Here is a 181,388-nt window from a genome sequence, read left to right as displayed (position 1 = left end):
CAGGTCATGCCGGTTGATTGAGCGCCGCAGCGCTGTGACCAGAGATGGCCGTTTCGCGTGCAGGCAGAACCGCATCATGGCGGGATCTGTTTCCGGCAACGATGGAAAGAAGAAAGCCCGAAAAGAACAGCTGCACGCCGATAATGATCATCGTGAAGGCCGCGATCAGTGGCCGCATTTCGTTCAAGGACCCGAAGTTCGACGCAATCCAGCCGGTGGTGATTGTCGCAACCCAAAACGCACCAATAAGTGCCAGAGATGCGCCACCGAGAATCCAATATTGCAGGCGGGAAAAGCCCAGCCAGTACCGCGCCCTTTCTGTTGGAACGCGTAATCCGTCACGATAGCTGCCCATCAGCGCGGCCAGCCACAGCACAATGGTCTGGGATGCCAGAACCATCGATGCACTGGCAACAACAGCCCAGTGGTCGCCGAACTTGAACCCGCCAATCAATACCATTTCCTGGTCTCCGCCCAACTGCAGCAATACAGTGATCGCAAAGCCGATGGCAAAAAGGAAAAGGGCGGGCACCAAAAACAGCCATGTAGGGCTGAGCATCAGCATGTAGATCAGGTGTCTTAGTCCGTCACGCCACGGATTCAGGTGCGGCGCGCGTCCGCGCCCGTCCGGTGACAACGTAATCGGAACCTCGGCGATGGTGAATTTCCGTAACACAGATTTCAGCAACATCTCCGACGCGAACTCCATGCCCGTCGAAGACAGGTTAAGTCGGTTCAACGCTTCTTTTTTGATCGCACGCAGACCACAATGCGCGTCGCCGATCTCGGTACGGAACAGGAACCGAAGGATACCCGATAGGGCAGGATTGCCGATATAGCGGTTTTTCCAGGGCATCGCGCCCGGTTTGATCTCACCGCTGAACCGGTTACCCATGCACAGATCGGCACCATCCATCAGGCGCCGGATCATCGGAACGGATTCGACAAAATCGTAAGAGCAATCACTGTCACCCATGACCAGATAGGCCGCGTTGGTTGCAGCAAATCCACCGATCAACGCAGCGCCGTATCCGCGCTGCGGGACATTGACTACGCGCGCACCGGCTTCTTCCGCCAGTTTCTGACTTCCATCCGTGCTGCCGTTATCAGCAACGATTACTTCCCCGGTCAGCTGGTACTCGTCTTTTAGCAGCACCAACGCCTCGCGCGCGCGACTGACGCAGGCCGAGATAGTCTCGGCCTCATTCAGGCACGGCATGACGATGGCGACGGAGTTTTCGTGCGGTACCATTGCTCTGAAGGCTCCCGATGCCCGTATGATTCATTCAACAAAAGCTAAAAAACAGGGTAATTGCGTCCAAATCGTGACCGCAACCTGACGAATTCGAGCTTGGCGGGGACTTCAGCAAGCACATCCAGCGGCACACGACGAACGATTGTCACCGCAACAGCTTTGCAGATCATTTGACGCGCGCATCCGAAACATGGTCCTAGTGGACGTAATACACATTAATCACAATGCCTTACGCAGGCATCGGACGGCCCGTATCTACTACCACGCCTGCCACCCTCGGCAGATGACAAGCCACGGAGATTCAGATAAGCTGTGAAGCGTCCGAGGCATCGATTTCACACCCTAAAAAGATCCAGACCCTATGACGTCGTTGCATCAGCCTTTTCATTGATCGATGCGAGTATCCTGTTTCGCTGAATCTTCCCGGATGGCCCCTTTGGCAAATCGGCCAATATGTAAATCTCATCAGGCGATTTGAACTTACCCAACCTGCTTTCACATATGCCCAATAAATCCAACGGCGTCAGGTCTGAACCGTCCCGAATCTTGACTGCTGCAGAAACTGTTTCGCCATAGCTTTTGCAGGGCCGGGCAAAGGCCGCAGCCTCAATGACATCAGGGTGAGAATACAGCGCCTCGTCAATCTCACGCGGGGCAATATTCTCGCCACCCTTGATGATCAGCTCTTTCAATCGCCCCGTCACATAGACGTAGCTGTCTTCATCCATGCGCGCCAAATCACCCGTTCGCAACCAACCATCCGGAGTGAAAGTACTCGCCGTCGCATCAGCATTCCTGAGATATTCCAACATTACGTTTGGCCCGCGAATGACCAACTCGCCCTCGGTACCGGCTGGCACCTGTTTGAGGTTTGCGTCAACTATCGCCGCTTCGTTCCCATAGGCTATACCGGGTGAGCCGATCTTGCGAACACCGGGCGGGAGCGGATTTGACAGAATTTGCGCTGCCGTCTCGGTCAGGCCCATGGTTTCAACGATCGGTATCCCAAAGCGATGTTCAAATGCCTGTTGGACATCGGGTGCCAATGCGGACGAAGCCGAACGGCCAAAGCGAACGCGCTGGCGGGTTTCGTCATCGGGGTCGATATCGGAATGCAACAGGTGCGATATGATTGTGGGCACAACCGAGAACCATGTTGCCTGCGACCGCCCCAGATTCCTCCAGAAACGGCTCGCTGAAAATTTTTCACACATGGCCAGCGAGCCTCCAGACACGAGCGTACCCATGACGGTCACGCAAAGCCCGTTGATGTGATAGATCGGAAGAACGCAGAACCCGCGGTCGGCTGCACTCAACTCGTGGGCGCTGGCCGTCGTCCAGCCACCGGCCAGCAAGCTTGCCTGGCTGTGCACGACACCCTTCGGGCGCCCTGTGGTGCCCGATGTATACATCAACAGCGCATGATCGTCCGCTGATACATCATGTAGGGAAGTTGCCGCTGGCTCGGTGTTTGAGATCTGCAATGCAGTGATTGTCGATAAATCTGCGGTCCGTTCGAACAGATCAGCCTGTCCCGGATGTACAAATCCATATCGCGCGCCGCTATGTTCCAGCGCATAAGAAACCGCGCTGTCGCCGGCGACCAGATTGATCATGGTCGCTCTGAATCCGCCGTAGAGAATACCAAAAAGAACCTCCAATGCCTCTCGGCTGTTTGGATACAGGATGGCGATGCTTTCCCCTTTTGCCACTCCCATTTCGGTCAGCATAGTCGCTATACGACGAGCGGTGTCACGCAGCTCTGACCAACTCAGGTCTGGCGCCCCGTCAGGAAACACAAAGCCTATTCCGCCCTGCCCGGCCCGCAGGTCCAGCCAGTCACGGACGGTTCCTTTTGGTGGCTCGTTCATCGACCGGCCTCCGCCCAGTACTGGCCGAATATCTCATCCAGCTCCGGTTCACGTGGCGCAATCTCGCGGACGATTTTGGTGGTTTGTACGAAATGCCTCCAATGAAGATTGGTATCGATGGAGTTTCCGCCCCAGCTGCCGCATCCCATGGATAGGGAGAACGGCATCCCATTGGTGAAACTGCCACCTGTCGCAAAGGTGTGAGCTTGATTCACAATCACCCGGCAGGTGGGAAGATCGCACCCCAATTGCACGGCGCGGTTGTCATCGGATGTGTGAATTCCAACCGAATGACCCGCCCCCTGATGCTCCAATATGTGCGTGGCCAGTGCCTTGGCTGTTTCGAAATCCGGTGCCCTGTACAGTGCCAGCACCCGACTCAGCTTCTCTCCGGACAGGGGGTGATCCGGTCCGATCCCATCGGTCTCGACCGCCAGAAATCTGGTGTCACCGGGAACTTTGTCTGCCATCCCCAGAGCTTCAAGCATCTTGTCTGCGTCCTGCGCGATGGCTGAACGGTTGAGATGTCCGTCCGGCCACAGCCGTGCCACGATACCCCCAGCGTCCGACGCCGGAACTAACGCTCCCCCCTCGTCGGCCATCGCGGCAACAAAGTCGTCATAGACTGCATCTACCACGACAACCGCATTCTCGGACGAACACGAGGTTGCGTTGTCAAAACACTTGGATGCCTTGATTTTGGCCGCCGCGCCCACAAGATCGGCGGTTTCATCCACAATCACGGTCACATTGCCCGCGCCAACAGCGACGGCAGGTGTGCCGCAAGATTGCGCGCGGTGGACGTTGTTCTGGCTTCCGGTGCAGATCACCCGGTCGCATGCTTCCATCAGTCGTTGGGTTTTTGCCTTTGAACCCGGCGCGGGGATCATCTGGACCAAATTCCGATCCAAACCCAACTTGTCGAATTCGGTATGGATGTAGCTCAGCAGCAGTTCACATGAGGCGACCCCCTTAGGTGACGGGGCAACGATGATTGCGTTGCCGCCCTTTAGCGCGTTGATGATGTTATTCGCCGGCGTCGCGGCAGGGTTGGTTGAGGGTACTACCGCTCCGATGACCCCGATGGGCCGGGCAATCTCGGTAATTCCCGTTTCAGGATCGTCACTGATGACGCCGTATGTCTTTGCCTCAGCAATGTCGCGCAGCAGGCCCAGCGTCTTGCGGTGGTTCTTGGTGATCTTGTCTGGCACGTTGCCCAGTCCGGTCGTCTCCACCGCCAGTTCAGCTAGCATCTGGTTTCGAGCGGGCTCCATGATCGCCCAGCCTGCTGCAAGTGCCGCCTTGTCATAGAGAGCCTGACTGCCCGATGCCTCAAAAGCGATCTGGGCTTGGCGGGCCTCCGCCACGATCCGGTCAATTTCCGCAATCTCAGGGGCTATGTCGTTCGGAGCGTTCATCTTGATCCTCGATTGGTTGTCCGGGGCGGATTGATCCCGCCCCGATTTCGGTCTTTCAGAGACCGGCCAGCAATTCATTCAGGGTTTGCTGGCGCTGCGACCACATCTCGATCACTTCGTCACGTGTCATGATGTGCATGGGTGAACCGCCCGCCTCCATCTTCTTGGCGACGCGGGAATTGGCAAACATCTCGGGCACGGTCACTGAGAGTTTCTCGATCACCTCGGGAGGTGTTCCTTTGGGCACCATCACACCCCGGAAGTTGACCGACGAGTTGTCCACGTCCAAACCCTGTTCCATCATGGTCGGCACATCCGGCAGGAATGCGTTCCGCTCCAGATCAGCAACCCCAAGGATTTTGACATTGCCCGCTTCTTGTGCGCGGAAGGCGTCAGACAAGTTGTTGATCCCGCCCATAACTTCACCAGCGATCACGGCTTTCATGGCCGCTGCACCGCCACCCTTGGTTGGGATGTAAGCCATCTTGGTTCCGGCGGCCTTGTCGATCTGCAACGCAGCGATGTGGTGGCCCACGAAAAGACCTGCACCAGATACGGTTAGCTTGCCGGGATTTTCTTTGGCATAGGCAACAACATCTTCCATCGAATTAAACGGGCTGTCCGCGCCCACGACAAACACGGCCGGGTCTGCGCCCCAATTGGCAATGGGTTCAAAGCTGTCAGTCGAGTATTCGACACCGCCTTTGATCGACTGCGCGATGAAATGCGGTACATTATAAGCGGCCAGAGTGTACCCGTCCGGGTCAGCCTGCGTGGCGAACCAGTTCCATCCCACACGCCCACCTGCTCCGGGCTTGTTGATGATGGCGATGGGCATTCCCAAAGCATCCTCGTTTCCGGCGGTCATGGTGACGATCCTTGCCTGAAAGTCTGTCGCCCCACCGGCACCATAGCTGACCATCATCATCAGTGGTCGTTCAGGATATTCCTCGGCCAAAGCGAAACCTGTCAGGCTCATAAGGGCTATTGCTGCCCCTGCAATCAGTCGTTTCATTTTACGTTTCCTCCCTGATTTGGTTCACCCGCGCAGGCGCGGTCAGAACAGAATTTCCCTTGGTGTGTAGACGTTCAGAAGCATGGCAAAGAGCCCGTACATCACCGCCACGAAGACCGCCGTGATGATCCCGCGTTTGATCCAGCTTTTGACCTCGGAATGCGGTGCGGGGTCGTAGATCGACAGCAGGATGAAGAAGGCGATGGTTGTTGCGGTGTAGAAACCCAGCGTCTTTGCGGCCCAAAACACGTAGATCAGGGTGATGACCAGCCCTGGGAGCATGTTGATGAACATTGTGCGTGTCACACCGCTACCGACTTTGGACAAACCCATGATCGCCTTGCCAAATGTCCACCCGGCCAGAACCACAAAGACAGTTGCGATCAGACGGGGGAACAGGAATGCTTCAGCTGGTTGTTGCGTATAGCTGACCCATGTGACCCATAGCCCGACGGCAAAGACCAGGCCCGAACCAAAGATATGTTGTGTTCGGTTCATGCCTGCGCCTCCTCTTTGGTGGTGTAACGTCGGCTGCGCAGTTCCATCCAAACCGAGTACATAATCGAGGCCAGAACCACCGCGATCAGGAACAGGTTCAAGCCCCCTGTCAGGAAGTATGAGGCCTTGCCGACAGTCGCGTCAGCTATCATCCCGCCCTGAATGAAGTTGGCTTCAGCAATCGGCCCAAGGATCAAACCCAGCACCAGCGGTGCAGCAGAAAATCCGAACCGCTCCAAAAAGAACATTCCGATGCCGAGGCAGGCCATGACATAGACGTCCCCCATCGAGCCCTGAACCGAGTAGGCTCCGAAAACTGACAGAGCCAGAACGATGGCTGCCATCACTGATTGCGGGACCTGCGCAACCCGCGCAGCCAGCCCGGCAACATAAAGGCCGAAGATACACATCAGCACCTGCCCGATCAGCATCGAGTTGATGAAGGTCCAAGCCACATCCGGGTGATTGTCGAACAGGTCTGAACCCGGGAAGATCCCGTGGATCAGCAACCCGCCAAGCAAAACGGCGGCGGTCGGGCTGCCAGGAATCGACAGCGTCAGCAGCGGGACCAGCGACGGGCCGACCATGGCGTTATTGGCGGATTCCGCAGCAATCACGCCCTCGGAATGGCCGGTGCCGAACTTGTCCTTCTCGGATGAAAACTTCTTGGTCTGGTCATAGGCAACAAGGCCCGCAATCTGCCCGCCAACGCCCGGAATAAGGCCAATGATAGATCCGGTCAGCGTACCGATGCTCAGCGCGCGGGTGCGGCTGAATAATTCTCTGAACGCAGCCGTTATCGAGTGGCGCTGTACCTCGATGACCTCGGCCCCGGTGTTGTGGCGGCCCTTTGCGAACATGGTCAGAACCTGAGGGATCGCAAACAGACCGATCAGCGCAGCGATGATGTTAATACCGCCACCCAAAGCTGGGTGAAAAATGAACCGCTGCGCCCCCATGATGTCGTCGAAACCGATGGTGGCCAGCCACAACCCGATACAGCCCGACAGCAAGCCCTTGACCACTGACGCAGAATCCAGCGTGCCGATCACCGTGACTCCGAGTATGGCCAGCCAGAAAAGATGCGACGGACCAAAGGCCAGCGCCCATTGGGCCAGAACCGGTGTGAGGAAGATCAGCAACAGCACACCAAAGATGCCACCGACCGCCGAGGCCAGAAACGAAAGTTGCAGTGCCCGGGCACCCTGACCTTGTTTGGCCATAGTGTGGCCGTCCAGAGTGGTGGCGATATTGGCCGGGGCGCCGGGGATCTTCAGCAGAATGGCGCTAACGGCCCCACCGGCAACGGTTGAAGTATAGGCAGCACCCAACAAGATCAGACCCTGAGCGGCCTCGAGCTGAAAGGTGAACGGGATCAGCAAGGCGACGGCCATTGTCGGTGACAGGCCTGGGGTCGCACCAAGGATCAGCCCTCCGATCGTGCCGCCCAGAAGCAGCAGGAACGACAGCGGCGTGAACACATCTCCGAAGTAGTAAATGAATTCCATCCAGGGCCTCCCAACCCGTCAGATCGTGCACTTTTCTGTTTGTTGACAAATCAGGTTAGGGAATGAAAATAGTATTGCAAATGTTTTCATAAATTCGACCGTGAAGGAGGGATTTATGCCTGATTATCAAAAAGGTAAGGTGGATATTGTTGCTGTAGCAAAGGCCGCAAAGGTATCCCCGTCTACAGTATCCCGCACCTTCAATCACCCTGATCTGGTGAGTCCGGCGACTCGGAAAAAGATCAACAGGGCAGTGCAAAGACTGGGCTATATCCGCAACCGCGCGGCCCAAACGATGCATGGCAAACGGTCCGGCACGATTGGCCTTGTCGTGCCTACTATCAATCATGCCATTTTCGCCGAAGTCATTCAGGCGTTCTCGGATTCAATCGACCGGGCCGGATTCAGCCTGTTGCTGGCATCACATGGCTATGACCTCGATCGGGAATACGCGATGGTCCGCAAGTTTCTGGAACATCGCGTGGATGGCGTGGCGCTGGTTGGGCTGGAGCATTCCGAAGCAACACGACGCCTGATCGATCAGCAGAAAATCCCTGCGCTGGCGATCTGGAATTATGCTGAAGATTCAGAACTACCTTGCGTTGGGGCTGACAATCATCTTGCGGGGCGTCAGGCAGCAGAGCACCTGATTTCCCTTGGTCATCGGGATGTTGGTTTGATTTTCCCAGACACGCAGGGAAATGACCGCGCGCGTCATCGTCTCACTGCAGTTGTTGACTATCTCGGCAGTCACGGGATCACGATCCCGGACAACCGTAAATCCGAAGCGCCTTACAGCGTGTCGCAGGCAAAGCAGGCAGCACTGGAGTTGCTGGCTGACACTCCGCTCCCAACGGCCTTGCTCTGTGGCAATGACGTCATCGCTCAGGGCGCGCTTTATGCTGCGCAGAAGCTTGGCCTAAACATCCCTCAGGACATTTCGATCATCGGTATCGGGGATTTCAAAGGGTCGGCGGATATTGAACCCGGTCTGACGACAATCCGCATACCTGCGGAGACGATTGGGACGTTGGCAGGTGAAAAATTCACCAGCTACATCACATCAGATACACCGGAGCCGTTCAGAATTTGTTGCGATCTGGAATGCATCGTCAGAGACACAACCAGTTCGGTTTCACTGGAACGCTTCGAGAGTTGATGATGCCCTTGGTCTAATTCTAGAGAGTTGCCAGATTGAGTTTGGGTCAAGATAAGCGCCGCTGCCTTTCATATTGTTCTTTGTCATCATGTTAATCCCCAGTGGGCTCCCATGATAACCTTGAACTAGTGCTGCCTGCCGTGTGTCTGGTGATCTTCAGCGAAACCAAAATTCACGTCAGTCTATTGGGCGTCGGCAAAGTTGGCAGGACAGTTGCGACCAGACCGCTAAACGATATGCATTGCAACGCAGACACTGAAACAGCAGGATTATCAGCGCGGTCTTTGCAACCGATTGCAAGTTTCTTGCAATAGTGCATAGTGGAGCCGCTATGAATATCCCGGTGAATACCCCAGAAATCCGTGGCCGGAACCGCCAGCGATGAGTGTAACCCTGAAAGAGGTCGCAGCGCTTGCAGGCGTGTCCCGATCAGCCGTCTCACGCACCTTTACCGAAGGCGCATCAGTTTCTGCAAAAACCCGCAGCAAGGTTGAAAAAGCAGCGCAGGCACTGGGCTACAGTCCGAATGCGCTGGCTTCGTCACTGACAACCGGTCGAACCAAGTTGATTGGGCTGATTTCGAATAACTTTCACAACCCGATTTTCCTTGAGGTCTTTGATCAATTCACTCGTGCACTGCAGGAACGCGGCCTGCGCCCATTGATCGTGAACCTGACTGATGAGACTGAGCCGGCAAATTCGGTCCGAATGCTGAGGCAGTATTCGGTTGATGCAGCGATTGTCGCGTCCTCAACCCTGCCCCCCAGCTTTGCCAAAGCCTTTCATGATGCAGGCGTGCCCGTGGTTCATACTTTCGGCCGTTCCGCCACCTCGCCTGAGGTCCATGTCGTCGGGATCGATAACGTCGAATGCGGTCGCATGGCCGCACGAGAGCTTTTGGCAAGGGGATACCAGCGCGTTGGATATTTAGGTGGTCCCAAAGATGCGACCTCGGCGCTGGACCGGCATCGTGGGTTCATGGAAGAACTCAGCAACCACCCGGATATTGACGTAACGTATTGTTTTGCAGGGGCGTATTCGTTTGAAGCGGGACGAGCCGAAATGCTGCGATTGCTGGAGGGCTCACCTGCCGAGGCGTATTTCTGCGGAGATGACATCCTGTCGATCGGAGCGCTGTCGGCATTGTCAGATCACGGGTTGAATCCCGGCAAGGACATCGGGATCATCGGCCTGAATGACATGGAAATGTCGCGCTGGGAAAGCGTCGATCTGACCACAATCCACCAACCGATCAAACAGATCATCACGTCGTCTGTGGATCTGGTTGAGGAAATGCTAAAAGAGCCCCAGCGCTATCCAGAGGCCCGAATTTTCCCGTGCCGGGTGATTGAGCGGGGCACACTACGGCCCCGCCCCTGATCATCGAAACATCGGTGGGCGCGCGTCTTTCCACGCGCCGTCCTCCCGGCCAGAGGCCACCGCTGCGTGGACCGCTGCAATAGACCGAACGCCGTCTGATGCATTTGGCAAGCCGTCGCGGTGCTCACCCTGAATCGCATCGGCCAGATCGCAATAGATGTTCGCAACGGCCAGCGGAAACCCTTCGGGATGCGCGATCGCTACGCGTGAGAGTCGCTGAACCTCGTCATGCAATCCGCCTTCGCCCTTTTCAATGATCTGAGTCCGGCCTCCAACAGGTGTGTAAATCAGCTGGTTGGGTTGTTCCGATGCCCAACGCAACCCACCTGTTTCGCCAAACACCTGAATGTCGAACCCATGCTGTCGCCCGATGGCAACGGATGAGGTCCAAAGGCGTCCGACAGTTCCGCCCTCCATCCGGAAATTGATCATCGCATCATCTTCAAGCTCGCGACTCGAGATGGTGGAGGCCAGATCGGCAGACAGGTTTTTCACCTCGTCATCGCAAATGAAACTGGCCATGTGCAGTGCATGAATACCGCAATCGGCGAACTGACCCGATACGCCCGCCATCGCAGGATCATAGCGCCAGCGAACACGCGGGTTATCCGCGTCAGTAGCATCCCCGTGATGGCCATGGCTGAAGTTGGTCACGACCAGACGCACCTTACCGATGTCGCCCGCCCGGACCATTGCACGGGCCTGCCGCACCATGGGATAGGCGGAATAGCAATAGTTCACCGCGCAGATCTTGCCGGACGCTTCGGCCACGCGGACGATCTCTTCCCCCTCTTCCACTGTCATGGTCATCGGCTTTTCGCACAACACATTGAACCCGGCTTCGAGGAAGGCTTTCGCGATCTCAAAGTGGGTCGAGTTCGGTGTCGCGATAGTCACCAGATCAATCCGGTCTGCGCGATCCTTTTCCCCTGCCAACATCTCGCGCCAGTCACTATAGGCGCGATCGGCGGCGACACCCAATCGTTGGGCATATTCGCGACCAACGTCAGGGCGGTGATCCAATGCGCCAGCGGTAAATTCGAACATCCCGTCAGCCAATGCGCCCAGACGGTGTGCGGGCCCGATCTGGCTGCCTTCGCCACCACCGATCATGCCCCATTTCAGCTTTGCCATGGTTCGTGTCTCTCTTCAGAAGTCTCGTTGTGTTTCAGCGTCTAAAAATCGCCAATTTCCTGCCATTGGCGCTGCTCGGACGAGGCCAGAGCTGCCGCCAGAACCCGATTGACTTCGTGCCCATCCCGGAATGTTGGCCAGATTGCCTTTCCGGTGTGAATGGCCTCAAGGAAGTCCTTCGCCTCAATGATGATCTGGTCCTGGTATCCCGTTCCGTGCCCGGGCCCCTGACAGAAGGGTTCGTAATCCGGGTGTGCCGGTCCGGTCAGGATCTTGGTGAAACCTCGCGTCGCCTCTGGCCCGTCGTGGCGATAGTACCAGAGGGCATTCTGGTCTTCCTGATCAAACCGAATGGCGCCTTTTGTGCCCGAAATCTCATAGGCATAACCCATCTTTCGGCCAGTCGAGATACGACTTACATAGATGTTGCCCATCGCGCCGTTTTCGAAGCGGCACATGATCTGAGCGTGGTCGTCATTGGTCACATCCCCGCCGGGGCGCGTATGATGAACGGTTTCAACTTCGGCCATGACCGCAGCAATGGGCCCGATCAGTGCCAGCGCACCATTGACCATATGTGGGGCAAGGTCGCCCATCGTTCCGTTCGCCATTCCTGTGGTTCGCCACGTGGCCGGGGCCTGCGGATCAGCATAGAAATCTTCGGTGTGCTCGCCTCGAAACCAGGTGATGTCCCCCAGTTCACCATCCGTAATGAGCTGACGTGCATATTGGGTCGCGGGCGTCCGAACGTAGTTGAAACCAACCATATTGGTCACGCCAGCCGCTTCGGCGGCCAAAACCATGGCCCGGCCATCATCAAGGGACGCGCCCAGGGGTTTTTCGCACAAAACCGGCTTACCAAGCGCAACGGCGGCTTCGGCAATTTGACGGTGGGTCGATTGAGGTGAGGCAATTACAATGGCCTCAACCGCGGGATCGTTGACCAGCACCCGCCAATCCTCGGTCGCGCGATGAAATCCGTAAGCCTGACGGTATCGTTCCGCGCTTTCCGCGCTTGAGGCACATATCATCTCAAGCCGCGGTCGCAGCACAGTGTTGAACACGGCCCCTACAGCCGACATGGCAACCGAATGGGCCTTGCCCATATAGCCGCCACCTACGATTCCAATTCCGATTTCAGGCATCTATCACGGCTCCGAACATATTATTTGCAACCGGTTGCAAAATCAGTATCGTGTGAATCGATTCAACGCAAGGTCCAAACTTTGCTGACCCCTTTTTGCCGGAGGACATGACTTGAGCGCTTTGATAGATGGTATCAAAGGAAACCGGTTCGCTGTTTTGGGACGCGCAGGCATGGACCTGTTTGCTGACCCCATTGGCGTCAAAAGCGAAGACGCTGATACATTTCGGGCCGATCTCGGGGGTTCGTCCGCGAATATCTGTGCAGGGCTGGTCAAGCTTGGCAGTCAGTCATCGCTGATCACGTCGATTGCAGATGACGCCATCGGTCGGTTCTGCATGAATCGCCTGAATCACTACGGTGTGGATACGTCATATATTCGCGTCGTTGGCGGCGAATACCGTATGTCGCTTGCGGTCTATGAAAGCACGCTGGAGGACTTTCAGAATGTCATCTACCGCAATGGCGCGGTTGATTTTCAGGTCACCGAAGAAGACATGGACCAGGTCGACTACGGCAAGTTTACCGCGCTGATCTCGGCCGGAACGGTCTTTGCGGCCGAACCTTCGCGCAGCGCTACGTTTCGGGCGATCGACAATGCACGCAACGCAGGACTGCCAGTTATCTTTGACATCGATTACCGACCCTACAGTTGGCCCTCGCCCGAGGTTGCCGCAGACGTCCTGTCGCGCGCTGGTGAAGCAAGCGATCTGATCGTCGGAAATGATGAAGAGTTTGGGTTTATGGCCGGCGGCATTGAAAGAGGATTTGAAAAAGCCAGGGAACTGGCCCGGAAACCCGGGCGGATCGTCATCTACAAGATGGGTGAAAAAGGTGCCATCACACTGGTCGATGGTGAGGAAATCCACACTGGGATCTACCCCGTCACCGCCGTGAAACCCAACGGGGCAGGCGACAGTTTCATGGCAGGCCTGCTGGCTTCAATCGCCGCTGGTCATTCATTGCGGGACGCGGTCATGCGGGGATCTGCCTGTGCCTCGATCGTTGTGTCACAACCCGGCTGCGCCCCGGCCATGCCGACAACCCCAGAGCTGAACAAATTTCTTGCGTCCCACCCGGGCCCCACAGCGGCCCCATAGGAGACAACCATGCATATCGCGCCATATGACAATCAGAACAAACCAATCGTCGATGCGGATGACCCAACGGTTCCGCTGAACTACTTCAACATCGTCAAACTTAAAAAAGGCGAAGCTTTCGAATATCAGGTTCCGGGCTATGAGACCTGCATCGTCCCTGCCACTGGCAGTGTCGATGTTGACGTCGAAGGTGTTCAGTTTGCCAAGCTGGGCAAGCGGGGCGAAGATGTCTGGGACGGCGACCCGGAAGGTGTTTACGTGCCCGTCGGCGCCAAGGCGCAGCTGGTCTGCGTGTTCGATGAAACCGAGGTTTTCATCGCGGGTGCTAAGTACGACAAGGTGCTTGAACCCTTCGATGTCCGTGAACATGATCTTGTTCAATACGGCAGCGACGACACCAAGACCCATCGCAAGATCAAGCACATCCTCGGTCAGAAACAGCACGACAAGGTCGGTCGGCTGCTGGTCAGTGAGTTGTTCACAGTTGGTCAGGGCGGCTGGTCCGGTTTTCCAAGTCATAAGCACGACACCAACCGCCTGCCGGATGAAACCCGTCATGATGAGACGTACAACTTCCGCTTCAAACCCAACTGGGGCTCGGGCCTGCAGATGTTGCAGCGTGAAGACAATGATCCGGGGGATGCATATCATATCGTCGACGGCTCAACGATCTGCATCGACAAAGGCTATCACCCCTGCTGCGTTCTGCCGGGGTACGAGATGTACTATTTCACCATTCTCGGCGGCCTGAGCCAGCGTTCACTGGTCCAGTATTTCCAGCCCACCCATGCCTATCAGATCGAAACGATCCCCGGCATCAAAGACATGATTGCAAAGTTCAAATGACCCTTGTCACACTCTCAGACGTTCTGAAACCGGCTTATGAACAGGGCTACGCCATTGGCGGTCTTGTGACTTTGGGTTGGGAAGACATGCGCGCCTATGTGGCCGCTGCTGAAGCCGAAAACGCACCCGTGATCCTGCAAGCGGGACCCAGCTGCCGCGAGCATACTCCGTTGCCGATTTTAGGCAAAATGTTCCGGCATCTGGCCGAAAACGCATCCGTCCCGATCGTAGCGCATCTGGATCATGGCTACACGTTCGAAGACTGCAAAATCGCGCTCGACAGCGGGTTCACGTCGCTGATGTTCGACGGCTCCAGAAAACCGCTGCAACAGAACATCGATGAAACCGCAGCCATCGCGGAAATGGCACATGCAGCAGGTATTTCCTGTGAGGGCGAGATTGGCTTTGTCGGCTATTCCGGCGGAGAAGGGTCCAACGGTACCGATCCTGACGAGGCGGCTAAGTTCGCGCGCGAAAGCGGTGTGGATGCGATGGCCATCTCGGTCGGCAATGTTCATCTGCAGGAAAACAAGGAAGGCGGGCTGGACGAGGCACGCATCACACAGATCGATGCTGTGACCGACGTACCTCTGGTCATTCATGGCGGATCTGGCGTGCCGGTGGAACAACGCAGCCGATTGGCCCGCGAGACCTCGATCTGTAAGTTCAATATCGGGACTGAGTTGCGCATGGCATTCGGTGCAGCATTGCGCGAAGCGGTGAATCGCGATCCCGATCGCTTTGATCGAGTGACGATCCTGAAAGAGACTATTGATCCGGTCGAGGCCGCCGCCCGCACTGTGATCCGTGCCTTCGGAGCGCCACCCCAAAGGTAGGCGCCCCTTCAGGTCAGACAGTGAATGCGGTCCGGAATGCCTCTAGGGCCGCTTCCGGATCGCCCGAAGCAAAGGCCTCCATACCCACCGGACCGCGATATTCGAGCTCATAGAGTGCCTTTGCGATCATCTTGTAATTGATCTCGCCCGATCCGGGTTCACAGCGGCCCGGATTATCCGCCACCTGTATTTCACCGATCCATGGCAGGCACTTATCGCACCACCGGATCAGATCCCCCTCGCCGATCTGCGTGTGATAGAGGTCGAGATTGATGCGTAGTTGTGGACGGTCGACCGAAGACACCAATGCAAGCACATCAGCCGTGGACCCAAACGGGCAACCGGGATGGTCCAGCAGATTGAGGTTTTCCAGCGTGAATACCACGCCTTCCTCCTCGGCCAGATCGCAGATGCGGTTCAGAGTATCACGCGCCTTGAGCCACATGTCTCCGCTCACGACATCATGCTGACAGATCGGAATGCCACCATCGCCAAGCCCGGTGCCATGCAGGTTCAATCTATCTACATTCAGCCGCTTGCCGATCTGCGCTGTTTCCCGTGCTGAACGAAGCAGCATCTCTGCACCCTCATCATCCGCCAGACGCCCCTCGAGATAGCCGTTCATGATGGTGAAGTTAGCGCCGACAGCTTCGATTTTTGCAAGATCCAGATCAGGCCAGTTCCAGAGTCCGACACCAAACCCCATCTCGGTCAGGCGGGCGACACGCCAATCCATGGGTTTGTCCAGCCAAAGCATTTCGGCGCAGGCCGCCAGTTGGAAAGGTTGGGACATTCCCACTCTCCTATTTCGGTTGTTATGCGATTTCAGATGGAACCGGCTTCGACCATGAAGTTGCCGGCGCTGCACATCGCTGCATCATCCGAAGACAAAAACAGCACCATGCGGGCGACATAAATCGGGTCAATCGGATCCGGCAAGCATTGGCGATCAATCTGCTTGGCCAAGGCTTCAGGTGTGATCCACAATTCCTTCTGGCGCTCGGTCATGATCCAGCCGGGCACGACTGTATTCACGCGAATACGGTGATCCCCCAACTCGCGTGCCATGGTTCGGGTCAGCCCGTGAACTGCCGACTTCGCGGTCGCATAAGCCGGAAACCCTGCCCCCGCCTCCCACCAGGAGTTCGAGCCTATATTGACGATCGATCCACCACCCTTTTCCATCATGCCCGGAGCGACGGACTGAATGGCAAAGAACATGTGGCGGATGTTGGTTGCCATACGCTCGTCCCAGTATTCGGGGCTGACCTCACGCCAGTCATGGCGGTCATCATGGGCGGCGTTGTTAACCAGCACATCGGCATTGCCCAGTTCCTCAATCAACTGGGTAAAGGCATCCCGCAGGGCTTCGATATCGCGCAGGTCGCATTGGGCAAAGACATGCTCAGCCTTCAGATCAGCCAGCAACGCATGGCCGGCATCCGCGTTGATATCCAAAAAGCCGACCTTTGCGCCTTGCGCGGTAAAGCTGCGAACAATGTCTGCTCCGATCCCCGCCGCACCTCCGGTTACAAAAACGGTCTTGCCGTTCAGACTTGGGTAGTTCGCAAAGGCTTGGGTCAACTGTCACGCTCCATGATCCATTCCACCTCGGGGGCTGCAACGAAGCGCCATTTCCGAAGTGGTCCGGCCATGACGTTCAGGTAATACATCTCAAAACCGTAAGGTGCACCGCAAGGGTGATGGCCACGCGGGACGGTCACAACATCGCCATCAGACACCGCCATGGTTTCGTCCAGTTGGCCGTCATCCGTATAAACCCGCTGTATGCCGAACCCATTGGCGGGATTCAGGCGATGATAATACGTCTCCTCAAGATAGGTGATGCGCGGATAGTCGTCTTCGTCATGACGGTGGCTGGGGTATGACGACCAGTGCCCGTTTGGCGTGAACACTTCGGTCACAAGCAGGCTGTCGGCGTAGTCCTCAGCCTCCATCGCGATGTTATTGATATAGCGTGTGTTCACACCCTTGCCGCGTTCAGTCAGCGTGATCCCGTCCGGGCCGATCCGCCGGGCCTCGTGACCACCTTTGCCTGGGGCCGAACACACAGCGATCACGCAATCGGTTTCGGCCACGGCCTCCCATTCGGTTCCGTTTGGCAAATAGAGGCAATGAGGTGGGGTCTTTTCAAAGACGTTCATCCGGTCGCCCAACACGCCCCAATCCTGATCCGCTCCGGTAATGCGCGCCTTGCCTTCAACCATTACAAGGATGACTTCGCGGTCTCCGGTTACCTCGGCTGCCCGGTCCCCCGCCTTCAAATGGTAGAGCCCGAAACCCACATATCGCCACCCGGCGCTGGCCGGGGTGATGTCGTGCACCTTGCCACGGGTGCCAAAAGGTTTCTTGAGCAGGTCTGCCATATTTGTATCTCCTTAAAAGGCGGGCATTGGTTGCCCGCCAATAATGCTTCATGCAGCCTGCCGGGATTGCAGTGCAGCAAAAACCTCGGACAGTTGCGCCTCAGTCCAGCCTTCGGAAACCGCGCGTCGCAGGATATCCGCCTGACTTTCCGGTGCGTTACCTCCCACAGGTGGGTCCGTATCGAGATTGGTCGGAAAGGGGTATCCCTCTGCCGTGGCCGCTATGGCCGCGTCCAGTTCCGCTGCCGTCAGATCGCCTCGTTGTTTCAGAGCAATCAAAGACGGGAACACCGCCTCGGACATGGATCGTCTGTCGATGGCCTCCATCGCGCGGCCAAAAGCCGAGGAGATCTGCAACAAGTTAGCCATTCGGTGAATATCTGCGCTGCTGTTTTCCCCTGCCGCATGGAACAGTGCCGGGTTGAAGAACACCGCATCGCCCTTCTCCAACGGCAACTGGATGTAGCTTTCCTCGAAATAGGCTCGATGGGCCTCATCATGGAAGGCAACGTAGCCCGGTGCGTAAAGCTGTGAAAACGGCAACAGCTTGGTGGGGCCACTTTCAACCGGCATATCGCAATGAGCCACGGCCCCCTGCAATGTCAGCGTTGCTGTCACCAGATGGGCGTGAACCGGATAGCGCGCCGCGCTATCGGCGCTTTGGAATCCCAAATGGTAGTCACGATGCGCCTGCTGGGCCTTGCCTCCGGGGCGCACCTGATTGATTTGCGCCGTGACCTGATAGTTTGGTCCCAACCACGCTTCACACGCCGCCGCTAACGCCGTGTTCCCGAAATAGAGCGCAAAGCCTTCGGGGTCGCGCAGGCACTGTTTTTGCAGCGCATTCCAAATCCGGTCATTGGCCCCGGACGCGGCAAAGTGGTCGCCCTCACCGCCACTGCCTTGACGCTCTTCCTCTATGATCTGCCGAAAGACAGCCGTGGCCCGGTCGATCACCGAGGTATCGGCAAACGCCCCTTTCAGCACAATCACCCCGGCCGATTTATCCAGAACATGCCCCCACTCGGCCAACAGAGCCTTGCGCTTGATGGAATCATCAAGCGAGGGTCGCAGCGTATGCATGTCATAGATTGGAACGTTTTTTTCGATCGAGGCGGCATGCGGCACCGCCTCGGCCAACAGGTTCTGCGAGGTCAACACCTTGAATTCATCCAGATCACAGGATTCCCGGTCGAAATAGCCGACGAAACCGAGTTCTTGATGCACCATGATTATTCTCCTCTTTCATGGCTTCGGTGTTGCCCCGAAGGGCGGGTTGTTACGCTTTGATCTCCAATCCCGCCTGACGGCAGACCTCGACAATGTGGTCGTAACCTTTCTTGGAGTACTCATAGGGCGGCGCCTTGGCGGGGTCCTGTTCAGCCTCGACCACGATCCAGCCCTCGTATTCCATGGCTTTGAGCGCATCCGCGACCGCCTGGAAATCGATGCAGCCATCGCTTGGGACCGTGAAGGCACCGGCAATCACAGCATCTAGGAAGCTTCGATTATTCTCTCGTGTCTCCTGCACCACTGCCGGGCGGATATCCTTGAAATGCACGTGATGCACACGATCGCCCCAGCGGTTCAGCGTGGCCATCACATCGCCGCCGCCAAACAACAGGTGGCCGGTGTCAAAGCACAGCTTCACTTCGAGCCCTGATCCTTCCATCAGCCAGTTCACGTCATCTTCGCTTTCGATGATCGTGCCCATGTGATGGTGATAGGCCATGGTCATGCCCTGATCCGCCATCCATTTGGCCAGCTCAGTGATCTTTGCACCGTAGGCCATCACCTCGTCTTTGGTCAGCTTTGGCCGGTCATTGACCGGCGTCCCGATCTGCCCCTGCACTGTGTTCGAGCATTCGGCGTAGACGATACACGGGCTGTTCAGCGCCACGAACTGCTCGACCTGTTCCCGCACCGCCTCGCGTTCGGTTGCAAAGTCGTTGACCAGAGACGCGCCCGAACACCAGCCGCCACAGAGCGCGATGCCGTTCCCGTCGAGATAAGCACGCAGACCTTCGGTATCGCCAGGCATCCGCTGCCCGCGTTCGACGCCGATATATCCGATCTCGCGCGCCTCTCTCAGCGCCTGCTCCATGGTAAAGGCTGCCGTCAGGTCCGGCAGATCGTCATTTTGCCATGCGATCGGAGAAATCCCGATTTTCACGCTCATTTCGTGTTTCTTTCCTTGATGGCGGCTTCATAGGCCACGCGTTTTTCATTCACTTCGGGACGAATGCTGACTTCGGGCACTGCCACTTCCCACCACGTTCCGCCATATTCGGTGGATGGATAGGGATCTGTATCGATGACAACCACATAAGGTCCCTTGATTTCGGCCCGTTTTGCCAGTGCCTCTTCGAGTTCGGCGATTGAGCTGACCTTGACCGATGTCGCACCCATCGAGGCCGCGTGGGCCGCAAAATCAATCGATGAAGGCGACTCATGCACCGCGTGATCCAGCAGGTTGTTAAACTCGGCTCCGCCAGTGCCCATCTGCAAGCGGTTGATGCAGCCAAAGCCACGGTTGTCAGTGATGACTACGGTAAAGGGCACGCCCATCATGGCGGCCGTCGCCATTTCCGAGTTAGCCATCATGTAGGTGCCATCACCCGTAAAACAGATCACATCGCGATCCGGCTGGGCCATCTTGATGCCCATGGCGCCTGCAATCTCATAACCCATGCAGCTAAAGCCGTATTCCATGTGATAGGCACCGGGGCGCGGTGCCTTCCAAAGCTTATGCAGTTCTCCGGGCATCGTGCCGGCTGCGCACATCACAACTGTGTCGTCGTTCGAGGCTCGTTGAACCGCGCCCACAACCTGCATATCTGTCGGCAACGCATTGCTGTCGGCGGGCGCATCAGTAAGCGCATCCACCTTTTCGAACCAATCGGATTTCAGCGTATTTGACACCGACGGAGCCTGATAATCGCCCAAACCAGTTCCCAATTCGCTCAAGCCAACACGCGCGTCCGATTGCAGCGGCATGGCACCATGCTTTTCGGCATCATACGCAGCGGTGTTCAGACAGACCATTTTGCGTTCAGGGTTTGAGAACAGACCCCAGGACCCTGTGGTGAAATCCTGAAGTCGCGTGCCTACGCCCAACACCAGATCGGCCTCGGCACACACGGCATTCGCAGGCTCTCCGCCAGTTACGCCAACAGGGCCAAGATTTAGGGGATGATCCCACGCAAGCGATGACTTGCCGGCCTGCGTTTCTGCGACAGGCACATTGTGGGTTTCGGCAAAGCTTTGCAATGCGGCAGTGGCATCCGAATAGTGCACCCCGCCTCCAGCTACGATTACCGGTCGTTTGGCAGCCTTAATCGCTTCGACGGCACGCGCAAGTTCACCCTCGTCCGGACGAATACGGCGCTGGTGCCACACGCGGGGCTCAAAGAAGCTTTCGGGATAGTCATATGCCTCGGCCTGCACATCCTGACAGAAGGCCAGCGTCACGGGCCCGCAATCGGCAGGGTCGGTCATAGTGCGAAATGCGCGCGGCAATGCTGTCAACAGATGTTCGGGGCGGCTTATCCGGTCGAAGTACCGGCTGACCGGACGGAAGCAGTCATTTGCACTGACAGTTCCATCGCCGAAATCTTCGACCTGTTGCAGCACTGGGTCCGGACCGCGCGTTGCGAACACATCACCCGGCAGCAACAGAACCGGCAGGCGGTTAACATGCGCCAGCGCTGCTGCAGTAACCATGTTGGTCGCGCCAGGCCCGATTGAAGATGTCACGGCCATTGCGCGGCTGCGACCCATCTGCTTGGCATAGGCAATAGCCGAATGCGCCATGGTCTGCTCATTATGCCCCCGATAGGTAGGCAAACTGTCTTTCACGGCGTGCAGCGCTTCACCCAGACCGGCCACGTTACCGTGCCCAAAGATGGCCCAGACGCCTGCGATGAACGGCTCTCCGGCCTCGTTCATCTGCGCCCCCAAATAACGCACCAGAGCCTGCGCCGCGGTCAGTCGGACTGTCTTGCTCATCACGATCCCTTTCAACACGAAGCCGCCATCGGCCTTCCGTTGGTTGTCACATTTGCGAAAGTGTCAGGCTTTTTTGCCGAGCCTGCAATCAGTGTGGCGTCCGGTGCCACCTTCCCTTTCGGATGCCCCTATTGGGACACCCGGAAAATCCTAAGTTAAACCGTGCCGCCCAGCGAACCTTCAAGCTCGGCCATTTCCTGACCACCCGCCATCAGGTCCTGCAGCTCTTCGGGCGTGATCTCACCGCGTCGGGCCGTACCAAGCGTTTTTCCCCGGTTAAGCACGGTAAAGCGGTCACCCACAGCCAGCGCATGGCGTACGTTGTGGCTGATGAACACCACACCCACGCCCTGACTGCGCACGCGATCAATGGTTGCCAGTACGTTCGATGTCTGACGCACGCCAAGAGCCGAGGTCGGTTCGTCGAGAATCAGAATCTTGGCACCGAAATATACCGCCCGTGCGATCGCAACGGTTTGGCGCTCGCCGCCTGACAGCGTTCCGACAGCCTGATCGGGGCCGCGCAGGTTGATGCCCATCTTGCGCATCTCTTCCATGCAGACATCGTTTGCCTGTTCGACATCAAACCTTTTTAGCAAACCCCGGCCCTTGGTCGGTTCGCGCCCCATGAAGAAGTTGCGCGTAACGCTCATCAGCGGGATCATCGCCAGATCCTGAAACACGGTCGCAATGCCTGCTTCCATGGCGTCTCTTGGCGTGTCGAAGTGCAAAGGTTTGCCTTCGAACAAGATCTCGCCTTTGGTGGGTTTATGAACCCCGGACATGGTCTTGATGAAGGTGGATTTGCCCGCACCGTTGTCGCCCAGCAGACAGTGACACTCGCCCGGCTTCACATCAAAACTGACACCAGCCAGTGCAATGATGTTGCCAAAGTGCTTTTCGATGTCTTTCATCTCGACGATCGGAGCGGCGTCGGTGGCGGAGTCCCCGTGATGGAATTTGGTATCCTCGGTCATATCAGCGCTCTCCCGTTACGCGTTTACGGATCGCGTTGTTGAACAGAACGGCAATCAGCAGCATCGCGCCCAGGAAAACCTGGAACCAGTCCTGATCGAAATCAGTATAGGTCAGGCCGATGACAACCATGCCAAAGATGATTGAGCCGAAGAATGCACCGATGGCTGAGCCATAGCCGCCGGTCAGCAGACACCCTCCGATAACAGCGGCGATGATCGCTTCGAATTCTTTCTGGAAGCCACGGCGGGCATCGGTCGATCCGGCATCCATCACTGTGATGATGGCAACCAAAGCGGCACAGCAGGCGGTCAGCATGAACAGCGAGATTTTGACGCGGTTCACCGGGACGCCCGAGTTTGATGCGGCAGTCTTGTCACCGCCCGAGGCGAAAATCCAGTTCCCTGCAGGGGTACGCAGCAACACATATGTTGCCGCCAGCGCCAGCACGACAAACCACAGAATTTCCACCGGGATACCCGGCACTTTGGGTGCGCCGCTTTTGAATGTATCGATCATTCCGTTTGCGGCGAGCCATGCGAACAGGCTGCCAAATGCTTCTCCTGAGAACATCGGCGACAGCCAATCGTTTTCGACCGCGTCACGGACGCCACGCAACTGTGTCGACCCGCCGGTAGCTGCCTTCAGACCCACCAGCGACAGACCGCGCAAGATGAACAGGAAAGCCAGCGTGACGATAAAGGATGGCAAGCCCGAGCGGATCACGATCGTGCCGTTGATCGCGCCGACGAAAGCCGCAAAAACAAATGTCATGGGGATCGCGACGATCAGTGGCAATTGCCATGTCACCACGCAGACGCCGAAGAACAGGCCAGAGAACGCCACCATCGAACCGATGGACAGGTCGAACTCACCCCCGATCATCAGCAGCGCCGCGCCGATTGCCAGAATGCCCAGCTGCGCCGCAGGCGTCATGAAATTCATGATCCCGGCAAGGGTAAACATCGAGTCATCCGCCGTAAGGGCGAAGAAGATGACGACCAGAACCACCCCGGCCATGGCGCCAAGCTCGGGCCGTTTCATGAGCTTGGTCAGGAAAGGCTCTTTCTTGACCCTTTCATCCCCTGCGAGTTGAGCTGAATCACTCATCGTTTCCTCCCATTCGGTGGGAACGGCGCTGGTGCGCCGCCCCGTTTGTTCAGGTGTTGGTGTTGATCAACGGATGCCCTGCGAGGACAGCTCGATCACCTGAGCTGCTTTGTCCTGCGTGATCAGGTTCGGACCCGAAGGTACATTGCCGCCCGGCATCAGGCCGTATTTGGCGTGCAGACCCATGAAGTTCACCGACAGGTAACCCTGCAGATACTGCTGCTGGTCGATTGCAAAGGCTGCGTCGCCATCCGCGATCGACTGCAGGAAGTTGGCCGACAGGTCGAAGGAGGCAACATTCACGTCGCGGCCCGAACCTTTGACAGCTGCTACAGCAGGCTCACCGGCCGAGCTGGCGCCCAGTGCCATAACTGTGTCGATGGCTTCGTTCGCAGCCAGAGCAGCAGCAACCTTGGATTCAATTTCCGATGGATCGTTGGAGGTTGGCAGTACCTCGACGTTACCACCGAAACCTTCGGCAAAGCCCGCGCAACGCAGGTCAAGGGCTACGTTGCCAACTTCGTGGTTCACACAGATCGCGGTGCTGCCGCCCATCGAGGCAAGCTCTGCACCGGCTGCCTTGCCCGCGTCGAACTCATCCTGACCCACGTGTAGCAAAGCACCCAGATCTTTCGACACATCCGAGCCCGAGTTGATCGAGATTACCGGAATACCCGCTGCCACGGCGCGTTCGATTGACGGGCCAAGCGCATCCGCATCCGGGATCGAAACGATCAGGCCATCGGGCTCCTGGTTTACGGCAGCGTCGATCAGCTGCGACATGGCAACCATGTCGAAAGTTTCGGGCGCGCGGTATTCGACGTTTACACCGACGTCCTTACCGGCCTGCTCGACACCGTTCTTTACCACGTTCCAGAATGCATCATTGGCCTGGCCGTGCGAAACGACAACAATTTCCTGCGCGAAGGCCGGCGTTGCGAGCGCCAGTGCGCCTGCGGCCAATGCACCTTTAACGAACTTGTTCATTTGGTTTCCTCCCATTGGAACAAATTTTTCTTCGTGTCGGGGTCTCAACCCCAAGCATTCGGCCAAGCCGAATCTCTGCGGCCCCGCACCAAAACGGGGTCTAATTCAGTTTCCGGATATCCAATCATTTTGCAACCGGTTTCAAAATTTCGGACATCGCGACCGGTTGACCGGTCTGTGCGGAACGCGTCGCGGCCTCGGCCATGGCCAATGCGGCAACACCGTCTTCCAGTGTCACGGGCAGTGACGATCCAGACAGGGTGGCCTGAACAAACGCATCCCATTCCGCCTGATATGCGGGCATATAGCGCTCGAGGAAAAAGTAGGTCGGTTTCGCGCCGACAACCCCGTCCGCTGTCGATTTGACCACGGTGTTTTCCAGCATGTTCTGCGCCTGTAGCAGGCCCTCGGATCCCAGCATCTCAACACGCTGATCATAACCATAGACCGCACGCCGAGAGTTCTTGATGACCGCGATCCGCCCATCTTCGTAAGTCATTGTAACAACAGCTGTATCAACGTCTCCGGCGGCCCCTATTTCAGGATCGACGATAGATGTTCCCACCGCTGAAATGACCTTGGGCAACTGCCCCATCAGATAGTTGGCCATATCAAAGTCGTGGATCATCATGTCCCGGAACAACCCACCGGAAACCTTGATATAGCTGACCGGCGGAGGCGCCGGATCAAAGGACGTGATCGACAGCATTTCAGGTGTCCCGATCTCGCCGGCATCTGCTGCGGCTTTGAGCGCCGAAAAGTTCGGGTCGAACCGCCGGTTAAAGCCAATCATCACAGGCTGACCGTTGGCGGCTGCGGATTTCTGGCAGGCGATAGCACGGCCAAGGTCCAGATCGACTGGTTTTTCACACAAAACCGCTTTGCCAGCCTGAGTCGCCGCCTCGATCAAATCGGAATGGGTGTCTGTTGGTGTGGCAATCAGAACGGCATCAATCGAAGGGTCCGCGATGATTTCTTCGGAAGGCCGCGCCTCAGCTCCGCTTTCCGCAGCCAAACCCTGAGCCGCATCCTCAATGGCATCCGATACAGCGCACAGCTGGCTTTGGGGATGTGCAGTGATGGCCTTTGCATGAACACGACCAATGCGCCCAGCCCCAAGCAATCCGATCCTCAGCATGCAGTTCTCCCGAATCCTTAATTTTCGGGTGCCAGAATGATTCTCTTTGCAACCGGTTGCAAGATGTTTTTTGCATACATCTCAGACAGCACCGAATTAGGCCTGATCGTCGGGTCTATGCCTCCGGTCCGAACGGATCAGACCCCAGTGCAAACAACGAAAAAGGGCAGCCGATGCGGCTGCCCCAGAACTGAATTCTCCGACCTCTTACAGTTTGATGCGGAACGCAGCGAACCCATCGGCACCTTCGCCTGCATCCTCCAGTGACACGCCCTCGACATCACTCAGATAATCACGGGCCTTGGGCCCGGTTTCAAACAACACACTGGTGTTGTTGAGAGGGGCGAAAGACCAGTTTGCATCCGCTTTTGGATCGATGGTTCCCTGTTCAAGGATGTAACGCACGATAACGTCGCGATTGGTGTCCGGCGCCTCGAAGATAACCGTGTCACCCATCGCACCGGGGAAAGATCCCCCACCCGACGCGCGATAATTGTTGGTCGCTACGATGAACTCCATATCGTCTGTCACAGGCGCGCCATTGAATTCGAGGTTCACAATCCGCGCCGCATCGGGGTTGAGCTCTTCCCCCTTCGGGCCAAAGCGCGATGGCTGGGACAGATCGATCTGATAGGTCACGCCATCCATGACGTCGAAATTGTACGACGGGAAAGACGGGTTCAGCAGAATTGCGTCTTCGGATCCAACCTCGATCTGGTTGAACATTCCTGCGGACCGCTCGAGCCAGCCGCGGACCTGAGCCCCGTTGACGCGCACGGCCCGCACCGTGTTCGGATACAGATAAAGGTCCGCCACGTTCTTGATCGCGACATCTCCCACTGGCACATCCGTGTAGTATTCGGGGCCGCCGCGGCCACCGGCCTTGAACGGAGCCGCTGCAGACAGGATCGGCAGACCCTCATGCTCGGTGCCTTTCAGCATCTGTTCGACATACCATTTCTGCGCGATCGAGACGATCTGTACCGAAGGATCATCTGCAACCAGCGCGAAATAGCTGTGTAGCGGCGCCGAGGTTTTACCAACCGCGCGGCGAACATAGGCAAGGGTCTCGTCATGGTCGGTGGCAACTGAGTCCAGCACCTTTTGGTCATCCCCCACCAGCGCGGTGATCGAGCGATCTTCGTTGCGTTTCGAAATGGGGCGTGCCTCGGATGTTGTGGTCACCACCCGCCAAGCATCTCCATCACGTTCGAGCAACAGATCCAGCACGCCAAGATGCGACCCCCAGAAGCCCCCCATGACAGCGGGCTTGCCCATCAACGTACCCTTTTCGACATCCACTCCGGGACGGTCGGCAAAGGTGGGCGATGGGAACACAAGATGGTTGTGACCAGTAACCAGGGCATCGATACCTTCAACCCCCGCCAAGGGTACTGAGGCATTTTCCATCCCTTCCGAATGGTCCGCCTCGCCAATGCCCGAGTGGGACAAGGCGATGATCAGATCGCAGCCCTGTTCCTTCATTTCAGGAACATAGGCCTGCGCAGACTCAACGATATCACGAGCCTGGACATTGCCTTCAAGATGCTTGCGATCCCAGTTCATGATCTGGGGTGGGGTAAAGCCGATGACGCCGATCTTGATGGGATGCGTGCTGCCGTCGCCCAACTCGATTTCGCGGTCAAGGATTGCGTATGGGGCAACCAGCGTTTTGTCGTCACGCGCAGTCGCGCCTTTTTCCGTGACAATATTCGCCAGAACAACCGGGAATTCGGCCCCGGCAAGCGACTTTTCGAGAAAGCTCAGACCGTAGTTGAATTCATGGTTGCCCAATGTGGCTGCATCATAGCCGATGGTGTTGAACGCGGTGATGATCGGATGCGCGTCCCCGTCTTTCATCCCGCGCTCGTAGGCGATGTAATCCCCCATCGGGTTGCCTTGCAGAAAATCACCATTATCGACCAGCAGCGAATTGGTGGCCTCGGCCCGTATCTGGTTGATGATTGAGGCAGTCCGCGACAAGCCAACCGTATCTCGCGGCTTGTCGGCATAATAGTCATATGGGAACACGTGCACGTGGATATCCGTGGTCTCCATGATCCGAAGATGCGCCTGATTGCCAGCCGCAGAAGCCGAGAATGGATGAAGCGTGGCCAATGCCACCCCGGCGGTTGTCGTTGCAAGAAACTGTCGGCGCGAGATTGAGAAATTACCGGAAACAGACATCTTCAAACCTTTCTGAAATTGAGTTTGACGTGTGTTTAGAGTGCCTTTGACAACAAAAGCATGACACGGGCGGCAATACTGGCCCTTGTCACATGTTCAACATGTCTGAGTCGTAGTCTGCGCTGATATCCCGGAGTTAGTAAAGCAAGTCCTGAGCTAACGCGATTGTCAGGCTCCTCAATCTGGTGCCGCGCCGAAACGTAACGGAACAGTGGCAAAAGCTGACATGCACCGACACAGTTCGACCGGATTGGGTCGGCGATAAGGGCCTGAACAATTGGTTGGGAGTATTCGTGTTGCGCAAAGCACTTAAAATCATCGTTGGAACCGTGGCTTTGCTTGCAGTCGCTGCAACGGGGTACTTACTGATCGCACCGCCGGATTTGCTAAAGGTTGGCACGAATTACTCAGCCAAAATAGTTTGTTCCAATGTCTTCATTGCAGGCCGTGATCCTGACGAAGTGCTGGAGATCGACGTGCAGGCCCCGGGGCATCCACTCCTCAAACAGATATCGATTGAGGTGGACCGAGATGCACAAACGGTAAAGGCTTGGATGTTCGGCTTTTTCGCACCGGCCACATCGCAATATCGCGACGGTCTTGGATGTACAAATGTTCACGAGGCCGCGCTAAGCGACAGAACGCTCGCAGCGCCCGCGCCTTTGCCAGCCGGTCCATGGCCGCAGGGCGATGATGTGAGTCTGTCTCAAAATCCTGAAATCCTGAACATAATGTCTGACAACGAACTGTTGGGCGAAGGCTATCGCGCGGTTGTTGTTGTTCGAAACGGACGGATCGTGGCCGAGGCTTACGCAGACGGGTTTGATGAAAACACACCGCTGCTGGGCTGGTCGATGACCAAAACGGTGACAGCCGGACTGATCGGAACGCTGATCAAGTCGGGCCGCATGTCGCTGGATGACACGCTCATAGATAGCTACCCGGATTGGTCGCAGGACAACCGCAAGGACATCACAGTCAGGGACATGCTCGCAATGTCGAGCGGGTTGCAGTGGAACGAAGAATATGGCGACGTATCAGACGTTACCAGAATGCTGTACCTCAACGATGACATGGTGGGATTTGCCTCGGGCCGAGACGCAGGGGCCGAAATCGGCACCGAATTCAACTACTCGTCCGGCACATCCACAATGCTGTCACGGGTCTGGCAAGACAAGCTGGACAAAGACAGCCTCAGCTATCCGCGTGATGCATTGTTCAAGCCGTTGGGTATGACTTCAGTTGTGTTTGAAACCGACACCGATGATACCTTTGTCGGGTCTAGTTACATGTACGCAACCGCGCGTGACTGGGCCCGTTTCGGTCAACTATTGCTGCAGAACGGGGAATGGGAAGATCAACAGCTTCTGCCTGAAGGATACACGGACTGGATGTTCGAACCGGTCGAAGTCTCAGACAATCTGTATGGCAAAGGCCATCTCTGGCTGGAAGCACCGGGCGGATACCCCCCTTTCGAAGATTCAGTCTGGCTTCAGGGGCATGACGGGCAGTTCATCGGCGTATTCCCATCGCATGACATGGTAGTTGTACGGCTTGGTCTGACGCCCTCTCGGCTCGAGTACTCTTCTCTTCCGCTAGCCAAAGAACTGATCGCCGCTTTCGGCGAGTGATGCCACCGCGATCAGCAACCAAGTTCGGCTTGCAGATCGCGGGCATCGTTACCGTCCTGATCTGCAACACCACTGTCGATCAGGCGACCGGTCTGACCGCATCGGATGACGCTGTCGTTCTGATCAATCATCTCGGGCCGTTCGGTGTAAGCGACCAGCCCGCTACCCAGCACCGTATAAAGACCATCGGGTTGCGGGGCTGAGTAGTATCCCTGTACCTGGATGATGCCGACAGTTTCATCGAACAGGCCGGTCTCAAGCCGCGTCGCCTCGATACCGGATGGTCCGGGTTCGCCATAGACACGGACCAGATCACCCGATTGCAGATGCTGCGGACTGATCCCGCTGATCAGGCTGCTGCCAATCACCAATGCGCCGTTCTGGTCTGAAGACAGATATGTCCCACTGATGCGCGCCTGATACTCAGTGCCGGTGAGGCGTTCGATCCGCGACGCACGAACCGCCTTTTCCTGCCACAGACCACTGACCGCAACCCAATCCCCCACCAACAAATCCGGAAGCGTCTCACCGACAGTGACCCTGGTACCCAGAACGGCCAACTCACCGTCACCAAAATCTGTAACCTGACCCACCAGTGGAAAAACCTGGCGGATATGGCGGGCGTGCCAACCATCATCGACTCGCTCAGCGACAATCGCAACTGTGTGACCGGGTTCCAGATCACCAGCGCTCATAGGCTCGACAGACCCACTTATCGGCATCATGTCATCGACTTGTATGTGCAGACCGTTCACATGAATGCTGCCCAGATGGGTGATCGTCCCAACAATACCGGTACCGATAATTCCGCCTTCTCGCTCTTCCTCACTGCGGCCCTGCGCCGGAGCATAAACCCAGAGCGCGATCAGGAATGCGGCCAATATGCGGGGAAACAATACCATGGCTACTCCCCGTCTTCCTGCGTCCCATCCGGAGAGGGCAGGATATATGCGCCCAGTGCGAACCGGCCCGTATGGCCACCCTCGTGATCGTAGTCCTGCAGCTTGCGAGCCAGCGCATTAATGTCCTGCAACAAGGTCTGCGCCCGTTCATCGGATATCCGCCTCAGCTCTTCGATCGACTCAGCCGACAGGTGTGAGTATCGGACGGCCCGATCGAAATTCCGCGCCGCGCCTGGTTCAGCCAGCAGGTTCTGAGTTGCCGCCATCATGTGCACAGACAGGGTTGCCTGATAGGCCGCCACCTGCTCTGCACCGCCACCCGAAGGCAGAAACGCATGGGTCAGAAGACGTAATCCCCCTGCCCCGTTCTGTTCGACGATATTCTGGTCTAGCAGCGTTTTCAGGACAGTTCCCGGCGCCATGTCGATCCGGGCAAGACGGACCAGATCGTCAAATCCCGGCCCATCCTCACCCCCCTTGCGTGTGAGTTCACGAGGATCACCGGATTCATCCTGAAATTCAGGAGATGTGGCCCAATGGCTGATTACCAAAGCCGCCGCGCTGCAGCTGCGTCTTTCCGGTGTATCCTCATCCAGATTGCGCAGCCGCTTTACATCTTTCCGGTGAAGACCCGTCAAAAGGCTGGCACGACTGTCGCTGAGCGTTGCGTCGGAGCTCTGTTCCGCTGCGGTCAGCAACGCTTTTTTCAGTGCTTCGGTGGCCGATCCTACCGTGACGCCATGCGCGACCATCGCTTGCGCCAGTGGCTCAAGCAGTGCGGCCAGCGCGGATTCAAGAGGTGGCTTGGAGTTCGTCGGCATCACGTCACTCGTTACAGGTTGGTCTCTGATAACATTTCTCAGTTGTTAACCAATTCAACGGTTTCGTGACCATAATGTGATTGATTGTGACAATAAATGGGAATTTTTCCCATTATCACTAAGGCGTGACCCTCTCAGAAAAGGAAAACGCCATGCAGAACTTTGCTGTCAATCCTCTGAAAGACTACCATCCCCTGACACTCCCCAAACCCGGCAATGACTGTCTTGCTGATCTCAACTCTGCAGATCGGGCCAAATTCCGGGCCTTTGGATGGGGTCCAACACTGGCACCGCGCCACGCAACAATTGCCGACGCGCTGCGCCATCAACTTCATCATAATTCCGATGCCATAGCCGTCGAATGCAGCAAGCATGCGCTCAGCTATGTGGCGCTGGATGAGGCGTCAAACCGACTGGCCAACGTGCTGCGGGCCCATGGTGTGAAACGCGGCGATGCCGTTTGTCTGTTCCTGCACCGCTCGATCGAGATGGTGGTCGGCATTGTCGCGGTGATGAAGCTGGGGGCTGCCTATGTTCCGCAACATGTGGGTGTTGCACCCACCGAAACCCTACGCCATGTGGCAGAAGTTACCGGTGCGAAGGTTCTGCTCAGCCTGAGTTCTCTGGCCGATCAGGTGCCCGTTGCGGTCAATCAAACTCTGATCACCATCGATACGATCATGTTCGATCCAATGCTGGATGCTCCCGCCCCGGATTCCGCTGGTCACCGCGCCTGCGCGGGCGATCTTGCGATGATCCTATTCACCTCCGGAACGACGGGTGTACCGAATGGCGTACAGGTCACTCATGCAAATCTGGCCAATATCCTGCTGACATCACCGGGTGATCTGGGAATGCGGCCGGGGCTGCGGGTTGGTCAGATCCTGTCCATTGCCTTCGACATGGCCGCGTGGGAGACACTGGGCGCCCTGTCCAATGGGGCAACATTGGTCATTCGCGGTAAATCCATCCAGGTTACGGCAGAACAGGTCGATGTGCTGATTGCCACTCCTTCGATCCTGAACGCGCTGGATCACAGCCGGTGCCAGCAAATAAAAGTCGCCGCCGTCGCCGGAGAGCCCTGCCCGCGCCCGCTGGCAGATGCCTGGTCGTCGTTTTGCACCTTTTACAACTCGTGCGGCCCGACCGAAACCACGATCATAAACACGGCTGAGCCACATCATCCTGACAAACCCATCCTATCGATCGGCCGCCCAACGCCGAACAATACGGTCTATGTTCTGGATGAAAATCTGCGCCCCCTGCCCATCGGGCAGAAGGGAGAGATGTGGGCTGGCGGTGATTGCGTGACAGCAGGTTATCTGGCCAACCCCAAACTGACCTCAGAACGCTATCGCCCTGATCCGTTCCGGCCCGGTCATATGATGTTCCGTACCCGTGATCTGGGTCGATGGACCCCGGATGGAGAGCTTGAGCATTTCGGGCGTGTCGATGATCTGGTCAAAATCCGCGGTTTCCGGGTTGAACTGGACAGCGTCACAAATGCGCTTGAGGCATCACCCTGCTGTCAGCAGGCGGTGACCCTGCAATATGACAGCCGAAACCTTGTCAGCTTCATTTCCCCCGGTACGGCCTGCCCCAAACGGGCGACGCAATCGGTAGCAGATCGCCTGCCCTATTACTGCAGCCCAACCATGGTGATGCCCTTGGACGCCCTGCCCCGAACCCCGCGCGGCAAGCTGGATAAGAGACTGTTGCTGAGACTTGCGCAGGACCACATCGCCAAGACCGGGACGGAGCTGAACTGATGACAACCGAAGCTACAAATCTGGAATCCCGTGCGCTGAACTGGCGGCGAGTCACCCGGCACCCGGCATTAATGGAATACCGCCGACTGGCACTGCTGGTCGCGCTGGTGAATTTGGGTGTGTTCGCGATGGGGCTGCGTGAAGGTCGCTGGTTATCCGGGAATGAGTACGCGCTGTCCCTTATCGCGGACATGGCGTTGATCAACCTGAGCATCGGGATCCTGATCCGACAGCAAAGGGTGGTCAACGCTCTGTTCTGGCTGGCCACACGAGTCCCGACATCGTGGCCGCTCTGGATTCGCTGGGGCGTCGGAAAGGTGTTTCACTTTGGCGGATTACATTCGGGCTGCACCGTTGCGGGCACGATCTGGTTTGGTTTTCTGCTGTTTGGTATGGTGTCCAACCGTGTGGTCGGCGCATCCATCCCCTCAGATCTGACCCTTGGGCTAAGTGCAACAATGGTTGTGCTGATGACAATCATGGTCATCTCAGCGCTGGGGCCAATTCGCGCCCGTTTTCACAACGCGTTCGAAAAAATCCATCGCTTCGCCGGCTGGACTGTTCTGGCGTTGTTCTGGGCGCAAACGATCTCGATCACACACGATATGGGCGGTGAACTATTGCAAAGCCCGGCGTTCTGGATGCTATGCCTGATCACATTGTCGATCCTGTCCCCCTGGCTGACCCTGAAGCGCGTAAGTGTTGAGATCGAGAAGCCCTCGAACCACGCTGTAATCGTTCGGTTCAATTACGGAGATACACCGTTCCCCGGCAGCTCCAATGCGATCAGCCACACGCCGTTTGGCGAGTACCATTCCTTCGCCAATATCCCTGCCCCGGACGAATCCGGCTATCGACTGGCGATCAGCCGGGCCGGAGACTGGACAGGCAGGTTCATTGACACTCCACCAGACAAGGTCTGGGTCAAGGGGATCACCACCTCTGGTGTTGCCCGGATCGAGATTCTGTTCAAAAAAGTGGTCTATGTCGGCACCGGGTCGGGCATCGGACCGATCCTGCCACATCTATTGGCGGGTGACGTGCCCAACCGCCTGATCTGGTCAACACGAAGCCCGCGCAAAACCTATGGCGATGCTCTGGTCGACGAGATCGAAGCGAACACCGAAGGGCCTCTGATCTGGGACACCGATGCGCAGGGCAAGCCAAACCTTTCGGCATTGGCATTGCAGGCTGTACGCGACAGCGGGGCCGAGGCGGTCATTGTGATCTCGAACCAGAAACTGACGCGAAAAGTCGTACACGACATGGAAAGCCTGGGCATCCCGGCCTACGGCGCAATCTGGGATAGCTGACTATGTTTGAGACAATCGAAACATCCACACAGGGGCGGGTCGCAACGATCCGTTTCAATCGGCCGGACCAACTCAACGCCCTGAACACACAAGTGATGAAAGAGGTGCTCGCTGCTGCATCCGGTTTTGAGGCTAACCCGGATATCGGTTGCCTGATCCTGACCGGCAATGGCCGCGCCTTTGCGGCTGGCGCAGACATCGGTGAACTGGCAGTTCAAACCTATGCCACGATGCAGTCCAGCGATTTCTTCGCAGGTTGGGACCGTTTTGCGGCGCTTCGTATTCCCAAGATTGCAGCCGTCAATGGCTATGCCCTGGGCGGCGGATGCGAGGTTGCGCTTATGTGCGATCTGGTCTTCGCCTCGGAGACCGCAAAATTCGGGCAGCCTGAAATCAAGATCGGTTGCATTCCGGGTATCGGTGGCACACAGCGCCTAACCCGCTTGATCGGGCGCGTTCGCGCGATGGATATGATCCTGACCGGGCGCATGATCGATGCGCACGAAGCCCTGCAGATAGGTCTGGTCAGCCGGTTGGTACCTTCTGACAACCTCGCAGATATTGCAATGGAAACAGCACAGATGATCGCGGGATATGCCCCCGACATCACCCAGATGGCACGTTCATGCGTGAATATGGCCGAGCAGAGCACGCTGGACACCGGAATACGGCACGAACGCCAAACCTATCACGCGCTCTATGGTCTGCCTGCTCAAAAGGAAGGCATGGCAGCATTTCTGGAGAAACGATCACCGAAGTTTCATCCTGACTGAGCCAAGTCATCACGTTCATTCCCGGTTTTGAGATGAGATAGACTTGGTTCAGTTGCGGTCTCTTGCGAACGATGGCCTGTTTAGTCGAATGCAGATGATCCGAAAAGGATCAGCTCGGCGACGGAGACGGGCCATTCAATCAGCATGCTCAGTTAACCAACTAAGCAGTGCAAGTTTTGAGCCGCGCTCATTCTTCCAAAAATTCGCGACTGAGACTCAGTAATGCGCAGATAGCGGGCTTGTAGCTTTTTTTGCTGGGCTACCGAATGGCGCGCACCTCCAAGCGACCAGGGTGTTGCAGGCAGTAAGATGAGATTTTTTTGTTGCCGAAACCGGTTTCGGAGAGCCAAATAATGGAATGATAACGAATCCCAGTCTATCGAAGCGCCAATCTTCGCTCCGTCGCGACCCCTCATCCGGAAGGGTGAAGCTGGACGAATTGGCTCATCACCTCGGACTTTCAAAGAGCACCGTGTCGCGCGCTTTGAACGGGTATTCCGACATCTCAGAGTCCACCAGAAAACGGGTCGAAACTACTGCAAGGAAGATGGGCTATCGCCCGCTCAGCCACGCGCAGGCGATCCGCACAGGGAAAGTGCGTGCAATTGCGATGGTCATTAACAGCGGGGAACCGGACCGGCATAATCCGTTTCTGCAGGACTTTCTGGCGGGCGCTTGCGAAGGTGCCAGCGCATTCGATTGGACGATGACTATCTCAACAGCCAAGTCCGAAGAGGATATGCTCAACGTTCTGGGGCGCCTTGTGGAAGAGCGCAAAGCGGATGGGTTTATTCTGCCCAGGACGGAAGTCGACGACCCTCGTATCAAGTATCTAAGTGCGTTGAATGTTCCATTTATACTCTACGGTCGAACAGGATACGGGCAGGCGGACACATACAGCGATACATCTTGGTTTGATATCTCGGGTGAGACGGCAATCCGTAGCGCGGTCAGCCGTTTGAGCGGCTTTGGCCATCGTCGCATCGGCTTTGTCGGCAGCGATCCGAAATTCAACTACAGCCACCTTCGACGCGATGGCTATCTTGAAGGTCTGAGGGCCTCTGGCTTACCTATCGATCCTGAACTGATCCGCGAGGGCGCGCGCACCCGTGATGAAGGGGCAGTCCAAGCGCGAGCTTTGCTGGAGTTGGAGAATCCACCAACCGGGATCGTCTTTGCGACTGATCTGGCCGCATTGGGGTCATATACTGTTTGCGCCAAGTTTGGTCTGCAAATCGGTCAGGATGTCTCGATCCTTGGGTATGACGGCATACCCGAAAGCCAATACGTCAGCCCGGGCCTTACGACATTCAGCGTCGACTCACAGCGGGCTGGCGAACGCCTTGCTGAAATGCTCATACGGCAAACCCGTGGAGAAGCACCGGAAAGCCTGCGTGAGTTGGGCGAAGCCGTTCTTTTGGAACGGGAATCCGATGGACCACCGCGCCTGACACCTGAAGAGCTGGCGCAAAAAATTACACAATTCAGAAATGGAAATCGGGGAGGAGACCGATCATGAAACTTACACCAAAGGCATCTCGACTGATGCTTGGCACATCGCTGGCGCTGGCCCTGGCAGCCGTGTCAGCACAAGCAGATACAATTCGTTTCTGGACAACTGAGGAGCAACCAGAACGGCTGGCCAAACAACAGGAAATGGCGGACCAGTTCAAAGCGGAAACCGGCACCACCGTTGAGGTGATCCCGGTCACCGAGACCGATCTGGGCACGCGAGCGACCGCAGCCTTCGCTGCAGGCGACCTGCCAGATGTGGTCTATCATCCATTGCAATACGCCCTGCCTTGGGCCGAAGCAGGTATCCTTGACACCGAAGCTGCGACAGAAGTGATCGAAGAGCTGGGTGCCGACACTTTCGCCCCCGGTGCGTTGGGTATGGCGGCCTTTAATGGCGAAACAGCCTCAGTGCCTGTCGATGGTTGGACACAGATGGTTGTCTACCGCAAAGACCTATTTGACGAAGCCGGGCTGGATGCGCCCAACTCGTTTGACAGCGTCTTGGCCGCTCTGGAGAAACTGCACAACCCGCCTGAAATGTATGGCTTCGTTGCGGCGACCAAAGTAGATGAGAACTTCATGAGCCAAGTGCTGGAACATGTGTTCCTCGCCAATGGCGTCTCGCCGGTTGGCGCTGATGGTTTCAAGCCACTGGATGAGGCCAAGACAACCGAGGTTCTCGATTTCTACAAAGCAATCTCGAAAGCGTCACCTCCGGGTGAGCTGTACTGGAAGCAATCGCGAGAGCTTTATTTCGACGGCAAGGCAGCGATGATCATCTGGTCGCCCTTCATTCTTGATGAACTGGCCGGCTTGCGGGACAGTGCGCCGCCGACAATCAACGACGATCCGACCTCAAGCGAACTGGCAAGCAAGACCGGCATCGTGACCAACTTCTCTGGCCCGTCCAATCCAGATGGCGCAGCGTGGGGTGATGTGAGGTACTTTGGCATTACCAACGATGCTGACACGGACGCGGCGATGGAATTCGTGAAGTTCGCGATGGATGACGGATACACCCAAACGCTGGCAATTGCGCCTGAGGGCAAGTTCCCTGTTCGTCGCGGCAACGCCGACAATCCGACTGCCTTTTCCGAAGCATGGGCCGAGCTGCCTGTAGGCGTTGACCGTAAGGCCCCCCTGGGTGAGCTTTATGACCAAGCGATGATCGACGAGATCGTTGGCGGTCTGGACGTTGCGCAGCGCTGGGGTGTGGCTGAAGGTCAATTGGCGCTGGCGTCGAAGATGATCAACTCTCAGGCCATCAACCGCGTGGTCCGGCAGTATATCGATGATGAGATTGACGCGGCTGCCGCAGTTGCAGCCATGAACGAAGAGCTGGCCAAAGTTCAGTAATCAACCAGCACCTGCAGCGGCGTTCGCGCCGCTGCTCGCAACCCTTCGAGGTATCCCATGTCTTCGGCCACCCCACCGACCGGAACCGGGGCTCTTGCCAAACGCGAGGCGCGTCTGGCCTGGGCGCTGCTGGCTCCGACCGTGATCAGCGTGTCGCTTGTGGTGATCCTGCCCTTGCTGGCGATCATCTGGATCAGCTTCAAGCCGTTTACCCTGTCCGACCTGCGCCCGCCTGCTCCGGTTATCCGTGAAAGCCTACGCGGCTCTGGTGACGATCTGCGGATCGAATACCGTCTAAGGAACTCCAGCCAGGAAATCGCCATCGAAGGCGTGACCCTGACCGATGTGCTGCCCGATGGTGTTGCCGTGGGCGAAGTCACAGCGCCCTGTGTTCTGGACGGGAAGGATTTGTTCTGCGATTTTGGAACCTTGGACGGCGGCCAGCGTGAGCGTATCCGCATCCCGGTCACGGTCGACGGCGATCCCGACGCATTCGAAGAAATCGTCGAGGACTCCGAACCGCGCCTCACCGGCAGTGGTCCGAACGTTTTGACCAACCTTGAATTCAGCCTCGAGAACTTTGCACGTGTCTTTGATGGGTCGGAGTTCTGGGGCGTACTCTGGGTCACGCTATTCTATACGGTCTTCGGGACGATTGGCGCTTTGGTCATGGGATTATTCGCCGCCTTGTTGCTCAACAAGAGCTTTAGGGGACAAGGCTTCATCCGCGGCCTTTACCTGTTCCCCTATGTCGCCCCCGTCATCGCCGTCGCTTTCACCTGGGTCACGCTTTTCGATCCCTTCTCGGGATCGGCCAACGCTTTGCTGGTGCAGATGGGGCTGAGTAGCGAGCCGATTAATTTCTTCGGTGAGCGCCCGCTGGCGCTGATCATGGTCACAGTGTTCGAGATCTGGCGCTACTTCCCGCTGTCCTTCCTGTTCATTCTGGCCCGGATGCAGTCCATCGACTCCAGCATGTACGAGGCCGCCGATATGGACGGGGCCTCTCCGTTCCAGAAGTTCTGGCTGCTGAGCATCCCGCAACTGCTGGGCATCCTGTCGGTCTTGTTCCTGCTGCGCTTCATTTGGACGTTCAACAAGTTCGACGACATTTTTCTGCTGACCGGCGGCAATGCAGGCACCCGCACGCTGACCGTCAACGTCTATGAACAGGCCTTTGCGATCTCGAACATCGGTGCCGGTGCGGCGGTGGCCGTCGTGATCCTGTTGTGCCTGATCGCCTTCAGCTTTGTCTTCTTTCGCTTCATCAGCCGTGAGGAGGGTCTGTGATGCGCAAAGGGTATCTTACAGCTCCGGTTTTGGGCGCGCTGTGGCTAGTAGTGGTCGCCACCACCGTTGCCATCACCATGTCGTTTTCAACCGGGGCCGCTTTTCGCCCGCAAGTTCTGCTCTGCCTGATTTGGGGCGCGATTGCCGGGTTGGTCTATGTCCGTTTTCCCGCGCAGCGTGCTCCGACCCGCCTCGGCATATCGGCGTTGTTGGGCCTGTCCGGGTTGACCGGATTTGGCCCGGTTCTGATCGGCTCAGACACATCATTGCAAGCGGTTGTGGTCACGGTTATCGCCATGGCCGTCGTCATGCACCTTTCCTTGGCGGCGATCCTGAAGGAAACACCATTCGGAGCGCTTACGCGCCATGAATACGAAGAGGCAGTGATCCGTTTCTGCACTGGGTTTGGCTATATCTTCTTCACGGCAATCGTCGTGATCCCGTTCTACGTGATGGTCATGACCAGCCTGAAATCTCAACAGGCATTGTTGCAGAACCCGTTGGACTTTTCGGTCGACCTGTCTCAGGGCACCGACCTGTTCCGCAGCTACACCGAACTGTTCCGAGACTTCAATTTCGGGACCTACCTATGGACCTCGCTTTATGTCTCGGTCCTGACCGTATTCATCACGCTACTGTTTAGCGTACCAGGCGCTTACGCGGTGGCGCGGTTCCGGTTTCAGGGTCAAAAGGCGTTCTCGCGTTCGATCTTGTTGATCTACATGGTGCCGATGATCGTTCTGGCGCTGCCGATCTATATCGCCTTCTCACTGACCGGCTTGCGCAACTCGATCCTCGGCATCGTCATGATCTACCCGGTCACCACGATCCCGGTCGCGCTCTACATGCTGCAAGGCTACTTCCGGGGTCTGCCGACCGAAGTGGAAGAGGCCGGGCTGATGGACGGTCTGTCGCGTCTGGCGGTGATCTGGAAAATCACCCTGCCCCTCAGCCTGCCCGCGCTGGCATCGGTCTCACTTTATGTCTTCATGATCGCCTGGAATGAATTCCTGCTGGCTTTCATGCTGCTGGACGATCCGTCGAAATTCACTCTGACCCGAGGGGTCACGATGCTGAACTCCTCAGAAATTCCCCGTCAGCACCTGATGGCCGGTGCGGTGATCGCCACCGTTCCAATCATGGCGCTGTTCCTGGGGCTTGAACGTTTCATGACCAAGGGCCTCACAGCGGGGTCTGTCAAAGGATGACACAGATGAACCAACATACGAACCCCGACCGCGAAGCGCGCAATATCCTGATTGCCAACGATCGCGGAGGCTACACCATCCCGACCGAGGGACTGTATCCCTACCAGTGGAACTGGGACAGCGCGATTGCCGCGCTTGGCTTTGCCCAGTTCGACCTCGACCGCGCCTGGACTGAGATCGAGACGCTGTTCACCGGGCAATGGGCAGACGGCATGGTTCCGCATATCCTTTTCCACCAGCAGGATGAAGGGTATTTTCCCGGTCCCGATGTTTGGGGATGCAATGGCCCGATCCCGTCTTCGGGCATCATCCAACCCCCAATTGCCGCGACCATGGTACGCAAAATCTGGGAACAGGATACCGCGTTTGGGGATGCTCGCATGAAGGAGCTGTTCCCTAAAATGTTGGCGTGGCATCGTTGGATCATTAAATGGCGCCTTGATGAATTCGGTGCCGTGTGCACGACTCATCCGTGGGAGGCAGGTCGCGACAACGCCCCTGATTGGGACAACTCGATGGCACGCATGGATGCATCGGATGTTGGGGAATACCAGCGCCGCGACACCAGCCATGTAAACAGCGACGACCGGCCTACAAAGTTCGACTACGACCGATACATCAAGCTGGTTCAGATCGGCAGAGATGCGGGATGGGACCAGCAAGCCCTGTTGTCGCTCAACCCATTCCGCGTCGCCGATCCCACTATGACGTTCACCACTCTGCGCGCTGCGCGGGACCTGCTGGTAATCAGCGAAAAGCTTGGGCTGAAGGCCGAGGGTCTGAGTGAGGATATTGAAAAGCTGGAATCCGGCGCGCGTTCGCTTTGGAACGATGACCTAGGGAGTTTCGACTCGCGTGACGCGCATACCGGGGAGATGGCCGACAGTATTTCCAACGCGTCATATTTGTGTTGGTACGCTGGCATGGAGTCTGATCGGATGCTTAAGGGATTGAAATCAGTTCTGGAAACTGTGCCTTACCCCGTTCCAAGCTATGATCCGGATATGCCGAAATTCGACGCACGTCGGTACTGGCGAGGTCCGACCTGGGCTTTCATGAACATGATGATCGGGTTTGGTCTGGCGGATATGGGGCATGCACAGCAGGCAGAACAGCTGCGCCAGAAAACTGCCGAACTGATATCGGGCTATGGGTTCGCAGAATACTTCGACCCCAAAACCGGCAGCCCTGCAGGTGGCCAGGCATTTACTTGGACAGCCGCTGTCTGGCTTCACTGGGCAGGGAGGGCCTGATGGGTAGCATCGAACTAAAATCAGTCGAAAAATGGTTCGGCTCTGCGCAAGTCATCAAGGGCGTAGACCTCAAGATTGATGAAGGTGAATTTATTGTCTTCGTCGGCCCGTCCGGCTGTGGGAAATCTACCCTGCTGCGCATGATTGGTGGCCTCGAGGACATCTCGCGCGGGTCTCTGTTGATCAATGACAGCGACGTTACAGATCATCCGCCTTCAAAACGCGGGCTGACGATGGTGTTCCAATCCTATGCGCTGTACCCGCACCTGACGGTTGCTGAGAACATGGGGTTCTCGCTGAAAGTTGCGGGTGTTCCCAAGGTCGAGATAGCCGAACAGGTCAACCGGGCCGCCGAGGTTCTCAAACTGGGACCATTCCTTGAGCGCAGGCCAAAGGACCTGTCTGGCGGTCAGCGGCAGCGGGTGGCAATCGGAAGATCCATCGTACGCGATCCGACGGCGTTCCTGTTCGATGAGCCGCTTTCAAACCTAGATGCAGCGCTTCGGGTTGAGATGCGGTATGAGATCGCCAAACTTCACCAAAGCCTCAAGCGTACGATGATCTACGTGACGCACGATCAGGTAGAAGCCATGACACTCGCCGACCGGATTGTGGTGCTGGAATACGGGAAGATCGCACAGGTCGGTACGCCACGAGAGCTTTACGAGCGCCCTGCCAATCTGTTCGTGGCCCAATTCATCGGAAGCCCAAAGATGAATATCCTGCCCTGCACGACTGAAGGCGGCACTTACAAGCTTGAGCACGGTCGCAGTGGTGAGTTCGGTCTATCCGGAAACGCAACCAAACTCGGCGTGCGGCCTGAGCATATCGAGGTTGTTGCAGCTGGTGATGGTCAAAGCGATGGTATCATTGAGGTAATCGAATATTTGGGCGCTGATACTTTCCTAATCGTTGATTGTGGCGGCGAAGAAAAAGTTACTGTCCGCCTGAATGGAGATACGGATCTTGTGCCCGGGGCTAAGATTGGACTGCATTTCCCGCCTGAAAAACTGCACTACTTTGATGAAAACGGGCAGGCTTTGGGGGCGAGTTAATACCGTTGCCAATCCATCTTGAGAGATCATGTCGAAAAAGATGCTCTGGCTCCTCTTCTTGAGGAACTCAGAGCATTCCTCGGATTTGATCATGAACATCAAATATAGGATTCGCACTACGAAGCAGGCGTGCATATCTTTCCCGTTCCGACCGATGTAGGCACTACTGAATGGCCGGTATGGCGAAACGCAGCATTTGCACCGCTCAATATCCGCTCAGGGTTCAAAGGGTCTGTTCAGGCTCGCCCCAGAGAGCGGCGGCAGGATCTCATTTTGACAAACGTCGCACGGTCAAGACACGTCCGCTTTTCGGTTCATATTTCATTTAGTTCGGCAAAGATCGAATGGGCAATGCCTTAGTGTCTGTGTACTGCGAATTCAGGTAGAGGCCGCAATTCGGCAGAGCCTCATTGAGAAGACCGATACCTTTCTAAACATTCGTGTGATGGTACATCTTTGTCTTTGACCAATCCCCGGCGGTCAGCGCTTCGATCGGAGTCCAGATCGAAAACCCATCTTGGTGTTCACTCTCGGTGCCGAGATAATAATCAGCTTTGATATCCAGCACGCATTGGACACTGCGAAAGTCTAGGATCGAAGTCGTTTTTGGAAGTTTCTGGCCAAAAAGCCTATGTCCGCGCCAGGCGCTAATGTGCTTGCTCACAAAGTCGTGGAAACACTCAGGCAGGTCAGACAGCTTTTCCTCAAGTGTCACATCTCTTTCCAGAAGCAAGCTATGAAGTATATTTGATTGATGATCGCAGTTGAGCGAAGCGATACCGTATTTGGCATTCGCAGGCAGATTTGCCACAAGGTCCATCCGTGCAGACATCAGGCGTTGTAAGGCTTCCTGATCTACGGCGTCGCTTGGATCGTGGTTTTCCGCAAGCTTTCGAAACGCCGCAATCTCTTTGTGAAGGGGCGGCAACAGGTTCGAGACCTGCCGGTAGAATCTTGTTCTCTCAAGTATCTCTGGGTTGCCGCGCGCGCCGGGCCATTCACTTCGTTTCATTCGACGCAGGTCGCTCAGATGCCTGTTTCGGTCACCCCGATGGCTCCGGATTGAATAGGATGCAGCGTCCAGCTCTGCCAAAGCGAGGCCCCAGTTCGTGATCCATTCGTGAGGTTCCTCTTCACCCAATATTCCGGGCGGAGTCGCTTCGGCGCTGTCTAGATAAGGAATCAGCTCAAAATGCCACTTTGGAAACACAGCCTTTCTTCGATAATGGAAAGTGGCCTCCAGATCATCTGGCTCTGACCGTTCCCGCAACTGACTATGCTCTGGAAAGATCGTGATCAAATGGCCCAGATCGCCTCGGAAATTGGCAAAAACCACCATCGTGCCGGCCTCGGGAAGCCCGGGTATTCTTTGCGTAGTCTCCGGTTCCGGGGGGATTTCGCCAAGATCTATCTGGGCTACAAAATTCATCGCCTGACCCGCTGTGTTCCTCGGCCATTCAAAATCAGCGGGAAGTGCGGGCCGTCCTCCGAACCAAGAGTTCGGCGGAGGCGTATCTGCATAGGGCGACACCAACCGAATGGCCCAACCCGGTATTTCAGCTGGTCTCGTCGCATGACCTTCCAGCTCTTCCATGACTGCTCCGATTTCCTGGGAATCGACACCAGAAAGCATCTCATCAACAGTCATTTCAATTCGCGGTTTTTCAGGCTCATCAGGGCGTTTCGATGAGGAGCTGCCCAGATCCCAGGGCTCTTTAGCCATCAGCGCAACGAAAGTTGCGAAAATGCCGCCCAGCAACAGCAGAAAATGGGTCATGCTCAGCGGCGTCTTTGCTACCTGGAGCATCCAGAAAAGAGTACCAAAGCAGTAGATTATTGCGCAAATAGCGGCGATCTTTATCAGGGGTCTCAATACAAATCCTAATTCTTTGTTTTCAATAAAGATTAATGCACAAACGCAGAAGCGCAACACCCTTAAGGCACCGAGTAGCCTTAGCTTTTGAGGTCATCAGCTGAGTGCTGCCGTTCATGAGATTCGGTGCTGCAAACGCGACTGGCCCAAAGATGACATTCTTTGGCCCGCCAAAGTCGATTCTAAGCGAACCTTCCTCCCCGGCAGTTTTCAGTTTGAAGAGCCAAAGTTGCTTAACTCTGCTCGCTTCCCGTTTCATCTATCCCAACTGCATGAGGTTTGGCCTTCACCCCTTGCAACATCTTTAGCACTTCGGCTTTCCAACCTGCTTTGATCTTCAAAGCCAATTGAGACGGTGGACGGTGATCGGGCTCGAGAAGCGCGTATTCGTATCTTAGTGGTTTCTCAAAGGGTAAAAACGCGACCTTTCCGTTTGACAGATTTAGTTCTTGTTCAGTCGCTACGGTCAGCGGGTCCACGATCGAGTAACACTGACCAGAACTCACGAATGGTATCAATGGCAGAAAGTACTGGCAGGTCACCGTTGGATTATAGTCGGCGGAGACATCCTCAAACTCTTGTCTAATTTTGCGCTGGAATGGATGCGTGGCATGCAACCCTCCCATGGGAGCCCCATCGAGGTCGGAAATGCTTATGATCTTGCGGGAAGCAAGCGGGCTATCACTGTCAACGGCACAAAAACAGTCTGCCCGGATCAGTTCGGTAGAATACTGGGGCTCTTTCCCGGCTGAATGCTCGAAATCCGCAAAACCAAAATCAATGTTCTGGGTCCCCGCAAGCTCCATAATCTGAGGCGAACTGCGCGTGGACAATGTGATACGTATCTCGGGGTTCTCACCAACCGACTGGCTAATAAAACGCGGGAACAAGAAGGCGGACGGACCAGGCATTGTAGCGATATTGAGGCTGCCGGAATGCCCCTTGATCAATCCTTCCATTGTGCTGGAAATTGCCGAAAGGCGGTCCAGAATACCTGTGGTTTCAGCTAAAAGGTAATGCGCCTCAGGTACGGGCACTAATCGTCGTCCCTTGCGCTCGAACAGGGTCAGTCCCAGTGCCTTTTCAAGGTTCTTCAATGCAAGGCTGATCGCGGGCTGAGTGCGGTTCAGTTTCTTGGCGGTTTGCGAGATGGAGCCGGTTTCCATCACCTCGCGAAATACGGTGAGCTGTGTCAGGTTCATACTCAATACATAAGCGAAACCTTAGTTTTGTGAAATATAACAAATTTGTATTTATGATAATTCTCACTAGGCTTTCAGGATCGAAGTTCGGATCAACCGAATCCAACGAACCAACGACGGAGACTACAATGAAATTTGTGAAGTGTTTGACAGGCCTTGCATTGGCTGGCGCCTTAGCCGCACCCGCGCTGGCGCAGGACCCGACGTTTTTCCGCATCGGCACCGGTGGAGCCGGCGGAACCTATTTCCCCATTGGCGGCACCATCGCAAACGGTATCTCCGCCCCTCCGGGGTCGCGTCCGTGCGAAGAGGGCGGACAGTGCGGTGTTCCGGGTCTGATCGCGATTGCGCAATCCACCACCGCGTCTGTCTTTAACAATGCCGCCGTTCAAAACGGCGAGTTGGAGGCCGGTCTGGCCGCCGCCGACGTCACGCGCTCGATGTATCTGGGTGAAGGCAAGTTTGAGGGCAAACCTCACCCCAACCTGCGCATCGTGGCGAACCTGTTCCCCGAAGACCTGCATCTGGTGCTGCCAGCCGGAGCGACGATCAACGATCTGAGCGATCTGGAAGGCAAGCGTGTTGGTATCGCGCAGGCTGGTTCCGGCACACAGGTTGCCGTGCTGCAGATGCTGGACGCCTGGGGCGTCAACCGTGACAACATGGACGAAGCTGAACTGAACAACAGCCAGAGCGCCGAGCGACTGGCCGACGGTCAGCTGGACGCCTATTTCTATGCTGCGGGCTGGCCGGTTGCCGCGATGGTGCAGCTGTCCTCGACCAAGGGCATGAACCTGCATTCCTTCTCGGACGAAGATCTGGCGAAGATCAATGAGATCATCCCGGCCTATATCCCCTCGGCCATTCCGGGCGGTGTCTATGAAGGGATAGACGCCGAGACCAAAACCCCCGCGGTCAGCGCGATGCTGGTTGTATCCTCAGATTTGTCTGACGAACTGGTCTATGAGCTGACCAAAGCCCTGTGGAACGACAACACCCGCAAGCTGCTGGATAACGGCCATGCTAAGGGCAAGCAGATCACTGCTGAGACAGCGCTGGACGGTGTCGAAGCGCTGGGTGTTCCGCTGCATCCGGGCGCTGAGAAGTTCTATAAAGAAGCCGGACTTCTTCAGTAATTCAGCCTTACACAGCTTAAACGTCCGGTGTCCCTTTTGGGGCACCGGGTACTCTAAATACGCGTAATCAGGGGGGCCATCATGTCCGAGACACAGAAACTTGATGACCACGAGCTGACAGCCGAGGAACTGGCTGCGATCGAAGAACAATTCGACGAAGGTGCCGCCGTCCGGCAGGTTACACCGACGACCGGCAAGGTTCTGCGTGTCGTTGCCTTAATTTTTGCATTCTATGAATTCTTCACGGCCGGGTTCGGCCTGCCGGCCGATCACTGGCACATGGGCATCTACCTGGCCCTTTTGTTCATTCTGGTCTACGCGACAATCCCGATTATCGGCGCCAAAAGCCTCTATGCGCTCAAGGTCAGCCGGTTCCGCATCGGCAACATCCCTCTTTACGATCTGGTCTTCATGGCGCTGGGGATCGTAGCTGCCCTGTATGTGGGCGTCGCCTGGCGCGGCATTCCATTTCTGGGGATCGAGGAACAGACGTTCCGTATGGGTAACCCCAACACTTATGACGTGGTTTTGGGCGTGATCATCATCCTTCTGGTGCTGGACATCGCGCGCCGTACTTTGGGTTGGGTGCTGCCGCTGATCATCTGTGTCTTCATCTCATATGCCCTGCTGGGGCCGTATTTCCCCGGATTGCTGCAGCATCCCGGCGTGAATTTCAAAACCTTCGTGTCGTCAATGTATTTCCCGCAGGAAGGTATCTACGGCGTCACCCTTTGGGTTGTTTCCACCATCGTATTCCACTTCGTGTTGTTCGGCGTGATCGCGCAGCGCACGGGGTTGGGACAGCTTTTCATCGATAACGCAACGATTTTGGCGGGCCGTTATACCGGCGGTCCGGCAAAAGTGTCGGTGGTATCCTCGGCCTTTTTCGGCACGATCTCGGGCTCTTCGGTGGCCAACACCGTCTCAACCGGCGCGCTGACAATTCCCAACATGAAGCGCCTTGGATACCCCGGCCATTTTGCGGGCGGGGTCGAGGCCGCGTCTTCGGCCGGTGGGCAAATCACTCCGCCGATCATGGGGGCCGCCGCCTTCATCATGGCTGAGTTCCTCGAGGTCCCGTACACCACCATCGTGATTGCGGCGATCTTCCCCGCGCTTCTGCATTATGTCGGCGTCTTTGCCGTGGTCCACCTGATGGCGCGCAAGCTGAACCTGCAGGGTCTGGCGAAAGAGCAGTTGCCGCAGCTCAAAGCCGTCTGGGCCGAAGGCTGGGCCAATATCGTACCCCTGATTGGCCTGCTGGTCGTGCTGTTCACCGGCTACACGCCATTTATGTCGGCCTTCTGCGGCATATCACTTGCCGTGATCGCAGGCATGTCACGCCTGAAACAACCTCCGACATTGATCTATGCGGCAGCGTTCCTAGCCTTTGTCCTATGGAAGTTTTCAGATGGCGGGTTTGACCTGACCATGACGACGATCTTGTGCGCTCTGTCCCTGATCGCGACGCTTAACCCACAAAAACGGATCGAAGTTCCCGAAATGCTGCAGGCGGTCGAATTGGGCGTGAAGTACTCGCTGGCCGTGGGTGCTGCGGCTGCTGCGGTAGGTATCGTGGTGGGTGTGATCAACACGACCGGTATCGGGTTCCGCATCGGGTTCATGGTGACGCAGGGTGCGGGCAATCTGGCTTCGGATCTCTACAACATGATCTCATTCGGCAGCTTCCAGCTATTTGCTATGGAAGACCTGCAGTTGTTCATCTCGCTGGTCTTCATTGCTGTTGTCTGCATCCTGATGGGCGCGGGCATCCCGACAACTGCGCTGTATATCATGCTGGTATCCGTTGCGCAGCCCGCACTTGCACAGCTTGGTGTCCCGCCCATCGCAAGCCACCTGTTCGTGCTGTATTACGGCGTGGTGTCCGAGATCACCCCACCTGTCTGTACCTCGGCCTATGCGGCCGCAGCGATTGCCAACTCGAACCCGTTCCGAACCGGGTTATCGGCCTTCACCCTTGGACTGGGCAAAGTCATCGCCCCGATGGCCTTTGTCTATGCGCCGGTCTTGCTGTTCGTGTCCTCAACCGGGTTCAATCTGTGGGAGTTCACCTATACCGCAACAAGCTGTATCGCCGGTGTTATCGCCCTGTCGGCCGCCGTCGTGGGCTATTGGCTGAAACCGATGAATATTGCAGGTCGGGTTCTGATGGCTATCGCGGGGATCATCTTCGTTGCGCCAAGTCTTACAGCAGACCTGATCGCTTTGGCCGTGGCCTCTCCTGTCATTGTAACCCAATTGATCGCGCGCAGCCGCAGTCAATCTCCGGCCTGATGCGATGACGGAACAAGTGACCATCATCGGCGCTGGGATCGTCGGAATTTGCTGTGCCCTGTCACTGCAGGAACGCAGCATCCCGGTTCGGCTGATCGACCGAGGTGAACCCGGGCAGGAAACTTCGTTCGGGAATGCTGGTGTGGTATCGCCGTGGTCGATCATTCCCCAGGCAGTTCCAGGCATTTGGAAAAAACTTCCTCAAATGCTGCTGGATCCGAAAAGCGCGCTATCTGTCCGGACGTCATTCTGGCCCAAGATGATCCCATGGGGGATGCGCTTTCTTGGCAAGTCCGACGAGGGGTCTGTGCGCGAAGTCTCGGATGCGATGGAGATTTTATGCCGTCCGTCCATCGATCTATATCGTCGGCATCTGCAAGGTACTGGGCATGAAGACCTGATCGCCGACAGCTACTATATCCACGCGTTCCGTAACCCGGAAGAGGCTGACCTGGATGGGCTTGGTTATCTAATCCGCCGAGAAAAGGGAGGTGAGTTGGAGCGTGTCGACGGCACTGAGTTAAGGCACCTGGAGCCCGCTCTGTCTGAAGAATTCAAAGCCGCAATTGTGATCAAAGGACAGGCGCGCGCGACTTCGCCGGGTCGTTTGGGTGCGGTTCTGGCCGAAAAAGCGCGTGCGCAAGGGGCCGAATTCGTGCGATCCGAAGTCACCAAGCTGACACGCAACGAAGAAGGCAATTGGCAGATCGCCACGTTGCAAAACACATTGCACGCGCGCCAGGTTGTTCTGGCGGCCGGCGTTTGGTCTGCTGACCTTCTGAGACCTCTCGGTTTATCTGTGCCGCTCGTTGCCGAGCGGGGCTACCATGTTGAATTCCCAAGTCCTTCAGCTGTGCTGAACAATTCGATCATGGATGTGGATGCAAAGGTCGTAGCGAGCTCAATGCAAGGCGGTCTCCGGGTCGCTGGCACGGCCGAATTTGGCAGTGTCGATGCCCCGGCCGATCCGCGCAAAGAAAAGATACTGATCGATCAGGCCAAGTCTTTGGTGCCGGATCTCAATACCGAAGAAGCACAGTTCTGGATGGGACGGCGCCCTTCTTTTCCCGATAGCCTGCCCGCAATAGGACCGCTCGATGGCAAAGACGGGCTCTACGCTGCGTTCGGGCATTCTCATTACGGCCTGATGATGGCGCCAAAGACCGGAGAGCTTGTGGCGGATCTCATGTCCGATCGCAGCCCAAATATCAATCTGGACCCATTCTTGCTGGCCCGTTTCTAAATCTTCAATTCGAAAGGATCTTTGCATCATGCCAATCTACGAAGGCGGCCAGAATATCTGCGGGGCTTCGATCGGGGTTTTGTGCCTTGAGAGCTATTTCCCGAAACCGCCCGGGCATATCAAGAATCCGTCCAGTCTGCCATTTCCGGTGCTCTATGAAATGATCGACGGCATTACGGTCCCGACACTGCTCAACAACCCGACGCCTGAGTTGCTCGCCCCCTTTATTGAGGGCGCAAGACGGCTTGAAGCTGAGGGCGTTCGGGCCATCACTGGAAGCTGCGGTTTTCTGGCCTTGTTTCAAAAGGAACTGGCCGCAGCGGTTTCCATTCCCGTCTTCGCGTCCAGTCTGATCCAGGTGCCACTGGCCTTTCACATGACCGGAGCGAATGCCCCGGTAGGCGTGCTAACCGCAGATGCATCAGCACTGACACCTAGGCATTTCGAAGGTGTCGGGGCTGCTGGTATTCCTGTCGCGGTGCAAGGGTTGGAGGATACCAGCGAATTCGCTGAGGTTATCCTGAGGAACACGCGGACCCGCATGGACACTGATCTGATCGAGGCCGAAGTTCTAGAGGCCGCGCGGCGACTGAAACACCAAACACCTGAAATACGGTCTCTGGTGCTGGAGTGTACTGATTTGCCGCCATATGCCGCGCGCCTTCAGGAAGAGCTTCAGCTTCCAGTCTTCGATTTGACGACGCTGGCGCAGATGGCACATACCGTTGCGACGCGCCAAGCCTATACCGGCATCATGCCTTGGGCGTAACGAGACATCAGAATCGCGCGGGACGTGGGGGGGTTAGTGTCCGTTGACTTTGCCATCCTGATGGCTGCCATCGGACTTGGCGCAATGCTGCAAGTCGGCGTTGGAATCGGGTTTAGCATCATTGCGGGGCCGCCGATGATGATCCTGCTTGGGACTTCGACAGCAGTTCCCGTATTGCTACTGTTGAACACGCTTGTTTCAGCAGTAGCAACGGACAGGCACGTGCTCAGGTCCGACAGACAGACAATTCGCACGGCAATTTTAGGATGCCTCGCCGGAGTCATTGCTGGGCTCGCAATCTACCCCTTGTTGAGTGAGGCGTTTGTCCTGGCATTGACGGCCAGCCTGTTGCTGATCGGGCTTATTACGACCTTGCTGCCCTTGCGGCGTTCAATTGGAACAGCGGGATTTTCAACCGTCTCTGGATTGTCTGGGCTGGCAACCGTTTGGGCGGCGACGCCCGGTCCCCTGATGGTTTTCGGATTGATTGCGAAAGGCCGCTCAGCCAAAGAGGTTGCAAAGCTGGTGCAACCCATTGCGCTTGTGGCGTACGGCATCGCGTTCCTGTTGCATAGCCTGTCTCAGGCACAGGCGTTCACTATTGGACCACAACTATGGGTCTTCGTCGCACTCACACTGATTGGTAGCCTTCTCGGTCGCGTCATAGGCCCTTATTTGGCACAATCGCTAGTCACTGCAGCTATCCGCGTGGTTTCTTTGATAGCCTGCGGTGTTCTCTTTCATCGCGCATTTACGATCGCGTAAAATCGAAGGGAAGACGATGACACAAAGAAATAACTTGGACAGATTTCCGCGAGCCCAGCTCATGTCTGGTGCAACACCTTTGGAACGGTTGGACAGATTGTCTTTGGAATTGGGGATAGACCTTTGGCTTAAACGCGATGATCTGACCGGTCTGGGGTTCGGTGGAAACAAAACGCGGCAGCTCGAGTTCTATTTTGGGGACGCCCTTCAGCAAGGTGCCGATACCATTTTGATTACCGGTGCAGTTCAGTCCAACTTCGTTCGGTCCGCGGCAGCCGCTGCCGCCAAATTAGGAATGCAGTCCGTACTGCAGCTGGAAGAGCGTGTGCCGGATATGGGCGAGGAATATTACAGTTCCGGGAATGTTTTGTTGGCTCAGATTCTAGGCGCTGAACATATGAGCTATCCTGAGGGTGAGGACGAAACAGGCGCGGATGCTGCGTTGCACGCGCGCGCCGACGAACTGAAAGCTCAGGGGCGCAAACCATATGTCATACACTTGGGATTGAACCATCCACCCTTAGGTGCCCTGGGCTATGTCGTTGCCGGACAGGAATTATCCCAGCAGATGCAGGATATTGATGCCGTCGTCGTCCCGTCTGGTAGCGGAGCCACACATGGAGGCTTGTTGACAGGGATAGCCTTAGAAGAAAACGATGCCTCCGTTTTTGGGGTCTGCGTGCGCCGGGATCGCGAAAAACAACAGGCCCGAATGAATACCGTTCTGCAGAAACTGGCGGATTTGCTGGATATCAACGCAGCACCCCTGCAGGACCGGATAAACGTTCTGGATGAGGCGCTGCCCCCGGGGTATGGCAAACTAAGTGGAATGACCCACGCGGCTCTAAAAAAGATGGCGCGCACAGAAGGAATATTCCTCGACCCAGTCTATTCCGCAAAAACCTTTGCGGGGTTGTTGCATCTGGTGACCGTAGGTGAAATCCAACCCGGGCAGAAAGTCGTCATGTTACACACTGGCGGGTTGCCTGCGCTCTTTGGGTACCAAAACGAGCTGACAAACGACCAACCATAAAACCAGCCAACACTGTCCCGAAATCCCTGCAAGACGCAATAAATCTTATCTGCCAATCGCCATTTGGCATCACACAATATCACTCAAGCTTCCCAAAACTGGAAGGGTACAAAACATGACTATAACTCGGATCGAAACCGGCCAGCGCATGAGTCGGATCGTCAAACACAACGGCGTAGCTTATCTTTGCGGCCAGACCTCGGACGCAGCTACAGTATCCGAGCAAACGCGCGATATCCTGGCCAAGGTTGAAGACCTGCTGATCAAAGCCGGCAGTGACAAGACCCGTATTCTTAAATGTGAAATCTGGCTGGCCGACATGGCTGATTTTGCCGAGATGAATGCTGTTTGGGATGCTTGGGTGCCCGAAGGCCATGCTCCAGCCCGGGCATGCGGAGAGTCGAAGCTTGCTCGTAGCGTATTGAAGGTAGAAATGATTGTCACGGCGGCCTATGACTAAACCTCTATCAGGCAGAGCCAGTAAGATTGGTGAAGGGCTTTATGAGGTATGGCAGGCATAAGCCCTCGGGTTTGCTCCGTTCGTAGCAGAGTTTCATTGCCTGCCGACTAAATGCGGCCCCAACAGCGCTCAAGCCGAGTGAGAGGCTCTCTTCAGGGGTATACTGAGCTTAGCACTGTGTCCTCATGCAGTTCAGCCTTTAGTGGCTGTTTTCGTTCATGAACGTATGGTGTTGAATGCTTGCTCTGAAGGTCATGTATGGATGTTGGCATTGATGCAGCGAAGGCCTGCTCTCACCGCCCATTGCGCACTTAGGGGGCAGTTCTGTCGCTGACACGAGGCAATTATGTACAAAGTACGCTGGTGCCGTTTCTCAGCCCCCTACCCTTCCCGGTCCAGTTTTAGCCAATAGCGTGTATACCGGAGTTCACCCGTTCGGATCAGAGCACCCTTCTCTACCAGATCCTGCAGATCGCGCGTCGCGGTAGCGCGCGACGTTCCGGTGATCGATAAATAGTTCTCAGCGCTCAGCCCCCCATTGAACCCGTCCGGCCCAGCTTTGAACAAACGGGCTATTACCTTGTTTTGACGGGCGTTGAACTGATTGCGATACCGGTCATAAAAATGCGTCTTGGAGATAAAGAAACCAACCCGGTCGAGAGTCACTTGCTGTGCTTTCAGGACGGTTTCGGCAAACCAGATGAGCCATGATGTGACGTCCAGCGTCTTTTGATGGTGTTCGAGTTGGTCGTAGTAAGCCTTCCGCTCTCGCTCTATCGTGAAAGCCAGCGCGATCAGGCTTGGCTGACCAATATTCTGTGCCAGAGACTTTTCAGCCAACGCCCTGCCCAACCGGCCATTGCCGTCTTCAAAAGGGTGGATGCTCTCAAAATATAGATGGCTCAACCCCGCCCGGATCAGTGCACGCAGTGGTTTGGGACCATCTGGTGCAGTGCGGTTGAACCAGTCTACGAACTGATCCATCTCAGCTGGAATACGATGTGAAGGTGGTGCTTCGAAATGCACCGTTGGGCGGTCTAATCGGCCTGATACGATTTGCATCGCATCCTCGTGGCTCCGGTAGGCTCCAATCGTCTCCAAGTGCTTGTCATACGAAAGCAACATGTCATGCCACCGAAACAGGGTGCTGTGTGACAGTGGTTCCGAATAGTTGGAGTAAACATCCACCATCATCTCAGAAACCCCTTGCTCACGAGGTTTGGATGGATAGCTGTCAGGGGTCAGTCCAAGATGCCGACGCAAGGATGACTGCACGCTAAGCCGATCCAGCATCTCACCTTCGATCGCGCTGGTTTTCATCGCTTCTTCGCTCAGAAGGTCGATACGCAATTGATCTCGATCCGACGCGTTCACATGATGTACCGCGCCTATAACTTCTCCTGACGACAACAGAAACTGTTGTTCGTAAGGTTCAAGCCTTGTGGCATCGTAACAAAATGTCGGCCAGTTTGGGTTCTGCCAGTTCCACATCGTGAGGTATAATAATCCAAGCTATACCTCACTATTTATGTAATTATGATCCATAGAGGTCAATCCTATAGCTCATCTTCCCCAATACTGTTCGATCCAACCGTCCGCTAGAATGGGCAATATGCGAACGCACTGCTCCTCTATGTTGAATAGAATCTGATGAGCATTGGAAGTCCGAGACAGCATTGCCTTTAGAGATGCTCTCTCTTTTCGAACCTGGCCAGAAGAGAAAGCTAATAAGCCCTAGGAGATCAAGTTTTCTCCGCAGGTTGAAAGGTCTAGCGCAGTACATCGACCCTATCGAAAGAGTGGTGACTGCATCACTGTTAACTTTCTGTAAGTCGGGATCCCTGGTCTATAATGCGCATTATTCGGTCACTTTGCGGATCACATGGAAAGTACGTTTAAGGTACCCATTTCCGGGACGACCTGCAGCTGATCATTTGAAGGACCGACCGCAGGCCATTATTGGGTTTCGCAACGAAACTAGTTCAGCTTTCGGGCGATTTCGTTCAGCAGCTTTTCGGCTTCTTCGACGGAAATCGACCGCCCACGAATTCGAATGCGCAACTCATCTGCAGTCACTTCGGCGCGCATGTCACCTCCGCCCGACAATGCCTGTGAGGGAATGCGCTGGACTTGTTGTGGACGGCCGCCCTTGGCTTTGTCCTTGGACACCTCAGGAGCCTCCTTCAACGCCGCCTCCAACAGCATCCACTCGGACTTCGGGTCTGCAACCGTCACACCGGCCAAGGCCTCACGCAGTTTGCTTTGGGCACCATCGCGCAGAGCCGCGGCCAGTTTCAGACCGGCTTTCTCGGTCAATGAAATCGGATGCTGCAACAAATCCCCAAGCGCCTCATGTACCACTGCGAAACTGCGAACTTTGGATCGCTTTGCTTTTGAGGCCGCTGCAAAGAGAACATCAACAGCGGCCTCGGTTGTTGGGAAGACCCCCTGCCCTGCTGCCAGAACGGCGATGCGTCCCCGCTCATACGGGCTGAGGTTTGCACGCAGTTCGTTCTCTTCAACCATTGAGACATATGCGCCCTGCCCTGTCCCAGCTTCGCGAACAAAGGCTGGGATCTCAGCAAAGCGCGGATCAGTTTCAGCGAGACGTCGAAACGCATCAAGGCGCCGGAACCCCGAAATCAGACCATAGCCATCGTCCACTTTCGTGACTTCGATTGGCGTACGTAACCCATGAACGCGTAGCGACTCCAGCAGCTCGGCCATCGCCTCTTCGTCTTCAACCATCCGGTCACGGCGAATAAAGTCGGCGTCGATTTGCTCCAACGGCAGCATTTCGGCAACCAGACCGGCGTCCTGCGCATCGCGCCAGCGCGCGGCATCACCTTGATCCTGCGCCAATGCGACCCGGTCTGTCACAGCGGCCATACCATTCAGAGATGCGGCTTCACCGGCCACCTTGGCAATCGGGGGTGTTGTCGACTTGGTTTCAAACGGGCTGATCGAGGGTTTCGTCGCGAAACCTGCCTCCATCTGTTCCAGTTCAGTAGTATCCGGGGCGATCAGTCTTCTGCGTTTAGCCATCTGCCTCTCCTCCCATCTGTGCATCGCGCCACCAACAACCGATCAGAACCTCTTTAAATTCCGCATAGGTCCGATCAAAGGTTTCTCGCCCGCGCACATAGGTGTCGCGGTTGAAATCGCGATAGTCTGCTTCGTAGATGCCATTCACCTGCTCGCCAGCCTGCCCGACCAATGCCGTATAATCCTGACGATAGGCATTCATGAAATCTCCGAAATACGCCTGGATTACGTTGGCCATGTCCGTCTGCTGGCTTGCATCGAACCGCGTGATTATCGCACGCACTACATCCCACTCGAACTTTAGTTCCGGTAAACCAGCCGCGCGTTGCGCTGCATTCTCTCCATCTTCGATGCTGGCGAAGGTGGTATAGAGCATGTCGAAGAACCGCCCCGTCGAGTCGAACTCAAGAAACGATGCCCCAAGCGGCACCAACAAAATGTCCGCTGCTGCCAAAGCATTGATCGTTAGGTAACCAAGAGCAGGAGGCGTATCGAGGAAAACGATGTCGTAATCGTTCAGCACACCTTCATCCTGCAGGAAATTCGTCAAGCCATCCCACAGCGGCCAGCTACGCAATCCCATGCGCCAGACCGGGATCTGAAATTCAGCCCAGTAAAGGTTCAGCTGAGCGCCAATCAGATCAATATTAGGCCAGTGGGTTTTCTGGATGACGTCGCCGGGAAGGGTAGTCAGTGCCTCCTGCAATGTCTCATCCAACGGAATCTCGGGCTGACCAGCGGCGGTCCGAACGCGGTTTTCCTCTTGCACAGCACGTGCATAATCTTTGGCGATCAGAGGGAAGACCGTCTGCCATTCATCTGCGACCCGTCCCCCAAGGATAGATGTCATAGAACCCTGGCTGTCGAGATCGATCACCAGAACCTTGTAGCCATCCAGCGCAGCGGACATAGCCAGATGTGCAGCCGTTGAGGTTTTGCCTACGCCGCCCTTGAAATTGGCGACAGCTACAACCTTGGCTGGCAAACCTTCAGGCCGATAAGGAAGATACTCTTTGGTGCTGACACCTTCAGCTGCAAAGTGGCGCCTGAGTGTCAGGACCTCTTCCAGCGTAAACCATTTGGAACCCGCTTCCCCTTCGCCTTGTGGCAGATCGGGATTGGCTTTTAGTACGCGGCGCAGATGTGCTGGCGCGACGGGGATAAGATACTTGGTGATTTCCCAGATCGAGAAACGGCGAAGGCGCTTTTCTCCGTCAGGGGCATAGCCGCGCCGGGCGAGATCTTCGCGCCCTTTGGCGCAGAAAGCCGCGGCTTTAGCGAATCGAGAAGTCCCGATAGGATCGGGTAACTTCGTCGCTGAAATCTCGGGATCGAGATTCAAATAGGGCGGCAGGGGAGGTTGGGTGCTTTTGTTCACTGTCGATGCCTCAGATAATGTTCGCCTTACCGGCGTATATCGGGCAATGTAGCGAACATTTCGTTTCGAAGCTATCCTAGAATGTAGAGTTTTCCACAGAAGAAGCGCCCTTAGCTAGGTTTCGCCACGAAACCATTCAAATAGATAAGAACACAAGCGAACAAATCGTTTATTATCTTTAGATAGTTTAGAATATTTAGCATGCTATTAGTTAACTAAAACAATTAGTTACACCAAATACGGTGCCAAGATACGGTCTTAAGGGTACCTGAATACAGGATCAATGGTACCCGGATACAGGTGCTAGAGCGCCAGAATCCAGTAGCAAGGGTGCCGATTCGCAGGACATTGGAAATATTACCGTTTCAGGGTCTATTGTTGCGGTATCTGATCCGTTAATCGAACCTGATTTGCGTGCTCGGACTCTTATTCAGGTCCCAGCCTGGGGATAACTCTGCCTCACTGACTCTTAGGTACCTGTTTGCGGGATTTGCTTCATCCTGTATTTGGGCACCCAAACAAGATTGATCCATGGGTACCTTTTGTGCCACAAATACCAAAACGAGCAGTCAGGCAGAATCATGCCAGATACACAATTGGACATGGACCACCTTTCCGGCGCATTGCGACGGGAAACGGTGAAGAAGAACGTTGCCGCGATTCACATCAGCGGCAAGCTTTCGTTGTTGCAGCGAAAGCTATCGAATGTGTTGCTACTCAATGCCTATGATGCGCTGACCTCTGCGACTACGCATACGATCGATGCCCGTACTCTGGCAATGATGGTAGGCTACAACTCGAATGATTTCGATACACTCCGTGCGAGCTTGCGAGCCCTGGCAGAAACCGTGGCCGAATGGGATATGCTCGACGAACAGGGCAGACAGGAATGGGGGGTGTCTTCGCTCCTTAGCTTTGCCAAGCTTAAGAATGGCGTGTGTGAATATGCGTATTCTCCGGCCTTGGCGCAAAAGCTGTATGACCCAAAGATCTACGCGCTCATCAATGTGCACATTCAGCGTAACTTCAGCTCCGGGCACGGGCTGGCCCTTTATGAAAACTGCTACCGGTTTGTCCGCACAGGCTCGACCGGATGGTGGGCGCTTGATGTGTTCCGCAAGTTGATGGGGGTGGATGGCAGTGACTACTACTCCAGCTTCAAACACCTCAATGCCAAGATCATCAAGACGGCAGTAGCCGAGGTGAACAAAAGTTCGGACATTCTGATCGAGCCTGAGTTCCGCAAGAAGGGCCGCAGTGTCACGGACATTCGTTTTAGGATCAAAGGCAATCCGCAAAAAGCGATGTTCGAGATTGATGACAGCGATGGCGTACGCACTCTGGATGTCTACAAGACGCTGCGCAAACAGGGTGTCTCGGATCGTCTGGCACGTCAATGGATCGCTGAGCATGGGGAAGACTATGTACAGCAAAAGCTAGACTATGTGACGGGGCAGGGGGATGTGAAATCGACGGTCGGGTATCTGTCGGCTGCTTTGCGTGACGACTATCAGGCGCCCGGGAAAGAAACACCACCAGAACCCAGCGCCGAAGCAATTGCTGCCGCGCGCCAGCGCGCTGAAGAAAAGGCGAAAGAAGATCAGGCCTTCGATGCGCGGGCGGCTGAAAGATCAGAACGGGCGCGTAAACTTTCGATCGTCGAGGAACTGGTTTCGCGGCGAAACCCCACGCAAAGGGACGCCGACAAGCGGCTGTTCATGGCGGGACTAAGTGATGAGCTGGATCGTGAACATTTTCGGGCGCATGGTTGGCGGTCCGGTTTGAACGCATCGGCGATATTTGATTTTTGGGAAGAACTGGAACCGGACGCATTCCAGTAAAAGAAACCCTCTGGCACAGGATCGGCAGAGGGTTTCTTAGTCAGTAGTCTTTATTGCTTTTTGAATGCATCGCGCAGCGCGTCACCAAGTGCACTGTGCTGCGCATTAAGGCCAGATTTTGCGCGTTGTGATGATCGTGGTTTTGAGTGACCATGTTGCTTCTTAGGACCGCGAGAGGCCTGATCCTCGCGGGCAGATGCACCACCGTCCTTGCGCATGGTTAGTCCAATGCGTTTGCGAGGCACGTCCACTTCGACAACGCGGACTTTGACAACCTGCCCGGTTTTGACCACCTCATGCGGATCTTTGACGAACCGGTCCGCCAATTGGCTGACGTGAACCAGACCGTCCTGATGAACGCCAATATCCACAAAGGCACCAAAGGCGGCGACATTTGTAACTGTCCCTTCCAGCACCATTCCGGGTTTTAGATCCGTGATCTCTTCGACGCCGTCCGTGAAAGAGGCGGTCACAAAGCTGGGGCGAGGGTCACGACCTGGTTTCTCGAGCTCGGCAAAGATGTCCCGCACGGTTGGCAGCCCGAATGTGTCATTTACGAATTGCTCGGCGCGCAGCCCTTTCAATGCACCGTCGTTCCCCATGATCTGGCGGATATCGCGTCCACAGGCAGCGACAACTCGTCGTGCAACGTCATAGGCCTCAGGGTGAACCGAAGAGGCGTCCAGCGGTTCGGCCCCGTCGCGAATGCGTAGGAAGCCCGCACATTGTTCAAAGGCGCGTGGTCCAAGTCGGGCCACATTCAGCAAATCCTTGCGTGAACCGAATGCGCCATTCAGATCGCGATGCGTGACAATTGCTTCGGCAAGACCCGGGCCAAGACCCGAGACATGAGAGAGCAGGGGGGCTGAAGCCGTGTTCAGATCGACGCCAACTGCGTTCACCACATCTTCGATCACTGACTCGAGCGATTGCGACAGACGATGTTGGTCCACATCGTGCTGGTATTGACCGACGCCGATCGACTTGGGCTCGATCTTCACCAGTTCTGCCAGAGGATCCTGCAGGCGCCGGGCGATGGACACAGCACCACGCAGGGACACGTCCAGATCCGGGAATTCACGCGCCGCCAGTTCTGAGGCTGAGTAGACCGAGGCACCCGCCTCGGACACGACAACCTTGGTTGGCGCTTTCACCGTTTTAGGTAACAGGCTGAGGGTGTCTGCCACCAGCCGCTCCGTCTCGCGGCTGGCAGTACCATTGCCGATGGCAATCAGCTCGATCTTATGAGCGCTGATCAGGTTCAGAATAGCAGCCTGCGCCCCGCGCAGATCGTTCTTGGGCTGAAATGGATACAATGTATCCGTCGCGACCACTTTGCCGGTTGCATCGACCACTGCCGCTTTCACTCCGGTCCGAATACCGGGGTCCAGACCCAACGTGGCGCGTGCCCCGGCGGGGGCGGCGAAAAGTAAGTCTTTGAGATTGCGAGAGAAAATCTGAATTGCCTCATCTTGCGCGCGCGAGCGCAGATCAGCCATCAGCTCGACCATCATCGACAGCGACAGTTTCACCCGCCAGGTCCAGCCTGCCACTTTGCGCAACCATAGATCGCCCGGCTGATCGCTGCGCGTCTGCAGATGAGAGGCAACAATGGCTTCAGCTCTTGCCCCGCCTGCCTCGGGTTCCGGCGCGATATCCAGTGTCACGATCCCTTCTTTGGACGCGCGCAACATTGCCAGTGCGCGGTGAGAGGGAACCTTTGCCCATAGCTCGGAGTGTTCAAAATAGTCGCTGAATTTGGCGCCTTCTTTGTCTTTGCCCTCGATCAGCTTCGATGTTAGCAGGGCTTCGCTTTGCATGAAGTTCCGCAACTCGCCCAGCAAAGTCGCGTTTTCTGTCAGACGCTCGGTGATGATATCCCGGGCACCGTTCAGAGCGTCCCTTGTGGTTGGCACCGCTTCGGTCACGTAGGCTTCGGCCATCGTTTCGGGGTTTGCCGACCGGTCATTCAGGATTGCATCTACCAGCGGCTCCAACCCGTTTTCGCGCGCGATCATGGCCTTGGTGCGGCGTTTGGGTTTGTAGGGCAGATAGATGTCTTCCAACTGCGCTTTGGTATCAGCCTGCGCAATGGATTTGACCAGATCATCGGTTAGCTTTCCCTGATCCTTGATCGAGTTCAGGATCGTTTCACGCCGGGCCTCAAGCTCTCGCAGATAGGTCAGGCGATCAGCCAGCGTTCGTAGCTGGCTGTCATCCAGCCCGCCCGTTACCTCTTTACGGTAACGTGCGACAAAAGGCACGGTCGCCCCTTCATCCAGAAGCCTGACTGCGGCACCCACCTGCTCGGGTCGCGCGTTGATTTCCGTGGCGATAGTGCGGGCGATACGATCCAAAGGGGCCTCCTGAAATTCGGTTGGGAGAACTTCTTAGCCAGCAGGGCAGGGGAGGGAAAGAGCATCTGCCCGGCCCAAGAGAAAATTCGCCTTCTGCACAAATTCTGCACGACCGATACGCGGTGATCTGCACCTGTTCGGGCCAGACATGGTCGCACAAAAAAGGAGCAGATCATGGGACAGTATGTTGTACGGGGCGTTCCGGCCTCGGTGTTGCAAGACAGCTGGTGGCTGGACGAACCGGAAAATTCCCCGGACCGGTCTGATGGGACCACAAGTCCGAACAAGAAACTGGCCGGCGGTGCGCTCGCACTGTTGGTTGCATTGGCAGATGTGTTGTTTCTGGACTATGCGCCGGGGATTTCGCTGGCAGTGTTCGCGCTGGTTGTTGCGGGTTTAGTTTGGGTATTGCTGGGTCGGCGATCAGGTCTTTTTGGTCCGGCATTGCTTCTGATCCTCAGCGTTTTGCCTGTTGTGGAATATGTGCAGGCCTTGTCCATCGCTTTTCTGATTGGCGGATCGACAGTGGCGCTGTGCTGGGCTGTTTTGGGCAGCAGGCATGATCTGGGCGCTGCCGTCCGCCGGTTTCTGGGTCTGTGGCCTATTCTGGCTATCTGGCAATTGATCGGCGCGCTTCGCAATGGTCAGGCATTGCCTGACAAAGACAGAATTGGTCTGCAGTTTCTGCGGGCCTGGGCCTTTCCGATTGGGGGCGCTCTGGTTCTGGCGAGCCTGATGGTGTCGGCGAATCCCGTTCTGTCCGAATGGGTGGATGGTCTTTGGAGTTTTGATATCCGGTTTGAGCGGGTGCTGTTATGGATTGGCGCAGCGATAATGATCTGGCCTGTCCTGGCGGTTGCGTCCCAGCCGGGAATACTGTCACCGAAGTCCGGACCTGCCAAACAGCGAAAGTTGCCAGCGATTGGACTGAACGCGCAGTCCGTGGCGAATGCGTTGATCCTGTTCAACCTTATGTTGGCGGTTCAGACCGTAATGGACGCCTTTTTCCTGTGGGGTAATGTCGAATTGCCCGACGGTATGAGCCATGCGGAATATGCCCATCGTGGGGCATACCCCCTGTTGGTAACTGCTTTGCTTGCTGGCGCATTTGCATTGGCCGCGCGGCCATATCTGACCGAGCGCAAAGGGTTGACCGGTTGGATGATGCTTTGGCTGGGGCAAAACGTTTTGTTGGTAATTTCGTCGATCCTGCGTCTGTCGATCTATGTGCAGGAATACGGTCTGACCTATCTGCGCATCCATGCGGCGATCTGGATGGGACTTGTTGCGGCGGGGCTTTGCCTGACTGCATGGCAAATCCTCAGGGGGCGGTCAAACAGATGGTTGCTGCTGCGATCTGCTGCCCTTGGACTTGCGGTCCTTTATGCGTGTTCGTTTGTGAATTTTGCCGCTGTGATCGCCCGAGAAAACCTGCGGCACACCGAACGATACGATGAGTACTATGTTTGCCAGCTAGGTCCGATGGCCTCGGCCGAGATTGCGGCCTCTGCGCGCCCGACGGGTTGCACGATTTATCCCCCGCATATTGCCAACTGGCGGGAATGGGGGTTTCGCGCGGATCGGGTGAGCCGTAGTCTGAACGCTGAATTGGGATCGGAGACTGGCTATGAAAATCCTCGTCGTGGATGACGACCCGCGCCTGCGCGAGCTGGTTTCCATCACATTGGAGCGCGCGGGATACCAGGTCGTTACTGCGCGCGACGGGCAGATGGCCCTGACCCATGCCATGCGGGAGGCGCCTGATCTGGTTGTTCTGGATGTTGGCCTGCCCGAGTTGGATGGGCTGGAGGTCTGTCGCAGGCTGCGTGCACGGTCGGACGTACCGATCCTGTTTCTGACTGCACGCGATGATGAGATTGATCGGGTGCTGGGACTTGAACTCGGCGCCGATGATTATGTCACCAAGCCCTTCAGCCCGCGTGAGCTGGTGGCGAGGATCAAAGCCATTTTAAAGCGCAGTACAGTCCGTGGTGCTGCAACGGTTCTGCGCTATGGACCACTTGAGTTGGATCCGACGGGGCATTCGGCAAAGGTAGAAGGCGAGGCCCTGACGCTGACCGCAACTGAATTGTCGATCCTGCGGCGCTTGATGCAAACGCCCGAGGCAATTGTTTCGCGGCCGCAACTGATCGATGCGATTTATGGTTCAGGCAGCCCTGTCTCGGACCGTACGCTCGACAGTCACCTGCGAAATTTGCGTCGCAAGCTGGGGGATCAGGGCTGGGCAAGCGCGATTGAAACCGTGCACGGCATCGGGTTGCGGATGGGTCAATGGCAAGGCTAAGGCGTAAATGGCGCCCATCTCTGGGTTTGGTTCTGGGCGGAGGATTGGCCGGAACATTGGCCTTGTCTTTACTTGGCCTGATTGCCCTGCGTTATCTTGGCCCCGAGATTGGGTTTCGCAACGCTGCAATTCTACTTGCCGTGTTGATTGGTCTGGCCACCGCATTTCTGGGATATTTGCTTGTACGTCTGTTGTTGAGGCCGATAACTGCACTGGCTGAGTATTCATCCGCTGTGCACAAGGGCGAACCTGCCTCGCCACCGGGTCATTACGGAACACAGGAGCTATCTCGCCTAGCGGGATCGGTTCTGGATATGGCGGCTACGCTGCAGAGGCGCGAGGCGTCGATCCGCAACTTCGCCGACCATGTGACGCATGAACTGAAAACGCCGGTTACAGCCGTGCGTGCCGCGGCAGAATTGCTGCAGGACGCAGAAGGGTTGGATGATCAGGATCGCGTCGTTTTGAATCAGATCATCGGTGCCAACGATCAGATGCAGACCCAGCTGCGCGCTTTGAATCAGGTCGCCGCGTCTCGTGTGCCCGAGCATCACGGCCAAACAACACTTGAGGAGCTGGAAGCGACCCTGCGCGATGAGTTTCCTGAAATAGAGCTGTCGATCGATGGTGCTGAGGTGCCGCAGCCCCTGGCCATTTCGGGCATGAAAGTGGTGTTTGGGCAGCTATTGGACAATGCGCGTCGCCATGGGGCAGGGCGGGTCAGTCTAACCTCGACCCCGGGGCGGGTAATCGTGCAGGATGACGGCCCCGGCATTTCCGAAGGGAACCGGGACCGTATCTTTGCGCCATTCTTCACCACTGCGCGTGAGCAGGGTGGCACAGGAATGGGTCTGAACATTGCCTCAAATTTGCTGGCCGCACACGGTGCCCGGATCGATCTGGTTTCGTCCGATCAGGGCGCCCGGTTTGAGATCCGGTTTCCGCAGGCCTGAAGCACGCTTATTGATCAGTTCTGGATTAGCAAGTTCTGCCGGATCATCTGAACTTCAGCGTCACTGATACCCAGAACGTCACGACGATAGGCTTCGAATGAGCCGTGTTTGTCGGTGATGGTCTGCAGCGATGCCTGGATCTGCTCGGGATGAGCCCCAAATGCGGGTTGGAGCGATTGAGGGCCTTTGCCAACCAACTGTTCCAGTTCGTCGAAAGTGTAGAGATTTGTGGTCAGGTAATCGCGCATCACATCCTGTTCGGAATAGCCCAGCGTCAGCAGAGTGACCGCCGCCAAATATCCGGTCCGGTCTTTGCCTCCGGCACAGTGAAAAAGCAGTGGGAAGTTCTGATCATCGGTCAGCAGATGCAGGAAACGTGAGACCTGCGGAGCGAACTTGGTCGCAAAATCCCGGTAGCGATCGATCCGTACTTGCGGCAGGTCTACGTTATGATCATCCAGTAATTGATCGATTTCGTCGAACTTGCCATCGAACCACAACGGACGGATCTGCGCTGCTACTTCGACCGGCATGATCTTGGCTATGTCAGCGGGATCAGAGCCGATTGGCAGATTGACATCAAAACTGACCGTATCAAGCCGCGTGTTAGGGTGGGTTTCCAGCTCTTCATGCGAACGCAGGTCGATGATGGTTTCAATACCAATGGCGGTCAGTTCTGAAACTGCGTCCTCGGACAACTCATCTAGTTGATCCGAACGAAACAGCAGATTTGGTTTGATCCCGTTGTCGGATGTGGTCAGCTGCCGAAAATTTCCGAGCCCATCAACGGGGTGGGTCACGGGGATGGTCTCGCACTCGGCCGGAACATCAATATCCAGCGAAGTCTGACATGCCGGCGATTGTGCAGCGGCCATGTGCCCGAGGGTAAGCAGGCTCAGTGTTCCTGCACCCATGACCAGAAGAGGGAGCGTTCTCATTTGTGTTGTCCTCACAGCAAAGCTGATTCTTTCCGCGCCCTTTAACCAGACTGATATGTGATATAGAAAGTTAAACTCTATCGTAATTCCTGATGGTGTTTTCAATGTCTGATATCGATCAGCTTCGTGCGTTTGTTGCTGCTGCCGACTGTGGCTCATTCTCTGCCGCAGCACGTAATCTGGGCAAGGCTCAGTCCGTTATCAGCACGACGATCTCAAATCTCGAAATTGACCTGAATCTGCCGCTCTTTGATCGAGAAGGCTATCGGCCGGTTTTGACCGAGCAGGGCATCTCGGTGCTGCGACATGCCAGAACAGTGCTGGAAAGCGTTGACGCCCTGCGTGGTCAGGCAGAAGCGTTGAACGGTGCGATGGAGCCTAGTTTTTCACTTTATGTCGAGGATGGGTTGCTGGTCGAACGGGTCAGAAGCTTAATTGGGGAACTGTCCGAGACCTTTCCCGTGATCGAGTTGAGCATCGAACAGCGACCAAGGGACATGATCCTGAATGCGTTCGAGAGTGGCGAGGCCAATGGCGCATTTGTAACTCAGGCACCGGAAGGGGAACGACATTATCAAAGCCGCGGCATCGGGTTTCAAAGGATTGTTCCGGTTTGTCGTGCTGATCACCCTCTGGCAGCTAAGAAACGTGTCAGCCGAAGTGATTTGGCCTGTTACCGGCAGATCGTGGAAGGGCTGCCATCGTCAAGCAAACGACACTTCAGCCCGGATGTCTGGGTGTCCGTAAATCCGGATATTCGCAAGCAGTTGGTGAGCGATGGTCTCGGCTGGGCCGAGCTCCCGGTTACTACGGTCGAGCGTGATGTGCTGGATGGCGAACTAAAGGTGATTGACTATGCGTTTGCGCAGAATGCGATCCTGAAAACCGTTGATTTTCTGACCTCAAATCCTTCGGTGGATGGTCCTGTCATGAGATGGGCAATTGAACAGATCAGCAGTTGGGATCAGCGCGCCTGGATAGGTGATCATCAGGTTGGAAGAAGATAGCTGAGACCCCCCGACTCAGCAGGCGGTCTGCAAGAGAACACCCGCTGGTCACCAATCATCCCATGTGACCGGTTTAACCGGTCAGCCACGCCTTCCTGATCTGAACAGGTAAATGAACACAAAAAGCGACCCGATCGATGTTGTCACGATACCCACGGGCAGTTCCTGTGGTGCCAGCAGAAGCCTGGACAGGATGTCCGAGAGGGTCAGCAGCACCGCTCCTACAAGCGCTGCCGTTATCAACAGGTTCTTGTGAAGTGGCCCGGCAATACCGCGTGCAATGTGCGGGACCATAAGGCCGACGAACCCGATCACGCCCGCCACAGATACAAACGCTGCCGTCGCCAAGGCTGCTGCAAAGAACAGTCTGTATCGCAGTCCTTTGACAGGTATGCCCAGAGTCGAAGCGGTGAAGTCTCCGGTCAGCAGCGCATCCAGCCATCGGCTGCGATAGAGTGCATAGGCTAGGATCAGGCCAAGCCCTGCAAGAACAAGAGGGAAGGTTTCCCACCGCGCCAGTCCAAGCCCGCCCAGCATCCAGAATATCACGGAATGAGCAGCACGGTTGTCGCCGGCAAAGATCAGATAGTTGGTAATTGCCGAGAACAGGAATGAGACCGAAAGCCCGGCAAGGATCAGTTTTTCCGGTGCACTTGTGCGTAAGCTCTGCACCAAAGCCAGAACAACCCCGGATGCGATGAGACCACCGCAAAAGGCTGCAAGCGGCAGGGTCCAGATGCCCAGAACATCACCAGTGACGGTGATGACCAGAACTGCACCCGCGGCAGCGCCAGAGGAAAGGCCGAACAGAAACGGGTCGGCAAGATCGTTTCGAGTGGTGGTCTGAAGCACGACCCCGACCACACCAAGACCCGCGCCGATCACCGCGGCAAAAAGAGCGCGTGGTAAACGCAGGTCGAACACGATCCGATGCAGCGGGGACATGTCGCCTTCGCTGATGCCAGTGCCAAGCGAAATGGCGGTCAGGACGTCCGCAACAGGGATCGGCGTGGTGCCATAGATTGTCGACACCAGCAAAAGGGCGACCAGAACGGCCGCCCCCAGCAGTGTTGTCCGGCCTAACGGGCCCATATCAGTTGATCTCGGCGTGCATTTCGCGCGCCATTTTCTCGATCGCTTCGATGTTTGCCGGTCCTGGTGTCAACTCTTCGTAGCGCAGACCGATCCAGCGTTCATTCTTGACTGCGTCGGTCTGGGACATCACGGGGTGCTCCTGCAGGAATTTGAAGGTATCCGCAGCGCCGTTGCCGGTCTGGTAGTCCAGCAGAACCAGGAATTCAGGGTTCGTGGCGGCGACTGCCTCCCACGAGGTGCGGCCCCAGCTGGTGTCCAGATCATGGGTTACGTTTTCGCCACCAGCGGCAGTGATCATCGCGTCAGGGATTGCGAACTTGCCCGCGGTAAAAGGCGCATCAGCCGGACCATCCAGCAGGAAGACGCGGGGTTTCGCCAGATCTGCGGTTTTGGCTTCAATGGCGGACAACTGGCCTTTCCAGCCATCGACCAAAGCTTCGGCCTTGTCCTCTACATGCATAACTTTGCCCAGACGCAGAACGTCATCGAACAACAGGTCCATGCTGGCTTCGGGGCGGTCCTTGTTCAGATGCACGCAGCTTTCGGTCAGGACCATGGTCTTGATACCAAAGGGGGCCAGCGTGTCCGGAGTGACTTCGCCGCCGGGCTTCATGCCATAGTACCACCCGGCAAAGAACAGATCGGGTTCTACCGCTACTAGATTTTCGACGGTGGGGTATTTCGGCGCCAGTTCGGGGATGTCACCGCGCAGCGTATCGAATTCCGGGCTGGTCTTGTACCAACCGGTGATGCCGGTCAGACCAACGATCTTGTCCTGCAGGCCAAGCGCAAAGGCCATGTCAGTCATGTTCATGTCGTGCACGACCAACCGTTCGGGCGTTGAGTCAAAAACAAGCGGTTCGCCGCAATTGTCTACGGTGACCTCATGTGCGGCCGCACTGGTGGCGAGGCCGGTGATCAACGCCACGGGCCAGAGTTTCAGGTTCATGGAAAGCTCCTGTCAGTTTGTAAGCTTGGTTTTTCGGATGTCGAGCGCGGGGATCACCCGGTCTTCGTGTTGAAAACACAGGTATTCGACGCCAAAGGTTTCGCGCACGCGCTGTGGCGTCAGAATGTTGCTGACTGGTCCAAAACCCGTCAGGCGGGTAGATTTCATCAACGCAACATGGGTGGCGAATTCCGGTATCATGACCAGGTCATGGACGATCATGACCACGGTGATGCCCAGATCGGCGACCAGCGACAGCATGCGCCCCTTGGCGTCGGGATCCAGATGGTTGGTGGGTTCGTCCAGAAACAGCAGGGATGGGTTTTGGGCTAGAGCGCGCGCAATATGCGCGCGCTGACGCTCGCCTCCCGATAGGGTCGACATCTGCTTGCCTGCCAGATGATGCAGCTCGGTCAGGTCAAATATCCTGTCCAATGCCTGTTTATGTTCATCTACAGATCGGTCGCCTTTGATGGGAATCTGCCCCAAGGCAACGTAGTCTCTTAGTCGTAACCGTCCATCGGGCAGTTCCTGCTGGCTTACTACAGCGATGGTCCGGGCACGGTCCTGAGGGGATAGCGATCGCAGGCTTTGACCGCGTATCAGTACATCCCCAAGCGCGATGGTTTCGACACCACATAGCAAGTTCAGCAGGGTGGTTTTGCCCGCGCCGTTCGGGCCTGCGATGGCCAGTACTGATCCCTCGTCCAGATCAAAGGACACACCCTGCAGCAGAACATCACCGTTCAATGCATAGTACTCGAGATTTTCGGCAACCAGAAATGTCATGCCTGACCTCCAGACAAGATGCGCGGCATGCGCGACAAGGTTTTGGTGTAAAGGGCAGGGGGTCTGTCCGTAGCATTGGTCCAGCCGTCAGCACTGTCCTGATATTGCCAGGCAAACGCGGCCAGCGCTTCAATGTCCTGCGCTGAACTAATGCGACCGAACAGGTATTGCGCTTTGTCCGCAGCCTGAAAGCCAACAGTCGTAGGATGTGAACAGCCAGCCATGCAGGAAACCCCTCGGATTGCGAAGCAGGACGGAAGCTTGTCCGCAATCGCCGTTCGAAGCGCATCGGCAATGTCCGAGCCCTGACAAGTCTCGCAAATCAACAGGAAATGATCAGAGTTTTCTGGCATTGCGCGCTCCACTTACTGACAATCCGGATGATATGCAATGTAATAACGTAACAGTTAATTCATTGCAGCTCGGATTTGCGATGCTGTGCCACTGCCGGTTCTGAAAATACAAAGCGAAGGGTTCAGTTGCTTCCGGCATGGTCCGCTCCACTTGTTGCCAAGTGCGGACAGAAGGTGCCGTTTATGTACACACGCAGATTACGTGCCATCAAAGCCTCCTTCCAGGACGCCCCGCCCCGGGTTGGTTGAACATCTGATGGCAGGTCTCCTGACTTGCGGGTCGATGCTTGGCCAACCTTCCCGGCCTTTGGGCCAGTGGTCTTTTGGCTTCGCTCTCCGCCTACAGTTGCGGGGGCAGTCACGGCATTGGTACGCAGAACGCACCGCACCGTATTCCCATTTTCATCCCTCGGGCAAACCGTCGGGAACCATCTCGTTTCAGCTAGTCTGGTGTCGATAGCGTTGTCAAGCGCCAGCTGAAGGCTTGGTCAACGCAGGGATAGGTTTTTACTTCACGACCCGAAGCATTGGCCGACGGGATGTGTCGCCGCGTCGGTCGGTACCGGTCGGAAAGCGATTGGCAAGCGTCAGACCAGCCTGAATCAGATGGGCATCTGGATAGCCGCCTGTAACAAGGTTGACGGCATCGCGCGCTTCGGGCGTGTTGTCGCGCCGCATGTGGTGCAGCATCTTCATCAGCGCAAGCTCATCGCATGTCAGCGACCCACGCTGTTCAAGGCAAAGCGGGTCATTGAATGCCAGCCCCGCCGGGCGGCAATGCAATGTGACCTTGACGATCTTATAGACCAGATGCGCGATGTTCAGGCCCTGATCAACGCCCCAGCGTTCGATGGCCGTGGAATAGGCGTGTTGCCACGATTGCGTATCGGGATCGGCAAAACTGAGGATGAAGTGCCGCATGACGGGCAACAGTCCCAGCTCAAAATCATCGAATTCGGGTCTGCCCGCAGCTGGTCTGTCGCCATTTGATCCATAGACTGAAAAGCTCATGCGCGCTTCCTTTCAGAATTTGGGGAATGCGCCGATAGGCTGAGCACGTTTTCTGGCAGCTCATCTGCGGTCAGTTCTGTTTGTGGGCGGGGTGCGGTGGCATGTGCAGGGAACCGGAGGTCGGCTTCGATGGCCTCGAGGAGTTTCGGTTTCAATGCACATCCATGTCGGCTGGCAACAGCATCCATGGCCAGCAGGTCAGCAAGCGATTTTGTCATTATATGGTTGTCTCTTGGTCAGCGTCGGGCAGGGCGGTGACCGGGCGTGAATCCAGAGAATCTGACTAGGTCGGTGCTTAACTGACAAAAATAGTCGGAAAAAGCAATAAGGAAAAGACGGACCGGTTGCGACGGCCCGTCTTCCGGCGGGAAAACCCGCCTTCCAAGGCGAAAGCCAACCCTGCGAACCTGGGTCAGCTAACTGATGGGGTTATCAGCCGCCGTTGGAATTCGCGAGCGCAGGCTGGGCAAAGTCGTTTGCCTCAGGGGTAAGATCCTTCGCGCCGGTGCCCGGCATCAGCTCGAAGCCAAGATCGAACTGATCGAGTGTCGAGGCCAGTTGTGCCACGATCTCGGTATCGCCTTCAGATTTGGCGGTTCCATCTGCCAGCATGTCGGTCAGCTTACGTTCGCCGGTCATGACCTTTTCCAGATCAGCGCGGTTCAGGCTGATCGACAGGTCGGCGTTTTCCGCAGTCTGATCAACGATATGGGTCAGGGTGGCGTTGCTCATTTCTACCACGATGTGTTCATCACGATCCGGAATCGACAGGTTGATGGTGAATTCCATGTCTGCCGCTTTTTCGCTGTTGACGCGGATGCCGAGAAAATCCAGCCACATGGTGGTTTGCATCGCTTTGATCGTATCCGGACCGGTGGTTTCGATGGTGGCGCCCTGCGGGATACCGTTGCGCAGTTCATAGGCCGCGCCCAGGAATGAGTTGCGGACCGACGGGCTTTCCTTCTGGTACCCGATCTGCTCGAATGCGTCGGCCAGCAGGTCCTTGGCAGCCTGGTTCTGCGGTTCGGCATAAACCAGTTTGTTGAGGATCTCGGTCGCCTCCAAATACTTGCCGGCATCGACCAGTTCTTGCCCTTTCGCCATGATCGGTTCGGCACCGCCCATCATCTCGACAAACAATGGTGCGCTGTCTTCAGGCGAAAGCGGTGTCAGCGTGGTCGGGTTAGCATCCCAATACCCCAGATATCGGTTGATAACCGCACGGCTGTTATGCTCGACCGAACCGTGATAGCTGCGCGCCGCCCATTGCTGCTGCAGACTTTCCGGCACCTCATAGACATTGTGCACCTCATTGATGGTGACGCCTTTGTTGGCGAGGTTCAGAACGCCGTTGTTGAGGTTGGCATAGGTATCGCGCTGCGCCCGCATCACTTCCTGAATGCGGTCATTGCCGAACCGTGGCCAGGAGTGAGAAGCAAACATCACCTCTGCCTCCTGGCCGAACTCGTACAACGCATCGTTGATGTGCTTAGACCAGCTCAGCGCATCGCGGACCAGTGCACCGCGCAGGGTGTAGATATTGTGGATTGTGCCGGTGATGTTTTCCGCCGCCCAGAAGGCCTTGAGGTCGGGGAAATAAGTGTTCATCTCGGCAGGGGCTTCGGTGCCGGGGGTATTCTGGAAGATCATGCGGACACCATCAATGGTGATCTCTTCATAATCGTCCGAGACATAGCGGGTTGGCTCGATCAGGCCGGTGGTCCCGGCCGAGATGTTCTTACCGATCGACTGATCCACGTGACCATAGGGGTTACGCGGCAGCAGCACGCCATATTGGAAGAACAGGCGGCGGTTCATCACGTTGCCTGCATAGACGTTTTCGGACACCGCATGTTCCATGAAGCCAGCTGGCGCGATGACCTCTACACCATTTGCAACGTCTTCGTCATTGATGACACCACGGACGCCGCCATAGTGGTCAGCATGCGAGTGTGAATAGACTACGGCCTTAACGGGAAGTTCGCCGACCGTGTCGTTCAGCAGTTTCAGCGCTGCTGCAGCTGTCTCTTTCGAAGCCAGCGGATCAAAGATGATCCAGCCAGTGTCGCCCCGGATGAACGAAATGTTGGACAGGTCGAAACCGCGGACCTGATAGATTTTGTCATCCAGAATCTCGAACAGACCATAGTTCATGTTCAGGATTGCCTGACGCTGCAGCGACGGGTGGATCGAGTCGAATTCCTGACCTTCCTCAAGCAGGAAGTCGTAGCTGCCGATATCCCAGGCAACGATGCCGTCTTCGGTTTTGATCTGACGGTAGTCGGGGACGGCGATCAGGCCCTTGCTGCTTTCTTCAAAGTCGCGCTGATCTTCGAACGGCAGAGAGTCACGCATCAACTCTTGAAATTCAACGGTGAAGCGTGAGGGTGCTTTGCCCTTGGGGTCAAAATGCTCCTGCGCGATCGCGACGCTGGCAGTGAGGCCCAGCAGCGCGGTTGTCAGTACCAAAAAGTTTCGGCGTGCCATATTTAGGACGGCTCCTGTGGATGGTGGTGTCAGAATTCGTACGGGGCAGAAAAAGAAGGGGCGTCGCTGTGCTTATGTGCGGCGTACGTAAATGCATCGGTAGCGATGATGGCCGACATTCAGGCGCTCTCCTTGACCCCTTGAAGCTCGCCAAATTGGCAAACAGTCCGCCCGTCCTAGCCATCCGCATCGTTCCGTGAAGTGCGAACATGTTGCTACCTGCGAGGTAAACAGAGTAAGAGCCATTGATCGCACACGGTAACTCACCGGTTTTAAAAGCTTTTAGTATTGGGGCTCTGACGAGTGACAATTTCGGAACAGGACATCCGCGAACAGCTTTCGCGCTTACTGAAGCACCCGGATTTTGCCGCGACGCCGCAACGCCGGGCATTCCTGACCTATGTTGTCGATGAGTATTTGGCGGGGCGCGCGGATCAGATCAAAGGCGTTTCGATCGCCATGTCGGTCTTTGATCGCGACGCAAGTTTCGATCAGCAAGTCGATCCGGTTGTCCGGCTCGAGGCGCGCCGGTTGCGTCAGGATATTGACGGCTATTATGCGGGCCCGGGACGGAATGACCCGATCCGGCTGTCGATCCCAAAAGGTGGATATGCCCCCCGATTTGAGCGCGTGGAAATCGTCGAACCGCATTCGCAGGATGACCCGAACACGAGCGTCGAACCCAAACAGCGTTTTCGCTGGCCATATCTCGTCGCAGGTTTCGGGCTTCTGCTCGGTTTGATATGGTTTGCGGTGGTTCAGATCACAATGGCCATCGGGCGCGATCCGGAATTGCCCAACGGACCTGTCATCGCTGTTCTGCCCTTCACATCACCAGATGATGCTCAGGAAACGCTTGCAGATGGAATTACGCAGCAGCTGACCACCGAACTGGTGCGGTTTCGCGATCTCTGGATATTGCCGCTGGGTACTGTCAGCCGGTATCGCCAGCAGGAGATGGACCCGCAACAATTGCGGGACGAGTTCGGGGCGGATTTCGCACTGGAAGGGTCAGTGTTGGAAACCGGAGATCAAGTCACCCTGTCAGCACGTCTGATCGATTTGAATGAGGGGCGCTATTCCTGGGTGCGCTCCTACACGGTCGGGCCGTCCCCGGGCGAGATCTATGCGGCTCAGGATCAGATTGTTCGGGATGTGACCGGTCAGCTGGCCGGAAAGTATGGGTTGTTGACGCAGGACGCGATGCAAACCGCTGCACGTACGCCGCCGGGAAATCGCGATGCCTATGATTGCGTGCTGGATTACTACAGCTATCAGATCACCATCAATCTTGAGCGGCATGGCGACGTACTGGCCTGCATTCAGAATGCGGTGAAACAAGACCCCGGTTATGCCGAAGCCTGGGCTGTGTTGTCGAACCTTTATCTGCAGCAGATCCGGTTCAACCTCGGGGGGGATCGAGCTGAAATTCTTGCGTCAGCGGATATGGCTGCGCGTAAAGCGATTCAGGCGGATCCCAATCTGGCAGCGGGTCATCTGATGTTGGCGAACATGCGATTTGTCACGGGCGATATCGAAGGATTCAAACAGGCCGGTCAGGCAGCGGTTGCGCTCAATCCCAACGACGCGGCTGTTCTGGCCCACTACGGGATGCGTCTGGCGTTTGGAGATGATTGGGTCGAGGGGCTGGCCATCGTTGATCGGGCCATTGCGCTGAACCCCGTACACCCACACTGGTATCATTTTCCACGCGTGTTCTATCTGTTCGATCAAGGTGAGTACGAAGAAGCCCTGAACGTACTCGACCGGATCGATATGCCTGGATTTTTCTGGACACATCTCTGGCGCGCGGCCCTGAGTGTCGAGGCCGGGGACCAGCAGCAAGCTAAGGCTGCGTTGGACAGATTACTGGAACTGCAGCCGGACATCGCGGCCAAAGCACCTGACATCTTTTCGATTTGGCAGCTGGATGAACCATTCAAACGCAAGCTGATGGATAGCCTGAACAGCGCCGGATTGGGAAGCTGACCCTAGTAATCCGCCACCAGCAGAAAATCGGGTTCGGCATCTTCTTCGATGTTGGCGAAACGAGGGATCGGAGCTTCGAACACGTTGTCGGTGCGGTCATCGTTGACGGTTGAAACTTCGCCGATCAGACAATCACCCTGTTCCGCCCAAAAGGCGTGCCAGATACCGGGCATCAATGTCACGCTTTGACCGGGTTTCAGGCGCAGATGCTCTCCGGGCTGGATGGTCACCGGGCAGGCATCACTTGGCACAACTACGGGATTGTCGCGATCAATCCCACCTTTCGCGTCAGATGCGTAGATCTCCATCACGAGATCGCCGCCACCACGGTTGATGATATCTTCGGCTTTGACGATGTGACGGTGCATGGGCGACAGCTGGTTTTCGCGCGAAATCAGCAGTTTTTCGGCATAAAGCATACCGCGGCCTTCGCTGAGGTCTTTCTCATTGCCGTTGCGCAGGGTGAACAGAAACAGACCCAGTTCGTCGAACTTTCCCTGCCCGTAATCCGTGATGTCCCAGCCAAGGCTGCGTTCGCGAATTCCGGCGGCCTGTTCGCTGCGCATCTGATCCGGCGACCAGTCTGCAAATGGCGGCAGGACTGCGCCAAAGGAGTGGATGAAAGCCTGTGCTTCGGCCTTGATGCGATTGATCTCGGATCGTTTCATTTCTGGTCTCGTCTTTATCAGAGCTCGTGCGCCCATGGCGGGTTTGCCCCGGCGCGAGATACGGTGATTGCGGCCACTTCGGCCCCAAGGGTGAGCGCGGCATTCAGGTCTGCCGGCTTCATAGCCCGCAAACCTGCTTTGGTCAGATGGCCCGAGCGTTCCAACTCGGCCAGAACGCCAGCGTTGAATGTGTCGCCGGCACCAACCGTGTCCACTACCTGAACCGCCTTTACAGAAACCGATGTTTCCGATCCATCGGCCAGATAGCCTGATGCGCCTTCGCTGCCACGGGTGACGATAACGACCGCTGGTCCGGCCTGCAGCAATAATGGAACTTTCTCGTTAAGGCTTTCAGGGCCGGGGATGATCCAGTCCAGATCCTCATCCGATACCTTCACGATGTCAGCTTGTGCGATCATGGCGTTCAGCCGGGTGCGATAGCGGGTTTGATCCTTGATGAAACCCGGTCGGATATTCGGGTCCAGCATGACAGCACGCTCTGACCCATGACGCTGCAGCAAAGACGCATAAGCATCAGCGCAGGGTTCACAGGCCAGACTAATCCCCCCAAAATAGAGCGCGGAGACCGCTGGCAATTGATCGGGCATATCATCAGGTCGCAGCATCCGCCCGGCGGTGTTTTCATCAACAAAATTATAGCGTGCCTGACCATCCCGTAGCTGCACAAACGCCAATGTCGTTGGCCGATCTGAGCGAATTACATGGCTCGTATCCACGTGGCTTGTCTGCAAAGCTTCGGCTAGTTGAGTGCCGAACATGTCCGTGGAAAGACCGGTCAGCATTCCGGCCGGAACACCCAAGCGCCCCAAAGCGATGGCAGTGTTGAATATGGCACCGCCCGAATGAGGCACAAAGCCTTGTTCGCCTGAAACCGTAGGTGCGGCGATCATGTCGATCAGGGCTTCACCGCAGCATAAGATCATGCCGGGCTCCTTTGATTCTATTGGGTTTCAGGTGACGAGTTTAGTGTGCGAGCGCATTTTTACAGAAATTGTTAGCGCCAACAATGCCAAATTCGTCTTGCTCTGAAACGTAAAGGTTCATCGAACGCCTCAGATCATCGAACCGTCCGCCTGCGTTGAAGGCTGCCAGAAAGTCATCCTGAAACAGCCAACGGTTTTTCTCAGCAACGCCGCCCACAAGAAACACACCCCCGGCGGGCACAAGTGCGACCGCAAGATCCCCCATGATCGCGCCAAGGTGGGTGGTAAACATATGTGCCGCCCGGACCGCATATTCATCCGATCCCTCTCGGGCATCGTGCAGAATATCCTTGGCATTTCGCAAGCTCTCTTTGGCCTCACCACCAGCCATTGCGACAGCCTGATACAGGATTGGCAGTCCGGTTCCGCTCAGGAACATTTCAGCCTCGAGCGTCAGGCTATCGTCAAAGAAACACTCCGGGGCGATCTGCCGGGCGGCTTCAAAGATCTCGACTTCATCACGATGCCGGGGGGAAAGCCCCATATGACCACCTTCGCCGGAAACGGTGTGATAGTGCCCTTCGGAATAGAGCAGTGCCCCGACCCCAAGCCCGGTGCCCGGGCCGACGACCAGTCGCGTGCCCTTGGGTGGGGTGGCTTCACCCTGCAAAACCTCGACATCCGCGGCGGTAATTTCAGCTACCGACCATGCAGCGGCGGTGAAGTCGTTGATTACGTAAGTATGTTGAGCGCCCGTTGCCTTGGCCAGTTCATCCTCTGACAAATCCAGATGGGCGTTGGTCAAGCGGATGGTTCCGTTCTTCACCGGTCCGGCCCCGGCAGCGACGACAGCGCGTGGATCGGTGCCAATCTCATCACGCAAATCATGTAGCGCTGCAAGCAAATCGGGCAGCTTTCCGGTCGGGTATTTCCGCAGGTCGGTCAGCTGGCCGTTGGAGACGACACCGAGCCTTGTATTGGTTCCGCCGATGTCGGCGACCAGGTTCCAGTGTTCATGCATGGCGCCCGCCGGCTGAGACAACGGCAGGGAAACGGGCTGTACTTTTGTGAGTACGGCTTTCAGGGTTTCAGGATCTGCCATCGACCCAAGAAAGCAACCTTTGATCGGGTGGTTTTGCTTCACAGCTCCCAGCATAGCGCTCAGATGTTGAGACAGGCTATGGGAGCGCTGACCTGTGGAACTCGTTGCGTTGGTGTCAGTAAGATAGATCGGCAGATCACCTGTGTAATCCTTGCGGATTCGGGTCAGGACCTGTGACAGTGCACCGGAAGTGTCTTTGCCGTTATGTGTGGCCGTATCCGATGAAGTAGTCTGATTCTGAGCGCCAAAGGTCAGCCCATACCAATCAATCGGAGTACCAATCGTTTCCAGGTCGTTTTGCCAACCTGAAGGCAAATGTGGCTCCAACTCCTCCAACACAGTTTCGGGATAGGCCCTGAGGAACACACCACCCAGAATGAAACGTTTGTAGAATTCGTTGCTGAAAAGAGCAGTTGGCGCTGTTTCTGAAGGGTCAACCGACGCATTGATCCAATCCAGATCGAACATGGCACCCAGATTGGACATGCCCAAACCGCGCATCGCCTGAACCGCGCGCCCATGCGCCAGCAACACGTGGTGCATGGTACGTGCAGTGGCGCGTATGTCAGAATGTCCGGACGGTTCGCGGCTTTCGATCTGGCTGTGCAAACTGATGTGCTCAGGCTCGCCGATTGGGGCGACGCTGTACATACGATCCCCGATCCGACCCATGATCACTTCGGTAAAATCAGCAAACCAGTTGGCAACATCTGGATTGCGCCAACCGCCAAGATCAGTGATGGCGAGTGGGAGGTCGTGATGAAAGAGCGTGGCACATGGACGTACTTCGCGCTCCAACAGCGCATCTGCCAGACGGTCGTAGAAATCTAGCCCTGCCTGATTGATCCCGCCCTTACCCTTGGGCAGCACCCGAGCCCAATCGATTGGGAACCGATAGCCATCAAACCCTGTAGACTGAACCAGGTCAAATTCCTGGTATTGTTGGCCCAAGCGATCGCCAGTTCCGTCAGAGATGCTCGGGACATGATGTTCAACCGAATTGGCAGAGGCGACCGCACCAAAGAGGAAATCTTTGGGAAAGTCGGTACGGGTGAGATTCATGTTCGGAACCTGTTGGGGCTGTAATGATTGCGCTACCATCTAACAGTTCAATCATCGAAACTCCAGTTCTATGAACTCTCGATCTGAAAGTACTCTGATTTCGGATATTCAGACAAACACGCCCGTAGGAACGACATGCTTGACAAGTCGGGTTGTGATGTTTCACGCTAATTGAAACGTTTCAATATATTCATAAGCGACAGTATGCGGATATCGGCACAGCTTTATACCGTCCGACAGATCGGCGATCTGAAAGCCCAGCTTGAGTTGGTTGCAGGCACTGGGTTTGCCGATATTGAAACGATTGGCTTTCATGATCTCAGTCCGTCGCAAATGGTCGATCAGGTTCGACAATCCGGGCTGAATGTAAGATCCGCTCATTTCGAGTGGTGGGAGTTTGAAAGCCGGTTTCAGGACATTCTCTTTCTGCTCAGAGAACTGGAATGCCATGTGGCTGTCATGCCTTGGCTGACGCCCGAGGCAAGGCCCGACACTGTTAGGGGATGGAGGGCAGTGTCGGGCCAGTTGAACATTTGGGCGGATCAACTGGCGGTCCATGGTGTCAGGCTGGCGTATCACAATCATGATTTCGATCTTGAAGACTATCAGGGTGTTACACCTCTGGGTCTGATTCTTGAGCAAGGGAACATCTGGTGGCAGCCAGATATCGGCTGGTTGGTTGCGGCGGGGCTGGACCCTGCTGCGGCGACTATGCGTTACGGTGATCGCATCATTTCCGTACATGCCAAGGACGTTGATCCGCTGGCAGGGCAGGGGGACGAATGCTGGCGCGATCTTGGGCAAGGTGTCGTGGACTGGCCTGCCGTGCTGGCTGCGCTTGGCAACACTGGCTGCACTGACCTGTTTGTAGAGCATGATGAGACGCTTGATCATTGGCGTACGATGGAAACCGGCCGCCGGTTTCTGACTGATCAGCTTTGTGAGGGCGTGTAATGGCCCGTGCAACGATCAAGTCGATTGCCAAACGCACCGGATACTCTGTCGGTACAGTGTCAAACGCACTTCGCGGCACGGATTCCGTCAAACGCGAAACGCGTGAACAGATTCAACGGGTCGCCAAGGAACTTGGCTATCGTGTCAATCTGGATGGCCTGAAGCTGCGCACCAAGAAATCCTATCGCATCGCCGTTTTGGTAGGCGTCTCGGCGGATGTACCCGAGGAATGGGAGGGGGTGGAATTCACTCGCATCCTTGCAGGGATTTCGAATGCGTTGCGTGGATCGATGTATGAGCTCAGCGTGTTCAGCGTGGCTGATATCGATGGGTCGATGAAGACACTGCAATCCATCGTTCGCGAGGGGCTGGCCGATGGGGTGATCTTTTCCGGCACTCGCCGGAATGATCCTCGTATCGCTTACTTACAGGAACAGGATTTCCCCTTTGTCACCTATGGTATGAGCGACAGTTCCCAACCCCACCCTTATGTGGATTTTGACAGTCAGGCAGCGGCGTTTGATGCGACGGAGCGTTTGCTGAAACTCGGTCACCACCGCATTGCCCTTATCAATCCGCCGCAAGAGTTGATCTATGCTGCGCAGCGGGAGCAGGGATATTCAGACGCCTTGTCCGCTGCGGGAGAGCCCCAGGATCCTGCGCTTGTTTTCAGCGGCCCAACAACAGCAAAAACCGGCCAGCAGGGCTTCATATCCCTGATGAAGATGCCGGATCGTCCAACCGCCATCATCTGCGCGAATGAGGCGATGACCCTTGGTGTGTTGTCGGCTGCCTCTGATACCGGCATTCGGGTCGGGCGCGATATTGTTGTAATCTCAACCGACGATCTTCAGCTCAGCCGCTATTTCGTGCCACCGCCCAGCACCTATTACGTACCGATTGTTGAGACCAGCCACCTGCTGGGTGAATTCATGCTTAAATCCCTGGACGGTGTTGATCCGTCCGCGATCCAAAAAAAGATCAGGGCCACCTTAATCGAGCGGCAACCTGACACCCCGGCGCCGGAAGCGGCGTAAACCACAGACCAACAAAGGAGAAACCGGACATGTTCAAGAAACTGCTTGCTGCCGCAACGCTAGCCGCGATGACAGCGCCTGCGGCCTTTGCCGCCGATCTGGAGGGGCGTGTGCTCAAGATCGGAACGGACGCCACTTACCCGCCGATGGAAACCGTTGATGAAACAACGGGACAGATCGTGGGCTTTGACGTGGATGTGATGAATGCGATCTGCGAAAAGGTCAATTGCGTCCCGAACTTCGTCAACACCGCCTGGGACGGCATCTTTGCCGCGCTTCAGCAGGGCGAGTTCGATCTGGTGATCTCTGGCGTTTCGATCACACCGGAACGCGAAGAAACCATGGATTTTTCCGAGCCTTACATCGTGGTCAGCCAGGCGATCCTGCTGCAGGTCGACAATGCCGATATGACACTGGATGACTTCAAGGCTGGCGGTCAGAAACTGGCGGCTCAAACTGGCACCACGAACGCGCAACTGGCCGAAGAACTGGTAGGGCGTGAAAATGTCAGTCTCTATGACAACTTCTCGGCTGCTATTCTGGCGTTGCAGAACGCGGACGTGCAGGGCGTCATCATCGATGGAACCTCTGCCGCCGCGTATGAGCAGGAATTTGCGGGTGAATTGACCGTCGGTATCACGGGTCTGCAGTCCGACCCGCTGGGCATCGTCTTTCAGGAGGGTGATGCAACCGTTGACGCAATCAACGAAGGACTGGCGGCAATCAAAGAAGACGGAACGCTGGATGCTCTGATCGGTAAGTACTGGAGCACGAACTGATCGGATAAAGCTTCCATAGGCTCCGGCGGCCGCAGTCGCCGGAGCTCTGTCCCAGCGGAGAGAATTCATGTCGCGCCTAAGCCGGATTCGCCCGAGCAACCTTGTATTGCTCGCTGCAGCCCCGTTCATCATCTACCTGTTTGCCACGTCGTCAAAGTACCTGAGATCGCTGATCGCGATTCTGGGGATAGGCAACAACGCAGGGCCAATCTTTATCGGGTTTCTGTTGATGCTGACTGTGGCGGTGCTGGGCTATCTGTGTGCCCGAAATGCTCGTTTCGCGACCGCACCAAACTGGCTGCGAATTGCGGCTTTGGCCGCGCTACCAGCAGCGCTGGGACTGGCCGTTCTGGCACTTGTTGCGCCTCAGGTGTTGATGCCCTTTGCCGAATCCGTGTTCTTTCATGCACTCAGCGAAAACACCTCGACCCTTATTGATCGGACAAATCAGACCTGGGTTCTGTTCCCGGAAGTGGTCGGACAAGTGCAGACCGGATTGCAGGTGCTTTTGGCTGTCTACGCGATCGTCATTGCCTTGTGCCTCGCGTCCGGCCGACTACCCAATCCGCTAAGGGGTCGCGTTACGTTGGGGTTTGAAATTCTGACCGGCGCAGCACTGTTCTATATGTTGTTCATGGCGCATTGGCAGTTTGCCACCGGCGTCGCCATTACGTTTCGTGCCGCAATTTTCGCGTATATCTTTGCAGCAATCCTTGGATTGATCTGGGTGGGGCTCCAGTCGTTCAAACCAAAGGCACGAACAACCGTAACCTATGGTTCGATCAGTCTGGCGCTGCTGGCAATCTCGGCTTTTTTCTTCATGCAGCCGCAGGTCAATTATGTACTGGTCGGCAGCACCGAAGCGCGTATCGCGATCGTACGTGGTACACCGCAGGCGCAGGCAGATATCATCAGGTTTGGTGAATTCGAAGGTGGCGAAGAACGGCAGTATCGTATCCGCAGCGCGACGGATTCGGCCAGTGCGTTGGAACAGATCGAAACGGTCGACAGTGTCTCAGGCGCCTTTGTCCCGGTCGAGGCGCATACGCAAGGCTATCCCGTTCTCTGGCAGACGAGTTTTCTGCCGGACAAGTATCGCAATCCGGCGCTGACTTTCGCCGTTTTTGGCTTTCTGCTGCTGACGCTTACCATTGGAGGGTCACAGCACAAGTTGCACCCGCTGGCTGTCGGGGCCGAGTTCTTTGTCGACACGATCCGGGGCATACCGATGCTGGTGATCATCCTCTATATCGGGTTGCCGCTGGCAGGTGCGGTCAAGGATGCGACTGGTGGCGGGATCGACATGACCAATATGACCCGCGGGATCATTGCGATCTCGGTCGGTTATTCTGCTTACATGGCCGAGATTTTTCGGTCCGGCATTGAGGCAATTCCCAGAGGGCAGCTTGAGGCCGGCAGCTCGCTTGGTTTGTCGCGCTGGCAGACTGCACGATTGATCATCCTGCCTCAGGCATTGCGCATCGTGACGCCGCCCTTGGGGAACGAATTCATAGCAATGATCAAAGATACATCGCTGCTGTCGATCCTGTCGGTCCGCGACATGACCCAGCGCATGCGCGAGTTTCAGGCCGCCAGCTTTCTGCCCTTCGCACCCTTCAATACGGCGGCAATACTCTATGTCGTCATCACGCTTGGCTGCGCCAGCTTCCTGAAATGGATCGAGCGGCGCACCGCAAAGGACGAAAGATGAGCAAACTTGAACTGGGGGTTTGTTACTACCCCGAACAATGGGATCGGTCCCAGTGGCGTGATGATGCGGCGCAGATGATCGCGATGGGTCTGGACTGGGTTCGGATCGCTGAATTCACCTGGGGGCTGATCGAACCCGAGCGGGGTCGTTTCGACTGGGACTGGCTGGACGAAGTGATCGATATTCTGGGCGCGGCCGGTTTGCGGGTAATGATGTCCACGCCCACGGCGGCACCCCCAAAATGGCTGATTGATGAACATCCCGAGATCCTGCCAGTTGGACCAGATGGTCGGGTTCGTGGTTTTGGTTCACGTCGACACTATTGTTTTTCCAGCGAGATCTATCTGGAAGAAGCCTGTCGCATAGCCAGCGCATACGCCCGAAGATACGGGCAAAATCCGCACGTTCATGCGTGGCAGATCGACAATGAGTATAATGATCACGACACGGTGCTCAGCTACTCCGATGCCGCAAAGTATGGATTCCGTCTCTGGCTGCGACAGCGTTATGGGACGATTGAGACGCTCAACCAGACATGGGGTACGGTCTTTTGGGGATCGCAGTATTCTGACTTTGATCAGATCGAACTGCCAAATGGTCTGGTCGCGAACCCGAACCCGACACATGCGCTGGATTTCGCACGGTATTCATCCGATCGGGTTCGACTGTTCAACAAGGCGCAGGTGGACATTCTGCGCGAATATGCGCCCGGACGGGACATTACGCACAACTTTATGGCCGGCAGTTTCGAATTCGATCACCACGCCGTTGCCACCGATCTGGATGTTGTGGGATTTGACAGCTATCCGCTGGGAAATCTGCTGGGCTCAACCCTGTCTGATCAGGAAAAGCACCGGTATCTGAGAACCGGCGCGCCGGACTATCAGGGCTTTCATTGCGATCTCTACCGATCGCAAGGGCGTGGTCGAATGTGGGTTCTGGAACAGCAGCCTGGGCCGGTTGATTGGGCCGAAAAGAACCCCTCGCCCGCCGACGGGATGGTACGGCTGTGGACATGGGCAGCCTATGCGCACGGTGCGCAGGCTGTGATGTTCTTTCGCTGGCGGCAGGCGAAGTTCGCTCAGGAACAGTTCCACACGGCACTTCTGCGATCTGATGGGAGTCCGGATCAGGCAGCAGAGGAACTAGCGCAGATCGTAGCGGAACGGGAGGTTATACCACCCGCCGTTTGGACGTGTGCGAAGGTGGCTATGGTGCTGGACTACACGTCAATCTGGGCCGCTGATATTCTGCCACATGATGATGCGTTTCCGAACGCGCAGATCATCCGCGAATGGTATGCGGCATTGCGCGAACTCGGCGTTGATCTGGATTTTTTGGGGCCCGAAGATGATCTATCGGATTATGCACTGGTGATCCTGCCGCAGAATATGATCGTGACATCGGATTTTGCGGCCAAACTGCAGGATTGCCAGGCGAAGCTTTTGATTGGAGCCCGGTCAGCCAGCAAGACCGAGGATATGCATACCCCGGACAACCTCGCTCCGGGTGTTCTGGCCGATCTGACCGGGGTTCGAATCAATCGCGTCGAATCATTACCGGAGTTGGCGGAGGAGGCCGTTCGATTTGGCGACGCTGCCACCTTTGATTTCATTGGGTGGCGTGAAATTGTTGAGACAGAACAGGAAGTTATGGCCAACTTTGTCAGCAAATATCGCGATGGTAGCCCTGCTGTGATCAGGTCCGAGCGGGCCACTTATCTGGCAATGGTGCCGCAAGGCCAGCTTTTGCGGATGATTCTAGAGGATGTTTTGGCGTGGGCTGGAATCGAATTCACTGTCTGCGATCCGGATTTGCGGATTACGCAGCGCGGTGATCTGAAATTTGCATTTAATTTCGGCGATGAAGATATCCGCTTGCAAACAGACCAAACACGGTCCTTTCTCGTTGGTGGAGAGGTCGTTCCCCCTTACGGCGTTTGTATTTGGCGAGGTAGCTAGGCGAAGCAGAGCGCGTCGGATGTAGGTCCAGCACGAGGCAATTTCCCGAACTGGACTTAAGAAAACCGCGAACTGTCACTTTTGGGCTGACGCGGGCGCCGCAAATCTCTACGCTGTTAAAAAAGAACAAAAACAACACAATCCAACTACGGGAGAAAACCAATGGTGAAAACCAAATCTGTTACCCGCCGCTCGGTCTTGAAGGGTGCGGGTGCCGCTGCTTTGGCAGCGCCACTTTACAGCAAGAGTGCGCTGGCTTCGTCGGGTGAAATCAACATCCTGATGTGGTCGGACTATCTGCCGCCCAGCTTTATTCAAGAGTTCGAAACTCTAACCGGTATCAAGGTGAACTACACCGGTATCGGATCGAACGAAGAAATCATCAACAAGATGAAGGCGACCAAAGGTCAGGGCTTTGACATCGTCTCGCCGACCAACAACCGTTCGCTTCAGTGGGAGCCGCTGGAACTGTTGCAGCCGTTCGACATGAACAAGGTTCCGATCGATCTGGTGAACCCTGCGATGGCCAAGATCGGCACCGACGCATGGAACTTTGGTGACAGCGGCGCGCACTGGCTGCCGCATATCTGGGGCACCGAAGGCATCGCTTATCGTACTGACCTGTGGCTGCCCGAAGGCGATGCGCCGTCCTATGGCGACGTGTGGTCGGAAGAAAACGCTGGCAAGACCATGGGCCGTGCGCACTCGATGATGCTGGGTGCGGGTCTCTACATGGAGCGCGCCGGTGAGATGGAACCGGGTTCTGTCTGGGCCGCTTATGGTGACGAAGACACCATGCGCAAGGTCTGGGGCCAGATTGCCGACTGGTGCATCGAGCGTAAGAACCGGATCAAGCTGATCTGGAACGACGCGGATACCCAGAAGAACGGTCTGCTGAACGAAGGTGTGGTTGTCGGCCAGACATGGGACGGCCCGCCGCTGGCCCTGAAATCCGCTGGTGAGCCTGTGCACTATCAGGCGCCTGTCGAAGGTGCGATGGCCTGGGTTGACGGTATCTCGATGCCGACAGGCGCGGCGAATATCGATCAGGTCTATGCCTTCATCGACTTTGCTTATCAGGCCAAACCGGCCGGTGTCGCAATCGACAGCCACGGCTATAACTCGCCAGTTCTAGGTGCCGACCAGTATTCGGGCGACACCTACAAAAAGAACTTTGCCGAAGCCTATCCGGGCGACTCGCTGGCCAACCTGAACCCATGGCCGGCCGAAGCACCCTGGTATGCTGAAACTCGGACCGAGTTCGTCAATAAATTCAAGAGCGCCTGATCGCCTTGAAACCGGGCCCCTCGCGTAACACGCGGGGGGCTGCTACCCGTGCGCCGCCCCGGCGTAACGGACAGTTATGTGACACGGCCCTGTGCCGTGCTCCAGGGAGATACCAAAAATGAGTGCAGGGGTCGGAGTCGATCTGGAAAACCTGTGGATCCGCTTCGGTGATTTTGTCGCCGTGCGTGATGCGAACGTAAACATCAATGGGGGCGATTTCTTTTCGTTCCTTGGCCCCTCGGGCTGTGGCAAGACAACCATCCTGCGCGCTGTTTCGGGCTTTCTGGAGCCCAGCGAAGGAAATGTTCTGATCGGTGGCAACAACATGAGAGGGATCGGGCCGAACAAACGTCCGACCGCACTGATCTTTCAGAACCTTGCGTTGTTCCCGCTGATGAAGGTCTGGGAAAACATCACCTTCTCGATGGAAATCAAAGGCGCCAGCGCTGCCGAACGCCGCAAGCGTGCTGATGAGTTGCTGGATATGATCGCGCTTCCGGGACAGGGCGATAAGTTGCCCAGCGAATTGTCAGGTGGTCAGCGTCAGCGTGTGGCAATCGCACGCGCCCTGTGCGCCGAACCCGATGTTCTGCTGCTGGACGAACCCCTGTCGGCGCTGGACCTCAAACTACGCCAGCACATGCGGACCGAACTGCGTGAAATTCAGCAGCGTGTCGGTATTACTTTCATCTACATCACCCATGACCAGGGCGAGGCGTTGACCATGTCGGACAACATCGCCGTCATGCGGGCAGGGGTGATTGACCAGATTGCAGACGGCAAGACTATCTACAACGATCCAAACACCGCGTTTGCAGCCTCTTTCGTGGGCGAAAACAATGTGTTCCGTGGCAAGGTCAAGCAGGTCATGGGAAATGAAGCGCTAATCGCGACTAACCGTTCCGGCGATCTGGTCGCGCGGATTTCCACCGCCAATCAGGGCAAGATGAAAGAGGGTGATGACGCCATGATGTTCATCCGCCCTGAAGCCTTTGCAATTGCCTCTGACGGTGCGGCCGGAGATCACTTTGTCACCGCGCGTGTGAACCACGAGGAATTTGAAGGCAATGTCTTCAACATCTTCACCGAAGGTGAGGGCGGCAAAGAGATCAAGGTTTCGATCCCCAACCTGGGCCAGTCCTTTGAGGATCACACCGGGCAGAACATCACGCTGGAATATGAGACCCGCAATGCGGTTGTCGTTCCCGCGGGTGAACTGGCTGCGGAATAGGGAGGCCTCATAATGCCAGGCTTCCTCAAGGAGTTTTTCAATCGCAATGGCACCGGCATGGGGCTGGCGATCTTGGGCCTGGTCCTGTTCTGGACCATTGGCCTGATCATCCTGCCCCAGCTGTCGATGCTGGACTTTTCCTTCCGTCCGAACCTGCCGCCGCCAGAGATTGGTGGGCCCAAGGACGTCTATACGCTGGAGAACTACAAATACTTGATCTACGGACCCGAAGGGGGCAGTCAGTCTTATAACGCTGTCGACCTGCGGGTGTTCTTCCGGACGCTGATTGCGGCGGTCTGTGTAACGATCTTCAACCTGATCATCTGTTACCCGATCGCCTATTACCTCGGTCAGTCCAAGGGCAGCCATATCCGCATCTTTGCGATCATGCTGATCATTCCCTACTGGATCAACGAGATCCTGCGCGCGTTTGCCCTGCGGATCATCTTTGGTGAAACCGGTGTTTTGAACACGTTGTTCATGGGGCTGGGTATCTTTGATACTCCATTCGACTTCATCCGCAACGATATCGCGCTCTATGCGGGTCTGGGCTATGCCTACATCCTGCTGATGATCTTCCCGATGTACAACGTGATCGAAAGTCTGGATGGAAACCAGATCGAGGCCGCGCGTGATCTTGGTGCGCCCTGGTGGCGGATTCACTGGCGTGTGGTCATCCCCTACGCCAAGCCAGGCATCAGTTCGGGCTGTACGATGGTCTTCATGCTGAGCGCCGGTGCGCTGGCCGCTCCACAGATTCTGGGCGGGCCGTCGTCTCTGTGGTTCACGCAGCTGATCTATCAGCAGTTCAATGACAACAACGACTGGCCGCAGGGTGCTGCATACGCCATCGTTCTGCTGGTGACCTGTATCCTGTTCGTGCTGGCGATGATGCGCCTGTTCAAGGTGAACATGGGGGATATCGGGAAATGAACACTTCCTTCCTCCGTATAAGCATCTGGGTCTATCTGGCGATCTTCTTCGCCTATCTGCTGGGGCCGCTGGTGATCATGTCGATCACCGCATTCAACTCGTCCGGGTTCCCAAGAATGTCGCCCTGGGAATGTCTGACCTTCCAGTGGTTCAGTGAGCTGTTTCAGGATCAGCGCATTCTGAACGGTATCAAGAACTCGTTGATCATCGGTGCCGGGACAGTTGTTCTGTCGGTCGCGATGGGTCTGGCCGGGGCGCTGATGCTGACTCAGATTTGGCCCAAGCTGCGCGCGACCTACTACACGATCATCATCGCACCGATCCTGATCCCGGGTGTTGTTTTGGGTATCTCGACACTGGTGTTCTGGGATCGGATCAACCGGATGTTAGGTCTGGGTGCCGACAGCTTCTTGTCCAACGGTGTTTTCCTGACGGTGATCGGTCAGTCCACCTTTATCGCCAGCTACTGCATGCTGGTACTGGTGGCGCGTCTGCAGCGTTACGACATCGCCCTGACCGAAGCGGCGCTGGATCTTGGCGCAACTCATGCGCAGGCGTTTCGCAAGATCCTGCTGCCGTTCATGCGTCCGGCGATTGCCTCAGCTGCGGTGCTGGCGTTTCTCGCCTCGTTCGAGAACTACAACACTACCACCTTCACCTTTGGTGAGTACCCAACGCTGACGATCGAACTGGCCCAGAAGGTCCGGTATGGCATCACGCCCGCGATCTCGGCGCTGGCCTTCATCATCGTGGCGTTGACTGTGTTCTTTGCACTGTTGAACGAAGCCAAGTTGAAGCGTCAGGAACTGGTGGCTGCGGCGCGCAAGAAAGCCACGGTTGAAGAACTGGCGGGCAAGATCAAGCTGCCAAGCTTTTTTGCGGGCAACATGGCTGCGGTTTTGTTGGTTGTGTTCGCGGTTGCCACGATCACTGTGGTGGGCACGGCTACGGCCTATAACCCTGCGCAGTGTATCGCCAACGTGAAAGAGCAGAAGCAACTGGAAGCCGAACAGCGCATTCAGGAACTGCGCAAGCAGCGTGAAGAGCGCCGCAAGCAACGCGAAGCCGAAGAGGCCGAGCAGGGCGATGCGCAGCAGTCGGCTCCGAAACCGTCAAACAACAGCGGCTTTGGCAACGTCTTTGCGCCGAATACGTTGGGCGGTGAAGAGGATGAAGGCGCTGCGGATACCGAAGAGCAACCTTCGGGCTCCAATAACAGCGGCTTTGGCGGGGTCTTTGATCCCAACAGCCTGCAAAACGATCAATAGGCACAAACGCCTTGCATAAACAGCGTCCCGCCCGGTCAGGTCAGTCCTGTCCGGGCGGGTTGCGTTTCAGGATGGCGACATCGCATCCACCGATGTCATGATCGTTCCACGTAACCGGTTGTGCGTTGTAATTGATCAGAAACACATGCTCTGCCGTTTCGCGCCGTCGCAATCCGGCGGGCATGGGATGCAGCGCGATGCCGGCTTCGCGCGCGGCCAACTCAATGACGCGGTCCCACAAGGCTTCATCCGGAAAGCACCCGAGATACCATAGGTTGCCCGAACTCATGAGCGCTGGGTTTCCGTCTGAGAATGTCAGTAAATTCCGGGCTTCGCCGGACAGCCGTTCAACCCAATGCAATGCAGCGCCACCACCCTCAACTGACCGTTCACTGGTTGGGGGCAGGGTTTCGATGAGATCGACGTCGCAATCCAGACCGGAAAGACCGGGGCGACCTTGTTGCGGGATTTGAAAATCATCTGTTATCGCGCCGGTTCTTGGTCCGAGGATGACCAGTGATCCGGACGCTTCCAGACGATCTGTTTGTTCAGTGTCCAGTGACGCCAGACCCGGCGCCAGGACCAGCTTGTACTGATCTGCCGGGATATCTGCAGCAGATACAAAATCTACAGACAGGCCAGCGCGTCGCAAGGCTTTGTAGGTCGAGAAAACCAGTCTGAAGTAGTCGAACCCGGCACCCTGAGGTTGGGTGTTCCAGGCCCAGTCCGAAGTATAGTCAAAGACGATCGCAACCTCTGCGACCCGCTGATGAACATCGCCAAGCTTGGTCAGGTCATCAGCCACGTGCCGCGCTTCAGCCAGTGCAGGTGCTGCGCGGTTATGTGGTGTCATAAGCCCCGCGTGCATCTGTTCCTGACCGAACGGGGCCTGACGCCAGCGGAAATAGCTGACGACTTCGGCACCATGGGCAACGGCCTCAAGTGACCACAGGCGCACCATGCCGGGCAGTGGGGCAGGATTGTAGGGCGCCCAGTTCACCGGGCCCGGTTGTTGTTCCATCACCCACCATCTGCCACGCCCGACCGCACGATAGAGATCATGATGAAAGGCCTGCATATCCGGGTCGCCCTGCTGCAGATAGGCGGTTTTGTGTGCCTCGTCTGCCTCAAGCCGATCTGAGAGAAAGCCGATCGGGTAGCTGTCCCATGTGGCGATATCCAGATCAGCCCCGACTTTGAAGTGATCGAAATCCAATATGCGCCCCATGTAGTTGTGCAGCAACGGGGTATTGGTCAGCGGGCGCAGTGCATTTACCTGCGCCTTGTTGAAGGCAACGACCTGATCCGAACTGAAACGACGGAAGGCCAAAACATGGGATGGGTTGGGCTCGGTTACGGTCAGGTTCGGCAGATCAATCTGGTCAAAGCTGTTGTATTCCATCGACCAAAAGACATTTCCCCATGCCTCGTTCAAGGCATCGATGGTGCCGTACTCGGACGCCAACCAGTTCCGAAATGCCTGCAGGGCAGATGCGCTGTAGCTGACGGTGGTGTCATGACAGCCATATTCGTTGTCGATCTGCCAGGCGGCGACATGCGGGTTCTGCCCGTATCGTTCTCCCATGATGCGCGCGATGCGCCAGCATTCGTCGATATAGCCCTGATGGCTGAAACAGTAGTGCCGGCGCGACCCGAATTTGCGCGGGTTACCTTGGGCATCAACGGCCAGCATGTCGGGGTGCTTGTCCAGCATCCAGCGCGGCGGTGTTGCCGTGGGTGTCCCCAGCACAACCTTCAGCCCGGCGTTCCCGAGCGTCTCAATCGCGCGGTCCAGCCAGTCGAGTTTCAGATGGCCGGGTGTGGGTTCCATCCGGCTCCAGGCAAACTCACCGATGCGAACCCATGTCAGACCTGTTTCGACCATGCGGGCAGCATCGTCGGCCCACATCGCCTCGGGCCAATGTTCGGGATAGTAGCAAACGCCAAGTTCCGGCTTCATAGGATGACTCTGTGTTCCGCCTGACCCTGCGCCACGTTTGGTGCGGCGAAGGTCATTCCGTTAGAAGGTTGTGTTTCGATTGTATGCGCATCCAGCCCCTCGCGGGCCGTTGTGCAGAAAAGCGTCGTCAGATCGTCGCCGCCAAAGTCGGGACACGAGGCGTGCCGGGCGTCAAACTGCACGGCCTTGAGGAACTGTCCGCTGGGGCTGTAGGCCGCAACGCGCGATGCGCCCCATTGTGCAATCCAGATGTTTCCCTCGGCATCCACCACTGCACCATCCGGGTTCAGGCCTTCGCTGCGAAGGTCCAGAAACACCGCGCTGTTCCCTTCGGGCCAACCGGTTTCGGGGTTCAGATCCCACCGCCTGACCTGTCTGGTTACGGTATCGCAGAAATAAGCGCAGGATCGGTCCGGCGCAAAACTGATGGCGTTCGAGATGGTGATGTCCGAAACCAACTGACGCAATTCCCCACGGTAGAAACGATAGATCGCTCCGGCGCCGGTTTCGGCCTGTTTTCCCATGGTCCCGATCCAGAACCCGCCCCAGGGATCGGCGCGGCCATCGTTTGATCGGGTTACCGGATTGTCTGCTTCCATGGGTGAGATCAGTTCTTTCTGACCATTCTCCAATCCAAACCGCCAAAGACCGGTTTCTGAGGCGACAAGCAGCGTGTCCCGGTCAACCCATCCTGCGGCCGAGACATGTTCAGCAAAATCCCAGCTTTGGGGTTCATCGTCTACACGCGTCATCAGGCGCTTGTTGACGATGTCGAACCAGAAAAGCTGTTTCCGTTCAGGGTGCCACAGCGGACCTTCGCCCAACTCGCAGGGGCGGTCGTCATAGATGACGCTCATCAGGCGGCCTCATCATAGGCGGCAACGATTTTTTGGGCACGATCAGCGATTTCGTTGACATCCATACCCGGCTTGTAAAGCGCTGAACCTATACCAAACCCGTCGGCTCCGGCTTTGATCCAATCCCCGAAGTTATCCGGCCCGGCACCACCGACGGCAAACACAAGCGTCCTCGCTGGCAATACAGGCCGCAATGCAGCCAAGCCAGTTGGGCCTGCCATCACACCGGGAAACAGTTTCAACCCGGTTGCTCCCGCCTTGAGTGCGGCAAAGGCTTCGGTCGGTGTGTAAACACCCGGCCAGCTTTGCAGGTTCAATTCAACGGATCGGTGGATCACATCCGCATCGTAATTTGGCGACACGATCAGCTTGCCACCAACATCGGCAACCGCATCGACCTGTTCTGGCGTCAGCACGGTGCCCGCGCCGATCAGGGCTTTGTCACCTAACTCTCGGGCCATCGCGCCGATGCTGTCCAGCGGGTCTGGTGAGTTCAAAGGGACTTCGATCCGGTCGATCCCCGCATTGATCAGGGCGTGTCCGACCGGAATGGCCTCATGCGGGCGTAAACCACGCAGGATCGCAATGATGGGTCGGCTCATGCGTGTTGCCTCGTCAGGTTTCGGGCCTGCATCAGACCTGCCAGTGTTGATTGGGTTGCGTCAGCGCTTTCGACAAAGGCACCTTGCTGTTGCAACGCATTTGAATATGCATCCGCCAGGCCCGGGGCGCCAATGATTGCCAGTTGCTGGCCCAGCCAATAGGGGCGAGTGGCGGCCAGTTCGGCTCCGATCAGATAGCCTGACAGGCGTGCACGGGCGGTATCCCCATCCTGCCCGTGCAGCAGATCGGCTGCGCGCAGGCCAAACAGTCGAGCGGCCAATTGCTCGGGTTTCGACAGCGTATCTGCAACGGCTTCGGCAAAGGCACCATCATCCCAGCCATCCGCAACCGAGTGTCGCAACACGGATTGACCGCGCAGCAGATCGAATAGCTCTCCGGTCATGAAGGTGCGAAAACTGACCACCTCGCTGGCGCTGATCTGCACCCATTTCGTATGAGTTCCGGGCAGACAGATCACGCCGTCCCAATTTGGACGGTTTGCCAGATACCCTGCGATCTGGGTTTCTTCACCTCGCATGACATCTGCCGGATTGACCTGTTTCAGACCAGGTACAACAAAGGCTCGGATGCGGGGATCGGTATCCGGCACGCGAACGGGTGCGTTGGGCAACGGAGCAGAGGGTACAGCCGCATACGGAGCCTCGACCCAGCCCTGCCGTGCACCCACCATGCCGCAGGCGACAACGTCGGTTGGCGAAGTACCCAACCAGCCGCCGATCAGTTCCAACAATGCCACCTGAAAGTCGCCACCCGCCACGCGGGACATGCCGTTTTCTGATTGCGCGTGATCTAGGACAGTCTCGCCCTGCATGGCCCAGGCGCGCAGGTGTGACGTTCCCCAATCGACCGCTATCCATTCTGTATTCATGGCACTACCCCGTTGTCACTACGCCGCCATCGACCACCATGCACTGACCGGTCATCGCGCGGCTGGCGTCTGAGGCCAGAAACAACGTCGGTGCAATCATGTCCTCGGGTGTCAGATGTTCTTTCAGGCATTGGCGTTCCATATGAGCTGCCAGATCTTCGGGTGTGGCCCACATGTCCAGTTGTTTCTGTGTCAGCACCCAGCCGGGCGCCAACGCGTTGATGCGGATTTTCTGCGGCCCCAGTTCGCGGGCCAAAGACCGTGTCATTCCGGTAATCCCGGCATTTGAGGTGGTGTAGATCGGATAGCCGGAATTACCCATCATGTAGCTGATCGAACTGAAGTTGATGATCGACCCGCCGGTATCCTGCATTTGCCGCGCGGCCTCCTGACAGGCAAAGTAGTAGGCTTTCAGATTCACCTCGATCATCCAGTCCCAGAACTCTGTCGTGGTCTCGGACAACCCGTGGCGTTTGTCATTGGCGGCGTTGTTGACCAATACTTTGATCGGCCCAAAGGTTTCGGCGGCCTTGACCATCGTTGCATGCAGCAGTTCGGTATCGGTGATGTCACCTTGCAGGAATAAGGGCTCGCGCCCGTGTTTGTCGCGCATTTCTTCAACAAAGCCGGTGGCATCAGAGCGGCCGATAAAGGCGACATTGGCGCCCTGTGCCAAAAAGCCGTCGGTCAATGAGGCACCTACCCCGGACCCGCCCCCGGTGATGAAGACAGATGCGCCCTTGAGGTCGTGGAATGTGGCTGGTTGATCCATCAGTGGCTCTCTCTGGTCACGAGGCGGGTGTCTTTGCCGACAAGGAAATCAAGGTCCGCGCCCTGATCAGCCTGCAGGACATGATCGATGTAAAGCTTGGCGTAACCGCGTGTGTAATGCGGTGCGTCCGGTTCCCATGCAGCGCGGCGAGCGGTCAGCTCCGCCTCATCGACCAGCAACTCAAGCTCGCCCTTACTGGCCGAAACACGGATGCGGTCGCCGGTTTTTACCAGTGCAAGTGGGCCACCTGCCTGCGCCTCGGGGCTGACATGCAGGATGACAGTACCGAACGCGGTGCCCGACATGCGCGCATCCGAGATACGGATCATGTCGCGTACACCTTCTTTCACCAGTTTGGCCGGGATCGGCATATTGCCCACTTCGGGCATGCCCGGATAACCCTTGGGACCGCAGCCTTTGAGTACCAGAATGGTTTCTGGCGTGACCGGTAGGTCGTCGCGGTCGATATTGGCCTTCAGGTCTTCGATGTTTTCAAAGACATAGGCCTCGGCCTCGGTTTCCAACAACTCATCCGTTGCCGCAGAAGGTTTCACGATCGCGCCGTTGGGGGCGAGGTTTCCGCGCAGTACGCGCAGCCCAGCGGCGGGTTTCACCGGTTCATTGAAACTGTGGATCACGTCGCTGTTGAAACACTCTGCGCCTTCGTAATGGGCCGAGATATCCTTGTTCAGAACAGTTCTTGCCGGGCGCAGGAAGGATTTGAGCTCGTTCAGCACCACGGGCATACCGCCCGCATAGCAGAAATCCTCCATCAGATATTTGCCCGAGGGCATGCAATTGACGAGCAGTGGGATGTCCGATCCGATTTCAAAGTCTTTGAGTGTCAGATCAACTCCCACCCGACCCGCCAGAGCCAGCAAGTGAACCACCGCGTTGGTCGAGCCGCCAACAGCGGCATTGGCCAAAATGGCGTTTTCAAACGCTTCCTTGGTCAGAATGTCCGAAGGTTTCAGGTCCTCATCCACCATCTCGACAATCCGTTTGCCGGTCAGATGCGCCAGCGCCATGCGGCGAGCATCAACAGCAGGAAGTGCGGCGTTGGTGGGCAGGCTCATGCCCATCGCTTCGACCAGCGACGCCATAGTCGACGCCGTACCCATGGTCATGCAGACCCCGGCGCTGCGGGACATGCCGGATTCTGCGTTCATAAAGTCCTGAAGGGTCATCTCTCCGGCGCGCACAGCCTCAGAGAACTTCCAGACATCGGTGCCAGAGCCAATGTCCTGACCGCGATACTTGCCGTTCAGCATCGGGCCAGAACTGACCACGATCGAAGGCAGATCGACCGAGGCCGCGCCCATCAACTGTCCCGGTGTGGTCTTGTCGCAGCCGCCAAGCAGTACAACGCCGTCAATACCATAGGCGCGGATCGATTCCTCGACATCCATTGCCAACAGGTTGCGGAACAGCATGGCAGTCGGTTTCATCTGGGTCTCACCCAGCGACATCACCGGAAATTCGACGGGGAAACCACCCGCTTCCCAAACGCCGCGCTTGACGCCTTCGGCCAGATCGCGCAGACCCGAGTTGCAGGGGGTCAATTCCGACCATGTGTTGCAGATGCCAATGATCGGCCGGCCATCAAAGGCGTGATCCGGAAAACCCTGATTTTTCATCCACGACCTGTGAATGAAACCATCCTTATCCAGCTTGCCGTACCAATGTTGCGAGCGGCGTTTTTTTGTCATTGTTTTCAGCCTTCTAAATTGGGGTCAGGCAGCCTTGGCGGGTTTGCACCAATCCGGCAGCCAATCGGCATGTGCCACTAGTAGATCATTTACCAGACTGCGTATCTGCCGCAGATCCAATTCAGCCGCAGTGTGGGGGTCCATCATGGCGGCGTGATAAATGTGTTCCGGGTTCTGCTCAACCAGTGCACGCACAGTCAATTCCTGCACGTTTATCTGCGTGCGCATCAGGGCAATCAATTGCGGGGGTATGTCTGTCACGACGGAAGGCTGAACACCGTTGGAATCCAAAAGGCACGGCGTTTCGACAGCAGCCCCCAGCGGCAATTGTGGAATCTGACCGGTATTGGGCAGATTGCCGTATGCCACATAGGGCGTATCAGTCGTGATTGCATTCATCAGGTCGGCGGCAAATTCGTGGCTGCGGACAACCTCGATATCTCGTCCGTCGGTCAGGGTTTTGGCCTGTTCCTTCCAGCCGGCGACCTGTTCCTCGCATCGTGTTGGATATTCGTCGAGAGGGATGCTGAATTGATCGATCAGGTCCTGCCGTCCTTCTTTGATGAACCACGGCACGTATTCCGCCAGATGTTCAGAGCTTTCCGTACAGAAATACCCCAGATGGTCCATCACTTCATAGCGTACCTTGTTGGGGCAACGTGGCATCAACAGAGGTGGTTTTGGAATGCGCCCACCGGCATATCCATGACGCAACGAAGGGTAGAGATCACGACCGTCATGGTCCAGTCGCAGGAAAAAGGCGACGTGATTGACGCCGGCGACTTTATACCGGATTTCATCCTTGGGCAGGTCCAGATCATGGGCCAGTTCTTCGACCGTGTTTTGCACCGAATGGCAAAGACCCACGTGTTTCAGTGCAGGGAAACGTTCGGCAAGCGCCCAGGTGTTGATTGCCATTGGGTTGACGTATTGCAACAGCGTCGCGTTCGGGCAGAGCTGCATCATGTCCTGCGCCACATCCCACAGAACCGGAACGGTGCGCAGCCCGCGCATGATGCCTCCGATACCCAGTGTATCGGCGATCGTCTGGCGCAGGCCATACTGTTTGGGAATCTCGAAATCGGTCACCGTGCAGGGTTTGTAGCCACCGATCTGAAAAGCAGTGATGACGAAATCGGCCCCGTCCAGCGCGGCCCGGCGGTCGGTATGAGTTGATACGGTCGCACCTGTTCCCACCGAGCGGATCATGGCATTTGCCACGGCCTCACTTTCAGCCAGCCGAACAGGATCGATATCCATGAGTGCGAAATGGCTGTCCGCCAATGCTGGGGTCAGCAGCGCGTCGCCCACGATATTCTGCATGAAGATCGTGGAGCCCGCCCCGATAAAGGTGATCTTGGTCATTTTTCAAATCTTTGGTTTGACGTCATTTTACAGCTCCGAGCGTCAGGCCCGCGATGAAGTGTTTCTGCATGAGGAAGAACATGGCCACCGGCGGCAGCGCCGCGACGATGGAGCCGGCACTCATTAACTGATATGCCGCTCTGAACTGAGCGTTGAAACTGGTGATACCTGCCGTAACAGGCTGACTTTCGGCGCCTTGCGTCAGCACCACCGCCCAGAAGTAATCGTTCCAGATGAAAGTAAAGATCAGTACGCTGAGCGCCGCAATTGCTGGCTTCATCAGTGGCAAAACCACGTACCAGAAGATGCGCCATTCGCTGATACCTTCAACGCGTGCGGCCTCGATCAGCTCAAAGGGCAGAGCACGGATGAAATTGCGCATGAAGAGCGTGCAGAATCCGGTCTGGAACGCGATGTGGAACAGCACAAGCCCGGTTTTGGTATTGTAGAGGCCCAGCTGCAGGGTCAGGTCGCGAACGGGCACCATCAGGATCTGGAAGGGAACAAAGTTACCCGCGACGAACATGAAGAAAATCCAGAGGTTCGATTTGAACTTGTAAATCCCCAGCGCAAAGCCGGTCATGCAGCTAAGCGCAACAGCGCCGATCACCGTTGGAATGGTGATCAGGAATGAGTTCAGCAGGTAACGCGGCATGTCTGAATTGAAGAAGACCTGCCCATAGTTGAATGCCCCCTCAAAGCTAGATGGCATGCCCCAGTAGTTGGCGTTGGTAAAGTCAGCCTCGGGCTTGACCGAAAACAGGGCAACCGCCAGCAGCGGCCCCAGCCACAGCAGCAATGCCAATGGCAGCATGGCCTGATAGGTGATTTGCGCTGCGCGAGGTTGTTTTTCGATAGGTTTGGGAAACATCTCAGTGCCCCTTCTCTTCGCGGTACATCGACCAGAGGAAATAGGCGATGAAGCACAGCATGATCAGGAACAGGATCACCGCGATGGCGGCGCCATATCCCATGCGGAAACCGTATTCAGACAGCGCGACCTCGAACATGTAATAGGCCAGCACACGCGACGATCCGAACGGCCCGCCCTGGGTCATGATCGAGATCAGGTCAAAGGATCGTAATGCGCCGATGATGGTGACGACAAACGCGATGAAGGTCGCGGGGCGCAGTTGCGGCAGGATGATGTGCCACAGCATCCGAAAACCTTTGGCGCCGTCCAGACGTCCGGCCTCGATCTGTTCGGGGTCTACTGCATTCAGGCCGGTGAGATACAGGATCATGCAATAGGCCGTTTGCGGCCAGAGGCCCGCGAAAATGATGCCATAAGTGACATAGCGCTCATCGCCCAGAACATTCAGCGGGCCCATGCCAAACAGGCTGAGGAATTCGTTCAGCAGGCCAAAGGTCGGGTCGTAGAACCATGTGAAGACCAGACCGACGACAACCTGTGAAATCACGAAGGGAAAGAAGAAGAGCGATTTATAGAGGCGGATGCCCCATACGGTCTGGTTCAGGAACAATGCTATAAACAATCCCGCCGGGATCGCCAGCAGATAAAGGATCAGCCAGATCAGGTTGTTCTTGAGCGATATAAAAAAGGCGTCGCGGTCGACCCATTCCCAATAAAGGTCTTCATAGTTGCGAAAGCCTACGTATTCGGCAGCCCCAAGTCCGTCCCACTCGTAAAGAGACAGATTGAAAGACTGGAACACCGGGATGATCACGTAGACCATGAAGAACAACATGCCCGGAGCCAGAAACAGCCACGGCGCTATGCGCTGTTGGTTTCTGTGGAACCAGCTTTCCTGTTCTGGTGCATCAACGGCAATGGTCATGGAGCATCTCGGGTTTGGTGGGTGTGAAGGCGGGCTGTCGCCCGCCCTGCAATTGGCGATGACACAGGCCGGGCCTTAGCCCGGCCTAAGCCTGATCAGTTGTCGTAAATGCGCTGACGTGCGCGTTCCAGCTTGGCCAGAATCTTGTCTGCGTTGTCAGGCTTAACCATGAATTCCTGGAAACCTTCCATCGAGACTTTTGCCATCTCGGCAGGCGCATCGCGGTCCCAGAACTGGGCAACACCGCCGGGGCTGTTGGCCGAAAGCATTTCAAAGCCCTGATTCAGGAACTTGTCGTTATCGACCGAAGACTTTGCGTTGACAGGCAGTTGGCCCAGGTTCGCGCCGTTGTTGATTTCGGTCTGCTCGTCCGCGGACACGACAAAGCGCAGGAACTCACGAGCTGCTTCTTTGTTCGATGCGTTGGCCGGAATGTGGAACGTATCGGTTGGCGCATCTTCTGCCAGTTCGACATCAGGGTTGATCGCAACGAACTGGTAGAAGTCCAGTTGATCGTCGGTCAGACCCGCATCGCGCAGCGGTGCCACCGCGAAGTTGCCCATCAGATAAGCCGCGGCATCACCCTTGACCATGAAGGGCAGGGCTTCCTGCCAGCTATAGGTCTGATGGTTGTCGATGAACGCGCCCATGTCGATCAGCTGTTTCCAGTTCGCGAAGGTCTGTTTGACGCGGTCATCTTCCCAGCTGACTTCGCCGTTGGCGAGTTGCTGATGGAAGTCGAACCCGTTGGTGCGCATGTTCAGATAGTCAAACCAGCCGCCAGCAGTCCAAAGAAACTTGGTGCCGATGGTATAGCAGGCGCGACCGGAATCGACGATCTTCTGACAGTTGGCCAACTCTTCTTCCCATGTGGTCGGCTCGGACAAGCCCAGCTCGTCAAAGATGTCTTTACGATAGTAGACACCCCACTGGTAATAGGTATAGGGCACGCCCCATTGCTTGCCGTCGATGGTCATCGCACCTTTGGTCGAGGCCAGGTTCTCGGCAATTTCAGGCTCGGCCCAAAGGTCCGATACATCCTCGAACAGGCCCGCCTCGACATAAGGCTTCATCCGGTTCGCGGCGTACCATGTGGCAACGTCTGGCGTATCCGCAGTCAGGAAGTTGCGGATCTGAGTTTTATACGCCTCACGGTCGATCACCGTTGTTTCAATCTCCAGCCCCGGATGCTCTGCCGCAAACCGGTCGATCATCGCCTCCATCGTCGCACGTGGCGCCGGGTTTGACGTGTCGAGAAAGATTCGCAGCTCACCGGTGAGTTCGGCTGATGCCGGAGCAGCAATTGCCACACTGGCAGCCAACGCCGCCGCCGTGCGCTTGAACATGGAATGCATGGTTTCCTCCCTTAGCTTCCATTTAGAGGTTCCAAATAGTGAAACCAAGTTTTATATATTGAAAACTACACATCGAATCGGTTAGCGTTGTCAATACTCTCGTGAGGAGGATGCGAGGGTATAAGTGGAGGAGATCGGGCACCCGTGGCTGGTGACGGAACAATAGGTAAGGCATGTGACGTGCTTGAACAGGTAGCCGCGTTTCAGCGGCCCGTCCGGTTTGGAGAGCTGTTGGACAGCAGCGATTTCCCAAAGGCGTCCCTGTACAGATTTCTGCAATCCCTGACCAATCAGGGCATGCTTTCATATGATCCTGACCGGCAAACCTATTCGCCGGGATTGCGACTTGTCCGATTGGCGCATTCGGCCTGGACCCAAAGCTCGCTGGCGCCGATCGCACGGCCCATATTGGATATGCTCAGCGTTGAAACAGGCGAAACCGTGCATTTGGCGCAGCTTGATGCAAGCCAGGTTCTGTATGTGGACAAGCGCAACGCCAAGAACCCGGTTGAGATGTATTCCGAAGCTGGCAAAGTCGGTCCGGCCTATTGCACAGGCGTAGGTAAGGCCATGCTGGCCTATCTGGATGAAGGCAGGCTGCAAAAGGCAATTTCATTGCAGAGCTTTCACCGCTTCACAGATCACACGCTTACGTCTGCGGACGTTTTGCGGGCTGATTTGGAGCTGATCCGCAACCGCGGCTATGCGGTTGATGATGAAGAGCATGAGCCCGGTATCATCTGCATCGCCTGTCCGATCCTGACCTCTGGTGGACGGATGCTGGGGGCGATTTCCGTGACCGGTTCGACCGAGCGGATGGGCTTTGAGCAATTGGAAAAATGGGTTCCGCGCGTTCGGCAGGCCGCCGAACGGATTGGGGCCGAAGCACAAGCATGGCGGTTTCCTGAAAGCCGCGAGAACAGGATGCAAGCATCATGACGGGCGTTACTCTGAATGGCGCAATCAAGCGCTATGGCCAGACACAGGTTATTCACGGCGTGGACCTGCAGGTCGAAGATGGCGAATTCTGCGTGTTCGTCGGACCTTCGGGATGTGGCAAGTCAACATTGCTGCGAATGATCGCGGGGTTGGAAGAAACCACCGAGGGCGAAATTCACATCGGTCAACGCCAGGTCACGCATGTCGATCCCGCCAAGCGCGGCGTTGCGATGGTGTTCCAGACCTACGCGCTCTATCCGCACATGAGTGTGGCCGAGAATATGGGTTTTGGCCTGCGCATGAATGGTGTGCCCAAGGCAGAGATCGACTCAAAGGTTCAGGAAGCGTCCGAAATTCTGAAACTGGGCCCGTACCTCAAACGCAAACCCAAAGCCCTATCAGGTGGTCAGCGCCAGCGCGTTGCCATCGGCCGCGCGATCGTTCGCGGGCCGGAAGTTTTCCTGTTTGACGAACCCCTATCGAACCTCGATGCGGAACTGCGGGTCGAAATGAGGGTTGAAATTGCGCGTCTGCATCAGGAAATCGGTGCGACCATGATCTATGTGACCCACGATCAGGTCGAGGCGATGACCATGGCCGATAAGATCGTTGTGCTGCGTGATGGGCGGATCGAGCAAGTCGGTGCGCCGATGGATCTGTATCGCGATCCGGATAACCAATTTGTGGCGGGTTTCATCGGGTCTCCTTCGATGAACTTTCTTGATTGTGACATCGTCGACGGGATGGTGCGGCATCCGGCGCTGACGGATGCGATCCCCGTAACCTCGTCTGTGCCAGCAGGTGCAACGAAGGTAACGCTGGGCATTCGCCCTGAACACATTCAGGTGGATCGCGCAGGCGAGACCTGCACTGTTGATCTGACCGAGGCGCTTGGCGGGGTGTCCTACACCTATCTGATCGCTTCGAACGGCGACAAGATGATCGTGGAAGAGCGGGATGATCAGCGCAGTGCGCAAGGTGAACGGATCGGTATTTCAGTGCGTCCTGAACGGGCAATGCTGTTTGATCCGGAAAGCGGACAACGACTGCGGTGATAGTGACCTGAAGACCTGTAGTTTCACCGCCGGTTGAAACGCCTACACGGGTTCACGGCAGGCGATAAAGATACACGTTGTTCAGATATCCCTGATCCTCGATACGGAAATGGGTTTCACCGATCTGTTCGAAACCTCGCGCGAGATAAAAGTCGATGGCTGGGTCATTCTCAGCATTTGTTGTTAGCCAGACTGACTCGGCTGATTGTTCCTTGCAGTATCGCAGGGCTGCGTCCAACAGACGGCCGCCGATGCCTTTGCCATGGTGGCGAGGCTGAACGTAGAAAGTCGCGATTTCCATCTCAGAGCAACCTGCCACAGGCGCTTTGCTTTCTGAGGAAACACGAATGAAGCCATCGATGCCGTCTTTGTTCTCGGAAACCAGAATGAACTCATCCGGGTTTGAAATGAGCGCTTCGGTTTTTGCAGTTGTGAATTCGTTCAGCGCATAGTCGGCAATAAATCCGCTGACGCCATGTTTCAGGTAGGTTCCAAGCCACACTTCAATTGAAATGGCGGCGATGCTGGACGCGTCTGACTTATGGGCTTTTCTCAAAGACATGACGCCATAGGTGCCAGAAAGCCTGCGGGGTTCAATGTCTAAATTCGTGTGGTTGAGGGTGGCGGCATAAATGATGTGGATTTTGTATCCAATATCCGCTATGCCCTTGTGCAATGAACCTCGGATCAAGCCTGGCCCCGGCCATTCTTTGAAGGATAAGCCCAATGCAATCAGATGTTTTTACCGGCACGATGCCTGCCCTCATGACCCCCTGCACAGCGAATCGCGAGCCGGACTTCGATGCGCTTGTCCGTAAGGGCCTGGAAATGATCGATGCCGGAATGTCGGCAGTGGTCTATTGCGGCTCGATGGGTGACTGGCCCTTGCTGACGGATGCCCAGCGGATGGAAGGTGTCGAGCGCTTGATAGGTGCAGGTCTTCCCGTGGTTGTCGGAACCGGGGCGATCAATACAAAGTCAGCCGTGGCGCACGCGGCCCACGCGCAGAAGATGGGTGCAGCTGGTTTGATGGTCATCCCGCGGGTGCTGTCGCGCGGCAGTTCACCCACGGCACAAAAGAACCATTTCAAGGCCATCCTGACGGCCGCTCCGGATGTACCTGCGATTATCTACAACAGCCCTTACTATGGCTTTGCAACGCGGGCTGATTTGTTTTTTGCTCTGCGTGCAGAACACTCCAATCTTGTTGGTTTCAAGGAGTTTGGGGGGAAGAATGATTTGCGCTATGCTGCCGAAAATATCACCAGCCAGGATGATCAGGTCACGCTGATGGTTGGGGTGGACACAGAGGTTTATCATGGGTTTGTCAATTGCGGTGCGACCGGCTCGATCACCGGGATCGGAACGGCACTGCCGCGTGAGGCCCTGTTGCTTGCGGCGTTGTCGCAAAAGGCAGCATCGGGTCATGCCGAGGCACGCCTGCGTGCACAAGAGCTGACCGAAGCTATTCACGTGCTGTCCAGCTTTGACGAAGGTCCGGATCTGGTGCTGTATTACAAGCATCTTCTGGTGCTGAATGGTGAGCAGGAATACCGTCTGCACTTTAACGAAACCGACGAGCTGACCGATGCGCAGCGCAACTATTGCGAACAGCAATACACCTTGTTCCGCAACTGGTTTGCCGATTGGTCCAAGCAGGGCGGAGTAATCGCTGAATGCATGTGATCGACAGCCATACCGGTGGTGAGCCAACCCGGGTGATCCTGGACGGAGCCCCTGATCTGGGCGCAGGCCCTTTAACTGAGCGCGCGCACCGGTTGGCGACTGAGCATGAAAGCTTCTATCGTTCAGTGATGTTGGAGCCGCGCGGCCAGCCTGCCATGGTGGCTGCATTGCTCGTTAAGCCGGTTGATCCGACCTGTGTGACCGGCGTGATCTACTTTGACGTCGATGCGGTTCTGGGCATGTGTGGTCATGGGACGATTGGGCTGGCCGTGACGTTGGCGCATTTGGGCCGGATCGGCGTTGGGACGCACCGGATTGAAACCCCCGCAGGGGTGGTGACGATTGAATTGCACGATCCCAACACCGTGACCGTGACCAATATCGAAAGCCGCCGTGTCCATCAGTCCGTGACCATTGACGTTCCCGAATACGGCGAAGTGACAGGCGATGTGGCCTATGGTGGCAACTGGTTCTTTATTGTTGATCCAAGCCCCATCCCGGTAGATGCCAACAACATCCGCGCCTTGACAGACATGACCGTCGCAATCCGCGAGGCTTCGATCGCACAGGGCGTGGGTGGTGAACAGGGTGAACCCATTGATCACGTGATCTTTCAGGGCATTTCACCAAATGCAGACGTGCATAGCCGCAACTTTGTTTTGTGTCCGGATGACAATTACGACCGCTCCCCCTGCGGCACCGGCAGCTCAGCGCGACTGGCTTGTCTGGCAGCGGATGGACGCCTGGCGGCGGGGGAGGAAATTGTACAGGAAAGCGTTATTGGAAGTTCCTATCGCCTGTCCTATCAGTCGGGTCCGAACGGAGGGGTGATCCCCTCGATTACCGGGCAGGCCTATGTCATGGCCGAGGCCAAGCTGATCTTTGATGGGCAGGATCCGTTCCGGGATGGGATCGAGACGTGACGCAAGAGCCGGTCATTGTCATTGGCGCCGGTGTCATCGGCATCAGCATCGCGCTGGAATTGCAACGCAAAGGCAATTCGGTCCGGGTATTGGACCGCAAAGGGGTGGCCGAAGAAGCATCGGCAGGAAATGCCGGTGCCTTCGCCTTTGCCGAAATCGAACCATTGGCAAAGCCGGGCATCATGCGCAAGGCGCCGAAATGGTTGCTAGACCCGTTTGGGCCACTTTCGATACCACCCGCATATGCGTTGAAGATCGCGCCATGGATGCTGCGCTTCTGGCAAGCCAGCAGTCAGGATCGCTATGAGCAATCGGTTGGCAATCAGGCAGCGTTGATGGAGCATTCTCGCGCTGCGTTGGATCGGCAAATTGCGTATGCCGATGGCGAGGCGATGATGCAGCGCGATGGGCAAATGCAGCTATATGAATCCGATGCCGAGTTTCGCGACAGCCTGCCCGGTTGGGAGTTGCGCCGCAGAAATGGCGTCGCGTTTGATCTGCTGGAAAGCCCTGAGGCCATTGCCGAGATACAACCGGGTCTAAGCCCGCAGTTCACCCACGCCGGGTATACGCCGGGCTGGATGAACACGACTGACCCTAAACGCTGGGTTCAGCATCTGGCGCAAGTGTTCGAGGGGCTTGGCGGGACAATTGAACGACAAGACGTTTGCGCGCTGGAAGTCACAGGTGACCGGCTACGGGTTGTATCACGAGATGGATCAACCGAATGCTCTCAGGTGATTGTCGCGGCGGGTGCATGGTCACATCATCTCGCCACAACAGTTGGGGACAACATACCGCTGGAAACCGAGCGTGGTTACAATACGACCCTGCCTGAAGGGGCATTTGACCTGCGGACCCATCTGACCTTCCCGGCTCATGGATTTGTTGCCAGCCGTATCAACGGCGGGGTGCGGATAGGCGGTGCAGTTGAATTGGGCGGCCTCAAACTGCAGCCAAATTACAAGCGCGCGGATGTCCTTTTGCAGAAGGCCAGTCAGTTTCTGCCCGGTCTCAATACCGATGGCGGAACGCAATGGATGGGTTTCCGGCCATCCCTGCCTGATAGCCTGCCCGTTATCGGCCGCTCCTCCAAGTCAGCCGGACTGGTCTATGCATTCGGGCATGGCCATCTGGGGCTGACCCAATCGGCGGGCACAGCCGAACTGATTTCGGCAATTGTTGAAGGCCAGACGCCAGCCATCACTCTCGATCCGTTTTCGGCCAACAGATTTTAAGGAAAGCTCATGCGCAGCAGCAAAACCATTCATGTGATTTCAGCCCATGCAGAGGGTGAAGTTGGCGATGTGATTGTGGGCGGTGTGAACCCACCGCCGGGTGAGACGGTCTGGGATCAGCGGTCCTTTATCGAAAGCGATCAGGTTTTGCGAAATTTCGTTCTGAACGAGCCGCGCGGTGGTGTGTTTCGCCATGTTAACCTGTTGGTTCCACCCAAGAACCCCGAAGCAGACGCCGCATTCATCATCATGGAGCCGGAAGATACACCCCCCATGTCCGGTTCGAACTCGATATGTGTTTCAACGGTTCTGCTGGATGGTGGGATCTTGCCGATGAATGAACCTGAAACCCACCTGATGCTCGAGGCTCCGGGCGGGTTGGTTCGGGTGCGGGCCGAGTGCCGAAACGGAAAGGCCGAGCGCATCTTTGTGCACAATGTCCCAAGCTTTGCTGACAAGCTGGATGCAATTATCGAAGTTGAAGGGATCGGCACTTTGCGCGTCGACACGAGCTTTGGCGGAGACAGCTTCGTTATTGTCGATGCCGAAGATCTGGGTTTTGCACTGACCCCGGACGAAGGTGGCGATCTGGCGCGTCACGGAGCACGCATCACGGATGCCGCCAATGAGCAACTGGGGTTCAGCCACCCAACCGAGGACTGGAACCACATATCCTTTTGCCAGATAGCTGGTCCGCTTAGTCGGCAGGACGATATCCTTACGGGTCGAAACACCGTTGCGATCAAACCTGGCAAGCTTGACCGATCCCCTTGCGGAACCGGTGCCTCGGCCCGGATGGCGGTCTTGCTGGCTAAAGGCCAGATGAGTGCAGAGGATCAGTATCATGCACGTTCGATCATCGACAGCGAGTTTCGGTGCCGTATCGTGGCCCAGCATGACCTGAACGGGCGCACCGCCATTACGCCCGAGATATCAGGGCGCGCCTGGATTACAGGAATACATCAACACATGCTGGATCCGGATGATCCCTGGCCCGGCGGATATCGCCTCAGCGATACCTGGGGGGCTTAGTTTTTGGGGAAACCTTGAACCGCCAATACCCTGCCGCGCTTCGCACTCTTGGGACATTGGCGGTACAGAAAGTACTGTGTATTCCCCAAAAGCTTTAGACCAACAACGCCAGCAAATCGGTGTGTAGCTGTTCTGGAATTTCCGCATAGCCGCGCTGATGGTTTTGGGCGCGGGCTGCAAAACGCCGTTGCGAGGGCAGGCGAGCGCCCTGATCCAGAATGTCAGCAAACAGGCGTTCGGCACGGGCATCATTGGCCTCGGCTTTCCCGCCGCTGAACTGGTTAGGGTCAAAGGCGATGATAATTTCGCCGTGATACGGCGCACCGCCCGTTCCCTCGGCAAATTCCATACTTTCAAGGCTGGTCAGATCATCAATCAGCGGACCGGCCAGAAGCTCGATCATGATCGATAGGGCAGAGCCCTTATAGCTGCCGAATGTCAGCATTGCGCCATCCATCGCCGCCTGCGGATCGGTTGTCGGGTTGCCATCCTTGTCGATTGCAACACCCTCGGGCAGAGGTTTGCCCGCCCGTTTGTAAAGCTCGATCTCGCCACGGGCAAAGGCGCTGGTGGCGAAGTCGAAGGTAAACGGGTCTTTGCCCATGCGTGGCCAGCTGAACGCCAGCGGATTGGTGCCCAGACTGCCCCGCGTACCACCCGCTGGCGCGACCCACGAGTGACTTGGCACCATGGCCATTGCCGCCAGTCCGGCAGAGGACAGGCTTTCAACCTCGGGCCAGAGCGCCGAGAAGTGAAAGCATCGATTGATTGCCATGGCGGCTATACCATGCGTGCGGGTTTTATCGATCAGAACGGGCAGCGCTTTCTGAAATGCAAGCAGCGACATGCCGCCCTGTGCATCCACCCGAACAATCGCATTGTCGGAAGGTTCCAGAACCGGTTCTGCATGGCCGTCGATCTTGCCTGCCTGCTTGGTCTGAGCACACATGAAGAGGCGGAACAGACCATGGGACTGACAATCATCCAACTGACAGGTGGTCAGCATTTCCGCAATTGCGGCTGCATGGTCAGGGCCATAGCCCGAATGCGACAGAACCTTCAGGGACAGGTCCCGGATTTCTTCGGGTGTCAGTTTTACTGTTGTGCTCATGTCCCATCCCCTGTGCTGATAAGGGATGGATAGCGGGGAAAAGGGCCGGGTTTCAACTGCCTTGGCGGGTGTTTCAGGTTGGAATGACACGAAAAGCCGGATATTTGTATCCAAAATTCAAACGACGGATATCCACTTGCCAGCAAAGCGCGCAATAGCCCGGCAGAGCCTTCCTGACGTCATCGCAAATGACTTGCGAGAACGTATTCTGAGCGGCGAACTGGCCGAAGGTGAGATTATCCGGCAGGAAGCACTGGCCGAAGAATATGACGTTTCGCGCATGCCGGTTCGCGAGGCGCTAAAACAGCTGGACGCCGAGGGGCTGGTGTTGCTGACCAACAATCGCGGGGCCAGTGTCACCAAGCACTCGCTGACCGAAATTGGTGAGATTTTTGATCTCCGCGTTTTGCTGGAGGTCGATTTGTTCCGTCGCGCCATTCCGTCGATGACGTCGACAGATTTTGCCCGTTGCGAACAGATTCTCAAGCAGATGGAGGCATCATATGATGCCAATGATGTGGGCCGCTGGGGCGCACTTAACTATGAGTATCATTCGGCGCTTTACGCACCCGCAGGACGCAGCCTGACCAATGAGCTGCTGCAGCGGGTCAGTTTGCAATCAGACCGCTACATTCGCATGCACCTGAGTGTAATGAAACAACGCGAACCAGCGCGGAAAGAGCACCGTGAACTTTTGCGATTGGCGAAAGTAGGGCAGGTGGACGAAGCCTGTGTTTTGCTGACCCTTCATATTGATCGTACCAAGGACCAGCTTGTAAAACTGGTGGCCGACAAGAGGGCATCCGAGGCTTCGCCAACAGAGTAACTTGATCAGGCTCAGCCCTGTGTTTCTGCCTGAATATACGCGATCACATCGGCAATATCGGTATCCTTCTTCAAACCCGGAAAGGCCATCCGGTTTCCCGGGATGCTTTTGCGAGGATTGGCCAGAAACTCGGTCAGTGCAGCTTCGGTCCAGACGATTCCTGAATCCTGCAGCGCTCCGGAGTATTTAAATCCTTCGACCTGTCCCGCGCTGGCATTGATCACGCCATGCAGCGTCGGGCCTACCGTGTTTCGACCCGGTTTCAGTTCATGGCAGGCCTTGCACTTGCGAAAGACCTTTTTGCCCGCCTTTGGGTCTCCGGCAAGACTTGCGGTCTCTACGACTGCGGCAGCGGTCGGGGCGGCCTCAGCTTTCTTGTCATCCAGTGTAAACATAAGGCGGGCTGTCACCGGAACGGTGCGTGTAATGCCGGGTAGTTCCGCCAGTTCCATCAGCTTGTCGACACCCGCGTTGACGCCCGCATCCTCGGTGCTGATGAAAACCATGTCGTTGGTCGATACCATCACTGTGGTTTCGGACAAACGGGCCACGAACATCTCGGCGTCGAATTCGACCTGGGTTCCGGCCAGCGACAGCACAGCCTCGGCATCCACGATGGCGGTTGCACCGGTCGCTAGGCCAGAAATCTCCTCCATATCGAACTCGGCTGTCAGTGTGGCAGAACCGGCTTTGCGAAATACGTATTCGATCATCCGTTCATTGCGGATGTCGATATTGGTCTCGACCGAAGACAGGTCGATTTCGATCTCGGCCTTGCCATCAGCGCTGACCCGTCCACTGAGGTTGGTAAAGCTGTTGACCTCACCCACGGTGTCTTTCTTGATCGAGCCATAGGCCAGATGAGAACCCTCAGGGGTCAGCGTCCAGGTCTCTGCAGACGTCTGGGTTGCAACAATTGCCGACACAATTGTGACTGCCTTCAACAGAAGTTTCATTTCTTTCCTCCTAGATTTGTGCCAGTCCTGACCGCGCGGGTCCGGCCCGTGCAAAGACAAACACACGCAGGTCGCGATTTATTCGATGGTTGGCGAAATGAATTCCGAACAGGCCGTGCGCGGCGCGATCCAGACGCATTCGAAACGCGTCTGGCGGTTTGGACTTGCCTTGTCGGGCGCATCCGATGTTGCGGATGATTTGCTGCAGTCGACCTGCCTGCGGGCGTTGGAACGGCATCATCAGGTTACATCGTATGAACGGCTGGATTCCTGGTTGATGACGATCTGCCGATCGATCTGGCTGAACGAAGTGCGTGCAAGGTCTGTTCGACGCGCGCAGGCGTTGTCGGTTACGCCCGAGGCAGAGCTGGTTGCAACCGGTCCGGATTCGGAAACGAATATTTTCGCCGCTGAAGTGTTTACACAAGTGATGCAGCTGCCAGAGGCGCAGCGGGAAACGGTTATGCTTGTGTTCGTCGAGGGCTACAGCTACCGCGAAGCTGCTGCGTTGCTGGACGTTCCCATCGGTACGATCATGAGCCGGTTATCGAATGCCCGGCAGAAACTGAAAACCGTGATGCAGCATGATTTGGCTGACACCGCGCGACGGAGTGGCAAATGAAGTTTTCCGACGAGACGCTGTTGGCGTATCTGGAAGGCAGTCTTGACGAGGATCAGTGCCGCGCCATTGAGGCTGCGGTCGAGGAAGACGTCACACTGGAACAGCGTCTGATGTCGCTTGATCCTTTTGCGCCGGTTGTTCAGCAGGTCTTTGAGGGTTTGCCAGCCAATACGCCGCAAGTGGACTTGCCGGAAATGGTTGCTGCGTCGCCTGTGCGTTCATCCGGCGGGTATCTGCGTCTGATGAGTGTTGCGGCGGCGACCGCAATTGCTGCGGTGGCTTTGACCTTTTGGGCCACGCGGCCGGTTGAGCCGGGTTGGGCAGAACAGGCTGCGATTTATCAGTCGCTTTATGTTCCCGAAACGATTGCATCCCTGGACAGTTCTCCGCAGTCGCTTGATGCGCAGTTTGAAATGGCCGAGGAAAAACTGGGCCGTTCACTGAACCGCGATGCATTGGAAGCATTGCCGGGGCTGGAGCTGAAACGCGCACAGATCCTGTCTTTCAAAGGCAAACCTCTGGTGCAGATCGTGTTTGCGGACGCGCAGGGTGAACCATTTGCGTTCTGTGTCATCCGGCAGGGGCCAGCAGCGCCGAACAAGGATGTTAAACAGGCGGTTCTGAGCGGTCTGGCAACTGCAACTTGGGCGCAGGATGGCTATGGCTACATGTTGCTGGGCAGCAATCCGCAGACCAATTTGGATGGTGAATTGGGTGTTCTGAGAAAAACCTTCTCGGGCTAACCTCACCCAAGCAGAAAACCTCTTGTGAACCGGCGGAAATGCCCAAAGAATGGCGGGCATGAAGTCGAAACGTGTCATGCCTGATCCGGATGACGAGGCCGCGGATGTCGGGCCTCAGAGCATCTATGACACTGACGAGCGGGATGAAGAGGATCTGTGGTTTCTTCCACCCGAAGATGATGAAGTCAGGGATGACTTTCTTCCGCCTGGCCCACGGGCAGACCGGCGACTTCTTTTTGATCCGCGCGACTGGCGGACGGCGCAGGATGAGCTGTCATCTGAACTGGCTGATCTGGCCGTCACATTCGGTGCATTGGACGAACGTTTGCGCGCCGGACCGGATGGCTGGACGCACCGTCTGGCTTTGATGGATGTATCCGATCTGGGCTGGTGGACCGGTGACCGGATCAGCGTTGACCGGTTGGCCTTGTGGACGGGGCTTCGGATCGGTGCGACCAGTGATGATGTGCAGGCCCTGTTTCGCGCGGGTTGGGCCGTGCGCCGCCTGACTTCGGGTGCACCACCTGCTGCAGGTGGGTGGGAAGACGGGCTGACGGCATTTCTCGATCGGCTGGCGCAGGGGATCGAAGATGTTCCCGAAACTGTGGGCGATCTTGCCGAAGTGATGCGTAACGCCGAAGGCTTGCACCCCGTCACACAGGCCGCGATCGCCTTTCATGCGTGGCGTGCCTTGTCGCAAGGAATAGGCCACGATACCGAGGCGGCGATCATTGCAGCCCGCCATGCGGCGTCCATTGGACGCGGTGGAGCGATGTTCATGCCTCTGGCCTTGTCGGGGCCCGGCGCACTGCGCGGTGTGGGTGAACCGGCCGAGAAACTGTCCGCCTGGATACGCGGTGCAGGACAGGCCGCGCTGGCCGCTTTGCTGCATCTGGATCGGGTAAGCGCCTGGGAAAAACGCGCCAGAGAGGCAACCGGGGATCTCAGCGGGCGGACACCACCGATATTGATTGACGTGCTGACGGCATGGCCGATGGTTTCCGTCCCGCTGGCCGAAGAACTGACCGAAGCCTCACGGGCGGCAGCACAGCGGAACATCGACATATTCACCCAGCGTGGTCTGATCCGCGAGGTAACGGGGCAGGGCCGTTACCGCGTCTGGACGGCGGCACTGTAATTCAGCAGCCAATCCCGAAAGGCACGCGCGGGCGGCCGCAGCGCTGCGCGATCCGGATAGATCAGGTGATATGCTTCCTGACCCTCTACTTCGATATCCGACAGACAAGGCACGAGGCCGGACAGTTCCATAATGCGATCCGATGCGGGCGCGCGCGCCAACGCGACGCCACCGCCCTTGGCAGCAAGCTCAGCCGCCATCAACGAATTGTCAGCAAAGAAGTAGCGCGCTTGTCCTGCAGGCAGGCGCAGGCTTTCGAACAGATGGGGCCAGCTGGCGCGATGCGTTGAAACCTCGATCAGGTTGAACTGGAACAGATCCTGCGGATGCTGAATCTGTGCAGCGATGCCAGGCGGAGCCACCGGATAAAGGCGTTCGCGCAACAACTCGTCGCCATCGGTGCCAAAAAGTGCGGGATTGCCGAAGACAATTTGCAGATCGGTAAATCGGTTTGTGAAATCAGCGACCATGTTCCCTGTCGACAGCGACAGATTGATCTGCGGGTGATTGGTCTGAAATTCTGGTAGGCCACCCGCAAGAATGCCGTGTGCAAACAGCAGAACGGATTGCACGTAGAGCCTCTGTTCCCGCGTTTCGCCGAACAGCCCCGTGGTCGCTGTTTCCAGCATCAGCAAGGATTGCTGCACGGATGGTAGATAGGCACGGCCAGCTTCGGTCAGTGTCACGGCATGGGCGTGGCGATGGAATAGGGGAGTTCCCAACCGGGTTTCCAGTGCCTTGACCTGTTGACTGACGGCGGCGGCGGACATGTTCAGCTGCACGGCCGCGCGGGCAAAGCTTTCGGTTCGCGCTGCTGCCTCGAACACGCGCAGCCAGTTGAGGGATGGGATACGAGTTGCCATGCACACAGGCTAAGCAAAACTTAGGCTGACCGGCAAGACATAACGTTCTGAGGATTACGAGACGGGTCGTACAGTGCGTGGCAGCGAACAGAAAGAATGAGCTAAGTCATGTCAGATCCCGCCACCCAACCGCGCCCCAAGCGCAAGATCTGGAACTATACCCCACAACTGCCGATCCAAACCTCGCCCTATTGGGACTGGCCGATGAAGCCGCTGGCTACATTGCGATACCTGTTGCAGAGCTGGAATCCGCTGGCTTTGCGGGCGTTTCTGCTGGTCTTTGCGATCATCACCTGGAACTACCTGACACCTTCGCTGGCCCGGATCGAGACATTGAGCTGGGACTGGGTCGCTGAGATATGGTTCCGAAATTTCTGTATTCTAATGGTGGTTGCAGGCGGTTTGCATCTGGCCTTGTGGAAGTTCCGAACGCAGGCTGACGAATACCGCTATGACATGCGCCCGATGATGAAGGGTGCAAAGGTCTTTACCTTCAAAAACCAGGTTTGGGACAACATGTTCTGGACGCTTGGCCCGGCACTGACATTCTGGACTTTTTGGGAGTGTTTCATCCTCTACTCCTATGCCAATGGCTGGGTGACGATGATCACCTTCGACAGCAATCCAGTCTGGTTTATCGCGATGGTAGTGTTCATCCCGATTTGGGCTGGTTTCCACTTTTACTGGCTGCACCGGCTGCTGCATGTCGGTCCGCTATACACCAAGGTTCACGCGTGGCATCACCGCAATATCAATACAGGTCCATGGTCAGGTCTGGCGATGCATCCCGTCGAAAGTTTCTTTCTGATGTTCGATACGATGATCTTCTTCCTGCTGCCGTCGCACCCGGTCCACGCCATTTTCCTGCTGTTCCATCACGGGATTGGTGCTCCGACCTCTCATGCCGGGTTCGAGCATGTGAAACTCGGCAACAAGGCCAGGTTCCAGGTTGGCGACTTTTTCCACCAGCTGCACCACAAGTTCTTCGATTGCAACTATGGCACGTGGGAGACGCCGTGGGATGAGTGGTTCAACACGTTCCACGATGGCACCGATGAGGGCAACGACATGGTCAAGGAACGCCGTCGAAAAATCTGGGCCGCCGAATAGCTCGACCAGAACAAGACTGTGCCGGGTCCTGATGGGCCCGGCAATTGCTATGAAAGAACAGGGTACATCATGAAAAACATCTACACGTTTGGCCGCCGTCCCGCGCAACGCAACTATACGGTCAAGGACCTGCTGGATCTCAAGAAAACCGGCGAACGGCTGACCATGTGCAACCCGGCGAATGAGGCCGAGATTAAGGCTTGTGTCGATGCCGGAATCGATCTGCTGACACTGTGGGATGTGCATCTGGATATGGCGCGTGAAATTGCGCCAACCCATTTTGCCGGGACCGCCATGAACTGGGGTCAGTTCGCCACAAATGACGAGATCATGCGCCATGCCATCGACTGTATGGAGAAGGGCGCAGACATGTATTTCACCAATCGTTCGTTCGAAGTGGTTGAGATGCTGGCGCGCGAAAGCATACCGGTTCAGGTTCATATGGGGCTGGTGCCATCGCTCAGCCATTGGGCAGGTGGGCTGCGCGCATTTGGCCGGACTGCGGATGAGGCAATGCAGATTTACCGGACGTTCAAACGCTATGAGGATGCGGGTGCGATCGCGTGCGAGATTGAATGCGTGGCCGAAGACACTCTGCGCCTGTTGAATGATCGAACCTCGATCGTCACCATCTCATTGGGATCTGGCAATGCAGGCGATGTGATCTTTCTGTTTATGGCCGATATTTGCGGTGAGGCTGAAAACCCGCCGCGCCATGCCCATGCTTTCCGCGATCTTGGGCGCCTGCACCGGCAAATGTATCAGGAGCGTGTCGAGGCGCTGAAAGAGTTTCAGTCCGAAGTCCGCGCCAAAGCCTTTCCCTATCCGGCTCAGGCCATCTCGATGCGAGATGGCGAGCTGGTCAAACTGGAAGAGGCTTTGGACAAAGTCTGACGTAATGATCGGGCGCGCTCAGCGCCCGACACCAACATAGGATTCAAAGCCGGATTTCAGCGCTTTGCTTTCGGCATAGATATTGCGCAGATCAACCATTCGGGCTGTCTTCATCGCGCCTGCCAGCTCTTCAAGGTTCAAGGCACGGAATTCGTTCCACTCAGTCAGCAGAACCACCGCGTCGGCATCCTTGGCGGCTTCGTAAGGATCTTCTGCCCATTCGACGCCCGGCAACAATGCCTCGCCTTCGGCTTTACCCTGCGGATCAACGACGCGCACTTTTGCGCCTCCGCCAATCAGTGCTGGAACAATAGTCAACGACGGGGCATCGCGCATGTCGTCGGTGTTGGGTTTGAACGTCACCCCAAGGATCGCAACGGTTTTGCCGTTAAAGCTGTCATCGCAAGCATCGCGGATTTTCTCGGTCATCCGTTTCTTGACCTCATCATTCACGCGAATGACGGTCTCGGTGATCTGCATCGGGTGCGCATGTTCCTGTCCGATCCGGGCAAGCGCGGCGGTGTCTTTAGGAAAGCATGAGCCGCCATAGCCGGGACCGGCATGCAGGAATTTGTTGCCGATCCTGCCATCCAGCCCGATACCGCGCGCAACCTCTTTGACGTCGCCGCCTACACGTTCGCACAGGCCCGCGATTTCGTTGATAAAGGTGATCTTGGTCGCCAGAAACGCATTGGCTGCGTATTTGATCATCTCGGCGCTTTCCAGATCGGTGGTCAGGATCGGGAAGTCGCGCAGATAAAGCGGGCGGTAAATCTCGGCCATGACTTCGGCAGCGCGATCGCTTTCGACGCCTACGACCACGCGGTCAGGGCGCATGAAATCGTCGATCGCCGCACCCTCACGCAAAAACTCGGGGTTCGAGGCCACGTCGAATGCCGCCTTTGGGTTCGCCGCGGTGACCACCTCATGCACTTTACGGTTGGTTCCCACCGGAACGGTCGATTTTGTGACGATGACGGTATAGTCGGTGATCGCGTTTGCGATCTCTTCAGCAGCTGCCATCACATAGGTTAGATCGGCATGGCCATCTCCGCGGCGCGTGGGTGTCCCAACGGCAATGAACACCGCATCCGCCCCGGCAACAGCCGCCTTCAGATCGGTGGTGAAACTCAGTCGGCCTGCAGCAACGTTTTTGGCCATAAGGGTATCCAGGCCGGGTTCATAGATGGGCACCTCACCGGCTTGCAGCATGTCGATCTTTTGATCCGCCTTATCAACGCAAACCACGTCGTGACCGAAATCCGAGAAACACACCCCCGACACCAGACCAACATAGCCGGTGCCGATCATCGCAATACGCATACTTAAAAATCCTTCTTACCAATTACGCCGATGGCGCGCATACATTCGAAGAAACTGCTGGCGGATTCAATGCCTGTCAGTGACCTTGGGTTGCATTCAATAGTTTCTCGCCATCATTGAGACAACAGACAGGACCTCGAAATTGCGAGGCGGAACATTGGTCAAGACTGCATTGATAATCGGTATTGCCGGTAGGGACGGGTCAAATCTGGTCTCGACATCGGACAGTATGGATTGGTAGGGGAACGCCTCAGCGTTAAGCCACTCTGTTTTATCTCCGATTTCTCTATGCGGTGGTCAAACTGTATTCCTTTGGGATCACGAAGACCCGCAACGGGGCGGAACCTCTGTGACGCGAAAAATCACGTGAGGTCTGGCAAGCATCTCGCGGGGGCTGAAAGATTGTCCGTTCATGGGCAATCTCAACAGCCAGCGCGATTGGGGTGCTGCTGGAGTTTTCGGGAGAGAGTGTAAATTAGATTGCAAAGGTGATTGCGGTCGAAGGCGATCATGCGCTGGCCTTGAAAGCATGTGATGTGATCATGCGCATCGATTCCCAATATTCCCGCCTGGTCAATGAGACATTCATGCGCAAGACTTACATGGCAGAGCGTCGCGGGATGGTTGGCTGCGCAATTCTGTTTAAGTTACGTGAGCGGCAGAAGGCTCGTGAAATGCTGGACCTTGTTGCCCGCAACCGTAGAGGATTTGATATGACGGACCAGTCAGCGGCGCCGGAGTTCTTTCGGGCACTGCGACTTATTGTTGTGGTCCGGGCTGCGGCCAAGGTTGGTGACATTAGCGCGACCAATGCTGTCCCTAATATTTTAGGTACGAAAACTTGCGATCGAGAACAAGGTGATCCATCAAACCCTTGACGCTGGGGTGCAACGGCTTCTGCACCTTGGCTGCTCTCACATATCCGACTTGGTATCTGAATCAGGTCACCAGGATTTGCGGACAAGGTGACCGTCCGGTTTCGGACGGTCTGGCTATTTAGAACCAGCGTCCGATAGCTGTGACCGAGGGTGCCTTTGCAGTGGCATCCGATGTCGCGCAAAGCACCTGCAGCGTCACCTGTGTTTCAGACGGCACATCAATTCCTGCGAACCGCCCAACAGCGCCACCGCTTCCGCTCAGTACCGGGACAGAGCCTGCTGCAAAAGCCGTCGGAAAGGTCCAAGTCGTTGAAGCACTGGCAAAAAGAACGCCCACAGAAGTGGTGCAGCTTACGGGGTCCAGATTGGCGGTACAGATCTGTGTGCCATCAGCAAACCGTATAAACTCGCCATTTGCCGTGCTGCCGCGCTCGATAACCGCACCGGTTGGGGTGCCGGAGGCTTCGGAAACTGAACCCAACAGATTTCCTGGCCCATAACCGTAGTCGGCGCGCATCAAACGCCCGGCTGTCGTGTCTGTTGCATTTGCCTGCACAGCCGCGCCAGTTGCTGTACCCGTGGCTGGATCAATGCTCAGCGCCTCGGTCCAGCTGCCGCCATCTGGCGAAACCTTGATGGCAAATCCCGTGTTGCCCGATAAACCCATCTCGGCATGACCGGTCCAGTTGGATTGAAAAAGCAAAGATGCGGTATCGCCTTCACTGGCTTTGTTGATCTTCAGCTGATGGCCGCTGCCATCATGGCTCAGCAATGTAGCCGGGCTGCGAACGGACAGGCGATTGGTTGCGTCATGTCCGGTTTGGATGCCGATACCCGGCAGGTTCTGGGTTTCGACGGGCGGGTCAGCCCAGGCACTTCCATCCCAGATTTTCAGGCGATCCGTGTCCTGATCCCATGCACGCCAACCTGTAACCGGTTCGATGAAGTGCCACGTATTGTCCAGCCAGGCCGCAAGCTGCCCGGGGTTGTCGCTCCAGTCTCCGGTCGGTGATGCCCCAAGCGCATACACATCTCCCTGCCCGGGGACGGCAGGAGGGGTGGTTGCATTCATGGACACGACACTCAGCTGAACAATCAAATCCAGCTGACGCAGTGCTTCGTTATGGGTGACATGTTTCTGGGCCTGCGAGGGTTGCAAAAACGGCAGGTTCAGACGGGGTGAGTTTTGTGACATGGGCATCCTCCTGTGGCTGTCGGTTCGACAATGTCGTTGCGCGCCAACCTGCCCTGAAGGGTGTGAAACCTGTCTGACCGGCCCGGATGCCCTGATAATTTTCTGGTAACCTAGGATTTCCGAAATGGAAACAAATCAAAGAAAGACCCAGTGTTGTGGAGGGGTGCGTCACCACTCCTCGCAAAGTGATTCTATCCGTTTGGTATAGTGCGATGCAGCGCTACTGCATCGGCGCAGCAATCACTCGGGCCGCTATTTCCGCGCGTAGAAATCTTCGTACCGGATAATGTCATCCTCACCCAGATAAGCTCCGGTCTGCACCTCAATGAGTACCATCGGAACTTTACCGGGATTTTCCAGTCGATGCTTGGCCCCGAGCGGGATGTAGACCGACTGGTTTTCACTCACGAGCTGCTCTTCAGCGTCGATCGTGACCTTTGCAGTTCCTTTCACCACGATCCAGTGTTCAGAACGGTGATGGTGCGATTGCAGGCTCAGCGCGGCGCCGGGATGAACGTGAATGCGTTTGACCTGAAAACGATCATCAATGACCAGGCTTTCAAACCAACCCCATGGGCGGTGATCGACCGGCAGAGACTCGGCCTGTTTCGCACCCTTCGCCTTGAGTGCTGTAACCGCCCGTTTGACATCTTGCGCACGATCCATACTGGCCACCAGAACCGCATCGGGCATCGCGACGGTTATTAGGTTCTCAACACCCATTGCCACCACGGTCTGAGCAGGGGATTCTGAACGAACCAACACATTTTGACAGTCGATTGTTGTGACATCGCCGGTTTGGGCCACACCATCCACATCTGGGTAGCTGAGCTCCTGAACAGCAGACCAACTACCAACATCCGACCACCCTGCGGCATAGGGGACGACGCTCAGGTTGTCGGCCTTTTCCATCACTGCATAGTCGATCGAAATGCCCTCAACCTGTTCCCAGGATGTCGCATCCAACCGCAGAAAACCCAAATCCGTCTGAGCCTGATCAACAGCTTGTCGAACCGGTGCAACCAACGCAGAAGCATGTTCTTTGAAAGCGGCAATGATATCGCGCACGGCAAACAGGAATATGCCCGAGTTCCACATATAGCTGCCATCCGCCAGCATGGCTTTGGCGCTATCCAGATCGGGTTTCTCGACGAACCGGTCCAGAGGCACTGCTGAGCCCGATGTGTCCGGTACGCTGCCGAGTTTTAGATAGCCATAGCCGGTTTCAGGACGGTCTGGTGTGATTCCGAATGTAATCAGGTCACCGCGTTCTTCGATGGTTATCAAACCTTCGGCTACAGCTGCATGGAAAGCCGCTTTATCGGGCACTACGTGATCGGATGGGGCAACCAGCATCACAGCATCGGGGTCTTGATCAGACAAATACAGTGCAGCCGCCAGAACAGCCGGTGCGGTATTGCGACCTTCGGGCTCGATCAGGATCGGCCCCGGATCAATGCCAATCGCAGATAGTTGTTCCGGCACGACAAAACGAAATGCTTCGTTGGTCAGCATCAGTGGCTTGGCATATGGCGCCGTTGCCGGGCCGCGCATTCGCACGGCGCAATCCTGCAGCAAACTTGTCTCGCCAAGCAGTGGAACAAACTGCTTGGGATAGCTTTTACGCGACAGGGGCCACAAGCGCGTGCCCGACCCTCCGCACAGGATGACAGGACAGACAGTTTTCATGAATTGCATGCCTTAGGACTGCTCATCACAATCGGTATCGTCAAAATGCAGTCAGAGGAAAGAGCACTCGATTATTGTGCTGCCCGCTCCGTTGCAACGATGTCATGCAGATACTGATTCAAGTCCGCGCGCAGATCATCACGGGCAAGCGCAAACGCTACGGTTGCCTGCAAAAACCCGGCTTTTGAACCACAGTCGAATCGTTCACCTTCAAACTGATATCCAAAGACGGGAACACCGTTTCCGATATCCGCAGCAATCGCGTCAGTCAGCTGGATCTCTCCGCCGCTGCCCTTCTTCTTTTGGTTCAGGTTGTAAAGAACGGACGGGCCAAGAATATACCGGCCGATCACAGCAAGGTTCGAAGGCGCCTCTTCGGGTTTGGGTTTTTCAACCATACCTCTCGCGCGAACGACCGTGCCCATGTTTTCACCCACATCCAAAACACCGTATGAGCTGGTTTTTTCCGCTGGCACTTCCATTGCGGCGACCATATTGCCACCGGTTTCTTCGTAGGCTTCGACCATTTGCTGCAGGCAGGGCTTGTCTGCAGCGATCACGTCGTCAGGCAGCATTACGGCAAAGGGCTCGTCCCCGATCAGACGCCGTGCGCACCAGACGGCGTGTCCCAGACCCAATGCCTTGTGTTGGCGGATATAGGCGATAGCGCCGCTTTCCATGTTGGTCGCATTCAGCGTTTCCAGCAGGTCATCTTTGCCCTTAGCCTTCAGCTCCTGCTCAAGGACCAGATTGTGGTCAAAATAGTCTTCCAGAGCTGATTTTCCGCGCGACGTCACAAAGATGAATTCGGTGATGCCGGCCGCCCGCGCCTCGTCAATGGCGTATTGAACCAGTGGGCGATCAACGAGAGTCATGATCTCTTTCGGGACGGATTTTGTCGCTGGCAGGAAGCGGGTGCCGAGCCCTGCAACAGGAAAAATCGCCTTGGTGACCTTGCGTGTCATGTTACCTCTCAAATTCAATTCTTCGCCCGGTGGTCCGGGGCTTCCTCTTAGGCCGAGAAACCAGATCAATCAATATTGCCCGGTAGACCGGGCATAGACCCCGCAAAAGGTGCCAGCTTGTCGGTGCGGAGTCAAAATCAGGTATCGTTGTTCTCAGCCCTATATTGGTATTTTGGCAGCTTTTGGGCCTGTCTGGCACGGTTGAGCTTGATAGGCGAGATTGTGCCTGTGAAATCACATAAAGTTCAGATTGGCCAGCAACAAAAAAGGCCCCGAAGCTGGTTCGCAACTTCGGGGCTTTTTCTCAAGTGTTTGCCATAATGGCTTCCAGCGTGTCGTGCTCTGCCACAAAGTGATCGGGCGCGACTTCGCTGAGTTTTGGAACATAGTCCGTCTGACCACTGTTCAACCTGCTGGGCAAAAAGCGTAGCGCAGCCTTGGGGTCCATGGGCGATGGCAACTCGCCCGGCAGCTTGAGCCGCTGGCGGCTGCGTTCCACATCCGGGTCCGGGATAGGCACCGCTGAGATCAGCGATTTGGTGTATGGATGGATCGGCTCGGAACAAATCACCTCACCATCCCCCAATTCGACGATCCGACCGAGATACAGAACCATGATCCGGTTCGATACCGCGCGAACCACAGACAAGTCGTGGCTGATGAAAATCATCGACAGGCCGAATTCCTTTTGCAGTTCGCGCAATAGCTCCACGATCTGAGCCTGAATGGAGACGTCCAGCGCCGAAACCGCCTCGTCACAAATGATCAGCTTGGGTTTATTGATCATCGCACGTGCAATGCCGACTCGCTGGTTCTGCCCACCGGACAGCTCATGCGGGTATCGGTTGATCATGTTGGCCTTGAGACCGACCCGTTCCATCATTTCGGCGACCATGTCCTTGCGTTCACGCTCGGTCAGGTCAGGGCGATAGGTCTTCAGCGGTTCGGCAATCGAGGCCGAGATGGTCATACGCGGATCAAGGCTGGCCAACGGATCCTGAAACACGATCTGCAGATCCTTACGGTACTTGTTCAGTTCGGCGCGTTTCAGTCCGACGATGGGATGACCCAACCAGCTGACATTGCCTGCACTGGGCTCGATCAGTTGCAGGACAGCCCGGGCCAGTGTGGACTTGCCACAACCGGATTCGCCCACAACACCCAGCGTTTCGCCTTTGCGGATGTCGAAGCTAACACCATCAACAGCTTTAAGGGGCACTTTGCGACCAAACAATCCGCCTGAGACGTGGATCGGGAAGTGAACCTTGACGTCATCGACTTTGAGCAGTGGCTCTTCTACTTTGTCCAGCGCTTTGGGGGCGTCACCCGCATCGATCCGAGGCATCGCCTCAAGTAGCGTCCGCGTGTACTCGTGCTGGGGCGCGCGGAAGATCTCGCGCGTGTCACCGGCTTCGACGAATTGACCTAGCCGCATGACCTGAATGCGGTCACACATACGTGCGACGACACCCATGTCATGGGTTATCAGAGCAATCGCGGTTCCCTCGTCCTTTTGCAGGCGCACCATCAGATCCAGAATGTCCGCCTGTACGGTTACATCCAAAGCTGTCGTTGGTTCGTCAGCAATCAGCAGCTTTGGGTTACACAGCATTGACATCGCGATCATGACCCGCTGGCGCATACCGCCCGACAGCTCATGGGGATACTGATCCAGACGCCGCTTGGCTTCTGGGATGCGCACACGATCCAGCCATTCCAGGCAACGCGCCCGCGCCGCCGAGCCTTGCAGCCCTTCGTGAACCTGCAGCACTTCGCGCATCTGCTGCCCGATCCGCAGATGCGGGGTCAGCGCAGTCAGTGGGTCCTGAAAGATCATGCCGACATCGTCGCCACGGATCTGGTTCAGTTTGTTGACCGACAGGTTCAGGATTTCCTGCCCGTTCAGCATGGCAGATCCCGAGGCTTTGCCAGCCGGAGGCAGCAATCCCATCGCGGCCATAAAGGTTTGGCTTTTGCCAGACCCGCTTTCACCCACAATCCCCAGACATTCACCCGGATTGATATCAAAGCTGATGCCTTTAACAGCCTCGACCACGCCATCGGGCGTGTCGAACTGGACGCTCAGGTCCTTTACGGAAAACAGACTCATATCAGCGATCCTTCGGGTCCAGAGCGTCGCGCAGGCCATCCCCGATGAAGAACATCGTGATGATGATTGCGACGTAGAATGTGAGGGGGAACATCAACTGCCACAGGGTGCCATAACCCATCGTTCCGGCCCCTTCGGCGATCAGACGGCCCAACGAAGTGTAAGGTTCCGAAATCCCCAATCCGAGGAACGAAATGAAACTCTCGGTCAGGATCATCTCGGGCACCAGCAGAGAGGCGTAAACGATCACCACCCCCAAAAGGTTGGGCAGGATGTGGCGATACATGATGGTGAACTCGCTGACACCAGCGGCTCGGGCGGCTTCGATGAACTCGCGGTTTTTCAGGGTCAGGGTCTGCCCCCTAACGATCCGCGCCATGGTCAGCCAGCCGACCGCACCAAGTGCAATGAACAGCATAAAGAATGACCGCCCTGCGACCACCAGCAAAAGGATGATGACCAGTGTCGCCGGAATGGCCAGCAGGATGTCGACAAATCGCATCATGGCGCCGTCTGTGCGGCCACCGATGTATCCGGCGGTAATCCCGTAACAGGTTCCAACGATCAGAGCTGTCGCAGCGCCGATCAAGCCCACCAACAGCGATGTGGTCGTCGCCTGAATGACCCGGCTATAGAGGTCACGCCCAAGATCATCGACACCAAAGTAGTGTCCTGTTTCAATGGACGGCATCCCCATGCCGCGTACGTCACCCATGACGTTCCAATCGATTTCCTCGTTGTTCCACACGGCAAAGTAGGGCCCGATAATCGTGAACAACACGATGAGACCCAGAATGAATACGCTCGCCATTGCGGCCTTGTTGCGGACGAAACGCATGCGCGCGTCCTGCCAGAGTGATCGCCCCTGAATGACCGTGTAATCGGTGATTTCTTCGGCCAGATGGGCGGCTTTTTGTGATTTTCCAAGCATTGCCAGCCCCTCAGTAACGGATTTTCGGATCGAACCAGGCATAGGCCAGGTCGGTCAGAAGGTTCACGAAAACGGTCAGAACGCCGTAGAGGATCGTAACCCCCAACAGCACGGCATAGTCGCGAGACAGAGCAGATCCCACATAGGCCTGTCCCAATCCGCCGGTCGAGAAGTAGATGTCGACAAAGACCGAGCCGGTCAGAACGTAGACAAAGACCGGACCCAGATAGGATACGACTGGCAGCAAAGTTGGCTTCAGTGCATGGCGCCAGATCACAGTTCTTGTCGGCAGACCTTTTGCGCGGGCGGTGCGGATGAAGTTCGAGTTCAGAACTTCCAGCATCGACGATCGCGTGATCCGGGCGATTGATCCCATGTAAGACGTCGCCAGCGCAATCACGGGCATGATCAGATAGGGCCATTGACCGCCATTCCAGCCACCACCCGGCAGCCATCCCAGCCACAGGGTAAATGTCAGGATCAGGATCGGACCCATGATGAAGTTCGGCAGTGCTTGTGCCGCGATGCCCAGACCAACGGCAAAATAGTCGATCCAGCTATTGTGCTTGATGGCAGCAGCAATCCCAAGGCTGACACCGACAAAAGTAGCAACAAGAAACGACAGCGAGCCGTAGGTCAGCGAGATCGGGAAACCCTGCGCGATGATGTCATTTACGTCGCGGTCCTTAAACTTGAAGGACGGGCCGAAATCGAAATGCACGACGATGTTGTACAGGTAATCCCAGAGCTGCTTCCACAGCGGCTGATCCAACCCGTACCGCGCCTCGATATTGGCCAGAACCGCCGGCGGCAGTGGCCGTTCCGAGGTGAAGGGTCCACCTGGCGCGAAGTGCATTAAAAAGAAACTGGCAACGATCAGCAAAAGGATCGTTGGAACGGCGATCAGCAATCGCCGGATGATATAGGCAAGCATTCCATGCCCCCATTATTGGCTTTGCCCCGGATAGGGTTCCGGGGCAAAGCACGATTTAGGATGATTATTCGGCGATCTTGTAGAGGTTCTTGGAATACCAGTTCTGCTCTACGTTATTGATCGGCCAGTTCCCCAGGTCGCTATCCATCATGTAGACGCCAGCATAATGATAGATCGGAATGACAGGGGTTTCTTGCGCGATGATACGCTCGACCTCAGTGTACAGAGGTGCTGCATCATCTGCTGTCTTTGCTTCGGCCAGCAGCTCATCAACGCGAGCGTTGTTGTACTTGCCGTCGTTGTAGCCGGAATCCGACTGCAGCAGATCGAGGAAGGTGGATGCTTCGTTATAGTCGCCACACCATGCGCCACGTGCCAGATCGAAGTTCTGGTTGCCGCGCTCTTCCAGGAAGATCTTCCACTCCATGTTGGCGAGTTCGACGTTGGCACCCAGCTTCTGTTTCCACATCTGGCTCAGCGCTACGGCGACTTTCTTGTGCGCCTCTGAGGTGTTGTAGACCATCGAGAAGGTCAGTGGGTTGTCAGGACCGTAGCCCGCCGCAGCCAGCAGTTCTTTGGCCAGTTCGTCACGCTCGGCTTGCGACATCGACGCCATTTCCACCTCCGGAACGTCAAAGCCTGCTGTCGCTTCGGGTGCGAAAGTGTAGGCCTGCGGCTGACCGCCAGCCATGATGTTCTCGGTGATGATCTTACGGTCAACGGCCAGGGACAGGGCCTGACGGACGTTCGGATCCTTGAACGCCTCGGGGCCACCTTCGGACAGGTTGAACGTATAGTAATAGTTGCACAGACGTGGATAGCTGATCGCTTCGTCAGGATATTCTTTGCTCAGACGCGGGAACTGACCTGCGGGAACATCGGTACGGTCCAGTTCACCTGCCAGATAGCGGGTCAGGGCAACGTTCTCATCATTGATGACCAGGGCAACGACTTTGTCGAGGATGGTGTTCTCGTTATCCCAGTACATTTCGTTGCGCTCACGAACCGAACGCTCCTGCGGCAGGTGCTCGGTCAGAACATAAGCGCCATTCGATACAATGTTACCGGGTTTGGTCCAGGCATCGCCGAACTCTTCGATCACCTTCTGCGGGGCCGGGAATGTGGTCGAATGTGTGGTCATCTGCGGGAAGTAGGGCAGGGGTGCGCTCAGTCTCACTTCCAGCGTTTGATCGTCGATTGCTTTGACGCCCAGCTCGTCAACCGGCTTTTCACCGGCAATGATTGCTGCCGCATTTTCAATCGACATCAGTTCCATGAACCACGCGTAAGGAGAAGACAGCGCGGGATCGACGGCACGTTTCCACGCGTATACAAAATCGCCTGCGGTTACCGGATCACCATTTGACCATTTGGCATTGTCGCGCAGGGTAAAGGTGTAGACGTCTTTGGTATCGTTGACGGTAAAGTCTGTCGCTACCCCGGGAACGAGGTTGCCGTTTTCGTCTTGGTTCATCAGGCCTTCGAATAGGTCACGGACGATATCGGCGCCATCGGTATCTTCGACAACCTGCGGATCGACCGAGCTGTGCTCATCAAGAACGCGGTAGATAAAGGTCTGGTCGTCGGCCAGCGGCTCACCGGTTTCCGGATGGGTACCTGCAGCAAAGGCGGCACCTGCGATCATGGTCGAGGACAGCAGCCCCGCCAGCGAGTTTCGAATGTACTTATTCATGTTGTTGCTCCCATTTGTCGGCGCCAGAATTGCACTCTGAAAAGGGGGTGGCATCCGGCAGCCTGATTTGTCCGACGTCCGCTGGGACTCAGTTCAATTCGATTTTGGTTTTGCCAATTCGCAAGGAACACTGCGTCGCAGCTTTCTTGATTGCAGTCGGTGAGGTGGTTGCGAAAGTCGACTTTCACTGCTGCAGAACGTGGCATTATTTGGGCAGGGGATAAAGGCTTGGTCAGTCATTTGAGCAACCAAAGGTAGAAAGAAACCCAAAGCCGGGGGGTGCTCGAAATTTTCTGAGGCGGGGCAGTGTCATCGTGATATTTTTGTGATGGCCCGAGTCTTTTGCAGGGAAAACCTAAGTCCAGAACGTTTGTTTTCCGAGGCTCCAAAGCCCAAAATCAACCGAATCGCTGGTCGGTTTTACGACTCGCTACTGCGCGCAGGAGTGCATCGAAGATGAGTGTTTCAGGGCTTGAGTTGTGACTTCATGCGGCTTTCAGGAAAGCACGTGGGTGCCTGACCGGTCGCCTCTTGCCACCTGCCGATCGAACGTCGGGTTTTAAAACCGGGAAGCCCGTCTGCTCCGCCCACATCATGCCCCTGCTGCTCAAGTGCACGTTGCATGCTGGCGACATCAGATCGGTACAATCCACCGACTTTACCCCAGCCACTGCTGAAGTTGCCCATCCCATACTGAATGCGGTCCCCAACATGGCCCACGAACAGAGCATAGAGGTCGCTCATATTGTAGTCTTTGAGAACGTAGAAATTCGGCGTGACGATAAAGGCAGGGCCATTTCGCCCGGCGGGCATCATGAGATATCCTTCACCGGACAGTTCATGAGGTGGAAACGGTTTGCCCGAGGTTCGCGCGATACCCATCGCCGCCCAGTCCCGAATTGGCCGCCCCTGATCGGGGCCTTCCAACGCGCAGGATACAGATTGTGGTACTGAAACCTCGAAGCCCCAGTCGCGGCTTGCGACCCAACCGTGCCGGGCCAGATAATTGCCAATCGATGCGAGCGTATCATCGGTCGACCCCCAGATGTCCGCGCGTCCGTCGCCATTGCCATCTGCAGCAAAGTTTAGAAAACTCGATGGCATGAACTGTGGCTGCCCCAAGGCACCGGCCCAGCTGCTTTTCATGGCCCTGCCTGAAACATGCCCCGCTTCCGCGATTTGCAGCGCGGCGATCAGCTCATCGGTAAAGTAATCTGACCGAGTACTCATGAAGCCCTTGGTGCCAAGGACCTGGAATGCATCATGACGGATTGCGACCTGCCCATAACCGCTTTCACGTCCCCAAACGGCCAGAATGATACGTCCCGGAACCCCGGTTTGTGCCTCGATACGGGCCAAAGTCGCCGCATGACGTGCAGCCATTTTGCGGCCAACCGATGTTGCACCCTGAACTGACCCGGCATTGAAGTATTTCCCCGGTGATCCGAACTCGGCTTGACGCTGTTTTTTGGGTGTTCTGGCTTTGGTGCCCGGTGGCACCAGGTCGGGAAGATCCCAGTTCAGCGTGACGCCAGCAAAGGCCTGGTTCATAGTCTGACGAGAAACGCCTTTGGCGCGGGCTTTAGGCCAGACCTCTTGTTGCAGCCAGTTCTGAAACTGTTGTTCAACCGCCGCCCGATTTTGTGCGGCAACATTGGTGCCAAACAAGGTCAGGCTAAGGAGCAAAAGAAATATACGCATCATGAACCGGTCTCGCCTGCCTTAAGAGGCAAGTCAACAGGCTGGTTGTTCGATCAAGCCAGCGGTTGAATGCCCGGTGGCCCTGACAATCGCCGGTTTGGAAAAAACCTTGAGAAATTTCATGACTTTGCCGATAGTTGGACGGAATCGAGGGCATGAAAGGACGGGTGGGCGTGAGCATTTTCAGGTTGTCCCTTGCGTCAGTGCCAATACTGGCGGCAATCGCAGTTTTGTTTGCTTCGGCGCAGGTGGCCGGAGCGAGTGACAGTTTCATGGACCCACAGGGTCCGATCGCAGCAGTCCAGAAAACGCATTTGTTGCGGGCAACGGGCTTGATCCTGATTGCTGTTATTCCCGTTCTGCTGCTCGTCCCGCTCATTGCTCTGCGATACCGTCGCCGCAAGGGTGGCACCGCGGCCTACCGGCCCGATTGGGATTTCTCGGCAAAGCTCGAGTTCCTGATGTGGGGCGTTCCGGTCGTGATCGTCGCCATTCTTTCCTTCTACTTATGGAAAGCGACACATCGGCTGGACCCTTATGCTGCGCCCTTCGGTGATGAACCGGCTTTGAGAGTGCAGGTCGTAGGCCTGGATTGGAAATGGTTGTTCATCTATCCCGATCTCGGCATCGCCAGCGTGGGTGAGCTGGGTATACCGGTCAAACAGCAGGTGGCGATGACACTGACGACCGATACCGTGATGCAATCCTTCATGATTCCCGCTCTGGCAGGTCAGATCTATGCCATGCCGGGTATGACAACTCAGCTGCATGTGGTGGCAGATCAGCCCGAAACGATGCAGGGTGAGAACACACAATACAACGGCCGCGGCTTTACCAAGCAAAAGTTCCAGACAGTCGCGATGCAGCCGGATGAGTTCGATGCCTGGGTCGAGAAGGTACGCGGCAATGGCATTCTTCTGGATCCGACGACCTATCAGACCCTAGCCATGCGCACGGATCGGGATGAGGTGCAGGCCGCGCTGGGAACCACGCAGATGCCAGAGAATGCTCTCTACTTCAAATTGGACGACGGCGATCTGTTCCACACGATCCTGCACCGATACCATAGCGGCAAGGCATTGCCGCTGGATCAGCAACCCGGCACGACCGAATTTGGTCAGGAGGCGAGCCAATGACATCCACCGATAGCGGTTTCTTTGGTCGTCTGAACTGGGACGCATTCCCGATTGCGGGGCTTATCCAGAACCCCAATACGAATGAAATCGTCGCCAATGCTGCTGCTGGCATAGTGATCGTTGGCGTTGTGGCCGTTTTGGGTCTGCTGACATGGTTCCGACTTTGGGGACCGCTCTGGCGAAACTGGCTAACCAGCGCCGATCACAAGAAAATCGGTATCATGTACATTGTATTTGCAATCGTGATGCTGGCACGTGGTGTGCTTGAGGGTGTGGTCATGCGCGCGCAGCAAGCGGCGGGTCCGGGTGACGGGTTCCTCGAGGCCGAGCATTTTGCCGAATTGTTCAGCACCCACGGCACGATCATGATCTTCTTTGTCGCGGTGCCTTTTGTGTTCGGTGTGGCAAACTTTCTGGTGCCGTTGATGATCGGGGCGCGGGATGTCGCCTTTCCAGTGATGAACCAGATCAGTCTGGGCCTGACCGTCTCTGCTGGCATGATGCTTATGGTATCTCTGGTTGTGGGCGAGTTCTCGACCGGTGGCTGGACAGCCTATCCGCCCTATACGGGTGCAGCCTTCAATCCGGGCGTCGGGCCTGACTACTGGATTTGGGCCATTGTCGTCTCGGGTATCGGAACGACGCTGACGGGCATCAACTTTGCGGTCACGATTTACAAGCTACGCGCGCCGGGGATGAAGTTCATGCGGCTGCCGATGTATTGCTGGACGATCATCTGCAGCTCGATCCTGATCATCTTTGCCATGCCGCCGCTTGGGGTTGCCGCGCTTTTGCTTGCCGCCGACCGTTACTTGGATTTCCACTTTTTCACCAACGACCTTGGCGGCAACATGATGAACTATGCCAACCTGTTCTGGTTGTTCGGGCACCCAGAGGTCTATCTGCTGGTGCTGCCAGCATATGGTATCTATTCCGAGGTCTTCGCCACGTTCTCGGCGAAACGGCTTTACGGGTACAACTCGCTGGTCATAGCCACCATGTCCATTGCGGTGCTGTCATTTACTGTCTGGCTGCATCACTTTTTCACCATGGGCCAAAGCGCTCTGATCAACGCAGTATTCGGTATTGCTACCATGTTGATCGCCATTCCGACTGGTGTGAAGGTCTACGACTGGATGGCGACGCTGTGGCGTGGACGCATCCGGTTCTCGGTTCCGATGCTGTATGGTTTGGCCTTCCTGATGCTGTTCGTCATTGGCGGGCTGAGCGGCGTGATCCTAGCCAACCCGACCGTTGATTATCAAGTTCACAACACCCTGTTCCTTGTCGCGCATTTCCACAATGTGCTGCTGCCGGGCGTGCTGTTCGGTTTGCTTGCCGGATACAACTATTGGTTCCCAAAGGCTTTCGGTTTCCGCCTGAACGAGTTCTGGGGCAGGGTGACCGTGGTGCTTTGGACCGTCGGCTTCATGCTGACCTTCCTGCCACTGTACTTTGTCGGCCTGATGGGTATGCCGCGCCGTTCCTACAGCTGGGAAGACCCCAGTTTCCATCCCTATATGATCGTTGCCGTTCTTGGTGCGTTGGTTATCCTTGCCGCACTATTGTCGGTATTGGTGCAGCTTTGGGTCAGTATCCGCGACCGCGAAAAGACCCGTGTGCCAGTGGGTGATCCTTGGGATGCACGGACGCTGGAATGGTCGATCCCGGCACCGCCGCCTCCGTATAACTTCGCCATCATTCCCAATGTCACTGATCGTGATAACTTTGCCACAGCAAAGGAGCGCGGTGACGCCTATCCAACGCCAGACGAATACGAAGACATCGTGATGCCGCGCAATACGTCGATCGGCTTCATACTGTGTGTAGTCAGTGGGATCTGGATGTTCGCCCTAGTCTGGTGGATCTGGTGGCTGGCTGCGTTAATGACCGTGCTGATCATTCTGTCGATCATCGTCTGGAGCTTTGATACAGACACAGAAGAGGTCATCACGGCCGAACAAGTGCGCAAAGAACACGAAGCCTGGCTGGCGATCGTTCACAGTGCGGTCGCAGTGGACCGTGATCACGAAACTGCCCCTGAAAACCGCGGACTGGCCCGTCCTGATCTGGAGGCCGTAACATGAGACGAGCGCCATCCCACAGCTATCCCGGTCTGAACCTGGGTGAAGATCATGCCAGCGCCCACAAGTCGAGTGAGGTTGTTACCTTCGGCTTCTGGGTCTTCTTGATGAGCGATCTGGTCTATTTCGGACTGATGTTCGCGATCTACATTACGATGATAGACGCGCAGGCGGGCGGGCCGGGGCCACATGAACTGTTCGATCTGAAGAGCATATTCGCCCAGACCCTGATCCTTCTGACCAGCAGCCTGACGGTCGGGCTTGCCATGCTGGCGCTGAAATACAATCTGCCGCGCGCCCGGATCGTGCTGTGGTTTGGGGTAACCCTTGTACTTGGGATCAGCTTTCTGGTGCTGGAAGTCCGCGATTTCATGGCGATGGCTGAACAGGGGGGAATACCACAGCGCAGCGGTTTTCTATCCGCATTTTATGGTCTGGTTCCCCTGCATGGGCTGCATGTCGCTGCGGGCTGCCTCTGGCTGATTGTGCTTGGCATTCAGCTCAGGGTCATGGGTATGACGGACCTCGTGATTTCGCGCGTGATGCGACTGGCGCTGTTCTGGCACTTCCTGGATCTGATCTGGATCGGCATCATTACCATCGTCTATTTCGGAGGGCTGACCTATGGATAAGCGTACCGAGATGCACCGCCGTGAACGCCGTCGTTATGTCATCGGTTATGGCGGTTCTCTGCTGCTGACACTGGCCGTTTTTGCGATTGCCTACTACTTTGGCATCGAAACAAAAGGGGTATACCTGACGATTGGATTGCTGGGCCTTGCGCAGCTAATCGTCCAGCTTGTGTATTTCCTGCACATCGACCGGCGCCGTAGCAGTCGCGAAGATCTCGACCTTGTGCTGTTCTCGACAATGGTTCTACTGATCATCATTCTTGGCACAGTCTGGATATTGGGCAATCTGGCCATTCGGATGCACATGCACGTGATGTGACCGATCGCGCACAAGATTAAAGGATACAGGCGCATGAAATCTCTCAAAGCTGTAGCGGTTGTCGCCATGCTTGTTGCTATCGCAATCGGCCTTGTCCTGTTTTGGAGGCATGAAGAGAGATATCCATCAACCAAGGATGCCTATGTCGGCGCCAACATAATCAATGTTGCCGCGCAGGTGACCGGGCAGGTCGCCGAGGTGTCAGTGGTCGAAAACCAAAAGGTCAAAACTGGGGACCTTTTGTTCACCATCGACGAAACGCAGTTCCGTGCGTCTGTCGATCAGGCCAAAGCCGATCTGGACAGCGCCGAACAACAGGCAAAATCCTTTGCAACCCAGCTTCCGTCGGCAGAAGCCGAAGTTGATAGCGCGCAATCGGCATTTGATACTGCACAGAATAATCTGGAACGCGCCAAAGCGCTGTTCTCGACAGGAGATATTGCACAGGCCTCTCTGGATCAGACCACCTCGGCCTTTGCACAGGCATCAGCGCGCCTGACCACAAGCAAATCCAGCCTGCTGGCACTGGAGAGCGGTCTGGCAGCCAAGCAGGATGACATTCTGTCGTCGCAGGCCCAGTTGGAGATTGCACAAGCCGATCTGGCATGGACCAAAGTCTATGCCGCAGCCGATGGCTGGGTTGCCAATCTGACCTTGCGTCCCGGATCGTCGGTATCGGCAAACTCGCCGCAGTTTTCCATCGTCGAGTCATCGGATTGGTGGGTCGATGCAAACTTCAAGGAAACATCCCTGCCGCGTATTCGCCCCGGTCAGCCTGTGAAGATCGAGATCGATATGCTTCCAGGCATACAGCTGACGGGCACGGTGGCCTCGATCGGACGCGGGTCGGGTGATACGTTCTCACTTCTGCCATCCGAGAATTCCAGCGGCAATTGGGTCAAAGTCACCCGGCGTTTCCCGGTCAGGGTCGAGCTTGATCCGACGGATGCACCGCTGCGCGTCGGCGGCAGCAGCAAAGTGACCGTCGATACCACCGTGACACCCAAGGCATCGCAATGACAATGGCAGGTGCCGCCGCTGGCCGGGTTAACCCGGTCATCGTGGTCGCCGTTGTACTCAGTGCTATGCTCGAGGTGCTGGACAGCACCATCGTCAATGTTGCGCTTCCCCATATTCAGGCTGCTTTTGGGGCAACCACTGATCAGGCGACGTGGATCCTGACCAGCTATATCGTTTCCGCCGTCGTGATCATGCCGCTCACCGGGTTTGTGGCTCGGCGCGTTGGGCGGCGGCGTTTGATCCTGACTGCGGTGACAGGATTTGCGACAATGTCCGTGATGTGCGGTCTGTCGTGGAGCCTTGAGACCATCGTGGTGTTCCGTCTGGCCCAGGGCATGTTTGGCGCCTTTCTGATACCGCTGTCGCAATCCATTCTGTTCGATGCGTTCCCGCGCGAAAAACGTGGTCAGGCGATGGCAGTTTTTGGTCTTGGCGTTGTTGTTGCGCCAGTCCTTGGCCCGACGGTGGGTGCCATTCTGACTGAATATTTTTCGTGGCGCATGGTATTCTTCGTAAATCTGCCCGTTGCGGCGATGGCGCTGTTGTTGCTGGCCGGTGAGTTGCCCGATGATGAAACCGAAGATGTAAAAATCGACTGGGCGGGTCTGGCCATGCTCGCAATTGGCATCGGCTGTCTGCAATTCGTGCTCGATCAGGGTGAGACCAAAGACTGGTTGTCGTCTCGGGTCATTCAGGTGGCCGTCATCGCTTCGCTTCTCGGAACGCTTGGGTTCATTATCCATGCCGTGACGAAAAAGGGTGCGATCGTTGATCTGCGCCTGTTTGCAGATCGCAACTTTGCCCTGTCCAATCTGATCATTGCCGGTTTTGCTGTATCCCTGTTCGGTGGCATCGCAATCCTGCCGACCTTTGTTCAGAGCCTGCTGGACTATCCCGTTATCGAATCCGGGCATCTGTTCATTCCGCGCGGTATCGCAGCCGGGGCTTCGATGGTTGTCACGGGTTCAGTTTTGGTAACTCGTTTTGACCCTCGCGTGCTGGCAGGTCTGGGCCTTTTGCTGACGGCAATCGGAAACTTCATGCTGGGTATGCTCAATCTGAACGCGGGATTCTGGCAATTGGCATGGCCCGGTGCGGTCAGTGGCCTAGGCATGGGGCTGGTCTTTGTTCCCCTTTCGATCCTCGCTTTCGAAAGCATCAGCCAGCGTCGACAGGACGAGGCGTCGGGATTGTTCAATGTAACACGTCAACTTGGCTCTTCGGTTGGCATCGCGCTGGTCGGAACCTGGGTCGTGCGCGGATTGCAGACGAACACGGCCAACCTCAGCCAGAATGTGACGCCCTACAATCCGGCAGCGCAGGCCTATCTGGAGCCGCTTGGTTTGACGCCTGACAGTGCTCAGGGCGCGGCCATTCTGGGTCAGGAAATATCCCGTCAGGCTGAGCTGATCTCATATCTGACAGTGTTCAATAATCTGGGTTTGTTGGCGCTGGCGACGATACCGCTGTTGTTCTTTTGCAAGGCGCCAAAGCCGGGCACACAAGCCACAGTTCACGCGCATTAACGCATCAGGAACAGGCCGAGCCACAGGGCAACCCAACACAGCGCAAGACTGAGAAGAATGTTGCCTGCGGCCAGCGCTATGGTGCGTTCCCGGTGTAGTTGAAGTGATTGATAAGCGAAGCTGGAGAATGTCGTGAACCCGCCACAGAAGCCAAAGACAAGACGCTTTTGCTCTTCGCCCATCTCGACCGGCCCACCGAGATAACCGATCCAAACCCCAAGCAGCAGACTGCCAAGGACATTCACGATAAGGGTGGAAAAGGGCAGGTCATGCGTCACTCGAAGCGCGATCCAGTGTCGCAACACCGCTCCCAGCCCGCCGCCGAGGCCAAACATCGTATGTAGATACAGATCGTTCATTCGGGTGGCCGTTCGGAATGAAATGTACGGCCGATGGCTTCACCAAGCATAGCGGCAGCGAGACCCACCATGATCTCGGCGGCCAGCGCGATGATCACAGCCCAGCCATTGGTTTCGGCAATACGCTCAAGCTCAGCTACAAACGATGAAAAGGTGGACAACCCACCACAAAACCCCACTGCACCCAGATGCAAGACATGTGCATGAACCTTGTGCCGGATCGCATAAAGCCATCCCAGAATGAAACAGGCCACTATGTTGATGCCGAAAGTGGCGGTCAGAAACGGGGCGCCGGGAATTTCAAGAGAGAACGCTTCGCGCAACAACGAACCTGCTGCGCCGCCCACAAAAACGGACGTATACATCAAGGCGCGTTCCCTAAATGCAGTTGCCGTTTTTGCCACTGATGAAAACCTTGCTCAGCCTCAAGTTGCCTTTGGCATATCGTCTGCCTGAACCCGGATCAACCGTTCCGGGTCAGGATCGACCAGCTGACGAGCGTTCACGAATCCGCTTGCTATGGTCGTAACCGGTTCAAACTCTTGCAATTCTACCCCAAGATACTCCACGATTGGTATCGAAACGGCACCGCAGGGTCCGCTACCAGAGGGCAGGTCATGACATCCAATTCTGTTTGCAAAGTGTTGCTGGACATTCTGGCGGATGCAGGGGGGCGACAGATCTTCGGCGTAACCGGGGATGCGCTCAATCCGCTGCTCGAGGTGATGCGCAGCGATGATCGGTTCGAGTGGATTGGCGTCCGGCATGAAGAGAACGCGGCCTATGCGGCCTATGCCCAATCTCATCTGACGGGAGGCATCGGGATTTGTGCCGGTACAGTGGGGCCGGGGGCGTTGCACCTGATCAACGGTCTTTACAACGCGCGGCGCGAGGGGGCCGGAGTCGTGGCCATTACCGGTCAGATCGCACATCGCGAACGCGGCACTGGTTACCATCAGGAGGTCAATCTCGAAAAGGTTTTCGAGGATGTCTGCGGTTTTCAGGCCGTGATCCATACTCCGGATCAGATGCCCCGTCTGGCACAGATTGCGGTTCAACGCGCACTGATCAATCGCGAGGTGGTGCGGATCGAACTGCCGATTGATGTTTCAGAACAACAGGTACCCAGCCTGCATCAGTTCCATCCGATCCTCAAACACCCCTCAATCCTGATCCCGCCTGCATGTGAAATTGATCGTGCCGCCGAACTCATCAACGCAGGCAAAAAAGTCGCCCTGTTTGCCGGTGTCGGATGTCGCGACGCAAAAGACAAGGTTCTTGCGCTGTCCGAAAAGTTGAACGCACCGATTGCGCATTCTCTAAAAGGCAAAGACATCTTCGACTATGACGACCCGAATGTTGTCGGGATGACCGGCTTAATCGGCAATCCGGGTGGTTATCATGCCGTTCGTGACTGCGATGTGCTTGTCATGTTGGGGACAGATTTCCCCTATGAATGGTTCCTGCCGGAAAAGGCCAAAATCATTCAGATCGATCGAAATGTTGAACATCTGGGCCGCCGTGCGCCAATAGCTTCGGGCTTGTTGGGGGATGTTGGGGCGACGCTGGATCTGTTGTTGCCAAAGGTAGATGCCAAGGCAGATCGCAAGTTTGCCGATCATCAGGTCAAGCTGTGCACCAAATGGCTGAAGCAGCAGGACAAGGATGCCAGTCTGGAACGGGATGCCGAACCGCTGCATCCGCAGTTGTTTGCGCGAGAGATTTCCAACCAGGCCTCTGATGATGCGGTGTTTGCCATGGATATTGGTGAATGCACAGTCTGGGTTGCGCGGCAGACACGGATGCAGGGCGAACGCCGGATGGTGGGATCATTCAACCACTCCTCCTTAGGCTCGGGCCTGCCTTCCGCACTGGGGGCTGCGGCACTTGATCCGGGCCGTGAAGTCTGGACGTTTTGCGGGGACGGCGGGTTTGGCATGTCGATGCAGGATTTTGTGACGGCTGTTCGCTATGACTGGCCGATCAAGGTGATCGTGTTCAACAACCAGACACTGGGTTTCGTGAAGATGGAGATGGAGGTGTCAGGCTACCCCCTGAACCCGGCCGCGACTGATCTCGTGAACCCAGACTTTGCAGAATACGCCAAGGTTTGTGGCGGTGACGGTGTTCGGGTCGAACACGCGGCCGATATCAAAGATGCGATCGCACAAGCCAAGGCCAGCACCAAGCCCTTTATCATCGACGCCATGGTAACCCCCGGAGAGTTGGTGATGCCGCCGCATATCGACAGCAAGATGGCCTGGGGATTTGGCATGTCCAAACTGAAAGAGGGCATCCTGTTGGCCAAAGGCGACCATGCACAATGGGATAACTGGGTCAAGGAACTCAAGGCCACGCTCTGATCAGCGTCACCTAGGGAGAACAAAATGATTGTACGCAGAATTTACTACGCGGTGACCTATGTGGTGCTGCCTCTGACATTGATATTGGGGCTCTACTGGCCGCCCGCTCATTGGTTGCTGATCATTTTGATCCCATATGCCGTGGTCGGGCTCTATGACATGCTGACCACCAAGCACAACGTGCTGAATAACTACCCTGTTCTGGGCCACTTTCGCTACATGCTGGAATTTGTAAGCCCCGAAATCCGGCAATATTTTGTGGAAACCAACGAAAGCGGCCGCCCGTTCAACAGGATCGTTCGCGCGCTTGTCTATTCGCGGGCAAAGGGGCAGGTGGATACGCAGGCTTTTGGCACTCAGTACGACATCATGACCGTCGGCTATCATCGGGCGAACCATTCGCTTGCGCCCAAGGATGTGCCGGAATCCGAAGAACGCATCATGCTGGGCGGTCCACAGTGCGAAAAACCTTATAACGCTTCGCGCCTGAACGTCTCAGCAATGAGCTTCGGAGCGCTCAGCGCAAATGCCATCAAGGCGCTGAATGGTGGGGCCAAAGACGGAGGTTTTGCTCATAACACCGGCGAAGGCGGGCTTTCGCCGCATCACCTGGCTGAAGGTGGCGATATCATCTGGCAGATTGGCACTGGCTACTTTGGATGCCGCCGACCCGATGGGGGTTTTGACAAGGACAAGTTCGCGGAAAAAGCCAAGAAAGACGTCGTAAAGGCCATTGAGATCAAGCTGTCGCAGGGGGCCAAGCCATCTCATGGCGGGGTATTACCTGCAGCCAAGGTAGATGAAGAAATTGCCGAAATCCGGGGCGTACCAGCGCATCAGGATGTAATCTCGCCGCCAATCCACTCTGCGTTTGAGGGCCCTACAGGTCTGATACACTTTGTCCAGCATCTGCGGGAAATGTCCGGTGGCAAGCCCGTCGGGTTCAAGCTTTGCATTGGTAACCAGTCCGAGTTCATGGCGATCTGCAAGGCGATGCTGGAAACGGGTATCTTGCCCGATTTCATCACCGTTGATGGAGCTGAAGGCGGCACAGGGGCTGCACCTGTTGAATTCACCAACCGTCTGGGTGTGCCGCTGAACGAGGCTTTGATTTTCGTCAACAACTGCCTGCGAGGGGTGGGTCTGCGTGACAAAATCAGGGTGATCTGTTCTGGCAAGGTCGCAACCGGCTATGACATGATCGAGAAATTCGCATTGGGTGCCGATATGTGTAACGCGGCTCGCGCCATGATGTTTGCTGTGGGCTGCATTCAGGCCTTGCATTGCAACACCAACCGCTGCCCTTCTGGCGTAGCAACGCAAGACCCGATCCGGGGTCGCGCGGTGAATGTTCCCCAGAAACGCAAGCGGGTGCACCGTTTTCATGACGCAACGCTGGAAAGCTTTCGTGAAATTCTGGGGGCTATGGGTAAAGAGAAAGTATCCGATCTGCGTCCATCCGATATACGCCGTCGCACGGCGGATGAACGGGAACGCTCATACGCTGAGATATATAGCTTTATCGAGGACGGGGCTTTGCTGGGGGATGCGGTTCCCGAACTCTACGCTGCGGACTGGCAGAAAGCTACGGCCAGCCATTTCTGAGTTAAGTCGAAGAAAAAATTTCGCCCTGTGCCAAGGATCGGGGATTGGCCTGCGTCTTACTGTTCGAGATGCGAATGATGACTTCGGATGAAGACCTGGCCAAGGCTGCTGCTGGTGGTGACGCGGATGCGTTCGCCACCCTGCTTGCGCGTCACTATGATCGCATGTTTCGGTTGGCCTTTCGGTTAACGGGACGGGCAGAAGCAGCCGAGGATCTGACACAGGACATCTGTGCGGCCTTACCTGCCAAGATCGCAGGGTTCCGAGCGCAGGCCAAATTCACAACATGGCTCTACCGTGTCGTCGTCAACGCTGCTGAAGATGCGCGTCGGCGACAGGCCAGCCGGGCTCGGGCCGCAACGGGGTGGGGCGATGTTGAACAGATGCGAAGGGCAGATGCGGCAGAGGCGACCGAGGCGATGAACTGGCTGCAGCAGGCAATGAACTCCCTTCCGGACGAGTTGCGTGAAACGCTGGCGCTGACATTGGAGGATGACATGACACACGCACAGGCAGCAAATGTCCTGGGCGTGTCAGAAGGTACGGTGTCCTGGCGTTTATCCGAGGTTCGCAAACGCCTACGTGCCATGAAACAAGAGGAGCTTGCCAATGAGTGATGAGCTCGATGATCTGAAAACCCTGATGGATGCGGCAATACCCGCGCCTGATGCCAAACGTCGGTCCGAAAATTTGGATATGGCGCAGAAAAGTTTTGCCCAAATCCAAGGATCGCGCGTCGGGACGCGTCCCACTGTCAAGCGAGGCTTTTTGGCCCGCATGACAGAAGGAGCGAAATCCATGTTGAATGCCCTCTCACATCGTGGCGCACTGGCTGCGACAACTGCAATTGCCGCGGTTGCCCTTGTTATGATTGTCCCGCAGACGCGGGATATCGTGGTGAATCCAACAGCCCGGACTGAAAACAGGGTGGCCGCACCTCAGGAGTCGGCTTTGCCTTCCGAGACTGACTTTGCAGATGAACTGTCATCAGCAACGCTGGAAGAACCCGTTGTTGAAGCCCCGGTTGCAGTTGAAGAGGCGATAGCGCCATCTTCCAAACGGGTGCAAGGATTTGCGGCGCAAGGTGGGGCCACCGCCGGTTTGCTGGGGGGCGTGGTCGAACCGAGCAAAGCGCCTGAGCAAAATACCGAAGCTTTCTCCAACGGCGAAACCAATCCATTGAAAGTGACGGTCGAAGATCCGGTTTCCACGTTTTCTATCGATGTTGATACGGCATCTTACTCGATCGTCCGGTCCTCGCTGATGAGTGGCCATCTGCCTCCGAAAGACGCGGTTCGGGTCGAAGAAATGGTGAACTATTTTCCCTATTCCTATCCGGCGCCCGAAGGGGATGTGCCGTTCAGGCCAACGATCTCCGTGACACCGACACCCTGGAATGAAGGAACACAGCTTGTTCACATCGGCATTCAGGGTGCAATGCCCGAGATTGATCATCGGCCGCCGCTGAATCTGGTCTTCCTGATCGACACCTCAGGCTCGATGCAGGACGCAAACAAGCTGTCCCTGCTCAAGCAATCGTTCCGCCTGTTGTTGTCCGAGTTGCGGCCCGAGGATCAGGTCTCGATCGTGACCTACGCCGGCAGCGCAGGTCAGGTGCTGGAACCGACATCAGCATCTGAACGCACTAAGATCCTGTCAGCCCTGGAACAGCTTGAGGCCGGAGGCTCGACCGCTGGTCAGGCAGGCTTGCAGCAAGCCTATCAGGTGGCTGAAGGTATGGCATCGGACGGGGAAGTGACGCGGGTCATTCTGGCGACGGATGGTGATTTCAACGTCGGACTCTCAAACCCCGATGCGCTTGAAGACTTCATCGCGAAAAAGCGTGACAGCGGTACATTCCTCAGCGTTCTGGGCTTTGGTCGCGGTAATCTGGATGACGCCACGATGCAGGCGCTGGCGCAGCATGGTAACGGTCAAGCCGCCTATATCGACACATTGGGAGAGGCGCGGAAGGTTCTGGTTGATCAGCTAACCGGTGCTTTGTTTCCGATTGCCAATGACGTGAAAATTCAGGTCGAGTTCAATCCAGCCCAGATCGCGGAATATCGTCTGATCGGATATGAAACCCGTGCTTTGCGACGTGAGGATTTCTCGAATGACAAGGTTGATGCGGGTGATATCGGCGCCGGCCATTCTGTCACCGCAATTTACGAAGTGACGCCAGTTGGTTCGGATGCAATCCGCAATGGTCCCCTGCGTTATGCGACCGAAACGGCACCCGAGGGATCAGAGGAGCTTGGGTATCTCAAGCTGCGTTACAAATCACCCGGGGCAACGGATAGTCAACTGATTGAACAGCCAATACTATTGGGGCAGGGGATATCGAACGATGATGTTCGCTTTTCCTACGCGATTGCCGGGTTTGGGCAATTGCTGCGGGGGGGAGAGTATCTTGGCGAATGGTCCTATGACGATGCAATCGCCCTGGCCAACGAGTCCAAAGGTACTGATCCGTTTGGCTATCGGGCTGAGGCCGTCACCCTGATGCGCTTGGCAGAGACGCTCTCGCAATAATTCTCATTGGCTGCCGCTCAGGCGGCAGCCGCGCTACATCTGTACTAGTTGATGGATGGTCTTGGATTGTTGGCCGCGTGCGTGTTGATCTTGCGTACACTCCACTCGACTGCATCCCGCATTGTCCGACCCAGTGCCAGATCAAACGCTCTGACCAGATCGGGCGTCTTTTCACTTGCCGATACAACTTTTTCTTCGAACGAACTGGAGGCAATGATCTGGTCTTCAAATTCGTCGATGATTTTGATGTTCAGGCGAACCTCGATCTGGATCTTTCTTGAGTTCCCGTCTTGAGCAATCACGATCCCCTGGAACTCACGCAAATCTGGAACAACGAGATAGTCTGCACGTAGTCCAACGGTGGATTTGCCGACTGCAGCTACTTTGTTGCTGTTCTCATAGCTTTCTACCAACAGGGACTGAACGATAAGTGGCGCACGGTCCACCCAGCGTGCGCGCGGCAGATATTGCACCTGCAGCGGCGTTGGCTGGATCGCGATCTGATCGGTGTTGACCGCAGCCGTCGCTGTCGGTTCCTCCACCACTATCTGTTTTCGAATACGCGGAAGCGAAGATGAAAACGTGCTTTTGGGTGTCAGCAAATACAGGTCGTTGGGTTTCGACGCCTGCTTCAGGGTTCCCAAGCCAGCGCACCCGCTAAGCGAAGCTATCGCCAGTGTCAGTAGAAAGGGCCTAATCATTGGCGAAACTCCGATGCTTGAGTGCCCAGCAGAAAGCGTGCGGGATCACGTTCTATCTTGTCCACCAGACGATCGAGGCCAATCACCAACCGCTGCGATTCCTCGACGAAGCGGACGAATTGTGGCAACCCGACCCGCAGGAAATCGGAAACCTGCCGACGGTTTTCCTGAACGATCCCATCGATGGTTCCCAACAGTTCCGATGCGGATTTCGATGCGCTCAGGATGTCAGTGGATATTTTGTCGATCTTGTCGGTGACATTCGAAACGGTGGTCGCAACCTGATCCGCCGCCCGACGAATATCTGCAACGACAGCGGACACATCCTCATCCATGACACGGTTGGCTGAATCAAAGGCCCGCTCGGCGGATGTAAGGGTGGCCTTGGCAGTTTCCATGGCCGATGTGATCGACCCGAGCGTCTTGTTTGCGTTCAGGAATGTCTCTGTAACCGTAGCAAGGGTAACGCTGCCTTCTTCGGACAACACCGTCAGATGTTCAGCAAGGTTTGATGCCCGCTCTATGAATGGGCGTACATCCTGCTGGATGACACGATCCGCTGTGGCCAGCGTTTCTTTGGCGCCATCCAATGCCCCTTTAGCGGACTCTGCGGCTGTCTTGATGCTCTTGAGCGTATCGGTCCCGGTTGTCAGCGTGGTTTCTGCCGTATCGGCCAACTGATCAAGCCGCTTGGTGAATGCTCCGATCTCTTTTGCGGCACCACCAAGGTCTCCGGACAGTGTTTCGAAATCAGAAAGCGTTTTGTCCAGCCGCCCCGATGCCGACGCCAGATTATCCAGAATGTCAGACACGGCCTTGCGGTTCTTGTCGTCCACGATGGAATTCAGATCCTGCAGAAGGGTGATCGCTTCATCCAACACCTTGGGTGCGCCTTCGAACAGGGATTGAATGGCGCTGCGTTTACTTTTGATGACACTGTCTTCGGGTAGACGTTTGGCGTTTGGTGCACCGCCAGAAAGCTCGACATAGCTCACGCCCGTCACACCAAGAGATTGCAGTTGCGCGATTGTGTCTTCGGTAACCGGGATGTCTGCGTCGACCTCGATCCGTACCCTAACCTTGGACGCATCGTCATCGTCCAGCCGCAGAGATATGACCTGACCGACCGGCAAGCCATTGTAGCTGACACCACCCGCGGCCGACAGGCCCGAGACATTGTCGAACAACACATCATAATAAGCGTATTGGCGGTTCACTTCGAATTTGGCCAACCACAGGAAAAAGCCAAATGCGCAGAGAATACCCGCAAGGGTGAACGCGCCGATAAGGATGTAGTTCGCTCGGGTTTCCATCGCCTCTACCTGTCCCTACCCCTTCTTTTGCGCCGCACGAGCGCGGGGGCCGGTGAAATATTCTTGTACCCAAGGATGATCTACCTTGGTCATTTCTTCAATCGGACCTTCAACCAGGACGCGTTTTTCTGCAAGTACTGCGACTCTGTCGCAAATGGCATACAGGCTGTCCAGGTCATGCGTGACCATGAAAACAGTCAGTCCAAGCGCATGTTGAAGCTCTCCAATCAGCTCATCATAGGCAGCTGCACCGATCGGATCCAAACCAGCGGTAGGTTCGTCCAGAAACACGATTTCCGGGTCCAGTGCCAAGGCGCGGGCCAATGCTGCGCGCTTTCGCATACCCCCGGACAGTTCCGAGGGAAACTTACCGCAGCTCAACTGAGGCAGGCCAACAAGACTGATCTTGAGGCCGCCCAAAGACTGCATCAGGCTTTCGCTGAGCTTGGTGTGCTCGCGCAGCGGTGCCATCACGTTCTGCAAAACAGTCAGGGATGAGAACAGCGCACCATCCTGAAAGGCGACGCCCCAGTGTTTTTCAATGCGCCGCCGGTCTTCCTCGGGGCCGTTCAGCACATCGACGCCAAGAACTTCGATGCTGCCGGAGGCGGGTTTGTTCAACCCCACGATCGTGCGCAGCAGAACTGACTTGCCCGTACCCGAACCACCAACGATACCCAGAACCTCGCCCCGCCAAACGTCGAGGTTCAGGTTGTCATGCACGACCTGCGGACCAAATCGGTTGGTCAGATTCCGAACGCGGATAACAGCCTCGCGCTGCGCGTCCGCATGTACAGGATTCTGCTGGGTCGAGCCGTCCATGTCAGACCCCAACTTCTGAGAAGAAGATTGAAAACAGGGCGTCGATGGCGATCACCATAAAGATGGACTGTACGACGGATGCCGTTGTCCTTTGGCCGACGCTTTCGGCCGAACCTTTGACCTGCATGGCCTGCCAGCAGGCAATGACGCCAATGACCAGTGCAAAAAACGGAGCCTTGATCATGCCGACGGCCAACTGCCAGACGCCCGTGTTCTCTTTGAGCCGGGTGATAAACATACCGGGGCTCACGCCCAAATCGATCCAACTCATCAATGCGCCGCCGATCAGACCGGCCATATCAGCCACAAACCCGAGTATTGGCAGCATGATAAGCAGGGCCAGGACGCGCGGGATAACCAGAACCTCGATTGGGTCCAGCCCAAGCGTTCGCATTGCATCTATTTCTTCCTGCACCTTCATCGAACCGATCGACGCGGTGAAGGCCGAACCGGATCGGCCCGCGACAATGATTGCGGTCAACAGAATGCCAAGCTCACGAAGCACCGAGATCGAGATCAGCTCGACCACGAAAATCTCGGCACCGAACTGTTTCAATTGTGTAGCGCCCTGAAACGCCAGAACCACACCGATCAGAAAACCCATCAGACTGACGATGGGCAGCGCTTTAAATCCGACTTCTTCCATTTGGGAAACCAGCGCGGCGCGGCGCAGGCGCCAGGGCATGATAGCAGTGCGGAACAACCGGTGTAGCGTAAGCCCCAGAAATCCAAGGATCGAGAGGGTGTCGCGCCAGGCTCCGACAGTTTTCTCGCCGATATGTTCGACCCAATTAACAAAGCCTCGTGGGGGTTCAGCGGTGCCGACCTCTTTGGGAATGTTCTGCGATACGGTGTCGATTAGCGCAGAGTAGGCTGGATCCAGACCATGAAACGCCAGCTTGGCACCTGCCTCAGTATATCGGCGTGACATGTTGGCGATCAGCCAAGCTCCGCCGGTATCCAGCGCCTCGACTTCTGACATATCTACTGTCACGTCACCGCCGTTTGGCTGAATGTTCTCAAAGGCGGATTCCACAGCACTCAGGGATTGCGTCAGCATTTCGCCTGAAATCCTTATGCGTGTGCTGTCTCCATCACGCTCTGATGCAATCGTGGGCAATGTCATGGGCGTATCAGAGGTGAAACGATGGTCCGCTGCAATGGCTTTATGCATTTGTGCCGGGAATTCAGTTGGATGAATTGCTCAGGTGTTACAGTCCGACTTGAGCCAGTGGCAAATGTAATGCGCAAACCGGTCCGTCAGGTGTCGGACAGAGGGCGTGAACTGACCTCAAAGCATTTGCGTCGACTATTTTTAATGCTATCTTATCGTCAGTTTTCTTGTTGAGTTAGTTTGGTTGTGTTCAATGGCAGATCATCACGCAAATGTTGATGTCGAAATCGGGTCAGAGCGAGGCTTTGGCTACGTCTTTACAGCAGTTTTTCTGATCATAGCTTTTTGGCCGGTTTGGGGAGGTGGCGATGTTCGCTGGATTCCTCTGGCCATCGCGGCAGTAATTCTCGCGATTACCTTCTTTGCGCCACATGTACTTCGGGTGCCGAACAGGCTGTGGTTCAAGTTCGGCATGTTGCTTGGGGCGATTGTCGCCCCAATCGTAATGTTTTTGGTTTTCATTACGACTTTTGTGCCATTCGGCATTGCGGTGCGGATTTTGGGAAAAGATCTTTTGTCTGTAAAAACAGATAGTTCCAAGAAGAGTTACTGGGTTGAGCGCGATGATCAGCCCGGCAGTATGAAACAACAGTTTTAAGATAGGGGGTACCAGACATGACCTTTGTTTCGGAAATCTGGTCGTTTATGAAAGTCAGGAAAAAATTCTGGCTGTTACCAATTCTCATTGTTCTGGGCGTCTTTGGTGGCTTGATCGTTATCAGCCAGGGTTCGGCCGTAGCACCATTCATTTACACACTGTTCTGATACCATGACGTATATTTTAGGAATATCTGCGCTGTATCATGACAGCGCAGCAGCCCTCCTGCGTGACGGCGAAATTGTCGCCGCCGCTCAGGAAGAGCGGTTTTCTCGACGGAAACACGACCCTGGATTTCCGGAACTTGCGATTGAGTATGTTCTGCAAGAATCAGGCATTTCACTCGCTGAAGTTGATAATGTTGTCTTCTACGACAAACCGTTTCTGAAATTCGAACGATTGATAGAAACTTATATCGCGGTTGCGCCAAAAGGGTTCAATTCTTTCCGGATGGCCATGCCTGTCTGGTTGCGAGAGAAGCTGTTTCTCAAGGACCTGTTGGCCAAGCAGTTGCGAAAGATGGATCCGGATTTCACGGTCGATAAACTGCTGTTCGCTGAACACCATGTCAGCCATGCGGCAAGCGCCTTTTATCCGTCGCCATTCGAAGAGGCGATCGTGTTGACCGTTGATGGCGTGGGTGAATGGGCCACGACCACGGTAGGTGTTGGACGTGGCAATGAATTGACCATGTTGAAAGAGCTGCATTTCCCGCATTCGCTGGGGCTGCTTTATTCGGCGTTCACCTATTATACGGGGTTCAAGGTCAATTCGGGCGAATACAAGGTCATGGGCCTCGCCCCTTATGGTGACCCGAAATACAAGGATCTGATCCTTGAGCATCTGGTTGATCTGAAAGAGGATGGGTCGTTCCGCCTGAACCAGAAGTACTTCAACTATACCAGCGGTCTGACCATGACCAGCAAGGCGTTGGAGGATTTGTTCGGCCATCCGGTGCGAAAGCCTGAAACCGACCAACTGACGCAATTCCACATGGATATCGCTGCCTCAGTACAGGCGGTGACCGAGGAGATCATGCTGCGCATCACACGCGATCTGGCGCGTGAACACGGCATTCGCAATCTGTGTATGGCGGGCGGTGTCGCTCTGAACTGTGTTGCCAACGGTAAGATCCTGCGCGACGGCGCGTTTGATAACCTTTGGGTTCAGCCTGCAGCCGGCGATGCCGGTGGCGCATTGGGTGCCGCTTATGCGGCCTGGCATCAGGAGCTGAAAAAACCCCGCAAGGTTGAGCAAGGCGATCAGATGCGCGGCGCCTATCTGGGGCCAAAGTATGAAGATGGCGACATCGCGCGCGAGCTGACCGAAGTCGGGGCGAAGTTCACGACTTATGAGAACGGCGAGATGATCGGTGAAACAGCTCAGGCGCTCGCAGATGGCAAGGCAGTCGGTTGGTTCCAGGGTCGGATGGAATTTGGTCCGCGCGCCCTTGGGGCTCGGTCAATTCTGGGTGACCCGCGATCTGAATCCATGCAGAAAACGCTGAACCTCAAGGTCAAGTACCGCGAGAGCTTTCGCCCGTTTGCTCCGTCGGTCTTGCGCGAGGATGTCGCTGAATGGTTCGAGCTGGACGGCGATAGCCCTTATATGCTGATCGTCGCTGATGTTCAGGATCGTATTCGCCGCCAGATGACGGATGAGGAGAATGCGCTGTTCGGGATCGAAAAGCTGAATGTCAAACGGTCCGAGATTCCTGCAGTGACCCATGTGGACTATTCAGCCCGCATTCAGACAGTGCACGAACAGACCAACCCGCAGTATCACGCGCTGATTTCACGGTTCAAAGAGCTGACGGGTTGTTCTCTGGTTGTGAACACCTCGTTCAATGTGCGGGGCGAACCGATCGTATGCACGCCAACCGATGCGTTCCGTTGTTTCATGGGCACGGATATCGAGGTTCTTGCAATCGGGAACTGCCTGTTGCGCAAAGAAGATCAGGATCCGTCCCTGAAAGAGAACTACGAGACCAAATACGAGCTCGACTAAGGTCAAATTCCCACCGTTTAGCCACATGAATGGTGGGAATACCCTCTGTTGCGGTCATATGCCGACAAATATCGGTCATTGATCCAAAATGTCTTGCGCGCCTTTTGTATCCGCGACACAGTCCGCCTCAGAATCGCGGGCTTTGAATCGAGGATGTCATCATGCGGCAAGCCGGAAATGTCCTGTTCATCATCATCGACCAGCTTCGGGCAGATTGTCTGACGGGGGCGCTGGCGGATCATGTCGATTTGCCAAACATACGGGCCTTCATGGATGAGGCGGTTACGTTCAACCGGCATTTTTCGGTCACCAACCCTTGCGGCCCCTCACGCGCATCCCTGTTGACAGGGCAATACGCGATGAACCACCGGTCTGTTCGCAACGGTACGCCGCTGCGCCACGACATACCCAACATCGCCACTGAAATGCGCAAAGCGGGATATCTGCCGATGTTGTTCGGCTATACCGACACATCCGCAGATCCGCGTGCCTTTGATGCGAATGACCCGGTACTGAAGACATACGAAAATCCCATGAACGGGTTCCACGAAGTGGTCGAGATGCGAATGGAAGAATCCTATCCATGGCAGTCGCATCTGATGCAAAAAGGGTATGAGTTTGAGAACTACTGGGATGTCTACAAGCCGGTTTCACCGAACGGGGGTGAGCCTAAGCTGAACGACCCGGCCCTCTACCGCGCCGAGGATAGTGATACCGCCTTTTTGACGGATGCATTTTTGAACGGGATTGCGGCCTATCACAAACAGAACTGGTTCGCCCATCTGACCTATATTCGCCCACACCCGCCGTTGGTAGCGCCGGCGCCTTACAATGACATGTATGATCCTGCCTCCATTCCGATGCCGGCGGGTCTGGCCTCGCCCGAGGATGAGGTCAGGGTCCATCCGTTCTTTGGGCCAACACTGGATACCTATACTGCGCGAGAATTTGTGCACGGCTTTGATGAGGTTGAGCCAACGGACGAAAATATACAGACGCTGCGGGCAATTTATCTGGGGCTGGCGACTGAGGTGGATCATCACATCGGCCGTGTTGTCCAATATCTCAAAGATAGCGGGCAATATGACGATACGCTGCTGGTGGTTACCGCAGACCATGGTGAGATGCTGGGTGATCGCCACTCATGGGGTAAGATGTCGGTTTATGACGCGGCCTATCATACGCCGCTGATAATTCGGATGCCGGGGAACCAAAGCCAGGCGGGCGCGGTGATCGATGCTCCGACAGAATCCATCGACATCACGCCTACAATTCTGGATTGGGTTGGGCAGGATATTCCGAATTCGATGGATGGCCGGTCTCTGTTGCCGCTGGTCCGGGGTGAGACGCCGGAAGACTGGCGCAATTATTCCTTCAGCGAACTGGATTTTTCCGAGCCTGAGGCCGCAACAAAATGGCAGAAGATACTGGGTACCGGAAACAGTGACTCGTGTCTTGGGATCCTGCGCGATGACCGGTTTACCCTGGTGGAATTTGCAGCCGACTTGCCTCCGATGCTGTTTGACCATCAGGGGCAGGGAGAGCTGGAAAACGTTGCTGATAAGCCTGAATTTGCCGCGGAGCTTGCGCGGCTTGGTCGCCAGATGTTGCGCCACAGGATGCGCAATATGGATCACACTCTTTCGCTATACTCGCTGACCTCTGAAGGCGCGAAATCACAGCGCAGGTATGGCTAGCTGATATTGTCAGAAGGTTTTGCCTGAAAGATGTGCCTCTAACAGCAGAATCCATCCGATTGTCACGCCTGTCGACACGATGCCGATGGGCAGGACATCCTTCATGAACTGGGTGAATGTCACCTCGGTGGCACCCATTCGATCTGCCATCTGAAGCACGATGACATTGCTGGCTGCGCTGATGATGAACACGTTGCCCGCCAATGTTGATACACCGGCCAACATCATCAGGTTGGGTACTTCAAAGGACGGCAACAACTTCAGATACATGTCCACCAAGGGTACATTCGAAAAGATCTGACTGCCGAAAAAACTGATGCCGGCCGTCACCAACGGCTCGTTCATATGTTCGCGCTCTTCACCCAGAATGGATTGCAGTGACCCGGAATCGAGCAGCGCGCCGGTTACAATGAACATTGAGACAAAGAACACAAGCGTCGGCCAGTCCAGACGAACAAAAGTCCTCATGCGTGCGCCATCAAACAAATATACGGGTAGGCAGGCGATTGCGGCGGCAACGCCCAGAGGATAACCAAAATCCGATCCTGTCGCTGCCAGAATGCTCTCGACAGTGACCAGAACAACCAAAACAGCAATGGCCAGAAGGACAGGCCATTGCGTGCCTTCGGTGGTGTCTGTCATGTCGGTAGACCCGCCCTCTGGTGTTGTCACCACCATTCGCTTGGAAAGCCACAGCGCGCTGCCGCCAAGACAGATAAGGGTTGGAACGATCAGCCAGTGAACAAAGGTCACCATGGGTGCTGGCACTTCGCCACTGGCGGCGATCAGCAGGTTTTGCGGATTGCCAATCGGCGTTGTCATGCTGCCGATGGTAACTGCCACACAAAGGGCGATCAGAAAGGTGCGCTGATCTGCGCCTGTCTGATGTGCCAGCATCAATGCGATCGGAGTTCCGATAATTGCGGCGGCATCGTTCGTCAGTATGGCTGCAACAAGTGCAAACAACATCATGAACGCGACCAGAGAAACACCAGGGGTGCGCCAGCCCACCATCCAGCCCGCGATGCGGTGCGAGATGCCGTTTTCATACAATGCGCGACCTATGGAAAAGACCGAAAAGAGGTACAGCATGACGTTCCAGTCAATCGCGTCCAGTGCTGTTTTGGGTGTTATGGTTCCCGTTGCTATCAGAACAAACGCGCCTGCCGTCATCACGTGCCAGATTTTCAGAAATGAGGGCAGCCATTCGCGTATCGCGATAAGCGTGAAGACGGCAATCGAAACCGCAAGGCTGAATGACACGAGGTTCTCTCCGGCTTGTTGTTGAAGGTTACGGGGTCTCCGGGCTTTCGCCGCTGTTCTGATCGTGACGCGCGTGTTGGGCGGTCTCGGGCATTAGGGTTGCAAAGATCAGGGCGCCCAGCAGTGAAACGCCTGCCAGGAAATAAAAGGCGGTATCGTAACCGCTTAGCTGTACAATTTCTTCGGCGATCAGGTTGCTTGCTGATGCACCGACACCGACCAACGCCGCCAGCGCACCCTGCGCCACGTTAAAGCGACCAGTTCCTTTAGTCACATCCGACACGATCAGCAGAAACAGCACTGCAAAGATACCGTTTGCTACCCCGTCTAGAGATTGGATTGCCACCAGCGCCACCGAGTTATCTGTCAACGTATAGAGCACAGCGCGAACTGGCAGGATCGAAAACGCGAGCAGGAACAGGGGTTTGCGCCCCCAGCTATCAGCGGTGCGACCGCATAGGACCGCCATCCCGATCATGATGAACTGGGCAGAGATAATACAGGCCGACGTAAAGGCGATCCCTGATTTGGTGTCGCCGCCGCTGGCCACCTTTTGACTGACCAGGGGCAGCATGCTGGCATTTGCGCAATGAAACAGGACAATGGATGCGCCGAAAATGATCAGTCGTTTGTCGCTGAGGATCGTGGCAAATCCGCTGGGCTTTTCTTGACCGGTACTATCCTCCGCCACGCCACCGCGCGCTGCTTCGTGATTGATCTGCGATGGCTTGATCAAAAGTGTGCAGCCGATCATGCCCACGCACATAACCGAGATCAGTACGAACACCCCGTCAACAAAACCTGCCAATGCGAGACCGGCGGCAATTCCCGCGGCAGCGACATTGCCGGCGTGGTTCCACGCCTGATTGGCACTTGTTTGCCGCGTAAAGGCTTCTCGACCAACCACACCCAGTGTAATCGCGGCAATCAACGGCCCGAGGAAGGCCAACGCCACACCCATCGTGGTCTGGGCGCCGTAAATGGCATATTTCTGGTCAGAGATGACTAGGGTAAGTGCGGCCACCCCGACGGCCGTAACACATGCGATCATCAAGCCACGTTTCGCATCGGTCCAGTCGATTAGCGCACCGGCCGGGGTCTGTGCCAGAACGGTTACGATGGACCCAAGTGCAAGTGCAAAGCCGATGCTTTGCGGCGACCAGTGCAACTGCGCCAGCAGATAAATTGCCAGATACGGCCCAAACCCTGCGGTGACGTCGCCTGCAAAGAAGTTTATACCCAGCAGGGGCCGGTTTAGTGCCTTGGTTCCTTGCTTTGCCGTGTCGCCGTCTATCAAAAACTATCGCGCAAAACGAACGCCTCCTGCCCGGTGCGTCAGCCAACCGCGCAAGATACTCTGCGCGTGTCAGCGTGTGTCCATACTGTGGCTTACTTTCGGAAACCAAACAACCCAGGCGGGATTTGGGTGCCTTGCGCTTATCGAGATGGGGTTGAATACGCCCGTCTGATGATCCTGCTGTGATCTTGATCGCCAGACATAACAATGTGGGTTAGGGCTTTGCTTTTGCTCGACACTGTTCGCTAACACAATCTACGCCTCCGGGTCCCGGCAGCATGATGCCGTAAACTTTCTGATATTCGGATAATTCTAGACAAACCCGATACTTAGGGTATCGTGACCTCAAAGATTTCCTGTTCTGATTGAATTGGGCCGGACGGGCGGCTCGGAATTCCAGAGAACGGTACGGTGTTTCTGGTGTTCTGCCTGCCCACAAGTTCGGTGCGTTCCGAGCCTGAATGTGGGAGGTGGGCAATGATTGATTGGTTTGTGAATATTCTGCGAACCTATCCTGAACTGGCGGTGTTTCTGGCTATCGGTATTGGGTTTCTGGTGGGGCCATGGAAGTTCATGGGATTCAGCCTGGGGTCGGTCACCGGTACGCTGCTGGCGGCGGTTGTGATAGGTCAGGCACATATTGATATCGATTCAGCCGTCAAATCGACCTTCTTTATTATGTTCATCTTTGCCGTCGGCTATGGTGTTGGTCCGCAATTCATGCGCGGCCTCAAGGTTGATGGCGCGCGAGAGGTATTCTTTGCGCTCAGTGTTCTGGCCTTGTGTCTGATCGTCCCGCTCATATCGGCCAAGGTTGCCGGGCTGGAACTCGGTTATGCTGCGGGTTTCTATGCCGGATCTCAGACTATCTCTGCTGCCATTGGTGTGGCGACTGATCAGATCAATCAACTGGGGCTACCCGCGGATGAAGCGCAGAAGTATGCGAACCAAATTCCTGTCGCGTATGCGGTGACCTATATATACGGAACAATCGGTTCGGCGATTATCCTTGCCAAAATCGGGCCGCGGCTGATCGGGGTCGATCTGGTGGCAGCCTGCAAAGAGTATGAGGCCAAGCTTGGCGGTGCATCCGCAGTCGAGACTGGCGACGGGATCGTCTCAGCCTATCGCGCGATTGAAGCGCGCGCCTTTGAAATTCCGGACGGCAGCGATCTGCTTGGAAAGCCGGTCAAGGACCTGCTGCCGGGTGTTCGGATATACGCCGAACGTCTGCGCCGGGATGGCAAGATTATCGAGGTTGACGCCGACACTGTATTGCAGGCCGGTGATGTCGTGATGTTTTCGGGCCGTCGCGGTGATCTGGTTGGATTGCTGGAAACGAGCCTGAAAGAGGCGGATGCGCCTGAATTGCTGAGCATTCCGTCGGAAAAATTGGATGTCCTGATTACAAACAAGGACCTGCACGGTAAAACGCTAGGAGAGTTGGGCAAGCTGCCGGTCGCGCGTGGGGTCTATGTCTCAAAACTGTCGCGCAACATGCTGGAATTGCCTCTCTTGCCCGGCACCGAGGTGCACCGCGGCGATATCCTGACGATCCTTGGCAGCAAGCGACATGTCGAAGCGGCGATTGCCGAGATCGGCTATGCGGATCGTCCTGTCGACACAACTGATCTGGCGTTTGTCGGATGGGGTATTTTCATCGGTGGGCTGATTGGCACGCTGGCGATCATGATGGGCGGTTTCCCCATCAGCCTGTCGACAACCGGTGGCGCGCTATTGGCGGGTCTGGTGCTGGGCTGGCTGCGCACGGTGCATCCGACCTTTGGCCGTATTCCTGCGCCTTCCCTGTGGTTGATGAACACTCTCGGGCTGAACGTCTTTATTGCTGTTGTCGGTATATCGGCAGGGCCGGGGTTCGTGGCCGGTTTGCAGCAGGCGGGTATCGCGCTGTTACTTTGGGGGATCGTAGCGACTTCGCTGCCAATGATCTTTTCGGTCTATGTCGGGCATTACGTGTTCAAGTTTCACCCGGCCATTCTGTTTGGTGCCTGTGCAGGTGCAAGGACGACAACAGCCGCGCTGGGTATGATTCAGGAGGCCGCGCAGAGCCGCATTCCTGCCCTTGGTTACGGAATGCCCTATGCCATCGGCAACACGCTGCTGACCATCTTTGGTATGGTCGTTGTTTTGATATTGAGCTGATTTGGAGAGGTTTGACCAATGGACAGATTAAAGCTGCACGACTACGAAGCGCTTAGCCCGTTTCAGATCAAAGATGAACTGATCCAACTGGCTTCGGCCGAAGCGAGAAAGTCCAACAGCGCTTTCCTGAACGCAGGTCGCGGCAACCCGAACTGGGTGGCGACCCGTCCGCGCGAGGCCTTTTTTGCGCTGGGGCAATTCGCGGTTACTGAATCCAAACGTGTCATGAACCATCCTGCTGGAATTGGCGGTATGCCAGCAATGGCCGGTTGTCACGATCGGCTGCAGAAATGGGCCAGCGCCAATGCAGCTATGCCGGGCACTGACACATTGCTTGAAGTGGTCGCCCATGCGATCTCGGCCTTTGATTTTGATCCCGATGAGTTCGTGCACGAGCTGACGGATTCGATCATCGGCGACAACTATCCCGTGCCGGACCGTATTCTGAAGCACAACGCCGTCATCGCACATGAATACCTGATGTGGGCCATGTGTTCAGGTCGCCGACCAGACATGCAGTTCGATCTGTTTGCGGTCGAAGGCGGCACAGCCGCTATGTGCTATATCTTCAAGACGCTAAAAGCCAACCGGTTGTTGAACCCCGGAGATACCATTGCGCTTTGCACGCCGATCTTCACGCCCTATCTCGAAATGCCCGAGCTTGAGGATTACAGCCTTGAGTCCGTACATGTCGAAACGGATGAGGAAGATGGTTTTCAGCTGACTGATGCGGCGGTTGAAAAGCTCAAGGATCCCAAGGTCAAAGCGTTCTTTCTGGTCAATCCCGGCAATCCGTCCTCGGTCGCATTGAATAAACCTTCGCTGGAAAAGCTTGCCGATCTTGTCGAAAATCACCGGCCTGATCTGATCGTTCTGACAGATGATGTGTACGGCACCTTCGTGCATGATTTTACATCCGTCATGGGGTATGTGCCCCGCAACACCATCGGAGTGTATTCCTATTCCAAGTACTTTGGCTGCACCGGTTGGCGGCTTGGGGTCATCGCCGTCGCACAAGATAACATCTTTGACCTCAAGCTGGCTGATCACCCCGAGGATATCAAACAGAAGCTGGATAAGCGCTATGGCACACTCAGTCTGACACCGCGCGACATTAGGTTCATCGACAGGTTGGTTGCCGACAGCCGGGATGTCGCCTTGAACCATACTGCGGGTCTGTCCCTGCCGCAGCAGATGATGATGACGCTGTTCTCGCTGTGCGAGTTGGTGGATACCAAGAAAGCCTATCAGACTGCCTGTATGGAACTGGTACATCGCCGGTTCAAAATGCTGACCGAGGCGATGGGGATCGAGGTGGATGCAGGCGAAAACTACGACGCCTATTACGGCATTATCGATTTCGAGTTCTGGTTGCGCAAATATGTTGGTGAGGATGTCGTCGACTGGATCAAGCAGAACGTTCATCCGCTGGATATCGCGTTCAAGCTGGCCGAAGACTATGGCATCGTTCTGTTGAACGGCAGCGGCTTTGACGCGCCTGGCTGGTCTGCGCGGGTGTCGTTCGCCAATCTTCCGGACGAGGCCTATTCCCAGATCGGGCGCGCGGTCCGTTCGGTCGCACGGGGATATGTAGAAGCTTATCGCGCTTCGCAGGGTAAACCTCTGCACGGCTAACTGGCCCTCGATAAGTCACAGGCAGAACCCTGCCTGTGACATCGAAGTTGTTGCGTTTTTCGACTTTATTGATAAACCCGAGTGAATCTGAATCATCGGGAAAAATTATCTATAAAATGTCGGCTACATCGAACACCTGGACGCGCGAAACTGCGCAGGCAATTCACGACCTGCCGCTGATGGATCTTCTTTACCGGGCTCAAACCGTTCATCGCGAGAACTTTGATCCCAACAAGGTACAGATGTCCCGATTGCTCTCAATCAAGACAGGGGGTTGCGCTGAGGATTGTGCTTATTGTTCGCAATCTGCCCGCAACGGCTCCAAGCTCAGCGCGTCAAAGCTGATCGAGGTCGAACGTGTTCTGAGCGAGGCGCGCAAAGCCGCCGCTTCGGGGTCGACCCGGTTCTGTATGGGTGCTGCCTGGCGCGAGCCCAAGGCCCGCGACATGGATGCGCTGGTTGCCATGATCGAAGGCGTCAAGGCAATGGGCATGGAAACCTGCATGACGCTGGGGATGCTGGATGACAATCAGGTGGTTCAGTTGCGGGATGCCGGGCTCGACTACTACAACCACAATATCGATACTTCGGAACGGTATTACCCCGAGGTGATCACCACCCGTACTTTCGCCGACCGGATCGATACGCTGAACCGCGTTCGCGAGGCAGGCATGAAGGTCTGTTCGGGCGGTATTCTGGGCATGGGTGAAAACGGCGAAGACCGGATCGACATGCTGGTGACCCTGGCTAATCTGCCCGAAGCGCCGGACTCGGTTCCGATCAACATGCTGATGCCACAGGCAGACACCCCGCTAGCTGATGCCAAGCCTATTGAGCCCATTGAGTTCGTTCGCATCATCGCGCTGGCCCGGATCATGATGCCAAAGTCTCATGTACGTCTGTCCGCTGGCCGCAGCGACATGAGCGACGAGATGCAGGCGATGTGTTTCTTTGCCGGCGCAAACTCGATCTTTGCAGGCGATACGCTGCTGACAGCTGAGAACCCCGAAGAAAGCAGCGATGCGCTGCTGTTCGCCAAATTGGGTATTCAGCCTATGGAACCTGAATCCGAAGCGTGCCTGAAGGCTGCCGAATGACAGCCACCGCAAGGCTGGACCGGGCGTTGGATGTGCTGAAAACACGCCATCGCCTGCGTCAGCTTGCACCCCGTCATGGGCTGGATTTCGCGTCAAACGACTATCTAGGCCTCGCGGGGTCGGATCTGATGCGTCAAGCCGCGCAGGACGCGCTGGCTCGGAACGTCCCATTGGGTTCGGGTGGCTCGCGACTATTGCGTGGCAACCATCCCGAGCATGAGCGGTTGGAGGCCGAAGCAGCGGCGTTCTTTGGTGCCGAAGCAGCACTGTTCATGGGCGGTGGCTTTCAGGCCAACCAAGCGATCTTCTCAACACTTCCCGCTGCGGGCGATTTGATCCTGCATGATGAGCTGGTCCATGCCAGCGCGCATGAAGGGATGCGTCTTGGGCGAGCGCAAACTCTCGCTTTTCCACATAACGACGTTAGCGCGGCGCGTCAGGTTCTGGCGGACTGGCAGGCCAGCAATAACGGTCAGGTCTGGATTGCCGTGGAAAGCGTGTATTCCATGGAAGGTGACCTTGCATCTCTGACTGAACTGGCGGCTTTTGCCCGTTCTGAAAACGCTGTGCTGGTCGTGGACGAGGCCCACGCAACAGGTGTTTTTGGGGCTCAGGGGCAAGGGTTGGCCCATGGGTTGGATGCCGAGGTTCTGACCTTGCATACATGTGGAAAAGGATTGGGTGTCAGCGGTGGTTTGATCTGTGGTCCAAAGCCCATGATTGATACCCTGATCAACCGGGCACGTCCGTTCATATTCGCCACTGCCCCGTCCCCGTTTGATGCGGCCCTGGTTCGCGCTGCGATCAAAGCACTGCAGGAAAGCCATGCGCTGACAATTCACGCCCGGGATCTGATGGCCCATGCGCATTCCGAGGCGCAGCGCCTAGGAGGACTGGGTGGTTTTCATAGCCAGATTATGCCCGTGATTATTGGTGCCGATGAACCAACCATGAGGCGTGCCGAACAATTGCAGGAGCTTGGTTTTGACGTAAGAGGCATCCGCCCGCCAACCGTCCCGCGAGGCACATCGCGCCTGCGCGTGTCGATCACGGGCAATGTAACAAACGACGACATTACGGCCCTGTTTCAGGCCATCGCCAACCAGCAAACGGATACCCAATGACCGCGCTGATCGTGACCGGAACCGATACCGGAATAGGCAAGACAATCTTCTCAGCCGGGCTGACCGCAGCTCTGGGTGCGCACTATTGGAAACCGGTTCAATCCGGTCTGGAGGACGCAACCGACAGCCAGATCGTGGCAGAGTTGTCCGGTCAGCCGGTGCTGCCGGAAACCTACCTGTTGGATATGCCGGCCTCGCCCCATCTGTCGGCCGAGGATATGGGTGTCGAGATCGATCTGGATCGACTGGCGTTGCCTGAGGTTGATGGCCCTTTGGTAGTCGAAGGGGCAGGGGGGATCATGGTGCCGCTCACCCGACAGGCCTATTATCTTGACCTTTTTGCCAGATGGAAGGCTCCGGTGATCCTTGTGGCGCGTACCGCGCTGGGGACAATCAACCACACGACCCTGTCACTGATGGCATTACGCAATGCTGGTTGTCCGGTTGTCGGTGTAGCCTTTGTCGGCGCGGCTGAACCCGATGTGGAAGAGACCATCATCCAGATGTCCGATGTTCCACATCTGGGGCGTCTGAGTATGATCGACAACCTGAACAGCGAAACCCTCATGCAGGCGTTTCAGGCTATCGACATGGACAAAATCCGGAGTGCCCTGTGACACCGTTGGAGTTTGACGCAAGCCATTTGTGGCATCCCTACACGAACGTGGCCGATCCCGGCCTGATGCATCTGATCGATCGGACCGAAGGTGTTTACCTGTTCCGCGAAGATGGTACGAAAATGATCGATGCCATGTCATCATGGTGGTGCACGATCCACGGTCATCGTCATCCGGCCATCGTGTCAGCGATGCAGCAACAGCTGGAGCAGATGCCCCATGTCATGTTCGGCGGGCTTACCCACAATCCGGCGATCGAGCTTGGTCAAAAGATGGTGTCGATGCTGCCCGAAGGTCTGGACCGCATTTTCTACTGCGACAGTGGCTCGGTCTCGGTCGAAGTCGCGATGAAAATGGCTGTGCAATACCAAATGGCTCATGGGCGGGCCGGTAAAGTCGAATTTGCCACCATCCGCGGCGGCTATCATGGCGATACGTGGAAGGCGATGAGCGTTTGTGACCCGGTCAACGGGATGCATGGCCTGTTCCGGGGCGCTTTGTCGATCCAGCACTTCCTGCCGCGTCCTCAGGTTCGGCTGGGTGATGACTGGATTGATGATGGTGTTCAGAACGGATTGGCCGCGCTTGAGCAGTTATTGAAGGAAAAGGGCGATCAGATCGCGGCGCTTATCCTTGAGCCCATCGTGCAGGGCGCCGGTGGTATGTATTTCTATCACCCCGATTGGCTGCGTGGGGCGAAATCACTGTGCGACGCGCATGATGTTCTGATCATCTTCGATGAGATCGCCACTGGCTTTGGTCGAACAGGGCGCCTGTTCGCCATTGATCATGCGGGGATCACGCCGGATATCATCTGTTTGGGTAAGGCGCTGACTGGCGGCCACATCTCCTTTGCCGCGACGGTCACCAGCAGGAAAGTGGCCTACGGCATTGGCGACAGCGAGGCAGGTGTGTTCATGCACGGCCCGACCTATATGGCGAACCCGTTGGCCTGCGCCGCGGGCATCGCAAGCCTTGGCCTGCTAGAAAATGGCGATTGGCAAGTACGTGTTGCTGAGATCGAGGCTCAAATGACCACTGAGCTTGCGCCAGCCCGGGATTTGCCCGGCGTTGCAGATGTTCGGGTGCTCGGCGCGATTGGCGTGATTGAGATGAACGATACCGTTGATCCCCGCATCGCCCATCAGCGTGCACCGGAAACCGGTGTCTGGCTTCGACCCTTTGCGCGCAATATCTATTGCATGCCGCCCTACATTATCTCTCCGGATGACCTGAGCCGTGTCACGACAGCGATGATCGACCTCGCAAGGGGGGATGCATGAGACGACACTGGCTGGCGCGCGAAGGCGGGTCTGAACTGACCCTTGTGTTTGGCGGGTGGGCCCTTGGGCCTGCGCCGTTCGCCTTGCTCAGCGGGTCAGGGGACGTGCTGGTCGTAGATGACTTTCGCGACCTTGCGGATGAGTTGTCTGAAACCAGCAGCTACGATCAGGTGCGACTGCTGGCCTATTCTTTTGGCGTTGCATCCGCTGCACATTGGCTGGCGTCTGTGCCCCTGAAACCTTCGCAACTGGTGGCGGTGAACGGGACGCTGTTTCCGGCTGATGTCGAACGGGGCATTTCCCCTGAAACTGTTGAGGCAACGGCTGACGGATTGACCAGCGCCAGCTTTGCCCGGTTTTGCCGTCGTGCTGGTTTGAACGGTACGCCCCCGGCATTGGATATTGCTGCCGCTCAGGATGAACTTAGGGTAATCGACCAACGTGGTAAGGCACCTGACACACAATTCGACCGTATCTGGATCGCCAAGCGAGACAGGATTATCCCCACCAAATCGCAGGAAACGGCGTGGCACGCGCAGGCAGAACGGGTTCGGTTGATTGATGCCTCTCATCAGCCTTTTCTTGCTGGCCAAAGCTGGAAGGAGTGGTTCGCATGAATGCCATGACCTCCGCGCGCGTGCAGCGCAGCTTTAGCCGCAGTTTCCAGAGCTATCATGATTCAGCAGGTCAGCAGGCTCGGATCGCGCAGCAACTGGCGCAACGCCTGTCCGATCTGGGTGCACCCAATTCATACAGCTCTGTTTTCGAGATCGGGTGCGGGACCGGGCATCTTACCGAAGCGCTGCATCAGCGTTTCAGTCTGGAAAACGTCATCCTGAACGACTTGATGCCCGAAGCCAGCGAAACAGCCCATCTATGGGGTGCTGAGTTTCGATCCGGGGACATTCGCAATGTAGCCTGGCCGGTGCAGCAGGATTTGATTGTATCGACATCGACGATTCAATGGCTGGATACACCGCAGGATGTGGTGGCCAACGCTGCCCGGTCTCTCGCACCCGGGGGTTGGCTGGCGATTTCAGGATTTGGGCAGGATCAGTATGCTGAGCTTGTGCATCTTGGCTCGGGCTCGAGGGCTCCGGGTCTGTGTGGACCCGATGTTCTGGCTCAGGCTTTAAAGGCTGCCGGAGACGAGATGGAAATCGTGGACCTTTGGCAAGAACGTCGCAAGTTGTGGTTCGACACCCCTCAGCATGTACTCCGCCATTTGCGGAAAACGGGTGTGAATGGCCGCGCGGCCCAAGTTTGGACGCGTTCCACGCTGGCCGCGTTCTGTGAGGACTACAATCGAGCGTTCGCCACGCCGCAGGGCGTATCGCTGACCTATCACCCGGTCTGGGTGATCGCGCGCAAAAGACCCTAGGGGCCAACAGGTCGCATCCGTTCCCTCTACACCTGCATCAGATCTGATGTTACGCATATGTCCCGGGGAGGAACGATTTGGACATAAGCGAACAGCGTATCAAGGCGATGACGACCGCCGGCTTGAACCTGATCGGTCAGGCGCTGTCGATCTATGACAGTCAGTTGCGGCTGGTTGTCAGCAACCTTCGCTTTCAGGAAATGTTCGATTTGCCCGACAAGCTCGTGCAGCCCGGGGCGTCGTTTCACGACACGATTCACTTTCTGGCCAGTCGCGGAGAATACGGTGACGATCAGAATGTCGATGAGATGGTCGATGTCCGTGTTGAACAGGCGTTGGCGTTCGAGCCGCATTATATGGAACGCGTCCGTCCGAACGGGCAGGTGATTTCGATCGAAGGTGCGCCATTGCCAGCTGGTGGATGGGTTGCGGTTTATACTGATATCACCGGTACAAAACGGGCTGAAGAATTGCTGCGCGCCCGATCCGAAGAACTGTCCGGTCAGCTTTTGAGCCATGCAGAAGAGTTGTCGGCAACAAACCGGAAATTGGCCGCCACAATCACGGCGCTGGAAGAAGCCAAGCGGCAGCTGACCGAGATCGAAGCGCGGACGCGCATGACGACCGAGATGATGCCGGCACATATTGCCCATCTGGATGCCAGTGGTCGCTATGATTATTCCAATCGCCGCCTGAGTTCCGTGATGCCGGGCCGACCGTCCGAGATTCTGGGTCTACACATTTCCGAAGCTCTTGGTGCCGCGGCCTTCGACAGGGTGGAACCGCATCTGGAACGGGCCTATTCCGGCCAGCCTTCGGTTTTCGAGTTCACCGAGGATCAGGATTCTCGCCGTATCCGGGTCTCGTTCACCCCCGATGAACAGGGTGGTGTATACGTGATGTCGGTCGATATTACTGAAGAGACGCAAGCCCGCGTCGCGCTGCAACAGACACGCAGGCGCGCCATGGCCGCCCAGATGACCAGCGGGCTGGCTCATGACTTTTCGAACCTTTTGACCATCATTCTTGGGATGCAGGCCAAGCTGGACCGGATGAACCTGCCCGATGATGCGGCCGAGCTCGTTTCGGCCACCCAACAAACCGCCCGGCGCGGGGGGCAACTGTTGAACCGGATCGCTGATATGACGGGCAACAGAACGCCCCATCCGCAAGCAACAGACATGAAGGCGCTGTTGGAGGATTTGCGGATTCTGGCAACCCCCTCTCTGCCGCGCGGTGTGGGGCTTTCGGTGGTAAATACACTTCCGGATGGGGCATTGATGCTGGATCCGGGGATGGTGCAGGATGCGTTGTTGAATCTGGTGCTGAACGCTCGCGACGCCTGCGGACCATCCGGTCAGATCACCATCAGCGCCCATGCAATTGGCAACATCTGGATCGAAATCACCGTCTCAGACACCGGCCCGGGATTTTCGTCCGAGGCATTGAAGAAGGCGCTGAACCCATTCTTCACAACCAAGGGCAGTGATGGCTCGGGGCTGGGACTGCCGATGGTCTATGACACGGTCAAGCTGGCAGGCGGAGATCTGAACTTGCGCAATACCCCGTCGGGTGCGTCCGTTGTGTTGCGTTTGCCCTACCGACCGGCACCTCCGGTACGCGAAGGATTGGTGCTGCTGGTTGAGGATAACGATGAACTGCGCAGCCAGTTCCGCGATATGCTTATCGAACTGAGCTGCTCGGTGATCGAGGCAACTTCGGTCGATGAAGCGCTGGCCCTGACCAAGGATATCGGTGATATCGGGCTTGTGCTGTCGGATATCCGCCTGGAGGGTGCGGGGACGGGTATCGATCTTGTCGAGAAACTGAACCATTCCGTACCCTGTATCCTGATGACCTCGCTGCCCCATGACGACCCGTTGTATCGGCGCGCGCTTGGCCTTGCGCCGGTGCTGCAAAAGCCGTTTACCGGTATGCAATTGTCTGCCCTGATCCGAACCGAGGCTGCCTGATGACCCAACCGCTGGTGACCATCCTTGACGATGAGCCTGAGATACGCCGGATTCTGACTGATGCACTGGAAGAGGCTGGCTTTCGTACACAGAGCTTTGCCCGCGCGCGCGAATTCGAAGCCTCACTCAAGCGCGTGACACCGGATGTCTGTTTGGTTGATCTGTCTTTGCCGGATACGGATGGTTTGGCACTGGTTCACCGTCTGGCGCTGGAGCAGGGCGCGGCAGTGATCATCATTTCAGGGCGTGCACAGGTTCAGGACCGGGTGACCGGTCTGGAGCTTGGAGCGGATGATTACATCACCAAACCCTTTGATCCGGCCGAGGTGGTGGCGCGTATCCGCGCGCGGTTACGTTCACCAAAAACACAGGCGCAAAGCTCGGAAACAGCAGGATTTAACGGCTGGACGGCCCATTTTGATCGCTATGTGCTGGAAGATGAGAGCGGCGCCGAAACCACGTTCAGCCACGCTGAAGGTGAGGTGTTGCGATTGTTCCTCGAAAGCCCGAAACGTCTGATCAGCCGGGCCCAGATGCAGGAAATGCTGGGCGGTGCCGCAGGGGAAAGCTTTGATCGGGCAATGGATGTACGTATTTCCCGATTGCGGACCAAACTGGGTGAAGATCCCAAAAACCCTCAGTTAATCAAGACGATATATGGGGCTGGTTACATATTTTTGGGAGAAGTTGTGTGGCGCTAGAAGCGACGGATTACTTAACTGCTGAGGGCCAGAGCGTGTGTTAATGGTCATGTATCCTCCTATTCTTTGCAGGCCCTCTGGAATCTTGCGCCCGTCCCGCATAACTAGGCGCAACCCGTCTTTTGCGTTGAGTCCAATTCGTTGTGGAACTTTCGGCGTGTGACAGACATGGCCGTGACAGGTTAATAATGATGAGATTTTGGAGAACGGAATGATCAGGAAAGCCTGGACGAAATGGCGATCCGGCTATATCGGCCGTTTGGTAGGTGACAGTATCCGTGGTCAAGGGTGGCTGTACGGTATCGCGATGGTTGCGATGGCCGTTGTTGCTGGTACAACTGCGGGCACCGCCTGGATGATGGAAAACATCGTCGATGCCATGACCAACCCAGATATGCGGTCTCAGGTACATCTGATCGCGTTGGGTGTGGTTGCGCTGTTTTTCACCAAAGCGGTCGCTTCATACATACAGTCTGTTTTTCTGGCGCGTGCGGGTAACCGTATCATCGCGGTGCAGCAAGAGAACGTATATCGAAAGCTGCTTCGGCGCGGTGTTGACTTCTATTCCAAGGTTGAGTCCTCGGAACTCCTGATGCGCGTGACCTATGGCGCACAGGCCGCGCGGCAGCTGGTTGATGTGATCGTGACCAGTTTCGTACGCGACGCCCTTACCCTGGTGGGTCTCGTTTTCGTCATGGTCTATCAGCAACCTGTTCTCTCGGTGCTGTTCTTCGTCGTGGGCCCGATTGCGTTGCTGAGCGTGCGTTACTTGCTGAAAAGCGTACGAAAAATCATGCAGTCCAACCTCAAGTCACTGGCTGAGATCATCCGTGTGCTTCAGGAAACTTCGGGTGGGATCAAGGTCATCAAAGTGTTCGCGCTGGAAGGTCACATGACCGAGCGCATGGATGAGGCGATCCTTGCGGTAGAAAAGCGTTCCAACGACATTGCCAAGTTGCAGTCTATTGCCAGCCCCCTGATGGAGTTTCTGGCCGGGCTTGCCGTGGCCGGGGTTCTTGTGGTCAGTACGATGGGAATCGCAGGGTCGGAACCACCGACAGCAGGTCAGCTGATGTCATTCATCACAGCGCTTTTGATGGCCTACGAGCCGGCAAAGCGTCTGTCGCGCATGCGTGTTGTCATCGAAACCGCGCTGGTGCCGATTGGGATGATGTTCGAACTTCTGGACGAAGAAGATCCGATGCGTGAAAGCACGGAGCCGAAACAGCTGCGCTCGGGCCCGGGTGAAATCCGGATGCACAACGTGACATTTGGTTATCAGGGATCGTTGCCTGTCATCAAAGATATGAATTTAACCTTCGAGGCAGGTAAAACCACTGCTCTTGTGGGGCAATCAGGCGGCGGTAAATCCACGATCTTTGGGTTGATCATGCGGTTTTATGATCCTGATGAAGGGTCTGTTGAAATCGATGGTCAGGATTTGCTTGATGTAAGCTTTGCATCGCTGCGGCGGAAAATATCCTATGTGGGTCAGGATACTTTCCTGTTTTCGACCAACGTGATGGAAAACCTGCGTTTTGCGCGCCCTGATGCGACTGACGAAGAGGTGAAGGCCGCGGCGCGTGCGGCACATGCGCATGATTTCATCAGTGAATTGCCGGAAGGTTACGACACAGAGGTTGGCGAGAATGGCGCATTCCTGTCCGGCGGTCAGAAGCAACGTCTGGCGATTGCGCGCGCTATTCTGCGGAATGCAGAAATTCTGCTGCTTGATGAGGCGACAAGCGCGTTGGATGCCGAATCCGAGTCTCTGGTCAAAGAGGCGCTGGATAAGCTGACCGAGAATGTCACCACGATCGTGATTGCGCACCGCCTGTCAACGATCCTGGAAGCGGACCGAATTATGGTTGTGCAGGATGGTGAAGTTATCGAACAGGGCAACCTTGAGGAGCTGATGGAAGAGAATGGCAGTTTCCGAAGCCTGTTCGATCAGCAATTCAAGACACCTGCTGCCTGACCGGAATTAGGCGGTTTCTGGGGTCAATTCGTCCTGCAGCGGCAGCATCAAAGCTGCCGCTTCTACATGTCTGATAACAGTCATTCTCTATTAGATGTGTTGGTCTCACACTTGCGTTGGCGCAGATAGTTCCAAGACCCGGTTCGGCACTGCGTTGGTCTACTCGGCTACAAATCCGTAAAACCCTGCAGATGTTCTGTAGAAGATATCTTCCCACTGAGTATCGGGAACGAGGGCAGTGTATCTGGATATGAGCTCTGCGTAGGTCGAGGACAGGCTGTCGACCGGAAAGTTTGAGCCGAACATGCAGCGCTCAGGATCGAACTGTGACAGGCAGGTTTCAACAATGGGTCTGACATTGTCCGCTGACCAGTCGTGATCAAACATACCAAGCCCTGAAAGTTTGCAAAAAACCTGAGGCATCGAAGACAGGTTTTCCAGCGCTATGGCCCACGCATCCAGGCCATCTTCCGATCGATCATGTGGGGAACCGGCGTGGCACAAAGCGATTTTTGTTCGGGGCGCGCGCTCCAATATCCGGGCAGTCTGTTCCATCAGTTCCGGCAATAGCTGCAGATCGAATGACAGGCCCCGCTCACCCAACTCTCTGAGACCGGCCAGAAACTTTGGGTTCTCCAGCAGATCATTCGTACCTGATTTCGCGTCCTCACCTGGCGACCGACCGATGATCTGCCGTACGCCGCGTAATGATGGAAGTGATTGCAGGCGGTCCAGCTGGTCAGGCAGATCATCCGAGGTCAGGTCGCAATAAGCGACCTGCGCCAGAGGCCAATCCGGGTGCTGATCGGCCACAGATTGGACCCACTTGGCCTCGGCCCATGGGTCCGCAGCGCCAACCTGAATGTGAACTGATGCCTTGAAATCGTATGCTTCGGCATCCTTTCGGAACTGGGGAAGAAGATAGTCTCGCTGGATCGGAGTTGGGTCACCAAAAAACCGGGGCGTGCCGGATTCCATCAGCCACGGATAGTGGACTGCGTTCAGGTCCCACAGATGATGATGCGCATCGATCCTCATGGCGTCTCAATCCCGGTAGTCCGTTCAAGGATATCGACACCCTGCTGTTTCCAGAAATGCAGCAAATCTATGAAGATCCAGTTTTCGGCCAGCTTGTCGCCGCCCCTGCGATAGATGTCAATCACGCGAAACTCACCTGCCTTTCCGGTCGCTGGCATGCCCATGAAGCCGCCAGTTGGGGCTGCAGTGAAATTCGGCCAGCCGAAAAAACCGCCATAGTGCCCTTCGGCCATACGGCAGATGTGATTGGTTTTTGACCTATCCTTAAAAGCCGCACGGAAGGGGCCTGAATGTTGCTTGGCATAACGTTCGATCGTGTAGGTCGCGCCGATGCCTTCGGGACCCCACCAGATCATGTCGTCATGCCATGTGCGAGCCAACTCATCTGTCAGCGAAAGCCCGCTGTCCCATTGCCCAAGGTCTGCAATCATGGCGTTGATCGCGGCGAGGGTGCGCTGACCTTCTTCCTTAGGCGCATCCCTTTCCAAGATCCCGTCATTAGTCAGTGGTCCCGGCTGAACAAGATGAGCTGCTGTTTGCGGGGGGAAAGGATTCTGACCCGCCTGCACCATGAGATGGGGAATGTCGAAGAACATTGCCGTCTCGGTGATTTTTCCCTCAGACACTTTGTTGAATTCGCAATAGCGTAAAAAGGCCATTTTGCCGGTGGGCCGTATGCCCAGCCAGGGCTTGTCGAACAGACCCATCAGATGTCCCATCGAGACAACCCAGATAGCACCCTTGTCATCCAGAGAGTTTTCTCCGGCAAAGAATATGTCTTGCCGTCGTTGCAAGCGTGTCAGGCTGCGTTTCAGAGGTCGCCAAAACGCGTCCACCACGTGCGCGCCGCCAGTGATTTCATTGAATGGGTGGAAGCCATGCCACCGTAAATCCTGCGCGCAGAATCGCTCAAATATTGAGGGTAAATCTGCGCTATCTGCTTTGTCTAGCTCGTCATGAAACGAAGAGACGAGTTTTTTCTCGTTTTGGAAGCTCACTGTATTACCGTTTCTTTGCAGTACGTTACGCTTGTTGTATCGGAGCAATGAATCACTGCTTTGAACCAGTTTTGCATACGTATGCAAAAAAGTCTTGCCAGAATTGATGAGTGCCGATTACAGTTTTTGCAAACGTATGCAAAACGAATCCGTAGCAGGGGGCACCATGGCGGAAATTCAACTGCGTAATGTCGGTAAGCGTTGGGGTTCCTTTGTTGGGGTCCACAACTTCGATCTGACAATCGCCGACCGCGAGTTTCTGGTGCTGCTGGGGCCGTCTGGCTGTGGCAAGACCACAACTATGCGCATGATTGCCGGGCTCGAGGATGTCACCGAAGGCGATATCCTGATCGATGGCAAAGTAGTGAACGATCTGGAACCCAAGGATCGGGACGTGGCGATGGTCTTTCAGAGCTATGCTTTGTACCCGAACATGAACGTCTACGAGAACATCCGCTTTCCATTGAAGGTTCGCGGCATTGATCCGTCAACGCATGATGAAAAGGTTCGCCGCGCCAGCGCGATGGTCGAGCTGGATGATTTTCTGCATCGCAAGCCGGCTGAATTGTCGGGCGGTCAGCGGCAGCGTGTTGCGCTGGCACGCGCCATTGTGCGCGAGCCGAACGTGTTCCTGATGGATGAGCCTCTGTCGAACCTGGATGCCAAGCTGCGGGTTTCAACCCGAGCGCAGATTAAGAACCTGAGCCATGAACTGGCAGTCACCACCATCTACGTGACCCACGACCAGATTGAGGCCATGACACTGGCTGACCGTGTCGTGGTGATGAAACAGGGTGTGGTCCAGCAGGTTGGAAGCCCGACTGAAATCTATGACCGGCCCGCGAATACATTTGTAGCCAGCTTCATCGGCTCACCAGCGATGAACCTGATGGACGGCGAAGTTGCGGGCGGAGTGTTCCGTGCTGAACACGTCGAAATTCCGGTAGACGCGCCAGACGGTCCCATGACTCTGGGATTCAGGGCCGAAGACGCATGCCTTGCTGAAGGAAACGGCCAGATCACCGCACCGATTTATACGTTGGAGTTGTTGGGCGACGCGACCATGATTTCGGTTCGGGTTGGCGGTGCGCTCGTTTCCGTAAAGGCGGACAAAACATTCCGTGCCGAGATTGGCGAAACCGTTTCGTTCTCGGTGCCAAACGAAATCTGTCATCTCTTCGAAGCTGGAAGCGGTGCGCGGATCGGGGAGCAACCCCACAAACAGCCCATTCGGGCATAACACCGGTCCGGACGTCGACGACGGACCGATCCTGACAGGGAGAAACGCATGAAACTCAAGACGATCCTCATGGCAGGTGCCATGTCCATTGCTGCAAGTGGCGCTTGGGCTGCTTGTTCATTTGAAAATGACGTGCCGCTGAAATCGCTCTCGGCGGGTTTTGAAGCGTGGAAGGCCGTCACCGATGCGATGGCCGAATGCGGAAACTTCAGTGCTTCGCTGGATCAGGAATTCCGCGAAAAGCAGCCCGAAGCTTTTGCTGCAGATCCTGCGCTGTATCAGATTGGCGGCGTATCGAACGCCACTCTCGTACCACTGCTAAACGCTGGCACGATCCGTCCGCTGGATGATCTGGTCGAGAAGTATGGTCAGGATTTGCTGCCCAACCAGTTGATCAAAGTGGATGGTAAGACCATGGCGATCGCGATGATGGTGAATGCACAGCACCTGATGTATCGCGATGACGTGCTTGCCGAACTGGGTATCGAAGAACCCAAGACCTATGGTGACGTTCTGGATGCTGCCGCCAAGATCAAAGAAGCGGGAGTGATGGATTATCCGATCGGTGGAACGTTCAAGACCGGTTGGAATCTCGGCCAGGAATTCGTCAACATGTATCTTGGCGAGGGTGGCTCGTTCTTTGGCGATGGCAATATGCCTGCCATTAACAACGAGCAGGGCGTAGCTGCGCTGGAAACGCTGAAGGCCATGACCGAGTACATGGATCCTGAGTATCTGGTTTCAGACTCAACCTACGTTCAGCAACAGTTCCAGCAGGGCAAGATCGCCATGGCGAACCTCTGGGCCAGCCGGGCGGCTGCGATGAACGATGAGGCCGAAAGCCAGGTTGTTGGCAAGGTCACTATGGCTGCGGCCCCAATGGGTTCGGCAGTACCTGCGACCACCATCTGGTGGGACGGTATCGTTCTGGCTTCGAACATGAGCGATGAAGAGGCCGACGCCGCCTTCCGCGTCGCCCTTGAGGGCATGGACAGCGATATGGTCAGCGCAAACAATGACGTCGCTGTTTGGCTGAGCCCTGCCTATTCAGCAGGTGACCTGGCGGCTGGTGCTGCAGCTTCGGCTGAAGGCGGTGCCAAGGCGTATCCGGCCTCTGGTCCGATGGGTATCATGCACACCGCGCTGGGTAACGGTCTGGCAGACTATCTGACCGGCGCCAAGGATGCACAGACAACACTGGCTGATATCGAGGCAGACTACGTCACTGCCGCGAAAGAAGCAGGTCTGATCAGCAACTGATCCTCCCCTGGGAGGGCTCCGGCCCTCCCGTCCCCTCCCTTCGAGAATCATGAGAAAGGCAGAGCCATGAATTTCCGGACATTTGCCGCCTTTGTTGGCCCCTCTGTCTTTATGATGCTTCTCTTCATTGCGTTTCCTCTGGTCAGCGTGTTCAAGCAGAGCTTTTACATCACTCAGCCGATCTATGAGACGGTCGAAAAAGAAACCTGCACCCCGGGTTTCCTGACGCAAACCTGTGTGACCGAGCTGGTGTCTCAGCCAAAGCTTGACGAGCATGGCGAGGTCATTACCCAAACCCAATATGTTGGCTTGCAAAGCTATCGTAACGTATTGGAGCCTGAACGCGCGTGGCGGGCCATAAGCGACGGCAGTTGGCATGTATTGTCCACGATCAACTTCTGGAAGGCGCTTCGGTTTACCCTGACCTTCACGCTGATCACCCTGCCATTGGTAGTAGGTTGCGGGCTAGGGATTGCAATTCTGATCAACAACGCGGCGCGGTCTATTCGCGGGCCAGTGATCTTTGTATCGTTGCTGCCCTTTATCATTACGCCAGTGATCGGTGTGCTGTCGATCAATTGGCTGTTCAGAGGTGACGGCATCCTCACTGCGATGATGGAATGGTGGCTGAACCGAGACATAGCCCTGTTTGCCCAAGCCTGGACCATTGAAGTTCTGATGATGCTTTACCGCGTTTGGCACGTGGCACCGTTCGCCGCCATTGTCTTCTATGCCGGTCTGCAAACGGTCAATCAGGACAGCCTCGAAAGTGCCGTGATTGACGGGGCAACCCGCTGGCAGCGCCTGAAGTACATTGTCATTCCACACCTGATGCCGCTGATCATATTCGTATCGATGATCCACTTGATGGACGCCTACCGGGTGTTCGAAGAAATCGTGGGCTTCTCAAGTCAGGGCTACGTCATCTCGCTGCAGTGGCTGACCTTCGATTACCTAACGCCGGATCAGGCGGGCAACCGATCGATCAGCCGGGCCTCGGCCAACTCAATGCTGACCATGATCGGTGTCGTGATCCTGCTCATTCTTCCGCTGCGTCGAACCTGGCGCGATCACAAAGGAGGTCACTGATATGTCCTCACGCGCGCTTCGCCAACCGTTCAGCCTGCGTCTGACCTCGAATATCTTTCTGGCGCTTTGGTGTCTGATCGCAGCCTTCCCGATCTTCTGGATCGTGGTGATGAGCTTCAAGTCGCCGGTCGATGCCTTCGACAGCAACGCTCTGAATGTGATCTTCGGCCCTGCCACGCTGGGTGTTGGAAAGGGATTGTCACTGCTCGACATTGTTCTGGGCATTGCTGTGATCTGGGGCACAATCTTCGCTGCCACCAAGACACTGCCTTCGATGATAAAGTCCTACACCAAGCCCGGTCAGGAATGGTTTGGCTGGTTGATTGGTGTGCTGGCGCTGTTAGTCGGCTTTTTGCTGGTCTTCTTTGTCATCTTGCCTGCTGTCCTGAACGTGTTGAATCCACTCTTTGGACCTCTCGGACGAGATGTGCTTGGCCTAACCACGGAACATTATAAGACCGTCTGGATCGATCGCGGTTTTTCGAACAATTTCAAGAATTCGCTGATCGTGACGACCGGTGTGGTTACCGTGTCGCTGACGGTTGGAACACTGGCCGGATATGGTTTGGCGCGTTCCGGATCGACATTGGCGTTCTGGATCCTGCTCGTCGCCCTGGTGTTTCGGGCATTGCCGCATTCGGTTCTGGTGGCAGGCTATCTGCCCGTATTCATCAATTCGGCCGAATGGCTCAGCCCTATCTTGGGTGAAAACGCCCCGACCTTGTATGGTAAGCCTTTCGCGGTGATTGCTGTTCTGGTTGCGATCAACCAACCTTTCACGATCTGGATGTTGCGCTCGTTCTTCCAGAACATCCCGGCCGAGCTGGATGAGGCCGCCCGAGTGGATGGATGCAGCCACTTTCAGGCCTTCCGCCGTGTCATCATGCCGGTGATGTGGCCAGGCGTGATCACTACGGGGCTGTTCAGCTTCCTGTTGGCCTATAACGACTTTCTGGTCACCGCACTGCTGCTGGATGCGCAGAACCAGACCATGGTTCCGGCCATCGTTGGCATGTTCAATCGCGAGACGACAACAACAGATCAGGTCGTTGCTGTGGCCGCTGCCGTGTCGATCACCGCGCCGTTGATCTTCCTCGTGCTGATTTTCCAGCGCCAGATTGTCAGCGGTCTGACGGCCGGGGCGGTGAAAGGCTGATGAGCAAGAACGCCCGGCATAACGCCATGTCGCGCCACCCGGCGCTGAACAGGATGCCGAGGGACTTTCTGAGCATTGGGGTCGCATATCCCAATCCCTCCCCTCAGCAACCTGAAAGGATAGAAAGATGAAAGGTTCCCGTCCCGAACAAGCGGTTCTGACCCGCGACACGGACATGAGCAAAACCGACGACACACGCCGCGTCATCGAAACAATGGTTGATGGTCTGAACGACCACCGCATCGACGATATAGGAGAGTTCTTCACCCAAGGATTCCGATGGATGGGCAATCAGGGCTGTGGCACCAAGACTGGCCTGCAAGAGTTTCAGGACAATTGGCAGCGCCCGTTCCAGGCTGCGTTCTCGGATAAGGTCTGCATCGACGAAGCGCGCCTGTACATGGGTGAATGGGCTGCAGCTTTTGGACGTCAGGAAGCGACCCATTCGGGTGAGTTTCTTGGGATTCCTGCCACCGGTAAACGGGTCGAAATCCGCTACATGGATTTCTGGAAAGTTGTCGATGGCAAGATCGTCGACAACTGGGTCAATGTCGATTTCGCCCATGTTGCGGCACAGCTGGGCGTTGATGTGTTCAACGGTGAAGGTTGGGAAGCATTTGACCGGGGGGAAAAACTTCCACCCCGGCCCGAAAACTGAGGATTGAGAACATGGCAATCGAGTATCTTAAACGCGGCAAATCCGATGCTGACCGGGCACAAGACGATGCCAAGACCCGCGCCGTGGTTGAGGCGACGCTGAAAGACATTGAAACTCGTGGTGATGCAGCGGTGCGTGAGCTGAGTGAGAAGTTCGACAGCTACTCACCTGCTTCGTTCCGCCTGAGCCAACAGGAAATTGATGACCTGATCGGGCAATTGTCCGATCGTGAGCTGGCCGATATCAAATTCGCGCAGGAACAGGTGCGCAACTTTGCCCAGGCGCAGCGCGACTCGATGCTGGATATCGAGGTCGAGACTCTGCCAGGTGTCATTCTGGGGCATAAGAATATCCCTGTGCAATCCGTGGGTTGCTACGTTCCCGGAGGTAAGTTCCCGATGGTGGCGTCGGCGCATATGTCAGTGGCTACAGCCTCGGTCGCCGGTGTTCCGCGCATCATCGCCTGCACGCCTCCGTTCAACGGTAAGCCAAATCCAGCTGTGATTGCAGCAATGCACCTTGGTGGCGCGCATGAGATCTATGTCATGGGCGGCATTCAGGCGATTGGCGCGATGGCACTGGGTACCGAGACGATCGATCCCGTTCACATGCTGGTTGGTCCCGGCAACGCGTTCGTGGCCGAGGCCAAGCGTCAGCTGTTCGGACGTGTTGGTATCGACTTGTTCGCAGGTCCAACCGAAACGATGGTCATCGCTGATGAAACTGCGGCTGATGCAGAACTCTGCGCCACGGATCTGCTTGGTCAGGCCGAGCATGGGTACAACAGCCCCTGTGTGCTGCTGACCAATTCGCGCAAACTCGCCGAAGACACGCTGGCCGAAGTTGACCGTCTACTGGGTATCCTTCCAACAGCAGACACCGCCAAAGTGTCGTGGGATGAATACGGCGAAGTGATTGTCTGCGACACCTATGACGAGATGCTGCAGGTTGCCGATGACATTGCCTCGGAACATGTGCAGGTGATGACTGACCGCGACGACTGGTTCCTTGAAAACATGACCTGCTATGGGGCGTTATTCCTTGGGCCGCGCACCAATGTTTCGAACGGGGACAAGGTGATTGGTACCAACCACACGCTGCCAACCAAGAAGGCCGGGCGATACACTGGCGGTCTTTGGGTTGGTAAGTACCTGAAGACACATAGCTACCAAAAAGTTCTCACTGATGAGGCGGCAACGCTGATCGGCGAGTATGGCTCACGCCTGTGCATGCTTGAAGGGTTCGTTGGTCACGCTGAACAGTGCAACGTTCGTGTACGTCGATATGGTGGAATTAATGTTCCCTACGGTGCGCCAGCGCCTTACCGGGACGCTGCCGAATGAGTGACAAACACACACATCACAAGGCCCTGATCGAACCGCTCAGGGCCGCGATGTATGATTTCAACGAGGCTGGCGTACGTCGGGTCCTCGCGGATATCACGTCGCCGAATGCCGTGTTCCGTCTGTGTCATCCCTTTGGGGACAGCATCGGCAGTGATGATTTCTATGACACCGGCTATAAGGACTTGCTGGCCGCCTGGCCCGATCTTGAGCGTCGGGATTACATCGTCATGGCCGGGCCGGATGAGTTCGGCGCAGATTGGGTCGGATGCGGTGGGTATTACACCGGTGTTTTCACCGGCCCCTGGCTCGACATCCCTCCAACGGGTCATCAGGTCACGATGCGGTTTCATGAATTCTACCGCTTTGAAAACGGCAAGATTGTCGAGATGCAGGCGCTGTGGGACATTCCCGAAGTCATGATGCAGGCGAATGCCTGGCCGATGGCGCCAAGTCTGGGCCGTGAATGGCACATCCCCGGGCCTGCCACTCAGGACGGTTTTGTCCCCGGTCCTTATGATGCAGCTAAGGGAAAACAGACCTGCCAGCACATCATCGACATGCTTGATCATCTGAAAAAGCACCCATCCGAAGGTGGACCTGAAGTGATGGAGATGGAGCGGTTCTGGCACCCGCGCATGAACTGGTACGGTCCATCAGGAATTGGCACCGGGCGCGGTATAGCGGGTTTCCGCAATTGGCATCAGATCCCGTTTCTCAACGGTATGCCGGACCGCGGAAAATATGTAGACGACATTACCTACCATTTCTTTGGTGACGGGGAATATGCCGCCGTGACCGGCTGGCCCAACATGCTTCAAACCGTCACAGATGACGGTTGGATGGGTATCGCGCCATCAGGTAAGAAGATCACCATGCGCAGCCTGGATTTCTGGCGTTTGGAAGGCGGTAAGATCCGGGAAAACTGGGTGCTCGTTGATTTGCTGGACGCGTACCGTCAGCTTGGCGTTGACGTCTTTGCCCGTCTGCGTGAATTCAATAAAGCCCGAAATATGGGTCGTATTGAAATACCGGATGGAATGAGCTGATGACTGAACTGCCGCGCACCCCTTCATTTTCTCTGAGTGGAAAAACCGCCCTTGTGACCGGAGCCTCCTCGGGTATCGGACAGGGGTGCGCGGTAGCGCTGGCCGAGGCGGGTGCACATGTTGTTTGCGCGGCCAGAGGGGCGGATCGGTTGAATGAGACAGTTACCGCTCTGAAAGAGCAGGGATGGTCTGCCGAAGCGCTTGTGATGGATCAGGGTGATCTGGACGCCCTGAAACAGCTTTTCGATACCCGTCCCTTCGATATCGTGGTGAATTCAGCGGGCGTGGCGCGCCACAGCCCGGCTATCGAGACAACACCCGATGACTTTGATGTTGTCACCAACGTCAATTTGCGTTCGGCCTACTTCTTGTCGGCCAATGCTGCCCGCGCTTTGATCAAGGCAGGAAAGCCAGGTTCGATCATCCACATCTCCAGCCAGATGGGGCATGTTGGCGGGGTCGACCGGGCGCTTTATTGCGCGACCAAGCATGGGCTGGAGGGCATGGTCAAATCCATGGCCATCGAATGGGGCAAACAGGGCATTCGGATCAATACGGTCTGTCCGACTTTCATCCGAACGCCGTTGACCCAGTCCACATTCGACAATCCTGAACGTGCCGCGTGGATCATGGAGAAGATCAAACTGGATCGCGTGGGCGAAGTCGAAGACATCATGGGCGCGGTACGCTACCTCGCATCGGACGCCTCGGCGCTGGTTACCGGCACCTCAATGTTGATTGACGGAGGTTGGACGGCAGACTGATGGCTGAGAAAGTAACATCCCTCCAGGTTGCCCAATTGGCCGGCGTTAGCCAGTCTGCCGTTAGCCGTGTTTTCACGCCCGGTGCCTCTGTCAGCAAAAAGACCGAAGAAAAAGTGCGCAAGGCTGCATCTGAACTCGGATATCGCCCCAACGTACTGGCACGCGCGATGGTGTCCGGCAAAAGCAGGATCATCGGTTTGGTGGTCGCCTATCTGGATAATTACTTCTACCCCGAGGCGCTTGAGAAACTGTCTAATGCCTTGCAGGAACAGGGCTATCACGTCCTGATTTTCATGGCCTCCAGAACCGCTGGAAACATTGACGACGTGATGGAGGAAATCCTTGATTATCAAGTCGATGGCGTCGTTTTGGCATCCGTTGCGATGTCTTCAGACATTGCCACCCGCTGCCAGCAGGCAGGTGTGCCCGTGGTTTTGTTCAACCGCAGTCAGGACCTCGACGGGATCACGTCTGTTACTTCTGACAACTATGCCGGTGGTCGCAAAGTTGCGGAATTTCTGATCGCCGCCGGGCACAGTCGTATCGCCTACATTGCCGGTTGGCAGGGTGCCTCAACCCAGCGGGACCGCGAGGCCGGCTTCCGCGCTGCGCTCACCGATGCGGGCCAGAAATTGTATGCGCACGAAATCGGAGATTTTCACACCGAGAAAGCGCGTTTAGCTGCACGTCGGATGTTTGACGTCGAGCCGCAAAAACGACCCGATGCAGTATTCGTCGCCAATGACCATATGGCGCTGGCCGCAATGGATGTCATCCGTTTCGAGCTGGGAATGCGCGTGCCCGAAGACGTGTCTGTCGTTGGTTACGATGACGTCCCTCAGGCCGGATGGCTTGCCTACAACCTTACGACCATTCGTCAGCGGGCCAATTTGATGGTTTCCGAGACCGTTGATGCCCTGCTGGATCATATCGAAAACCCGACAGCTGCGGCGGCACGCAAAGTCGCCATTGATGGGCCGCTGATCGTGCGCACATCGGCACGTCTGCCTAAAGGCTGGACACCTCAAAGGATGAATTCATGAAAGGCTTTGATCCCAAGTTTCGGGATTTCCCCGACTATATCATCGGTATCACCAAAGAGATCTGGGAAGATCGGGGTATCGCGACACTGCATGAGTATTACAGCGAAGACATTGTGGTACGCTCACCCGGTTCGGTGGTGTTGGGCAATCAGAATGTTATTGGCGCAACCATGGCGACGCTGGCCGAGTTTCCGGATCGGCAGTTGCTGGGCGAGGATGTGATCTGGTCTGGCACACCGGAAGAAGGGATGCTGAGTTCGCATCGCATCATCTCGACGGCTACGCATTTGGCCGAGGGTGTATATGGTAAACCGACCGACACCAAGCTGCGCTATCGGATTCTGGCCGACTGCCATGCCATCGACAATCAGATCAATGACGAGTGGCTGATCCGCGACCAAGGTGCCATCGTGCGCCAAATGGGCTGGGAT

Annotated in this window: 156 protein-coding genes and 1 riboswitch; of the genes, 85 read left to right on the top strand and 71 right to left on the bottom strand. The window is 56.2% G+C overall.

Going from position 1 to position 181,388, the window contains the following annotated elements; all coding sequences use genetic code 11:
* Positions 1-4: 4 nt before the first annotated feature.
* The 6 genes from E1297_RS41075 to E1297_RS41050 all read right to left on the bottom strand — a co-directional run bounded on the left by E1297_RS41075 (position 5) and on the right by E1297_RS41050 (position 7,565).
* Positions 5-1,252, bottom strand: a complete 1,248-nt coding sequence (locus E1297_RS41075; protein WP_155148601.1) for a glycosyltransferase family 2 protein — start codon at positions 1,250-1,252, stop codon at positions 5-7.
* Between the two features lie 362 nt (positions 1,253-1,614).
* The gene (locus E1297_RS41070; RefSeq protein ID WP_155148599.1) at positions 1,615-3,126 is read right to left on the bottom strand and encodes an AMP-binding protein; all 1,512 of its coding nucleotides are present in this window, start codon (positions 3,124-3,126) and stop codon (positions 1,615-1,617) included.
* Positions 3,123-4,544, bottom strand: a complete 1,422-nt coding sequence (locus tag E1297_RS41065; RefSeq protein ID WP_155148597.1) for an aldehyde dehydrogenase family protein — start codon at positions 4,542-4,544, stop codon at positions 3,123-3,125. The genes E1297_RS41070 and E1297_RS41065 overlap by 4 nt, the downstream gene beginning before the upstream one ends.
* A gap of 55 nt (positions 4,545-4,599) precedes the next feature.
* The gene (locus tag E1297_RS41060) at positions 4,600-5,559 is read right to left on the bottom strand and encodes a tripartite tricarboxylate transporter substrate binding protein (protein ID WP_155148595.1); all 960 of its coding nucleotides are present in this window, start codon (positions 5,557-5,559) and stop codon (positions 4,600-4,602) included.
* Positions 5,560-5,601: 42 nt separating this feature from the next.
* Entirely contained in the window at positions 5,602-6,057 is a 456-nt protein-coding gene (locus E1297_RS41055) for a tripartite tricarboxylate transporter TctB family protein (protein WP_155148593.1), read from the bottom strand.
* Complete coding sequence (locus E1297_RS41050) at positions 6,054-7,565, bottom strand: tripartite tricarboxylate transporter permease (RefSeq protein WP_155148591.1); 1,512 nt, start codon at positions 7,563-7,565, stop codon at positions 6,054-6,056. The genes E1297_RS41055 and E1297_RS41050 overlap by 4 nt, the downstream gene beginning before the upstream one ends.
* Before the next feature lie 115 nt (positions 7,566-7,680).
* On the opposite strand from E1297_RS41050, the gene E1297_RS41045 reads away from it, so the two are divergent.
* Together E1297_RS41045 and E1297_RS41040 are read left to right on the top strand one after the other, a co-directional pair.
* Positions 7,681-8,724 carry a LacI family DNA-binding transcriptional regulator gene (locus tag E1297_RS41045; protein ID WP_155148589.1) on the top strand — a complete coding sequence of 348 codons (1,044 nt, stop codon included), beginning with the start codon at positions 7,681-7,683 and terminating at the stop codon, positions 8,722-8,724.
* Positions 8,725-9,105: 381 nt separating this feature from the next.
* Entirely contained in the window at positions 9,106-10,104 is a 999-nt protein-coding gene (locus E1297_RS41040) for a LacI family DNA-binding transcriptional regulator (RefSeq protein ID WP_155148587.1), read from the top strand.
* On the opposite strand, the gene E1297_RS41035 is transcribed toward E1297_RS41040, so the two are convergent.
* The gene (locus E1297_RS41035) at positions 10,105-11,238 is read right to left on the bottom strand and encodes a Gfo/Idh/MocA family protein (RefSeq protein ID WP_155148585.1); all 1,134 of its coding nucleotides are present in this window, start codon (positions 11,236-11,238) and stop codon (positions 10,105-10,107) included.
* 41 nt (positions 11,239-11,279) lie between these two features.
* Complete coding sequence (locus E1297_RS41030) at positions 11,280-12,383, bottom strand: Gfo/Idh/MocA family protein (RefSeq protein WP_155148583.1); 1,104 nt, start codon at positions 12,381-12,383, stop codon at positions 11,280-11,282.
* Between the two features lie 112 nt (positions 12,384-12,495).
* Here E1297_RS41030 and iolC point away from each other — a divergent pair, with 112 nt between their 5' ends.
* From iolC to E1297_RS41015, 3 genes are read left to right on the top strand one after another with little or no spacing between them, the layout of a single operon-like run.
* Complete coding sequence (gene iolC, locus E1297_RS41025) at positions 12,496-13,482, top strand: 5-dehydro-2-deoxygluconokinase (protein WP_155148581.1); 987 nt, start codon at positions 12,496-12,498, stop codon at positions 13,480-13,482.
* A gap of 9 nt (positions 13,483-13,491) precedes the next feature.
* Positions 13,492-14,328, top strand: a complete 837-nt coding sequence (locus E1297_RS41020) for a 5-deoxy-glucuronate isomerase (RefSeq protein WP_155148578.1) — start codon at positions 13,492-13,494, stop codon at positions 14,326-14,328.
* Entirely contained in the window at positions 14,325-15,164 is an 840-nt protein-coding gene (locus tag E1297_RS41015) for a class II fructose-bisphosphate aldolase (RefSeq protein WP_155148576.1), read from the top strand. The genes E1297_RS41020 and E1297_RS41015 overlap by 4 nt, the downstream gene beginning before the upstream one ends.
* Positions 15,165-15,177: 13 nt before the next feature.
* Here E1297_RS41015 and E1297_RS41010 read toward each other — a convergent pair whose 3' ends face one another.
* From E1297_RS41010 to E1297_RS40960, 11 genes are all read right to left on the bottom strand, one after another.
* Complete coding sequence (locus E1297_RS41010) at positions 15,178-15,957, bottom strand: TIM barrel protein (protein WP_155148574.1); 780 nt, start codon at positions 15,955-15,957, stop codon at positions 15,178-15,180.
* Between the two features lie 32 nt (positions 15,958-15,989).
* Positions 15,990-16,748, bottom strand: a complete 759-nt coding sequence (locus E1297_RS41005) for an SDR family NAD(P)-dependent oxidoreductase (protein WP_155148572.1) — start codon at positions 16,746-16,748, stop codon at positions 15,990-15,992.
* Positions 16,745-17,551 carry a 5-deoxy-glucuronate isomerase gene (gene iolB / locus E1297_RS41000; protein ID WP_155148571.1) on the bottom strand — a complete coding sequence of 269 codons (807 nt, stop codon included), beginning with the start codon at positions 17,549-17,551 and terminating at the stop codon, positions 16,745-16,747. The genes E1297_RS41005 and iolB overlap by 4 nt, the downstream gene beginning before the upstream one ends.
* A 48-nt stretch (positions 17,552-17,599) precedes the next feature.
* Positions 17,600-18,781, bottom strand: coding sequence for a phytanoyl-CoA dioxygenase family protein (locus E1297_RS40995; protein WP_155148569.1), 1,182 nt, complete (start codon positions 18,779-18,781; stop codon positions 17,600-17,602).
* A gap of 49 nt (positions 18,782-18,830) precedes the next feature.
* Positions 18,831-19,730: a myo-inosose-2 dehydratase gene (gene iolE / locus E1297_RS40990; protein WP_155148567.1), complete on the bottom strand. Its 900-nt coding sequence runs from the start codon at positions 19,728-19,730 to the stop codon at positions 18,831-18,833.
* A complete protein-coding gene (gene iolD, locus E1297_RS40985; protein WP_155148565.1) occupies positions 19,727-21,559 on the bottom strand; it encodes a 3D-(3,5/4)-trihydroxycyclohexane-1,2-dione acylhydrolase (decyclizing) in 1,833 nt (610 codons plus the stop codon). Before iolD ends, iolE begins: the two co-directional genes overlap by 4 nt.
* A gap of 155 nt (positions 21,560-21,714) precedes the next feature.
* On the bottom strand, positions 21,715-22,473 hold the full coding sequence (locus tag E1297_RS40980; protein ID WP_244328079.1) for an ATP-binding cassette domain-containing protein: 759 nt from the start codon (positions 22,471-22,473) through the stop codon (positions 21,715-21,717).
* Between the two features lie 64 nt (positions 22,474-22,537).
* A complete protein-coding gene (locus E1297_RS40975; RefSeq protein WP_155148562.1) occupies positions 22,538-23,644 on the bottom strand; it encodes an ABC transporter permease in 1,107 nt (368 codons plus the stop codon).
* 66 nt (positions 23,645-23,710) lie between these two features.
* Complete coding sequence (locus E1297_RS40970) at positions 23,711-24,631, bottom strand: sugar ABC transporter substrate-binding protein (protein WP_155148560.1); 921 nt, start codon at positions 24,629-24,631, stop codon at positions 23,711-23,713.
* A gap of 124 nt (positions 24,632-24,755) precedes the next feature.
* Positions 24,756-25,769 carry an inositol 2-dehydrogenase gene (iolG, locus tag E1297_RS40965; RefSeq protein ID WP_155148558.1) on the bottom strand — a complete coding sequence of 338 codons (1,014 nt, stop codon included), beginning with the start codon at positions 25,767-25,769 and terminating at the stop codon, positions 24,756-24,758.
* A gap of 207 nt (positions 25,770-25,976) precedes the next feature.
* Positions 25,977-27,956, bottom strand: a complete 1,980-nt coding sequence (locus E1297_RS40960; protein WP_155148556.1) for a bifunctional 2',3'-cyclic-nucleotide 2'-phosphodiesterase/3'-nucleotidase — start codon at positions 27,954-27,956, stop codon at positions 25,977-25,979.
* Between the two features lie 296 nt (positions 27,957-28,252).
* Here E1297_RS40960 and E1297_RS40955 point away from each other — a divergent pair, with 296 nt between their 5' ends.
* On the top strand, positions 28,253-29,587 hold the full coding sequence (locus E1297_RS40955; protein ID WP_155148554.1) for a serine hydrolase: 1,335 nt from the start codon (positions 28,253-28,255) through the stop codon (positions 29,585-29,587).
* 11 nt (positions 29,588-29,598) lie between these two features.
* On the opposite strand, the gene E1297_RS40950 is transcribed toward E1297_RS40955, so the two are convergent.
* Together E1297_RS40950 and E1297_RS40945 are read right to left on the bottom strand one after the other, a co-directional pair.
* Positions 29,599-30,489, bottom strand: coding sequence for a DUF5666 domain-containing protein (locus E1297_RS40950; protein WP_155148552.1), 891 nt, complete (start codon positions 30,487-30,489; stop codon positions 29,599-29,601).
* Positions 30,490-30,491: 2 nt separating this feature from the next.
* On the bottom strand, positions 30,492-31,310 hold the full coding sequence (locus E1297_RS40945; RefSeq protein ID WP_155148550.1) for a DUF6502 family protein: 819 nt from the start codon (positions 31,308-31,310) through the stop codon (positions 30,492-30,494).
* A gap of 152 nt (positions 31,311-31,462) precedes the next feature.
* Here E1297_RS40945 and E1297_RS40940 point away from each other — a divergent pair, with 152 nt between their 5' ends.
* The 9 genes from E1297_RS40940 to E1297_RS40900 all read left to right on the top strand — a co-directional run bounded on the left by E1297_RS40940 (position 31,463) and on the right by E1297_RS40900 (position 42,842).
* Positions 31,463-33,079 carry an amino acid adenylation domain-containing protein gene (locus E1297_RS40940; protein ID WP_155148548.1) on the top strand — a complete coding sequence of 539 codons (1,617 nt, stop codon included), beginning with the start codon at positions 31,463-31,465 and terminating at the stop codon, positions 33,077-33,079.
* Complete coding sequence (locus E1297_RS40935) at positions 33,079-34,392, top strand: hypothetical protein (RefSeq protein ID WP_155148546.1); 1,314 nt, start codon at positions 33,079-33,081, stop codon at positions 34,390-34,392. Before E1297_RS40940 ends, E1297_RS40935 begins: the two co-directional genes overlap by 1 nt.
* 2 nt (positions 34,393-34,394) lie before the next feature.
* The gene (locus E1297_RS40930; RefSeq protein WP_155148544.1) at positions 34,395-35,165 is read left to right on the top strand and encodes an enoyl-CoA hydratase-related protein; all 771 of its coding nucleotides are present in this window, start codon (positions 34,395-34,397) and stop codon (positions 35,163-35,165) included.
* 358 nt (positions 35,166-35,523) lie between these two features.
* Complete coding sequence (locus E1297_RS40925) at positions 35,524-36,684, top strand: LacI family DNA-binding transcriptional regulator (RefSeq protein WP_155148542.1); 1,161 nt, start codon at positions 35,524-35,526, stop codon at positions 36,682-36,684.
* Positions 36,681-38,036 (top strand): ABC transporter substrate-binding protein, encoded by a 1,356-nt coding sequence (locus tag E1297_RS40920; protein ID WP_196223533.1) that lies wholly within the window; start codon positions 36,681-36,683, stop codon positions 38,034-38,036. The genes E1297_RS40925 and E1297_RS40920 overlap by 4 nt, the downstream gene beginning before the upstream one ends.
* Positions 38,037-38,093: 57 nt before the next feature.
* On the top strand, positions 38,094-39,326 hold the full coding sequence (locus E1297_RS40915) for a carbohydrate ABC transporter permease (protein WP_155148540.1): 1,233 nt from the start codon (positions 38,094-38,096) through the stop codon (positions 39,324-39,326).
* Positions 39,326-40,534 carry a carbohydrate ABC transporter permease gene (locus E1297_RS40910; protein ID WP_155148538.1) on the top strand — a complete coding sequence of 403 codons (1,209 nt, stop codon included), beginning with the start codon at positions 39,326-39,328 and terminating at the stop codon, positions 40,532-40,534. The genes E1297_RS40915 and E1297_RS40910 overlap by 1 nt, the downstream gene beginning before the upstream one ends.
* Positions 40,535-40,539: 5 nt before the next feature.
* Positions 40,540-41,787: a hypothetical protein gene (locus E1297_RS40905; RefSeq protein ID WP_209016301.1), complete on the top strand. Its 1,248-nt coding sequence runs from the start codon at positions 40,540-40,542 to the stop codon at positions 41,785-41,787.
* Positions 41,787-42,842, top strand: coding sequence for an ABC transporter ATP-binding protein (locus tag E1297_RS40900; protein ID WP_155148534.1), 1,056 nt, complete (start codon positions 41,787-41,789; stop codon positions 42,840-42,842). The genes E1297_RS40905 and E1297_RS40900 overlap by 1 nt, the downstream gene beginning before the upstream one ends.
* 430 nt (positions 42,843-43,272) lie before the next feature.
* Here the strand turns inward: E1297_RS40900 and E1297_RS40895 are convergent, their stop codons facing one another.
* A complete protein-coding gene (locus E1297_RS40895; RefSeq protein WP_155148532.1) occupies positions 43,273-44,775 on the bottom strand; it encodes a DUF1963 domain-containing protein in 1,503 nt (500 codons plus the stop codon).
* Between the two features lie 173 nt (positions 44,776-44,948).
* A complete protein-coding gene (locus E1297_RS40890; protein ID WP_155148531.1) occupies positions 44,949-45,917 on the bottom strand; it encodes a LysR family transcriptional regulator in 969 nt (322 codons plus the stop codon).
* 128 nt (positions 45,918-46,045) lie between these two features.
* On the opposite strand from E1297_RS40890, the gene E1297_RS40885 reads away from it, so the two are divergent.
* The 7 genes from E1297_RS40885 to E1297_RS40855 all read left to right on the top strand — a co-directional run bounded on the left by E1297_RS40885 (position 46,046) and on the right by E1297_RS40855 (position 53,618).
* Positions 46,046-47,053, top strand: a complete 1,008-nt coding sequence (locus tag E1297_RS40885; protein WP_155148528.1) for a TAXI family TRAP transporter solute-binding subunit — start codon at positions 46,046-46,048, stop codon at positions 47,051-47,053.
* An 81-nt stretch (positions 47,054-47,134) separates the two neighbouring features.
* The gene (locus tag E1297_RS40880) at positions 47,135-49,348 is read left to right on the top strand and encodes a TRAP transporter fused permease subunit (protein ID WP_155148527.1); all 2,214 of its coding nucleotides are present in this window, start codon (positions 47,135-47,137) and stop codon (positions 49,346-49,348) included.
* Between the two features lie 4 nt (positions 49,349-49,352).
* A complete protein-coding gene (locus E1297_RS40875; protein WP_155148525.1) occupies positions 49,353-50,591 on the top strand; it encodes an FAD-binding oxidoreductase in 1,239 nt (412 codons plus the stop codon).
* Between the two features lie 28 nt (positions 50,592-50,619).
* Positions 50,620-51,360, top strand: coding sequence for an aspartate/glutamate racemase family protein (locus E1297_RS40870; RefSeq protein ID WP_155148524.1), 741 nt, complete (start codon positions 50,620-50,622; stop codon positions 51,358-51,360).
* A 36-nt stretch (positions 51,361-51,396) separates the two neighbouring features.
* Positions 51,397-52,125 carry a TSUP family transporter gene (locus E1297_RS40865; RefSeq protein ID WP_155148522.1) on the top strand — a complete coding sequence of 243 codons (729 nt, stop codon included), beginning with the start codon at positions 51,397-51,399 and terminating at the stop codon, positions 52,123-52,125.
* Positions 52,126-52,186: 61 nt separating this feature from the next.
* On the top strand, positions 52,187-53,158 hold the full coding sequence (locus E1297_RS40860; protein WP_209016299.1) for a D-cysteine desulfhydrase family protein: 972 nt from the start codon (positions 52,187-52,189) through the stop codon (positions 53,156-53,158).
* 115 nt (positions 53,159-53,273) lie between these two features.
* Positions 53,274-53,618, top strand: coding sequence for a RidA family protein (locus tag E1297_RS40855; RefSeq protein WP_155148518.1), 345 nt, complete (start codon positions 53,274-53,276; stop codon positions 53,616-53,618).
* A gap of 381 nt (positions 53,619-53,999) precedes the next feature.
* On the opposite strand, the gene E1297_RS40850 is transcribed toward E1297_RS40855, so the two are convergent.
* The 3 genes from E1297_RS40850 to E1297_RS40840 form a co-directional block, all read right to left on the bottom strand.
* Positions 54,000-55,109: a Fic family protein gene (locus E1297_RS40850; RefSeq protein WP_155148516.1), complete on the bottom strand. Its 1,110-nt coding sequence runs from the start codon at positions 55,107-55,109 to the stop codon at positions 54,000-54,002.
* A 486-nt stretch (positions 55,110-55,595) separates the two neighbouring features.
* Positions 55,596-56,663, bottom strand: a complete 1,068-nt coding sequence (locus tag E1297_RS40845; RefSeq protein ID WP_155148513.1) for a ParB N-terminal domain-containing protein — start codon at positions 56,661-56,663, stop codon at positions 55,596-55,598.
* The gene (locus tag E1297_RS40840; RefSeq protein ID WP_209016298.1) at positions 56,656-58,041 is read right to left on the bottom strand and encodes an AAA family ATPase; all 1,386 of its coding nucleotides are present in this window, start codon (positions 58,039-58,041) and stop codon (positions 56,656-56,658) included. Before E1297_RS40840 ends, E1297_RS40845 begins: the two co-directional genes overlap by 8 nt.
* A gap of 581 nt (positions 58,042-58,622) precedes the next feature.
* Between E1297_RS40840 and E1297_RS40835 the strand changes: the two genes are divergently transcribed.
* A complete protein-coding gene (locus E1297_RS40835; RefSeq protein WP_155148510.1) occupies positions 58,623-59,882 on the top strand; it encodes a replication initiation protein in 1,260 nt (419 codons plus the stop codon).
* Positions 59,883-59,932: 50 nt separating this feature from the next.
* On the opposite strand, the gene E1297_RS40830 is transcribed toward E1297_RS40835, so the two are convergent.
* Positions 59,933-62,239 (bottom strand): Tex family protein, encoded by a 2,307-nt coding sequence (locus E1297_RS40830; RefSeq protein WP_155148508.1) that lies wholly within the window; start codon positions 62,237-62,239, stop codon positions 59,933-59,935.
* Between the two features lie 174 nt (positions 62,240-62,413).
* Between E1297_RS40830 and E1297_RS40825 the strand changes: the two genes are divergently transcribed.
* Genes E1297_RS40825 through E1297_RS40815 form a run of 3 tightly spaced genes read left to right on the top strand, consistent with a single transcriptional unit; the run spans position 62,414 to position 65,497 of the window.
* The gene (locus tag E1297_RS40825) at positions 62,414-63,889 is read left to right on the top strand and encodes a DUF4153 domain-containing protein (protein WP_155148506.1); all 1,476 of its coding nucleotides are present in this window, start codon (positions 62,414-62,416) and stop codon (positions 63,887-63,889) included.
* On the top strand, positions 63,867-64,544 hold the full coding sequence (locus E1297_RS40820; RefSeq protein WP_155148504.1) for a response regulator transcription factor: 678 nt from the start codon (positions 63,867-63,869) through the stop codon (positions 64,542-64,544). Before E1297_RS40825 ends, E1297_RS40820 begins: the two co-directional genes overlap by 23 nt.
* On the top strand, positions 64,532-65,497 hold the full coding sequence (locus tag E1297_RS40815; protein ID WP_155148502.1) for a sensor histidine kinase KdpD: 966 nt from the start codon (positions 64,532-64,534) through the stop codon (positions 65,495-65,497). Before E1297_RS40820 ends, E1297_RS40815 begins: the two co-directional genes overlap by 13 nt.
* A gap of 14 nt (positions 65,498-65,511) precedes the next feature.
* Here E1297_RS40815 and E1297_RS40810 read toward each other — a convergent pair whose 3' ends face one another.
* On the bottom strand, positions 65,512-66,435 hold the full coding sequence (locus tag E1297_RS40810) for a tyrosine-protein phosphatase (protein WP_155148501.1): 924 nt from the start codon (positions 66,433-66,435) through the stop codon (positions 65,512-65,514).
* A 104-nt stretch (positions 66,436-66,539) separates the two neighbouring features.
* On the opposite strand from E1297_RS40810, the gene E1297_RS40805 reads away from it, so the two are divergent.
* Positions 66,540-67,442 (top strand): LysR family transcriptional regulator, encoded by a 903-nt coding sequence (locus E1297_RS40805; RefSeq protein ID WP_196223532.1) that lies wholly within the window; start codon positions 66,540-66,542, stop codon positions 67,440-67,442.
* A gap of 81 nt (positions 67,443-67,523) precedes the next feature.
* On the opposite strand, the gene E1297_RS40800 is transcribed toward E1297_RS40805, so the two are convergent.
* From E1297_RS40800 to E1297_RS40770, 7 genes are all read right to left on the bottom strand, one after another.
* Complete coding sequence (locus tag E1297_RS40800; protein WP_155148497.1) at positions 67,524-68,534, bottom strand: iron ABC transporter permease; 1,011 nt, start codon at positions 68,532-68,534, stop codon at positions 67,524-67,526.
* A gap of 1 nt (position 68,535) precedes the next feature.
* Positions 68,536-69,486: an ABC transporter substrate-binding protein gene (locus tag E1297_RS40795; RefSeq protein ID WP_196223531.1), complete on the bottom strand. Its 951-nt coding sequence runs from the start codon at positions 69,484-69,486 to the stop codon at positions 68,536-68,538.
* Positions 69,487-69,498: 12 nt separating this feature from the next.
* Positions 69,499-70,275, bottom strand: a complete 777-nt coding sequence (locus E1297_RS40790; protein ID WP_155148496.1) for an ABC transporter ATP-binding protein — start codon at positions 70,273-70,275, stop codon at positions 69,499-69,501.
* Positions 70,272-70,628 carry a DUF1636 domain-containing protein gene (locus E1297_RS40785; protein WP_155148493.1) on the bottom strand — a complete coding sequence of 119 codons (357 nt, stop codon included), beginning with the start codon at positions 70,626-70,628 and terminating at the stop codon, positions 70,272-70,274. Before E1297_RS40785 ends, E1297_RS40790 begins: the two co-directional genes overlap by 4 nt.
* A gap of 240 nt (positions 70,629-70,868) precedes the next feature.
* Positions 70,869-71,076: riboswitch (cobalamin riboswitch) on the bottom strand.
* Positions 71,077-71,135: 59 nt separating this feature from the next.
* The gene (locus tag E1297_RS40780) at positions 71,136-71,639 is read right to left on the bottom strand and encodes a hypothetical protein (protein ID WP_196223530.1); all 504 of its coding nucleotides are present in this window, start codon (positions 71,637-71,639) and stop codon (positions 71,136-71,138) included.
* The gene (locus E1297_RS40775; protein WP_155148491.1) at positions 71,636-71,857 is read right to left on the bottom strand and encodes a hypothetical protein; all 222 of its coding nucleotides are present in this window, start codon (positions 71,855-71,857) and stop codon (positions 71,636-71,638) included. Before E1297_RS40775 ends, E1297_RS40780 begins: the two co-directional genes overlap by 4 nt.
* 214 nt (positions 71,858-72,071) lie before the next feature.
* Positions 72,072-74,126, bottom strand: coding sequence for an alkyl/aryl-sulfatase (locus tag E1297_RS40770; protein ID WP_155148489.1), 2,055 nt, complete (start codon positions 74,124-74,126; stop codon positions 72,072-72,074).
* A 303-nt stretch (positions 74,127-74,429) separates the two neighbouring features.
* Here E1297_RS40770 and E1297_RS40765 point away from each other — a divergent pair, with 303 nt between their 5' ends.
* Positions 74,430-76,115, top strand: a complete 1,686-nt coding sequence (locus tag E1297_RS40765; protein ID WP_155148487.1) for a tetratricopeptide repeat protein — start codon at positions 74,430-74,432, stop codon at positions 76,113-76,115.
* Between the two features lie 2 nt (positions 76,116-76,117).
* On the opposite strand, the gene E1297_RS40760 is transcribed toward E1297_RS40765, so the two are convergent.
* Genes E1297_RS40760 through E1297_RS40750 form a run of 3 tightly spaced genes read right to left on the bottom strand, consistent with a single transcriptional unit; the run spans position 76,118 to position 79,891 of the window.
* Positions 76,118-76,783, bottom strand: a complete 666-nt coding sequence (locus E1297_RS40760) for a D-lyxose/D-mannose family sugar isomerase (protein WP_155148485.1) — start codon at positions 76,781-76,783, stop codon at positions 76,118-76,120.
* Between the two features lie 17 nt (positions 76,784-76,800).
* The gene (locus E1297_RS40755; protein ID WP_155148483.1) at positions 76,801-77,727 is read right to left on the bottom strand and encodes a carbohydrate kinase; all 927 of its coding nucleotides are present in this window, start codon (positions 77,725-77,727) and stop codon (positions 76,801-76,803) included.
* A gap of 40 nt (positions 77,728-77,767) precedes the next feature.
* Complete coding sequence (locus E1297_RS40750) at positions 77,768-79,891, bottom strand: family 1 glycosylhydrolase (RefSeq protein ID WP_155148481.1); 2,124 nt, start codon at positions 79,889-79,891, stop codon at positions 77,768-77,770.
* A 204-nt stretch (positions 79,892-80,095) separates the two neighbouring features.
* Between E1297_RS40750 and E1297_RS40745 the strand changes: the two genes are divergently transcribed.
* From E1297_RS40745 to E1297_RS40705, 9 genes are all read left to right on the top strand, one after another.
* Positions 80,096-80,845: a sugar phosphate isomerase/epimerase gene (locus tag E1297_RS40745; protein WP_155148479.1), complete on the top strand. Its 750-nt coding sequence runs from the start codon at positions 80,096-80,098 to the stop codon at positions 80,843-80,845.
* Positions 80,845-81,882 carry a LacI family DNA-binding transcriptional regulator gene (locus E1297_RS40740; protein ID WP_155148477.1) on the top strand — a complete coding sequence of 346 codons (1,038 nt, stop codon included), beginning with the start codon at positions 80,845-80,847 and terminating at the stop codon, positions 81,880-81,882. Before E1297_RS40745 ends, E1297_RS40740 begins: the two co-directional genes overlap by 1 nt.
* 29 nt (positions 81,883-81,911) lie before the next feature.
* On the top strand, positions 81,912-82,661 hold the full coding sequence (locus tag E1297_RS40735; RefSeq protein ID WP_155148475.1) for a basic amino acid ABC transporter substrate-binding protein: 750 nt from the start codon (positions 81,912-81,914) through the stop codon (positions 82,659-82,661).
* A gap of 67 nt (positions 82,662-82,728) precedes the next feature.
* On the top strand, positions 82,729-84,372 hold the full coding sequence (locus tag E1297_RS40730; RefSeq protein WP_155148473.1) for an amino acid ABC transporter permease: 1,644 nt from the start codon (positions 82,729-82,731) through the stop codon (positions 84,370-84,372).
* A complete protein-coding gene (locus tag E1297_RS40725; protein ID WP_244328069.1) occupies positions 84,369-86,333 on the top strand; it encodes a beta-galactosidase in 1,965 nt (654 codons plus the stop codon). Before E1297_RS40730 ends, E1297_RS40725 begins: the two co-directional genes overlap by 4 nt.
* Before the next feature lie 162 nt (positions 86,334-86,495).
* Entirely contained in the window at positions 86,496-87,620 is a 1,125-nt protein-coding gene (locus tag E1297_RS40720) for an extracellular solute-binding protein (protein WP_155148469.1), read from the top strand.
* 118 nt (positions 87,621-87,738) lie between these two features.
* Complete coding sequence (locus E1297_RS40715; protein ID WP_155148467.1) at positions 87,739-88,851, top strand: ABC transporter ATP-binding protein; 1,113 nt, start codon at positions 87,739-87,741, stop codon at positions 88,849-88,851.
* A 12-nt stretch (positions 88,852-88,863) separates the two neighbouring features.
* The gene (locus tag E1297_RS40710) at positions 88,864-89,784 is read left to right on the top strand and encodes an ABC transporter permease (protein ID WP_155148465.1); all 921 of its coding nucleotides are present in this window, start codon (positions 88,864-88,866) and stop codon (positions 89,782-89,784) included.
* Positions 89,781-91,052 carry an ABC transporter permease gene (locus E1297_RS40705; protein WP_155148463.1) on the top strand — a complete coding sequence of 424 codons (1,272 nt, stop codon included), beginning with the start codon at positions 89,781-89,783 and terminating at the stop codon, positions 91,050-91,052. Before E1297_RS40710 ends, E1297_RS40705 begins: the two co-directional genes overlap by 4 nt.
* A gap of 40 nt (positions 91,053-91,092) precedes the next feature.
* Here the strand turns inward: E1297_RS40705 and E1297_RS40700 are convergent, their stop codons facing one another.
* The 10 genes from E1297_RS40700 to E1297_RS40655 all read right to left on the bottom strand — a co-directional run bounded on the left by E1297_RS40700 (position 91,093) and on the right by E1297_RS40655 (position 102,361).
* Entirely contained in the window at positions 91,093-93,012 is a 1,920-nt protein-coding gene (locus E1297_RS40700) for a beta-galactosidase (protein WP_155148461.1), read from the bottom strand.
* The gene (locus E1297_RS40695) at positions 93,009-93,869 is read right to left on the bottom strand and encodes an SMP-30/gluconolactonase/LRE family protein (RefSeq protein WP_155148460.1); all 861 of its coding nucleotides are present in this window, start codon (positions 93,867-93,869) and stop codon (positions 93,009-93,011) included. Before E1297_RS40695 ends, E1297_RS40700 begins: the two co-directional genes overlap by 4 nt.
* On the bottom strand, positions 93,869-94,471 hold the full coding sequence (locus E1297_RS40690) for a 2-dehydro-3-deoxy-6-phosphogalactonate aldolase (protein WP_155148458.1): 603 nt from the start codon (positions 94,469-94,471) through the stop codon (positions 93,869-93,871). The genes E1297_RS40695 and E1297_RS40690 overlap by 1 nt, the downstream gene beginning before the upstream one ends.
* Positions 94,468-95,361 (bottom strand): 2-dehydro-3-deoxygalactonokinase, encoded by an 894-nt coding sequence (locus E1297_RS40685; RefSeq protein WP_155148456.1) that lies wholly within the window; start codon positions 95,359-95,361, stop codon positions 94,468-94,470. The genes E1297_RS40690 and E1297_RS40685 overlap by 4 nt, the downstream gene beginning before the upstream one ends.
* Before the next feature lie 4 nt (positions 95,362-95,365).
* Positions 95,366-96,133 carry an SDR family NAD(P)-dependent oxidoreductase gene (locus E1297_RS40680; RefSeq protein WP_155148454.1) on the bottom strand — a complete coding sequence of 256 codons (768 nt, stop codon included), beginning with the start codon at positions 96,131-96,133 and terminating at the stop codon, positions 95,366-95,368.
* A complete protein-coding gene (locus tag E1297_RS40675; protein ID WP_155148452.1) occupies positions 96,133-97,842 on the bottom strand; it encodes an IlvD/Edd family dehydratase in 1,710 nt (569 codons plus the stop codon). The genes E1297_RS40680 and E1297_RS40675 overlap by 1 nt, the downstream gene beginning before the upstream one ends.
* Positions 97,843-97,866: 24 nt before the next feature.
* Positions 97,867-99,207, bottom strand: coding sequence for an alpha-glucosidase/alpha-galactosidase (locus E1297_RS40670; protein WP_155148450.1), 1,341 nt, complete (start codon positions 99,205-99,207; stop codon positions 97,867-97,869).
* 22 nt (positions 99,208-99,229) lie between these two features.
* Positions 99,230-100,078, bottom strand: coding sequence for a carbohydrate ABC transporter permease (locus E1297_RS40665; RefSeq protein ID WP_155148447.1), 849 nt, complete (start codon positions 100,076-100,078; stop codon positions 99,230-99,232).
* Between the two features lies 1 nt (position 100,079).
* Entirely contained in the window at positions 100,080-101,006 is a 927-nt protein-coding gene (locus E1297_RS40660) for a carbohydrate ABC transporter permease (RefSeq protein WP_155148445.1), read from the bottom strand.
* A gap of 95 nt (positions 101,007-101,101) precedes the next feature.
* Positions 101,102-102,361: an ABC transporter substrate-binding protein gene (locus E1297_RS40655; protein ID WP_155148443.1), complete on the bottom strand. Its 1,260-nt coding sequence runs from the start codon at positions 102,359-102,361 to the stop codon at positions 101,102-101,104.
* A 144-nt stretch (positions 102,362-102,505) separates the two neighbouring features.
* On the opposite strand from E1297_RS40655, the gene E1297_RS51455 reads away from it, so the two are divergent.
* Positions 102,506-103,300 carry an IclR family transcriptional regulator gene (locus tag E1297_RS51455; protein WP_209016297.1) on the top strand — a complete coding sequence of 265 codons (795 nt, stop codon included), beginning with the start codon at positions 102,506-102,508 and terminating at the stop codon, positions 103,298-103,300.
* Positions 103,297-104,355 (top strand): ABC transporter ATP-binding protein, encoded by a 1,059-nt coding sequence (locus tag E1297_RS40645; RefSeq protein ID WP_155148441.1) that lies wholly within the window; start codon positions 103,297-103,299, stop codon positions 104,353-104,355. The genes E1297_RS51455 and E1297_RS40645 overlap by 4 nt, the downstream gene beginning before the upstream one ends.
* Positions 104,356-104,407: 52 nt before the next feature.
* On the opposite strand, the gene E1297_RS40640 is transcribed toward E1297_RS40645, so the two are convergent.
* Positions 104,408-105,046: a GNAT family N-acetyltransferase gene (locus E1297_RS40640; protein ID WP_244328068.1), complete on the bottom strand. Its 639-nt coding sequence runs from the start codon at positions 105,044-105,046 to the stop codon at positions 104,408-104,410.
* Positions 105,047-105,081: 35 nt separating this feature from the next.
* On the opposite strand from E1297_RS40640, the gene E1297_RS40635 reads away from it, so the two are divergent.
* Genes E1297_RS40635 through E1297_RS40620 form a run of 4 tightly spaced genes read left to right on the top strand, consistent with a single transcriptional unit; the run spans position 105,082 to position 109,234 of the window.
* Positions 105,082-106,041 carry a dihydrodipicolinate synthase family protein gene (locus tag E1297_RS40635; protein WP_155148439.1) on the top strand — a complete coding sequence of 320 codons (960 nt, stop codon included), beginning with the start codon at positions 105,082-105,084 and terminating at the stop codon, positions 106,039-106,041.
* Complete coding sequence (locus E1297_RS40630; RefSeq protein WP_155148437.1) at positions 106,032-106,964, top strand: proline racemase family protein; 933 nt, start codon at positions 106,032-106,034, stop codon at positions 106,962-106,964. Before E1297_RS40635 ends, E1297_RS40630 begins: the two co-directional genes overlap by 10 nt.
* Positions 106,961-108,202, top strand: a complete 1,242-nt coding sequence (locus E1297_RS40625; RefSeq protein ID WP_368669830.1) for an NAD(P)/FAD-dependent oxidoreductase — start codon at positions 106,961-106,963, stop codon at positions 108,200-108,202. Before E1297_RS40630 ends, E1297_RS40625 begins: the two co-directional genes overlap by 4 nt.
* A gap of 9 nt (positions 108,203-108,211) precedes the next feature.
* A complete protein-coding gene (locus E1297_RS40620) occupies positions 108,212-109,234 on the top strand; it encodes a proline racemase family protein (RefSeq protein ID WP_155148435.1) in 1,023 nt (340 codons plus the stop codon).
* Between the two features lie 94 nt (positions 109,235-109,328).
* Here the strand turns inward: E1297_RS40620 and E1297_RS40615 are convergent, their stop codons facing one another.
* Positions 109,329-110,345 (bottom strand): Ldh family oxidoreductase, encoded by a 1,017-nt coding sequence (locus E1297_RS40615; protein WP_155148433.1) that lies wholly within the window; start codon positions 110,343-110,345, stop codon positions 109,329-109,331.
* Positions 110,346-110,481: 136 nt separating this feature from the next.
* Here E1297_RS40615 and E1297_RS40610 point away from each other — a divergent pair, with 136 nt between their 5' ends.
* Positions 110,482-111,171 carry a GntR family transcriptional regulator gene (locus E1297_RS40610; RefSeq protein ID WP_155148431.1) on the top strand — a complete coding sequence of 230 codons (690 nt, stop codon included), beginning with the start codon at positions 110,482-110,484 and terminating at the stop codon, positions 111,169-111,171.
* 11 nt (positions 111,172-111,182) lie between these two features.
* Here the strand turns inward: E1297_RS40610 and E1297_RS50570 are convergent, their stop codons facing one another.
* On the bottom strand, positions 111,183-112,127 hold the full coding sequence (locus E1297_RS50570) for a cytochrome c family protein (protein WP_155148429.1): 945 nt from the start codon (positions 112,125-112,127) through the stop codon (positions 111,183-111,185).
* A gap of 97 nt (positions 112,128-112,224) precedes the next feature.
* Here E1297_RS50570 and E1297_RS40600 point away from each other — a divergent pair, with 97 nt between their 5' ends.
* From E1297_RS40600 to E1297_RS40590, 3 genes are read left to right on the top strand one after another with little or no spacing between them, the layout of a single operon-like run.
* Positions 112,225-112,749, top strand: coding sequence for an RNA polymerase sigma factor (locus tag E1297_RS40600; RefSeq protein WP_209016296.1), 525 nt, complete (start codon positions 112,225-112,227; stop codon positions 112,747-112,749).
* Complete coding sequence (locus tag E1297_RS40595; protein ID WP_155148425.1) at positions 112,746-113,492, top strand: hypothetical protein; 747 nt, start codon at positions 112,746-112,748, stop codon at positions 113,490-113,492. Before E1297_RS40600 ends, E1297_RS40595 begins: the two co-directional genes overlap by 4 nt.
* A 58-nt stretch (positions 113,493-113,550) precedes the next feature.
* Positions 113,551-114,630 (top strand): helix-turn-helix domain-containing protein, encoded by a 1,080-nt coding sequence (locus tag E1297_RS40590; RefSeq protein ID WP_196223529.1) that lies wholly within the window; start codon positions 113,551-113,553, stop codon positions 114,628-114,630.
* On the opposite strand, the gene E1297_RS40585 is transcribed toward E1297_RS40590, so the two are convergent.
* Positions 114,603-115,493 carry a LysR family transcriptional regulator gene (locus E1297_RS40585; protein WP_155148423.1) on the bottom strand — a complete coding sequence of 297 codons (891 nt, stop codon included), beginning with the start codon at positions 115,491-115,493 and terminating at the stop codon, positions 114,603-114,605. The genes E1297_RS40590 and E1297_RS40585 overlap by 28 nt on opposite strands.
* Positions 115,494-115,601: 108 nt before the next feature.
* On the opposite strand from E1297_RS40585, the gene E1297_RS40580 reads away from it, so the two are divergent.
* Positions 115,602-116,603, top strand: coding sequence for a sterol desaturase family protein (locus tag E1297_RS40580; protein WP_155148421.1), 1,002 nt, complete (start codon positions 115,602-115,604; stop codon positions 116,601-116,603).
* Between the two features lie 69 nt (positions 116,604-116,672).
* Positions 116,673-117,497: a 3-methyl-2-oxobutanoate hydroxymethyltransferase gene (locus E1297_RS40575; protein WP_155148418.1), complete on the top strand. Its 825-nt coding sequence runs from the start codon at positions 116,673-116,675 to the stop codon at positions 117,495-117,497.
* Between the two features lie 18 nt (positions 117,498-117,515).
* Here E1297_RS40575 and E1297_RS40570 read toward each other — a convergent pair whose 3' ends face one another.
* Positions 117,516-118,820, bottom strand: a complete 1,305-nt coding sequence (locus tag E1297_RS40570) for a UDP-glucose/GDP-mannose dehydrogenase family protein (protein WP_155148416.1) — start codon at positions 118,818-118,820, stop codon at positions 117,516-117,518.
* 488 nt (positions 118,821-119,308) lie between these two features.
* On the opposite strand from E1297_RS40570, the gene E1297_RS40565 reads away from it, so the two are divergent.
* Positions 119,309-119,698, top strand: coding sequence for a hypothetical protein (locus E1297_RS40565; protein ID WP_155148414.1), 390 nt, complete (start codon positions 119,309-119,311; stop codon positions 119,696-119,698).
* 118 nt (positions 119,699-119,816) lie between these two features.
* Here E1297_RS40565 and E1297_RS40560 read toward each other — a convergent pair whose 3' ends face one another.
* The 8 genes from E1297_RS40560 to E1297_RS40525 all read right to left on the bottom strand — a co-directional run bounded on the left by E1297_RS40560 (position 119,817) and on the right by E1297_RS40525 (position 130,919).
* A complete protein-coding gene (locus tag E1297_RS40560) occupies positions 119,817-120,893 on the bottom strand; it encodes a DUF2793 domain-containing protein (protein ID WP_155148412.1) in 1,077 nt (358 codons plus the stop codon).
* Positions 120,894-121,145: 252 nt separating this feature from the next.
* A complete protein-coding gene (locus E1297_RS40555) occupies positions 121,146-122,582 on the bottom strand; it encodes a mannose-1-phosphate guanylyltransferase/mannose-6-phosphate isomerase (RefSeq protein ID WP_155148410.1) in 1,437 nt (478 codons plus the stop codon).
* A gap of 71 nt (positions 122,583-122,653) precedes the next feature.
* Positions 122,654-123,547 carry a UTP--glucose-1-phosphate uridylyltransferase GalU gene (gene galU, locus E1297_RS40550; protein WP_155148408.1) on the bottom strand — a complete coding sequence of 298 codons (894 nt, stop codon included), beginning with the start codon at positions 123,545-123,547 and terminating at the stop codon, positions 122,654-122,656.
* 304 nt (positions 123,548-123,851) lie between these two features.
* Positions 123,852-125,657: an ABC transporter ATP-binding protein gene (locus tag E1297_RS40545; protein WP_155148406.1), complete on the bottom strand. Its 1,806-nt coding sequence runs from the start codon at positions 125,655-125,657 to the stop codon at positions 123,852-123,854.
* A gap of 1 nt (position 125,658) precedes the next feature.
* The gene (locus E1297_RS40540) at positions 125,659-126,588 is read right to left on the bottom strand and encodes an ABC transporter permease subunit (RefSeq protein WP_155148404.1); all 930 of its coding nucleotides are present in this window, start codon (positions 126,586-126,588) and stop codon (positions 125,659-125,661) included.
* Between the two features lie 10 nt (positions 126,589-126,598).
* Entirely contained in the window at positions 126,599-127,522 is a 924-nt protein-coding gene (gene oppB, locus E1297_RS40535) for an oligopeptide ABC transporter permease OppB (RefSeq protein ID WP_155148402.1), read from the bottom strand.
* A gap of 64 nt (positions 127,523-127,586) precedes the next feature.
* Positions 127,587-129,215 (bottom strand): peptide ABC transporter substrate-binding protein, encoded by a 1,629-nt coding sequence (locus E1297_RS40530; RefSeq protein ID WP_155148400.1) that lies wholly within the window; start codon positions 129,213-129,215, stop codon positions 127,587-127,589.
* A gap of 465 nt (positions 129,216-129,680) precedes the next feature.
* A complete protein-coding gene (locus tag E1297_RS40525; protein WP_209016295.1) occupies positions 129,681-130,919 on the bottom strand; it encodes a lytic murein transglycosylase in 1,239 nt (412 codons plus the stop codon).
* Positions 130,920-131,089: 170 nt separating this feature from the next.
* On the opposite strand from E1297_RS40525, the gene E1297_RS50890 reads away from it, so the two are divergent.
* From E1297_RS50890 to E1297_RS40495, 6 genes are read left to right on the top strand one after another with little or no spacing between them, the layout of a single operon-like run.
* Positions 131,090-132,052 (top strand): cytochrome ubiquinol oxidase subunit II, encoded by a 963-nt coding sequence (locus E1297_RS50890; protein ID WP_209016294.1) that lies wholly within the window; start codon positions 131,090-131,092, stop codon positions 132,050-132,052.
* Positions 132,049-134,139, top strand: coding sequence for a cbb3-type cytochrome c oxidase subunit I (locus tag E1297_RS40515; protein WP_155148397.1), 2,091 nt, complete (start codon positions 132,049-132,051; stop codon positions 134,137-134,139). The genes E1297_RS50890 and E1297_RS40515 overlap by 4 nt, the downstream gene beginning before the upstream one ends.
* Positions 134,136-134,768 carry a cytochrome c oxidase subunit 3 gene (locus E1297_RS40510; RefSeq protein ID WP_155148395.1) on the top strand — a complete coding sequence of 211 codons (633 nt, stop codon included), beginning with the start codon at positions 134,136-134,138 and terminating at the stop codon, positions 134,766-134,768. Before E1297_RS40515 ends, E1297_RS40510 begins: the two co-directional genes overlap by 4 nt.
* Complete coding sequence (locus tag E1297_RS40505; RefSeq protein ID WP_209016293.1) at positions 134,761-135,087, top strand: cytochrome o ubiquinol/quinol oxidase subunit IV; 327 nt, start codon at positions 134,761-134,763, stop codon at positions 135,085-135,087. Before E1297_RS40510 ends, E1297_RS40505 begins: the two co-directional genes overlap by 8 nt.
* Positions 135,088-135,120: 33 nt before the next feature.
* Positions 135,121-136,107: an HlyD family secretion protein gene (locus E1297_RS40500; RefSeq protein WP_155148393.1), complete on the top strand. Its 987-nt coding sequence runs from the start codon at positions 135,121-135,123 to the stop codon at positions 136,105-136,107.
* A complete protein-coding gene (locus E1297_RS40495; RefSeq protein WP_155148390.1) occupies positions 136,104-137,633 on the top strand; it encodes a DHA2 family efflux MFS transporter permease subunit in 1,530 nt (509 codons plus the stop codon). Before E1297_RS40500 ends, E1297_RS40495 begins: the two co-directional genes overlap by 4 nt.
* Here the strand turns inward: E1297_RS40495 and E1297_RS40490 are convergent.
* Complete coding sequence (locus tag E1297_RS40490) at positions 137,630-137,992, bottom strand: CrcB family protein (RefSeq protein WP_155148388.1); 363 nt, start codon at positions 137,990-137,992, stop codon at positions 137,630-137,632. The genes E1297_RS40495 and E1297_RS40490 overlap by 4 nt on opposite strands.
* Positions 137,989-138,357, bottom strand: a complete 369-nt coding sequence (locus E1297_RS40485) for a CrcB family protein (RefSeq protein ID WP_155148386.1) — start codon at positions 138,355-138,357, stop codon at positions 137,989-137,991. Before E1297_RS40485 ends, E1297_RS40490 begins: the two co-directional genes overlap by 4 nt.
* A gap of 252 nt (positions 138,358-138,609) precedes the next feature.
* Between E1297_RS40485 and E1297_RS40480 the strand changes: the two genes are divergently transcribed.
* The 4 genes from E1297_RS40480 (at position 138,610) to E1297_RS40465 (ending at position 144,495) form a co-directional block, all read left to right on the top strand.
* The gene (locus tag E1297_RS40480; protein WP_155148384.1) at positions 138,610-140,355 is read left to right on the top strand and encodes a thiamine pyrophosphate-dependent enzyme; all 1,746 of its coding nucleotides are present in this window, start codon (positions 138,610-138,612) and stop codon (positions 140,353-140,355) included.
* Positions 140,356-140,379: 24 nt separating this feature from the next.
* Complete coding sequence (locus E1297_RS40475) at positions 140,380-141,960, top strand: FMN-binding glutamate synthase family protein (RefSeq protein WP_155148382.1); 1,581 nt, start codon at positions 140,380-140,382, stop codon at positions 141,958-141,960.
* Positions 141,961-142,034: 74 nt separating this feature from the next.
* Positions 142,035-142,577, top strand: coding sequence for an RNA polymerase sigma factor (locus E1297_RS40470; RefSeq protein WP_155148380.1), 543 nt, complete (start codon positions 142,035-142,037; stop codon positions 142,575-142,577).
* Positions 142,570-144,495, top strand: a complete 1,926-nt coding sequence (locus E1297_RS40465) for a VWA domain-containing protein (RefSeq protein ID WP_155148378.1) — start codon at positions 142,570-142,572, stop codon at positions 144,493-144,495. Before E1297_RS40470 ends, E1297_RS40465 begins: the two co-directional genes overlap by 8 nt.
* 44 nt (positions 144,496-144,539) lie before the next feature.
* On the opposite strand, the gene E1297_RS40460 is transcribed toward E1297_RS40465, so the two are convergent.
* The 4 genes from E1297_RS40460 to E1297_RS40445 are packed head-to-tail and all read right to left on the bottom strand — an operon-like array spanning position 144,540 to position 148,457.
* Positions 144,540-145,196 (bottom strand): ABC-type transport auxiliary lipoprotein family protein, encoded by a 657-nt coding sequence (locus E1297_RS40460; RefSeq protein ID WP_155148376.1) that lies wholly within the window; start codon positions 145,194-145,196, stop codon positions 144,540-144,542.
* Positions 145,193-146,509 carry an MlaD family protein gene (locus E1297_RS40455; RefSeq protein ID WP_155148374.1) on the bottom strand — a complete coding sequence of 439 codons (1,317 nt, stop codon included), beginning with the start codon at positions 146,507-146,509 and terminating at the stop codon, positions 145,193-145,195. Before E1297_RS40455 ends, E1297_RS40460 begins: the two co-directional genes overlap by 4 nt.
* Before the next feature lie 15 nt (positions 146,510-146,524).
* The gene (locus E1297_RS40450) at positions 146,525-147,331 is read right to left on the bottom strand and encodes an ABC transporter ATP-binding protein (RefSeq protein WP_155148372.1); all 807 of its coding nucleotides are present in this window, start codon (positions 147,329-147,331) and stop codon (positions 146,525-146,527) included.
* A gap of 1 nt (position 147,332) precedes the next feature.
* Positions 147,333-148,457 carry an MlaE family lipid ABC transporter permease subunit gene (locus E1297_RS40445; protein ID WP_155148370.1) on the bottom strand — a complete coding sequence of 375 codons (1,125 nt, stop codon included), beginning with the start codon at positions 148,455-148,457 and terminating at the stop codon, positions 147,333-147,335.
* Positions 148,458-148,698: 241 nt separating this feature from the next.
* On the opposite strand from E1297_RS40445, the gene E1297_RS40440 reads away from it, so the two are divergent.
* The 4 genes from E1297_RS40440 to E1297_RS40425 all read left to right on the top strand — a co-directional run bounded on the left by E1297_RS40440 (position 148,699) and on the right by E1297_RS40425 (position 152,807).
* On the top strand, positions 148,699-149,103 hold the full coding sequence (locus E1297_RS40440) for an SxtJ family membrane protein (RefSeq protein WP_155148368.1): 405 nt from the start codon (positions 148,699-148,701) through the stop codon (positions 149,101-149,103).
* Between the two features lie 17 nt (positions 149,104-149,120).
* Positions 149,121-149,270, top strand: a complete 150-nt coding sequence (locus E1297_RS50560) for a DUF5989 family protein (protein ID WP_155148366.1) — start codon at positions 149,121-149,123, stop codon at positions 149,268-149,270.
* Between the two features lie 4 nt (positions 149,271-149,274).
* Positions 149,275-151,110 (top strand): carbamoyltransferase, encoded by a 1,836-nt coding sequence (locus tag E1297_RS40430; RefSeq protein WP_155148364.1) that lies wholly within the window; start codon positions 149,275-149,277, stop codon positions 151,108-151,110.
* Positions 151,111-151,271: 161 nt separating this feature from the next.
* Positions 151,272-152,807, top strand: coding sequence for an alkaline phosphatase family protein (locus E1297_RS40425; RefSeq protein ID WP_155148362.1), 1,536 nt, complete (start codon positions 151,272-151,274; stop codon positions 152,805-152,807).
* Between the two features lie 9 nt (positions 152,808-152,816).
* Here E1297_RS40425 and E1297_RS40420 read toward each other — a convergent pair whose 3' ends face one another.
* On the bottom strand, positions 152,817-154,070 hold the full coding sequence (locus E1297_RS40420) for an SLC13 family permease (protein ID WP_155148360.1): 1,254 nt from the start codon (positions 154,068-154,070) through the stop codon (positions 152,817-152,819).
* Between the two features lie 28 nt (positions 154,071-154,098).
* On the bottom strand, positions 154,099-155,367 hold the full coding sequence (locus E1297_RS40415) for an MFS transporter (protein WP_155148358.1): 1,269 nt from the start codon (positions 155,365-155,367) through the stop codon (positions 154,099-154,101).
* Positions 155,368-155,844: 477 nt separating this feature from the next.
* Here E1297_RS40415 and aspT point away from each other — a divergent pair, with 477 nt between their 5' ends.
* The 11 genes from aspT (at position 155,845) to E1297_RS40360 (ending at position 169,319) form a co-directional block, all read left to right on the top strand.
* Positions 155,845-157,530, top strand: coding sequence for an aspartate-alanine antiporter (aspT, locus tag E1297_RS40410; RefSeq protein WP_155148356.1), 1,686 nt, complete (start codon positions 155,845-155,847; stop codon positions 157,528-157,530).
* Between the two features lie 18 nt (positions 157,531-157,548).
* Positions 157,549-159,165: a bifunctional aspartate transaminase/aspartate 4-decarboxylase gene (locus E1297_RS40405; protein ID WP_155148354.1), complete on the top strand. Its 1,617-nt coding sequence runs from the start codon at positions 157,549-157,551 to the stop codon at positions 159,163-159,165.
* A gap of 116 nt (positions 159,166-159,281) precedes the next feature.
* Positions 159,282-160,262: a biotin synthase BioB gene (gene bioB, locus E1297_RS40400; RefSeq protein WP_155148352.1), complete on the top strand. Its 981-nt coding sequence runs from the start codon at positions 159,282-159,284 to the stop codon at positions 160,260-160,262.
* Positions 160,259-161,386: an 8-amino-7-oxononanoate synthase gene (locus E1297_RS40395; protein ID WP_155148350.1), complete on the top strand. Its 1,128-nt coding sequence runs from the start codon at positions 160,259-160,261 to the stop codon at positions 161,384-161,386. Before bioB ends, E1297_RS40395 begins: the two co-directional genes overlap by 4 nt.
* Entirely contained in the window at positions 161,383-162,003 is a 621-nt protein-coding gene (bioD, locus tag E1297_RS40390; protein WP_155148347.1) for a dethiobiotin synthase, read from the top strand. The genes E1297_RS40395 and bioD overlap by 4 nt, the downstream gene beginning before the upstream one ends.
* Positions 162,000-163,286, top strand: a complete 1,287-nt coding sequence (gene bioA / locus E1297_RS40385) for an adenosylmethionine--8-amino-7-oxononanoate transaminase (RefSeq protein WP_209016292.1) — start codon at positions 162,000-162,002, stop codon at positions 163,284-163,286. Before bioD ends, bioA begins: the two co-directional genes overlap by 4 nt.
* A complete protein-coding gene (locus E1297_RS40380; protein ID WP_155148346.1) occupies positions 163,283-163,903 on the top strand; it encodes a pimeloyl-ACP methyl esterase BioG family protein in 621 nt (206 codons plus the stop codon). Before bioA ends, E1297_RS40380 begins: the two co-directional genes overlap by 4 nt.
* On the top strand, positions 163,900-164,667 hold the full coding sequence (locus E1297_RS40375) for a methyltransferase domain-containing protein (protein WP_155148344.1): 768 nt from the start codon (positions 163,900-163,902) through the stop codon (positions 164,665-164,667). Before E1297_RS40380 ends, E1297_RS40375 begins: the two co-directional genes overlap by 4 nt.
* A 77-nt stretch (positions 164,668-164,744) precedes the next feature.
* Positions 164,745-166,640 carry a PAS-domain containing protein gene (locus tag E1297_RS40370; RefSeq protein ID WP_155148342.1) on the top strand — a complete coding sequence of 632 codons (1,896 nt, stop codon included), beginning with the start codon at positions 164,745-164,747 and terminating at the stop codon, positions 166,638-166,640.
* Positions 166,640-167,341: a response regulator transcription factor gene (locus E1297_RS40365; RefSeq protein WP_155148340.1), complete on the top strand. Its 702-nt coding sequence runs from the start codon at positions 166,640-166,642 to the stop codon at positions 167,339-167,341. The genes E1297_RS40370 and E1297_RS40365 overlap by 1 nt, the downstream gene beginning before the upstream one ends.
* 211 nt (positions 167,342-167,552) lie before the next feature.
* Positions 167,553-169,319 (top strand): ABC transporter ATP-binding protein, encoded by a 1,767-nt coding sequence (locus E1297_RS40360; RefSeq protein WP_155148338.1) that lies wholly within the window; start codon positions 167,553-167,555, stop codon positions 169,317-169,319.
* Positions 169,320-169,478: 159 nt separating this feature from the next.
* On the opposite strand, the gene E1297_RS40355 is transcribed toward E1297_RS40360, so the two are convergent.
* Both E1297_RS40355 and E1297_RS40350 read right to left on the bottom strand, forming a co-directional pair.
* A complete protein-coding gene (locus tag E1297_RS40355; RefSeq protein WP_155148336.1) occupies positions 169,479-170,357 on the bottom strand; it encodes an amidohydrolase in 879 nt (292 codons plus the stop codon).
* Positions 170,354-171,196 carry an ester cyclase gene (locus E1297_RS40350; protein WP_368669827.1) on the bottom strand — a complete coding sequence of 281 codons (843 nt, stop codon included), beginning with the start codon at positions 171,194-171,196 and terminating at the stop codon, positions 170,354-170,356. Before E1297_RS40350 ends, E1297_RS40355 begins: the two co-directional genes overlap by 4 nt.
* Positions 171,197-171,521: 325 nt before the next feature.
* Between E1297_RS40350 and E1297_RS40345 the strand changes: the two genes are divergently transcribed.
* The 10 genes from E1297_RS40345 to E1297_RS50555 all read left to right on the top strand — a co-directional run.
* Positions 171,522-172,595 (top strand): ABC transporter ATP-binding protein, encoded by a 1,074-nt coding sequence (locus E1297_RS40345; RefSeq protein ID WP_155148334.1) that lies wholly within the window; start codon positions 171,522-171,524, stop codon positions 172,593-172,595.
* Between the two features lie 48 nt (positions 172,596-172,643).
* A complete protein-coding gene (locus E1297_RS40340; protein ID WP_155148332.1) occupies positions 172,644-173,855 on the top strand; it encodes an ABC transporter substrate-binding protein in 1,212 nt (403 codons plus the stop codon).
* A gap of 66 nt (positions 173,856-173,921) precedes the next feature.
* On the top strand, positions 173,922-174,944 hold the full coding sequence (locus tag E1297_RS40335; protein WP_155148330.1) for a carbohydrate ABC transporter permease: 1,023 nt from the start codon (positions 173,922-173,924) through the stop codon (positions 174,942-174,944).
* Between the two features lies 1 nt (position 174,945).
* Positions 174,946-176,100: a carbohydrate ABC transporter permease gene (locus E1297_RS40330; RefSeq protein WP_155148328.1), complete on the top strand. Its 1,155-nt coding sequence runs from the start codon at positions 174,946-174,948 to the stop codon at positions 176,098-176,100.
* Between the two features lie 127 nt (positions 176,101-176,227).
* Positions 176,228-176,758 carry an ester cyclase gene (locus tag E1297_RS40325; protein ID WP_155148326.1) on the top strand — a complete coding sequence of 177 codons (531 nt, stop codon included), beginning with the start codon at positions 176,228-176,230 and terminating at the stop codon, positions 176,756-176,758.
* 11 nt (positions 176,759-176,769) lie between these two features.
* Positions 176,770-178,101 (top strand): histidinol dehydrogenase, encoded by a 1,332-nt coding sequence (hisD, locus tag E1297_RS40320; RefSeq protein ID WP_155148324.1) that lies wholly within the window; start codon positions 176,770-176,772, stop codon positions 178,099-178,101.
* Positions 178,098-179,150, top strand: a complete 1,053-nt coding sequence (locus tag E1297_RS40315; protein WP_155148322.1) for an ester cyclase — start codon at positions 178,098-178,100, stop codon at positions 179,148-179,150. Before hisD ends, E1297_RS40315 begins: the two co-directional genes overlap by 4 nt.
* Entirely contained in the window at positions 179,150-179,914 is a 765-nt protein-coding gene (locus E1297_RS40310) for an SDR family NAD(P)-dependent oxidoreductase (protein WP_155148320.1), read from the top strand. The genes E1297_RS40315 and E1297_RS40310 overlap by 1 nt, the downstream gene beginning before the upstream one ends.
* Positions 179,914-180,957 (top strand): LacI family DNA-binding transcriptional regulator, encoded by a 1,044-nt coding sequence (locus tag E1297_RS40305; protein WP_209016290.1) that lies wholly within the window; start codon positions 179,914-179,916, stop codon positions 180,955-180,957. Before E1297_RS40310 ends, E1297_RS40305 begins: the two co-directional genes overlap by 1 nt.
* Positions 180,954-181,388, top strand: a 435-nt coding sequence (locus E1297_RS50555) for an ester cyclase (protein WP_244328066.1), incomplete at its 3' end; no start/stop codon positions are given. The genes E1297_RS40305 and E1297_RS50555, both read left to right, overlap by 4 nt.

This window comes from Roseibium sp. RKSG952 (genome assembly GCF_009711355.1).
The sequence above is the reverse complement of the archived record's forward strand: the minus strand, read 5'-3'. Positions and strand labels throughout refer to the sequence as shown.

What these genes read in the sequence shown, in the direction of transcription:
- aspT (WP_155148356.1), top strand. Translation starts at nt 155,845, where the DNA reads ATGATTGATTGGTTTGTGAATATTCTGCGAACCTATCCTGAACTGGCG.
- E1297_RS40375 (WP_155148344.1), top strand. Translation starts at nt 163,900, where the DNA reads ATGAATGCCATGACCTCCGCGCGCGTGCAGCGCAGCTTTAGCCGCAGT.
- E1297_RS41045 (WP_155148589.1), top strand. Translation starts at nt 7,681, where the DNA reads ATGCCTGATTATCAAAAAGGTAAGGTGGATATTGTTGCTGTAGCAAAG.
- E1297_RS40880 (WP_155148527.1), top strand. Translation starts at nt 47,135, where the DNA reads ATGTCCGAGACACAGAAACTTGATGACCACGAGCTGACAGCCGAGGAA.
- E1297_RS40595 (WP_155148425.1), top strand. Translation starts at nt 112,746, where the DNA reads ATGAAGTTTTCCGACGAGACGCTGTTGGCGTATCTGGAAGGCAGTCTT.
- E1297_RS40870 (WP_155148524.1), top strand. Translation starts at nt 50,620, where the DNA reads ATGCCAATCTACGAAGGCGGCCAGAATATCTGCGGGGCTTCGATCGGG.
- E1297_RS40835 (WP_155148510.1), top strand. Translation starts at nt 58,623, where the DNA reads ATGCCAGATACACAATTGGACATGGACCACCTTTCCGGCGCATTGCGA.
- E1297_RS40890 (WP_155148531.1), bottom strand. Translation starts at nt 45,917, where the DNA reads ATGAACCTGACACAGCTCACCGTATTTCGCGAGGTGATGGAAACCGGC.
- E1297_RS41010 (WP_155148574.1), bottom strand. Translation starts at nt 15,957, where the DNA reads ATGTCCCAACCTTTCCAACTGGCGGCCTGCGCCGAAATGCTTTGGCTG.
- E1297_RS40700 (WP_155148461.1), bottom strand. Translation starts at nt 93,012, where the DNA reads ATGAAGCCGGAACTTGGCGTTTGCTACTATCCCGAACATTGGCCCGAG.
- E1297_RS40505 (WP_209016293.1), top strand. Translation starts at nt 134,761, where the DNA reads ATGGATAAGCGTACCGAGATGCACCGCCGTGAACGCCGTCGTTATGTC.
- galU (WP_155148408.1), bottom strand. Translation starts at nt 123,547, where the DNA reads ATGACACGCAAGGTCACCAAGGCGATTTTTCCTGTTGCAGGGCTCGGC.
- E1297_RS40590 (WP_196223529.1), top strand. Translation starts at nt 113,551, where the DNA reads ATGAAGTCGAAACGTGTCATGCCTGATCCGGATGACGAGGCCGCGGAT.
- E1297_RS40885 (WP_155148528.1), top strand. Translation starts at nt 46,046, where the DNA reads ATGAAATTTGTGAAGTGTTTGACAGGCCTTGCATTGGCTGGCGCCTTA.
- E1297_RS40900 (WP_155148534.1), top strand. Translation starts at nt 41,787, where the DNA reads ATGGGTAGCATCGAACTAAAATCAGTCGAAAAATGGTTCGGCTCTGCG.
- E1297_RS40360 (WP_155148338.1), top strand. Translation starts at nt 167,553, where the DNA reads ATGATCAGGAAAGCCTGGACGAAATGGCGATCCGGCTATATCGGCCGT.
- E1297_RS40850 (WP_155148516.1), bottom strand. Translation starts at nt 55,109, where the DNA reads ATGTGGAACTGGCAGAACCCAAACTGGCCGACATTTTGTTACGATGCC.
- E1297_RS40555 (WP_155148410.1), bottom strand. Translation starts at nt 122,582, where the DNA reads ATGAAAACTGTCTGTCCTGTCATCCTGTGCGGAGGGTCGGGCACGCGC.
- E1297_RS40570 (WP_155148416.1), bottom strand. Translation starts at nt 118,820, where the DNA reads ATGCGTATTGCGATGATCGGCACCGGCTATGTTGGTCTGGTGTCGGGG.
- E1297_RS40615 (WP_155148433.1), bottom strand. Translation starts at nt 110,345, where the DNA reads ATGAGCACAACAGTAAAACTGACACCCGAAGAAATCCGGGACCTGTCC.
- E1297_RS40665 (WP_155148447.1), bottom strand. Translation starts at nt 100,078, where the DNA reads ATGTTTCCCAAACCTATCGAAAAACAACCTCGCGCAGCGCAAATCACC.
- E1297_RS40340 (WP_155148332.1), top strand. Translation starts at nt 172,644, where the DNA reads ATGAAACTCAAGACGATCCTCATGGCAGGTGCCATGTCCATTGCTGCA.
- E1297_RS41055 (WP_155148593.1), bottom strand. Translation starts at nt 6,057, where the DNA reads ATGAACCGAACACAACATATCTTTGGTTCGGGCCTGGTCTTTGCCGTC.
- E1297_RS40795 (WP_196223531.1), bottom strand. Translation starts at nt 69,486, where the DNA reads ATGAACCTGAAACTCTGGCCCGTGGCGTTGATCACCGGCCTCGCCACC.
- E1297_RS40930 (WP_155148544.1), top strand. Translation starts at nt 34,395, where the DNA reads ATGTTTGAGACAATCGAAACATCCACACAGGGGCGGGTCGCAACGATC.
- E1297_RS40790 (WP_155148496.1), bottom strand. Translation starts at nt 70,275, where the DNA reads ATGACATTTCTGGTTGCCGAAAATCTCGAGTACTATGCATTGAACGGT.
- E1297_RS40845 (WP_155148513.1), bottom strand. Translation starts at nt 56,663, where the DNA reads ATGGCTAAACGCAGAAGACTGATCGCCCCGGATACTACTGAACTGGAA.
- E1297_RS40775 (WP_155148491.1), bottom strand. Translation starts at nt 71,857, where the DNA reads ATGACAAAATCGCTTGCTGACCTGCTGGCCATGGATGCTGTTGCCAGC.
- E1297_RS40405 (WP_155148354.1), top strand. Translation starts at nt 157,549, where the DNA reads ATGGACAGATTAAAGCTGCACGACTACGAAGCGCTTAGCCCGTTTCAG.
- E1297_RS40995 (WP_155148569.1), bottom strand. Translation starts at nt 18,781, where the DNA reads ATGGTGCATCAAGAACTCGGTTTCGTCGGCTATTTCGACCGGGAATCC.
- E1297_RS40575 (WP_155148418.1), top strand. Translation starts at nt 116,673, where the DNA reads ATGAAAAACATCTACACGTTTGGCCGCCGTCCCGCGCAACGCAACTAT.
- E1297_RS40305 (WP_209016290.1), top strand. Translation starts at nt 179,914, where the DNA reads ATGGCTGAGAAAGTAACATCCCTCCAGGTTGCCCAATTGGCCGGCGTT.
- E1297_RS40475 (WP_155148382.1), top strand. Translation starts at nt 140,380, where the DNA reads ATGATTGTACGCAGAATTTACTACGCGGTGACCTATGTGGTGCTGCCT.
- E1297_RS40860 (WP_209016299.1), top strand. Translation starts at nt 52,187, where the DNA reads ATGTCTGGTGCAACACCTTTGGAACGGTTGGACAGATTGTCTTTGGAA.
- E1297_RS50560 (WP_155148366.1), top strand. Translation starts at nt 149,121, where the DNA reads ATGACCTTTGTTTCGGAAATCTGGTCGTTTATGAAAGTCAGGAAAAAA.
- E1297_RS40525 (WP_209016295.1), bottom strand. Translation starts at nt 130,919, where the DNA reads ATGATGCGTATATTTCTTTTGCTCCTTAGCCTGACCTTGTTTGGCACC.
- E1297_RS40980 (WP_244328079.1), bottom strand. Translation starts at nt 22,473, where the DNA reads ATGAAAGACATCGAAAAGCACTTTGGCAACATCATTGCACTGGCTGGT.
- E1297_RS40695 (WP_155148460.1), bottom strand. Translation starts at nt 93,869, where the DNA reads ATGAGCGTCATCTATGACGACCGCCCCTGCGAGTTGGGCGAAGGTCCG.
- E1297_RS40425 (WP_155148362.1), top strand. Translation starts at nt 151,272, where the DNA reads ATGCGGCAAGCCGGAAATGTCCTGTTCATCATCATCGACCAGCTTCGG.
- E1297_RS40735 (WP_155148475.1), top strand. Translation starts at nt 81,912, where the DNA reads ATGTTCAAGAAACTGCTTGCTGCCGCAACGCTAGCCGCGATGACAGCG.
- E1297_RS40910 (WP_155148538.1), top strand. Translation starts at nt 39,326, where the DNA reads ATGCGCAAAGGGTATCTTACAGCTCCGGTTTTGGGCGCGCTGTGGCTA.
- E1297_RS40725 (WP_244328069.1), top strand. Translation starts at nt 84,369, where the DNA reads ATGAGCAAACTTGAACTGGGGGTTTGTTACTACCCCGAACAATGGGAT.
- iolD (WP_155148565.1), bottom strand. Translation starts at nt 21,559, where the DNA reads ATGAGCAAGACAGTCCGACTGACCGCGGCGCAGGCTCTGGTGCGTTAT.
- E1297_RS40345 (WP_155148334.1), top strand. Translation starts at nt 171,522, where the DNA reads ATGGCGGAAATTCAACTGCGTAATGTCGGTAAGCGTTGGGGTTCCTTT.
- E1297_RS40680 (WP_155148454.1), bottom strand. Translation starts at nt 96,133, where the DNA reads ATGGATCAACCAGCCACATTCCACGACCTCAAGGGCGCATCTGTCTTC.
- E1297_RS40580 (WP_155148421.1), top strand. Translation starts at nt 115,602, where the DNA reads ATGTCAGATCCCGCCACCCAACCGCGCCCCAAGCGCAAGATCTGGAAC.
- E1297_RS40440 (WP_155148368.1), top strand. Translation starts at nt 148,699, where the DNA reads ATGGCAGATCATCACGCAAATGTTGATGTCGAAATCGGGTCAGAGCGA.
- E1297_RS41015 (WP_155148576.1), top strand. Translation starts at nt 14,325, where the DNA reads ATGACCCTTGTCACACTCTCAGACGTTCTGAAACCGGCTTATGAACAG.
- E1297_RS41020 (WP_155148578.1), top strand. Translation starts at nt 13,492, where the DNA reads ATGCATATCGCGCCATATGACAATCAGAACAAACCAATCGTCGATGCG.
- E1297_RS40545 (WP_155148406.1), bottom strand. Translation starts at nt 125,657, where the DNA reads ATGAGTCTGTTTTCCGTAAAGGACCTGAGCGTCCAGTTCGACACGCCC.
- E1297_RS41065 (WP_155148597.1), bottom strand. Translation starts at nt 4,544, where the DNA reads ATGAACGCTCCGAACGACATAGCCCCTGAGATTGCGGAAATTGACCGG.
- E1297_RS40335 (WP_155148330.1), top strand. Translation starts at nt 173,922, where the DNA reads ATGAATTTCCGGACATTTGCCGCCTTTGTTGGCCCCTCTGTCTTTATG.
- E1297_RS40915 (WP_155148540.1), top strand. Translation starts at nt 38,094, where the DNA reads ATGTCTTCGGCCACCCCACCGACCGGAACCGGGGCTCTTGCCAAACGC.
- E1297_RS40760 (WP_155148485.1), bottom strand. Translation starts at nt 76,783, where the DNA reads ATGAAACGATCCGAGATCAATCGCATCAAGGCCGAAGCACAGGCTTTC.
- E1297_RS40585 (WP_155148423.1), bottom strand. Translation starts at nt 115,493, where the DNA reads ATGGCAACTCGTATCCCATCCCTCAACTGGCTGCGCGTGTTCGAGGCA.
- E1297_RS40465 (WP_155148378.1), top strand. Translation starts at nt 142,570, where the DNA reads ATGAGTGATGAGCTCGATGATCTGAAAACCCTGATGGATGCGGCAATA.
- E1297_RS41030 (WP_155148583.1), bottom strand. Translation starts at nt 12,383, where the DNA reads ATGCCTGAAATCGGAATTGGAATCGTAGGTGGCGGCTATATGGGCAAG.
- E1297_RS40660 (WP_155148445.1), bottom strand. Translation starts at nt 101,006, where the DNA reads ATGACCATTGCCGTTGATGCACCAGAACAGGAAAGCTGGTTCCACAGA.
- E1297_RS40330 (WP_155148328.1), top strand. Translation starts at nt 174,946, where the DNA reads ATGTCCTCACGCGCGCTTCGCCAACCGTTCAGCCTGCGTCTGACCTCG.
- E1297_RS41075 (WP_155148601.1), bottom strand. Translation starts at nt 1,252, where the DNA reads ATGGTACCGCACGAAAACTCCGTCGCCATCGTCATGCCGTGCCTGAAT.
- E1297_RS40770 (WP_155148489.1), bottom strand. Translation starts at nt 74,126, where the DNA reads ATGGCACGCCGAAACTTTTTGGTACTGACAACCGCGCTGCTGGGCCTC.
- E1297_RS40745 (WP_155148479.1), top strand. Translation starts at nt 80,096, where the DNA reads ATGCGGATATCGGCACAGCTTTATACCGTCCGACAGATCGGCGATCTG.
- E1297_RS40355 (WP_155148336.1), bottom strand. Translation starts at nt 170,357, where the DNA reads ATGAGGATCGATGCGCATCATCATCTGTGGGACCTGAACGCAGTCCAC.
- E1297_RS41070 (WP_155148599.1), bottom strand. Translation starts at nt 3,126, where the DNA reads ATGAACGAGCCACCAAAAGGAACCGTCCGTGACTGGCTGGACCTGCGG.
- E1297_RS40540 (WP_155148404.1), bottom strand. Translation starts at nt 126,588, where the DNA reads ATGCTTGGAAAATCACAAAAAGCCGCCCATCTGGCCGAAGAAATCACC.
- E1297_RS40675 (WP_155148452.1), bottom strand. Translation starts at nt 97,842, where the DNA reads ATGACAAAAAAACGCCGCTCGCAACATTGGTACGGCAAGCTGGATAAG.
- E1297_RS40380 (WP_155148346.1), top strand. Translation starts at nt 163,283, where the DNA reads ATGAGACGACACTGGCTGGCGCGCGAAGGCGGGTCTGAACTGACCCTT.
- E1297_RS40945 (WP_155148550.1), bottom strand. Translation starts at nt 31,310, where the DNA reads ATGCCGACGAACTCCAAGCCACCTCTTGAATCCGCGCTGGCCGCACTG.
- E1297_RS50570 (WP_155148429.1), bottom strand. Translation starts at nt 112,127, where the DNA reads ATGAAACTTCTGTTGAAGGCAGTCACAATTGTGTCGGCAATTGTTGCA.
- E1297_RS40645 (WP_155148441.1), top strand. Translation starts at nt 103,297, where the DNA reads ATGACGGGCGTTACTCTGAATGGCGCAATCAAGCGCTATGGCCAGACA.
- E1297_RS40755 (WP_155148483.1), bottom strand. Translation starts at nt 77,727, where the DNA reads ATGATCTTATGCTGCGGTGAAGCCCTGATCGACATGATCGCCGCACCT.
- E1297_RS40960 (WP_155148556.1), bottom strand. Translation starts at nt 27,956, where the DNA reads ATGTCTGTTTCCGGTAATTTCTCAATCTCGCGCCGACAGTTTCTTGCA.
- E1297_RS40620 (WP_155148435.1), top strand. Translation starts at nt 108,212, where the DNA reads ATGCGCAGCAGCAAAACCATTCATGTGATTTCAGCCCATGCAGAGGGT.
- E1297_RS40780 (WP_196223530.1), bottom strand. Translation starts at nt 71,639, where the DNA reads ATGAGCTTTTCAGTCTATGGATCAAATGGCGACAGACCAGCTGCGGGC.
- E1297_RS41040 (WP_155148587.1), top strand. Translation starts at nt 9,106, where the DNA reads ATGAGTGTAACCCTGAAAGAGGTCGCAGCGCTTGCAGGCGTGTCCCGA.
- hisD (WP_155148324.1), top strand. Translation starts at nt 176,770, where the DNA reads ATGGCAATCGAGTATCTTAAACGCGGCAAATCCGATGCTGACCGGGCA.
- E1297_RS40740 (WP_155148477.1), top strand. Translation starts at nt 80,845, where the DNA reads ATGGCCCGTGCAACGATCAAGTCGATTGCCAAACGCACCGGATACTCT.
- E1297_RS40315 (WP_155148322.1), top strand. Translation starts at nt 178,098, where the DNA reads ATGAGTGACAAACACACACATCACAAGGCCCTGATCGAACCGCTCAGG.
- E1297_RS40450 (WP_155148372.1), bottom strand. Translation starts at nt 147,331, where the DNA reads ATGGACGGCTCGACCCAGCAGAATCCTGTACATGCGGACGCGCAGCGC.
- E1297_RS40935 (WP_155148546.1), top strand. Translation starts at nt 33,079, where the DNA reads ATGACAACCGAAGCTACAAATCTGGAATCCCGTGCGCTGAACTGGCGG.
- E1297_RS40515 (WP_155148397.1), top strand. Translation starts at nt 132,049, where the DNA reads ATGACATCCACCGATAGCGGTTTCTTTGGTCGTCTGAACTGGGACGCA.
- E1297_RS41035 (WP_155148585.1), bottom strand. Translation starts at nt 11,238, where the DNA reads ATGGCAAAGCTGAAATGGGGCATGATCGGTGGTGGCGAAGGCAGCCAG.
- E1297_RS40600 (WP_209016296.1), top strand. Translation starts at nt 112,225, where the DNA reads ATGAATTCCGAACAGGCCGTGCGCGGCGCGATCCAGACGCATTCGAAA.
- E1297_RS40325 (WP_155148326.1), top strand. Translation starts at nt 176,228, where the DNA reads ATGAAAGGTTCCCGTCCCGAACAAGCGGTTCTGACCCGCGACACGGAC.
- E1297_RS40480 (WP_155148384.1), top strand. Translation starts at nt 138,610, where the DNA reads ATGACATCCAATTCTGTTTGCAAAGTGTTGCTGGACATTCTGGCGGAT.
- E1297_RS40670 (WP_155148450.1), bottom strand. Translation starts at nt 99,207, where the DNA reads ATGACCAAGATCACCTTTATCGGGGCGGGCTCCACGATCTTCATGCAG.
- bioD (WP_155148347.1), top strand. Translation starts at nt 161,383, where the DNA reads ATGACCGCGCTGATCGTGACCGGAACCGATACCGGAATAGGCAAGACA.
- E1297_RS41060 (WP_155148595.1), bottom strand. Translation starts at nt 5,559, where the DNA reads ATGAAACGACTGATTGCAGGGGCAGCAATAGCCCTTATGAGCCTGACA.
- E1297_RS40455 (WP_155148374.1), bottom strand. Translation starts at nt 146,509, where the DNA reads ATGGAAACCCGAGCGAACTACATCCTTATCGGCGCGTTCACCCTTGCG.
- E1297_RS40630 (WP_155148437.1), top strand. Translation starts at nt 106,032, where the DNA reads ATGCATGTGATCGACAGCCATACCGGTGGTGAGCCAACCCGGGTGATC.
- E1297_RS40490 (WP_155148388.1), bottom strand. Translation starts at nt 137,992, where the DNA reads ATGAACGATCTGTATCTACATACGATGTTTGGCCTCGGCGGCGGGCTG.
- E1297_RS40635 (WP_155148439.1), top strand. Translation starts at nt 105,082, where the DNA reads ATGCAATCAGATGTTTTTACCGGCACGATGCCTGCCCTCATGACCCCC.
- E1297_RS40460 (WP_155148376.1), bottom strand. Translation starts at nt 145,196, where the DNA reads ATGATTAGGCCCTTTCTACTGACACTGGCGATAGCTTCGCTTAGCGGG.
- E1297_RS40430 (WP_155148364.1), top strand. Translation starts at nt 149,275, where the DNA reads ATGACGTATATTTTAGGAATATCTGCGCTGTATCATGACAGCGCAGCA.
- E1297_RS40720 (WP_155148469.1), top strand. Translation starts at nt 86,496, where the DNA reads ATGGTGAAAACCAAATCTGTTACCCGCCGCTCGGTCTTGAAGGGTGCG.
- E1297_RS40825 (WP_155148506.1), top strand. Translation starts at nt 62,414, where the DNA reads ATGGGACAGTATGTTGTACGGGGCGTTCCGGCCTCGGTGTTGCAAGAC.
- E1297_RS40905 (WP_209016301.1), top strand. Translation starts at nt 40,540, where the DNA reads ATGAACCAACATACGAACCCCGACCGCGAAGCGCGCAATATCCTGATT.
- E1297_RS40560 (WP_155148412.1), bottom strand. Translation starts at nt 120,893, where the DNA reads ATGTCACAAAACTCACCCCGTCTGAACCTGCCGTTTTTGCAACCCTCG.
- oppB (WP_155148402.1), bottom strand. Translation starts at nt 127,522, where the DNA reads ATGCTTGCCTATATCATCCGGCGATTGCTGATCGCCGTTCCAACGATC.
- E1297_RS40495 (WP_155148390.1), top strand. Translation starts at nt 136,104, where the DNA reads ATGACAATGGCAGGTGCCGCCGCTGGCCGGGTTAACCCGGTCATCGTG.
- bioB (WP_155148352.1), top strand. Translation starts at nt 159,282, where the DNA reads ATGTCGGCTACATCGAACACCTGGACGCGCGAAACTGCGCAGGCAATT.
- E1297_RS40685 (WP_155148456.1), bottom strand. Translation starts at nt 95,361, where the DNA reads ATGAATACAGAATGGATAGCGGTCGATTGGGGAACGTCACACCTGCGC.
- E1297_RS41050 (WP_155148591.1), bottom strand. Translation starts at nt 7,565, where the DNA reads ATGGAATTCATTTACTACTTCGGAGATGTGTTCACGCCGCTGTCGTTC.
- E1297_RS40875 (WP_155148525.1), top strand. Translation starts at nt 49,353, where the DNA reads ATGACGGAACAAGTGACCATCATCGGCGCTGGGATCGTCGGAATTTGC.
- E1297_RS40395 (WP_155148350.1), top strand. Translation starts at nt 160,259, where the DNA reads ATGACAGCCACCGCAAGGCTGGACCGGGCGTTGGATGTGCTGAAAACA.
- E1297_RS40715 (WP_155148467.1), top strand. Translation starts at nt 87,739, where the DNA reads ATGAGTGCAGGGGTCGGAGTCGATCTGGAAAACCTGTGGATCCGCTTC.
- iolE (WP_155148567.1), bottom strand. Translation starts at nt 19,730, where the DNA reads ATGAGCGTGAAAATCGGGATTTCTCCGATCGCATGGCAAAATGACGAT.
- E1297_RS40530 (WP_155148400.1), bottom strand. Translation starts at nt 129,215, where the DNA reads ATGAATAAGTACATTCGAAACTCGCTGGCGGGGCTGCTGTCCTCGACC.
- E1297_RS40820 (WP_155148504.1), top strand. Translation starts at nt 63,867, where the DNA reads ATGAAAATCCTCGTCGTGGATGACGACCCGCGCCTGCGCGAGCTGGTT.
- E1297_RS40940 (WP_155148548.1), top strand. Translation starts at nt 31,463, where the DNA reads ATGCAGAACTTTGCTGTCAATCCTCTGAAAGACTACCATCCCCTGACA.
- E1297_RS40810 (WP_155148501.1), bottom strand. Translation starts at nt 66,435, where the DNA reads ATGAGAACGCTCCCTCTTCTGGTCATGGGTGCAGGAACACTGAGCCTG.
- E1297_RS40690 (WP_155148458.1), bottom strand. Translation starts at nt 94,471, where the DNA reads ATGAGCCGACCCATCATTGCGATCCTGCGTGGTTTACGCCCGCATGAG.
- E1297_RS40855 (WP_155148518.1), top strand. Translation starts at nt 53,274, where the DNA reads ATGACTATAACTCGGATCGAAACCGGCCAGCGCATGAGTCGGATCGTC.
- E1297_RS40750 (WP_155148481.1), bottom strand. Translation starts at nt 79,891, where the DNA reads ATGAATCTCACCCGTACCGACTTTCCCAAAGATTTCCTCTTTGGTGCG.
- E1297_RS40365 (WP_155148340.1), top strand. Translation starts at nt 166,640, where the DNA reads ATGACCCAACCGCTGGTGACCATCCTTGACGATGAGCCTGAGATACGC.
- E1297_RS40975 (WP_155148562.1), bottom strand. Translation starts at nt 23,644, where the DNA reads ATGAGTGATTCAGCTCAACTCGCAGGGGATGAAAGGGTCAAGAAAGAG.
- E1297_RS40710 (WP_155148465.1), top strand. Translation starts at nt 88,864, where the DNA reads ATGCCAGGCTTCCTCAAGGAGTTTTTCAATCGCAATGGCACCGGCATG.
- E1297_RS40925 (WP_155148542.1), top strand. Translation starts at nt 35,524, where the DNA reads ATGATAACGAATCCCAGTCTATCGAAGCGCCAATCTTCGCTCCGTCGC.
- E1297_RS40800 (WP_155148497.1), bottom strand. Translation starts at nt 68,534, where the DNA reads ATGGGCCCGTTAGGCCGGACAACACTGCTGGGGGCGGCCGTTCTGGTC.
- E1297_RS40730 (WP_155148473.1), top strand. Translation starts at nt 82,729, where the DNA reads ATGTCGCGCCTAAGCCGGATTCGCCCGAGCAACCTTGTATTGCTCGCT.
- E1297_RS40950 (WP_155148552.1), bottom strand. Translation starts at nt 30,489, where the DNA reads ATGGTATTGTTTCCCCGCATATTGGCCGCATTCCTGATCGCGCTCTGG.
- E1297_RS40815 (WP_155148502.1), top strand. Translation starts at nt 64,532, where the DNA reads ATGGCAAGGCTAAGGCGTAAATGGCGCCCATCTCTGGGTTTGGTTCTG.
- E1297_RS40485 (WP_155148386.1), bottom strand. Translation starts at nt 138,357, where the DNA reads ATGTATACGTCCGTTTTTGTGGGCGGCGCAGCAGGTTCGTTGTTGCGC.
- E1297_RS40655 (WP_155148443.1), bottom strand. Translation starts at nt 102,361, where the DNA reads ATGCATTCCATGTTCAAGCGCACGGCGGCGGCGTTGGCTGCCAGTGTG.
- E1297_RS40970 (WP_155148560.1), bottom strand. Translation starts at nt 24,631, where the DNA reads ATGAACAAGTTCGTTAAAGGTGCATTGGCCGCAGGCGCACTGGCGCTC.
- E1297_RS40310 (WP_155148320.1), top strand. Translation starts at nt 179,150, where the DNA reads ATGACTGAACTGCCGCGCACCCCTTCATTTTCTCTGAGTGGAAAAACC.
- iolB (WP_155148571.1), bottom strand. Translation starts at nt 17,551, where the DNA reads ATGGCAGACCTGCTCAAGAAACCTTTTGGCACCCGTGGCAAGGTGCAC.
- E1297_RS40785 (WP_155148493.1), bottom strand. Translation starts at nt 70,628, where the DNA reads ATGCCAGAAAACTCTGATCATTTCCTGTTGATTTGCGAGACTTGTCAG.
- E1297_RS40920 (WP_196223533.1), top strand. Translation starts at nt 36,681, where the DNA reads ATGAAACTTACACCAAAGGCATCTCGACTGATGCTTGGCACATCGCTG.
- E1297_RS40510 (WP_155148395.1), top strand. Translation starts at nt 134,136, where the DNA reads ATGAGACGAGCGCCATCCCACAGCTATCCCGGTCTGAACCTGGGTGAA.
- E1297_RS40500 (WP_155148393.1), top strand. Translation starts at nt 135,121, where the DNA reads ATGAAATCTCTCAAAGCTGTAGCGGTTGTCGCCATGCTTGTTGCTATC.
- E1297_RS40705 (WP_155148463.1), top strand. Translation starts at nt 89,781, where the DNA reads ATGAACACTTCCTTCCTCCGTATAAGCATCTGGGTCTATCTGGCGATC.
- iolG (WP_155148558.1), bottom strand. Translation starts at nt 25,769, where the DNA reads ATGCTGAGGATCGGATTGCTTGGGGCTGGGCGCATTGGTCGTGTTCAT.
- E1297_RS40805 (WP_196223532.1), top strand. Translation starts at nt 66,540, where the DNA reads ATGTCTGATATCGATCAGCTTCGTGCGTTTGTTGCTGCTGCCGACTGT.
- E1297_RS40470 (WP_155148380.1), top strand. Translation starts at nt 142,035, where the DNA reads ATGATGACTTCGGATGAAGACCTGGCCAAGGCTGCTGCTGGTGGTGAC.
- E1297_RS40445 (WP_155148370.1), bottom strand. Translation starts at nt 148,457, where the DNA reads ATGACATTGCCCACGATTGCATCAGAGCGTGATGGAGACAGCACACGC.